176 protein-coding genes (1 of these 176 running past the window's edge) are annotated in these 230,686 nt (G+C 68.6%); 54 read left to right on the top strand and 122 right to left on the bottom strand.

What is annotated here, in order from left to right; genetic code table 11:
- Positions 1–38 precede the first annotated feature (38 nt).
- The 17 genes from nusB to hisS all read right to left on the bottom strand — a co-directional run bounded on the left by nusB (position 39) and on the right by hisS (position 17,692).
- Complete coding sequence (gene nusB / locus Q9R02_RS02665) at positions 39–449, bottom strand: transcription antitermination factor NusB (RefSeq protein ID WP_305995080.1); 411 nt, start codon at positions 447–449, stop codon at positions 39–41.
- Positions 449–1,012 carry an elongation factor P gene (gene efp, locus Q9R02_RS02670; RefSeq protein WP_305995082.1) on the bottom strand — a complete coding sequence of 188 codons (564 nt, stop codon included), beginning with the start codon at positions 1,010–1,012 and terminating at the stop codon, positions 449–451. Before efp ends, nusB begins: the two co-directional genes overlap by 1 nt.
- Positions 1,013–1,115: 103 nt before the next feature.
- The gene (locus Q9R02_RS02675; RefSeq protein ID WP_305995083.1) at positions 1,116–1,649 is read right to left on the bottom strand and encodes a tetratricopeptide repeat protein; all 534 of its coding nucleotides are present in this window, start codon (positions 1,647–1,649) and stop codon (positions 1,116–1,118) included.
- Positions 1,646–2,740, bottom strand: a complete 1,095-nt coding sequence (aroB, locus tag Q9R02_RS02680) for a 3-dehydroquinate synthase (RefSeq protein WP_305995084.1) — start codon at positions 2,738–2,740, stop codon at positions 1,646–1,648. Before aroB ends, Q9R02_RS02675 begins: the two co-directional genes overlap by 4 nt.
- Positions 2,737–3,312 (bottom strand): shikimate kinase, encoded by a 576-nt coding sequence (locus tag Q9R02_RS02685; protein WP_305995085.1) that lies wholly within the window; start codon positions 3,310–3,312, stop codon positions 2,737–2,739. The genes aroB and Q9R02_RS02685 overlap by 4 nt, the downstream gene beginning before the upstream one ends.
- Before the next feature lie 21 nt (positions 3,313–3,333).
- Complete coding sequence (gene aroC, locus Q9R02_RS02690) at positions 3,334–4,533, bottom strand: chorismate synthase (RefSeq protein WP_305995086.1); 1,200 nt, start codon at positions 4,531–4,533, stop codon at positions 3,334–3,336.
- Positions 4,534–4,562: 29 nt separating this feature from the next.
- On the bottom strand, positions 4,563–5,456 hold the full coding sequence (locus Q9R02_RS02695) for a shikimate dehydrogenase (protein WP_305995087.1): 894 nt from the start codon (positions 5,454–5,456) through the stop codon (positions 4,563–4,565).
- Complete coding sequence (gene mltG / locus Q9R02_RS02700) at positions 5,453–7,159, bottom strand: endolytic transglycosylase MltG (RefSeq protein ID WP_305995088.1); 1,707 nt, start codon at positions 7,157–7,159, stop codon at positions 5,453–5,455. The genes Q9R02_RS02695 and mltG overlap by 4 nt, the downstream gene beginning before the upstream one ends.
- Positions 7,156–7,704, bottom strand: coding sequence for a Holliday junction resolvase RuvX (gene ruvX / locus Q9R02_RS02705; protein WP_305995089.1), 549 nt, complete (start codon positions 7,702–7,704; stop codon positions 7,156–7,158). Before ruvX ends, mltG begins: the two co-directional genes overlap by 4 nt.
- 6 nt (positions 7,705–7,710) lie before the next feature.
- Entirely contained in the window at positions 7,711–10,389 is a 2,679-nt protein-coding gene (gene alaS, locus Q9R02_RS02710; protein WP_305995090.1) for an alanine--tRNA ligase, read from the bottom strand.
- A gap of 213 nt (positions 10,390–10,602) precedes the next feature.
- A complete protein-coding gene (locus Q9R02_RS02715) occupies positions 10,603–10,824 on the bottom strand; it encodes a DUF6167 family protein (protein WP_305995091.1) in 222 nt (73 codons plus the stop codon).
- 12 nt (positions 10,825–10,836) lie between these two features.
- Positions 10,837–11,220, bottom strand: a complete 384-nt coding sequence (locus tag Q9R02_RS02720) for a DUF948 domain-containing protein (protein ID WP_305995092.1) — start codon at positions 11,218–11,220, stop codon at positions 10,837–10,839.
- A 124-nt stretch (positions 11,221–11,344) separates the two neighbouring features.
- On the bottom strand, positions 11,345–11,971 hold the full coding sequence (gene rpsD, locus Q9R02_RS02725; RefSeq protein WP_305995093.1) for a 30S ribosomal protein S4: 627 nt from the start codon (positions 11,969–11,971) through the stop codon (positions 11,345–11,347).
- A 196-nt stretch (positions 11,972–12,167) separates the two neighbouring features.
- Positions 12,168–13,544: a replication-associated recombination protein A gene (locus Q9R02_RS02730; RefSeq protein WP_305995094.1), complete on the bottom strand. Its 1,377-nt coding sequence runs from the start codon at positions 13,542–13,544 to the stop codon at positions 12,168–12,170.
- A 70-nt stretch (positions 13,545–13,614) separates the two neighbouring features.
- On the bottom strand, positions 13,615–14,376 hold the full coding sequence (locus tag Q9R02_RS02735) for a GNAT family N-acetyltransferase (RefSeq protein ID WP_305995095.1): 762 nt from the start codon (positions 14,374–14,376) through the stop codon (positions 13,615–13,617).
- A gap of 23 nt (positions 14,377–14,399) precedes the next feature.
- Positions 14,400–16,202, bottom strand: coding sequence for an aspartate--tRNA ligase (gene aspS / locus Q9R02_RS02740; protein WP_305995096.1), 1,803 nt, complete (start codon positions 16,200–16,202; stop codon positions 14,400–14,402).
- A 137-nt stretch (positions 16,203–16,339) separates the two neighbouring features.
- Positions 16,340–17,692: a histidine--tRNA ligase gene (gene hisS, locus Q9R02_RS02745; protein WP_305995097.1), complete on the bottom strand. Its 1,353-nt coding sequence runs from the start codon at positions 17,690–17,692 to the stop codon at positions 16,340–16,342.
- Between the two features lie 161 nt (positions 17,693–17,853).
- Here hisS and Q9R02_RS02750 point away from each other — a divergent pair, with 161 nt between their 5' ends.
- The 3 genes from Q9R02_RS02750 (at position 17,854) to Q9R02_RS02760 (ending at position 20,875) form a co-directional block, all read left to right on the top strand.
- Positions 17,854–18,648 (top strand): peptidylprolyl isomerase, encoded by a 795-nt coding sequence (locus tag Q9R02_RS02750; protein ID WP_425279196.1) that lies wholly within the window; start codon positions 17,854–17,856, stop codon positions 18,646–18,648.
- A 55-nt stretch (positions 18,649–18,703) separates the two neighbouring features.
- Entirely contained in the window at positions 18,704–20,131 is a 1,428-nt protein-coding gene (locus Q9R02_RS02755) for a DUF349 domain-containing protein (protein WP_425279210.1), read from the top strand.
- A 159-nt stretch (positions 20,132–20,290) separates the two neighbouring features.
- On the top strand, positions 20,291–20,875 hold the full coding sequence (locus tag Q9R02_RS02760) for a hypothetical protein (RefSeq protein WP_305995099.1): 585 nt from the start codon (positions 20,291–20,293) through the stop codon (positions 20,873–20,875).
- Between the two features lie 24 nt (positions 20,876–20,899).
- On the opposite strand, the gene Q9R02_RS02765 is transcribed toward Q9R02_RS02760, so the two are convergent.
- The 9 genes from Q9R02_RS02765 to pdxT all read right to left on the bottom strand — a co-directional run bounded on the left by Q9R02_RS02765 (position 20,900) and on the right by pdxT (position 30,688).
- Positions 20,900–23,182, bottom strand: coding sequence for a RelA/SpoT family protein (locus Q9R02_RS02765; protein WP_305995321.1), 2,283 nt, complete (start codon positions 23,180–23,182; stop codon positions 20,900–20,902).
- A 255-nt stretch (positions 23,183–23,437) separates the two neighbouring features.
- Positions 23,438–24,442: a protein translocase subunit SecF gene (secF, locus tag Q9R02_RS02770; protein ID WP_305995100.1), complete on the bottom strand. Its 1,005-nt coding sequence runs from the start codon at positions 24,440–24,442 to the stop codon at positions 23,438–23,440.
- A gap of 2 nt (positions 24,443–24,444) precedes the next feature.
- Positions 24,445–26,199: a protein translocase subunit SecD gene (secD, locus tag Q9R02_RS02775; RefSeq protein ID WP_305995101.1), complete on the bottom strand. Its 1,755-nt coding sequence runs from the start codon at positions 26,197–26,199 to the stop codon at positions 24,445–24,447.
- A gap of 56 nt (positions 26,200–26,255) precedes the next feature.
- Complete coding sequence (gene yajC / locus Q9R02_RS02780; protein WP_305995102.1) at positions 26,256–26,657, bottom strand: preprotein translocase subunit YajC; 402 nt, start codon at positions 26,655–26,657, stop codon at positions 26,256–26,258.
- A 149-nt stretch (positions 26,658–26,806) separates the two neighbouring features.
- Complete coding sequence (gene ruvB / locus Q9R02_RS02785) at positions 26,807–27,904, bottom strand: Holliday junction branch migration DNA helicase RuvB (protein ID WP_305995322.1); 1,098 nt, start codon at positions 27,902–27,904, stop codon at positions 26,807–26,809.
- Positions 27,905–27,911: 7 nt separating this feature from the next.
- Positions 27,912–28,553, bottom strand: a complete 642-nt coding sequence (ruvA, locus tag Q9R02_RS02790; RefSeq protein WP_305995103.1) for a Holliday junction branch migration protein RuvA — start codon at positions 28,551–28,553, stop codon at positions 27,912–27,914.
- A 68-nt stretch (positions 28,554–28,621) separates the two neighbouring features.
- Positions 28,622–29,200 carry a crossover junction endodeoxyribonuclease RuvC gene (ruvC, locus tag Q9R02_RS02795; protein WP_305995104.1) on the bottom strand — a complete coding sequence of 193 codons (579 nt, stop codon included), beginning with the start codon at positions 29,198–29,200 and terminating at the stop codon, positions 28,622–28,624.
- 28 nt (positions 29,201–29,228) lie between these two features.
- Positions 29,229–29,984 carry a YebC/PmpR family DNA-binding transcriptional regulator gene (locus Q9R02_RS02800; RefSeq protein ID WP_305995105.1) on the bottom strand — a complete coding sequence of 252 codons (756 nt, stop codon included), beginning with the start codon at positions 29,982–29,984 and terminating at the stop codon, positions 29,229–29,231.
- A 2-nt stretch (positions 29,985–29,986) separates the two neighbouring features.
- Positions 29,987–30,688 (bottom strand): pyridoxal 5'-phosphate synthase glutaminase subunit PdxT, encoded by a 702-nt coding sequence (gene pdxT, locus Q9R02_RS02805; protein ID WP_305995106.1) that lies wholly within the window; start codon positions 30,686–30,688, stop codon positions 29,987–29,989.
- A 142-nt stretch (positions 30,689–30,830) separates the two neighbouring features.
- On the opposite strand from pdxT, the gene asnB reads away from it, so the two are divergent.
- A complete protein-coding gene (gene asnB / locus Q9R02_RS02810) occupies positions 30,831–33,509 on the top strand; it encodes an asparagine synthase (glutamine-hydrolyzing) (RefSeq protein WP_305995107.1) in 2,679 nt (892 codons plus the stop codon).
- A gap of 121 nt (positions 33,510–33,630) precedes the next feature.
- A complete protein-coding gene (locus Q9R02_RS02815; protein ID WP_305995108.1) occupies positions 33,631–35,643 on the top strand; it encodes a M3 family metallopeptidase in 2,013 nt (670 codons plus the stop codon).
- Positions 35,644–35,720: 77 nt separating this feature from the next.
- Here Q9R02_RS02815 and pdxS read toward each other — a convergent pair whose 3' ends face one another.
- The 4 genes from pdxS to thrS all read right to left on the bottom strand — a co-directional run bounded on the left by pdxS (position 35,721) and on the right by thrS (position 40,031).
- Positions 35,721–36,650 carry a pyridoxal 5'-phosphate synthase lyase subunit PdxS gene (gene pdxS / locus Q9R02_RS02820; protein ID WP_425279197.1) on the bottom strand — a complete coding sequence of 310 codons (930 nt, stop codon included), beginning with the start codon at positions 36,648–36,650 and terminating at the stop codon, positions 35,721–35,723.
- Positions 36,651–36,782: 132 nt separating this feature from the next.
- Positions 36,783–37,397, bottom strand: coding sequence for a phosphatidylinositol phosphate synthase (pgsA, locus tag Q9R02_RS02825; RefSeq protein ID WP_305995109.1), 615 nt, complete (start codon positions 37,395–37,397; stop codon positions 36,783–36,785).
- Positions 37,398–37,401: 4 nt separating this feature from the next.
- Positions 37,402–38,013 carry an HIT family protein gene (locus Q9R02_RS02830; RefSeq protein WP_305995110.1) on the bottom strand — a complete coding sequence of 204 codons (612 nt, stop codon included), beginning with the start codon at positions 38,011–38,013 and terminating at the stop codon, positions 37,402–37,404.
- The gene (gene thrS, locus Q9R02_RS02835) at positions 38,013–40,031 is read right to left on the bottom strand and encodes a threonine--tRNA ligase (RefSeq protein WP_305995111.1); all 2,019 of its coding nucleotides are present in this window, start codon (positions 40,029–40,031) and stop codon (positions 38,013–38,015) included. Before thrS ends, Q9R02_RS02830 begins: the two co-directional genes overlap by 1 nt.
- Positions 40,032–40,201: 170 nt before the next feature.
- On the opposite strand from thrS, the gene Q9R02_RS02840 reads away from it, so the two are divergent.
- Positions 40,202–40,654: a carboxymuconolactone decarboxylase family protein gene (locus tag Q9R02_RS02840; RefSeq protein WP_305995112.1), complete on the top strand. Its 453-nt coding sequence runs from the start codon at positions 40,202–40,204 to the stop codon at positions 40,652–40,654.
- A 114-nt stretch (positions 40,655–40,768) separates the two neighbouring features.
- Here Q9R02_RS02840 and Q9R02_RS02845 read toward each other — a convergent pair whose 3' ends face one another.
- Genes Q9R02_RS02845 through Q9R02_RS02870 form a run of 6 tightly spaced genes read right to left on the bottom strand, consistent with a single transcriptional unit; the run spans position 40,769 to position 45,839 of the window.
- Positions 40,769–41,101 carry a metal-sulfur cluster assembly factor gene (locus Q9R02_RS02845; protein ID WP_305995113.1) on the bottom strand — a complete coding sequence of 111 codons (333 nt, stop codon included), beginning with the start codon at positions 41,099–41,101 and terminating at the stop codon, positions 40,769–40,771.
- Between the two features lie 32 nt (positions 41,102–41,133).
- Complete coding sequence (gene sufC, locus Q9R02_RS02850; RefSeq protein WP_305995114.1) at positions 41,134–41,916, bottom strand: Fe-S cluster assembly ATPase SufC; 783 nt, start codon at positions 41,914–41,916, stop codon at positions 41,134–41,136.
- A gap of 45 nt (positions 41,917–41,961) precedes the next feature.
- Positions 41,962–42,312 carry a non-heme iron oxygenase ferredoxin subunit gene (locus Q9R02_RS02855; protein WP_305995115.1) on the bottom strand — a complete coding sequence of 117 codons (351 nt, stop codon included), beginning with the start codon at positions 42,310–42,312 and terminating at the stop codon, positions 41,962–41,964.
- A gap of 10 nt (positions 42,313–42,322) precedes the next feature.
- Positions 42,323–43,561: a Fe-S cluster assembly protein SufD gene (gene sufD / locus Q9R02_RS02860; RefSeq protein WP_305995116.1), complete on the bottom strand. Its 1,239-nt coding sequence runs from the start codon at positions 43,559–43,561 to the stop codon at positions 42,323–42,325.
- Positions 43,561–45,024 carry a Fe-S cluster assembly protein SufB gene (gene sufB / locus Q9R02_RS02865; RefSeq protein WP_305995117.1) on the bottom strand — a complete coding sequence of 488 codons (1,464 nt, stop codon included), beginning with the start codon at positions 45,022–45,024 and terminating at the stop codon, positions 43,561–43,563. The genes sufD and sufB overlap by 1 nt, the downstream gene beginning before the upstream one ends.
- Positions 45,024–45,839 carry a helix-turn-helix transcriptional regulator gene (locus Q9R02_RS02870; RefSeq protein ID WP_425279198.1) on the bottom strand — a complete coding sequence of 272 codons (816 nt, stop codon included), beginning with the start codon at positions 45,837–45,839 and terminating at the stop codon, positions 45,024–45,026. Before Q9R02_RS02870 ends, sufB begins: the two co-directional genes overlap by 1 nt.
- A gap of 178 nt (positions 45,840–46,017) precedes the next feature.
- On the opposite strand from Q9R02_RS02870, the gene Q9R02_RS02875 reads away from it, so the two are divergent.
- The 3 genes from Q9R02_RS02875 to Q9R02_RS02885 are packed head-to-tail and all read left to right on the top strand — an operon-like array spanning position 46,018 to position 48,775.
- Entirely contained in the window at positions 46,018–46,998 is a 981-nt protein-coding gene (locus tag Q9R02_RS02875; RefSeq protein ID WP_305995119.1) for an ABC transporter ATP-binding protein, read from the top strand.
- Positions 46,995–47,780, top strand: a complete 786-nt coding sequence (locus Q9R02_RS02880) for an ABC transporter permease (protein WP_305995120.1) — start codon at positions 46,995–46,997, stop codon at positions 47,778–47,780. Before Q9R02_RS02875 ends, Q9R02_RS02880 begins: the two co-directional genes overlap by 4 nt.
- A 50-nt stretch (positions 47,781–47,830) precedes the next feature.
- Positions 47,831–48,775 (top strand): COX15/CtaA family protein, encoded by a 945-nt coding sequence (locus Q9R02_RS02885; RefSeq protein ID WP_305995121.1) that lies wholly within the window; start codon positions 47,831–47,833, stop codon positions 48,773–48,775.
- Between the two features lie 90 nt (positions 48,776–48,865).
- On the opposite strand, the gene Q9R02_RS02890 is transcribed toward Q9R02_RS02885, so the two are convergent.
- Positions 48,866–49,819: a heme o synthase gene (locus Q9R02_RS02890; protein ID WP_305995122.1), complete on the bottom strand. Its 954-nt coding sequence runs from the start codon at positions 49,817–49,819 to the stop codon at positions 48,866–48,868.
- Positions 49,820–50,250: 431 nt separating this feature from the next.
- Between Q9R02_RS02890 and tkt the strand changes: the two genes are divergently transcribed.
- From tkt to pgl, 6 genes are read left to right on the top strand one after another with little or no spacing between them, the layout of a single operon-like run.
- Positions 50,251–52,383 carry a transketolase gene (gene tkt / locus Q9R02_RS02895; protein WP_425279199.1) on the top strand — a complete coding sequence of 711 codons (2,133 nt, stop codon included), beginning with the start codon at positions 50,251–50,253 and terminating at the stop codon, positions 52,381–52,383.
- A gap of 45 nt (positions 52,384–52,428) precedes the next feature.
- Positions 52,429–53,544: a transaldolase gene (gene tal, locus Q9R02_RS02900; protein ID WP_305995123.1), complete on the top strand. Its 1,116-nt coding sequence runs from the start codon at positions 52,429–52,431 to the stop codon at positions 53,542–53,544.
- 7 nt (positions 53,545–53,551) lie between these two features.
- Positions 53,552–55,165 (top strand): phosphoglucose isomerase-related protein, encoded by a 1,614-nt coding sequence (locus Q9R02_RS02905; RefSeq protein ID WP_305995124.1) that lies wholly within the window; start codon positions 53,552–53,554, stop codon positions 55,163–55,165.
- Between the two features lie 39 nt (positions 55,166–55,204).
- Complete coding sequence (gene zwf / locus Q9R02_RS02910; RefSeq protein WP_305995125.1) at positions 55,205–56,761, top strand: glucose-6-phosphate dehydrogenase; 1,557 nt, start codon at positions 55,205–55,207, stop codon at positions 56,759–56,761.
- Positions 56,758–57,684 carry a glucose-6-phosphate dehydrogenase assembly protein OpcA gene (locus Q9R02_RS02915; RefSeq protein ID WP_305995126.1) on the top strand — a complete coding sequence of 309 codons (927 nt, stop codon included), beginning with the start codon at positions 56,758–56,760 and terminating at the stop codon, positions 57,682–57,684. The genes zwf and Q9R02_RS02915 overlap by 4 nt, the downstream gene beginning before the upstream one ends.
- 1 nt (position 57,685) lies before the next feature.
- On the top strand, positions 57,686–58,504 hold the full coding sequence (gene pgl, locus Q9R02_RS02920; protein WP_305995127.1) for a 6-phosphogluconolactonase: 819 nt from the start codon (positions 57,686–57,688) through the stop codon (positions 58,502–58,504).
- A gap of 77 nt (positions 58,505–58,581) precedes the next feature.
- Here the strand turns inward: pgl and secG are convergent, their stop codons facing one another.
- The 14 genes from secG to Q9R02_RS02990 form a co-directional block, all read right to left on the bottom strand.
- Positions 58,582–58,836 (bottom strand): preprotein translocase subunit SecG, encoded by a 255-nt coding sequence (secG, locus tag Q9R02_RS02925; protein WP_305995128.1) that lies wholly within the window; start codon positions 58,834–58,836, stop codon positions 58,582–58,584.
- Positions 58,837–58,870: 34 nt separating this feature from the next.
- A complete protein-coding gene (tpiA, locus tag Q9R02_RS02930; RefSeq protein WP_425279200.1) occupies positions 58,871–59,683 on the bottom strand; it encodes a triose-phosphate isomerase in 813 nt (270 codons plus the stop codon).
- 81 nt (positions 59,684–59,764) lie between these two features.
- Positions 59,765–60,991, bottom strand: coding sequence for a phosphoglycerate kinase (locus tag Q9R02_RS02935; protein WP_305995130.1), 1,227 nt, complete (start codon positions 60,989–60,991; stop codon positions 59,765–59,767).
- A 9-nt stretch (positions 60,992–61,000) separates the two neighbouring features.
- Positions 61,001–62,011, bottom strand: a complete 1,011-nt coding sequence (gene gap, locus Q9R02_RS02940; protein WP_305995131.1) for a type I glyceraldehyde-3-phosphate dehydrogenase — start codon at positions 62,009–62,011, stop codon at positions 61,001–61,003.
- A 273-nt stretch (positions 62,012–62,284) separates the two neighbouring features.
- Positions 62,285–62,911, bottom strand: coding sequence for a superoxide dismutase (locus tag Q9R02_RS02945; protein WP_305995132.1), 627 nt, complete (start codon positions 62,909–62,911; stop codon positions 62,285–62,287).
- Between the two features lie 168 nt (positions 62,912–63,079).
- Entirely contained in the window at positions 63,080–64,060 is a 981-nt protein-coding gene (gene whiA / locus Q9R02_RS02950; protein ID WP_305995133.1) for a DNA-binding protein WhiA, read from the bottom strand.
- An 8-nt stretch (positions 64,061–64,068) separates the two neighbouring features.
- Positions 64,069–65,085 (bottom strand): gluconeogenesis factor YvcK family protein, encoded by a 1,017-nt coding sequence (locus Q9R02_RS02955; protein WP_305995134.1) that lies wholly within the window; start codon positions 65,083–65,085, stop codon positions 64,069–64,071.
- Entirely contained in the window at positions 65,085–66,008 is a 924-nt protein-coding gene (gene rapZ / locus Q9R02_RS02960; protein ID WP_305995135.1) for an RNase adapter RapZ, read from the bottom strand. Before rapZ ends, Q9R02_RS02955 begins: the two co-directional genes overlap by 1 nt.
- 98 nt (positions 66,009–66,106) lie before the next feature.
- Positions 66,107–68,119, bottom strand: coding sequence for an excinuclease ABC subunit UvrC (gene uvrC, locus Q9R02_RS02965; RefSeq protein WP_305995136.1), 2,013 nt, complete (start codon positions 68,117–68,119; stop codon positions 66,107–66,109).
- A gap of 21 nt (positions 68,120–68,140) precedes the next feature.
- Positions 68,141–68,809, bottom strand: coding sequence for a lysophospholipid acyltransferase family protein (locus tag Q9R02_RS02970; protein WP_305995137.1), 669 nt, complete (start codon positions 68,807–68,809; stop codon positions 68,141–68,143).
- Positions 68,796–69,527 carry an HAD hydrolase-like protein gene (locus tag Q9R02_RS02975; protein WP_305995138.1) on the bottom strand — a complete coding sequence of 244 codons (732 nt, stop codon included), beginning with the start codon at positions 69,525–69,527 and terminating at the stop codon, positions 68,796–68,798. Before Q9R02_RS02975 ends, Q9R02_RS02970 begins: the two co-directional genes overlap by 14 nt.
- A gap of 87 nt (positions 69,528–69,614) precedes the next feature.
- A complete protein-coding gene (uvrA, locus tag Q9R02_RS02980; protein ID WP_305995325.1) occupies positions 69,615–72,455 on the bottom strand; it encodes an excinuclease ABC subunit UvrA in 2,841 nt (946 codons plus the stop codon).
- Between the two features lie 167 nt (positions 72,456–72,622).
- Positions 72,623–73,003 carry a GntR family transcriptional regulator gene (locus Q9R02_RS02985; RefSeq protein ID WP_425279201.1) on the bottom strand — a complete coding sequence of 127 codons (381 nt, stop codon included), beginning with the start codon at positions 73,001–73,003 and terminating at the stop codon, positions 72,623–72,625.
- 2 nt (positions 73,004–73,005) lie between these two features.
- Positions 73,006–73,800 (bottom strand): trans-aconitate 2-methyltransferase, encoded by a 795-nt coding sequence (locus tag Q9R02_RS02990; protein WP_305995326.1) that lies wholly within the window; start codon positions 73,798–73,800, stop codon positions 73,006–73,008.
- 82 nt (positions 73,801–73,882) lie between these two features.
- Here Q9R02_RS02990 and Q9R02_RS02995 point away from each other — a divergent pair, with 82 nt between their 5' ends.
- Genes Q9R02_RS02995 through Q9R02_RS03005 form a run of 3 tightly spaced genes read left to right on the top strand, consistent with a single transcriptional unit; the run spans position 73,883 to position 78,273 of the window.
- Entirely contained in the window at positions 73,883–76,408 is a 2,526-nt protein-coding gene (locus Q9R02_RS02995) for a DEAD/DEAH box helicase (RefSeq protein ID WP_305995140.1), read from the top strand.
- Positions 76,409–76,435: 27 nt separating this feature from the next.
- Entirely contained in the window at positions 76,436–76,954 is a 519-nt protein-coding gene (locus Q9R02_RS03000) for a GNAT family N-acetyltransferase (RefSeq protein ID WP_305995141.1), read from the top strand.
- Positions 76,951–78,273, top strand: a complete 1,323-nt coding sequence (locus Q9R02_RS03005; protein WP_305995142.1) for an alpha/beta fold hydrolase — start codon at positions 76,951–76,953, stop codon at positions 78,271–78,273. The genes Q9R02_RS03000 and Q9R02_RS03005 overlap by 4 nt, the downstream gene beginning before the upstream one ends.
- A 3-nt stretch (positions 78,274–78,276) precedes the next feature.
- On the opposite strand, the gene Q9R02_RS03010 is transcribed toward Q9R02_RS03005, so the two are convergent.
- From Q9R02_RS03010 to coaE, 3 genes are all read right to left on the bottom strand, one after another.
- Positions 78,277–79,329, bottom strand: a complete 1,053-nt coding sequence (locus Q9R02_RS03010; protein WP_305995143.1) for a TerC family protein — start codon at positions 79,327–79,329, stop codon at positions 78,277–78,279.
- A 164-nt stretch (positions 79,330–79,493) separates the two neighbouring features.
- Positions 79,494–81,590, bottom strand: coding sequence for an excinuclease ABC subunit UvrB (gene uvrB / locus Q9R02_RS03015; RefSeq protein ID WP_305995144.1), 2,097 nt, complete (start codon positions 81,588–81,590; stop codon positions 79,494–79,496).
- A 130-nt stretch (positions 81,591–81,720) separates the two neighbouring features.
- Positions 81,721–82,326 (bottom strand): dephospho-CoA kinase, encoded by a 606-nt coding sequence (gene coaE / locus Q9R02_RS03020; protein ID WP_342006873.1) that lies wholly within the window; start codon positions 82,324–82,326, stop codon positions 81,721–81,723.
- A gap of 22 nt (positions 82,327–82,348) precedes the next feature.
- Here coaE and Q9R02_RS03025 point away from each other — a divergent pair, with 22 nt between their 5' ends.
- The gene (locus Q9R02_RS03025) at positions 82,349–83,044 is read left to right on the top strand and encodes an IMPACT family protein (protein WP_305995145.1); all 696 of its coding nucleotides are present in this window, start codon (positions 82,349–82,351) and stop codon (positions 83,042–83,044) included.
- Positions 83,045–83,159: 115 nt separating this feature from the next.
- Entirely contained in the window at positions 83,160–84,665 is a 1,506-nt protein-coding gene (locus Q9R02_RS03030; protein ID WP_305995146.1) for a S8 family peptidase, read from the top strand.
- 65 nt (positions 84,666–84,730) lie between these two features.
- On the opposite strand, the gene Q9R02_RS03035 is transcribed toward Q9R02_RS03030, so the two are convergent.
- The 8 genes from Q9R02_RS03035 to Q9R02_RS03070 form a co-directional block, all read right to left on the bottom strand.
- The gene (locus tag Q9R02_RS03035) at positions 84,731–85,129 is read right to left on the bottom strand and encodes a hypothetical protein (RefSeq protein ID WP_305995147.1); all 399 of its coding nucleotides are present in this window, start codon (positions 85,127–85,129) and stop codon (positions 84,731–84,733) included.
- An 84-nt stretch (positions 85,130–85,213) separates the two neighbouring features.
- A complete protein-coding gene (gene rpsA, locus Q9R02_RS03040; protein ID WP_305995148.1) occupies positions 85,214–86,683 on the bottom strand; it encodes a 30S ribosomal protein S1 in 1,470 nt (489 codons plus the stop codon).
- Positions 86,684–86,850: 167 nt separating this feature from the next.
- Complete coding sequence (locus tag Q9R02_RS03045; protein WP_305995149.1) at positions 86,851–87,798, bottom strand: polysaccharide deacetylase family protein; 948 nt, start codon at positions 87,796–87,798, stop codon at positions 86,851–86,853.
- Between the two features lie 24 nt (positions 87,799–87,822).
- Positions 87,823–89,130: a GNAT family N-acetyltransferase gene (locus Q9R02_RS03050; protein WP_305995150.1), complete on the bottom strand. Its 1,308-nt coding sequence runs from the start codon at positions 89,128–89,130 to the stop codon at positions 87,823–87,825.
- Between the two features lie 79 nt (positions 89,131–89,209).
- Positions 89,210–89,959 (bottom strand): lipoate--protein ligase family protein, encoded by a 750-nt coding sequence (locus Q9R02_RS03055; RefSeq protein ID WP_305995151.1) that lies wholly within the window; start codon positions 89,957–89,959, stop codon positions 89,210–89,212.
- Positions 89,956–90,771: a thioesterase family protein gene (locus Q9R02_RS03060; RefSeq protein ID WP_305995152.1), complete on the bottom strand. Its 816-nt coding sequence runs from the start codon at positions 90,769–90,771 to the stop codon at positions 89,956–89,958. Before Q9R02_RS03060 ends, Q9R02_RS03055 begins: the two co-directional genes overlap by 4 nt.
- Before the next feature lie 53 nt (positions 90,772–90,824).
- Complete coding sequence (locus Q9R02_RS03065; RefSeq protein WP_305995153.1) at positions 90,825–91,328, bottom strand: DedA family protein; 504 nt, start codon at positions 91,326–91,328, stop codon at positions 90,825–90,827.
- Positions 91,329–91,405: 77 nt separating this feature from the next.
- Entirely contained in the window at positions 91,406–92,179 is a 774-nt protein-coding gene (locus Q9R02_RS03070) for an alpha/beta fold hydrolase (RefSeq protein WP_305995154.1), read from the bottom strand.
- Positions 92,180–92,305: 126 nt separating this feature from the next.
- On the opposite strand from Q9R02_RS03070, the gene Q9R02_RS03075 reads away from it, so the two are divergent.
- The 3 genes from Q9R02_RS03075 to Q9R02_RS03085 all read left to right on the top strand — a co-directional run bounded on the left by Q9R02_RS03075 (position 92,306) and on the right by Q9R02_RS03085 (position 95,919).
- Positions 92,306–92,563 carry a mycoredoxin gene (locus Q9R02_RS03075; protein ID WP_305995155.1) on the top strand — a complete coding sequence of 86 codons (258 nt, stop codon included), beginning with the start codon at positions 92,306–92,308 and terminating at the stop codon, positions 92,561–92,563.
- A gap of 120 nt (positions 92,564–92,683) precedes the next feature.
- The gene (locus Q9R02_RS03080; RefSeq protein ID WP_305995156.1) at positions 92,684–93,730 is read left to right on the top strand and encodes a transglycosylase domain-containing protein; all 1,047 of its coding nucleotides are present in this window, start codon (positions 92,684–92,686) and stop codon (positions 93,728–93,730) included.
- A gap of 131 nt (positions 93,731–93,861) precedes the next feature.
- Positions 93,862–95,919, top strand: coding sequence for a phosphocholine-specific phospholipase C (locus Q9R02_RS03085; RefSeq protein WP_305995157.1), 2,058 nt, complete (start codon positions 93,862–93,864; stop codon positions 95,917–95,919).
- 72 nt (positions 95,920–95,991) lie between these two features.
- On the opposite strand, the gene Q9R02_RS03090 is transcribed toward Q9R02_RS03085, so the two are convergent.
- Positions 95,992–97,329, bottom strand: coding sequence for an MFS transporter (locus tag Q9R02_RS03090; protein WP_305995158.1), 1,338 nt, complete (start codon positions 97,327–97,329; stop codon positions 95,992–95,994).
- A 171-nt stretch (positions 97,330–97,500) separates the two neighbouring features.
- Between Q9R02_RS03090 and Q9R02_RS03095 the strand changes: the two genes are divergently transcribed.
- Positions 97,501–98,349 (top strand): LysR family transcriptional regulator, encoded by an 849-nt coding sequence (locus tag Q9R02_RS03095; RefSeq protein WP_305995159.1) that lies wholly within the window; start codon positions 97,501–97,503, stop codon positions 98,347–98,349.
- A 39-nt stretch (positions 98,350–98,388) separates the two neighbouring features.
- Here the strand turns inward: Q9R02_RS03095 and Q9R02_RS03100 are convergent, their stop codons facing one another.
- From Q9R02_RS03100 to Q9R02_RS03120, 5 genes are all read right to left on the bottom strand, one after another.
- A complete protein-coding gene (locus Q9R02_RS03100; protein WP_305995160.1) occupies positions 98,389–99,642 on the bottom strand; it encodes an aggregation-promoting factor C-terminal-like domain-containing protein in 1,254 nt (417 codons plus the stop codon).
- Between the two features lie 116 nt (positions 99,643–99,758).
- The gene (locus Q9R02_RS03105) at positions 99,759–100,601 is read right to left on the bottom strand and encodes a hypothetical protein (protein WP_305995161.1); all 843 of its coding nucleotides are present in this window, start codon (positions 100,599–100,601) and stop codon (positions 99,759–99,761) included.
- Positions 100,602–100,716: 115 nt separating this feature from the next.
- Complete coding sequence (locus Q9R02_RS03110) at positions 100,717–102,186, bottom strand: HNH endonuclease signature motif containing protein (protein ID WP_305995162.1); 1,470 nt, start codon at positions 102,184–102,186, stop codon at positions 100,717–100,719.
- Between the two features lie 68 nt (positions 102,187–102,254).
- On the bottom strand, positions 102,255–102,653 hold the full coding sequence (locus tag Q9R02_RS03115; RefSeq protein ID WP_305995163.1) for a hypothetical protein: 399 nt from the start codon (positions 102,651–102,653) through the stop codon (positions 102,255–102,257).
- A gap of 99 nt (positions 102,654–102,752) precedes the next feature.
- Positions 102,753–135,869, bottom strand: coding sequence for a hypothetical protein (locus Q9R02_RS03120; protein ID WP_305995164.1), 33,117 nt, complete (start codon positions 135,867–135,869; stop codon positions 102,753–102,755).
- Between Q9R02_RS03120 and Q9R02_RS03125 the strand changes: the two genes are divergently transcribed.
- The 6 genes from Q9R02_RS03125 (at position 135,859) to Q9R02_RS03150 (ending at position 140,020) form a co-directional block, all read left to right on the top strand.
- On the top strand, positions 135,859–136,455 hold the full coding sequence (locus Q9R02_RS03125) for a hypothetical protein (RefSeq protein WP_305995165.1): 597 nt from the start codon (positions 135,859–135,861) through the stop codon (positions 136,453–136,455). The genes Q9R02_RS03120 and Q9R02_RS03125 overlap by 11 nt on opposite strands.
- Before the next feature lie 39 nt (positions 136,456–136,494).
- A complete protein-coding gene (locus Q9R02_RS03130) occupies positions 136,495–136,656 on the top strand; it encodes a hypothetical protein (RefSeq protein ID WP_305995166.1) in 162 nt (53 codons plus the stop codon).
- Positions 136,657–136,947 (top strand): hypothetical protein, encoded by a 291-nt coding sequence (locus tag Q9R02_RS03135; protein ID WP_305995167.1) that lies wholly within the window; start codon positions 136,657–136,659, stop codon positions 136,945–136,947.
- A 1,068-nt stretch (positions 136,948–138,015) separates the two neighbouring features.
- On the top strand, positions 138,016–138,675 hold the full coding sequence (locus tag Q9R02_RS03140) for a hypothetical protein (RefSeq protein WP_305995168.1): 660 nt from the start codon (positions 138,016–138,018) through the stop codon (positions 138,673–138,675).
- Positions 138,676–138,755: 80 nt separating this feature from the next.
- Entirely contained in the window at positions 138,756–139,208 is a 453-nt protein-coding gene (locus tag Q9R02_RS03145) for a hypothetical protein (protein WP_305995169.1), read from the top strand.
- A gap of 524 nt (positions 139,209–139,732) precedes the next feature.
- Positions 139,733–140,020, top strand: coding sequence for a hypothetical protein (locus Q9R02_RS03150; RefSeq protein WP_305995170.1), 288 nt, complete (start codon positions 139,733–139,735; stop codon positions 140,018–140,020).
- 222 nt (positions 140,021–140,242) lie between these two features.
- On the opposite strand, the gene Q9R02_RS03155 is transcribed toward Q9R02_RS03150, so the two are convergent.
- A complete protein-coding gene (locus Q9R02_RS03155) occupies positions 140,243–141,208 on the bottom strand; it encodes an alpha/beta hydrolase (RefSeq protein WP_305995171.1) in 966 nt (321 codons plus the stop codon).
- Complete coding sequence (locus Q9R02_RS03160) at positions 141,205–141,975, bottom strand: FAD-dependent oxidoreductase (RefSeq protein WP_305995172.1); 771 nt, start codon at positions 141,973–141,975, stop codon at positions 141,205–141,207. The genes Q9R02_RS03155 and Q9R02_RS03160 overlap by 4 nt, the downstream gene beginning before the upstream one ends.
- 155 nt (positions 141,976–142,130) lie before the next feature.
- On the opposite strand from Q9R02_RS03160, the gene Q9R02_RS03165 reads away from it, so the two are divergent.
- Positions 142,131–142,805 carry a TetR/AcrR family transcriptional regulator gene (locus Q9R02_RS03165; protein ID WP_305995173.1) on the top strand — a complete coding sequence of 225 codons (675 nt, stop codon included), beginning with the start codon at positions 142,131–142,133 and terminating at the stop codon, positions 142,803–142,805.
- A 218-nt stretch (positions 142,806–143,023) separates the two neighbouring features.
- Here the strand turns inward: Q9R02_RS03165 and Q9R02_RS03170 are convergent, their stop codons facing one another.
- The 5 genes from Q9R02_RS03170 to nrdH all read right to left on the bottom strand — a co-directional run bounded on the left by Q9R02_RS03170 (position 143,024) and on the right by nrdH (position 148,298).
- Positions 143,024–143,803, bottom strand: a complete 780-nt coding sequence (locus Q9R02_RS03170; protein WP_305995174.1) for a hypothetical protein — start codon at positions 143,801–143,803, stop codon at positions 143,024–143,026.
- A 445-nt stretch (positions 143,804–144,248) separates the two neighbouring features.
- Entirely contained in the window at positions 144,249–145,226 is a 978-nt protein-coding gene (nrdF, locus tag Q9R02_RS03175; RefSeq protein WP_305995175.1) for a class 1b ribonucleoside-diphosphate reductase subunit beta, read from the bottom strand.
- 82 nt (positions 145,227–145,308) lie between these two features.
- Positions 145,309–147,450 carry a class 1b ribonucleoside-diphosphate reductase subunit alpha gene (gene nrdE / locus Q9R02_RS03180; RefSeq protein WP_305995176.1) on the bottom strand — a complete coding sequence of 714 codons (2,142 nt, stop codon included), beginning with the start codon at positions 147,448–147,450 and terminating at the stop codon, positions 145,309–145,311.
- A gap of 11 nt (positions 147,451–147,461) precedes the next feature.
- Positions 147,462–147,962, bottom strand: a complete 501-nt coding sequence (gene nrdI, locus Q9R02_RS03185) for a class Ib ribonucleoside-diphosphate reductase assembly flavoprotein NrdI (protein ID WP_305995177.1) — start codon at positions 147,960–147,962, stop codon at positions 147,462–147,464.
- Positions 147,963–148,055: 93 nt separating this feature from the next.
- Positions 148,056–148,298 (bottom strand): glutaredoxin-like protein NrdH, encoded by a 243-nt coding sequence (gene nrdH / locus Q9R02_RS03190; RefSeq protein WP_305995178.1) that lies wholly within the window; start codon positions 148,296–148,298, stop codon positions 148,056–148,058.
- Between the two features lie 417 nt (positions 148,299–148,715).
- On the opposite strand from nrdH, the gene Q9R02_RS03195 reads away from it, so the two are divergent.
- Positions 148,716–149,975, top strand: coding sequence for a chloride channel protein (locus Q9R02_RS03195; protein ID WP_305995179.1), 1,260 nt, complete (start codon positions 148,716–148,718; stop codon positions 149,973–149,975).
- A 19-nt stretch (positions 149,976–149,994) separates the two neighbouring features.
- Here the strand turns inward: Q9R02_RS03195 and Q9R02_RS03200 are convergent, their stop codons facing one another.
- Complete coding sequence (locus Q9R02_RS03200) at positions 149,995–150,498, bottom strand: MarR family winged helix-turn-helix transcriptional regulator (RefSeq protein WP_305995180.1); 504 nt, start codon at positions 150,496–150,498, stop codon at positions 149,995–149,997.
- A 96-nt stretch (positions 150,499–150,594) separates the two neighbouring features.
- Between Q9R02_RS03200 and Q9R02_RS03205 the strand changes: the two genes are divergently transcribed.
- Together Q9R02_RS03205 and Q9R02_RS03210 are read left to right on the top strand one after the other, a co-directional pair.
- Positions 150,595–151,506, top strand: coding sequence for a LysR family transcriptional regulator (locus Q9R02_RS03205; protein ID WP_305995181.1), 912 nt, complete (start codon positions 150,595–150,597; stop codon positions 151,504–151,506).
- A gap of 94 nt (positions 151,507–151,600) precedes the next feature.
- A complete protein-coding gene (locus tag Q9R02_RS03210) occupies positions 151,601–152,098 on the top strand; it encodes a DUF2004 domain-containing protein (RefSeq protein ID WP_305995182.1) in 498 nt (165 codons plus the stop codon).
- A 76-nt stretch (positions 152,099–152,174) separates the two neighbouring features.
- Here the strand turns inward: Q9R02_RS03210 and metE are convergent, their stop codons facing one another.
- The 9 genes from metE to Q9R02_RS03255 all read right to left on the bottom strand — a co-directional run bounded on the left by metE (position 152,175) and on the right by Q9R02_RS03255 (position 164,498).
- Positions 152,175–154,499, bottom strand: coding sequence for a 5-methyltetrahydropteroyltriglutamate--homocysteine S-methyltransferase (gene metE / locus Q9R02_RS03215; RefSeq protein ID WP_305995183.1), 2,325 nt, complete (start codon positions 154,497–154,499; stop codon positions 152,175–152,177).
- A gap of 82 nt (positions 154,500–154,581) precedes the next feature.
- The gene (locus tag Q9R02_RS03220) at positions 154,582–155,532 is read right to left on the bottom strand and encodes a methylenetetrahydrofolate reductase (protein WP_305995184.1); all 951 of its coding nucleotides are present in this window, start codon (positions 155,530–155,532) and stop codon (positions 154,582–154,584) included.
- A 273-nt stretch (positions 155,533–155,805) separates the two neighbouring features.
- Complete coding sequence (locus tag Q9R02_RS03225) at positions 155,806–157,059, bottom strand: ROK family transcriptional regulator (protein ID WP_305995185.1); 1,254 nt, start codon at positions 157,057–157,059, stop codon at positions 155,806–155,808.
- Positions 157,060–157,168: 109 nt separating this feature from the next.
- Positions 157,169–158,359 (bottom strand): class I SAM-dependent methyltransferase, encoded by a 1,191-nt coding sequence (locus Q9R02_RS03230; RefSeq protein ID WP_305995186.1) that lies wholly within the window; start codon positions 158,357–158,359, stop codon positions 157,169–157,171.
- A 24-nt stretch (positions 158,360–158,383) separates the two neighbouring features.
- Positions 158,384–159,127, bottom strand: coding sequence for a tyrosine-protein phosphatase (locus tag Q9R02_RS03235; protein ID WP_305995187.1), 744 nt, complete (start codon positions 159,125–159,127; stop codon positions 158,384–158,386).
- 135 nt (positions 159,128–159,262) lie between these two features.
- Positions 159,263–160,546, bottom strand: coding sequence for an RNA polymerase sigma factor (locus tag Q9R02_RS03240; RefSeq protein ID WP_305995188.1), 1,284 nt, complete (start codon positions 160,544–160,546; stop codon positions 159,263–159,265).
- Positions 160,547–160,882: 336 nt separating this feature from the next.
- Positions 160,883–162,055 (bottom strand): DUF4192 family protein, encoded by a 1,173-nt coding sequence (locus Q9R02_RS03245; RefSeq protein WP_305995189.1) that lies wholly within the window; start codon positions 162,053–162,055, stop codon positions 160,883–160,885.
- A gap of 111 nt (positions 162,056–162,166) precedes the next feature.
- On the bottom strand, positions 162,167–163,474 hold the full coding sequence (locus Q9R02_RS03250; RefSeq protein WP_305995190.1) for an MFS transporter: 1,308 nt from the start codon (positions 163,472–163,474) through the stop codon (positions 162,167–162,169).
- 31 nt (positions 163,475–163,505) lie between these two features.
- Positions 163,506–164,498, bottom strand: coding sequence for a proteasome assembly chaperone family protein (locus Q9R02_RS03255; protein WP_305995191.1), 993 nt, complete (start codon positions 164,496–164,498; stop codon positions 163,506–163,508).
- A 228-nt stretch (positions 164,499–164,726) separates the two neighbouring features.
- Between Q9R02_RS03255 and Q9R02_RS03260 the strand changes: the two genes are divergently transcribed.
- The 5 genes from Q9R02_RS03260 (at position 164,727) to Q9R02_RS03280 (ending at position 170,713) form a co-directional block, all read left to right on the top strand.
- Positions 164,727–166,229 carry a leucyl aminopeptidase gene (locus Q9R02_RS03260; protein WP_305995192.1) on the top strand — a complete coding sequence of 501 codons (1,503 nt, stop codon included), beginning with the start codon at positions 164,727–164,729 and terminating at the stop codon, positions 166,227–166,229.
- 276 nt (positions 166,230–166,505) lie between these two features.
- Positions 166,506–167,885: a dihydrolipoyl dehydrogenase gene (lpdA, locus tag Q9R02_RS03265; RefSeq protein ID WP_305995193.1), complete on the top strand. Its 1,380-nt coding sequence runs from the start codon at positions 166,506–166,508 to the stop codon at positions 167,883–167,885.
- Between the two features lie 116 nt (positions 167,886–168,001).
- A complete protein-coding gene (sucB, locus tag Q9R02_RS03270) occupies positions 168,002–169,693 on the top strand; it encodes a 2-oxoglutarate dehydrogenase, E2 component, dihydrolipoamide succinyltransferase (protein ID WP_305995194.1) in 1,692 nt (563 codons plus the stop codon).
- 106 nt (positions 169,694–169,799) lie between these two features.
- Positions 169,800–170,153, top strand: a complete 354-nt coding sequence (locus Q9R02_RS03275) for a hypothetical protein (RefSeq protein WP_305995195.1) — start codon at positions 169,800–169,802, stop codon at positions 170,151–170,153.
- Positions 170,154–170,284: 131 nt separating this feature from the next.
- Entirely contained in the window at positions 170,285–170,713 is a 429-nt protein-coding gene (locus Q9R02_RS03280; protein ID WP_305995196.1) for an OsmC family peroxiredoxin, read from the top strand.
- 80 nt (positions 170,714–170,793) lie between these two features.
- On the opposite strand, the gene Q9R02_RS03285 is transcribed toward Q9R02_RS03280, so the two are convergent.
- On the bottom strand, positions 170,794–174,204 hold the full coding sequence (locus Q9R02_RS03285) for a S41 family peptidase (RefSeq protein WP_305995197.1): 3,411 nt from the start codon (positions 174,202–174,204) through the stop codon (positions 170,794–170,796).
- A 47-nt stretch (positions 174,205–174,251) separates the two neighbouring features.
- Complete coding sequence (locus tag Q9R02_RS03290; protein WP_305995198.1) at positions 174,252–175,820, bottom strand: protein kinase domain-containing protein; 1,569 nt, start codon at positions 175,818–175,820, stop codon at positions 174,252–174,254.
- A 182-nt stretch (positions 175,821–176,002) separates the two neighbouring features.
- Here Q9R02_RS03290 and lipB point away from each other — a divergent pair, with 182 nt between their 5' ends.
- The 3 genes from lipB to Q9R02_RS03305 all read left to right on the top strand — a co-directional run bounded on the left by lipB (position 176,003) and on the right by Q9R02_RS03305 (position 178,539).
- The gene (lipB, locus tag Q9R02_RS03295; protein WP_305995199.1) at positions 176,003–176,671 is read left to right on the top strand and encodes a lipoyl(octanoyl) transferase LipB; all 669 of its coding nucleotides are present in this window, start codon (positions 176,003–176,005) and stop codon (positions 176,669–176,671) included.
- On the top strand, positions 176,668–177,675 hold the full coding sequence (lipA, locus tag Q9R02_RS03300) for a lipoyl synthase (RefSeq protein ID WP_305995200.1): 1,008 nt from the start codon (positions 176,668–176,670) through the stop codon (positions 177,673–177,675). The genes lipB and lipA overlap by 4 nt, the downstream gene beginning before the upstream one ends.
- A gap of 111 nt (positions 177,676–177,786) precedes the next feature.
- A complete protein-coding gene (locus tag Q9R02_RS03305; RefSeq protein WP_305995201.1) occupies positions 177,787–178,539 on the top strand; it encodes a DUF4191 domain-containing protein in 753 nt (250 codons plus the stop codon).
- A gap of 107 nt (positions 178,540–178,646) precedes the next feature.
- On the opposite strand, the gene Q9R02_RS03310 is transcribed toward Q9R02_RS03305, so the two are convergent.
- The gene (locus Q9R02_RS03310; RefSeq protein WP_305995202.1) at positions 178,647–179,276 is read right to left on the bottom strand and encodes an RraA family protein; all 630 of its coding nucleotides are present in this window, start codon (positions 179,274–179,276) and stop codon (positions 178,647–178,649) included.
- A gap of 27 nt (positions 179,277–179,303) precedes the next feature.
- The gene (locus Q9R02_RS03315; RefSeq protein ID WP_305995203.1) at positions 179,304–179,741 is read right to left on the bottom strand and encodes an RDD family protein; all 438 of its coding nucleotides are present in this window, start codon (positions 179,739–179,741) and stop codon (positions 179,304–179,306) included.
- A gap of 315 nt (positions 179,742–180,056) precedes the next feature.
- On the opposite strand from Q9R02_RS03315, the gene glnA (Q9R02_RS03320) reads away from it, so the two are divergent.
- Both glnA (Q9R02_RS03320) and Q9R02_RS03325 read left to right on the top strand, forming a co-directional pair.
- Complete coding sequence (glnA, locus tag Q9R02_RS03320; RefSeq protein WP_305995204.1) at positions 180,057–181,481, top strand: type I glutamate--ammonia ligase; 1,425 nt, start codon at positions 180,057–180,059, stop codon at positions 181,479–181,481.
- Positions 181,482–181,573: 92 nt separating this feature from the next.
- The gene (locus Q9R02_RS03325) at positions 181,574–182,059 is read left to right on the top strand and encodes an NUDIX domain-containing protein (protein WP_305995205.1); all 486 of its coding nucleotides are present in this window, start codon (positions 181,574–181,576) and stop codon (positions 182,057–182,059) included.
- A gap of 41 nt (positions 182,060–182,100) precedes the next feature.
- Here Q9R02_RS03325 and Q9R02_RS03330 read toward each other — a convergent pair whose 3' ends face one another.
- The gene (locus Q9R02_RS03330) at positions 182,101–185,127 is read right to left on the bottom strand and encodes a bifunctional [glutamine synthetase] adenylyltransferase/[glutamine synthetase]-adenylyl-L-tyrosine phosphorylase (RefSeq protein WP_305995206.1); all 3,027 of its coding nucleotides are present in this window, start codon (positions 185,125–185,127) and stop codon (positions 182,101–182,103) included.
- A gap of 10 nt (positions 185,128–185,137) precedes the next feature.
- Complete coding sequence (glnA, locus tag Q9R02_RS03335; RefSeq protein ID WP_305995207.1) at positions 185,138–186,478, bottom strand: type I glutamate--ammonia ligase; 1,341 nt, start codon at positions 186,476–186,478, stop codon at positions 185,138–185,140.
- Between the two features lie 154 nt (positions 186,479–186,632).
- Between glnA (Q9R02_RS03335) and panB the strand changes: the two genes are divergently transcribed.
- Positions 186,633–187,517: a 3-methyl-2-oxobutanoate hydroxymethyltransferase gene (gene panB / locus Q9R02_RS03340; RefSeq protein WP_305995208.1), complete on the top strand. Its 885-nt coding sequence runs from the start codon at positions 186,633–186,635 to the stop codon at positions 187,515–187,517.
- A gap of 23 nt (positions 187,518–187,540) precedes the next feature.
- Here panB and Q9R02_RS03345 read toward each other — a convergent pair whose 3' ends face one another.
- Positions 187,541–187,705, bottom strand: a complete 165-nt coding sequence (locus Q9R02_RS03345) for an SPOR domain-containing protein (RefSeq protein WP_305995209.1) — start codon at positions 187,703–187,705, stop codon at positions 187,541–187,543.
- A gap of 36 nt (positions 187,706–187,741) precedes the next feature.
- Between Q9R02_RS03345 and map the strand changes: the two genes are divergently transcribed.
- A complete protein-coding gene (map, locus tag Q9R02_RS03350) occupies positions 187,742–188,620 on the top strand; it encodes a type I methionyl aminopeptidase (protein ID WP_305995210.1) in 879 nt (292 codons plus the stop codon).
- 82 nt (positions 188,621–188,702) lie between these two features.
- Positions 188,703–189,467 (top strand): polyphosphate--glucose phosphotransferase, encoded by a 765-nt coding sequence (ppgK, locus tag Q9R02_RS03355; RefSeq protein WP_305995327.1) that lies wholly within the window; start codon positions 188,703–188,705, stop codon positions 189,465–189,467.
- Between the two features lie 93 nt (positions 189,468–189,560).
- Here ppgK and nrdR read toward each other — a convergent pair whose 3' ends face one another.
- The 25 genes from nrdR to dinB all read right to left on the bottom strand — a co-directional run bounded on the left by nrdR (position 189,561) and on the right by dinB (position 218,204).
- On the bottom strand, positions 189,561–190,010 hold the full coding sequence (gene nrdR, locus Q9R02_RS03360; RefSeq protein ID WP_305995211.1) for a transcriptional regulator NrdR: 450 nt from the start codon (positions 190,008–190,010) through the stop codon (positions 189,561–189,563).
- A gap of 84 nt (positions 190,011–190,094) precedes the next feature.
- Complete coding sequence (hisD, locus tag Q9R02_RS03365) at positions 190,095–191,453, bottom strand: histidinol dehydrogenase (RefSeq protein ID WP_305995212.1); 1,359 nt, start codon at positions 191,451–191,453, stop codon at positions 190,095–190,097.
- Positions 191,454–191,524: 71 nt separating this feature from the next.
- Complete coding sequence (gene dnaE / locus Q9R02_RS03370; RefSeq protein WP_425279211.1) at positions 191,525–195,028, bottom strand: DNA polymerase III subunit alpha; 3,504 nt, start codon at positions 195,026–195,028, stop codon at positions 191,525–191,527.
- Positions 195,029–195,118: 90 nt separating this feature from the next.
- A complete protein-coding gene (locus Q9R02_RS03375; RefSeq protein WP_305995214.1) occupies positions 195,119–196,066 on the bottom strand; it encodes an RluA family pseudouridine synthase in 948 nt (315 codons plus the stop codon).
- Positions 196,063–196,683, bottom strand: coding sequence for a signal peptidase II (gene lspA / locus Q9R02_RS03380; RefSeq protein ID WP_305995215.1), 621 nt, complete (start codon positions 196,681–196,683; stop codon positions 196,063–196,065). Before lspA ends, Q9R02_RS03375 begins: the two co-directional genes overlap by 4 nt.
- A gap of 123 nt (positions 196,684–196,806) precedes the next feature.
- Complete coding sequence (locus tag Q9R02_RS03385; protein WP_305995216.1) at positions 196,807–197,442, bottom strand: DivIVA domain-containing protein; 636 nt, start codon at positions 197,440–197,442, stop codon at positions 196,807–196,809.
- A gap of 162 nt (positions 197,443–197,604) precedes the next feature.
- A complete protein-coding gene (locus tag Q9R02_RS03390; protein ID WP_305995217.1) occupies positions 197,605–197,892 on the bottom strand; it encodes a YggT family protein in 288 nt (95 codons plus the stop codon).
- 52 nt (positions 197,893–197,944) lie between these two features.
- A complete protein-coding gene (locus Q9R02_RS03395) occupies positions 197,945–198,493 on the bottom strand; it encodes a cell division protein SepF (RefSeq protein WP_305995218.1) in 549 nt (182 codons plus the stop codon).
- 164 nt (positions 198,494–198,657) lie between these two features.
- Complete coding sequence (locus Q9R02_RS03400; RefSeq protein ID WP_305995219.1) at positions 198,658–199,404, bottom strand: YggS family pyridoxal phosphate-dependent enzyme; 747 nt, start codon at positions 199,402–199,404, stop codon at positions 198,658–198,660.
- A 2-nt stretch (positions 199,405–199,406) separates the two neighbouring features.
- Entirely contained in the window at positions 199,407–200,105 is a 699-nt protein-coding gene (locus tag Q9R02_RS03405; protein WP_305995220.1) for a purine nucleoside phosphorylase YfiH/LACC1 family protein, read from the bottom strand.
- 110 nt (positions 200,106–200,215) lie between these two features.
- On the bottom strand, positions 200,216–201,406 hold the full coding sequence (gene ftsZ, locus Q9R02_RS03410) for a cell division protein FtsZ (RefSeq protein WP_305995221.1): 1,191 nt from the start codon (positions 201,404–201,406) through the stop codon (positions 200,216–200,218).
- Between the two features lie 169 nt (positions 201,407–201,575).
- Positions 201,576–202,322, bottom strand: coding sequence for a cell division protein FtsQ/DivIB (locus Q9R02_RS03415; protein WP_305995222.1), 747 nt, complete (start codon positions 202,320–202,322; stop codon positions 201,576–201,578).
- A complete protein-coding gene (gene murC / locus Q9R02_RS03420) occupies positions 202,315–203,706 on the bottom strand; it encodes a UDP-N-acetylmuramate--L-alanine ligase (RefSeq protein WP_305995223.1) in 1,392 nt (463 codons plus the stop codon). The genes Q9R02_RS03415 and murC overlap by 8 nt, the downstream gene beginning before the upstream one ends.
- Positions 203,703–204,806 carry an undecaprenyldiphospho-muramoylpentapeptide beta-N-acetylglucosaminyltransferase gene (murG, locus tag Q9R02_RS03425; protein ID WP_305995224.1) on the bottom strand — a complete coding sequence of 368 codons (1,104 nt, stop codon included), beginning with the start codon at positions 204,804–204,806 and terminating at the stop codon, positions 203,703–203,705. The genes murC and murG overlap by 4 nt, the downstream gene beginning before the upstream one ends.
- A gap of 5 nt (positions 204,807–204,811) precedes the next feature.
- Positions 204,812–206,095 (bottom strand): putative lipid II flippase FtsW, encoded by a 1,284-nt coding sequence (gene ftsW / locus Q9R02_RS03430; protein WP_305995225.1) that lies wholly within the window; start codon positions 206,093–206,095, stop codon positions 204,812–204,814.
- A 3-nt stretch (positions 206,096–206,098) separates the two neighbouring features.
- Positions 206,099–207,646: a UDP-N-acetylmuramoyl-L-alanine--D-glutamate ligase gene (gene murD / locus Q9R02_RS03435; protein ID WP_425279202.1), complete on the bottom strand. Its 1,548-nt coding sequence runs from the start codon at positions 207,644–207,646 to the stop codon at positions 206,099–206,101.
- Positions 207,628–208,740: a phospho-N-acetylmuramoyl-pentapeptide-transferase gene (mraY, locus tag Q9R02_RS03440; RefSeq protein WP_305995227.1), complete on the bottom strand. Its 1,113-nt coding sequence runs from the start codon at positions 208,738–208,740 to the stop codon at positions 207,628–207,630. Before mraY ends, murD begins: the two co-directional genes overlap by 19 nt.
- A complete protein-coding gene (locus Q9R02_RS03445; protein ID WP_305995228.1) occupies positions 208,737–210,236 on the bottom strand; it encodes a UDP-N-acetylmuramoyl-tripeptide--D-alanyl-D-alanine ligase in 1,500 nt (499 codons plus the stop codon). The genes mraY and Q9R02_RS03445 overlap by 4 nt, the downstream gene beginning before the upstream one ends.
- Before the next feature lie 13 nt (positions 210,237–210,249).
- Positions 210,250–211,869 (bottom strand): UDP-N-acetylmuramoyl-L-alanyl-D-glutamate--2,6-diaminopimelate ligase, encoded by a 1,620-nt coding sequence (locus Q9R02_RS03450; RefSeq protein WP_305995229.1) that lies wholly within the window; start codon positions 211,867–211,869, stop codon positions 210,250–210,252.
- Between the two features lie 64 nt (positions 211,870–211,933).
- The gene (locus Q9R02_RS03455) at positions 211,934–213,754 is read right to left on the bottom strand and encodes a peptidoglycan D,D-transpeptidase FtsI family protein (RefSeq protein ID WP_305995230.1); all 1,821 of its coding nucleotides are present in this window, start codon (positions 213,752–213,754) and stop codon (positions 211,934–211,936) included.
- 54 nt (positions 213,755–213,808) lie between these two features.
- On the bottom strand, positions 213,809–214,441 hold the full coding sequence (gene ftsL, locus Q9R02_RS03460) for a cell division protein FtsL (RefSeq protein WP_305995231.1): 633 nt from the start codon (positions 214,439–214,441) through the stop codon (positions 213,809–213,811).
- A complete protein-coding gene (gene rsmH / locus Q9R02_RS03465; protein WP_425279212.1) occupies positions 214,438–215,427 on the bottom strand; it encodes a 16S rRNA (cytosine(1402)-N(4))-methyltransferase RsmH in 990 nt (329 codons plus the stop codon). Before rsmH ends, ftsL begins: the two co-directional genes overlap by 4 nt.
- Positions 215,428–215,614: 187 nt before the next feature.
- Positions 215,615–216,046, bottom strand: coding sequence for a division/cell wall cluster transcriptional repressor MraZ (gene mraZ, locus Q9R02_RS03470; RefSeq protein ID WP_305995328.1), 432 nt, complete (start codon positions 216,044–216,046; stop codon positions 215,615–215,617).
- A gap of 425 nt (positions 216,047–216,471) precedes the next feature.
- Entirely contained in the window at positions 216,472–216,840 is a 369-nt protein-coding gene (locus Q9R02_RS03475; RefSeq protein ID WP_305995233.1) for an SCO2097 family morphological protein, read from the bottom strand.
- Between the two features lie 146 nt (positions 216,841–216,986).
- On the bottom strand, positions 216,987–218,204 hold the full coding sequence (gene dinB, locus Q9R02_RS03480; protein ID WP_425279203.1) for a DNA polymerase IV: 1,218 nt from the start codon (positions 218,202–218,204) through the stop codon (positions 216,987–216,989).
- Positions 218,205–218,305: 101 nt separating this feature from the next.
- Between dinB and Q9R02_RS03485 the strand changes: the two genes are divergently transcribed.
- Together Q9R02_RS03485 and Q9R02_RS03490 are read left to right on the top strand one after the other, a co-directional pair.
- Positions 218,306–218,821: a hypothetical protein gene (locus Q9R02_RS03485; protein ID WP_305995234.1), complete on the top strand. Its 516-nt coding sequence runs from the start codon at positions 218,306–218,308 to the stop codon at positions 218,819–218,821.
- Positions 218,818–219,918, top strand: coding sequence for a polyprenyl synthetase family protein (locus Q9R02_RS03490; RefSeq protein ID WP_425279204.1), 1,101 nt, complete (start codon positions 218,818–218,820; stop codon positions 219,916–219,918). The genes Q9R02_RS03485 and Q9R02_RS03490 overlap by 4 nt, the downstream gene beginning before the upstream one ends.
- Before the next feature lie 72 nt (positions 219,919–219,990).
- Here the strand turns inward: Q9R02_RS03490 and Q9R02_RS03495 are convergent, their stop codons facing one another.
- Positions 219,991–220,344, bottom strand: coding sequence for an Rv2175c family DNA-binding protein (locus Q9R02_RS03495; RefSeq protein WP_305995235.1), 354 nt, complete (start codon positions 220,342–220,344; stop codon positions 219,991–219,993).
- Between the two features lie 241 nt (positions 220,345–220,585).
- On the opposite strand from Q9R02_RS03495, the gene Q9R02_RS03500 reads away from it, so the two are divergent.
- Positions 220,586–221,920 carry a lytic transglycosylase domain-containing protein gene (locus Q9R02_RS03500; RefSeq protein WP_305995236.1) on the top strand — a complete coding sequence of 445 codons (1,335 nt, stop codon included), beginning with the start codon at positions 220,586–220,588 and terminating at the stop codon, positions 221,918–221,920.
- Positions 221,921–222,036: 116 nt separating this feature from the next.
- Positions 222,037–224,079: a Stk1 family PASTA domain-containing Ser/Thr kinase gene (gene pknB, locus Q9R02_RS03505; protein WP_305995237.1), complete on the top strand. Its 2,043-nt coding sequence runs from the start codon at positions 222,037–222,039 to the stop codon at positions 224,077–224,079.
- Here pknB and Q9R02_RS03510 read toward each other — a convergent pair.
- Entirely contained in the window at positions 224,066–224,533 is a 468-nt protein-coding gene (locus Q9R02_RS03510) for a MarR family winged helix-turn-helix transcriptional regulator (RefSeq protein WP_305995238.1), read from the bottom strand. The two genes, pknB and Q9R02_RS03510, sit on opposite strands and share 14 nt — an antisense overlap.
- Before the next feature lie 121 nt (positions 224,534–224,654).
- Between Q9R02_RS03510 and Q9R02_RS03515 the strand changes: the two genes are divergently transcribed.
- Positions 224,655–226,517, top strand: a complete 1,863-nt coding sequence (locus Q9R02_RS03515; RefSeq protein ID WP_305995239.1) for an ABC transporter ATP-binding protein — start codon at positions 224,655–224,657, stop codon at positions 226,515–226,517.
- A 43-nt stretch (positions 226,518–226,560) separates the two neighbouring features.
- Here Q9R02_RS03515 and Q9R02_RS03520 read toward each other — a convergent pair whose 3' ends face one another.
- Together Q9R02_RS03520 and Q9R02_RS03525 are read right to left on the bottom strand one after the other, a co-directional pair.
- Positions 226,561–227,964 carry a class II 3-deoxy-7-phosphoheptulonate synthase gene (locus Q9R02_RS03520; protein ID WP_305995240.1) on the bottom strand — a complete coding sequence of 468 codons (1,404 nt, stop codon included), beginning with the start codon at positions 227,962–227,964 and terminating at the stop codon, positions 226,561–226,563.
- 76 nt (positions 227,965–228,040) lie between these two features.
- Positions 228,041–228,781 (bottom strand): lysophospholipid acyltransferase family protein, encoded by a 741-nt coding sequence (locus Q9R02_RS03525; RefSeq protein ID WP_305995241.1) that lies wholly within the window; start codon positions 228,779–228,781, stop codon positions 228,041–228,043.
- Positions 228,782–228,899: 118 nt separating this feature from the next.
- On the opposite strand from Q9R02_RS03525, the gene Q9R02_RS03530 reads away from it, so the two are divergent.
- Both Q9R02_RS03530 and Q9R02_RS03535 read left to right on the top strand, forming a co-directional pair.
- Positions 228,900–229,670, top strand: a complete 771-nt coding sequence (locus tag Q9R02_RS03530) for an alpha/beta hydrolase (RefSeq protein WP_305995242.1) — start codon at positions 228,900–228,902, stop codon at positions 229,668–229,670.
- On the top strand, positions 229,660–230,166 hold the full coding sequence (locus tag Q9R02_RS03535) for a hypothetical protein (RefSeq protein ID WP_305995243.1): 507 nt from the start codon (positions 229,660–229,662) through the stop codon (positions 230,164–230,166). The genes Q9R02_RS03530 and Q9R02_RS03535 overlap by 11 nt, the downstream gene beginning before the upstream one ends.
- On the opposite strand, the gene Q9R02_RS03540 is transcribed toward Q9R02_RS03535, so the two are convergent.
- Positions 230,163–230,686, bottom strand: the 3' portion of a protein-coding gene (locus tag Q9R02_RS03540; RefSeq protein ID WP_305995244.1) for an ROK family glucokinase. It continues 508 nt past the right edge of the window; the window shows 524 of its 1,032 coding nt (coding positions 509–1,032); its start codon lies beyond the right edge, outside the window; the stop codon is at positions 230,163–230,165. The two genes, Q9R02_RS03535 and Q9R02_RS03540, sit on opposite strands and share 4 nt — an antisense overlap.

Here is a 230,686-nt window from a genome sequence, read left to right on the forward strand (position 1 = left end):
GCCGTCGTACCGCAGTCGCTGCTCAGTACTGCTGCTGCTCAGGCGAGCAGGCTCGGCTTGAGGTCCTTCAGACGGCCCAGCAGGCCGTTGATGAACGACGGGGAGTCGTCCGTGGACAGGGTCCTGGCCAGGCTCACGGCCTCGCTGACCGCGACGCTGTCCGGGACGTCCTCGTTGTAGAGCAGCTCCCAGGTCCCGATGCGCAGGATGATCCGGTCCACGTTCGGCATGCGGTCCAGCGTCCATCCCTGGGAGTAGGTGGTGAGGAACTCGTCGATGGTGGACTGCAGGGCGGTCACGCCTTCGACCACCTCGACGGTGTACGCGTTGATCGTCTGTTCCGTGTGCAGGCGGCGTTCCTGGATGACCGAGTACGGCGTGACCGCGCGCTGCTCGGCTTCGAAGAGGATGTCGAGGGCCCGGTTCCGGGCCTTGCCACGGGCACTCACTAGTCGGTGACCCGGCCCAGGTAGCTGCCGTCGCGGGTGTCGACCTTGACGCGGGTGCCCTGCTCCAGGAAGAGCGGGACCTGGATCTCGTAGCCCGTCTCCACGGTGGCCGGCTTGGTGCCGGCGGAGGAGCGGTCGCCCTGCAGGCCCGGCTCGGTGTAGGTGATCTCGAGGACGACGCTGGCCGGCATCTCGAGGTACAGGGGGGCGCCGTCGTGCATGGCGATGATGACCTGCTGGTTCTCCAGCATGAAGTTCTTGGCATCGCCCACGACCTCGGGGGTCACGGTCAGCTGGTCGTAGTCCTGCACGTCCATGAAGACGTAGTCCACGCCGTCCTGGTACAGGAAGGTGTAGTCGCGGCGGTCCACGGTGGCGGTCTCGATCTTGAGGCCGGCGTTGAACGTCTTGTCCACGACCTTGCCGGAGAGGATGTTGCGCAGCTTGGTGCGGACGAACGCGCCGCCCTTGCCCGGCTTCACGTGCTGGAACTCGATGACGTTCCAGAGGTTGCCCTCCAGCTTGAGGACCGTGCCGTTCTTGATGTCGTTCGTGGTTGCCACTGCAGCCTCTTTCGCGATGCCAGCCGGGCGTCCGGGGACGCGCCAGCCCTGTAATTGTCAAAAAACCGTTAACCAGTCTACCGCGTCGGAGAAGGTGCCTCTCTCAGGCGCGGGTGCCGGACTGTTCCGCGGCGAGGCGCGCCTGCTGCAGGGCCACCGTGGACGAGTAGATCAGTGCGGGGCTGGCATGCGCGGCGACCCGCAGTTCCAGGGCTTGCCGGAACGCGTCGATGCTGCGGCTGAACTCGCCCGAGCCGTAATAGGTGTTGCCCAGGTGCTGGAGGATCTCCGCCTCGTGGCTGCTGCCCCGGTAGCGCGTCAGCAGCTTGCGCAGACGCTCGAAGGCGGCTTCGAGCCGGCCCCGGGTGAACAGGATCTCCGTGTCCAGCAGGAGCAGCTCGTACGACTCCGGATCAACCATCCGTGCCTCAGTCAAGAGCTCGGCGGCCTCGGTGCTCCTCCCCCGGGCCATGAGCACGAAGACCTCGGCCCACGGGCGGGGGTCCTGGGCGAGGGCGGCGTCCACCGCGTCCTCGTCCACGACCTCGCTGCGACGCGTCACGGGATTGACCTTGATGCCAGGGAAGCCGGACTCAGGCCACTCCGAGCTGTCCACGCCCGTGTCCGCGTCACTCATGCGTCAGCGACCTCCTGATAGGCGGCGAAGAGCAGTGAGGTGTCCGGTACCTCCAGCACACCCGGCTTGCCGATGCCGTCCAGGACCACGAAGCGCAGCAGGTCACCGCGGGACTTCTTGTCCCGGCGCATCCCGTCCAGCAGGGCGGCCCAGCGGTCGTTGCGGTAGCTGGTGGGCAGGCCGAAGCTCTCCAGGATGCTCCGGTGGCGGTCGGCGTCCGCATCGCTCAGGCGCCCCACGCTGCGGGCGAGCTCCGCCGCGAAGACCATGCCCACGGAGATCGCCGCACCGTGGCGCCAGGAGTAGCGCTCGGCCAGCTCGATCGCGTGTCCCAGAGTGTGCCCGTAGTTGAGGATCTCCCGCAGACCGGATTCCTTGAGGTCCTCGGAGACGACCTTGGCCTTGACCGCGATGGATCGTTCGATCAGCTCTCGCAGGACCGGGGACTCCGGGTCCAGGACGGCCTGGCCGTGCTCCTCCACCAGATCCAGGATCTTGGTGTCAGCGATGAAGCCGCACTTGATGACCTCGGCCAGGCCGGAGACCAGTTCGTTCTTCGGCAGGGTCTTCAGGGTGTCCAGATCGGCCAGCACGGCGGCCGGCGGATGGAAGGCGCCCACCAGGTTCTTGCCTTCGGCGGTGTTGATGCCGGTTTTGCCTCCCACGGCGGCGTCGACCATGCCGAGCACGCTGGTGGGCAGGTGGATGACCTTGACACCGCGGAGCCAGGTCGCGGCCACGAATCCGCCCAGATCGCTCACGGCCCCGCCGCCGACGGTCACGACGGCGTCGCTACGGGTGAAGTCGTTCTGCCCCAGGACCTGCCAGCAGAAGGCGGCCACCTGGATGTGCTTGCCCTCTTCCGCGTCGGGGATCTCCGCCGTGACGGCGGTGAAGCCGGCGGACTCGAGTTCCTCGCGTACGGCGTCGCCGGTCAGACGCAGCGCACGCGGGTGCACCACGAGCACGCGCTTGACGCGCTCGCCCAGCCGGGCCGGGAGCTGTGCCAGGAGCCCACGCCCGACGACGACGTCGTAGTTGTCCTCCGGCCGGGAGCCGGTGACCTTGATGATCGTGTCCGTCTGAGTCATGCTCTGCCGTCCTTTGCTGTGATTCCGGGGAGGTCCAGGGCCCTGGCGATCTCCAGGGCGAAGTCCTCCGGACTGCCGTGCCGCACGTCGACGGTCAGCTGCGCCACCGACTCGTAGAGCGGCCGGCGCTGGTCGAAGAGGGCCAGCCAGCGCTCCGCAGCGTCGCCGGCCAGCATGGGCCGTCCCGTGTCCCGGGCGATACGCGGAAGAACGGTGGCCAGATCGGCTTCGAGGTACACCACGTGACACCGCGAGATCACCTCACGGGACGTGGCGCTGCCGAGGGAGCCCCCGCCGAGCGAGATGATCCGCGGCGCTTCAGGGTGACTCACGGTCAGCTGGCCGGAGATGGCCCGGGCCACGATCTCCGCCTCGAGCTCACGGAAGGAGTCCTCTCCGTGCTTCGCGAAGTAGTCGGCGATGGCGCCGTTCTCCCGCACGAAGACCTCGTCGGAGTCGAGATACTCGCCGTGCAGGAGGGCCGCGAGGGCCTGACCGACGGCGCTCTTCCCGGCAGCCATGGGACCGATCAGGACGATGGGCCTGCTGTCTTCTGCCTTCTCACCAGGCATGGTGGGGGTCTCCCTGTGTTGTCAGTTGCCGGACGAGCTGAGCTCGTCCGGGATGGCTGCGAGGTAGTTCCGGAGGTTGCGTTCGGTCTCCGCGACGGAGTCGCCTCCGAACTTCTCCAGGACGGCCTCGGCCAGGACCAGTGCGACCATGGCCTCCGCGACCACGCCGGCCGCGGGGACGGCACAGACGTCGGAACGCTGGTGGTGGGCCTTGGCCGCTTCGCCGGTGGTGACGTCGATGGTCTGCAGTGCCCGCGGCACGGTCGCGATCGGCTTCATGGCGGCGCGGACACGCAGCACGGTGCCGATGCTCATGCCGCCCTCGATGCCTCCGGCACGGTTGCTCACGCGGATCACGTCCCCGTTGGCGTCCTTGACCATCTCGTCGTGCGCGGCGGAACCGCGGCGGGCCGCGGTGGCGAAACCGTCACCGACCTCCACGCCCTTGATCGCCTGGATGCCCATCAGGGCGGAAGCGAGGCGCGCGTCGAGGCGGCGGTCCCAGTGCACGTAGCTGCCCAGTCCCGGCGGAAGGCCGTAGGCGAGGACCTCGACGACGCCGCCGAGGGTTTCGCCCTCCTTGTGGGCGGCGTCGACCTCCGCCACCATGGCATCCGAGGTGGCGCGGTCGAAGCACCGCAGCGGATCGGCGTCCAGGGCGATCAGATCCGTGGGCCTGGGCAGAGCGGTGCCGTCCGGGACGGCCACGGTGCCGACGGCCGTGGTGTGGCTGATGAGCTCGATGCCGAGCTGGCGCAGGAACTTCGCGGCGACGGTGCCGAGCGCCACGCGGGTGGCCGTCTCCCGGGCGCTGGCGCGCTCCAGGACAGGACGGGCTTCGGCGAAGCCGTACTTCTGCATGCCGGTGAAATCGGCGTGGCCCGGGCGCGGCCGGGTCAGGGGCGCATTGCGCGCAGAGGTGGCGAGCTCCTCCGGATCCACCGGATCGGAGGACATGACGCGCTCCCACTTGGGCCATTCGGTGTTGCCGACCTGGATGGCCACGGGGCCGCCCTGGGTGAGGCCATGGCGGACACCGCCGATGATGGTGACCTCGTCCTGCTCGAACTTCATGCGCGCGCCACGGCCGTAGCCCAGGCGGCGACGGGCGAGGGCGTCACGGACGTCCTCGCTGTTCAGCTCGACGCCTGCGGGGACGCCTTCAACGATCCCGACCAGCGAGGGGCCATGGGATTCACCAGCGGTTAACCAACGAAACATAGGTCCAATCCTGCCATGTCCGTGCCCGCTCACCCGCGTCGGGGGGCGTTCACTGCGTCACACATCGCGTCGATGACGCGTCCGGCGGCCTCGGGGCCGGTTCCCGTGAAGAGCAGCACCTGCTCCACGGCTTGGTAGAGCAGCATCTCCAGCCCGGGGACCACCACACCGCCACGGGCGCTCCAGGCGGAGGCGAGGGCGCTGGGCCACGGATCGTAGGCCACATCGAGCAGGACACGCTCCCCCGTCTCCGCTCCCGGCGCCAGGCCGGCCGCGAGGGGATCGGCCGCGCGGGGCGGCAGCGTGGAGATCACGACGTCGAAACCGGGCAGTTGCTCCGCCGCGCCGTCGTAGGCCCGCACGTCGAGGTTCACGCCGCTGGCGCCGGCCGCCTTCCGTGCCTCCGCGATACGCGCAGGATCACGGACGAAGAGGGTGACGGCGTCGTGCCCCAGGCGTGCCAGCGCGGCGATGGCCGCGGTGGACGTCCCTCCCCCGCCCAGGATTGCCGGACGCGTGCCGACCTTCAGATCCGAGACATCCGCACCGTGCAGACTGGACATGCCGGAGGCGTGGCGAAGCGCGTTGACGATGCCCATGACGTCGGTGTTGTGACCCCTCAGGTGCGGGCCATCGGCTCCCGGGGTGAACGTCACCGTGTTCAGCACGCCCAGGTCGGTCGCGGCGACCGTGTGTTCGTCGACAAGCCCCATCATCGCCTTCTTGAGCGGCATGGTGACGGACAGCCCGCACCAGGACGGGTCCTGCCGGACGCGCCGCATGAAGGAGGCGAGCTCCGGTTCGTCCACGTCGATGGCCGTGTACTCGGCGTCGAAGCCGAGGGCGCGGTAGGCGGCCGCATGCAGCAACGGCGACTTGGAATGGGAGATCGGATGTCCCAGGACGGCGGCGCGGCGGCTCATTGGCAACGTCCCGCATTGGCCGAGCACCACTGCTGGTACAGGGCGACGTTCTTGTTGTGCTCCTCGAGGGTCGCCGCGAAGCGGGTCTCCCCCGTGTCCAGGTTGATGGTCACCCAGTACAGGTAGTCCGAGGCCTTCGGGTGGGCTGCCCCGTCGATCGCCAGCTTGCCCGGCGAACCGATCGGACCCACCGGCAGGCCCTGGTTGGCGTAGGTGTTGTACGGGTTGCTCTTGTCCGCCTTCTCCGCGGCGGTCAGCTCGTAGCTCTTGCGGCCCAGGCCGTACGTCACGGTGGCGTCCGACTGGATGTAACCGAGGGTCTGTGCATTGGGCTGAAGACGGTTCATGATGGCGCCGGCCACGGTCGGGTAGTCGGCTCGGCCCGCTTCGGCCTGCACGATCGAGGCGATCGTGAGGATCCGGTACTGCTGGTCCGGGTCCGTGATCCCCTGGCCCTTGAGCTCGTCCTGGGTCGCCTTGACCAGTCCGGCCAGCACGTCCTTGGCGCTGGCCCCGACCGGGAAACGGTACTCACCCGGGAAGAGATAGCCTTCCAGGTTCTTCGCTTTGGCGGAGACCCCGAACTGCGCAGGCTTGTCGCTGAGTGCCTGCAGGTCCTCCACCTTGAGCCCTGTGCCCTTGGCGATGGCATCGAGGGACTCACCGATCCGCAAGCCCGCGGAGAGCGGCACATAGGAAACCTTGTCGCTGCCACTCGCGGCGAAGACCGCCACGGCGTCGGACGAGCGCATCTCCTTGCGGAAGGTGTACGTCCCGGGAGACAGTGTGATCCCGGCGGCGGAGAAGGCCCGGGTGAACGTTCCGGCGTCGGCCACGATTCCGTCGTCCTTGAGCGTGTTGGCGACCTGGGTGAGGGAGGACCCGTCCTGCACCTGCACGGACACCGATCCCTGGCCCGGCCCCGGGTAATCGGTCACCAGATTCCAGCCGAGGAGCGGCCCGACGAACTGGGCCGCCGCGAATCCGCCTCCACCGACGAGTACGAGAGAGAGCAGGACCGCCACCCAGCCGCGCACCCGGCGGTGCCGTCCGTGGCTCGTGGTCTCCTCCTGGAACGCCGTCCGGAAAGGCTCGGCGGCGGCATGGGCCTGCTCCGGCCCTTCGGCGAACGGGAAGGCGTGTCCGGGGCCTTCGGCGTGGGTCTCATGCGCAGTGCCGGTCTCATGCGCAGGGTCCTGGACCGGCTCCACCACGGGAACGACGACGGTGGGCTGGCTCACAGGCTTGGTCTCGCCCCGCTGGAGCGGGTGGGCGCTCCCCCGGTGGCCATGCGCCAGCGCATGCAGCCGGCCGGTTTCAGGCTCCGGGTAGAAATGCTGTGCGTGCGCGGTGGCGGGGACCGGCGCGATGCGGGAGGTCATCGGCTCCGGCTCACGCGCAGAGGTACCGGCAGCCGGAGGCTCGGCTTCCGGCTCCACCAGTCGCGCGGCAGGCTGGGCCTGTGCAGGTTCCGGTGCCGGCGTCGGAGCCTCCTCGGGGGTGGTGAGGTCGTCGTCGTCATCGTCGTCGGTCAGGGGGAACCGCTCGATCACGTCACGGCGCCGCGGGAGTTCCGCGAGCTCCTGGTCGAACGGCGCCGCGGATCCGTCCGTTTCGGCTCGTTCGGACCGTATCCGCTCCAGTGCACGCAATTCACGGCGCGTCAAGGGCATGCCGCCGGCCCCGTTGTCGTGAGTGCTCACGTCTGGTCGCCTCCATCACTTGCGTCACCGGACGCAGAACGGCCGCTCACGGGCACGCCAACCGCGGCTCCGTGACGTTTCTGCATGTCAAGGGCCTGTTGAAGAATGTTCACAGCCGCCACCTGATCCACGATTTTACGGTGTTCACGGCCGTCGACTCCAGCTTCACGCAGACTCCGGTGGGCCGCGACCGTCGTCAGGCGCTCGTCCAACAGGGATACCGTGCAGAGGCTCCCCTCCTGCGCGAGCCGGTCCGCCAGCAGCACGGCGTACTCCTCGGCCATGCGGGTGGACGCGCTCTCGCCGCCACTCATGGTGCGCGGCAGCCCGACGAACACCCAGCGCACCTGACGTTCCCGGATCTGCTTGAGCAGAACCGAGACGTCGGAGTTCTTCTTGGCGTCGCGCTGCAGGGTCTTGAACGGGGTCGCGAGGATGCCGTCGGGGTCGCTCAGAGCGACCCCGACCCGGGCGCGCCCCACGTCGACACCCAGCCGGACGCCGCGCTGCGGCTCCGGCTGGATGCCGGCTTCCTGAAACTCCACGCGGCCCTAGCGGGTGCGAACGGCGTCGACGACGGCGGTCAGGGCCGCGGGGACCTTGGCGGGGTCGGTGCCGCCGCCCTGGGCGATGTCGTCCTTGCCGCCGCCACCGCCACCGAGAATGCCTGCGGCAAGACGCACCAGCGCGCCGGCCTTGACGCCTTCGCCCCGAGCGGCGTCGTTCGCGGCGACCAGGATCACCGGGCGCCCGCCGGACGCACCGGCGACGGCCACGACGGCGGCCTCGGAGCCGAGGCGGCCACGCAGGTCGAGCGCGAGAGAACGGAGGTCGTCCGCTCCGCCCACCTGGCCGGCGTCGTGCGCGATGATGCGCACGCCGGCGGCGTCCTGTGCGGAGGCCAACATGGTGGCGGCCTGAGCGGCGAGCTGCTCCTTGCGGAGCTTCTCCAGTTCCTTCTCCAGGGACTTCAGCTTGCCCAGAGTGGATCCGATGCGCTCGGTGAGCTGGTGCGACGGCACCTTGAACATCTCGCTGAGCTCCGTGACCAGGGCGCGTTCGGCGGCGAACTGACGGAAGGCATCCATGCCCACGAGGGCCTCCACGCGGCGGTTGCCGGAACCGACGGACTGCTCGCCGAGCAGGTTCAGAGTGCCGATCCGGGAGGTGCTGGCGACATGGGTGCCGCCGCAGAGCTCACGCGACCAGGCGCCGTCGATCTCCACGACGCGCACTTCGCTGCCGTAGTTCTCGCCGAACAGGGCCATGGCGCCCAGCGCCCTCGCGTCGTCGAGCTTCATGACCTTGGTGTCCACCTGGAAGTTGCTGCGGATGGCCAGGTTGGCGACTTCCTCGATCTCGCTCTTGGTGGCGTTGGACAGCTGCTCGCCCCAGGCGAAGTCGAAGCGCAGGTAGCCGGCCTTGTTGAAGGAGCCGCGCTGGGTGGCCTCCCGGCCCAGGAGCTGCCGCAGAGCGGCATGCACCAGGTGCGTGGCGGTGTGAGCCTGCTCGCCGGCGTGACGACGTTCGGCGTCCACGGTGGCACGGACCAGGGCGTCCGAGGAGATCTCGCCTTCGCGGACCACTGCCTTGTGCACGGACAGGCCCTTCACGGGACGCTGGACGTCCAGGACCTCCACCACGAAGCCGTCACCGGTGATGAGGCCCGTGTCGGCGGCCTGGCCGCCGGCCTCGGCGTAGAACGGGGTCTCGGCGAGAACCAGCTCGATCTCATCACCCGTGGAGGCATGGCCGGCCAGGGCGCCGTTGCTGAGCAGGGCGCGGACGCGGGACTCGCTCTCCAGCTCGTCATAGCCGGTGAACACCGTCTCGCCCTGGCCCAGGAGCTCACGGAAGACGGTGAGGTCGGCGTGGCCTCCCTTCTTCGCCTTCGCGTCGGCCTGGGCGCGCTGGCGCTGCTCCTGCATGAGGGAGCGGAAGGTGGCCTCGTCGACGGCGACGCCGGCCTCCTCGGCCATCTCCAGGGTCAGGTCGATCGGGAAGCCGTAGGTGTCGTGCAGGGTGAAGGCGTCCTCACCGGAGAGCTCGGAGCCGCCGGCCTTGGCCAGAACCACGGCCTCGTCGAGGCGCGCGGTGCCGGCTGCGATGGTGCGCAGGAACGCCCGCTCCTCCGCGTAGGCGATACGGGAGATCCGGTCGAACTCGAGCTCCACGGCCGGGTAGACGCCCTTCATGGCGTCGCGGGAGGCCGGAAGCAGCTCGGGCAGGCAGGCCTGCTCCACGCCGAGGAGGCGCATGGAGCGCACGGCGCGGCGGATGAGGCGGCGCAGCACGTAGCCGCGGCCCTCGTTGGAGGGGGTGACGCCGTCGGCGATCAGCATGAGGGCGCTGCGCACGTGGTCGGCGACCACACGCATGCGGACGTCGTCCACGTGGTGGGGGTCGTCGGCGCTCTCGGCGGAGGTGTACTCCTTGCCGGAGAGCAAGGCGGCCTTGTCGATGACGGGACGGACCTGGTCCGTCTCGTACATGTTCTCCACGCCCTGCAGGATCATGGCCAGGCGCTCCATGCCGAGGCCCGTGTCGATGTTCTTCTTGGGCAGCTCGCCCACGATGTCGAACTCGACCTTCGACTTCACGTTCTCGATCTGGTACTGCATGAACACCAGGTTCCAGATCTCCACGTAGCGGTTGTCGTCCGCGGCGGGACCGCCCTCGATGCCGTAGGCAGGACCGCGGTCGTAGTAAATCTCCGAGCAGGGGCCTGCAGGGCCCGGCTGGCCGGTGGACCAGTAGTTGTCGCTCTTGCCCATGCGCTGGATGCGCTCGGCAGGGATGGCCGTGTTCTTCAGCCAGAGATCGCGGGCCTCGTCGTCCTCTTCGTAGACGGTCACCCAGAGCTTCTCCACGGGCAGCCCGTAGCCGCCGTTCTCCACCCCGGTGGTGAGCAGCTCGAAGGCGAACTTGATGGCGTCTTCCTTGAAGTAGTCGCCGAAGGAGAAGTTGCCGCACATCTGGAAGAACGTGCCGTGGCGCGCGGTCTTGCCGACCTCTTCGATGTCGCCGGTGCGAATGCACTTCTGCACGCTCGTGGCGCGGCTGTACGGCGGGGTCTCACGCGCGGTCAGGTACGGGATGAAGGGCACCATTCCGGCCACGGTGAACAGCAGGCTGGGGTCACTGGACACCAACGAGGCGGACGGCACGGCGGTGTGGCCCTTGCTGACGAAAAAGTCCACCCAGCGCTTGGTGATTTCCTGCGACTTCATGAGGAAGTGTTGTCCCTTCGGCGTTTCCGGCCGGTGCCCTCAGGTTCAGATCGCTCCGAGGTTCACCTGGCCAGGTGATGCATACAGGCGGACGTCGCGTCCGCCGCGTTCAATTGTGCCTTCCCGGGTGCCGGGAGGCTAATCAGCAGGACCCGCCGCGCGCCGTCGTCGTGGCTGGACGACGACGGCGTGTGGCGGGCCAGAGGTGAGTGCTCAGCGCTGCCTGTCGTCCAGGGCGAGAGCGGCGCGGAGCTCGTCTTCGCGCTCTCTCATGCCGTCCCTGACCTGGTCGGCGAAGTGATAGACGCTGTCGGCCAGGCGCCCGACGGCACGGTTGAGGCCTTCGGGCCCGATGGCGCCCTTCGCCTCATTGACCTTGCGGAACACCACGACGCCGATGGCCGCGCCGACGGAGAGCCAGAGGATCCTTTTCATGTGCTGTCCTTCCTAGCGGCTGCGGCGGCCGGCCGGGCGCTGGGCACCGTTGCGGCGGGCGGAGAGGGCGGAGCGGACACCGTAGCTGAACGAGGCCACCTTGATGAGGGGGCTGCCGACGGTGGCGGAGACGAGCGAGGACAGGGCCGAGAGGTTCGCGGTGGCATCGGCCACGTTGTTGGAGATCCCATCCACCTTCTTCAGCTGCTCGTTGGTGGTGGAGACGGTGGCCGTCACCTCCGTCATCAGCGGCTGAGCGCCGTCGCTCAGGTCCTTGATGGAATTGCGGACCTCGTCCAGGACCTTGCCGAGCTTCAGGATCGGCACTGCGAGGAAGAGGACCAGAAGGAGGAAGACCCCGGCCGCGATCAGGCCGGCGATGTCACCGCCGCTCATCTATTGCTCCTTAGCTGTCATCGGATGCGCTCGTTCTACCTTATCGCCGGAATCCGGACGCCTCCTGTCAGGAGGCAAAAAGAAGGAGCCCGCGGCATGTGCCACGGGCTCCTTCCAGCTGCTCTTAGCGAGCGTAGAATTCCACGACGAGCTGCTCTTCGCAGGTCACGGGAACCTCAGTGCGCTTCGGGCGACGCACCAGGCGTGCCTGAAGGGCCTCGAGCTTGACGTCCAGGTAGGCCGGGACAGCCGGCAGGACATCGCGGTGGGCACCGGCAGCGGCGAGCTGCAGCGGAACCATCGGGATGCTGCGCGGGTGCACGTGGATCAGCTGACCCTCTGCCACACGGAAGGACGGGCGGTCCACGCGGGCGCCGTCGACCATGATGTGGCGGTGCACCACGAGCTGGCGGGCCTGGGCGATGGTGCGGGCGAAGCCGGCACGCAGCACCAGGGCGTCCAGACGCATCTCCAGGAGCTCGACCAGGTTCTCACCGGTCAGGCCCTTGGTGCGGCGGGCTTCCTCGAAGACGCGGGTCATCTGCGCCTCACGGATGCCGTACTGAGCACGCAGACGCTGCTTTTCACGCAGACGCACAGCGTAGTCGGAGTCCTGCTTCTTGCGGGCGCGGCCATGCTCACCGGGGCCGTACGGACGGCGCTCCATGTACTTGGCGGCCTTGGGAGTCAGGGCGATGCCGAGGGACCGGGAAAGCCGGGCCTGACGGCGAGCACGAGTGCTGTTAGCCACTTGTGTCCTTCCGAGTATGCGGTTTTTGTTGTGTTAACTGGCCTCCCGTATGGAGAGCATCGGCAAACCGCGGCCTCTTGCTACTGGGCTCAGGCCGCACGCATCCACGACGGATCGCCTTATCAGAGACCATCCAGGTGGAAGGGGTGCGCCTGAACCTTGCCAGACGATCTACAAGTCTAGCACGGGGCGTCCCTCAGCCCTTGCCGCGGACGATCCCCCGTAGCCGCTCCAGCCGTGCACCGATCTCACGCTCCGCGCCATTGGCGGTCGGCTCGTAGTAGTCGCGCCCCACCAGGTCGTCCGGCGGGTACTGCTGTGGGGCGATCGAATGCGGAGCGTCATGGGCGTAGACGTATCCCTTGCCGTGCCCCAGTCCCTTGGCCCCCGGGTAGTGGGCGTCGCGCAGAGGCATCGGGATGTCCGTCCCGAGCCCGGCCCGAACGTCCGCGAGGGCCTTGTTGATGCCCATGTAGGCGGCGTTGGACTTCGGCGCGGTGGCCAGGTGGACCACCGCCTGGGCGAGGATGATGCGACCCTCCGGCATGCCGATGAGCTGCACCGCCTGCGCCGCGGCCACGGCGGTCTGCAGCGCGGTGGGATCGGCCATCCCGATGTCCTCGGACGCCGAGATGACGATCCGGCGTGCCAGGAAGCGGGGGTCCTCCCCCGCTTCGATCATCCGGGCCAGGTAGTGGAGTGCGGCATCCACATCGGAACCGCGGATCGACTTGATGAAAGCGCTGATGACGTCATAGTGCTGGTCGCCCTGACGGTCGTACCGCACCGAGGCCTTGTCGATGGCCTGTTCGGCCTGGGCCAGGCTCAGCTCCGGTATGCCGGATCCGTCGTGCTCTCCGAAGGCCACACCGGCCGCGGCCTCCAGGGACGTCAGCGCGCGCCGGGCGTCCCCGCCCGAGATGCGCACCAGATAGTCCAGGGCCTCGACGTCGACCGCGAGCTTCCCGCCGAGGCCCCGCTCGTCGTCGAGGGCCTTCTCCAGGAGCCCGCGGATATCGGCGTCCTCAAGGGGCTTGAGCGTGAGGAGGATGGAGCGCGAGAGCAGGGGCGAGACCACGGAGAACGACGGGTTCTCCGTGGTGGCCGCCACCAGGATGACCCAGCGGTTCTCCACCCCCGGCAGGAGGGCGTCCTGCTGCGCTTTGTTGAAGCGGTGGATCTCATCCAGGAACAGCACGGTGCTCTGCCGGTGCAGATCGCGCCGTTGCAGGGCTTCGTCCATGACACGCCTGACGTCCTTCACTCCTGCCGTGATGGCGGAGAGTTCCACGAACTTCCGCCCCGGCGCGTTGGCGATCACATGGGCCAGGGTGGTCTTCCCGGTTCCGGGCGGTCCCCACAGGATGAGGCTCGACGGGCCCACGGGCGAAGGCTCGCCCCCGGATTCGGCCAAGGTGCGCAGGGGCTGTCCGGGGCGGAGGAGGTGCTGCTGTCCGACGACGTCGTCCACGGTGCGCGGCCGCATGCGGACGGCGAGGGGCGCCGCAGCATGGGTGCGTGTGCCGTTCTCCGGAGAGTCCCCCGGCTCGTCCTGGGAAAAGAGATCAGCCATGCGTTCCAGCGTAGTGGGCGAGGGGACCCCGGACGAGCTTGCGAGTTCGGGGAGCCCGCTGGGCGGTAGTTCAGCAGCCCGTGGGGCCGCGCGTGAGAGGCGCGCTCCGGTACCAGTACTCGCCGGCGGGGCGGAACCCGGCCTCCCGGTACAGCGCCTGTGCTCCGGAGTTGGAGCGGGTGACGCTCAGCCAGAAGCCCGTCACCTCCGGATCCGCCCCCAGCAGCGTGCCGAGCAGTGCCCGCGCGTGTCCGCACCTCCGTTGCGCCTCGCGCGTGGCCATGCCGTAGATCCCGGCGAAGGCGCCCACCCGGATCGACTGCCCGACGGCGGCGACCTCGCCGGCGTCGTCGCGCATCAGGGCGTAGTGTGAGTCGCCCTTCTCCAGGATGGCACGCGCCGTCGCGGCCGCTTCCGGCCTGCCGTGACCGCTGGTCAGCCACCAGGCGTCGAACCACTCCTGCGTCAGAACCGGGCTCACCTCGACCGCCGAGGACGCCACAGGGGCGCCGGAGCCGTCCCGGACCATCAGCACGGTGGGCGTCTGCACCCGGTAGCCGAGCGCCTCCAGACGGGCGTCCAGCGCTGCATCCGCCGGATCCGAAGTCAGCTGGAACAGTGCGGGCAGGCGCCGGGCGCGGTACCAGGACTCGGCCTCCCGGATGGCGGCGTCCAGATCCTCCACGGCCGCGTACGGCCACACGGAATTGGCCCGTTGGGTCACCCCGTCCGCGGCGCGCAGCAGCCAGCTGCCGGTGTCGGACGTCGTCAGGCCCGGCCATGCTGCATTCTGCAGCGCGGCCAGGCCTGTGACGGTGGTCAGATCAGACACGACTCAGCTCAGACACGGACCGGTCAGACGGCGACGGCCTCGCCGCCGTCCTCCGGCTTGACGGCCTTGGGCGCCGGCTTGAAGTCCACACCGGCCTCCTTGCGCTGCTGCGGCGTGATGGGGCCCGGGGCACTGGTCAGCGGGTCGAAACCGCCACCGGACTTCGGGAAGGCGATGACGTCGCGGATCGACTCGGCTCCGGCCAGGAAGGAGACCACGCGGTCCCAGCCCAGGGCGATACCGCCGTGGGGCGGGGCACCGAACTTGAAGCCTTCCAGCAGGAAGCCGAACTTGCTCTCCGCCTCCTCCTTGTCCAGGCCCATGAGCGCGAATACGCGCTCCTGCACATCGCGCTGGTGGATACGGATGGAACCGCCACCGAGCTCGCTGCCGTTGCAGACGATGTCGTAGGCGTAGGACAGCGCCGACTCCGGGTCGGTGTCGAAGGTGTCCATGAACTCGGGGCGCGGCGACGTGAAGGCGTGGTGCACGGCGGTCCACTTGCCTGCGCCCACGGCCACGTCACCGGAGGCGACGGCCTGAGCAGCAGGCTCGAACATGGGCGCGTCCACGACCCACACGAACGCCCACTCGCCGTCCTGGATCAGGCCGGTGCGGTGTCCGATCTCGACGCGCGCGGCGCCGAGGAGGGCCCGGGAGGCGGTCTTCTCGCCGGCGGCGAAGAAGATGCAGTCGCCGTTGGAGGCGCCGACGGCGGCCGCGAGGCCCTCGCGCTCGGCGTCGGTGAGGTTCTTGGCCACGGGGCCCGCCAGCTCGCCGTCGTCCTTGATCAGGACGTAGGCGAGGCCCTTGGCGCCGCGCTGCTTGGCCCACTCCTGCCAGGCGTCCAGCGTGCGGCGCGGCTGGGACGCTCCGCCCGGCATGACCACGGCACCGACGTACGGGGCCTTGAAGACACCGAAGTTGGTGTCCTTGAAGAACTCGGTGAGCTCGGTGAGCTCCTGGCCGAAGCGCAGGTCCGGCTTGTCGGAGCCGTACTTGGCCATGGCCTCGGCGTACGGCATGCGGCGGATCGGGGTGGGGATGTCCACGCCGATCAGCTTCCACAGGGCGACCACGAGCTTTTCGCCGAGGGCGATGATGTCGTCCTGGTCCACGAAGCTGGCCTCGATGTCCAGCTGGGTGAACTCCGGCTGGCGGTCGGCGCGGAAGTCCTCATCGCGGTAGCAGCGCGCGATCTGGTAGTACTTCTCGAAGCCGCCCACCTGCAGCAGCTGCTTGAACAGCTGGGGGGACTGCGGCAGGGCGTACCAGGAACCCGGGGCCAGGCGGGCCGGCACCAGGAAGTCGCGGGCGCCTTCCGGGGTGGAACGGGTCAGCGTGGGGGTCTCGATCTCCAGGAAGCCCTCGTGGTGCAGGACCTCGCGGGCCGTGCGGCTCGCCTCGGAGCGCAGGCGCAGATTGCGGGCCATGACCGGGCGGCGCATGTCCAGGTAACGGTGCTTGAGGCGGGCCTCCTCACCGACCTCCACGTGCTCGTCGATCTGGAACGGCAGGGGGTCGGAGGTGTTGAGGACGACGACGGTGTCCGCGATGACCTCGACCTCGCCGCTGGCGAGGGCCGGGTTCTCATTGCCTTCCGGGCGGCGCTCCACGGTGCCGGTGACCTGGAGGACGAACTCGTTGCGCAGGCCGTGGAACACTTCCTCCTCGCGCACGACCACCTGAGCCACGCCGGAGGCGTCACGCAGATCCACAAAGGCGACTCCGCCGTGATCACGGCGGCGGGCCACCCAGCCGGCCAGGGTGACGGTCTGTCCGATGTGCTCGGCCCGGAGGGAACCGAGGTCATGTGTGCGCAGCACAGCATTCCTTTCGTGGTACGGGAATCCCCGTGGGCGCAGGCTCGCGCTCCTCACGGGAAGACTCACAGGACCGGGGGTGCCCCGGTCCGACGTTGTCGAGTTTACCCGGCCCGCGGGCGCGGGCCGGGCTCAGGTGTTCAGACCTCCGCGGCGACGCGGGCGATGACCTGGGGCCGGAGGTCTTCCTCGGCAGGCGTCCAGACGGCCGGGTCCGCCGCCACCTGCTCACCGCTGCGGATGTCTTTGACCTGGTGCGCACCCTCGGCGTCCGTGAACCAGACGAACGGGATGCCGCGCCGGTCCGCGAACTTGATCTGCTTGCCGAACTTGTCCGCCTTGGCCGCGACCTCGGTGGAGATTCCGCGGGCGCGCAGCTGTGCTGCGACGTCCTGGGCCGCGGACCAGGAGTCCTCGTCGTTGAGCGTCACCAGGACGGCCGTGGGGACGCTGCGGCTGGCGGTGGCGAACTCCTGGGACAGGATGCGGGAGACCAGCCGGGTGACGCCGATGGACAGGCCCACGCCGGGGAATGTCTTGCTGCCCTTGCTGGCCAGGGACTCATAGCGGCCGCCGGAGCAGATGGAGCCGAGCTGCTCGTGGCCCACCAGGACGGTCTCCACGACGGTTCCGGTGTAGTAGTCCAGGCCGCGGGCGATGCTGAGGTCGGCCACCACCTTGCCCGGGGCGCGCGAGGACGCCGCCGCCACGACCTGCTCCAGCTCGGTCAGGCCCTCCTCCAGCAGCGGGTGCTCGACGCCGAGGGCGCGGACCTGCTCCACGAAGGAGGTGTCAGTGGTCTGAATCGTCGCGAGCTTCAGGGCAGCCTCGGCCTGCTCCTGCGTGGCTCCGAGTTCGGTGCGCAGCAGTTCCGCGACCTTCTCCGCGCCGATCTTCTCCAGCTTGTCGATGCTGCGCAGGACGCCGGCCGTGTCCTCCAGTCCGATGCCCCGGTAGAAGCCCTCGGAGAGTTTGCGGTTGTTCACCCGCAGGCGGAACTCTGGGATGGGCAGGGCGGAGAGCGCCTCCGCGATGACCAGCACGATCTCCACGTCATAGCGGAACGGCAGCTCGCCGTCGCCCACCACGTCGATGTCCGCCTGGGTGAACTCGCGCGCACGTCCCTCCTGGGGACGCTCACCGCGCCACACTTTCTGCATCTGGTAGCGCCGGAACGGGAACGCCAGGTAGCCGGCGTTCTCCACCACGTAACGGGCGAACGGCACGGTGAGGTCGAAGTGCAGAGCCAGCGCGTTCGGGTCCGACTTGGCCGCGGAGTCGTCATCGTCCTGGAGCCGGCTGAGGCCGTAGACCTCCTTGTCGATCTCGCCCTTGCGCAGCAGCTGGCCCACGGTCTCCACGGCACGGGTCTCGATGGAGCCGAAACCGTGCAGTTCGAAGACCCGGCGCAGCGTGTCCAGCACATGCTGCTCCACCACGCGCTCCTGGGGAAGCCACTCGGGGAATCCGGACAGGGATGCGGTGCGTGCCATGTGGTGAAACTCCTTTGACGTGCGGCTTGGCCGCCGGAGGGCAGTCTGCCGTGCCTAAACTAGGTGCGTCAGCCAGTTTAAGCCGTGGCCGGGGTGTGCGACGAACACGCACCGGGCGGTGAAGGACGACGGCGCCGAGAGGGCGCCGCAGGAGGTCTCGGGTGGGAACCAGCAAGCAGGAGCTGCGAGAGCAGCGCCGTCGGATGCGCCAGATGGAGGCGCGGCGGTCCTTGCGCAACGCTCAGCAGCAGCGCCGCAAGAGGGACAACGTCCTGGCCATCGGCGCCGGCGTGGTCGCCGTCGGGCTCGCCGTGGTGCTGCAGCTGACCGCCTTCGCCAGCAACCCCACGCCCGACGAGTACGCGGCCGTGCAGGCCGGGCTCGCGTCCCCCAGTGCGTCGCCGTCGCCCACGGCGAGCAACGTGGGGAACATCCCGAACCCGGACGTCGCACGCGGCAAAACCTTCACCGGGACCCTCACTCTCAACGGCAAGCCGCTGGGCGTGACCCTGGACGGCACCAAGGCGCCTCAGGCCGTGTCCGTGTTCAAGACGCTGGCGGACCAGAACTTCTTCAAGGGCAATAACTGCCACCGGCTCACCACCTCGGGAATCTTCGTGCTGCAGTGCGGTTCCAAGGACGGCAAGGGCGGTGCGGATCCCGCATTCCAGTGGGGGCCGGTGGAGAACGTCCCGGCGAACGGCGTGTACCCGGCCGGGACCATCGCCGTGGCCCGGGCGGCGAGCACCTACAGCAACGGGACGCAGTTCTTCGTCGTGTACAAGGACAGCAAGCTGCCGGTGGACACGGGCGGGTACACCGTGATGGGCAAGGTCACCTCCGGGCTCGACGCCGTCTCGGCCATCGCGGCCACCGGTGTCACGAGCGGCGGAACCTCCGCCACGGATGGCCAGCCTGCCACGAAGGTGACGATAGACTCGTTTACTCTGAAGTGATGCCGCTTCCGCAAGCGGCATCCCAGGTCCCCGGCCAGCCCCGGGGAGTGCGCACATTCCAACGAAGGAAAGAGTTCCAGCGGTGACAGACAGTCAGCAACCCGACGAAGCCACCACTCCGGAGGCCCCCGTTGCTCAGCCTGCGGCTCCCAGCCCTGCAGCTTTCGCGGCACGCCCCAAGCCGGCGGCCGCACCGGTCGCCCCGCAGCACACCGCCGACGTCGCGGTGGACCTCGTGGCCGCCCGCGCGTTCGGCCGGGTGGAAGGCGACGGCCACGTCTTCGTGACCGTCGACGGAGAGGAGCACGTGGCGGGCCAGTACCCGGGCGTCTCCGCCGAGGAAGCCCTTGCCTATTTCGCCCGCAAGTACGAGGACATCGTCGCCCAGATCGCGCTGCTGGAGAGCCGTGTCGAGGCCAAGGCCACCGGCGGGGACCTTCCCACCAGCCTGAAGCACCTGCGTGAACAGCTTGAAGCACGGAACGTCCTGGGCGACATCCGTGGCGCCCTGGACCGCGTCTCCGCACTCGAGGGCAAGGTCTCCGGACTGCTGGCCGAGCAGCGGGCCGAGCACGAGGCGGCGAAGGCCGAGCAGCAGAAGATTCGCGAGGACATCGTCGCTGAGGCGGAGGCCATCTCCGGCCAGGACCCCGCCGCGACGCAGTGGAAGACCTCCAGCACCCGGATGAACGAGCTTTTCGATGCCTGGAAGGCCGCTCAGAAGTCCGGCGTCCGCCTGCCCAAGAGCGTGGAGGAGAATCTCTGGAAGCGTTTCCGCGGCGCCCGCACGGTCTTCGACCGGCACCGCCGGGCCTACTTCTCCCAGCTGGACAGCGCCAATGCTCAGGCCAAGTCCGTGAAGGAAGCCCTCATCGCCGAGGCGGAGAAGCTGCAGAACTCCACCGACTGGGGCGCCGTCGCCGCCGAATACCGCCACCTCATGGACCAGTGGAAGGCCGCACCCCGCGCCAGCCGCAAGGAGGACGACACCCTCTGGGCGCGGTTCCGTGCCGCGCAGGACGTCTTCTTCAATGCCCGCCAGTCCGCCACCGATGAGGTGGAGGCCGGCTACGCGTCCAATCTGGCCGTGAAGGAACAGCTTCTGCTCGAGGCCCAGGGAATCGTGCCGGTCTCCGATCTCGCCGCCGCCAAGAAGGCCCTGCAGTCGATCCGCGACCGCTGGGAAGAGGCGGGACGTGTGCCCCGCGCCGACATGGGCCGGATCGAGGCGGCCATGCGCCGCGTCGAAGACGCCGTCCGCGAAGCGGAAGAGGAGAACTGGCGCCGGAGCGACCCGGAGGCCAAGGCCCGCAGCAACAGCATGATCGAGCAGCTCGAGGCGACCATCGCCGGTCTCCGGGACGATCTGGACCGCGCCGAGGCCAAGGGCGACGCCCGTGCCGTCAAGTCCGCCCGCGACGCTTTGGAAGCCCGCGAGCAGTGGCTGGACGTGGTGCGTCAGTCCGCCAAGGAGCTCGGCTGATCCGCCGCTGACCACCGCACGCTGAAGGCCGTCGCAGGCCGGGTCCGCCCGGTATGCGGCGGCTTTCGCGTTGCCCGGCCTGCATTGTCCGGTCTGCGTTGTCCACAGGCGGGCCGTCCCGTGCTCGCCCGATGGCGTATCGCACGGCAGGATGACCTCATGGACAACTCCGTGAGCCGGCTCACAGGCCGGCAGTCTCTCCTCAGGCCCGGGCACCCCTTCAGCCCGGCGGAACTGGGGGCCATGGCGCTGGATGGCCTGACCAGGCCGGTGGCCCACGATCTGTTCATGCCGGCTTCTGCCGTGATCGACGCGCGGACGCGGGCACGCGCCATGGCGCTCCGGATCCCCACGGAGTTCAGGCAGAGGGTGGTGGTGGGCAGGCTCAGCGCCGCCTGGGTCCATGGGCACGGCCCGGAGCCTCTCCGCACGGTATTGCTGGTGGACCGCGGGCACCGGGCGGCCGGACTCAGGCGACGCCTGCGGGCGGACTTCCACGAGGTGGGGCTGGGCTCGTACGACCTGCTCAGTCTGGGAGGTCTGCTGGTGACCACTCCCCTGCGCACGGCGGTGGACATCGCGGGGACCCTGCGCGCGGACCTGGCGGTCCCGGTGCTGCGCAGCATGCTCGAGGATCCCGGGCCGGGGTTCAGCTGGAGGCTGCTCCGGCTCGCCGTCGAGCACACCGTGCCACCGGGCAGGATCGGCGCCGCACTGGAGAAAGTGGACGCATGCCTGGGATGACCTCCACCGCTCCGTTCCCGCGGCTCAGCGCCGCTGGCCCCCACCGGTGCGGTACACGTCGAACACCCCGTCGATGCGCCGGACCGCGTTGAGGATGTGGTCCAGGTACTTCGGGTCACCCATTTCGAAGGCGAAGCGGGAGATCGCCAGGCGGTCCTTCGATGTGTGGACGCTCGCCTCGAGGATGTTCACGTGATTGTCGGACAAGACCTTGGTGACATCCATGAGGAGGCTCTTCCGGTCCAGGGCCTCCACCTGGATCTGCACCAGGTAGATGCTGCTGCGCGTCGGGGCCCATTCGACCTCGACGAAGCGGTCCGGCTCATCGGAGAGGGCCAGCACATTGGGGCAGTCGCTGCGGTGCACGGAGATCCCGGAGCCTCGCGTGACATAGCCCGTGATGGCGTCCGGCGGGACCGGGGAACAGCACCGTGCCAGCTTGACCCATACATCGTCCACGCCGCGGACGATCACGCCGGCGTCGGAGACCCGCCCCGACGGCGTGTGTGTGCGCGCCGGGGTGAATTCCTCCACGGAGGGCGGTGCCGGCTCAGCGAGCCGTTCCATGGCCTTCTCCACCACGGACTGCGTGGAGATGTGACCATCGCCGATCCCGGCGTACAGACCTGCCACGTCCACGTATTTGAACGTCTCCGCCAGGGCCGCCAGATTCTCCGGGGTCAGCACCTTGGTCAGGGGAAGGCTCTGCTTGCGCATGGCGCGCGTGAGCATCTCCTTACCCTTCTCGATGGACTCCTCACGGCGCTCCTTGGTGAACCACTGCCGGATCTTGTTCCGGGCCCGGGCGCTCTTGACGAAGTGCTGCCAGTCCTGGCTGGGGCCGGCGCCCTCGGCCTTCGAGGTGAAGACCTCCACCCGGTCACCGTGGCTCAGCTCGGAATTCAGGGGGACAAGCTTGCCATTGACGCGGGCGCCGATGGTGCGGTGCCCGACTTCGGTGTGAACGGCGTAGGCGAAGTCGACGGGCGTCGCCCCGGCGGGCAGAGTCATGATCTCGCCACGGGGCGTGAACACGAAGACCTCGTTGGTGCTGATCTCGTGCCGCAGGCTGTCCAGGAAGTCGCCCGGATCGACAGTCTCCCGCTGCATGTCCACGAGCGAACGGAGCCAGCCCATCTCCCCCTCGCGGGGAGCTGCACCGGAACGCGCCTGGTGCTTGTACTTCCAGTGCGCGGCGACGCCGTACTCCGCGTTGCGGTGCATCTCATGCGTGCGGATCTGAATCTCCACGGTCTTGCCGCCCGGCCCGATCACGGAGGTGTGCAAGGACATGTACATGTTGAACTTCGGGATGGCGATGTAGTCCTTGAACCGCCCGGGGATCGGCTTCCAGAGGGAGTGCACCACGCCCAGTGCGGCGTAACAGTCCTTGACCGTGTCCACCAGGATGCGGACGCCCAGGAGATCGTTGATGTCATCGAACTCCTTCTCCCGCACCACCATCTTCTGGTAGATCGAGTAGTAGTGCTTCGGACGGCCCGTGATCGTCGCCTTGATCCGGGACTCCCGCAGCTCATCCGCCACCATTTCGCGGATGCTGCTCAGCAGCTCCTCGCGCTCCGGGGTCCGGGCGCTCACCATCCGTACGAACTCCTCGTAGACGCGAGGGTACAGGGCCGCGAAGGACAGATCCTCCAACTCCCATTTGACGGTGTTCATGCCGAGCCGGTGGGCCAGCGGGGCGAAGATGTCCAGCGTCTCCCGGGCCTTCCGCGACGAGGACTCCGCGGAGACGAAACGCCAGGTCCGGGCGTTGTGCAGTCGGTCGGCGAGTTTGATCATCAGCACGCGGATGTCCTTGGCCATGGCGACCACCATCTTGCGGACGGTCTCTGCCTGCGCCGCGTCACCGTAGGTGACCTTGTCCAGCTTGGTCACGCCGTCCACCAGCATGGCGACTTCCGGGCCGAAGTCCTTGGAGAGCTGCTCCAGGGTGTAGTCGGTGTCCTCCACCGTGTCGTGGAGCAGGGCAGCGGCGAGAGTCGTCCCGCTCATGCCCAGTTCCGCCAGGATCGTGGCGACCGCCACCGGGTGGGTGATGTAAGGATCCCCGCTCTTGCGCTTCTGGCCGCGGTGATGCAGTTCCGCAGTGTCGTAGGCGCGCTGCAGGTAGTCCAGGTCCTCGCGGGGGTTGTTGATCCTCACCGTCCGCAGAAGCGGTTCCAGGATCGGCGAGTAGCTCAGGCTGGTCCGGCCGGTCAGCCGCGCCAGCCGCGACAGCGTGCGTTCCCGGCGTCCCGGGAAAGTGGCCTTGGCCGCGGAGTTGTCCACGGGGACTCCCACCACCGTGTGTCCGGGAGCCTGCAGAGCGGTGCGCTGCGGCGCCGTCGTGGATTCCGGTTCATCCGCAGCGGCACGCGGGAATGCCCCGCCTCCGTCTTCCGGAGCCGGTCCCGGTGCCGAACCATCCACCACAGCTGTTCCTTCCCCGCGGACTTAATTCCCCCAGTCTAATCCGTCGTCCCGGCTTAAAAGGACGACGGACGCCTTCCACCAGGGGTGGAGGACGCCCGTCGTCGTACGGCAGACCGGAACGGTGCCTCAGGCCTCCGCGGGGAGAGCCTCGACGCGGCTGCGGCGCTGCTCGACCTTCTCGGCCTGTGCCGTGAGGCCGGACTCGCCACGGCGAAGCCAGGCGTACAGCGGGGCAGCCACGAACAGCGTGGCGAGCGTGCCCACGATGATGCCGACGAACAGGGCCAGCGACAGGTCCCGCAAGGTGCCCGCACCCAGGAGGCCGGCGCCGATGAACAGGATCGCCGCGACCGGGAGAACGGCCACCATGCTCGTGTTGATCGACCGCACAAGCGTCTGGTTCACGGCCAGGTTGACCTCTTCCGCGAAGGTGCGGCGGGTGGAGGTCGCGATGTCGGCCGTGTTCTCACGGATCTTGTCGAAGACCACCACGGTGTCGTAGAGCGAGTAGCTCAGCACCGTCAGGAAGCCGATGATGGCGCTGGGCGTCACCTCGAAGTCACCGATGGCGAAGACGCCCGCCGTGATGATCTGGGTGACGGCCATGCCGGCGATCGCCGCGAGAGACATCTTCCAGGTGCGGAAGTACAGCGCCATCAGAAGCGCCGCGAGAAGCACGAACACGATCAGGCCGATGAGGGCCTGCTGGCTCACATCGGCGCCCCAGGTGGGACCCACGAAGGTGGAGGTGACCTGGTCCTTGGTCACACCGTACGCCTTGGCCAGGGACGCGCTCAGGTCGACGGTCTGCTGATCGCTCAGCTTGTCGGTCTGAATGCGCATGGTGTTCCCGGCGATGTTGGCGACGCGGGGGGCCGCGGTCTGGATGACCTGGTGCACCGCATCCTCGCCGAGGCGCTGATCCGTGGACTTGACGTTGGACACCGTGAACTCGGAGCCGCCACGGAAGTCGATGCCCAGGTTGAAGCCGCCCTTGAGGACTGGTGCCAGGATGGACACCGCCACCAGGACCACCGCGATGAGCATCCAGATCCTGGCCCGGCCCACGAAGTTGTAGGAGCGCTTGCCCGTGTAGAGCTCGTTGCCGAAGCGCGCGAAGACTGTGGACATGATTACTTGTCGTCCTTTCCGGCGGTCTCCGCGCCCTGGGCGGCTTCACGCTCGGCCAGCCGGCGCTCCGCGATGGTCATACGCCGTTCCGCCTCGTTGCGGGCTCCGCTCTTGCGGCCGCTCACGGCACCTGCGGGCTGCAGGTCCTCCGCGGTCCGGACACGGCCGGCGCCACGGTAGAGCGGGATGGCACCCAGCGTGCGCGGGTCGAGGCCGGAGAAGCGGTGGCCCTCACCGAAGAAGCGGGTGCGCGCCAGCAGGAGCAGCGTCGGGTGCGTGAACAGGAACACCACCAGGAGGTCGGCGATCGCCGTCAGGCCGAGAGTGAAGGCGAAGCCTCGCACGTTGCCCACGGCGACGAAGTAGAGCACGACGGCGGCGAGCAGGTTCACGGCCTTGGACGCCAGCACGGTGCGCTTGGCGCGGCGCCAGCCGTTTTCCACGGCGGCGACCAGGCCACGTCCTTCGCGGAGCTCGTCACGGATGCGTTCGAAGTACACGATGAAGGAGTCCGCAGTCTGGCCGATGGCCACGATGAGGCCGGCCACGCCTGCCAGGGAGAGGCGGTAGTTCTGGGCCCAGCCGAGCAGCGTGATCGCCAGATAGGTCAGGATGCCGGCCACCACCAAGGAGAACACGGTGACGAAGCCCAGCGCGCGGTACTGGAACAGCGAGTAGACCACCACGAGCAGCAGGCCGATCAGACCGGCCACCAGACCCATCTGGAGCTGCTCCCCGCCGAGCGTCGCGGAGATCGACTCGGAGGACTGGATCTCGAAGCTGATCGGCAGCGCGCCGTAGCGGAGCTGGTCGGACAGCGTCTTGGCCGAGGCTTCGGTGAAGTTGCCGGTGATCTGCGGGCGGCCGTCCGTGATCACGGCCAGGGCACGCGGCGCGGAGAGCACCTTGTCGTCCAGGACGATGGCGAACTGTGCCTGCGGGTTGTTCCCGCTGTCCCCGCCGGACTGCACGTAGAAGTTGTTCAGACGCTGCGTGACGTCCTTGAAGATCTTGGTGCCGTCACCGTTGAACTGGATGTTCACGGCCCATTCGTTCGTGACGGTGCCCTGGCGGCCCTGCTGCAGGCCGTAGGTGGAGGTCACGATGTCCTGGCCCTTGACCTCGACGGGACCCAGGACGTATTTGATGGCAGGCTGGCCGTCCGCCGCCGGCTGGCACGTGACCAGGGGCTTCGTCGGATCGGAGCGCTTGGCACCGCCCTTGTCCAAGGTGGAGCAGTCGAGCGCCTCGAACTCCTTCACCACGTCCGCGGTCAGCCAGGCGGTGTCGCTGGCGTTCTTCGGGGTGGTGGGCTTGGGCAGCTTGTCCGCGGGCGTCCGCTGCGCCTCCGGCACCGGGGTGCCTGCGCCTGCGGTGATCACCGGGCGGAAATTCATGTCGGCGGAGGCCTGGATCAGGTTGCGGGTCTCCTGGGAAGGGGTTCCCGGCATCGCCACGACGACGTTGCGGCCGCCTTGAGTGGTGATCTCCGCCTCGGAGACGCCGGATCCGTCCACACGCTGACGGATGATCTCCACTGCCTGGTTGAGCTGATCCGCATTCACCGATCCGCTGCCTTCGACACGCGGCGCCAGGATCATCTGGGTGCCGCCTTCGAGATCGAGAGCGAGTTTCGGCGTCCAGCCGGATGCGCCGGAGAGTGCTCCTCCGGCCACGACCGCGGTCATGGCCAGGGTCAGTGCGACAAGCCACAGCAGCGTTCTGCGCGCCACCCGTGTTGGGCCGGTCTTAGCCATCTATTGGGGTCCTTTAGGGGTGCGTGGCCGGAACAGGCCACGGAATGTGCAGGGGTCTACTTGCTCTCACCGTTGAGACGCTTGAGGGTCTCCTCGGGGGTCTCAACGGCCACGTCGGCTGCAGTCGGCTCGGAAGTCTCCTGCGCGACAGCGGCGGGCTCCTTCTCCAGGGATACGGCACCCTCAGAGACGGCCTCCTCAGCGGGAGCGGCGGGCTCGACGACCTTGGAGACGGCCTGGCGGTGAACGGTGGCCAGGTTGCCGGGAGAGATCTCGAGAACCACCTTGTTCTCAGCCTCGTCGATGGAGCGGATGGTGCCGAAGAGACCGAAGCTCGTCATGACGTCCACGCCGGGCGCGAACTGGGACTGCATCTCCTGCTGCTTCTGCTGGGTCTTCTTGTTCCTGCGCATCATGAGGAACATGAGCACCGCCAGGGCGGCCAGCATCAAGAGCATTGTGGGATCCACGGATTACTTCCAATCGTTGCTTCTGCGGTCACGCGTTTCAGGCATGACCCACCCCCTACGGATGTGGCGGGCGTCATCACAGTCTACGGGGAAATCCCGGGAGGCCGGTGAACGCACGGAGGGCGTGGGCTGAATGCTCAGGCCAGCTCGTCGTCCTCGAGCAGCAACGGCTGGAAGGACTCTTCGGTCAGGCCCACGGAGGCGAATTGCTCCCGGCCGAACACGCCGTCCGGCACCGCGAAACCCAGATGCGTCCACGCGGCGGCCATCGCGATACGGCCGCGCGGGGTCCGGCCGACCAGGCCTTCGCGCACCAGGAACGGCTCGGCCACGGTCTCCACGGTCTCCGGTTCCTCACCGACGGCGATAGCCAGGGTGGACAGGCCGACGGGACCGCCTCCGAACTTGGTCACGAGGGCATCCAGCACGGAGCGGTCCAGCCGGTCCAGGCCACGCGAGTCCACTTCATACATGTCCAGGGCGGCCCCGGCCGCGCGGGCATCGATCTGCTCGACGCCGTGCACCAGAGCCCAGTCACGCACTCGCCGCAGGAGGCGGTTGGCGATACGGGGCGTCCCCCGGGAGCGGCCCGCGATCTCGCTGAACCCCGCGGAGGACACCTTGAGGTCAAGGAGACCGGCGGAGCGCCGCAGCACGAGCTCCAGCTCCTCGACCGTGTAGAACTCGAGGTGACCGGTGAAGCCGAAACGGTCACGGAGCGGACCGGGGAGCAGGCCGGCCCGGGTGGTGGCACCGACCAGGGTGAACGGCGGCAGCTCCAGGGGAATCGCCGTGGCTCCGGCACCCTTGCCCACCACGATGTCCACCCGGAAGTCCTCCATGGCCATGTACAGCATCTCTTCGGCCGGACGGGACATGCGGTGGATCTCGTCCAAGAAGAGGACCTCGCCCTCACTGAGGGAGGAGAGGATGGCCGCAAGGTCACCGGCATGCTGGATGGCGGGGCCGCTGCTGATCCGCAGGGGCGCGTTCATCTCCGCGGCGATGATCATGGCGAGGGTCGTCTTGCCCAGACCGGGCGGGCCGGAGAGCAGCACATGGTCGGAACTCTTGCCACGCAGACGGGAGGCCTCCAGCACCAGCTTGAGCTGCTGGCGGACGCGGGCCTGGCCCACGAAGTCATCGAGGTTCTTGGGCCGCAGGGCAGCCTCAATGGCCCGCTCCTCCGGCTCGTCCCCACCCCTGACCAAAGAGCCCTCAGCCGGAGATTCCACAGAGCCGTCAGCCACGGCCGCTCCTCATCCGGGCACCGTCCTGGCCGAGCCAGCGGAGCGTGGCCCGCAGGATCTCGGGAACACTTCCGGCATCCGCCAGATCCGGAGAATCCTTCAGCGCCTTGTCGATGTTCGAGGAGGCGTCCTTCTCGCTCCAGCCGAGGCTGCTCAGAGCCGCGACCACCTGCGGCTTCCAGGCTTCCTCGCCGGACACCGGAAGGAGCGGGGAACCCGGAGTGCCGGTACCGTGCGGCACCAGCTTGCCCTTGAGCTCCAGGACGATCCGGCCGGCGACCTTGGGGCCGATCCCCGGCACCTTGGTGAACGCCTTGCTGTCCTCGCTGTGCGCCGCGATACGGATCGACTCAGGGTCCAGCACGGCGAGCACCGCCAGCGCGAGGCGCGGCCCCACGCCGCTGACGGTGAGGAGCGTCTCGAAGACCTCCCGCTCGTCGTCGTCCGCGAAACCGAAGAGCGTCAGCGAGTCCTCCCGGACGATCAGCGCGGTGCTGACGCGTGCCTCCTCACCGAGACGCAGCGCGGACAGCGTCTGAGGGGTGGCCTGCACGGCCATGCCCACCCCGCCCACTTCCAGGACGGCGCTGGACAGGCTCAGATGCGTCACGGTTCCCCGGAGCGAGCTGATCACGGATACCCCTCAATCGGATGTCGGCCATTCGAACATTTCTACGAACAGACTAGCAAGACAGCCTGGGCTCACCGTCCGCGGCGCGCCCGCGCCTCGGCCTCCGCCCAGGCTTTCTGGGCCGGGGTCAGGGCTGCGGTCCCGGGTCCCGACGTCGCCACGGCCGCGCCGCTGCCGGCACGCCAGGCGTGGGTGATGGCCAAGGCCAGGGCGTCCGCGGCATCCGCGGGCCGCGGGGCCTCCTGCAGCCGGAGGATCTTGGTCACCAGCTTGGTGACGGCCTCCTTGTTGGCCCGTCCGCTTCCCGTCACCGCGGCCTTGACCTCGGACGGGGTGTGAAGAGCGACAGGGATGCCGCGGCGGGCCGCGGCGGCGATCACGATGCCGGAGACCTGGGCGACGCCCATCACCGTGCTCACGTTCTGCTGGGCGAACACACGTTCGACGGCGACGACGTCGGGGTGGTGACGGTCCAGCCAGTCGTCGATGGCGTTCGCCACCACCAGAAGGCGGGCATCCAGAGGCTGGTCGGCGGACGTGCCGACCACGCCGACGTCGACCATGGTGGCGCGGCGGTCCCCCGCCACGTCCACCACGCCCAGGCCGCACCGGGTCAGGCCGGGGTCCACGCCCAGAACCCGCAGGCTCATGGGCGAGCCCCCGGCCCGCACGGGCTGATTACTCGGCCTCGAGCTGAGCCTGGACCTCTTCGCTCAGGTCAGCATTGGTGTAGACGTTCTGGACGTCGTCCAGGTCTTCCAGGGCGTCCACGAGCTTGAGGAACTTCTTGGCGCCGTCGAGGTCGAGGTCCACCTTCATGGACGGCACGAACTCGGCCTCGTCGGTCTCATACTCGATGCCCGCTTCCGCAAGCGCATCGCGGATGGCCTGCAGATCACCGGGCTCGGAGTGGATCTCCCAGTTCTCGCCCTCGTCCTTGACCTCATCGGCGCCGGCCTCGAGGACCGCCATCAGCAGATCGTCTTCGCTCAAGCCGTTCTTCGGCAGGCTCACTACGCCGCGGCGGGCGAACATGTAGGCCACGGAACCCGGGTCAGCCACGGAGCCGCCGTTGCGGGTGATCGCCAGGCGCACTTCGGAGGCCGCACGGTTCTTGTTGTCCGTGAGGCACTCGATCAGCAGCGCGGAGCCCTGAGGGCCGCGCGCCTCGTACATGATCTCGGTGTAGTCGACGACCTCACCGGTCAGACCGGCGCCACGCTTGATGGCGCGGTCGATGTTGTCATTCGGAACGGAGTTCTTCTTGGCCTTGGAGACGGCGAGGTCGAGTGCCGGGTTGCCGGAGAGATCCGGCCCTCCCATGCGGGACGCGACCTCGATGTTCTTGATGAACTTCGCGAACGCTTTGGCGCGCCGACCGTCGATGACAGCCTTCTTGTGCTTGGTGGTAGCCCATTTGGAGTGGCCCGACATGCCTACGCTTCTCCCTTGATCATCCGGATGAACAGTTCGTGAACGCGCAGCTCCCCCGTCACTTCCGGGTGGAAGGACGTGGCGAGAAGATTGCCCGAACGAACCGCAACAATTCTAGCCCGTGAATCCACCGTGGCGGCGGCAGGCATCTCGGCGGGCTCCAGCTGAGCGAGCACTTCGACGCCGTCGCCGATCGACTCCACCCAGGGCCCACGGATGAAGACCGCGTGAACGGGGGCCACTCCGTCGCCGTCTCGCCCTGCGGAGAACTCCAGCCCGCCGAAGTCCAGATCCAGCTCGAAGGACTCGCGCTGACGGCCGAAGGCGTTGCGCCGCACCGTCATGTCGATGCCGCCGAAGGTCTCCTGCGGGTGCCCGGAGAGATCGAGGGTGGGGTCCTGGATCCGGTCCGCCAGGAGGATCATGCCGGCGCAGGAACCATAGACGGGCATGCCCGCGGCGATGCGTTCACGGATGGGATCCGCCAGTTCGAAGGAACGGGCGAGTTTGTCGATCGCCGTGGACTCACCACCGGGGATGATCAGGCCGTCGACGGCGGCGAGCTCGGACGGGCGGCGCACGGCCACCGTCCGGGCGCCGAGCGTCTGGGCCGAGTGGAGGTGTTCACGGAAGTCGCCCTGAAGGGCGAGGACGCCGACGAGCGGGGAGTCCCCGGACGGCGCGGTACTGAGAGGATTCTGCACGTATTCGAGTGTAAAACGGCGCCCAGGACGCGTCTGCCGTGTGACATCCGCGACTCCGGCGCGCTCCCCGCCCTCGCCGGGCGGGTGGTCCCCAGCCGGTAGCATGGGCGGGGACCTGTTATCGATCGAAAAGGTGCGCAGTATGTGCGGAATCGCCGGTTACCACGGCTTTGGGGAGAACGCGGCGATGCTCAAGGCCATGAGCGCCTGCATCGTCCATCGGGGCCCCGACGGCGAGGGCTACTTCACCGAGGCGAACGTGGGACTCGCGCACCGGCGGCTGTCGATCATCGACGTGGCGCACGGCCAGGAGCCGATGATCAGCGCCGACGGGGACACCGTTCTGGTCTACAACGGCGAGGTGTACAACTACCTTGAGCTCCGCGCCGAGCTCGAGGAGCTGGGCCGCGTCTTCCGCACGCAGTCGGACACCGAAGTGGTGCTCCAGGCGTATGAGCAGTGGGGCACGGAGGCGTTCGACCGTTTCAACGGCATGTTCGGCTTCGCCATCCTGGACAAGAAGCGGAACGTCACCGTCCTGGCGCGCGACCACTTCGGCATCAAGCCGCTTTACTGGGCCAATGTGGGCACGGACGCGGCCCCGAAGGTGCTCTTCGCCTCGGAGATCAAGCCGATCCTGGCCACCGGTGAGCTGAAGGCCGCTCCGAATGAGCGCATCCTCTACCGGTACCTGCAGTACCGGATCCACGATGACAGCGCCGAGACGTTCTTCGCCGGCGTGAACAAGCTGATGCCGGGCGAGATGATGACCATCGACAACGCCACGGGCCGGTTCGCGATCGAGGCGTTCACCCGGCTGCGCCAGGAGCTTGAGGAACTGTCCACGCAGAACCGCCCCTACACCCCGGAGGTCACCGAGGAGTACCGGCAGCGCTTCACGGAGGCCGTCCGCATGCGCCTGAAGTCCGAGGTCCCGGTGGGCTCCGCCCTCTCCGGCGGCCTGGACTCCTCCGCCGTGGTGGTCACCATCAACAAGCTCATGCAGGAGCAGGCCGAGGCGGTCGATTCGATCGGCGCCAAGCAGAACACCTTCAGTGCCGTGTTCCCCAACTCCATCAATGATGAGGAGCACTACGCGGACGCCGCGATCGCCAAGTGCAGCGGGAACATCCAGGCCCATAAGATCCTGCCGACTCCGGAAGGCTTCAACGAGGATCTGGACGACTTCGTCCGTACCATGGAGGAGCCGATCATCTCCTCCGGCCCGTACGCGCAGTACTGCGTGATGAAGGAGGCCAGCAAGCACGTCACGGTGCTCCTGGACGGCCAGGGCGCGGACGAGATGATGGCCGGGTACATCCCGTACTACTTCGCGTACCTGCGCCAGCTGAAGAAGGCGGGCGACTACCGCAAGCTGTTCCAGGAGGCCGGCCAGTCCCTGGACATCTTCTATCGGCTGGGCCGCTTCCGCCTGAAGTCCAAGCTCACCGCCAAGAAGAGCGTGAGCATGGGCCAGCTGCTGAACAAGGAGTTCACCTCCGGCCACCGCGGTGAGAAGTTCACCAACGTCCCGGACAACATGAAGCTGCGTCTGATCGACGATCTCTTCCACAAGTCCCTGCCATCGCTGCTGCGCTACGAGGACAAGAACACGATGCGCTTCTCCCTGGAGGGCCGCGTGCCGTTCCTGGACAAGGAAGTGGTGAAGTTCCTCTTCAGCCTCTCCGACGAGGCCATCATCAAGGGCGGCTGGAACAAGCGCATCCTGCGGGACGCCACCCGCGGCCTGCTGCCGGAGAAGATCAGCAACCGCCGCAACAAGATCGGTTTCACCACCCCGGAGGCGGAGTGGTTCAAGCTGATGAACGAGCGGATCTACAAGATCTTCATGTCCAACTCGTTCTACAACCGCCCGTACTGGAACCGCGAGGCCGTGTTGACCGCGTTCGAGGAGTACCTCAACGACAAGAACGACGCCGACACGATGATCTTCTGGCGTCTGATGAACGTGGAGCTGTGGTTCCGTGAGTTCATCGACCAGCCCGAGACCCCGGCGGACGTGAAGCTGAACAAGAGCGACTACGAGCCGAACCCGGGCAAGGAGCTCGCCATCGAGTCCGCCGGCTCCTCCTTCCTGCGCTTCCCGCTGCAGACCGAGGTGTTCGCCAAGGACACCGAGCTGGCGCCGGCCGTGGCGCAGTACCCGCAGCGCTTCTTCGACGGGCTCGACTCGGCCCCGGCCGAGGTCCGCGACGCCGTGACGGAGGCCCGCACCGACGGCCGCAAGTGGTACCTGCTGGTGAGCGAGAAGATCGTGGCCATCACCCAGGGACGCTCCTTCCCGGTGTGGGAGATCAAGGTCTCCCCCGCGGCCCGCGTGCTGAGCAAGTTCGTCACCCGTACCCCCGCCGGCATCGGCCTGGGCAGCCCCTGGTCCATGCAGATCGCCATCAACGAGGTGGGCCTGCCCCTCATCGCGAAGGCGGCTGCGGCGTCCGTGGCGGGCAAGTTCCAGGGCAAGAGCGGCGTCTTCTATGACGTGGTGGGCAACAACATCAACGCCATCGACGGCGCCACTCCGTACAGCCTGGGAGCGGCGAGCAACTCCGTGAAGCTGGCCCCTAAGGACCCCGAGGGTGTGGCGCGCAGCCTGAGCGCCGCCCTGCGGGCCGCCCTGCCGGCCAATGCCGTGGAGAACTTCGGCGGTGTGGCCATCATGGACGCGAACGACCTCGGCGTCGTGGTCATGGGCCACGACACCGTGCTGCCCACCGAGACCATTGCGGGCATGTTCAAGGACAACCCGCAGGGTCAGGGCGCCCAGGCGACTCCCATGTCCCTCGTGGTGACCGGGGCCTGACGCCCCACGGAACCCTGGTCCGCGAAGGCCCCGCCGGTTGATCCGGCGGGGCCTTCGCGTTCTGGGTCATTCACCCCCCGGCGTATTGTGACCTGGGTCTCCTGTGTGAAAGGGTCATTTCATGACGAATCCGCTCCTGTCCCCCAGCACGCTCCCCTACGGACTGACTCCCTTCGCCGAGCTCACACCCCGGCACTACCGCGAAGCCGTGCTGCAAGGACTTCAGGAGCAGCGCGCGGAGCTTGAAGCGATCGTGGAGGATCCGGCCGGTGCCACCTTCGCGAACACGGTCCTGGCTCTCGAGGCGTCCGGCCGGCTGCTGGACAGGGCCCTCCGTGCCCTGGACACGGTGGCCGGGGCGGACGGCTCACCTGAACTCGACGCCGTGGAAACAGAGGTCACCCCACTGCTGGCCGCCCACCGTGACGGTATCTACCTCAACGACGGCCTGTACCGGCGTTTCGCGGCCGTCGACGCAGGGTCATTGGCCGGGGAGGACCTCCGGTTGCTCGAGGAGTACCTGCGGGAGTTCCGGCTGGCGGGCATCGACCTGGGCGCCGGGGCCCAGGAACGCTTGAAGGCCGTCAACACCCGGCTCTCCGCGCTCGGCACCGAATTCGCTCAGAAGGCAAAGGAGGCGGTCAACGCCGGGGCCCTGGTGGTGGACACGGAGGAGGAGCTCCGTGGGCTCGACGCCGACGCGATCCGGTCAGCCGCCCAGTCCGCCACCGATGCCGGGCACGAGGGCAAGTACCTGATCCCGTTGATCCAGCCGAGCAGCCAGCCTGCTCTGTCCGTCCTCGAAAAACCGCGGACACGAGCCGCCCTGCTGCGCAACTCCCTGGCACGCGGAACTCAGGACGACACGCTGGACGTGAGGGCGAACATCCTGGAGCAGGTGGCCCTAAGGGCGGAAAAGGCCGAGCTCCTGGGCTTCGAGAACTACGCCGAGCTGGCCGTGCAGGACCAGACCGCTCCCGGCCTGCGGCCGGTGCTGGAGATGCTGCGCCGGATGGCGCCGTCCGCACGCGCGAACGCCGGTGCCGAGGCCGCCTACCTGGCCGTCTCAGCCGGCGGGCCGATCACCGCAGCGGACTGGCAGTTCCACTCGGACCGGGTCCGCGCCGAACGCTTCCAGGTGGATGAGCAGGAGCTCCGGGCGTACTTCGAACTGAACACAGTGATCGAGCACGGCATCTTCGCCGCGGCCGGCCGGCTGTTCGGGCTCCGCTTCACCGAGCGCTTCGACCTGCCCGCCTACCACCCGGATGTCCGGGCCTGGGAGGTGTTCGAGGAGGACGGCAGCCCCCTGGGCCTCTTCCTAGGTGACTACTTCACCCGCCCGTCCAAGCGGGGTGGGGCGTGGATGAACTCGCTCGTGGAACAGTCCACCTTCGCCGGCACGCATCCGGTGGTGTTCAATACGCTCAATGTGGCCCGGCCGGCCGAGGGCGAACCCGCTCTGCTGACCCTCGATGAGCTCCGGACCGTGTTCCACGAGTTCGGGCACGCCCTGCACGGCCTGCTCTCCCGGGTGAAGTACCCCAAGCTCTCCGGCGCCAATGTGCCGCGCGACTTCGTGGAGTACCCGTCCCAGGTCAACGAGATGTGGATGTTCGACCCGGAGATCCTGGCGGGCTACGCACGGCACCACGAGACCGGCGAACCGCTGGACCCCGCCGTACTCGGGCGGCTGGAGGACGCCGCGCTCTGGGGACAGGGGTTCGGGACCATGGAGTACCTGGGAGCCGCTCTATTGGACCTGGCCTGGCACTCCTTCGGGGCCGACTCGGTTCCGGCGGACGTGGAGGCGTTCGAGCAGTCCTCCCTCGAAGCGGCCGGGCTGGCCTGGGAACTGGTGCCGCCGCGGTACCGTTCGGGTTACTTTCAGCACATCTTCGCGGGCGGCTGGTATGCCGCGGGCTACTATTCCTACATCTGGAGCGAGGTGCTGGACGCGGACACGGTCGAGTGGTTCCGCGAGAACGGCGGCCTGAGCCGGGACAACGGAGAACACTTCCGCGCCGAGCTGCTCAGCCGTGGCAACAGCCGCGACCCGCTGACAAGCTTCCGCGCCTTCCGCGGCCGGGACGCCGACGTCGCGCCCCTCCTGAAACGCCGCGGCCTCGCCTGAGAGACTCCCGGGAACGACGGCGGCCGGTCACCTTCACGTGAAGGTGACCGGCCGCCGTCGTACTTCAGCGCTGAGGCTTACCAGCCGCGCTCGGCGAACTGGATGGAGCGGGCGGGCTCGTCCACGTTGATGCCCACCATGGCCTCGCCCAGACCGCGGGAGACCTTGGCGATGACGTCGGCGTCGTCGAAGAAGGTGGTGGCCTTCACGACGGCGGCGGCACGCTGGGCCGGGTTGCCGGACTTGAAGATGCCGGAACCGACGAACACGCCGTCGGCGCCGAGCTGCATCATCATGGCGGCGTCGGCCGGGGTGGCGATGCCACCGGCGGTGAAGAGGACCACGGGCAGCTTGCCGGTGGCCGCGACCTCCTTGACCAGCTCGTACGGGGCCTGCAGCTCCTTGGCGGCCACGTACAGCTCGTCCTCGGGCAGGGCGGAGAGCTTGGCGATCTCGGAACGGATCTTGCGCATGTGACCCGTGGCGTTGGAGACGTCGCCGGTGCCGGCCTCGCCCTTGGAACGGATCATGGCCGCACCCTCGTTGATGCGGCGCAGGGCCTCACCGAGGTTGGTGGCACCGCAGACGAAGGGGACGTCGAAGGCCCACTTGTCGATGTGGTTGACGTAGTCGGCCGGGGTCAGGACCTCGGACTCGTCGATGTAGTCGACGCCGAGGGACTGCAGGACCTGGGCCTCGACGAAGTGGCCGATACGGGCCTTGGCCATCACCGGGATGGAGACGGCCTCGATGATGGCCTCGATCATGTCCGGGTCGGACATGCGGGACACGCCGCCCTGCGCGCGGATGTCCGCGGGAACGCGCTCGAGGGCCATGACGGCCACGGCACCGGCGTCCTCGGCGATGCGAGCCTGCTCGACGTTCACGACGTCCATGATGACGCCGCCCTTGAGCATGTCCGCCATGCCCCGCTTGACGCGGCTGCTGCCGGTGACGACGGCGGCGGTGCCGTTGGTGTTCTCGCCGTTCAGTTCAGCTGTAGACACAAAAACCCCTATGGGTATCAGAGAAGACGTACGCCACGGGACACGCGGTGAACCCCACACGTGTCCCCCGACGGGTGGCTGGTGACCACTTGTCATAAAGTCTAGTCTTCCCGGTGGGGTGCCGGTGCCGCGTTACTTCGCGTTCAGGGACGCCTGACGGTGGACGGTTCCGATCCTCTGAGCGATGGTCACCAGCGATGCCAGCGCCAGAAGCACCAGGGTGACCAGAAGGTACACCTCGGGAAGGCCCAGCCCTGTCAGGCCGGTCAGCAGCAGGAGCGCCAGAATCCGTTCGGCGCGTTCGGCGATGCCCACATTGCAGGAGAAGCCCAGGGACTCCGCCTTGGCACGGGCATAGGACACCACGGAGCCGAGCACCAGGCAAGTCAGGGACGCGGCACCGATGTACGGGTTTCCGCCGCCGGTGAAGAACCAGAAGGCCACGCTCCCGAACAGCACCCCGTCTGCGAAGCGGTCGAGCGTCGCGTCCAGGAACCCTCCCCACGAACCACTCCGGCCCGAGAGCCGCGCCATGATGCCGTCCACCACGTCGGAGAAGATGAAGAGCGTGACCGCCACGGTGCCCCAGAAGAGCTGCCCCATCGGGTACAGCACCGCGGCGGAGACGACGGCCCCGAGCGTCCCGAAGACCGTGACGGCGTCGGGAGTCACCCCTGCCTTGAGCAGCACCTTGGCGACCGGCGTGAAGAGGCGCGTGAACAGAGCGCGTGCACGGCGATTGAGCATGGGCTCAGCCGACCTCCACCGTGCCGGAGCCGCCCTGAGGCCACGCCGCGGCCAGGAGCTCACGTGTCTCCCCCAGCGTCTGCGTGATGGCCTTGGTCTGGGCGATGACCGGCAGGAAGTTCCCGTCCCCACCCCAGCGGGGCACCACGTGCTGGTGGAGGTGCGCCGCGATCCCGGCCCCTCCCACCTTGCCCTGGTTCATCCCGATGTTGAACCCGCCGGGGTTAGACACCTTCTGGATGACCTCCATGGCGGTCTGGGTCAGCGCCGAGAACTCGGCCGTCTCCTCCACCGTCAGCTCCGTGTAATAGGAGACATGGCGGTAGGGGTTGATCAGGACGTGGCCCGGATTGTACGGGTACAAGTTCAGCACCACATAGCAGAGCCGGCCCCGGTGCACGATCAGGGATTCCTCGTCGCCGCGGGACGGCCCCACGCAGAACGGGCAGGCATCCGGGTGGTCGAGCTGGCCCGCCCCGCCCTTGACGTACGCCATGCGATGAGGAGTCCACAGGCGTTGGAAGGCATCCGGCACTCCGGCGAGCTGGAAGTCATCCGTCACGCTCGCATCCCTCCCGTGCCCGGCGGCCTGTCCAACGCCCGTGGATTCCGTCATTACTGGTTGGTCCTGTTCTTCACCGCGTCCACGATCCGCTTCACGGCCTCATCGACCGCCACGCCGTTCTCCTGGCTGCCGTCGCGGAAGCGGAAGGACACGGCGCCGTTCTCGGCGTCCTCGCCACCGGCGATCAGCACAAACGGGATCTTGTCCTTGCTGGCGGTGCGGATCTTCTTGGGGAAGCGGTCGCTGGAGGCGTCCACCTCGACGCGGATGCCGGCCTTCTTCAGCTTGGCCGCCACCTCATAGAGGTAGTCGTTGAACGCCTCGGCCACCGGGATCGCCACCACCTGGACGGGAGACAGCCAGGCCGGGAACGCACCCGCGTAGTGCTCGGTCAGCACACCCAGGAAGCGCTCGATCGAGCCGAACTTGGCGGCGTGGATCATCACGGGCTCCTGACGGGTCCCGTCCGCAGCCTGGTACTCCAGCCCGAAGCGAGCCGGCTGGTTGAAGTCGTACTGCACGGTGCCCATCTGCCAGGTGCGGCCGATGGCGTCCTTCGCCTGGACGGAGATCTTGGGACCGTAGAATGCGGCTCCACCCGGATCCGCGACCAGCTCCACGCCACTGGAGGCTGCGACGCGCTCCAGGACCTCGGTGGCCTCGGCCCACTGCTCATCGCTGCCGATGAACTTGTCCGACTCGGGATCACGGGTGGAGAGCTCCAAGTAGAAGTCGTCCATCCCGAAGTCACGCAGCAGGGACAGCATGAAGCCGAGGAGATGCTCCACCTCGGCTGGCGCCTGCTCCTTGGTCACGTAGGAGTGGGAGTCGTCCTGGGCGAAGCCGCGGACACGGGTCAGGCCGTGCACCACTCCGGACTTCTCGTACCGGTACACGTGGCCGAACTCGAAGAGCCGCAGCGGCAGTTCGCGGTAGGACCGTCCACGCGAGCGGAAGATCAGGTTGTGCATGGGGCAGTTCATCGCCTTGAGGCGGTAGTCCTGCCCGGGCTTGGTGACGTTGCCGTCCTCGTCATGCTCGGCGTCCACATGCAGGGCGGGGAACATGGTGTCGGCGTAGTACGGCAGGTGGCCGGAGGTGTGGAAGAGCCCGTCCTTGGAGATGTGGGGTGTGCCCACGTACTCGAAGCCCTCCTCGATGTGCCGGCGGCGGACGTAGTCCTCCATCTCCCGCTTGATCACACCGCCCTTGGGATGGAACACGGGCAGGCCGGAGCCCAGCTCGTCAGGGAAGGAGAACAGGTCCAGCTCGGCACCGAGCTTGCGGTGGTCGCGGCGCTCCGCCTCGGCCAGACGCTCCTGGTATGCCTTCAGGTCCTCCTTGGTGGGCCAGGCGGTGCCGTAGATGCGCTGCAGGGGCTTGTTGTTCTGGTTGCCCAGCCAGTACGCAGCGGACGAACGGGTCAGCGCGAAGGCATTGGAGATGAGTTTGGTGTTCGGCAGGTGCGGGCCGCGGCACAGATCGCACCAGACGGTCTCGCCGCTCTTGCGGTCCACATTGTCGTAGATGGTGATGTCACCGGCGCCGACTTCGACGTTCACGCCCTCACCGGCCGAGTCCGCGGAGTCGGCCTTGCCGAGCAGCTCCAGCTTGTACGGCTCATGGGCCATGGCCACCTTGGCCTCCTCGGTGGAGACCACGCGGCGCTCGAACCTCTGGTTCTGGTTGACGATCTTGAGCATCATCTTCTCGAGGGCCTTGAGGTCCTCGGGGGTGAACGGCTCGGCGACGTCGAAGTCGAAGTAGAAGCCGTCCTTGATGTACGGGCCGATGCCGAGCTTGGCGTCCGGACGCAGCTGCTGCACGGCCTGCGCCATGACGTGAGCGGTGGAATGGCGGAGGACGTTCAGGCCGTCCGGCGAGCCGATGGCGACGGACTCGACGTCGGCGCCGGCCTCAAGCGGCTGGTCCAGATCCTTGAGCACACCGTCCACACGCATGACCACGACGTCGCGCCGCTCGAAGAAGAGCTCCGCGCCGGTGGTGCCCGTGGTCACCTGGGTCTCGTCTCCGTCGACTCTGAGGGTGATCTGCTGGGCTTCTGACACGGTGTCTCCTATTCATGTTGCGGCTTCATGACTTGCGGCATACGGGACCACAGCCAGCCACAAGACAGTCTAGAGGACTGGCGCGGCCGCCACTGAACATGGGCCGAACGGTGCAGGAACAAGCCCCAGGGAGGGTGGCCCGGACCACAGGGAAGGGCTAGCATCCACACATGAGCGCTCGTGTGAACATCAGCAAAGCCCACACCGACACCTACAAAGCCCTGGGGAAGATGAGCGAAGCGGCCACCAAGGCCGCCGAGGCCGCGGACATCAGCCCGCAGCTGTGCGAACTCCTCAAGATCCGCGCCTCGCAGCTTAACGGATGCGCCTACTGCATCCGCGTGCATACCCGTGCAGCCCTGAAGCTCGGCGAGACCACCGACCGCGTCTCGCTGCTCACCAATTGGCGGGAGACGGAGTACTTCACCGCCGTCGAACGCGCCTCGCTGGCCCTGACCGAGGCGATCACCATGATCTCCGACCGCCAGGTGCCGGACGACATCTACGTCCCGGTCTCCCAGGTGCTCAGCGAGGAGCAGATCTCCGCGGTCTCCTGGCTGACCGTGGCGATCAACTCCTACAACCGCGTCAACATCACCAGCGGATACCCCGTCAAACCCTGACGGCGGCCCTCGCACGGCCCACGGAATACGACGACGGCGGGCGGCCGGGATCTCTCCCGGCCGCCCGCCGTCGTCGCCGGCTCCGTCACCGGAACCTGGCGATAGTGACGCTCACTAGATGTTGAAACCCAGCGCGCGCATCTGGTCCTTGCCGTCGTCGGTGATCCGCTCGGGACCCCATGGCGGCATCCAGACCCAGTTGAGACGCCAGTCGTCCACCACGCCGTCCAGGGCCTTGCCCACCTGCTCCTCGAGCACGTCGGTGAGCGGGCAGGCCGCCGTGGTCAGGGTCATGTCGATCAGGAGCGCGCCGTCATCCTCGGAGTACTTGAGCCCGTACAACAGACCCAGATCCACCACGTTGACGCCGAGCTCGGGGTCGATGACGTCCTTGAGGGCCTCTTCGATGTCCTCGAGACTTGTTCTGGCCGCATTCACTTCGGTCATCTTCTCTCCGTTTCCGGGTTGGGCGGTGATACTCAGACGGCGGCCGGCTCGGCGGCGGAACCGGCACCGGCCACGTAGCGGTCGTAGCCCTCGTCCTCGAGGCGGTCGGCCAGCTCCGGACCGCCCTGCTCCACGACCTTGCCGTCCACGAACACGTGAACGAACTCCGGCTTGATGTAGCGCAGGATGCGGGTGTAGTGGGTGATGAGCAGGGTGCCCATGTTGCCGGTGGCGTGAGCACGGTTCACGCCCTCGGAGACGACCTTGAGGGCATCGACGTCCAGGCCGGAGTCGGTCTCGTCCAGGACGGCGAACTTCGGCTTGAAGAGCTCAAGCTGGAGGATCTCCACGCGCTTCTTCTCGCCTCCCGAGAAGCCCTCGTTGACGTTGCGCTGAGCGAAGTCGGCATCGATGCGGAGCTGGTCCATGGCGGCCTTGACGTCCTTGGTCCAGGTGCGCAGGGCCGGGGCCTCGCCGTCGATGGCGGTCTTGGCGGTGCGGAGGAAGTTGGTCATGGTGACACCGGGGACCTCCACCGGGTACTGCATGGCCAGGAAGAGACCGGCGCGGGCGCGCTCGTCCACGCTCATCTCCAGGACGTCTTCGCCGTCCAGGGTGATGGAGCCGCTGGTCACCGTGTAGCGGGGGTGACCCGCGATGGTGGAGGCCAGGGTGGACTTGCCGGAGCCGTTGGGGCCCATGATGGCGTGGGTCTCGCCGGTCTTGATGACCAGGGAGACGCCCTTGAGGATTTCCTTCTCGCCCTGCTCCGTCTCGATGCTGACGTGCAGGTCCTTGATTTCAAGAGTAGACATGCTGTTCTTTCTTGTTCCGTAAAAGCTTGACTGCGCGGCCGGTCGCTAGAGGACCCGGGCGCCGTTCACAACGTTGCTGGTGTCGACGTACACGTCCTCGCCCTGGATCTGAACGGCGAAGACGGGGACGGGATCATAGGCGGGCAGCTGGAGAGGCGCACCGGACCGCAGGTCGAACTGGGATCCGTGACCCCAGCATTCGATCGCGCAGCCTTCCACGTCACCTTCGGAGAGGGAGACGTCGGCATGCGAGCAGGTGTCGCCGATGGCGTGGATCTCCCCCATCGAGTCCTTCACCACGGCCACGGGGTAGCCGTCGATGAGGATCCTGAGGGCCTGCTTGGGTGAGATCTCGGTGCTCTTGCACACCAGGGTCCCCTGCGGCGTTTCCGGCACTGCGTTCCCCCTAGTTCTCGCCCGCGGTCAGTTCGCTCTCGATGGCCTCGGTGAGGCGCTCCTCGAGGGCGGGGACCTTGATCTTCTGGACGATCTCGTTCAGGAAGCCACGCACCACCAGGCGGCGGGCGACGTCCTCAGGGATGCCGCGTGCCATGAGGTAGAACAGGTGCTCGTCGTCGAAGCGGCCGGTGGAGGAGGCGTGACCCGCACCGGCGATCAGGCCGGTCTCGATCTCCAGGTTCGGCACGGAGTCCGCGCGGCAGCCGTCGGTCAGGACCAGGTTCTGGTTCTTCTCGTAGGAGTCGGTGCCCACGGCCTGCTTCTGGATGAGGCAGTCACCCACCCACACGGTGTGTGCACCGGCGCCCTGCAAGGCGCCCTTGTACAGCACGTTGGAGGTGCAGTTCGGCACGTTGTGGTCCACGAAGGAGCGGTGCTCCAGGTGCTGACCGGCGTCGGCGAAGTACAGTCCCAGGAGCTCGGCCTCGGCCTGCTCGCCGGAGAAGCGCACGTTCGAGTTCAGACGGACGATCTTGCCGCCCAGCGTCACGGCGATGTGCTTGTACACGCCTTCCTTGGCCACGAGGGCGTCGTGCTGGGCCAGGTGGATGGCGTCATCCTCCCAGAGCTGCACGGAGACGACCGTGAGCTCGGCGGCCTCACCGACGAAGATCTCCACGTTGCCGTTGTGGTTGGCGGAGCCCTCGTGCTCGATGATCACCACGGACTTGGAACCGGCGCCGGCTTCCAGCACGATGTGGCTGTTGGAGCGCTTGCCCGCGCCCTGGCCGCTGAGCACCACACGGACGGGCTCCTCCGGCTGGGCGCCGGCGGGCACGACGACGTGCAGCGCCTCGGGCGCATTGGCGGACGCGACGGCGGCGGCACGGTCGGCAGGGACCAGCGTGGTGGCGCGGGGCGCCTGGCCGATCGCCAGCGGAGCCGCCTGGAAGCCCTCCGGGGCCTCGACGACGGTGCGCAGCGCGTCGTCGTCGTTGGCGCCGTCCGTCAGGAGCGGCACCAGCTCACGCACGGGGGTGAAGCGCCACTCCTCCTCGCGGCCGTCCGGGAGCTTGAAGTCGGCCACGTTCTGGCTGGTCAGACGCTCGGCGCGGCTGGCCATGACGGTGGTGCCGTCATTGTGCTTGTGGTCGACCTTGCTGGAGACGAGCTGCTCGCCCTCCTCCGTGAAGCCGGCGATCGACGGGGCGCCGATGCGGGCCTTCTCAGTTGCTTCGGCAGTCATTAACCGACGGATCCTTCCATCTGGAGTTCGATGAGGCGGTTGAGCTCGAGCGCGTACTCCATGGGGAGCTCGCGGGCGATCGGCTCGATGAAGCCACGCACGATCATGGCCATGGCCTCGTCCTCGGGCAGGCCGCGGGACATGAGGTAGAAGAGCTGCTCCTCGGAGACACGGGACACGGTGGCCTCGTGGCCCAGCTGCACATCGTCCTCGCGGATGTCGATGTACGGGTAGGTGTCCGAGCGCGAGATGGTGTCCACCAGAAGGGCGTCACAGCGCACAGTGTTGGCCGAGTGCTTGGCGCCTTCACGGACCTGGACCAGGCCGCGGTAAGCGGCACGGCCGCCGTTGCGGGCCACGGACTTGGAGATGATGGAGCTCTTGGTGTTCGGAGCGATGTGCACCATCTTTGAGCCGGTGTCCTGGTGCTGGCCCTCGCCGGCGAAGGCGATGGACAGGGTCTCGCCCTTGGCGTGCTCGCCCACCAGGTACACGGCCGGGTACTTCATGGTGACCTTGGAACCGATGTTGCCGTCGATCCACTCCATGGTGGCGCCCTCTTCACAGATGGCGCGCTTGGTGACCAGGTTGTACACGTTGTTGGACCAGTTCTGGATGGTGGTGTAGCGGACGCGGGCGCCCTTCTTCACCACGATCTCGACGACGGCCGAGTGCAGGGAGTCCGAGGTGTAGATCGGGGCGGTGCAGCCCTCGATGTAGTGCACGTAGGAGTCCTCATCGGCGATGATGAGCGTGCGCTCGAACTGGCCCATGTTCTCCGTGTTGATACGGAAGTAGGCCTGCAGCGGGATCTCCACGTGGACGCCCTTGGGGACGTACACGAAGGAGCCGCCGGACCACACGGCCGTGTTCAGAGAGGCGAACTTGTTGTCGCCCACCGGGATCACGGTGCCGAAGTACTCCTTGAAGAACTCCGGGTGCTCCTTCAGCGCGGTGTCGGTGTCGAGGAAGATGACACCCTGCTTCTCCAGGTCCTCACGGATCTGGTGGTACACCACCTCGGACTCGTACTGGGCGGCCACGCCGGCCACCAGGCGGCTGCGCTCAGCCTCCGGGATGCCCAGGCGCTCGTAGGTGTTGCGGATGTCCTCGGGGAGGTCCTCCCAGGAGCCCGCCTGCTTCTCGGTGGAGCGCACGAAGTACTTGATGTTGTCGAAGTCGATGCCGGAGAGGTCGGCGCCCCAGGCGGGCATCGGCTTCCGGTCGAAGTACTTCAGGCCCTTCAGGCGCAGGTCGAGCATCCACTCGGGCTCGCTCTTCTTGCCGGAGATGTCCCGGACGACGTCCTCGTTCAGGCCGCGGCGCGCGTTGGCACCGGCGTCGTCCTTGTCGGCCCAGCCGTATTCGTAGTTGCCGATACCGTGCAGCTCCGGGTTCTTTTCCAGAATCTCGGAGATCACCGTACCCTCAGCCACTGGCTTCTCTGCTAGTTGGTCCGTCATCACGGCCTTTCTTGCTGGTGGTTGCGTCCGGTAGGAATGTGAGTGGTGCAGACATGTCCGCCGTTCGCCAGCGTGGAAAGCCGGCGGACGTCCACACCCAGAAGCCGCTCGAACACTTCGGTCTCCTTGTCACAGAAGACCGGGAACTCGGCGGCCAGGTTCTGAATGGGGCAATGCCCCTGGCACAGCTGGACGGCCGCCAGCTGCGGAGGGAGTGGTTTCTTGCTCACGGGGTGGATCCGCAGCACATTGGCGTTGGCCACGAAGCCATCCTGATTGAGCGCCTCCACGAGGGCGGTGGCCTTCTCCTCCACCGTGGGCCCGGCCGCGGAGATCAGCGGCGCGTAGCGCTCCTCCATGCCCGCGAAACGGCGCTCGGCGAAGGCCGCCACGGCCTCCTCACCGCCGAGTTCCGCGAGGTCGTGCAGGGCTGTCCGGGCGATGTCCAGGTAGTCGTCGCCCCAGTGCTGCTGACCCTGTGAGCTGATGACGTAACGGCGCGCAGGGCGTCCCGCCCCGGCACCCGGCTTCGCCATGCGCTTGACTTCGATGACGCCGTTGCGCTCAAGCTGGTCCAGGTGCCTGCGCACGGCCGCCGGCGTGTAGCCGAGGAGCCTGCCGAGTTCGGCGGCGCTGATGGGGCCGTGTTCCAGGACGGCGGCACGCACCTTGTCGCGGGTCCTCTCCTCGGCCTCGACCAGAGACCCGGAGGAACCGTTCCGTGCGGCGCGCACGGTCACACCCGCGGTGCCCGTGCCGGGGCCCGCGGTCAGGCTTTCGGGGCGCCTGCTCGTGGGAGTGTCCATGGAATACACAACACAATCATCATCAAATAAGTTCCCGCCTTCCACTAAGGCTAGGCTGACCTGGTGAATGTGACCAGAGAGCATGGTCACATTCCGCGTCAGCCGCCGTCCGCCCGGCCGCCACGGCCCACGGCAGCGAAGCTGGGAGCTCCCTGAGCACACCTTCTACCTCCCGTAGAATGCTAAGGTGCGTTCCGCTGCTCCCCCCGTCCTCCTGCTCGACTCCCTCGTCAAGGATGTCGGACCTGTCACCGCCCTTGACGGCCGCATGATGCGCGTCGTCGCCGGCCTGTCCATGACGGCCCACGCCGGCGAGGTCACCGCCCTCCTCGGTGTCAACGGCGCCGGTAAGACCACCACCCTGGAATGCGCCCAGGGTCTCCAGCGGCGCACCGAGGGCCGCATCGAACTGCTCGGCGAGGATCCCGACCTGGCCGGGCCATCACTGAGGGCCCGCGTCGGCGTGATGCTCCAGGACGGCGGCCTGCCGCCGTCGGCCCATCCACTTCCCCTGCTGCGCCACATCGCCCGCATGTATCAGGACCCGTGGCCGGTGGACGATCTGGTCCAGCGCCTCCAGATCGCCGAGTTCGCCCGCACCAATGTGCGCCGGCTCTCCGGCGGCCAGAAGCAGCGCCTCGCCCTCGCCGCCGCGCTGCTCGGCCGGCCCGAGGTCCTGTTCCTGGACGAGCCCAGCGCCGGCATGGACCCGCAGTCCCGGCAGCTCGTGTTCCGGCTGATCGAGGACCTCAGGGACTCCGGCATGGGCATCATTCTCACCACGCATCTGATGGACGACGCCGAGCGGCTGGCCGACTACGTCTACATCATCGACGCGGGGCGCGTCGTCGCCGAGGGTACGGTGCCGCAGCTGCTCGCCCGGCAGTCGGCCGGCAGCGACGACGCGCGCACCCTCACCTTCGAGGCGGCGCCTGGGCTGAGCCTCGGCCTCCCGGAGCGGCTCAGTCTGAGCGAGGGGCGCCCCGGGTTCTACGCGATCGACGGCGTCCGCTCACCGGCTGACCTCCGCAGTATCGCCGAGGCGTGGGAAGCGGCACAGCTGCTCCCCCACTCCCTGGCCATGTCCACCCCGACTCTCGAAGAGGTCTTCCTGGACATCGCGGCGGAGAGCGCCGACCGAACACTCACCGAAGGAGGCCGGAAGTGACCCCGGCACAAAGCACTTCACTGCCGCCCCTCGGCGCCCGGCAGAGTCCTGCGTCGCCGGCCGCGCGCATCCTCGCCCAGGGCCGCTACGAAACCATCACGATGCTGCGCAACGGCGAGCAACTCGTCCTGGCCATCGTGATGCCCCTGCTGGCACTCTTCGCCCTCAAGTTCACCCCCGTCCTGGACGGACTCAACGGCTCCCGCATCGACATCGCCGTGCCGGGCGTCCTCGCCCTGTGCACCCTCTCGACCGCGTTCACGGGCCAAGGTATCTCGACCGGTTTCGACCGCCGCTACGGAGTCCTCCGTTTCCTGTCCACCACCCCGTTGGGGCGTGCCGGACTGATCTCCGGCAAGGTCATCGCCGTATTGTCCGTGCTGGCGGTGCAGACCGCAGTGATCTCGGTGACCGGCCTGCTGCTCGGCTGGACCCCGTCCTGGACCGGCACCCTCCTCGCCGTGCCGCTCCTGGTGCTCGGCGCGGCGGCCTTCACCTCGCTCGGGCTCCTGGTGGCCGGCACGGTCCGCCCGGAGGCCACCCTGGCCCTGACGAACCTGCTGTGGATCGTCCTGGGCGCCCTGGGCGGCATCGTGGTCCCTCCCGGCCGTCTGCCGGGCCTGCTCGGAGAGGTCGCCCCCTTCCTGCCCTCCGGTGCACTCGGCGACGCCTTGCGTGCGGCGCTCCTGCACGGCGCGATCGATCCACTGGCCGCGATCCTGTTGGTCCTCTGGACGGCCGTGGCCGGCGGGCTGGCCGTCAAATGGTTCAAATGGAACTGACGTCCTTGAAGACAACGAAGAACTCAGACAACGATGGTTGAGGTACACGCATGAACGCCAGAACCGGCACGAGCGGCATCGCCGCCCGGTTCATCCAGTCACTGCCGACCGAGGTGGACTCCCGGGTCCGGAGGCTGTCCATCGCCTCCCTCGTGGGCCAGATCGTCCTCATCGGCACGGGCGGCGCCGTCCGCCTGACCTCCTCCGGGCTCGGCTGCCCCACCTGGCCCCGCTGCACCTCCGGCTCGCTCGTGAACACCCCGGAGATGGGCGTCCACGGCATCATCGAGTTCGGCAATCGCACCCTGACCTTCGCCCTGGCCCTCGTCGCGGTGCTGATGCTCGTGGCCCTGTGGCGCATCCGCCGTGAACGCCGGGACCTCTTCCTCCTCGCGCTCGGCCTCCTGGCGAGCATCCCCGCCCAGGCGGTCATCGGCGGCGTCACCGTGCTGACCCAGCTGAATCCGTGGGTGGTGGGCCTGCACTTCCTGGTCTCCATGGCTTTGGTCATCTTCTCGATGCTGCTGGTCAACCGCGCCTACGGCCGGACCGGCCGGTTCATGAACCGCTCCCTCGAAAGCGTCCCGGGCAGCGCCGCTCCGCTCACGGCGGCCACCGCCTTCTTCGCCGCCCTCGCCGTCGTGCTGGGCGTCATGGTGACCGGCGCCGGCCCCCACGCCGGCGACGCCAACGCACCCCGCAACAACCTGGACTGGGACGTGGTGGCGCACTTCCACGCCGTCCCCGCTTACCTGGTCACGGCCGGCGTCGTGGTCACCGTGATCCTGGCATTCCGCCGTGGCCTCCGCGGCCCGTTCCGCACCGCCGCGCTCACCCTGCTCGGACTCACCCTGCTGCAGGCCGTGATCGGTTTCGTCCAGTACTACAACGGCATCCCCGGCCTGCTGGTCGGCACGCACATGGTGGTCGGGGCCCTGCTCATGGCCGCCGCCACGAATCTGGCCGATCTGGGCCGCTGGAGCCCCAAGGCCTGAGTCCGCTCATGACAGAAGGCCCCGCCCTCTGAATTGTTCAGTTTGAACAATTCAGAGGGCGGGGCCTTTGTCGTGAGCCGGGGTTTCCTGTCAGAAGCCGCCCATGAGCGGCGCGCCGACGAACGGATCCACCGCGAGGGCCAGGAACAGCACCGTCAGGTAGCTGATGGAGCCGTGGAAGACCTTCATGGCCCGCTTGCTGTCCACGGTCTCATCCTGAGCCTGGTTGTACAGCGCGTGGGACTCCCAGAGGAACCAGGCGCCGGACAGCAGGGCGGCCACGGAATACACCCAGCCGGCTCCGCCCACCGGGATCATGAGCAGCGAACAGGCCACCATGGCCCAGGCGTACAGGACCACCTGGACGGAGACGACCTTGGCACCGGCGATGGCGCCGAGCATGGGGACCTCTGCCTTGCGGTAGTCCTCGCCGTACTTCATGGACAGCGGCCAGTAGTGCGGCGGCGTCCACAGGAAGATGACCATGAAGAGCACGATCGCCGGCCATTCGACGGTATCCCGCACGGCGGCCCAGGCGATCAGGACCGGGAAACAGCCGGCCGCACCGCCCCACACGATGTTCTGGGCCGTGCGGCGCTTCAGGACCAGCGTGTAGATCACCACGTAGAAGAAGATGGCGCCCAGGCCCAGAAGAGCGGACAGCCCGTTGGCCCCGAACCACAGGATCAGGATGGAGACCATGCCCAGGACGGTCGCGAAGATCAGCGCCTCCCGGGGGCTCACCTCACCGGTGACGAGCGGGCGGTTCTTGGTGCGCTTCATCACCTTGTCGATGTCCCGGTCGATGTAGCAGTTGAACGCCCCGGCACTGCCGGCTGCGAAGGCGCCGCCCACCATGGTGGCCACCATCAGCCCGATCGAGGGGAAGCCGCGCTGCGCGAAGATCATGGTGGGCAGGGTGCTGACCAGAAGGAGTTCGATGACGCGCGGCTTGGTCAGTGCCACGTAGGCCTTGAGCTTGCGGCTGAAACCGCCTCCCTGCGGCAATGACGGTGTGCGGAGGGCGGATTCTGAAGTACTCACGGCTGCGTTGACCTGGTTTCTGCTTCGCGATGGGTGAACAGGGACCGGACGGCGGTCCCGCGCTCTGTGGCACGGGGCCCGGTCCACAGACCGGCCCTCCTCCATTCTACCGTGACGGACAAGCACGTCACCCGCGGGACGTGCGTCAGCTGAGAGCGATCTCTCAGACGAGTTCATCTTGGCAATAAATCACACTTAATAATCGTTATGCCCCCAGAATCAGCCGTCTTCGGGCTAAGCTGATCACAGCTCGGCTCGCCCGGCCTTCTCCTCCGTCCGTGACGGCGGGAATGGATCCGGAGTGAGCCGGTTATTCAACGGTGAACGAGGGTGCGGACTATTCTCCCGGCGGGCGCCACATGGTGCCCCTGGCACAGGACCCGCAGGGTGGCCGCACTCTCGAGGACTCAAAGAGAAGGGGCCCGGTTTACGTGTCACATCTGGAAGAACAGCCACTGTCCTGGACCGACCTTGATCGGCGTGCGGTGGACACGGCTCGTGTGCTGGCCGCCGATGCCGTGCAGAAAGTCGGCAATGGTCACCCCGGCACCGCGATGAGCCTGGCCCCGGTGGCCTACCTGCTCTACCAGCGCGTGATGCGTCACGATCCGGCGGATACTCACTGGATCGGCCGTGACCGTTTCGTCCTGTCCGTCGGCCACTCCTCGCTGACCCAGTACGTGCAGCTGTACCTGGGCGGCTTCGGCCTGGAGCTGAAGGACCTCGAGGCGCTGCGCACCTGGGGTTCCTTGACCCCGGGCCACCCGGAGTACGGACACACGAAGGGCGTGGAGATCACCACCGGCCCGCTGGGCCAGGGCCTGGCCTCCGCCGTCGGCTTCGCCTACGCGGCCCGCTACGAGCGCGGCCTGTTCGATCCGGAGGCGGCCGCGGGCACCAGCCCCTTCGACCACCACGTCTACGTCATCGCCGGCGACGGTGATCTGCAGGAAGGCGTCACGAGCGAGGCGTCCTCGCTGGCCGGCCACCAGCAGCTCGGCAACCTGATCGCGATCTACGACTCCAACCAGATCTCCATTGAGGGCGACACGAACGTCTCCTTCACCGAGGACGTCAAGGCCCGTTACGAGTCCTACGGCTGGCAGGTCCTGGAGGTCGACTGGCGCCGCACCGGCGAGTACGTCGAGGACCCCCAGGAGCTCCTGAACGCGATCGAGGCCGGTAAGGCCGAGACGTCCAAGCCGACCCTGATCGTGCTGAAGACCATCATCGGCTGGCCGGCTCCGAACAAGCGCGGCACAGAGTCCGTGCACGGCTCGGCCCTGGGCGCCGACGAGGTCGCGGCCACCAAGACGCTCCTCGGTTTCGACCCGGAGCAGTCCTTCGTGGTCGAGGACGCCGTCATCGCCCACACCCGCGAGCTGGGTGGCCGCGCCGCCGAGGACCGTGCCGTGTGGCAGCAGGGCTTCGACGCCTGGGCCACCGCGAACCCGGAGCGCAAGGAGTTGCTGGACCGCCTCGAGGCCCAGGAACTTCCCGCCGATATCGAGTCCGCTCTGCCGGTCTTCGAAGCGGGCACCGAGATCGCCACTCGCGCCGCGTCCGGCAAGGTCATCAATTCCCTCGCACCGGTCCTTCCGGAGCTGTGGGGCGGCTCCGCGGACCTCGCGGGCTCCAACAACACCACCATCTCCGGGGCCTCCTCCTTCATCCCGGCCGAGTGGTCCACGCACGACTGGTCCGGCAGCCCGTACGGCCGGGTGCTGCACTTCGGGATCCGCGAGCACGCCATGGGCTCGATCCTGAACGGCATCGCCCTGCACGGCCCCACCCGTGCCTTCGGCGGCACGTTCCTGATCTTCAGCGACTACATGCGTCCCGCGGTCCGTCTGGCGGCCCTGATGAACGTTCCCTCGATCTTCGTCTGGACCCACGACTCCGTCGCCCTGGGCGAAGACGGTCCCACGCATCAGCCGATCGAACAGCTCGCCACCCTGCGCGCCATCCCGAACTTCACCGTGGTCCGCCCGGCCGACGCGAACGAGACCGGCGCCGCCTGGCTGGAGATCCTGCGCCGTCACGGCGGCCCGACCGGTATCGCGCTGACCCGTCAGAACGTGCCCGTCTTCGCACGCGGTGAGGGCGAGGCCTCCGGGGAGACCTTCGCCTCGGCCTCCCTCGTCTCAAAGGGCGCCTACGTTCTGGCCGAGGCTCCGAACGGCACCCCGGACGTGATCCTCATCGGCACCGGCTCCGAAGTCCAGCTGGCGGTCGCCGCCCGCGAGGCCCTGGCCGCCGAGGGTATCAACGCCCGCGTGGTCTCCGCCCCGTCCCTGGAGTGGTTCGCCGAGCAGGACGAGGACTACCGAGAGTCCGTGCTGCCGGCCGGCGTCAAGGCCCGCGTGTCCGTCGAAGCCGGTTCCGTGCTGTCCTGGCGTGGCATCGTCGGCGACGCCGGCCGCTCGGTGGGCATCGACCACTTCGGCGCCTCCGCGGACTACAAGACGCTGTTCCGCGAGTTCGGCATCACCACCGAGGCCGTCATCGCCGCCGCGAAGGAGTCCCTCGCGGCGGTGGGCGAGACCGCAGCCGCGCGTGCCTGAACCGCGCCCTCTCCCTGCAGAACACAACGTAAGGTTTCAGTGATCATGACCATTCACACAGCTGAACTGTCCAATGCCGGCGTGTCCATCTGGCTCGACGACCTCTCCCGCAAGCGCCTGATCACGGGCAGCCTCGAGGAGCTCATCGCCTCCAAGAACGTGGTCGGTGTGACCACCAACCCGTCGATCTTCCACGCCGCCATCACCGGCAGCGACGACTACGACGCTCAGATCGCTGAGCTCGCCAAGGCCGGCGCCGATGTCGAGAAGGCCGTCATGGAGATCACCACCGCCGATGTGGCTGAGGCGTGCGACGTCTTCGCCGGACTCGCCGCCACCACCGATGGTGTGGACGGCCGCGTCTCCATCGAGGTCGACCCGCGCAAGGCCTGGGACACTGCCGGAACCATCGCCGAGGCCAAGGTGCTGCATGCCAAGGTCGGCCGTGACAACGTCCACATCAAGATCCCCGCCACCGTGGAAGGTCTGGAGGCCATCACGGCCACCCTGGCCGAGGGCATCAGCGTCAACGTGACCCTGATCTTCTCCCTGGAGCGGTACCGCGCCGTCATCAACGCCTTCCTCTCCGGCCTGGAGCAGGCGAAGGCCAACGGTCACGAGCTGTCCAAGATCCACTCCGTCGCCTCCTTCTTCGTCTCCCGCGTGGACACCGAGATCGATGCGCGCCTCACCGCCATCGGAACCGAAGAGGCCGCCGCCCTGAAGGGCAAGGCCGGCGTCGCGAACGCCCGCCTGGCCTACCAGGTCTACGAGGAGGTCTTCTCCTCCGAGCGCTGGAACCTCCTCGCCGAGGCCGGCGCCCGCCCGCAGCGCCCGCTGTGGGCCTCCACCGGCGTGAAGGACCCGGCCTACCCGGACACCCTCTACGTCACCGAGCTGGTCGCGGCCAACGTGGTCAACACCATGCCGGAGAAGACCCTCGACGCCGTCGCCGACCACGGCGTCATCACCGGCGACACCGTCTCGGGGACGTATCAGGAGGCCAACACCGTCCTGGACGCCCTGGACGCGCTCGGGGTCTCCTACAACGACGTCGTGGCCAAGCTCGAAAGCGAAGGCCTGGAGAAGTTCGTCGCGGCTTGGAAGGAACTCCTCGACGATCTGCAGAAGGCACTCGACTCCGCATCCAAGGAAGGCTGAGAACCCCATGAGCACCCTGAGCTACGACGCCGCCGGAGCCGCGGCCGAGGCCACGAGCCGTCACCTCGGTGAGCTGGTCCAGGACCGTGTCGCCACCCGGATCATCGCCAAGGACGCCACGCTGTGGGGTCCCGACGCCGAATCCGAGTCGGCCATCCGCCTCGGCTGGGTGGAGGCCCCCGCGGTCTCCCGTCCGCTCGTCGCGGGCATCGTGAGCCTGCGCGAGGAGCTCGCCGCGGAGGGCATCGACCATGTCGTCCTGTGCGGCATGGGCGGATCCTCCCTGGCGCCCGAGGTCATCACGGCGACGGCCGGCGTCGAGCTCACGGTGCTGGACAGCACCGACCCGGAGCAGGTGGCGGCCGCACTGGCCGACCGCCTGGACCGGACGGTCGTCGTGGTCTCCTCCAAGTCGGGTTCCACGGTGGAAACCGATTCCCAGCGCCGCGCGTTCGAGGCCGCCTTCGACGCGGCCGGCATCGACGCCAAGCGCCGGATCGTGATCGTCACCGACCCGGGATCGCCCCTGGACGAGGCCGCGCGTGCCGCCGGCTACCGCGCCGTCTTCAACGCCGACCCCAACGTCGGTGGCCGTTTCTCCGCCCTCACGGCCTTCGGGCTGGTCCCGTCCGGCCTGGCCGGCGTGGACATCGAGGCGCTGCTGGATGAGGCCGAGGAGACCCTGGAGATCCTCAACGAGGACGACACGGACAACATCGGCCTGGCCCTCGGAGCCGCGCTCGGCGGCACCGTGCCGCTGCGGGACAAGATCGTGATCGTGGACAACGGCTCCGGCATCGTCGGTTTCGCCGACTGGGCCGAGCAGCTGATCGCCGAGTCCACCGGCAAGTTCGGCAAGGGCGTGCTGCCCGTCGTCGCACCCACCGACGCCCCCGAGCTGACGCTCGGCGCGGAGGACGTGCTGGTGGTCCGTCTCGTCGCCACGAACGACGACGACGCGGCGGCCACCGGCGACTCGGCGGTCATCGCCGGAGGGCTCGCCTCCCAGATGGTCGTCTGGGAGTTCGCCGTCGCCGTCGCCGGTCGCCTGCTGGGCATCAACCCCTTCGACCAGCCCGATGTGGAGGCGGCCAAGGTCGCCGCCCGCGGTCTCCTGGATGCCCGTCCCGAGCCGGTCCCCGCCGACTTCACCGACGGCGCCATCGAGGTACGCGGCGGTTCCTGGCTGAACGGCGCCACCACGGCCGAGGGCGCCCTCAAGGCGCTTCTGGCCCAGCTCGGGGAGCGCGGCTATCTGAGCGTCCAGGCCTATCTGGACCGGATCGCCTACCCGCAGCTGGCCTCGGTGCGCAATCCCCTGGTGTCCTCCACGGGACGACCTGTGACGTTCGGCTGGGGACCCCGCTTCCTGCACTCGACCGGGCAGTTCCACAAGGGCGGCCCTGCCGTCGGCGTGTTCCTGCAGATCACGGCCGCGAGTGGCACGGACGTCTCCATCCCGGAGCGCCCCTTCACCTTCGGCCAGCTGATCACCGCCCAGGCGGACGGCGACGCCCAGGTGCTGGCCGAGCACGATCTGCCGGTCCTGCGCCTGCACTTCACCGACCGGGCCGCCGGCGTGAGCCAGTTCCTGGGGCTCGTCGACGGCCTGAACGCCTAGCCCAACCCATCCCCCTATCGCTAAGGCTCACCACGCACCATGCCAACACAAGAACCTGGCGCCCAGTCCGGCGGTCCCCGGAACCCTCTGCGGGATCCGCGTGACCGCCGGCTGAGCCGGATCGCCGGGCCGTCCTCCCTGGTCCTCTTCGGTGTCACGGGCGATCTTGCACGCAAGAAGCTCATGCCCGCGGTGTACGATCTCGCCAACCGCGGTCTGCTGCCCCCCAGCTTCGCGCTGGTGGGTTTCGCCCGCCGGCAGTGGGAGGACGAGGACTTCGCGGCCGAGGTCCTGGAATCGGTCAAGCAGCACTGCCGCACCCCGTTCGACCAGCGTGTCTGGGACCAGCTGTCCCAGGGCATCCGCTTCGTCCAGGGCGACTTCGGCGATGACGCCTCCTTCGAACGCCTCAAGAGCACCATTGACGAGCTGGACCGTGAACGCGGCACCCGCGGCAATCACGCCTTCTACCTCTCGATCCCGCCCAAGGCGTTCGAACTGGTCTGCACCCAGTTGTCCAAACACGGTCTCGCCCAGGCCGTTGAGGGGACCTGGCGCCGTGTGGTGATCGAGAAGCCCTTCGGTCATGACCTCGAGTCGGCCCGGGCCTTGAACGACATCGTCGAATCCGTCTTCCCGCCGGATTCGGTGTTCCGGATCGACCACTACCTCGGCAAGGAGACCGTCCAGAACATCCTGGCGCTCCGCTTCGCCAACCAGCTCTTCGAGCCGCTCTGGAACGCCAACTACGTGGATCACGTCCAGATCACCATGGCCGAGGACATCGGCACGGGCGGCCGCGCAGGCTACTACGACGGCGTGGGCGCGGCCCGCGACGTCATCCAGAACCACCTGCTCCAGCTCCTGGCCCTGACGGCCATGGAGGAGCCCATCTCGTTCAACGCGGAGGATCTCCGCGCCGAGAAGGAGAAGGTCCTGGCGGCCGTGAAGCTGCCCGAGGATCTCTCGCTGCACTCGGCCCGTGGCCAGTTCAGCGGAGGCCTGCAGGGCGGCGAGGAGGTCCTCGGTTACCTCGAGGAGGACGGTATCCCCGCCGACTCCACCACGGAGACCTTCGCCGCGATCCGCCTGGACATCAACACGCGGCGCTGGGCCGGAGCGCCGTTCTACCTGCGCACGGGCAAGCGCCTGGGCCGCCGGGTGACGGAGATCGCCGTGGTCTTCAAGAAGGCGCCCAACCTCCTGTTCCGCGACAACGGGGATGAGGACTTCGGACAGAACGCCGTGGTCATCCGCGTCCAGCCGGACGAGGGCGCCACCATCCGCTTCGGGTCCAAGGTCCCGGGCACGCAGATGGAAGTCCGCGACGTTTCCATGGACTTCGGCTACGGCCACTCCTTCACGGAGTCCAGCCCCGAGGCGTACGAACGTCTCATCCTGGACGTGCTGCTGGGCGAGCCCCCGCTCTTCCCGCGTCACCAGGAGGTGGAACTGTCCTGGAAGATCCTGGACCCGTTCGAGGAGTACTGGGCCAGTCTGACGGAACAGCCCGAACCCTATGCACCGGGAAGCTGGGGCCCGTCCTCCGCGGATGAGCTCCTGGCCCGCGACGGACGCAGCTGGAGGCGGCCATGATCATCGAACTGCCCAACACCACCACCTCGAAGATCTCCAAGGAGATCACCAAGATGCGGGAACAGGGTGGCGTCACCGCCCTGGGCCGCGTCCTGACCCTCGTTGTGATCACCCGGAACGGGCTCGAGGACGAAGCCATCCAGGCCGCCAACGAGGCCAGCCGCGAGCATCCCTGCCGCATCATCGTGCTGGCCGACGCCGGCGCCGAGGCCCCGGACCGGCTGGACGCGGAGATCCGCGTCGGCGGTGACGCCGGAGCGTCCGAGGTCATCCTCCTGCGCGGCTTCGGCCGGCTCTCCCAGGAGAGCGAATCCCTGGTCTCCGCCCTGCTGCTGCCGGACGCCCCGATCGTCGCATGGTGGCCGCACGGCGCCCCCGCGGACGCCTCCGGGACCTCCATCGGGCGGATCGCGCACCGCCGTATCACCGACTCCGCCAACGAACCGGATCCGCTTGCGGCGCTGGAGAACATCCGGCGCACCTATCAAGCAGGCGACACCGATCTGGCCTGGACCCGCCTGACCAATTGGCGCATCCAGCTGGCCGCCGCGTTCGACCAGGTGGACGAGTCCCCCGTGACCTCGGTGGAGGTGGAGGGTGCCAGCGACTCCGCGAGCACCATGCTCCTGGCCTCCTGGCTGGGTCTCGCCTTCGACGTCCCCGTGGAAATCGTGGAAGACCCCGCCGGAACGGGCATTCGCCGGGTGCTGGCGCGCCGGGAGTCCGGCGATGTGCAGCTGCACCGCCCGGGCCTCAGCACCGCGGAACTGACCCAGCCCGATCAGCCGATGCAGCGCATCTCCCTGCCGCGCCGCAGTCTCCAGGACTGCCTGGCGGAGGAACTGCGCCGGCTGGACCCGGACGAAGTGTTCGGCGAGGTCCTCACCCAAGGCCTGCCCCGGACAATGCAGAGGAGCCTGTGACATGAGCCGTGAACCCCGCGTGAGCATCCACCCTGATTCGCAGGTCCTGATGGCGGCCATCGCCGCACGCTTGGTGACCAAGCTCGTGGACGCCCAGGACCGCTTCGGCGAGGCCACCGTCGTCCTGACCGGCGGCACGGTGGGCATCGGCACGCTCCGTGCCGTGGCGGCGTCGGCCGCGGCTCCCGCCGTCGACTGGAGCAAGGTGAACTTCTGGTGGGGCGACGAGCGATTCGTCGCCCGCGACAGCGAGGACCGCAACGCCGTTCAGGCCCAGCAGGCCCTGCTGGACAGCCTGGACCTCGACCCGTCCCGGGTCCACATCCCCGGGTCCACGGACGAATTCGGGTCCGTCGAAGAGGCCGCGGCCGACTACGCCCGGCACCTGGCTGAAGCGGCGGCCGCGGAGCATGCCGCGGACGTCTCGGACGGCCGTCCGGAGCAGGCCCCGGCACTCCCCCGCTTCGACGTCCTGCTCCTGGGCGTGGGACCGGACGCCCACGTGGCGTCTCTCTTCCCTGAAATGGCCGGGATCCGGGAGCGCGAGGCACTCGTGGTGGGCGTCCACGGCTCCCCCAAGCCGCCGCCCCTGAGGATCTCCCTCACCCTTCCGGCCATCAACACCGCCGAGGAGGTCTGGATGGTCGTGGCGGGCGAGGACAAGGCAGGCGCTGTCGGCCTGGCTCTGGCGGGTGCCGGCACCGTCCAGGTCCCCGCAGCCGGGCCCCGCGGGCGCAGCCGCACGCTCTGGCTGATCGACGAATCCGCCGCAGCCAAGGTTCCGCAGAACCTGGTCCGCAAGGAACCACGCGGCCGCTGAGTTCGACGGCGCTGAGTCCAACGGCAAAGGGCCGGGAGCTTTCGCTCCCGGCCCTTTGCCGTGTCCCGCGCCGTGGTTCAGGAACCGGCGCCGCTGAACTTCATGATCAACCCGAGGCCGATGATCACCACTGCCCAGGTCACGCCCAGGATCACGGTGAAGCGGTTCAGGTTCCTCTCGGCCACGCCGGAGGAGTTCAGACCCGAGGTCATGCCGCCGCCGAACATGTCGGACAGGCCGCCTCCGCGGCCCTTGTGCAGCAGGATCAGCAGGGTGAGGAGAAAGCTCGTCACACCCAGGAGGATCTGCAAGATGATTTGGAGAACGCCCACATCGGCCTTTCGCGTTGCGGTGGAGGATGCCGGCTCAGACGCCGGCGTGGTCCTCGAACCTGACAATGTTAGCAAATTCGACGGCGTCCAGGCTGGCGCCACCCACGAGCACGCCGTCGACGTCGGGCTGACCCAGGATCGCCGCCGCGTTCGCCGCCTTGACCGACCCTCCGTAGAGCAGGCGCGTCTGAGCTGCGACGTCACCGTCGAAAAGGGAGGCGAGCTCGGCACGGAGGGCGGCGCCCATCTCCTGGGCGTCCTCGGGACCGGCCACCTCACCGGTGCCGATGGCCCAGACGGGCTCGTACGCGACCACCAGGGTGGCCGCCTGTTCGGCGCTCAGCCCTGCGACGCCGGCCCGCAGCTGGGCCAGGGTGTGCTCCACATGGGTTCCGGCCTGGCGGATCTCCAGGCCCTCCCCGACACAGAGGACGGGAATCAGCGAGTGGCGGTAGGCGGCGTGCACCTTGGCGTTCAGGGCTTGGTCGCTTTCCTGGTGGATGGTGCGGCGTTCGCTGTGTCCCACCAGGACGTAACGGCAGCCCAGCTTGGACAGGAAGTCCCCGGAGATGTCGCCGGTGTAGGCGCCGGAGTCGTACTGGGAGAGGTCCTGGCCGCCGTAGACGACGTCCAGCTCATCACCCTGCACCAGGGTCTGCACCCCCCGGAGATCGGTGAACGGCGGGAACACGGCCACCTCGGCACGCCGGTAGTCGTGCTTCTTGTCCTCCAGCGTCCAGGCGAGCTTCTGCAGGAGCGCGATGCCCTGGAGATGGTCCATGTTCATCTTCCAGTTGCCGGCGATGAGCGGGGTCCGCACGGGGGTGGTGGTCACTGTGGCCTCCATGACTGTGGTGAAGTGGTGAGTGAAGAAGAAGGGCCGGCGGGACGTGCGTCCCGCCGGCCCGGGGTCTCTGCGGACCGGGACCTAGCGGTCCAGGACGCTCAGACCGGGAAGGTCCTTGCCCTCCAGGTATTCCAGGCTGGCGCCGCCGCCGGTGGAGATGTGACCGAACTGGTCATCGGAGAAGCCCAGGGTGCGGACCGCGGCAGCCGAGTCTCCGCCGCCCACCACGGTGAAAGCGGCGGTCTCGGTGAGCGCCTGGGCCACGGCCCGGGTGCCGCCGGAGAACGCTTCGAATTCGAAGACGCCCATGGGGCCGTTCCAGAAAACGGTGCGGGCACCGGCGATCTGGGCGGCGAAGGCCGCGGCGGAGTCCGGCCCGATGTCCAGACCGATGCCGGAGGCGCCGAAAGCGCTCTCTTCGATGGCATCGGCCGCGACCACCTCGTGCTCCGCGTCGGCCGCGAAACGGCTCGCCACGACGACGTCGGTGGGCACCACGAAGCGGCTGCCCGCGGCTTCCGCGCGCGCCAGGTAGTCCTGCACGACGGGGATCTGGTCCTCTTCCAGCAGGCTGGATGCGACCTTGTGGCCGGCGGCCGCGAGGAAGGTGAACAGCATGCCGCCGCCCACCAGCAGCGTGTCCGCCTTGCCGATGAGGTTGTCGATGACCGCCAGCTTGTCGGACACCTTGGACCCGCCCAGGACCACCACGTACGGGCGCTCCGGGGAGGCCGTGAGCTTCTGCAGCACCTCGACCTCGGCGCGCACCAGATCGCCTTGGTAGGACGGCAGCAGGGTGGCGACGTCGTAGACACTGGCGTGCTTGCGGTGCACGGCGCCGAAGGCGTCGTCCACATATGCGCCGTTGTCACCGGTCAGGGCCACGAGTTCCTGGGCGAAGGCGAGGCGCTCGGCGCCGTCCTTGCTGGTCTCCCGGGCGTCGAAGCGCACGTTCTCCAGGACCAGGACTTCGCCGTCGGCCAGCTCCGCCGCGAGCCCCTTCGCCGAGGTGCCCACCGTGTCTTCCGCGAGACGGACCGGGAAGGAGACCAGCTCGGCGAGGCGGTCGGCCGCCGGCTTCAGGGAGTACTTGGGCTCCGGCGCGCCCTTGGGGCGGCCGAGGTGGGCGGAGACCAGGACCCGGGCACCGCCGTCGACCAGCTGCTGGATGACCGGGATGGAGGCGCGGATGCGGCCGTCGTCCGTCACGGAAGAGCCGTCGAGCGGCACGTTCAGGTCGCTCCGGACCAGTACGTGCCGCCCGCGGACGCCTTCAGCGAGGAGCTCGTTGAGGGTGTGAGACGTCATGGCTAGAGCTTAGCCCAGCTTGGACGCGACCAGCTCGGTGAGGTCCACCAGACGGTTGGAGTAGCCCCACTCGTTGTCATACCAGGACACCACCTTGACCTGGTTGCCGATCACCTTGGTCAGCCCGGCGTCGAAGATGGACGAGGCGGGGTCCGTGACGATGTCGGAGGAGACGATCGGGTCCTCGGTGTAGCTCAGGTAGCCCGCCAGCGGGCCGGACTCCGAAGCGGCCTTGACGGCCGCGTTGACCTCGGCCACGGTGACCTCGCGGGCCAGCGTCACGGTCAGGTCCGTGGCGGAGCCGGTGGGGACGGGCACGCGGATGGCGTAGCCGTCCAGCTTGCCCTTGAGCTCCGGCAGGACCAGGCCGATGGCCTTGGCCGCTCCGGTGGAGGTGGGGACCATGTTGATGGCTGCGGCGCGGGCGCGGCGCAGGTCCTTGTGCGGGCCGTCCTGGAGGTTCTGGTCCGCCGTGTAGGCGTGGATGGTGGTCATCAGACCGCGCTCGATGCCGAAAGCGTCGTTGATGGCCTTGGCCAGCGGGCCGAGGCAGTTCGTGGTGCAGGAGGCGTTGGAGATGATCGTGTGCGCGGCGTCGTCGTACAGGCCGTCGTTCACACCCATCACGATGGTGATGTCCTCATCGGAGGCGGGGGCGGAGATCAGGACCTTCCTGGCACCGGCCTCGACGTGCTTGCGGGCGTCGGCGGCCTTGGTGAAGAAGCCCGTGGACTCGATGACGATGTCCACGCCCAGCTCGCCCCAGGGGAGGTTCGCGGGATCGCGTTCGGCCAGGACCTTGATGCGCTTGCCGTCCACCACCAGATCGCCATCCTGAACCTCCACGGAGACGCCCAGACGGCCAGTGACCGAGTCGTACTTGAGCAGGTGGGCCAGGGTCTCCGGGCTGGTGAGGTCGTTGACGGCCACGATCTCCAGGTCCGCGCCCTGCGCGAGAGCCGCGCGGAAGTAGTTGCGACCGATACGGCCGAAGCCGTTGATGCCAATACGGGTGGTCACTGTGCAATCTCCTTCATGCGTCCCGTGGACGCACGTATCGAGTCGGAGCAGGTCCGACAGAAAGACCCCGCACATCGTTGGGCAGAGAGAATTACAGGTGAAAGGTCTCGCAGCCTCGTTGCTGAAGGCCCGAGGCCTTCCGTGACCCATCTTACGGACTACGGCTCCCCGAGCGGCAAGTGCACGCCACAAAGGGCCGGAAAATGTGATTTATGTTACGAAAAGGCCCCGTCCAACTGGACGGGGCCTTTCACGGAACGGCGTTGACCAGACTCAGGAGAGGGTGATCAGGCCGGAGGCGCCCTGACGGGCGGCGTCGAAGCGCTTGGCGACATCGGCCCAGTTGGCGATGTTCCAGAAGGCCTTGACGTAGTCGGCCTTGACGTTCACGTAGTCCAGGTAGAAGGCGTGCTCCCACATGTCCAGCATGAGCAGCGGGGTGGTGGCCACGGGGACGTTGCCCTGCTGGTCGAAGAGCTGCTCAATGACCAGGTTGCCACCGATGGGCTCGTAGGCCAGGATGGCCCAGCCGGAGCCCTGCAGGCCCATGGCGGCCGCGGTGAAGTGGGCGCGGAACGCGTCGAAGGAACCGAACTGGTCGTCGATGGCGGCAGCCAGCTCACCTTCGGGCTTGTCGCCGCCGTCCGGGGAGATGTTGTTCCAGAACACGGAGTGGTTGATGTGACCACCGGTGTGGAACGCCAGATCCTTCGACAGGCGGTTGATGTTGGCGAAGTCGTTGTTCTCACGGGCGGCGGCCAGGCCGGCGAGGGCGGCGTTGGCGCCGGCCACGTAGGCGGCGTGGTGCTTGCTGTGGTGCAGCTCCATGATGCGGGCCGAGATGTGCGGCTCGAGCGCCGCGTAGTCGTAGCCCAGTTCCGGGAGTACGTACTCAGACACTGATTCCTCCAAACGTCAGGACGTGAGTCCTTGCTGTGACTTGTTGTCGATCCGGGAAGTGATCCCGGAAATCCGTGAGGCGTGGCCCCGGCCGGCACAACAGCGAACCGCCCTGAGGCATTCCACGCCCATACTTGCACTACTTCATGTGACGGAAGCGCCCCGTGTCTACTCGTCGAGCATCTCCGGTGTCACATTCGCCTCGGTACCGGGCACGCCGAGTTCCACGGCCCGCTTGTCCGCCATGGCCAGCAGGCGCCGGATGCGTCCGGCGATGGCGTCCTTGGTCATGGGCGGATCCGCGAGCCGGCCGAGTTCGTCCAGGCTCGCGTTCTTGTGGGCCACCCGCAGTTCCCCAGCGTATTTGAGGTGGTCCGGCACGTCGTCGCCCAGGATGTGCAGGGCCCGCTCCACGCGTGCTCCGGCGGCGACGGCCGCCTGGGCGGAGCGCCGGAGGTTCGCATCGTCGAAGTTCGCCAGGCGGTTCGCGGTGGCGCGCACCTCCTTGCGCATGCGCCGCTCCTCCCAGACCATGAGCGCGTCATGGGCGCCCATGCGAGTGAGCAGCGCGGCGATCGTGTCGCCGTCGCGGATGACCACGCGGTCCACGCCGCGGACTTCGCGGGCCTTGGCGGCGAGCCCCAGACGGCGGGCCGAGCCGACCAGCGCCAGGGCGGCCTCCGGGCCGGGGCAGGTGATCTCCAGTGCGGAGGAACGGCCGGGCTCGGTCAGTGAGCCATGGGCCAGGAAGGCGCCGCGCCAGACCGCTTCTGCGTCCGCGGCGGAGCCGTTCACGACGACGGGCGGCAGGCCACGCACGGGGCGGCCGCGGGAGTCCAGGAGCCCTGTCTGGCGGGCCAGCGATTCGCCGTCCACGACCACACGAACCACGTACCGCGAGCCGCGCCGCAGCCCGCCTCCGGAGACCACGATGATCTCGCTCTGGTGCCCGTACACCTCTGCGATCGCGGCGCGGAGACGCCGCGCGGTCGCGGCGAGGTCCACCTCGGCCTCGATCACGATCCGGCCGGAGATGATGTGCAGGCCGCCGGCGAAGCGGAGCAAGGCCGACACCTCGGCCTTGCGCTCCGAGACCTTCTTGACGTCCAGCCGGGACAGTTCTTCCTTGACGGATGCGGTCAGCGCCACTCGTGCTCCTACTTCCCGTTGAAAACTTCGTGATATGCGGTGGCCAGCCGCAGGGTGTCATGCACCGCCGCCGAACCCCGGCTTCTCAGCCGGGCCAGATGGACCTCCGCTCCCAGGCGGCCCGCCTCGGCGACGAACTCGTCCCGGTCCCCCACCGAACCGGGGTCGGCGATCACCACGTCAAAGCCGACCTCCGGCGCGTACTCCCTCAGCACCCTCAGGTGGTCTGAGGCGCTCATGCCCTGGGTCTCCTTGGTCTCCGTCATGAGGTTCATGGCCAGCACCCGGCGGGCCGGCGTGTTCGCCAGGGCCGAGCGGAGTTCCGGCAGCAGCAGATGCGGGAGCACCGAGGTGTACCAGGACCCCGGTCCGAGGACCACCCAGTCCGCGAGTTCCACGGCGCTGAGCGCCTCAGCACACGCCGGAGCGTCCTGGGGCAGAAGCCGGACGTTCTCCAGCTCTCCCGCCACGGCGCACTCGGCCTGGCCACGGATCATCCGGGTCCTCACCAGGCCGTCCTCGCCGATGCTGCGTGCCTCCCCCTCGATGGTGAGCGGGACCGTGGACATCGGCAGCACCTGTCCCCTGGCACCCAGCAGCGCCCCGGCCCACTTCAGGCCGTCCACCGGATTGCCCAGGAGTTCCCACAGGGTGATGATCAGCAGATTGCCCATGGCATGCTCGTCCAGGGCCCCGCTGCCGCCGGGCCGCCCACGGAAGCGGTGCTGCATGACATCGCGCCAGGTCCGGCCCCAGTCGGTGTCATCGCACAGGGCGGCCAGCGCCATCCGCAGGTCCCCAGGCGGCAGGACGCCGAAGTCCCGGCGCAGACGACCGGAGGATCCGCCGTCGTCCGCCACGGTGACGACGGCGGTGAGCGACGGCGTGAGGAGCCGCAGTGCCCCCAGCGTCGCGGAGAGGCCGTGTCCGCCGCCCAGCGCCACCACGGACGGGCCGGCGTCCTGCTGCGAGCCTGATCCGCCGCTCGGCGGAACCAGGGGCAGCTGCCCGGTGAAAATCGACACTATTCGCGCCCCAGGTCACGGTGGCTGGTGGTCACGGTGACCTTGGGGAGCTGGGCCAGGCGCCGGGAGATCTGCTCGGCCATGGCCACGGACCGGTGCTTGCCGCCCGTGCAGCCCACAGCGATGGTGGCGTAGTGCTTGTTCTCCCGGCGGTATCCGGAGAGCACGGGCTCCAGGGCCTTCACGTACAGTTCCAGGAACTCCTCCGCTCCGGGCGCCGCGAGGACGTAGTCACGCACGTCCGCGTCCTGGCCGGTGTGCGGCCGGAGCTCCGGGATCCAGTGAGGGTTGGGGAGGAAGCGAACGTCCGCCACGTAGTTGGCGTCCACGGGCAAGCCGTACTTGAAGCCGAAGCTCATGACGTTCAGGCGCAGCACCACGGGGCCGGACTCGGTGAAGAGCTCCACCACCTCGTTGGCCAGGCCGTGGACGTTCAGGCGCGAGGTGTCCAGGACGATGTCCGCCTTGGCGCGGAGATCCTTCAGGAGTTCGCGCTCGGCCGTGATGCCGTCCAGGATCCGCCCGCCGCCCTGCAGCGGGTGGGGGCGGCGCCCCTGCTCGAATCGCCGCACCAGGACGTCATCCCCGGCGTCGAGGAACAGGACCTGGTACTTCACACCGCTCGCTGACAGATTGCCCAGGGACTCCAGAATGTTGGCGGACAGGCCCTTGCTGCGCAGGTCGACGACGGCGGCCAGCTTCGGAATCGCCGGTCCGGCGTGGGACACGATCTCGGTGAGCATGTTCAGCATCTTGGGCGGGATGTTGTCCACCACGTACCAGCCATGGTCCTCGAGGGCGTCCGCGGCGGTGCTGCGGCCCGCACCGGACATGCCCGTGATGATGAGAAGTTCGGCGGTGTGCTCAGCGGGGACGCCCGTGCCGTTCTCGGAGGCGGGGCTGCTCAATTCGGCGTCCGACATGGGATTCTGCGCTCCTTGCTCCGTGCGTGCTCGCCCTGGACCGGGCGCCGCGGCTGTCACCAGCCTAGCGAACTTTCGGCCACGCGCTCCACGTGGGATTACGGCTCCAGGATCTCGCCCGTGGTGTAGTTCACAGCGGGTGCCACGTCCTGGGACTCCTCGCCGTGCAGCCGTTCGTGGACAGCGGCCGCGAGCACGACCCCGACGCCCTTGACGTCCGTCAGTTCCTCCACGGTGGCCGCCTTGATCTTCTTGAGGGAGCCGAAATGCGTCAGGAGCGCCTTGCGCTTGCTCTCCCCCAGGCCGGGGACGCCGTCCAGGGCGGACACGGTCATGGCCTTGCCCCGGCGCTGGCGGTGGAACGTGATGGCGAAGCGGTGCGCCTCATCACGGATGCGCTGCAGCAGGTAGAGACTTTGCGAGGCCCTGGGGAGGATGACGGGGAAGTCGCTGTCCGGCAGCCACACCTCCTCCAGCCGCTTCGCCAGGCCGACGACGCGCACCTCCTGGATGCCCAAGGCGTCGAGGGCGCGCTGGGCGGCGGCGACCTGGGGCTTTCCGCCGTCGACGACGACGAGATTGGGCGGGTAGGCGAACTTGCCTGGCTGCGCGGGGGCGCCGAGGACGGCCTCCTCCCGCGCGTCGGTGACGGGCGGCGCGTCCTCGTTCCCGCCGTCGACGGCCTGTCCCAGCTCCGCCGGCACGTGCACACGGTCACGCAGATAGGCCTTGAAGCGCCGTGTGAGGACATCGTCCATGGCGGCGGTGTCGTCGTGCGCGGCGGCGCCTGTGATGGTGAACTTCCGGTACTCGCTCTTGCGCGGGAGCCCATCCTCCACCACCACCATGGAACCGACCACATTGGTGCCCTGGACATGTGAGATGTCGAAACACTCGATGCGCAGGGGTGGCTCGTCCAGTTCCAGGGCCTCCTGGAGCTCCTGGATGGCGAGGGACCGGGTGGTGATGTCCCCGGCGCGGCGGGTCTTGTGGAGCTTGAGCGCCTGCTCAGCGTTGGCACGCACGGTCTCCATGAGCTGGGCCTTGTCGCCGCGCTGCGGCACGCGGACGTCCACACGGGCGCCGCGCAGGCCGCTGAGCCATTCGGCCAGCTGCCCCGCGTCCGGCGGGAGCACCGGCACCAGGACCTCGCGCGGGATGCGGTCGGTGTTGCCGGCCTCCTCGCCGTAGGCCTGCTGGAGCAGATGCTCCACGAGGTCGGCGGCGGTGGTGTCCTCCACCTTCTCCACCACCCAGCCCTGCTGGGAGCGGATCCGGCCGCCACGCACGTGGAACACCTGGACGGAGGCCTCCAGCTCGTCCTCGTGGATGGCGAAGAGGTCCGCGTCGGTGGAGTCCGCCAGAACCACGGCATTGCGCTCGAAAACCTTGCGCATCGCGGCGATGTCGTCCCGGAGCCGGGCGGCCTGTTCATAGTTCAGCTCGGCGACGGCGGCCTTCATCTCCCGCTCGAGCCGGTTCAGGAAGCGTTTCGCCTCCCCGCCCATGAAGGCGCAGAAGTCCTCGGCGAGAGCCCGGTGGTCCTCTTCGCTGATCCGCCCGACGCAGGGGGCCGAACACTTGTCGATGTAGCCGAGGAGGCAGGGACGGCCGCTGGCCTCCGCACGGCGGAAGACGCCGGCGCTGCAGCTGCGCACCGGGAAGACCCGCAGGAGGGTGTCCATGGTCTCGCGGATGGCACCTGCAGTGTAGGGCCCGAAGTACTTCGTGCCCTTCCGGCGTTCGCCGCGCATGACCTGGACCCGGGGGATCTTCTCTCCCAGGGTGACAGCCAGGTATGGATAGCTCTTGTCGTCCCGGAACACCACGTTGTAGCGCGGTTTGTACTCCTTGATCCAGGTGTACTCGAGCTGCAGCGACTCGAGTTCGCTTCCGACCACCGTCCACTCGACGCTCGACGCCGCGTGCACCATGGCATGGGTCTTGGGCGTCAGCCCCGCCGGATTGGCGAAGTAGGAGTTGAGGCGGGAGCGCAGGCTCTTGGCCTTGCCGACGTAGATGACACGGCCGTGCTGATCCCGGAACCGGTAGACGCCGGGCTCCGTGGGGATCTCCCCGGTCCTGGGCCGATAGCTCGCCGGATCAGCCATGGCTCTTCTCGCTCCTGTCGGTCACTCCGCCGTGCGGCTCTGGTTGTACCCTGTGGCGCGTTCCTGGCCGCTCAGCGCCGCGATGGCGTCCATGATCCGGTCCGTCGCCTGGCGCCGTGCCGGGAGGGAATGGTCCGGGCCCGTCTTCTCGAAGTAGAGAGGCTCCCCCACCACCATGGTGAAGTGCTGCGGCTTGAGCGCATTGGTGTCCGCCGGCTGCAGCTTGTCCGTGCCGATCAGACCCACCGGGACCACCGGTGCGCCAGTGGTCAGGGCGAGCCAGCCGACGCCGGTCCGGCCGCGGTACAGCAGCCCGTCGCGGGACCGCGTGCCTTCCGGATAGATGCCCACGCCGTTGCCCTCGTCCAGGATGCCTAGCAGTGTCTTGAGCGCCTGGACGCTGGCTGCCTGCTCGCCGCGCTCCACCGGGATCGAGCCGACGGACTCGAAGAAGGCTTTCATGGCCTTGCCCTTGACGCCCGTTCCCGTGAAGTATTCGGCCTTGGCGAAGAAGGCCACGGGGCGCGGCATGAGCGCCTGGACGATGACGCTGTCGAAGAAGGACAGGTGGTTCGGAGCCACGATGAACGGCCCGTCCGCGGGGACGTTCTCCAGTCCGGTGACGGTGGGACGGCAGGTGCCCTTGATCAGGGTGCGCGTCGTGAAGCGCACTGCGTCAAACAATGCCATGTTCGGTCTCCTTCACGTCCGTGTCCGTTCGCCCGGTGGTCCGGCTCAGCTGGTCCAGAAGCTCCCGAACCGATCCGACGACGGCGACCGCGCCGGCGGTCTCCAGCTCGCCGTCGGCTGCGAAGCCCCACGCCACGCCCACGCAGGGCAGTCCGTTGGCGGTGGCACCTTCCACGTCCTGGTAGCGGTCACCCACCATCGTGACGTCCGCACGTCCGTTGCCGAGCCCGAGTTCGGCCAGCGCGTTGGCGATGATCTCGCGTTTCCCGACGGGAGCTCCGGCAGGCTGATCCGAGCTCTCGTCATCAGGAGACCCCTGGATGGTGTCGAACGACTCAGCGAGCCCGTGCAGGCCGAGCAGCTCCCGGGCGATGCCGCCCGGTTTCTGGGTGGCGACGGCGAGGGCGAAGCCACGCTCACGCAGCCCGGTCAGGAGGTCACGGATCCCGGGGTAGACCACGCTGGCCGCCATGCCGGTGGCCCGGTAGTGCTTCCGGTAGGCGGCGATGACCTCCTCCACGCGGTGCGCGGGGACCCCGGCAAGCTCCTGCAGCGCCTGGCTGAGGCGAGGCCCCACCATGGCGTGCAATGCGGCGTCCCCGGGAACGGGGAGGCCGGTCTCCTCCAGGGCCAGCGAGATGCCTCCGGTGATTCCTCCGGCAGGATCCACGAGGGTTCCGTCCAGATCGAAGATCACGGCGGGTCGAGTGAGAGTCACCGAGGTAGTTTCTCACGTGCGGCGTGACGAGGAGAAACAGGCATGCCGCCAGGCGCATACCTCGAGTGGACACATGCCTCCACAGGACTACTTCGAGGCCGGAGCCTGCAGGATCTCCGCCAGGAACTCGCCGGTGAAGGACCCCTCAGTGGCAGCCACATCCTCCGGGGTGCCGGTCGCGATGATGCGCCCGCCTCCCGAACCGCCGTTGGGTCCCAGATCCACGATCCAGTCGGCGCTCTTGATCACGTCGAGGTTGTGCTCGATGGTGATGACCGTGTTGCCCTTCTCCACCAGTCCCTGCAGAACCAGCAGAAGCTTGCGGATGTCTTCGAAGTGCAGGCCCGTGGTGGGCTCGTCCAGCACGTAGATGCTGCGCCCGTTGGACCGCTTCTGGAGCTCCGCCGCGAGCTTCACGCGCTGTGCCTCACCGCCGGAGAGGGTGGTGGCCGGCTGGCCCAGGCGGACGTAGCCGAGACCGACGTCCACCAGGGTGTTGAGGTGCCGGGCGATCGGGGTGAAGGCCGCGAAGAACCCCGCAGCCTCCTCGATCGGCATGTTGAGCACGTCCGCGATCGTCTTGCCCTTGTAGTGGACCTCCAGGGTCTCCCGGTTGTACCGGGCACCGTGGCACACCTCGCACGGGACGTACACGTCCGGCAGGAAGTTCATCTCGATCTTCAGGGTGCCGTCACCGGAGCAGGACTCGCACCGGCCGCCCTTGACGTTGAAGGAGAAGCGCCCGGGCAGATAGCCGCGGACCTTCGCCTCATTGGTCTCCGCGAAGAGCTTCCGGATGTTGTCGAAGACGCCCGTGTAGGTGGCCGGATTGGACCGAGGGGTGCGTCCGATGGGGCTCTGATCCACATGGACCACCTTGTCCAGGTGTTCCAGCCCGTCCACAGTCTTGTGACGGCCCGCCACCTGACGGGCGCCGTTGAGCTTGTTTGCCAGGACCTTGTAGAGGATCTCGTTGACGAGCGTGGACTTCCCGGAACCGCTGACGCCGGTGACGGCGGTCAGGAGGCCGAGCGGGAAGCGCGCCGTGACGTTGTTGAGGTTGTTCTCCCGGGCGCCGACGACGACGAGCTCACGCTTCTTGTCATAGGAACGGCGCTTGGCGGGCACCTCGATGCCCTTGCGGCCGGCGAGATAGTCGCCGGTCAGGGAGGACGTATTGTCCAGCAGCTCCGCGTAAGTGCCGGAGTGGACCACCTGGCCGCCATGCTCACCGGCCCCCGGACCGATGTCCACGATCCAGTCGGCCTCACGGATGGTGTCCTCGTCGTGCTCCACCACGATCAGGGTGTTCCCGAGGCCACGCAGCCTGGTGAGTGTCTCGATGAGCCGGCGGTTGTCCCGCTGGTGCAGGCCGATGGACGGCTCGTCCAGCACGTAGAGCACACCGACCAGACCGGAACCGATCTGCGTGGCCAGGCGGATGCGCTGTGCCTCTCCGCCGGACAGGGTGCCGGAGGGGCGCTCGAGGTTGAGGTAGTCCAGACCCACGTCCAGAAGGAACGTCAGGCGGGCGTGGATCTCCTTGAGGACCTGCGCCGCGATCTGTGCCTCACGCGGCGTGAGTTCCAGGCCGCTGAGGAACTCCACACACTCCCGCATCGGCAGGGCGCAGACCGCGGCGATGGACTTGCCGTTGATCAGGACGGACAGCGAGGCCGGGTTCAGCCGCGCACCGTTGCAGGCGGGGCACGGGATCTGCCGCATGTACTCCTCGTAGCGGTCCCGGGCGAAGTCGGACTCGGTCTCCCCGTGCTTGCGGTGGACGTACTGGACCACGCCTTCGAAACCGGTGCTGTACTTGCGTTCACGGCCGAAGCGGTTCCGGTACTGGACCACCACCTTGTGGTCCTTGCCATGCAGGACGGTGTTACGGACGTCCTTGCCGAGCTTCTCCCAGGGCGTGTCCATGGAGAATCCGAGTTCATCGGCCAGGCCGGAGAGGAGGTGGTTCCAGTACTCCTGCGTGGCCGCGCCCAGGGACCACGGTGCAATGGCGCCGTCGTTCAGGCTCAGCTCGGAGTTGGGAACCACCAGCTCCTCATCCACCTCGAGCTTGGTGCCGATGCCGGTGCACTCGGGACAGGCGCCGAAGGGGTTGTTGAACGAAAAGGAGCGCGGCTCGATCTCGTCGATGGCCAGCGGGTGCTCATTGGGGCAGGCCAGGTTCTCGGAGAACGCACGGGTCCGCCCGGGATCGTCCGCATCGAGGTCCACGAAGTCGGCCAGGACCCGGCCCTCGGCGAGTCCCAGGGCGGTCTCCACCGAATCGGTGAGGCGCTGCCGGATGCCGTCCTTGGCCACCAGCCGGTCCACCACCACCTCGATGGTGTGCTTGTACTGCTTGCCTAGCTTGGGCGGGTCGGTGAGCTGGATGAGCTCGCCGTCCACCCGGGCCCGGGCGAAGCCCTTGGCGCTGAGTTCCTTGAAGAGGTCCACGAATTCGCCCTTGCGGCCGCGCACCACGGGGGCCAGCACCTGGAAGCGGGTCCCCTCGGAGAGTTCGAGGAGCTGGTCCACGATCTGCTGCGGCGTCTGCCGGGTGACCTCTTCACCGCAGACCGGGCAGTGCGGCCGGCCCACACGCGCCCAGAGCAGACGCATGTAGTCGTAGATCTCGGTGATGGTGCCCACCGTGGACCGCGGGTTCTTGCTGGTGGACTTCTGGTCGATCGAGACGGCCGGGGACAGGCCCTCGATGAAGTCCACATCCGGCTTGTCCACCTGTCCCAGGAACTGACGGGCGTAGGCGGAGAGGGACTCGACGTAGCGGCGCTGGCCTTCCGCGAAGATCGTGTCGAACGCCAGCGACGACTTGCCGGAGCCGGAGAGGCCTGTGAAGACGATCATGGCGTCCCGGGGCAGGTCCAGGTCCACGTTGCGCAGATTGTGCTCGCGGGCGCCCTTCACTACCAGGCGGCTGGACGGGTGGTGGGCCTGCGATCCTCCACCGTGAAGGCGGACGGGCGCGAGGCCCTGATCGAGCTCGGACGGGGTCAGGAGGTCTTCACGACTGGCATGAGGCACGAAGCAATGCTAATCGAAAACCTGTTCGAATTTCCACGTCCCGGGGCGGTTCAGGAGTTCGAGCCGCTCTCATAGGCCGCGGAGAGGAGGCGGACCGCCTCCTTCAGGCTCATCCCACCGGCCAGAGCGGCGGCGGCGAAGGCCGCGGCCGCGGCCTGGAGACCCTGTTCGCGCCCGTCCCTCGGGAGCACGACGGTGCCGCCGCGCCCCCGGGTCTCCACCACTGCCGCCGCCTCAAGCTCCTTGTAAGCGCGGGCCACGGTGTGCGGCGCGACGTCGAGCTCGGTGGCGAGAGCCCGGACAGCCGGCAGGCGCCGGCCCGCCGGAAGGGTTCCCTTGTCCGCGAGTTCCAGAATGCGGAGCCTGAGCTGCTCGAAGAGCGGCACGGAGCTCTCCGCGCTGGGACGCCAGGACCCGGGGAAGGCTGCCACGTTCACTCCCCCGCGCCCGTTCCGGCGGGCTTGTGCGCCACGGTGAAGATCCGCCGGAACGGGAACACCGTTCCGTGTGCGGTCGACGGGTAGGCGTCGCGCAGGCGCGCCGCGTACTCCTTCTCGAAGAGCAGTGCATCGGCCGCGTCGAGCGCGCCCAGGACCGGACGCAGCCCGGTCCCGCGCACCCATTCGAGCACCGGGTCCTGGCCCGGCAGGAGCTGCTGGTAACTGGTCTCCCAGGCGTCCGCGCGCCATCCGGCGTCGAGGGCGATCCGGAGGTAATCGGCCGGTTCCCCGACCGCGTCGCGGCGGCGCAGCACGCCGTCGAGCTTTCCCGACCACTGCGGCGTCTCGGCGAGCTCACGCATAAGCACATGCGACGGCGCGCCGAAGTTTCCCGGTACCTGGAATGCCAGCCATGAACCCTCCGGCATCGCGTTCAGCCAGCCGGGAAGCAGGAACTCGTGGCCGGGAACCCACTGCAGGGCGGCGTTGGACACGACGACGTCGGCCCGCCCGGGTGTCCAGGCGGCGATGTCCCCCAGTTCGAAGTGGAGGTTGGGGAACCGTTCGGTGTGGACGGCCGCCTGTTCGAGCATCGCGGCGGAGGAGTCGATGCCCACCACCTCGGCGCCGGGCCACCGCTCGGCCAGGGTGGCCGTCAGATTGCCGGGACCACAGCCGAGGTCCACCACGAGCCGTGGAGAGTCCGCGTGGATCCGCTGCGTGAGGTCGAAGAACGGACGGTCCCGGTAGTCGCCGAACTGGACGTACTTGACCGGGTCCCACTCCATGCGCTGTGTCATCGTTCGCTCCCTTGCTGCTCAGTGCGAGACTACCCCACGGCCAACCGCGACAGAGCTATAGGCTTGTCCAGTGAAACTCCTCGAACTGCTCCCTTCCGCGCGCCCTCTGGACGAGGACGCCGTGTACACCGCGTTCGTGGAGTGGACGGAGTCCCGTGGGCTCAGCCTCTACCCCGCCCAGGACGAAGCCGCGCTGGAACTCGTCGCCGGGTCCAACGTCATCCTGGCCACGCCCACAGGTTCCGGGAAGTCCATGGTGGCGATCGCCGCCCACTTCCACGCCATGGCCCGCGGGGAGCGCAGCTACTACACGGCCCCCATCAAGGCCCTCGTGTCAGAGAAGTTCTTCGCCCTCTGCGAGATCTTCGGTGCCGAGAATGTCGGCATGGTGACCGGGGACTCCTCGGTCAACGGCGACGCACCGATCGTCTGCTGCACCGCGGAGATCCTGGCCAATGTCGCGCTCCGTGAAGGTGCCGGGGCGGAGCTCGGGACCGTCATCATGGACGAGTTCCACTTCTACTCCGACCCACAGCGTGGCTGGGCCTGGCAGGTCCCCCTGCTCGAACTCCCTCAGGCGCAGTTCCTGCTCATGTCCGCCACCCTGGGCGACGTGACGCGCTTCGAGAAGGGACTCAGCGAGCTCACCGGCCGGGACTCGGTCACGGTCAGCTCTGCGGAACGCCCCATCCCGCTCCACTTCTACTTCGGTATGAAGCCCATGGCCGAAACCCTGGAGGAGCTTCTCGAGACCCGCCAGGTGCCCGTCTATGTGGTGCACTTCAGCCAGCTCGAGGCCATCGAGAGGGCGCAATCGCTCATGAGCGTCAACATGTGCACGCGTGAAGAGAAGGACCGGATCGCTGAGTTGATCGCCGGTTTCCGCTTCTCGGCGGGCTTCGGCAAGACCCTGAACCGCTTGGTGCGGCACGGCATCGGCGTGCACCACGCCGGCATGCTGCCCAAGTACCGCCGTCTGGTGGAACAACTCGCCCAGGCCGGCCTGCTCAAGGTCATCTGCGGAACGGACACGCTGGGCGTAGGCATCAACGTGCCCATCCGCACCGTGGTGCTCACCGCGCTGAGCAAGTACGACGGCGTGCGGACGCGCCTGCTGAACGCGCGGGAGTTCCATCAGATCGCCGGGCGCGCCGGCCGCGCCGGGTTCGACACGGCGGGGACGGTGGTGGTGCAGGCGCCGGAGCACGTGATCGAGAACGCCAAGTCCATGGCGAAGGCGGTGGCCAAGTTCGGCGATGACCAGAAGAAACTGCGCCAGGTGGTGCGGAAGAAGCCGCCGGAGGGCTTCGTCTCCTGGGGCGAGCCGACATTCAACCGCCTGGTCGAGTCGGTTCCGGAGCCGCTCTCCTCCAGCTTCACCGTCACCCATGCGATGCTCCTGAATCTCCTGGAGCGCCCGGGTGACCCGTTCGCCGTCGCGCGCCACCTCCTGGAGTCCAATCACGAGCCCCGTTCGCGGCAGCTGGAGCTGATGCGCAAGGCGCTCGGCATCTACCGTGAGCTACTGGCGGCCGGCGTCGTCGAACGCATCCCGGAGGCCGAACGCGGCACCGACGGCCGTTCGGTCCGTCTCACCGTCCACCTGCAGGACAACTTCGCCTTGAACCAGCCCCTCTCGCCGTTCGCGCTCGCCGCGCTCGAGCTGCTGGACCCGGAGTCGCCGTCGTATGCCCTCGACGTGGTCTCCGTCATCGAATCCACCCTGGACAAGCCGCGTCAGATCCTCTCCGCCCAGCTCAAGAAGGCCCGCACGGACGCCGTGACGGCCATGAAGGCGGAAGGGATGGAGTACGAACAGCGCATGAAGGCACTGGACGAGGTCACCTACGCCCAGCCCCTCGGCGAGCTCCTCCTCGAGTCCTTCGACACCTATCGCCGGGCGGCGCCGTGGGTGGGCGACTTCGAGCTCTCCCCCAAGTCCGTGGTCCGCGACATGTACGAACGTGCCATGAGCTTCGGCGAGTTCGTCCAGTTCTACGGCCTGGCCCGCAGTGAAGGCAATGTGCTGCGCTACCTCAGTGACGCCATCAAGGCACTCCGCCAGACGGTCCCCGCGGACGCCCTCCGCGAAGACCTCGAGGACCTCATCGCCTGGCTGGGCGAGCTGGTGCGGCAGGTCGACTCGAGCCTGCTGGACGAGTGGGAGGAACTCACCCATCCCCACGACCACGCCGAGGACCCGATCATCCCGCCCGCCCCGCCGAAGCTGACGGACAACCTCCGGGCCTTCCGCGTCATGGTCCGCAACGAGATGTTCCGCCGCGTGGAGCTCTTCGCGGACGAGGACTCCAAGGCTCTCGGCGAGCTCGACGGGGACGCCGGCTGGAATGCCGAGCGCTGGGAGGACGCACTGGACGACTATTTCGACGAGCACGACGACATCTCCACGGGTGCGGACGCCCGCGGCCCGCAACTGCTCATGATCACCGAGCACCCCCGCCACTGGGAGGTCCGCCAGACCTTCGCCGACCCGGCCGGCAACCACGACTGGGGCATCTCCGCCACCGTGGACCTGGTCGCCTCGGACGAGGCCGGCAGCGCGGTGCTCACGCTCAAGGACGTCAATCGGCTCTAGGTGATCTCTGGCACTAAGCTGGATTTCATGAGCCGTATTCGTGAAGCAAGCCGTGCCGATGTGCCCGAAATCCACCAGATGATCGTCGACCTGGCGGTCTACGAGAAGGAGCCGGACGCCGTCCGGAACACCCCGGCGGAGCTTGAGCGCCATCTGTTCGACGGCAGCCCGGCCATCTACGCGGCGATCGCGGAAGACGACCTCGGCCGGACCCGCGGCTTCGCACTGTGGTTCCTGAACTACTCCACCTGGGAGGGCGTCCATGGTGTCTATCTCGAGGACCTCTACGTCAAGCCGGAAGCCCGCGGCGAGGGCCACGGCAAGGCGTTGCTCACCTACCTGGCCGGTCTGGCCGTGGAGCGCGGCTACGCCCGCATGGAGTGGAGCGTCCTGAACTGGAACCAGCCCTCCATCGACTTCTACGAGTCCCTGGGCGCGTTCCCCATGAGCGAGTGGTCCACCTTCCGGCTCACCGGCGACGCCCTGCGCTCAGCGGGCGAGGTCTTCGCGACGACGGCGCACGCCGCCGGAGTGGTCACGGCATGACGGTCCCGCAGCGGACGATGGCAGTCCACCGGCCCGGCGCGGTCCACGAGTTCCGCGGGCTCCGCACGGCGGACCACCGTTTCACCGTGCCGCTGCGGCCTGCCGAACCGGACGGCGAGACCCTCGAGGTGTTCGCCCGGGAGTACACCCGCGGCGGGCTCACCCAGGAGCAGCGGGACGGGCTCCCCTGGCTCCTGTTCTTCCAGGGCGGGCCGGGCTTTCCCGGGAACCGCTGGGCCGGCCTGAGCGGCTGGGCCAAGGCCGCCACGGATCACTTCCGCGTCCTCATGCTGGACCAGCGCGGTACCGGCCTCTCCAGCCCGGTGGAGGCGAAGTCCCTTGCCGCTCGCGGCGACGCGGCCGCCCAGGCCGAATATCTCAGCCACTTCCGGCACGACTCCATCGTGGCGGATGCCGAGGCGATCCGTGAGTCGCTCGGCGTCGCACAGTGGAGCGTCTTCGGCCAGAGCTTCGGTGGCTGGTGCTCCCTGGCCTATCTGTCCCGGGCGCCTCAGGCGCTCCGCGAGGTCCTGATCACGGGCGGTCTGGCGCCCCTGCAGGGCTCCCCGGACCGGGTGTACCGCGCCACCTTCGCCCGGATGGAAGCGCGGAACCGCGAGTACTTCTCCTGGTACCCGGAGGACCGTGCGCTGGTGAACCGCATCGCGGCGCACCTCCGTGCCGTGCCCGAGCACCTGCCCCGCGGGGAACGGCTGACCGTGGAGCGGTTCCAGATGCTCGGCATGTACCTCGGCGGGAACACCCGGGTCGACTCCCTCCACCACCTCCTGGAGAAGGCCTTGATCACCACCCCTGACGGTGAGCGGCTGTCCGACTGGTTCCTGGCCCAGCTCCCCGCGTACGTCGACTTCGCACCCAACCCGCTCTACGCCGTCGTACATGAGTCCATCTACGCGCAGCAGGAGGCGACCCGGTGGTCGGCGGCGCGCGTCCAGCAGGAGTTCCCGCAGTTCTCCCCCGATGCGGAGGATCTGCTCCTGACCGGCGAGATGATCCACCCGTGGCTCTTCGCCCAGGACCCAACGCTCACGCCGCTGACCGAGGTGGCCGAACTCCTGGCCGCCAAGGAGGACTGGCCGCGGGTGTTCGACCTGGACGTCCTGGCCACCAACACCGTCCCCGTGGCCGCCGCCGTGTATGCGGACGACGTGTTCGTGGACCATGATCTGTCCCTGGAGACCGCCGCCGCCGTGCGCCGTCTGCAGACCTGGGTCACCCCGGACTTCCACCATGACGGCATCGCGGACGACGGCGAGGCGATCTTCCGCCGGCTGCTCGCCATGGCGCGGGGCGAGTAGGGCCTACGACGCCGCGTCGCTCTCCTCCTGGTGCGCCACCCGGTCCGCCGTCTGGCTGATCCGGTGGGCCTCCGGTTCGCGGCCGTCCCGCTTCTTGGACACCGCCAGGGAGGCCACGACGGCGAGGACGATGGTGCCGACGATGAACAGCAGGGAGAAGGACGTGGGGATGTCCGGCGCCCACTCGATGTGCCGTCCGCCGTTGATGAACGGCAGCTCGTTCTCATGCATGGCGTGGAAGATCAGCTTGAAGCCGATGAAGCCCAGGATCACCGAGAGCGCGTGCTTGAGGTAGATGAGGCGTTCCATCAGGCCGCCGAGCAGGAAGTAGAGCTGGCGCAGGCCCATGAGGGCGAAGATGTTGGCGGTGAACACGATGAACGGGCTCTTGGTGAGGCCGAAGATCGCCGGGATGGAGTCCAGGGCGAAGAGCAGGTCCGTCATGCCGAGGGTCAGGAAGACCAGGAGCATCGGGGTGAAGTAGCGCTTGCCGTCGATCCGTACGGTGGCCTTTCCGCCATTGAACCGGGAGTGCATCGGCAGGACCTTGGACAGGCGCGCCACCAGGCGGTTCTCCCCGCCTTCCTCCTCATCCTCGCTGTTGTCCGCGGCCTGCTTGTACGCCGTCCACAGCAGGAACGCGCCGAAGATGTAGAACACCCAGGAGAACTGCTCGATGATGACGGCGCCCAGCAGGATGAAGATGCCGCGCAGCACCAGGGCGATGACGATGCCCACCATGAGGGCTTCCTGCTGGTATTTCCGGGGCACCGAGAAGCGCGCCATGATGATGATGAACACGAACAGGTTGTCGATGCTCAGGCTGTACTCGGTGACCCAGCCGGCGACGAACTGGCCGCCGAACTCGGGACCGGCGAAGAGGAAGATCAGCCCGGCGAACACGAGAGCCAGCGCCACGTAGAACCCGACCCAGAGGCCGGCCTCCTTCATGGAGGGCTCATGGGGGCGTTTGAGGACCAGCAACAGGTCCGTCAGGAGGACCACACCGAGGACCACGAAGGATCCGATTTCAAACCAGAGAGGAAGATCGAGCACGAAGGTGCCTTTCGCAGGGTACGGACAATCGCCGTAAGTCTCTCCGGCCCCGATGATTCGGAACCCTCCCAGCCCGGCGAGGCGCCATTGCCTTGCGTGTTGACGGACCGAGAACGCGGGATACTCCCCTACTCGTCAATCAGTTTATCTCATGCCGCTGGGGATCATGCGTGACCTGCCGCCTGCATCTGGCGGAGCTCCTTCTTCAGATCCGCCACCTCGTCACGCAGCCGCGCCGCGAGTTCGAACTGGAGCTCGGCGGCCGCGGCGTGCATCTGCTCGGTCATCTGCTCGATCAGGCCCACCAGTTCCGTGGCCGGTGCCGCGGCCAGCCCGTCCTGGCGGACCTTGGCTCCCGCCTTCTCCGCGGCGGCCTTGGAACCCTTGGGGTTCCGGCCCGTGGTGGCCAGGAGCTCCTTGGTGTCCGCATCCTCCCGGGCCAGCTGATCGGTGATGTCCGCGATCCGCTTGCGCAGGGGCTGCGGGTCCACCCCGTGCTCCTTGTTGTACGCCATCTGGATCTCGCGGCGGCGGTTGGTCTCATCGATGGCGCGCTCCATCGAGTCCGTGACCCGGTCCGCGTACATGTGGACCTGGCCGGACACGTTGCGGGCGGCACGGCCGATGGTCTGGATCAGCGACGTGGACGAACGCAGGAAGCCCTCCTTGTCCGCGTCCAGGATCGCCACGAGGGACACCTCGGGAAGGTCCAGGCCTTCACGGAGGAGGTTGATGCCCACCAGGACGTCGAACACGCCGAGCCGCAGTTCGCGCAGCAGTTCCACGCGGCGCAGCGTGTCCACATCGGAATGCAGGTACTGGACTTTCACCCCGTGGCTCATCAGGTACTCGGTGAGATCCTCGGCCATGCGCTTGGTGAGCGTGGTGACCAGCACGCGCTCGTCCTTCTCGGTGCGTTCCCGGATCTCCCCCAGCAGATCGTCGATCTGGCCCTTGGTCGGCTTGACCACGATCTCCGGATCGATCAGGCCGGTGGGGCGGATGATCTGCTGGACCACACCGTCCGACTTGCCCAGCTCGTAGGAGCCCGGGGTAGCGGAGAGGTACACCGTCTGGCCGACGCGCTCCAGGAACTCGTCCCACTTCAGCGGCCGGTTGTCCAGCGCGGACGGCAGCCGGAAGCCATGCTCCACCAGAGTCCGCTTGCGGCTGGCGTCGCCCTCGTACATGGCGCCGATCTGTGGCACGGTGACGTGGGATTCGTCGATCACCATCATGAAGTCATCCGGGAAGTAGTCCAGGAGACAGTGCGGGGCCGAGCCGGCCTCGCGCCCGTCGATGTGGCGCGAGTAGTTCTCGATGCCGTTGCAGAAGCCCATCTGCTGCATCATCTCGAGGTCGTAGGTGGTGCGCATCCGCAGGCGCTGTGCTTCGACCAGTTTGTTCTGGGACTCCAGCACCTTCAGCCGGGACGCCAGCTCATCCTCGATGGCCGTGATCGCCCGCCCCATCCGCTCCGGGCCGGCCACATAGTGAGAGGCCGGGAAGACGTACATCTCGTTCTCATCCCGGATGACCTCACCGGTGACAGGGTGCAGCGTCTGGATGCTCTCCACCTCGTCACCGAAGAACTCGATGCGCAACGCCAGTTCCTCATACATCGGGATGATCTCCACGGTGTCCCCGCGCACCCGGAAGGTGCCGCGGTGGAAGTCCATGTCGTTCCGGGAGTACTGCATGGCCACGAAACGGCGCAGCAGATCGTCCCGGTTGATCTCCATGCCCCGCTTCAGCGTCACCATCCCCGCGATGTACTCCTCCGGGGTGCCGAGGCCGTAGATGCAGGACACGGTGGCAACCACGATCACGTCACGCCGTGTCAGCAGCGCGTTGGTGGCCGAGTGCCGGAGCCGCTCCACCTCCTCGTTGACCGAGGAGTCCTTCTCGATGAAGGTGTCCGTCTGAGGCACGTACGCCTCCGGCTGGTAATAGTCGTAGTAGGAGACGAAGTACTCCACCGCGTTGTTCGGCAACAGCTCGCGGAACTCGTTGGCCAGCTGCGCCGCAAGGGTCTTGTTCTGCACCAGCACCAGCGTGGGCCGCTGGACCTGTTCGATCAGCCACGCCGTCGTGGCGCTCTTGCCGGTGCCTGTGGCACCCAGGAGCACGATGTCCTTCTCGCCGTTCCGGATGCGTTCCGTCAGCTCCGCGATGGCGGTGGGCTGGTCGCCTGCGGGCTGGTACTCGCTGACGACTTCAAAGGGGGCGACGACGCGGTTGATCTCCTGGGCGAGGCTCATAGAACAAATGTACTACCCGGCTCTGACAGCCTGGCAGACGCGGACGGGTAGGACACTCCGCGCGCTCGCTCGGGACCGCTGTGCCCTGGCGGGCCCACGCGTCCCTCGCTTGGACGCGCGCGGCCGTGTCCTACCCGTCCGCGTCCGGTTGCCCTGTCAGCTCCTGCCACACCTGGTCCACTCGCTGAAGCAATTCTTCGCGCGTTCCTTCGTTCGGGATGACGACGGTGGCGGCGGCGTTGCGCTCGGCGCGGGTGGCCTGGGCGGCGATCCTGGCGCGGGCGTCCTGCTCTGTCATGGCGCGGTGCTCCATCATGCGGCGCACGCGGGTATCGTCAGCGGCGTCCACCACGAGCACGGCGTCGAAGCGGTCCTGCTGGCCCGTCTCCACCAGCAGCGGGATGTCCTCGACCACGACGGCGTCCTGCGGGGCCGCCTCGATGAGCTCGGCTGAGGCTTGCCTCACCAGCGGGTGGACGATCGCGTTGAGCCGCTCTCTCGCGGCCGGGTCCGCGAAGACGAGCGCTCCCAGCGCGGGCCGGTCCAGTGATCCGTCCGCTGAGATGACCGCATCCCCGAAGGTCTCCCGGATCGCCGCGAGACCGGACGTGCCCGGTTCCACCACCCTCCGGGCCAGCACGTCCGCGTCCACCAGGACCGCACCGAGCTCCGCGAGCCTGGCCGCCACGAGCGACTTCCCCGAAGCGATGCCGCCCGTCAGTCCGATTCTCCGCATGGCCCCAGCATAGGATGGACCGGTGCCTCCTGCCGACGAGAGCCGCGCCACGCGGTACACCACCCTGACCGCCGGACCGGACTTCCGGAATGAGATCGAGATCAAGCGGTCCCGCTTCATCACCGTCCTCCGCCGCGTCGAGGACGAAGCAGCCGCCCGTGAACTCGTCTCGGAACTGCGCCGCGAGTTCCATGACGCCCGGCACCACTGCAGCGCGTTCATTCTCGGCGCCGACCGCATGACCCAGCGCTCCAGCGACGACGGCGAGCCGTCCGGGACGGCGGGCATCCCCATGCTGGAGGCCCTCAGCCGCCGCGAGACCGCACCCGGCGTCACCGACCTGAGCGACGTGTGCGCCGTCGTCGTGCGCTATTTCGGCGGGATCCTGCTGGGCGCCGGCGGTCTGGTGCGCGCCTACTCGGACTCCGTCTCGCAGGCCGTCGACGCCGCGCCGCTGGTGACCCGTCAGCGCCTGCGCCTCGGTGAGATCGCGTCCGGGTTCGCCACCGCCGGCAAGCTGGAGAACGAGCTGAGGACCGCGGGCGTCCACGTGACAGGAACGGAGTACGGTGCCTCCGAGGCGCGGATCCGGGTGGCGTTCCAGGACGACGCCGAGTCTCTGGCCGGCGTGCGGCAGACGGTGCAGTCGTTGAGCGCCGGAGCCTGCGACGTGGTCGTCGGGGCCACCGAGTGGGTGGACCTTTCGCGCATTTTCTGAAGACAATCTTTCAATAACCATTGAAATGCCTGTGAATGGGTACTACAAACGATGGAAGGCACTCGCCTGCGCCGGCTTGGGGCCGGCACTCACTCGCTTGAGAGGACCTTCATTCATGAGGTTACTGAACCACCAACGGACCCTCCGCCCCGTCGCGTGCGCCGTCGCATCGCTGGGTATGATCCTGGTCGGCTCCGGAGTCAGCGCCACCGCGGCGGTGACCGAGGCTTCCACCCCGGTGCCCGTCACTCCACCGGACGGCACCGTCATGAGCTACGTAGTCAACACGGGCCAGGCGAACCCGGGACAGACCCGCAAGGCCGAGAAGGCCGTCACCGACGCCGGCGGCGTCGTGGTGCAGAGCTGGCCGGAGATCGGTGTGATCATCGCCCAGTCGGACCGCGCCGCCTTCCGTGACAGCATCAAGGTCACCGGTAAGAACGTCGTCGCCTCCGTGGGTGCGACCCGCACCGCCGAGGTCAAGGACAAGGTCACCGGGGCCCAGCTGCCATGGGGCCCCGGATCCTCCGGATGGAACCAGGGCAAGAACAAGCCCGTCAACGGCGACGAGCCCACCACGCCGGTCCCCGCCGACGGCACCGACGCCCGTGAATCCGAGCAGTGGGACATGAAGCTGATCCACTCGGATCAGGCGAATACGATCACCGACGGCAGCCGCAAGGTGCTGGTGGGTGTCCTGGACTCCGGCATCGACCCGAATCACCAGGACCTCAAGGCCAACATCGACGTGGCCAACTCGGTGAACTGCACGGCCGGCGGCCGCCCGAGCCAGGCCCCCGGCGGCTGGTACCCGACCACCTCGGACCACGGCACACACGTCGCCGGGACGATCGCGGCGGCCCGCAACGGCGTCGGCATCGTGGGCGTGGCGCCGAACGTCCGCCTGGCCTCCGTCAAGGTGGTCAACGACGACGGCTTCATCTACCCGGAGTACGCCATCTGCGGCTTCATGTGGGCCGGGGAACGTGGCATGGACGTCACCAACAACAGCTACTACATCGACCCGTTCGAGTTCTGGTGCGACGACCAGCCGGACCAGGCCGCCGTGCGTGAGGCCGTGGCCCGTGCCGTCAACTTCTCCAGCGCCAAGGGCGTGGTGAGTGCGGCCGCAGCCGGCAACTCCGGCATCGACTTCACCATGAACACCACGGACGAAGGAAGCCCCAACGATGCTCCGGCCCCCGTGGACCGGACCATCAACCAGGGCTGCAAGGACATCCCCGCGCAGATCCCCGGCGTCGTGAACGTCTCCGCCATCACGCAGACCGGGCAGCTCGCGTACTTCTCGAACCGCGGTCTCGGCCACATCGACGTCGCCGCCCCAGGCTACCGGATCCTGTCGACCATCCCGAACAACAAGTACGGGCTGAAGAGCGGCACCTCCATGGCGTCCCCGCATGTCGCCGGCGTGCTCGCCCTCATGAAGTCCGCGCACCCGGAGCTGACCCCGGCCCAGATGGTGGAAAAGCTGCGTGCCGACGCCACCAAGACGCCGTGCTCGGCGCCGCAGCTGAACAATGGCGCGGCGTGCGTGGGCACGCCGGAGCTGAACAGCTACTACGGCTACGGCATCGTGGACGCGCTGAAGGCCGTCCAGTGATCTCCCGCTGACAGCCGGCGGAAGGCCCGGGACGCGCTGCGTCCCGGGCCTTCCGTGTGTCCGGCTCAGCGACCGGGCACGGCCTGCGTGAAGCGAGGCCCCTTACCCTCGGGGTTCTCCCACAGCACCGACCGATCCACCGGCAGAGGAAGCGTGAACGGTGTGCCGAAGTCGCGGTGATAGCCGGGATCGTCGCTGCGGACCACCACGGACTCCCGGCTCACCTCGGAGATGACGACGGCGATGGGTTCCGGATGGTCCTCCACCGCGAAGGTCCAGCGCCGGGCCAGGTAGGCGAGCCCGAGGGCACTCAGACGGTCCTCGGCGTCGGTGTAGTCGGCCGGATCACCGCAGGGCCGCCCCAGAAGATCGTAGGGCTGGAACTCCTCCCCCACCAGATCCAGGTAGCCTACGGTCTCGCCGTCGTCGGGACGCAGTGCGGGGAACCAGCTCTCAGGGATCATGGCTCCCATTCTCCATGGTTTAAACAGGAAGGCCGCCACGGTCTCCCGTGGCGGCCTTCCTGGCATTTCAGATCAGCGCTGTGATCAGTTGCCGGTCAGCTTCTCGCGCAGAGCGGCGAGAGCCTCGTCGGAGGCCAGGGTGCCGGACTCGGCGACCGGGGCCTCGGAGGAGTAGCTGGTCGGAGCGGCGTCGGCCGAGCCGGAGGCGGCAGCGGCGGCGTCGTCGGCCAGGTGCTGAGCGACCTGCTTCTTGTGAGCCTCCCAGCGGGCCTGAGCATCGGCGTACTGCTGCTCCCAGGCGGCGCGCTGGGTCTCGAAGCCCTCGAGCCACTCGTTGGACTCCGGGTCGAAGCCCTCCGGGTACTTGTAGTTGCCGTCCTCGTCGTACTCCGCGGCCATGCCGTACAGAGCCGGGTCGAACTCGGTGCCCTCGGGATCCACGCCCTCGTTCGCCTGCTTGAGGGAGAGGGAGATGCGGCGGCGCTCGAGGTCGATGTCGATGACCTTGACGAAGAGCTCGTCGCCCACGGACACGACCTGCTCGGCCAGATCCACGTGGCGGACAGCCAGCTCGGAGATGTGCACGAGGCCCTCGATGCCGTCCTCGACGCGCACGAACGCACCGAACGGAACCAGCTTGGTGACCTTACCGGGGACGACCTGGCCCAGCGCGTGAGTGCGGGCGAAGGTCTGCCACGGATCTTCCTGGGTGGCCTTCAGCGACAGGGAGACACGCTCGCGGTCCAGCTCGACGAGCAGAACCTCGACGGTGACCTCCTGGCCGACCTCGACAACCTCGGACGGGTGGTCGATGTGCTTCCAGGACAGCTCGGAGACGTGCACGAGGCCGTCCACGCCACCCAGGTCCACGAAGGCACCGAAGTTGACGATGGAGGACACGACGCCCGTACGGACCTGGCCCTTCTCGAGCTTGTTGAGGAAGGTGGAGCGGACCTCGGACTGGGTCTGCTCGAGCCAGGCACGGCGGGACAGGACCACGTTGTTGCGGTTCTTGTCCAGCTCGATGATCTTGGCTTCGATCTGCTGACCGATGTACGGAGCCAGGTCGCGGACACGGCGCATCTCCACGAGGGAGGCCGGGAGGAAGCCACGGAGGCCGATGTCCAGGATGAGACCACCCTTGACAACCTCGATGACGGTACCGGTGACAACACCGTCCTCTTCCTTGATCTTCTCGATGTCGCCCCAGGCACGCTCGTACTGAGCACGCTTCTTGGAGAGGATGAGACGGCCTTCCTTGTCCTCCTTGGTCAGGACAAGAGCTTCGACCTCATCGCCAACAGCGACGACGTCACCGGGGTCGACGTCGTGCTTGATGGAGAGTTCGCGGGAGGGGATGACACCTTCGGTCTTGTACCCGATGTCAAGCAGGACCTCATCGCGGTCGACCTTGACGACAATGCCCTCGACGAGATCGCCATCATTGAAGTACTTGATGGTGGCGTCGACGGCGGCGAGGAAATCCTCTTCGGACCCGATGTCGTTGATCGCGACGACAGGGGTACCGGACTTCTCGGTAGAGGTGATGGTCATGTAGTAGGGGCTCCGATGTGGATAGTGAGTCGGTCAGGCAGATCCACCACGCTCAGGGCGTGGACAACGAAAGGGACCATCCTGAAGTGTTGGATTGATTTCTCACGTGCGCGTGACGCACGCCGTACCAGTTTACGACCTGGCGGTGAGCCGGGTCAAAGCGGGCCTCAGAGGGAGAAGACCCGGCTGAGGTGGGCGAAACGGATGCCGCGGTCGAGCATGCGCGGCAGGCCGGCGGCGTAGCCTCCGGAGGTGCCGGAGCCGGGCTGGTTGAAGTGGGAGATCACCACGTCGCCGCCCACCACGCCGGCCAGCTGCGCGGCCACCGTCTCCGCCGGGAAGGTGGCGCCGGCGTCGGCGTTCACGGAGAAGTTCGCCGGCAGCAGGCCGCAGCGGGACACCATCGCGGCCGTGACGTCGTCGTAGTAGGCCGTTCCCGGGCGGAACGCCTTCGGCGCGTGGCCGAGGAGGTCTGTGAGGAGTTCCTGACTCGCCGCCACCTCGTCGTACGCCGCGGCCAGATCCGCTGTGCCGGGGATGCCGTACGCGTTGCGGCCGCTCGCGGAGAGCGGGAGGTGGTGGAATCCATGGTTCTGGATCTCGAAGAGCGGATCGGCGGCGAGCTCCCGGAGCAGCCCGGGGTTGGCCACCGCCCAGCGCTTGTTGATGAAGAGCGTGGCCGGCACCTGGTGCCGCCGCAGGCTCCCGATCAGCGCCCGGTCGAAGCCTGAACCGCCCGGACCGCCGCAGGCATCGAAGGTGAGCGCCACGGAGCGGCTCTTGCTTCCTAGTGCCACGCCGGTGACGTCGAGGCCCCACTCCCGCGGGACGCGCCCGGAGAACTCGGCCAGGATGGCCGACTTGGACGGGAACCTCGGGCGCGACGGACCAGTGGGCTTGGCGGGCGGCCGGGAGGTCGGCTGCGAGGCCGGCACGACGGCGCCCTCACCCGTCGGCGGGACCGGCGGCTGAGCCGCGGGCTGCTCCACCGTGGCACAGGCGGCGAGCCCGAGTCCTGCGGCTGCCAGCGAGACCCCTCCGATCAGCAGGGACCGGCGGCTGAGCGGCCCTCCGGCGGTGGCCGGAGAGTCGCGGAGGTGGCGGGGCGGGATCACCCCCTTATTTTAGGGGCCGGGTTCTCAGAAATGTGAGCGGCAGTGGACGGGGCGCTCCGGGGCCAGGAACAGAGCGAGCCGCTCGACGGCCCCCGGGGCATGCTCGTGGATCCGGCCCGCATCGGCCAGGGCCGACGCCGGGACTCCGCCGAGGTACACGGAGCCCAGTTCCGCCACGCCGAGGGACAGCTCAAGGGTGCTCTCATCCGTCTCCTCGTCAGGCAGCGGCGTCACCGTGGCCGTGCCCCCGACCACCACCAGACGGTAGGCCCCGCCGGTGAGGCCGAGCGGATCGTCCACACGGAAGATGAGGCTGCCATCCATCGGGTAGTGCTTGGCCTCCAGCGCCGCCTTGATGTCCAGGATCCTCAGCCAGAGCATGTCCCGCGGGTCCTTGGCCGTCACGCAGCGGGGGTCGGTGAGCGCCCACTCGAGCGGGTCGTGGAGGGGCGCTTCCTCCACCTCGATGCGTTCCACCAGGTCCAGGCCGGCCAGGAACCTCCACAGGCCCAGATACGCGTCCGGCGTGGCCGCCACGAGGTCGACCACCGTCATGGTGTGCGGCTCACTGTCCCAGCCCTTGAAGCGGTATGCGACGTAGCCGTCCGGCACGCCGTCCACGTCATAGTGGAGCGCGGCCCGCAGGTTCTTGCTCTCCTCACCGCTGTGGTCCACCAGGCCGGAGACCAGCATGGCGTAGAACCTGGCACGGCCGATGGAGCCCGGGGTGGCCTGTTGGGACCGTTCGAAGATCCCGTCCGCGAGTTCCAGGAGGTTCCTCGGGTCCGTCAGCTCCACGGAGCCCGAGGGCTCCGTGCGCAGTGCGAAGCGGCTGGTCACATCCACCGTGATGGTGCGCTCATGGCTCGCCACCCCGAAGCCGAACCGGCCGTAGATCCCGCCCTCCGAGGCCGTGAGCGCGGCGACGGCCAGCCCCTTGTCCCGGGCCTGGCGGAGGTCTTCGGTCATGAGACGGGTGAGCAGCCTCTTGCGGCGGTGCGTGGGACGGACCGTGACGGCCGTGATGAGATGCGCCGGGATCTCCTGCCCGCGGCCCACGTTGAGGTTCTTCACGAACGTCCCGTACGTGGCCACGGGCATGGTGGCCGGCAGCGCGTGCTCCGGCGCGGACGCCTGGTACACGCCGGTGAGGATCCGCCGGTCATGCCGGAGGTTCCTCAGAGCCTTGGCCTGCAGCTCGTCCCCCGGAACGGAATCGTGGAACCCGAGCTTCACCGCCTTGAACCACTCCCCGAACTCGGCCGTCCGGTCCTCCGGGAGCGTGGCGATGTCGAAGGTCCGGACGGTGTAGTCCCCGGTCAGTTGCGTCATGATGTGAGCCTAACGCGCCGGATGCGGGCTTGACGAGCGATCGTGAAAGAAGCCCTTGAGGACTCGGCCGTGAAAATCCTCAGATCCCGGGCATGGCGTCGAAGGAGGCGTGGGCCAGCGGGACCTCCTGGGAATACCGGGCCACGACCGAACCCATCACGTCCTCCACCGTCACGTGCGGGACCAGGTCCTGGACGGCACCGGCCGTGGCCGGGCTCCATTCGAGACCCAGCGCCTCATAGGCCGCCGTCAGGACGTTGCGGATCGGTTCGGAGTCCTCCACCACGACCACGGAACTGAACAGCCAGGCCCCGGACACCACGCGCTGCGCCGTTCCGATCAATTTCACCTGGTGGGACGGGAACACCGGGTCGTTGCCGTGCACGCTGAACTCCCCGGGGCAGTACTCCCCCGGGATCTCCCCCACCGCGGCAAGGACGCCGAGCGAGCGGAGCGCATCGGCCAGGAGGTCCCCATAGTGGGAGAAGCGGGCCTTCGCGCCGGCGATCGCGTCCACGCGGGGCTCGATGTGGTCCACCACCAGGCAGCCGGGGTGGTAGGCGGCAGCCCGGCCGCCCGCCTTGCGAATGAGGGGCTCGAATCCCAGGTCCCGGCAGGCCTGCTCCGCGGCGGCGAAGCCGGGCAGTTTGGCGTCGCGCTGCCCGAAGGCGACGGTGGGTTCCGGCCGGTACAGCCGCAAGGTCGGGCCGATGCGCCCGTCCTGGGCCAGCCGCAGCCATTGGAGCGCCAGGTCCAGATCTTCGGCTCGCCCCAGGGAACGCCCCTGGTTCACCACGGTCAGTGGCAGGACCGGCTCGGACGCGCTCATCCGAGTTCCCTGATGGTGAGGATCTGCTCGGAACGGCCGAACGGGCCGTGGATGTCGTGCAGGACAGTGGACGTCAGTCCGATGCCGTCCGTGCCGAAGGACACCGAATTGTCCAGGCCGAGCCACTCACCGGACGGCTCACGGTACATGTGGATCTGCAGATCGGTGTTGGGCCAGGCGTAGCCGCCGGGGCCGGGCGTCTCCCGTGCGGCGATGCCGTTACTGGTGTCCACCAGGCCCATGAGCCGCACCCACTCCGGCGAGTCCCCACCATCGGTGAGGAGGTGGCGCGTGGAGACCCAGACACAGCCGTTGCCCTTGCGGTGGTGCGTGGCGACGCGGATGTCCAAGGAGGCGATGTACCCGCCCGGCCAGAGATGGGAGACGTCGAACGGCTCGCACTCGTCAAGCGGCGGCATGGGCTCGTCCTCGACGGCCGCGATCGCCGTGGTGTCGGACGTGACCAGCCGCCATGCGGAGGCGCGGATGGCCACCCGTTCAACACCGCGCGGGTCCGGGGCCACGAGTTCCGCCTGGACCAGTTCGATCGTCTTGCCCGGGCGGAGCGTCTCGCAGCGCACGGAGAACTCGCCGCCGGGGATCAGGCCGAGGATCTCGAAGGAGAGCCGCGCCATGCGCAGATCGGGGCGCGGGGCATACTTGGCCAGTTCGTGGACCATGATGCCGCTGGCGGGGGCCATGTGCTGCTCATGCGGGTTCCAGGCGCCCTGCGCATGGACCGTCGAGTGGTAGCGTCCGTCGCCGAGCGAGACGTAGTAGGAGTTCCCTTCGGCCAGTTCAGGCAGATTCACGCCGGGTCCTTCCTCGCTGGCATGCAGCGCGCGATGCGTGGACGGCGTGAGGCTCAGGGGCTGACGTCGGCGTCCACCGGGGAGACGGCCGCGCTCCCGGAGCGCCGCCGTCGTCGTACAAGAACCAACGCTACAACGGCGAGCGCCAGCAGAAGCACTGCGACCCAGGCCCACGGCGAGCCCGTGACGAGGCCGAGCCAGGCGTCGATGAGGGCGAGGATGGCGGTGGCGTAGAGGAACGCCCAGATGAGCGATCCGAGGGTCACGGCCGGCAGGTAACGCTTCAGGGGCATGCGCCCCGCCCCCGCGCTGAAGTTCACGGCGGTCTGCACGCCGATGGTGAGGAAGGAGACGACGACGGCGCCGGGCCCCCATTTCGCGATCCAGCGCTGGGCGGTGCCCGCCTTCGCCCCGGTCAGCCGGGCGGCGAGGCGCGTCTTCTCGAGCCCGTTCACGGCCCCGCGGCCCAGCCAGTAGGTGGCGTTGGCGCGGCACATGACGATCACGAACAGAGCCGGGAACGCCACATGGAACGGGAGATTGAGGAGGAAGTCCATCCCTTCAAGTCTGCCGCATCGGGCGTTCGAGCCGCGGCGACAGGGTGTCAGCAAAGCCGGCCGCCCTGTCGAACCGCTCAGTGACGGAGGAAGTCCTTCAGGATCGGGCTGACCACCGCGGGATCCGCGTTGTGGGTCTGGCCTGGGGCGGCGTCCACCGCGGCGCCGGGGACCGCGGCCGCGACGGCGCGGGCCGAGTTCTCCGCCCAGGCGGGGCTGCCGCCACCGTAGAGGGACAGCACCGGGGCGGTGATGCGGCCCAGGGTGTCCGCGGGCACCTGGGCGTCCGCCACGATGGTGAGGTCATAGAAGAGGGTGGGGGCCAGTGCCACCATGGCCGGCCAGAAGGGGCTCTGCCGGATCCCGTCGTCCCACGGCGCCCCCGTGTGGCGGATGAACGACTCCACCGCGTCGCCGGGTTCGTCACCGGACGCCATGGCGCGCACGCGGTCCGCGTAGTCCTTCCAGCCTTCAGGTTCCCGAGTGGTGAGGAAGGGAGGCTCATAGGTGGTGAGGGTGGTCATCGGCACGCCTGCCGCGGCCGCCTTGAGGGAGAGGATGGCGCCGGAGGAATGCCCGTAGACGTTCACGGCGCCGCCCAGCTGCTCGATGACGGCCGCGAGATCCTCGATCTCCCGTTCCACGGACCACGGCGTGCTCTCGCGGGTGTCACCCTTTCCCCGCCGGTCCAGGCACACCACCGTCCAGTCGTCCGCCAGGTGCGGGACATAGGCCAGCGCGGACTGGCGCGGACTCAGGGCACCGCCCACGAACAGCACCGGCGCCCCTTCCCCGTGGGTTTCGTAGGCGATGCGGGTGCCGTCCGCGGACGTGGCATAGGAGACCGTCATGGCGTCATTACACCCCAGAACGACCGTCGTGTCACGAACGCCGGGAAGGACGCCATCACCCGGGAAGGATTTGCGGCCACGTAGTGTTGAGGAGGACATCGATCACCCAGACGTAAAGGACCTTTCGTGGACTTCACCCCCGCCTCCGGCACCATCACCATGTTCTCCACCGAATGGTGCGGCTACTGCAAGCGCCTGAAGAAGCAGCTCGACGCCCAGGGCATCGGCTACCAGGAGATCAACATCGAAGAGGTGGCGGGCACCGCGGAGCTCGTGGAGCAGCTCAACGGCGGCAACCGCACGGTCCCCACCGTGCTGTTCCCGGACGGCTCCGCCGCCACCAACCCGAGCGCTGCCGAGGTGAAGCAGAAGCTGGGCGTCTGAGACTCCCTTCACCGGCACGACGGCGCGTCGCCCCACGTCAGGGGCGGCGCGCCGTCGTCGTCTCCTCCTCCCCCGGGGCCTCCCAGAGGGCTCCAAGGCTGGCCCTTTAGACTCACCCGCATGCGCCCCGACCGTCCGACGAATGCCTGGCCGCCCGCACCCACCGGACGCATCGAGGCTCAGCGGCCCCTTCCTGAGGAGTACGAGGAGGAGACCGAGGCCTGGGAGCGACAGCCGGCCGGCCGGTGCGAGCCCGGCGAGCGCAGCGACCCCGGCGAGCGCAAGGCACCGAAGCCTCCCAGGGCACCCCGCGCACGGAAGCCCAAGCCGGCCGGTACTCCCAGCCGGCGGCGGAAGGCCTGGAAGCGGGTCGGGGTGGGCGTCGTCGTGGTCCTTGTGGCGCAGTTCCTCTCCGTGGTGAGCTACAACTGGTTCACTCCCCCGCGCACGTCGTTCATGCTGCAGACGGGTGAGCCGACCGTCTATCAGTACGTGTCGATCGACCACATCAGCCGCTTTGCGCTCGCCGCGACGATCGCCCACGAGGACGAACAGCTCGGCACCCGGGTGGGTGCGTTCACCTGGGATGAGCTGACCCAGCGGGCGCAGGCCTGGAGCAAAGGCGAGAAGGACCCGAGCGGATCCACCATCCCCCAGCAGCTGGTCAAGAACATCTACCTGTGGCCGGATCAGGACCCGTTCCGGAAGGGGCTGGAGGCCGGACTGTCCACGGAGATGAGCCTCACGGTGCCGTCCAAGCGCGTCCTGGAGCTGTACCTGAACTATGCGCAGTTCGCACCCAAGCTCTACGGGATCTGCGCGGCCAGCTGGTACTACTTCGACACTCCACCCTGGGCCATGACGGAGCACCAGGCCGGTCAGCTCATGGGCGTTTTGCCGTTGCCGGAGCGCGTGCGCAGGAATCCGAACGGCGGCATCGATCTGGGGCCGGCCGCCGACCCACTGGCCTGGGACCTCATCAACGGTGCGGCCAATGTGTGGGTCCCGCGGCAGATCGAGGGCATGGGCGGCTGGCAGGCCACGGTGGCGACGGTGGGCATCACCGACACGGCGAACGATCATGCGGCTCAGCGTTCCAATACCGATGCGTGCTCCACCATGCCGGATGCCGTGGCGAAGCGGATCGCCTCCGAGACGGGGCACTGACCCGGGCCTGCCTCGGTCTGCCCCGCCGGCAGTTCACATGGCGGTCATCTCCGCGTCACCCGGATCCTTCACAGTGAGGTCCTGGGGCACTCGCGGGGATGATCATTGACCTCTCACAGGAGAACACCGCCATGCCACAGCTCAACCGCCGGCGCTTCATGCAGCTCGGCGCCGCGACCACTGCCGCCACCGCCATCTCCCAGACCCTGGGGCAGAGCCTGGCCCGGGCCGCGTCCATCCCGGCCAACCGGGCCACCGGATCCCTGCAGGACGTGGAGCACATCGTGGTGTTCATGCAGGAGAACCGCTCCTTCGACACGTACTTCGGCACGTTCAAGGGAGCGCGGGGCTTCGGCGATCCGCACCCGGCCGTCCTCCCGTCCGGCAAGGACGTGTGGCACCAGTTCGACGGCACCCGTGAGGTCCTGCCGTTCCACCCGAGCGCGCCGGACCTCGGCCTGCAGTTCCTGGAGGATCTGGACCACAACTGGGGCATGACCCACAAGGCCTTCAACAAGGGCAATTACGATCAGTGGCTCCCGGCCAAGACGGACGCCACCATGTCCTACTACGAGCAGACGGACATCCCGTTCCACACCGCGCTCGCAGACGCCTTCACCCTCTGCGACCAGTACCACTGCTCGGTTCTGGGCCCCACGGATCCGAACCGCTACTACATGTTCACCGGCTTCACAGGCAACGATTACAAGGGCGGTGGCCCGGACCTGTGGAACGCCGAGGTCGGCTATGACTGGAGCACCTACCCGGAGGAGCTGGAGAAGGCCGGGGTGAGCTGGAAGGTCTACCAGGACGCCGGCACCGGGTTGACCGGCCCGAACTGGGGCTGGACCGGCAACGCCTACATCGGCAACTACGGCGACAACGCCCTGCTGTACTTCCACCAGTACCAGAATGCGGCGCCGGGCAGTCCGCTGTACGACAAGGCGCGGACCGGCACGGACGCCGTGCACGGGGACGACTTCTTCCGGATCTTCCGCGAGGACGTCACCTCCGGCAAGTTGCCGCAGGTCTCCTACATCGTGGCCCCGGAAGCGTACACGGAGCACGCCAACTGGCCCCCGAACTACGGCGCCTGGTACGCCGCGCAGATCCTGGACATCCTGACCTCCAACCCGGACGTGTGGAGCAAAACGGCGCTGCTGTTCATGTACGACGAGAATGACGGCCTGTTCGACCACGTGGTCCCGCCGCACCCGAACACGCCGGACATCCCGGGCGCCTCCACCGTCTCCACCGAGGGCGAGTGGTATGACGGCCGCAAGACCGCCTCCGGCAAGAAGGACATCCCCGGTCACTACGGTCTGGGCGTGCGGGTGCCCATGATCGTCGCCTCCCCGTGGAGCATGGGCGGCTGGGTCTGCTCCGAGACCTTCGACCACACCTCGATCGTCCGGTTCATCGAGCAGCGCTTCGGGGTGAAGTCCCCGAACGTCTCACCGTGGCGTCGCACGGTCTCCGGCGATCTCACGAGCGCCTTCGACTTCTCGGCTTCCGGCGGCGCCGTGCCGGCCATGCCGCCCACCGCCCAGTACAAGCCGGCCGACGCGAACCGCCACCCCAGCTACTACCCGGTCCCTCCGGCACAGAACTCGATGCCGAAGCAGACCCCGGGCACGCGCCCGTCGCGCCGTCTGGGCTACGCACTGGACGTCGAGACGAAGCTGTCCGGCGGCAAGCTCACCGCCCGCTGGGCCAACGGCGGTGTGCTGGGCTCCCACGTGCAGGTGCGGTCCACCCTGCTTCCTGCCGGACCCTACTCGTACACGATCGGCGCGGGCGCCTCACTGGACGCCGTCTGGGATCTCGGACCGGCCTACGACGTGCAGATGCACGGCCCGGCGGGCTGGCACCGCCGCTATGCGGGCACGACGGCGACCGCCGACGTCCGCGTCACGGTGGCCGGCGACGGGGCGGCCGCGCACGCCCGGTTCCGGATCGAGAACAGCGGGGGCACCGCCGTCGAGCTGCGGCTGGCGGACGCGTACGCGGACGGCGCCCGGACGCTGTCCCTGAACCCGGGCCAGGCGAGCACCGTGGTGGTCCCCACCCGCGGCGGCTGGTACGACCTCACTGTCACTTCGGCACAGGATCCCACGCTGGTCCGGGTGCTCGCGGGACGGCTGGAGAACGCGGGGTCGCTGACCAGCGATCCTCAGCTCGGCAAGTAGTCCGGCCGGCATCACGCGGACGCGGGCGGGGCGGGCGATGGCCCGCCCCGCCCGCGTGCGTGAGGCTGTGCGTCAGGCCCGGCGCGCGATTCTCAGCAGCGGCAGGTAGCGGCGCCGGCGCACCTGGAGCTCCAGCCTCCCCTGCCGGGCCAGAATCAGGGACACCACCGCGGCTGCCGCGGCAGGCACGATCCCGGAAATGAACAGGGAAAGGTGCGGGCCGAAGTGCTCGGCGATTGCCCCCATCATTGGCCCGCCGAGCGCTTGACCGCCCATGAAGACCATCAGGTAGAGGCTCATGACCCGGCCCCGGATCGCCGTGTTGGCGCTCGTCTGGACCATCTGGTTGCTCGCGGTAAGGAACAGGAGCGAGCAGAACCCGGAGCAGACCATCATGGCGCAGAACACGGGCAGGCTGGGCGCGAGAGACGCGAGGCAGAGCATCACCCCGTAGGCGCCCGCGGCGAACACGACGGAACGGAGCTGCAGCCGGCGACGGCGTGTGGACGAGATCGCGCCTGCCAGGGCGCCGAGGGCGAGCATCGCGTTCAGGAGCCCGTACCCGCCCGCCCCGATGCCGTACACGTGGTCGGCGAAGGCCGCCAGTTGCACGGGGAGACTCAGGGCGAAGAGCGCGACGATCCCGGCCGTGAGAGCCGGCCAGTAGATGGTGGGCTTGCGCAGGACATAGCGCACCCCCTCCCGGACCATGCCTTTCTGGCGGGGCGCCGGGGCGCTGAGGTGCAGCCGGTCCACGCGCATGGCGGACAAGGTCAGGACGGTGCAGCAGCAGGCGGCCGTGTTGAGGGCGAAAGCCCAGCCGGCACCGACGGCATTGAGGAGGACGCCGGCCAGGAAGGGCCCGATCAGGCCGCCGAGCTGGAAGATCGTGGAGTTGACGCTGATGGCGTTCTTCAGATGCGTGGGGCCGACGAGTTCATTGACGAAAACCTGGCGGGCCGGCTGATCGAGGACGGTGGCCAGGCCGAGCAGGAGGGCGATGACGTAGCAATGCCACACCTGGATGGTCCCGGTGAGCGCAAGGACGGCCAGGGCGGCGGCGAGGACGGCGGCCGTGCTCTGCGTGATCATCAGGATGCGCCGCTTGGGGAAGCGGTCTGCAACCGCTCCGCCCCACGGCGCCAGGACCAGCGAGGGAAGGAACTGCAGAGCGGCCGTGACACCCACCGCGGCGACAGAGCCGGAGAGCTGCAGGACCAGCCAGTCCTGGGCGATGCGCTGCATCCACATCGCGATCATCGCCACGAAGTGGCCCGCGGCGAAGATCCGGAAGTTGGGCACGCTGAGGGAATTGAACGTCTGACGCCACGGGAGGCGCTCGGCCACGAGGCCGACGGGCTGGGTGATGGGGTGGGAGATGGACTGGGAAGCTGCCGATGGGGGCGTCACGGGGAATCCTCGGGTCGGGCTCTGTGGTGGGGTCACCTTCCACGGTATGGTTGCGGCGAACATTGCAGAAGAGAATTATGTCTATAAGTGGTATTGCAAAACGCAATACCTCGGATTGCCCGGAATTCCGGGGAACCCGAACCGCCGGCAGCCCTCGGGAGGGACCCTCCGATGTTCGACCCTGTTCACTTGCGGTCCTTCCTGGCCGTCGCGGACACCCTGAGCTTCACCAGGGCCGCCGAGCGCCTGGGGCTCGCGCAGCCGACCGTGAGCCAGCACGTGCAGAAGCTCGAAGCCGAAGCCGGGCGCGCGCTGGTGGTGCGGGACACCCGGGAGGTCCGGCTGACGGACAACGGGGATGCGATGGCCGGCTTCGCCCGGACCATCCTGGCCGAGCACGACGCGGCGGGCCGCTACTTCGCCGGTTCCGCCATGAAGGGGCGCCTGCGCTTCGGCGCCGCGGACGACCTGGCCGGCACCAGTCTGCCGAAGATCCTCCGGGAGTTCCGGCAGCTGTACCCGGAGATCAACCTGGAGCTCACCGTGGGGCAGAGCGATCAGCTGCACCGCCGCCTGGAGTCGGGACAGCTGGACCTCATCTTCGTGAAATGGGTGGCCGGCACCGCGGAAGGCGAGGTCGCCCGGCACGACACCTTCGCCTGGGTGGGCCTGGAGCAGACCGTCCTGCCGCCGTCGGCCCCGGTCCCCCTGGTCGCCTACCCGGCCCCGAGCCTGAGCCGGCGCCTGGCGATCGATGCACTCGAGCGGCATGGGCGGCAGTGGAAGGTCACGTGTTCCACCCGGCAGATCGCGGGGGTGCTCGCGGCGGTGCGGGCCGGCCTGGGCGTTGCGGTCATGCCCTCCACGCTGGTGCCGGAGGACCTGGCCGTCATCACCCGGCGCTTCGACCTGCCGCCGGTGGGAGATGTGGACTTCACACTCCTGCGCAATCCCCTGGCGAACGCCGAGGTGATCGACGCCCTGATCCGGGCCATCGTGGGACGGGGGCTCAAGTGGTGAGCGGCCCCCGGCCGCCGGGACGGCTCGGCGGCGGTTGAATCAGTACCAGTTGAAGCTGATCTCATGGCCCCAGGCGTTGCACGGCGAGCCGTAGCGGTCCCGGATGTACCCGAGGCCCCAGGTGATCTGGGTGCGGTAGTTGGTGAGCCAATCGCTCCCTGCACTCGCATACTTGCCAGCCGGGAGGGCCTGGGCGATGCCGTAGGCGTCGGAGCTGGGGTTGGTGGCCGTGGTCATCCAGCTGGACTCCTGCGTCCAGAGGAGCTGAAGGCACCGGAACTGATCCTGGCCCCAGCCGTAGGCGCCGAGCTGCCCGGCCGCATAGGCCTGGGCAGCCGCGGGGTCATTGAGCCCGCCACCCGCCGGGGGAACCAGCACGGATGGCGGGTCGACGACGGCACCGCCGCCTCCCCCACCACCGGTGCCGCTGTTCTGCTGGGCGGCCGCAGCTGCAGCGGCTGCCGCTGCAGCCTGTTCGCGGGCGAGTTCGGCGGCACGTGCCTTGGCCGCCTGAGCCGCCTGGTACGCGGCCAGAGCGTCCTGGCCCTGTTGATAGCGTTGCTCGACCCGCGCCGTCGTACCCTTCAGCGAAGCCAGCTGGGCAGTGAGCTCCTGACTGTGCTGCTGCTGGAGTGCCAGCTGGGTGTCCATGGCGGCTTTGGCGGCCCGCGCGGCGTCGGACTTCTGCCTGGCGTCATCGGCCAGGCGCTGCCTTTCGTCCTCCGCGGCCTGTTGCATGGCCTGCAGCGACTGGACGGTCTTCTCCGCGACGCTCGCCTGGCCGAGGAGCCCGGTGGCGCGGTCGGTGACGATCTGCAGGACGCTCAGGCCCTGGAGGTTGTCCGGCTGGACCGACTGGAGGTCCGGGACACCGGGCATGTCGGTGCTGCCGGTCTTGTAGGCCTGGACGGCGAGGGCCCCGTACTCCTTGCGGTAGCGCGCGGCCTCGGCGGTGGCCTGGGTCAGCTGGGAGGTGAGGGCGTCGACCTTGGCCTTGGCGAGCGTGAGGGCGGCGTCGGCCTGGGCGTACTGGCCGGCCGCGACGACGGCGGCGGTGCCGCGCTTCTCCGATTCGGTCTGGAGCGTGCCGAGCAGCTGGTTGATCTTGGTGATCTCCGTGGCCTTGGCGCCCTCGTTCTGCTTGGCCTGCTGGACATCGCTCCAGCTGGGGTAGCCACTGGGCGGGGTGTCGTCATCGGCCCGGGCGGCGGGCGTCAACCCGAGGCCAAGGAATGCGGCGGTCAGGGCCGTGGCGAGGAGCGGGGAGGCGGCACGGCGCGTAAGGCTCGGCATAAAGTCCCAGAGTACCGGCGGCGCGGCTCGATGCCGGGGCGGCGGGCCCGGCTCCCGGGGTATTCACAGGAATGCTGTGATCGCGTGAAGGGAGCCGGGCCGCCGGATGGTCAGGCTCAGCCGATCGGGGCCAGCTCGGGGGCGCTCGCGAGGCGCTCACGACCGTCTGCGGTCACAGAGACCTTCTTGCCGGTGATCTCGATCAGGCCCTGGTCCTGGAGTGTCTGCCAGGCGTCGTTGAGCGGTTCGAGTTCGGCCATGGAGCGGACCACCTGGGGCAGGCGGCCGTCGGCGTCAGCAAGGGCCCCGACCTCATCCTCGGAAAGGCGCTTCTGGGAGCCGACGGCGTGGAGGCCGACGGCCGCCGCGGCACCTGCGATGTCCGCCAGGCGGAGGGCGCCGGTGGCCGTGAGCTCCTTACCGGCACCGATCCAGGCAAGGAGGGCAGAGACCGCGTCAGCGGCGGCCGCGTCCTCAGCCTCGTCAGCCGCACCCTCTTCGCCGGCGCTCAGTTCCGCCTCAAGTTCCCCGTCGAGGTCGAAGCTTTCCAGGATGATGTCAAGGTGGTCGGCGTCACCGGTCCACGTGCCGGTGGCGTCGAGGAAGGCCGTGTAGACCTGGACGTCGTCCATGATCACGTGGAAGACGCGGTTCTCCTCATCGGCCGAGCCCAGCTCCTCGAGCTGGCTGGTGGTGCGCAGGAAGACGCCGGCGTCGAACTCGGTGGCGAGGACGGGTGCGCCACTCGCGCCGTAGAGCCAGAGGAACTGCTTGACGGACTGGAGGACCTGGAGAGCCTCGGAACCGGTGTTGCCATCGGCCTCCTCGTACCACTTCACGAAGGGCAGGGCGAGGGCGTCGACGGCGAACTCCGCCTTCTTGTAGAGCGCCTCGCTCTGCCGCTCGGCGGCAGCCTGCTTCTTGTCGGTCTGACGCAGCTTCTTCCGGTTCCGGCTCATGGTCCTCCGTTGTCGTTGGGCACTTCACCCCCCACACCGGCTCAAACCGGACGCCGGGGCATGCCGCGGCGCAGGGTGAAGTGAGGGGTCGGCTATCCATGATAGCCGGGTGCGCTCAGAAAGGCGGCGGGTCCGGTTCGCGGCAGGGTCGTCGGCTATAACCCACTGGGTGACTCCGTCCGGCTTCCGCGTGGGTGGGTGCCGCTGACCGGGACGCTGTCCGCGTGGCCGGGCCGGGTGGCTTGTCCGTGTAGACCTTGCCCGCGGGGCTGGTCCATTCCAGCACTCCCCCGCCGGTCTGGCGGACCCGCCACCTCGAATGGTGTTTCAGGAGATGATGCCTGCGGCACAGACCGGCCAGATTCCCCACCTCCGTGGCCCCGCCATACGCGGCGTCCTCGGTGTGGTCCAGATCCAGCCATACCGCCGGGATCCCGCACCCCGGGAAACGGCACCGGCTGTCCCGCGCCGCCAGGTAGCGCCTGAGCTCCGCGCTCGGCCGGTACCGGTCCACCGCTAGAACAGCACCCGTGAACGGATCCGTCAGCACCCGGTTCCACCCCGCCGCCGCCCCAGCCAGACGCCGCGCCGACTCCGGATCCAGGACCACATGACCGTTCAACTCGGGGGCGACTCCTTCGGCGGCACTTGAGCCCTCTGTTCCGGTCTCATGGGCATGCCAGTGCCCGTGCCGCATCATCACATCCGCGGGGATCGTCACCTCCACGCTCGCCGTGATCGCGGCCAGGTGCCCCTCCGGACCATCCATCCCACTCGGGGCACCCCGCAACAACAGCTCGGCCAGAAGATCCGCCCGCAGCTGATCCATGGACCGGACCTCGACCGGGCCCATGGCGTCCGTCCCGGATGCCTCCTTATGGGCCGTGGCCATGCCCGTCAACCGGCTATGAACCCCGAACGCCACCGCAGCCGGCAGCACCGCGCACAGCTCCGCCATCCCATCCACCAGAGGCGTCACCCACACCCGACGCTCCTGAAGGGCACGCTCAAACCGGCCCGGCAATCCTTCAGGACGGACCTTCTCCGCCTCCCGCACCGCCAACCGCCGGACCCGGCCCGGAGTCTCCCGTGCCGCGCTCTCCAGGACCACCGCCTCATACGCACCGCGAGCTTCATCATCATGGAGGTCGGCCCCGGCCTCCCGGATCACCTGCGCATGAGCCATACTGATCCGCCCCTCACACAGCGCATCAACGGTCGCCGGGAACCGCGTCACCAACTCCACGGCCTGGCCCATCTGCCTCTGAACCGTCCGGTCGCTCACCCTGGTTGCCGCCGCAATCTCCGCCGCCACCGAACGCTCCGCCAGCTCAGCCGCCCGCACATCCCAGCGCGCGTACTCAAACCCCGCCGGCACGCCGTCGTCGTCCTCAATCAACGCATGAGACAGCTCCGCGGCCATCGCCAGCAGCAACTCCCGGCCCGCCTGCGCCTGAGCAATCACCCGCTCCGCAGCAGCGATCGCCTCCGTCAAAGCAGACAGAGCCTTCACCGGATCGGACACACCCGAAGACGAGGTGGCCTGCCCGGCCTCCCACGTCCCGCGAGTGCTCCTGCTCTCCATGAACCCATTGAATCAGCGGGGTCTGACATTAATTCCAGGTGGCGGAACCGGGATGTGGCCGGCCGCTCCTAGCCCTGCAGCGCCGCCAGATCTTCCGGGTCGCCGCTCCAGGCCCCCGTGGTCTCCAGGAAGTCCAGGTAGGAATGCATGGACGCCCCGAGGAAGTCCAGGAGTTCCCGGTTCTCCGCGACGCTGCCGGCCAGGGCGTCGTAGGCCGCCACGAACTCGTCCGGGCGGAAGGCCGTCACGGAGATGTCCCCGGACCCGTCGGCGCCCGCGACCACCAGGTCCTGCACCACGTCCAGCACCGCGGCGGCGTTCCACTCACCCACGGGCTCCTCGTTCTCCTGGAACCAGGCCACGAAGGCCGGCGTCACCGCGTCGAGGGCGCGCCGCACTTTGCCGCGCAGCGCCTGCTCGGCCTGGGCACCGCCATCGTCCCGCGCACCGCGCTTCGCATTCGCCACGAGGGTTCCTTCCGTCGGTTTCTCCGTCCGGGAATCCTCGCCCGGCAAGCAGATCAGTCTACTACCCCGGGCGCCGGGAAGTGGCCTGGAGATCCCGCTCTACGAAACAGTGAAGCCTGTCTGTCCCACCGTGCGCGGCCTGTCGATCTGCTTGGGGATCTGCAGGTATGCCGTGCAGGAGCCGCCCGCGGGCGGGTAGATCGTCTGGGACCGGCCGGTGCCGTCGGCGCCGATCACCACGGTCAGCGCCGTGCTGTAGACGACCGCCCCGTTCACCGTGCACACCACCGTGATCTGGTAATAGTCCCGGTTGTTGGCGCCCACGACCTTGAAGTACACGCCGCCCGTCGACGTCACCGTGCTGCCACCGGCGGCAGGCACGGCCGTGATGCCCGGGCCGCTCGTACTGCCCGCCGGGCTGGCCGTGCCCGACGTCGAAGTGCCTGAGCCGGTGCCCGGCGTCGTGGCCGCGGTCGTGTTCGCCGCCGGCGCCAGAGCGGGTGCGGAGCTCGCGCTGCTCGCCGTCGCGGTCGGCGTCGCCGTCGTCGTGGTGGCCCCGGCGGGCGGTGCGATCGCGCTCGTGATCGTCACGGCCGCGAAACCGCGCGCCAGGTTGTAACCCGCCACCGGGGAGACCTGGACCCAGAAGAACTCGCTCGGCTCGTACTTCCCGCTCCCGTTCACCGTGACCTTGATCGTCGCGGACGTGGATCCTGCCGCGAATGTCACCGTCCCGGACGCCGCCACGTAATCCCCCGAGGCCGCGGTGGCCACCGGCCCGTCCAGGGCCGTCCAGCTCAGCGTGAGCGGGCTGGCAGGTGCCGCCGAGAGCGTGATGGTGAGCGTCGCCGTCGTCGTTCCCGACGCCGGTGCGGTCACCGCGGCGTCCGCGATCGAGATGGTGGGCGGTGGCGGAGACGCTCCGGCGAACACCTGGTCGTCCGTCATGAAGCGGAAGGAGTCGAACGACGCCGTGCCGGACTGAGCGAGCGTGCCCACCCTGCCGTCGGTCACAGTCGCGTTGAAGATGTAGCTGCCGAGCACCTGCCCGTTGAGCGTGACCGTCACCACCGTGCCCTTGAGGACGAGGTCCAGCGTGTAGTCCCTGCCCGCCGTGAGCGCCACGGCGTAGCTCTGCTGGATCTGCCAGCCGCGTCGAGGATCCATGTGGCCTACGATGACGCGCTGACCGGCGATGTCCAGCGCGGCGAACTTGAAGTCGTTCGGCGCGTACTCGTCGAAGACCAGGCCCGCGACGCCGTTGGTGTTCAGCACCGCGACGACCTCGACGTACGACGTCGGATCGATGAGCTGGCCCTGCGGGGTGTAGCTCGTAGCGGACACCACGGGCGAGCCGCCGGCCGCCGTTCCGTACCGCCCGTAGGCCACGTTCCAGATGCCCGTCTGATCGGCGGTGAACCAGTCGGCCGTGCCGTTGTCGAAGTAGCTCGTGCGGTCGAGTACCACCTGCGGCGGGATCACCTGCAGCGCGATGTTGTCGATGACACCCTGCGAGTCGTTCGAGCCGAAGCCGATGAAGCCCTTGTTGAGCGCCACCCGATCCCCGTTGGGCAGGACTCTGACCGGGAAGCTGTACGTGAACGCCTTGGTCCCGTTGATCGTCACGGTCACCACGGTGCCGTTGACCGCCACCAGCAGATCGTAGAAGGTACCCGGCGAGAGCGAGCCCTGCACCGAACCCTGCGCGTCGTACCACCAGCCGTTCGCGTCACGGTGGCCGATCACCATCTTGTTGATCGAGTCGTCGATGCCCGCGAACTTGAAGTCCGTGGGGCTCCAGTAGTCGAAGATGACGAACGAGTTCGCCTTCCAGCCGCCCGTGGGCTTCTGGACTGAGATCGACGCACGGATCTCGTAGTAGATCGGGAGATAGGCGTCGGCGTACCAGACGGCTGCGGCGTCCTTGCCGAGCGATGCGGCTCCCACCTGGAGCTGGCCGTTGGCGACCTGGAACGTACCCGAGTCGACTGCGAAGCCCTGCAGTGTTCCGCCGTTGAAGTCGGCCGAGCGGAGCACGTCCCTCTTTCCGCCGGGCAGGTTGCCGGCCTGCGGGTCGGTGGGGCCGCCCGTCTGCAGCTGCCACAGTCCGTGGTCGTGCTGCGTGACGAGGCCGAGCTCACCGTCTGGCTCGCCGTTGCGGGCCGGATCGTCGCCGGTGTCGGTGGCCCGCGTCGGGTCGGCACCCTGCGAGCGCGAGAGTGCGTACAGGAATTCAGGCAGCTGCGGCTCGACCTGCCGGCTCACGGTGGCGATGCCGAATGGCGAGAACGGGACGAGGTAGCTGTTGAACTCACCCACCCAGTCGATGAGCCGGTCGCCGCCCGTGTTGCCGATCAGGATGTCGAGCCCGCCGCCGCCGAACGCGCGGTCCTCGAAGCTCGAGTTGGGCCCGTCGGGCACATCGTTCAGACCGTAGCTCGTGCCGGTCGTGAGATCGTCGTCCGCCTGGAGGAGGTCGTTGCCGTAGCCGCCGTACATCGTGTCGTTGCCGGTGCCGCCCACCAGCCAGTCGTTGCCGAGGTCTCCGAAGAGAACGTCGTTGCCGTCCGACGGCACCGTACTGGTCTGTGTGCAGTTGCTCTGATTGTCGACGGCGGTGCAGGCGGTGACGGGGTCGCCGAGGGTCGCGTCGTTGTTCAGGAAGAACTGGAGGTTCTTGGGCGGCGGGCCGCCCTTCCACACGCTGCCATCCGGGTTGAAGAGGATGATGCGCCGCGGATCGTACTCATCGTAGAGGAGGAACTCGCCGAGGCGGCTGGCGACGTGGTGGTTGGAATGCCAGGCGTTGGTGTCCGCGCCGAAGTGCAGGATGTCGCCCGGGTTCCACGGGTGGTAGAAGTCGGTGCGGGTGACACCCACGGGGTTGCCGTTGGCGTCGAACGCCTGCACGTAGCTCTCGGCACGGGCCTCCGAGCCGCTCATCGCATCATCGCCCGCCCCGCCGTGCAGCTGGTCGTTGCCGAGGCCGCCGAAGATGACGTCATCCGAATTGTTCGCATCGTAGTTCGGGTTCGCGGCGCCCGCGGAGCGCGGGGTGAGATCGAACGATGTCTCATCGACCGCCGTCGCGAGGGCGCCATTGTGGTTGATCGTGGCCTGCTGGACCATACCGGGCGTGTAGATGAACTCGTCCAGGACGTTGCCGTTGGAGATGCGCGTGTTCGGGTCCGTGGGCAGGAGCGTGAGGACTCCGAAGAGCGGCTCGGAGTAGCAGCCGGCGGCGTTCGGCGCGCAGCCGTTCGCGACCCAGGCGCTGCCGTTCCAGCTCACGCCCGTGGCGCTGTTGCGGCTGGTGAAGATCCGGCCGTCGTCGCCGAGGATCGTGTCATCGCCCGTGCCACCGGAGAGCCAGTCGCTGCCCCAGCCGCCGATGATCTGATCGTTCTGGGCGTCTCCGTAGACGATGTCGTAGCCGGGACCGGCGTAGACGGTGTCGTCGCCGGACTCGCCGTGGACCTCGTTGACGCCGCCGATGTCGTAGAGACGGCAGTTCGGGTTGTAGACCGGGTTGCCGTTGGCGTCGAGGGCCGGGGCACAGGCGGCAAGCTGCTGGGCGAACATGAGGCTGTGGACACCCGGCAGGACCGGGCTGCAGACGGGCTGTGTGGGCGAGGTGTTGCACGTCCCGGGGGTGCCGGCCGGGAAGAAGAGGTCTGGCCGGAAGTCCGGGCCGCCCGGCGTGTAGTCCAGGAGGCTCACGCCCCGGACCACCTGCTGGCCGTCCGCGTTGTACTTGCAGGAGACGGGCCGGCCGGACGCGTCGAGCGTGCAGCGCGTCAGATCGTAGGTGTCCCAGTTGTACGTCACGTAGCGCATGGTGTCCGGGTTGCTCAGGAGCAGGTGGCAGTCCGCCGCGGCACCGGAGGATGTCGCCGCCTGGCAGCCCGAGGTGTCGGTGCCGTTGATGCCCACGATCCGCACGATGTCGCCGTTCGCGCCGACCACGGTGTCCGCGTCACGGGAGTGGATGTCCCGGTTGAGTGTGCCGTCGGCGAGCTGCCGGTTCGCGGTCGCGTTGAGACCGCCGGTCTCACCGACTTCGTTGTTGAGGTCGGTCTGTGTCCCGGCGCCGCCGAAGATGAGGTTCTTCCCAAGGTCGCCGACGACGGCGGAGAGCGGCACGTACGTCGGGTTGCCGAAGGCGTCGGGCACCACGGAGTAGGAGCCGCCGTCGGGCCGCTGGTAGGGACTCGTGAGGCTGTAGAAGTCGGAGTTGCCGCCCACCAGGTCGTCCTGGCCGAGGCCGCCGAAGATGACGTCGTTGCCGGCGTTGCCTTCGATGTAGTCCGAGCCGTCCGTGGCGCGCTCCACCGAGGGGTAGACGGTGAGCGGGCCGACGGGGTCGCACACGATCGACCCGGCCGCTCCGGTGCAGCCCGTCGGTGTGCGGAACGCACCCACGCGCTGGAGCATCGACGTCGGGCTGCCCGGGGAGATCCAGTCGATCGAGCCGTCGCCCTGGATGGTGTCATCGCCCATCTGGCCGAGGATCACGTCGTTCGCGCCGCCGCCGGCAAGGTAGTCGTTGCCCCACGAGCCGAGCCACTTCAGGCCGTCGTCGGCCGCGAAGTCCTGCCACAGGTTGGAGACCTTGTACTCGGCCCACCACGGGACGTCGTTGGCCGTGCGGTAGTTCTGCGCCACCCCGTTGGTGAGCAGCGCACCGGAGTTGTAGGCGTCCACGGCTCCGCCGCACGGGTTGGTCCGGTCGGAGCGGCTGTACAGGAGCGTCCCGCACAGCGACTGGAAGCGTCCGTTGGTCCAGTCACCGTAGCTGCGCTGGATCGAGACGTTGTCGCCGAAGATCATGTCGTTCTGCCCGCCGCCGTCGACCGCGTCGTTGCCCGGCCCGCCGATGAGCATGTCGCGGCCCGAACCGCCGTAGACCCAGTCGTCGTCGCCGTTCTGCAGGGCCTTCGAGTCGACGCTCAGCACGCCGATGCCGCCGTCCGTCTGCGTGCCGGCCGTGCCGAGGCCGCCGGTGAGCAGCGTGGTCTGGATCTTCTGGAGCTTGCCGGGAACGGGCTTCGTCGTATCACGGGCGCCCGAGACGTCCTGGGTGATCACTCCGAGGTCGCCGAAGATGATGTTGTCATCCTGGCCGATGGTGGTGCCGTTGACACCGGGGAGCGTGCCCACGCCCGCGCCGTACAGGAGGTCCGGGGCGGCCTTGAGGAGGTCACGGTCGGGGTATTGCGCGGCCGGGTAGCCCGTGGGGCCATTGCCTGCCGTCGCGACCGTGAGCACGCGCGTGATGAGGTCCACATTGAAGCCGGAGTCGCCGTAGATCATGTCCTCGCCGCGTTCGCCGAAGACCGTGTCCGAGCCCGAACCGCCCGCGATCTGGTCGCCGGTCTGCGAGCCGATGAGCACGTCGTCACCCGCACCGCCGTACATCGTGACGCCGATGCTCAGGAGATTGCCGTTGGCGTCGGTGCCGGTGAGCGCGTGGGCGTCGATGATGTCGTTGCCGCTGAACTGGAACGGGTTGGCGAGCGGGAAGATGAAGAACGGTGCGCTGTTGCCCACCCGGTTGAGCACGACGACGCTGTACACGCCCGTGGTGGTGGCACCCGGCGTCGTGACGGGGAAGGCGGGGCCGGCCGGGAAGTCGGCGAGCGAGAGGGTGAGGTTGACCGAGATCGTGGTCGCGGTGACCGCCTTGATGATGCCGACGTACTGCGACACCGCGGTCACTGTGCGCGTCGCCCATGGCATCGGGGCGATCACGGGGCCGTTCAGGAGCATGGTCTGGCGCAGGCTGTCGAAGCCCGTGATGGTCCAGACGCCGGTGAGGCCGGAGATGATGATCTGCATGCCGGTCGTGTAGGCGGCGTTCCACGTGCCGGTGGCGAGCGTGATGCGGTCGGTGCCCAGGAGGACGGAGCCGCTCTGGACGATCGGTGTGGCGAGGCTCAGGGCGAGTTCCTGGCCCACGGCGAAGCCGTCGTGGAGGAACGTGCCACTGCCGGTGCAGGTCCCGGTGCAGGAGTTGAGCGTGATCGTACCCGTGTGGCCGTCAGCGGAAAGCGAGAGGGTGACATTGGAGCCCTCGATGTGCGGCATCGGCTTCGGGCCGAAGTTGTGGAGTGTGAGGTGCGTCGGATCGCCGCCGTACCAGACGCCGTCCTGCGAGGTGTCGCCGTAGAGGACCAGCGGCGAGGCCGGGCCGCCACCGCCGGTCACGGTGATGGTGTCGCCGCCCAGGCGGATGGCGCTCACGAGGCCGGTCCACGACGGCACCGCGGCGAGTGCTCCGCCGTTGACCGTGATGGTGCCGGCCACCGGGTCGATGGCCGTGATGATGCGGTAGCCCGTGACCCCGTCGATGCGGACCAGCATGCCGGCCGTGAGGCCCGAGGCCGTCAGGGCGCCGGCGGGCAGGCCCGTGAAGGCGATGACACCGCCGTCGGCCGTCGCCGTGATGGAGCCGCTGCCGGCGACCCACAGCCGGCTCACCGCGCTCACGACGCCGGCCAGCGCACCCGGGGTGAGGGCCGCGCCGTCGACGATCATGACGGCGCCGTCGGACGGGTTGCCGTCCGCGTTCAGGGCCGGGCTGTTGGCGAAGCGGAGGATGGTGCGGATCCCGGCGCCGGGGATGTAGACCTGCTGGCCGGCGCGGAAGCCGAGGGCCTGCCAGGCCTGGCCGTTCGAGAGGAGGATCCCATTGCCGGCCACGATGCTGAGCATGCTCTGCGCCGGGGTCCAGCCGACCGGGAGCGGCGTGCGCGGGGCGCCATTGCCGGCCGAGAGTTCGTCGGCCACGGAGATCTGGCCCGTCAGCGGGCCCGTGGGCAGCGGCGACGCTCCCGCGAGGAGCATGACGTCGCCGGGCAGCGAGCCCGCGTTGCCGCTGTTCGCGAAGCCCGTCACGGTGTAGAGGTGCCCGTCGGGTGCCTCGACGAGCTGGCCCGCACGGAAGCCGAGGCTCGTCCAGGCGAGTCCGTCGGCACGGACAAGCCCGCTGCCGCCCCCCACGGTCAGAACGGAGAAGGTTCCGTTGACCAGCAGCGGGCTGTTCCCGCCCCCGTGGACGGCTGTGATGCCGCCATGATGCGCGAGCTCGCCGCGCAGGCCTGTGATCGGGTTGAAGTCGCCGCCCTGGATGAGGGTGCTCTGGACGGTGAAGGTGTCGTTGCCGGAGCCGAGCATGATGTTCAGGACCTCGATCGTGGAGACCGAATTGTCCATCGAGTACTGGCCCGTGTTCGGGTCCACGCTGAGCGAACCGTAGCTGATGCCGCCCGGGAAGGTGAGCGGTTCGCCCCACGGGAGGCGGTGCGTCACGGGGTCGGCGAGGCTGGAGAAGTCCAGGCCCGGGCCCATGTTCAGACCCGTGACGGCCGTCGAGGTGAGGTTGCCGGAGAGGTTCTGGTGGCTGCCGTCGTCGTAGATGTTCAGGGTGTCGATCTGCTGCCATTCCGGCGGCTGTGCGGCCACCCGGAACGGCGGCGTGTTGCCTTCGCCCGGGAGCAGGATCGCGGCCTTGAGCGAGCGGTCGGAGGCCGTCGCGCCGCCCTCGACGGAGAGCGGGCCACGGATCTGATCGAGGCGGTGGGCCTGCTTCGGGAAGGTCACGAGGTTCGCGCGTCCCGCGGGAACCACCCAGTTGACGTCCGCGAGGAGGTTCACGGTCTGCTGGATCCACCAATTGGACTGCGTGAACGTCAGGGTCGCGGCCCATTGCGTGACGGTGGCGAGCGGCCCGACGGCGGCGGGCTTGGCCGTGCTGGTGAAGTACAGGACGTTGAGCGTGCCGCCGTTCGCCGAACCGAAGGACTGGATCTTGTAGAAGTTCGGGTCGCCCGAGATCTTGATGATCATGCCCTCGGTGAAGCCGCTGTCCAGCCAGCTCGAGCCGTCGTCCCGGGTGAGGGCACCGGTCACGGCGTTGTAGGAGAGCGTGTGGCCGGCCGTGCCGGTGAAGATCCCGGCGTCCTGGAGCTGGCTGATGATGACGTTGGAGAACGGGTTCGCCCAGAGGGGCCGGGCCACCGGGAGAGGACGGTCGAGGGTGAGCGAGCCGGCGCTGAGGCCCACGATCTGGTAGTCGCCGTCGTCGGCCGTTCCCGTGCCGCTGATGCGGATCTTCTGGCCGATCCGGAAGCCCTCGTCGAGGAAGCTGCCGAGGTCGGAGCCGTTGCCGCGGGTGATGGTGGAGCCGGAGACGTTCAGGAAGCCCTTGAACGCCTGCGCCGCACGCTGGCCACCGTACGACTGGTACGCCGTGCCGCCGAACGGGGCCACGTCGACCTGGCCATCGGTGAGGATGAAGATCGTGACGGGCGCCGCCGGAGCCGAGTTGAGGCGCACGGAGTACGAGTCACCCGTGCCCGGGACGGTGCAGGCCACGTTGCCGCACGCCTGGACCACCGTGGAACCGTCGCTCTGCTGCACGAACACGCCCGGGGTCTTGTCGCTGATCACCTGGACGTCCACCCGCGAACTGATCCGGGAGGCGGCCGCGAGGTAGGCGGCGTCCGTGGTGGACGGGTCGATCGTCATGATGATCGCCATATTGTGCGGGTCCATCGGCGCGATGATGGTCCGCGCGTGGATGGTCACGATGACCGGCATGTACCAGTTCGCGCTGGTGAACGTCACGGTGTAGACGTACGGGGTCGCACCGCACGCCGTCGGGTCGCTGAACGCCGCACCCTGTGCGACGGCGAAGCGGCCATCCGTGCTGGACAGGCACACCATGTTGTCGCCCGGGACGATCCGGACCACCACCGTCTGGCCGGCCGCCGGCGCCTTCGCGAGCTGGACTGTCATCTGGTCCGAGACCTCGGTGGTGACCGTGCCCGCGAGGACGGTGGTGTCGTTGTCGAGGTGGCCCGTGGTGGGATCCGTCTGGCCCACCAGGATGTCCGCCTGGTCGTTGTCGTAGATGGTGGCCTCGACGTTGCGGACGAGTGCGCCGTCGAAGTTCGGGTCGGCGCTGATGACCGAGTGGTTCACTGTGACGACCCGCGTGCCCTCGGCGCGCGTGTCGTCCACCGCGTAGAGGTACACCGTCTGGTCGGTGTTCCAGTTCGTGCCGTCGAAGACCAGGACCAGGGAGCGGTTCGAGGCGCTCATCGACGCGCCGCCCAGGAGAATCTGGCGGTAGAAGTCGGCCAGCGCGCTGCCGCTGAGGTTCGCGGCGACGAGGATCGTGTCGCCGGCGTTGCCGGTCGGGGCGCCGTCGGGCAGGTTGCCGACGGTGAGCTGCGGGTGCTCCGTCGACGGCGGGTAGGCCGCCGATACGCTCACGTACACCTTGCACTGGGCGTCGGAGAGGCCCGTGCACACCGGGTGCGCCGCGAGATGGACGGTGTAGGAGTCGAGCGACGGGAGCGGGGGCACACTTCCGCACAGCGACGAGGTCGGGCTCAGCAGGTAGCAGCCGCCCTCGTACACCGCGGTGAAGCCGCCGCTCTCGGTGATGACCACCTGGCCCTGACCCGGCCGCGCGACGGTGACCGGGACGCCGTCGGCCACGATCCCGTTGTAGCCCGGGTCCGTCGACACCACGCCGTGGTTCACGGTGCTGCTGGTGCCCTGGATGTTGAGGGCCGTCACGTCCCCGGCCACATCGCCCGCGACGTTGATGGTGTCGCTTCCGAGGCCGCCGATGACGCGTGTGACCATGCCGGGGGCGGTGGAGAGCACATCGATCGTGTCGTCGCCTTCCAGGCCGTCGATCTCCAGGACCTGGACGTTGGTGTAGGTCACGGACAGACCTGCCCCGTAGATCGCCTTCGCGGTCACCACGATGTGGTCGGCGAACTCGGTGCCGAGGATCACGACCTTGTTGAAGCCCGTGCCGCCGTCGATCGAGACCGGGGCGTTAAGGTTGTACTCGACCTGGTTCTGGCCGGCGCCCGTGCGGATGTCGCTCTCGGCCGCGGTGGAGAAGCCGCTCGTCAGGCGCGGCATCGCGATCTGGTCCTGCGCATTGATCCACACGATGTCGCACGTGGCGCGCTCGGCGGCCGTGAGCGAGACGCCCGGGTCGGTGCAGCTCTTGCCGCCCATCGACGCCGGGAGGCCGTGGCCGGTCCGGACCTCAGCGAGGGCGAAGGCGCGGACCACGAACAGGTCGTTGCCGTCGTCGCCTTCGAGCCGCAGCGGCGCCTGGTTCGAGTAGACCGTGAAGGTGTCATCGCCCGCGTCGCCGACTGCCACGAGCGGTGCGGACGCACCCGCGGAGACCCAGCCGCGCGTCGTCGCGACCGTCCCGAAGACGTCCTGCGGATTGAGGTCTCCCCCGCTCGTGTCCCGCGTCATGCCGTCGGCGGAGACGCCGAGGTTCGAGGAGAACGCGTTCCCGTCCCGCTGGCGGCCGTAGATCTGGCCGATCTGGAACGAGTCGTTGCCCGCGCCGCCGTCGAGCGTGGTGGTCACGGTGACGTCGTCGGAGGCGAAGACGTCGTTGCCGCCGAGGCCGTTGACGGTGAGCCGTCCATTGATGCCGGTGTCGTAGTTGATGCGCTCGTACGCCTGGGTGCGCAGGGCCGGGTTGCCGGTGGGGTCCGACGTCGTGACGTCGTTCGTGAGCAGGCTCACGGTGACGTTGGTCAGGGCGACGTTGGACGTCGGCACCTGCTCGGTGGTGAGGGAGACGCCCACGGGCAGGGTCTCGGAGAACGTGATCCAGGTGCCGTTGGGGTCCACGCTCGCCACCGTGTAGTCGCCGGTCCACACGCCCGCCGTCGGGCCGCCGAGGTGGACGCGGAGGCCCACGAGGCTCTGGGCGAAGGTGCCGGCCGGAGCGCCCATGAGGGTGCGTCCGGGGGCGGTGCCGGCGCCGCAGCCCGTGGCCGTGAAGCACAGGCTCAGATTGCCCGTGAAGAGTGGGGCCCGGGCGCCGAACTGGCCGTGCAGGAGGGCGACGAAGCCGGGATCGTCGGAGCGTTCGCCCACGGTGTTGGACGTCGGAGTGGAGGCGATGAAGCGCGAACGGCGCAGGAGGAAGATGTCATCGGCCGGGTACGGGTTGCCGTGGGCGTCGTAGCCGGACAGCGGGTTGTCGTAACCGTTGACCGTGAGGTAGTCCGTGCCGTCGTTCGGGGCGCCCGTGTCCAGGACGTTGATGACGTAGTTGTGGCAGCTCGAACCGGTCGGGTCGCCCGTGAAGCACGGCTGGCTGCCGGTGGTGTTGATGACGTAGGTGTCCGTGCCCGACTGGCCGTCGAGGGTGAGCGTCATGCCGTCCGCGACGTCCATGGTCTGGAGCTGGTTGACGAACATGAAGTCTTCGCCGTCGCCCACCGGGGCGTAGGAGCCGCCCGGCGTCGGGGTGTTGCTGCCGTAGACGCGGGTGATGTTGCGCAGGTACGTCTGGTCGAGGCTGATGATGTCCGCGTCGGTGTTGCCGAAGATCCGCGTGAGGTTGCACGCGTGACCGTCCTTGTCGAGCTGGTTCACGCAGGCGTTCGTCTGGGTGCCGCCGAACAGTGCCGTGCCGTTGGTGGTCTGCGCGGTGCCGGACCACAGTTCGCCGTGCAGGTGCATGACCGTGCCCCAGCCCAGGTCGGGGACGCCGGCGGCGGAGCCCGCACCGCTGTTGGAGAAGTCGCCGTAGATGTCGATCCACTGGGCGGCGCGGACGCTCGCGACGAGCGCCGGGTTGGCGTCGGTGGCCACGGCCCCGTTGTAGCCGTCCGTGGTGACGTTGTCGCCGGCCCGCAGGAGCACCCAGCCGTGGTCCGCCTGGATGAGGCCGCGCTGGATCTGGCCGTTCGCCGTCGTGCGCGGGGCGTTCTCGGCGAAGAGGAGGCTGCAGAAGCGGCGGCCGCCGCTCGCGGGGTTCGCGCACGGCAGGAGGTTGAGGTCTTCGCCCTGTGCCGCGGTCTCCGCGACGGTGAGCCGGATGTTGCCGGCGAAGGTCCGGGCGAGGACCACGTTCATCGGGGCCGGGGTGCCGAGGTCGGCCGGATCGACCGCGTCCGGGATCTCGGTGACGAAGATGCCGGTGTCCGCTTCGAGGGCGACCGTCGCCGCGGGGGTGGTCGAGGCCGGGCTCCACGGGGTGGTGAAACGGCCCGAGGAGATGTCGAGGTCGTTCGTACCGTCCGCCGCGCCGATCGATCCGCCCGCGGCCTTGATGTCGATCGTGTTGCCGATGACTTCCGCGGCTGTCTGGCCCGTGGGGCCGTTGGCGTCGATGACCGAGCCCTTGACCGTGGCGAGCGAGACGTCGCCGCGGGTCCGGACGAGGTGGATGCGCAGGTCATCGGTGTTCGCGGGGTTGCTGTCGCCGATCTCGGTGAGGAACACGCCGAGGGTGTTCGGCGAGGCCGTGTCGATCGCGGTCAGGACGCCGGTGCCGGTGCGGAGGGCGTCGACGTTGATCTCGAGGAAGTCGCTCGGGAGGCCGATGCCTCCGAGCGTCCCGCCGGTGCCAGCCGTCATGGTGATGTTCACGCCGCTGACGTCGATCGACGGCTGGCCGTTGGCGTCGAGGATGCGCTGCGGCGAGGAGAGAACGACGTCGCTCTGCGTCGAGTCGATGTGGCCCACGAGCATGTCCCCGGCCAGCTCCGTCGCGGTGATCTTGCCGTTCGTCGTCAGGAAGATCTGTGCGGCGTCGGCCGTCAGGTAGCCGCCGGACAGGCTCGGATCGTCCACGGGGCTGGTGCTCGGCGAGCCACCGGTCCAGGCGACGTCCGTGTTGATCGTGAAGGTCACGGTGGTGACGGGCGTCGCCGCGCTCACCACGTGCGTGCCGTCGTCGATCGCCGTGTTCGCGCAGTACTTGGGTTCCTGTGCCGCGTAGGCGGAGGAGGTGGACACGTGGCAGATGTCGAGATCGTCGCCGGCACGGGCCTCGGAGAAGACGTAGTCCGAGTCGAGAGTGGACGTCACGGTCCCGAAGGCGCGCAGGATGCGGGCGAGGTTCGGGTCGGCGGTGTCCGGCTCGTAATGCGTCTGGTACTGGCCGCTGCCCGGGTTCGTGGACGTGGAGCCGTACGGTGCGCCGTCCGCACTGACACCGGGGTTGTAGCCCGTCGGGAAGACGTAGTGGTAGTTGTTCGTCGCGGCGTGGTACGCATTCACGGTCACCAGGATGTTGCTCGCCAGGTCGTTGCCGTTCTTGCTGTCGTTGACGACGACGTCGAGGTCGTCGCCCGCGGTGAGCCGTGCGATGGTGACGGTGAGAGCGGAGCCGAGGGCTTCGTCGGTGCGGCGGTTGGCGGTGAGGTCGAGCACGAGGTCCGCGCCGGCGTCGGCGGTGATGGAGAAGTCGTGGTAGGCGCCGTCCACGCTCTGGTAGCGGATGAGTTCGACGGCGATCGGGTTGCGCTCCGTGTCCTGCGTCCCGGGCACCGGGTGCTGGGCGGCCTGGTGGCCGATGTTCCCGTGCGGGGCGGACAGCGTGAGGATGTTGGTGCGGATGACCTTGGTGGCGACGGCGCCCAGCGGGCCCGCGAGGATGTCACCGCTCGCGTTCTCGATGTCGGTGGTGCCGATGGGGTTCTCGATGTAGTCATCGAGCCGGATGAACGGGTTCTGGACGGGGCACGTGTACGCGCACGTGTTCTTGATCTGGACGAGCGTCGGCGGGAACGTGTACTTGATGTCGAAGTCGAGGCTCGGGCCGGGGCTCGGGGGGCTCAGACCGCTCACGCTGTGGCCCGTGCCGGCGTCGATCTTCTGGACGCGGATGTCGATGACCGGCGAGTTGACGGTGTTCACGACGTTGATCTTGTGGACGATCATGTTCAGGTTCGAGGCATTGAGCAGCTTGACGTAGTTCCACGTCTGCTGGAACTGGAACTGGCCGAGGCCGCCCCAGATCTCGCCGGCCGGCGCCGTGCCGTTGGTGATGTTGGCCGGGACATTCGCCAGGAACCGGGCGTTGGCGCCGTGGTTGTACAGGATGTCGTCCGCGCTGAACCAGGATCCCGTGAGCTGGCCGACCGTGTGGATGTTGTTGAACGGGTCATCCGTGTACACGTGGCCGTTGGCATCGCGCACGGTCGCGTTGACGAGTTTGGTGACGTTGCCGTTGGCATCCACCTCCACCCAGGGATTCGGCTCGCCGAGCATGATGACGGTGGACTCCCAGAAGATCCAGCGCTGGAAGTTCTGGCTGCCGCCGCTGCTGTCCGATCCGCCGAAGTCGAGGAAGCCGCCGCTGCGGTCGGTGTGGCGGAGGTAGCGGTCCACGAGCTGGTTGACCGTGACCGAGAGGTCCGAGGTGGTGATGGTGGAGCCGCTCATGCCCGCCACCTGGGCCGTGGTGGCGATGTCCGAGCTCGCGGTCGGGGAGGTGCGGCCGCCGAAGCAGTGGCAGGTGGAGGACGCGTAGCTGTCGATGAAGATGCCTCGGTACTCCGCATTGAGCGCCGTGGAGACGTTGCCGGTGAGCACGGAGCCGTTCGAGAGCACCGTCTGGGTGAGGCCGCTCACGTCCACCGCCGTGGTCGCCTCGGAGTTGGCCCCGAACGCCGTCGCCCGCGAGCTCGAGGTGCCGACGAGGTGCAGGGAGTCCACGTAGGCGCCGACGGCCACCGTCCGGCCGGTCACCGCTCCCCCGATGGTGGTCTGCGTCGTCGCGACCGCCGCGGAACCGGGGACCCAGCCGGCGTCGCCACGGCCCACGCGGATCGCGAGGTTCGTGGTGCCGTCGACGCCGAGACCGCCGACGTCCGCCGTGCCCTGGCCGTACCCGTTCACCGAGGTGTGGGATTCGATCGTCGCGGCGGTGCCGGCCGTCACGGAGCCCTTGACGGTCACGGTGGTCGAGTAGTCGGCCAGGATGGTCTCGCCGGATCCACCGCCGGCGAAGAGGCCGCCCGAGCTCGAGGAGGCGATCATCGTGGGGTTCAGTGCGGAGTTCGCGGACACGGTGACGTCCTGTGCGGCGCTGAGTGCGGCGTTGGTGTCGATGAGGATCGTGTTGCCCATGTACAGGTGGGTGTCCGCGCTCGCCGAGTTGACCGAGATGAGCCCGCCGCTGTCGTTCGAGGAGACCGTCTTGCCGGAGACGATGCCGTGCGTGGTCACGCTGACGGAGCCGCCACTGAGGGTCGCACCGTTGCCCACGGTGGCGCTCAGCGTGGAGGTGACCTCGACGAGGGACGCCGCGGTGGAGACCGAGATGGCGCCGCCCCCGCCGCCCGTGGCGGACGCCGAGACGATGAGGTCTCCGCTCGTCGCACCGAAGGGGATGTTGTCACCGATGCCGTGGAGCCGCTGCGTGCCCGCACCGCTCGCCGGGGCGATGTCCTCCACGAGTGTGTAGACCAGGCTTCCGAGGCCGGACACACCGGACGGGAGCGTGGGTGCCGAGAGGTTGATGCCGTCCCGGGCGAAGGTGTGGAGCCCGCCGGTCTGGCCGGAGACGATGGTGTAGGTCTTCGCCGCGCCGCCGGCGGTGTCGGAGAGGGAGAACGACGACGAGCACGCGCCGCCGCAGCCGACGACGTAGTAGCCGTGGCCGTCCGTGAGTCCCTGGATCGGTGCGTTGGCGGCGTACCAGAGCTGCTGGATGACGGCCTTGCCGGCCGTCGTCGTGACCGGGCTGAGCGTGAGCGCCACCTGCGCCTGATTCGAGGACGTGCCGCAATCGGACGCGAGGCCGGTCGCGTGGCAGAGGGAGTCGGCGAACTTGTATTCCTGGCCGTTGATGCGGATCAGGTAGTAGTAGCCGGCCGCGATGCCGATGGTGGAGCCCGACTTCGGCGAGTAGTACACGCGCGTGCCGCTGGAGAAGCCCATGTCGAGGAAGTTCCCGGGGTTGGACGGGTCTTCGACCGCGAAGTACACGTCATTGGCGTCATTGCCGGTGGCCGCGACCCACTTCTTGTTGGTGCCGTCCCACACCACGTTGACCTGGCCCGAGCTGAACGTCACGGCCGGTCCCGGCTGGTAGTAGGTGACGAAGTCGCCGTCGTGGAAGCTGTTCGAGGCCGTGATGACACCCGTTCCGCCGTTGATGCTGCCCGCGTTCACCGAGACGCTCGTGGAGACGAAGCCGATGGGCTGGAGCTTGATGCGGAACGCGTCCAGGACGTGGACCCGGTAGCGTGTGCCGTTCGTGAGGCCGCCGACATCCGAGGTCGTGCCCGACGGGCCGAGCGGCACCGCGGAGTACCAGACGATGTCTCCCTCGTGCAGGTGGTGCTCGCGGAGGCCGAAGTCGATGACGTCGTTCGCCGCATCGACGTTCGCCCCCGTGAAGACCGCGCCGAGCTGCAGGCTCGTCGGGCTCGTCACGATGACCGAGTACTGGGCGCCGTCGGCCAGGCCCGGGATGACCGGATGGCCCTGCGCGTCGTAGGTCACCACGTCGCCCGTGTTCGCGTTGTGGTTCGCGGTGAAGGTGATGGTATTGGCCCCGTCGGAGACTCCGCCCACGCCGTCGAACGTGCCGTCCGAGGCCGGCGGGAGCGGCGGGTTCGCCGAGGCGTCCACCGTGATCGCACCGGCCGCGATGATGCTCGCACCGCCCGTGACCGAGGCGGTCGACGTCGGGGACATCTTCGCGGTGGCACTGAACGAGCCGATGTTGATCGCTCCGCCCGTGGCACTCGAGGTGCTCGCGTCCGAGTCACTCAGGCCGATCGACTGGGCGTTGACGGTCCCACTGACCCGGATGACCGAGGTGGCGCCGCCGAGGACGACGCCGACCGTCGGGGTGCCGTGGCTCGAGGAGGTCGAGTTCGTGACCGAGAGGAGGCCGCCGCCCGTCTCGTCCATGCCCGCCACGGCCGTGTCATTGCCCTTCGCAAGGACCGTGAGGCTCGCGGCGCCGGGATTGCTGGTGCTGCCCGAGAGCACGCGCACGTTGCCGAGGATGGACGCCGACGTCTTGCCCGAGGCCTCGGCGTCCGGGTTCGAGTCCACGGACACGTTCAGGATCGCGCCGTTCGCGTTCCGCAGCTTCGAGTGCGCGAAGTCGCCGCTCATGGCCCGGACGATGATGACGCCGCCCGGCGCTGCCAGTGTGCCGCCCGCGGCGAGGGTCGCCGTCGTAGTCGCTGCGGCCTTCGCGTAGAGGTTGTTGCTGGAGATCGCGAGGCCGATGGCCACGGTGAGTGCGCTGCCGGAGGCGTCCACGACGTGGTCGGTGAGGAAGTTGCTGCCGTCGAAGTTGTGGTAGGCGAGGACGGAGAGTGTGCCGCCGCTCGTCACGGAGCCGGTGACGGTCGTCGTGACGGTCGAGGAGTCGGTCGCCTTGACCGTGGAGACGCCCACCGCACCGCCGACGCCGAAGGTGACGGCCGAGTAGTCCGCAATGGTCGAGTTGCGCTCGATGGCCTGGACGGTGACGTCGCCCGTGCCGCTGATGGTGCCGCCGGCCCCTGCCGAGACCCCCATGTCCGTGGTCGCCGTGTAGCTGCCGCTCGTGACGCCTGCGCCCACACCGCCTCCGGCCGCGTGGCCGTGGACCACCGCGGAGGAATCGACCGTGGAGCCGACCGTCACGGCCGTGACTCCGCTGGCCGTGCCGTTGAAGTCCGCGGTGACGTGACCGCCCGCCTCGGCCGTCGGCTGTGCGAGGCCGATGCCCGCGGCCACGCCCACCGCCAGGCTGTCCGCCGCGGCGGTCGCCGCGTTGAACGCGACACTCGCAATGCTGACCCAGCCGGGGCCGGTGAGGCTCGTGCCGGAGGCGATGGTGGTGGACACCTCGGGCTTGCTCGTCGCGGTCGCGCTGGCAGCCGTCACCGCGCCGCCGATGGCGATGCCCGTGAGGCGGACCCGGGCGTAGGCGGGGTCGACGGTCGACGGCGTGGAGTCGCCGGCCAGCGTGACGCTCGGACGGACCGGGTTTCCGGCCGAATCGACGTTCAGCCGCGCGGAGACGGTGACGGCCGTGCCGTGGAGTTCGCCGCCTCCCACCGTGAAGGCCTTCAGGGTCGGGCGGAAGTCCGACGTCGCGGTGGTCGCCCCGGCGCTGAAACCGCCGCCGATGCCGATGCCGCGGCCGTCCGCGATCGCCGTGGCGGTGGAGGAGGCGATGAATTCGACCGCTCCCGTGGTGGCCAGGACCTTGGCCGAGCCGCCCAGGAAGGCCTTGACGACCGGGGCCGAGGTGGTGGTCTCGTTGACGATCACGAGGTCGAAGCCGAGGCCCACGCTGACCATGTCCGTGAACGCCTTGGGCGCGGAGGTGAGGCTCGCGACCACCGATGCGGCGGTTCCCGTACCGCTCACGGTGACGGTGGCCGGGTGGTTCGTGTCCGCGGCCGGGCCCTCGGGGCCGACGTACGCTTCGACCGTCGTCGAATCCGTCGCGTGGGTGGTGATGAATGCGCCCGCGGCCACGCCGACCGTGACGTTCGAACCCGCAGGCGGTGCGTTCGTGGCCGTCGGAGTGCTCGTGCCGCCCGCGTGGAGGATCAGGGAGCCTGCGGTGAGGGTGGCGCCGTCGTCGATGTGCGCGGCGATCGTGCCGGCCGTGGTGGCCTCGAGGTCGACCACGGAGATCGTGACGGCCGCGACCGCGATGTCGATGTTCGTGACGGTCGCGTGGGCGTTGCGGGTCGCCTCTAGGTCGGCCGCGCCGGTGCCGAGGGAGACTCCGCTGCCGCCGCCGATGTACACCTCGGTGGTGCCGTCGACGGTGGCGGTGGGCGTGGCGCCCGTGCCGCTGATGGCCGCCAGGCCGAGCATCTTGGCCGTGCCGGTGGCGTTCGGCGTCGCGCCGGCGGTGACCGTGAGCGAGCCGGCCACGACGGTGCTGCTCGCCGCGATGAACGCCCGCGTGGAGCCGTGGATCTCCGCGTCCGGGGTGAAGACCTGGACGGAGAGTCCTGCGCCGGAGGCGCCGCCCGATTCGGCCGTCGCCGTATCGGTCGATGTCGCCGTGACCAGGATGGCGCCGCTCCCGACGTTCGCCGAGCCGATGCCGGCCTCCGTCGTCGCGTTTCTGCCGATCTCCGCCTTCGCCGAGGCGATCTGTGCGGCGATGGCGCCCATCGTGATCGCCTTGGTGGTCGCTTCGGCGAGGTTGGAGCTCAGGGACGTCGCCGTGAGCGCCGAACCCGTGATCGAGGTTCCGCCGAGGCCGATGTCCGTTCCGCCGTCGACCTTCGCCGTCGGAACCGAGACGCCGAGGGCCGCGAAGCCGCCCGCGCCGAGCACGGTGCTGGCTTCGGCGTGGTTGTTCGAGGTCACCGTGACCTCCACGAGGCCGCTCGCGTTCAGTGCGCCGCCGGACTGTCCGAGGACCTCCACGTCGCCGTTCGAGCCGACTTCGGCGAAGGCCATGCTGCCGTTGCCCGCGAAGCCGAGGCTTCCGGTCACCGCGAGGATGTCCGCCGTGGCGAGGTTCGTCCCGTTCGCGTTGACCTCGATCGCCGCGGCGCCCGGTGTGGTGGCCGTCGAGGTGGTGCTGACCGAGCCGTAGATGCGCACCCGCGCCGCGGAGTTGTCGTGCGCGGCGGCCGCCATGACGCTCAGGGCTGCGACGCCGCCGAGGTTTCCGAGCGTGGCCGACGCGATGGACTGGTTGCCGCCATTGCGCGTCCCGGCCTGGATGAGCACCAGGCCGGTGCCGTTCAGCGAGGCGCCCGATCCGATCGTCGCCTCGATCTTCGCGTCCTGCGTGATGTCCGCCGTCGCGACACCGCCGCTGAGCCCGACGACCGAGACGCCGACCGTCGTCGAGCTGGCCATCGCGGTATTGTCCGCGAACGCCTGGACGGTGATAGTGCTCGCGTTCGACGCCGAGCCGTCGGCTTCGGCACTCGTGTGGCCGGAGACCGTGGCGAAGGCGAGGAGGACGGTCACCTGGACGCCTCCCCCGCCGCCGCCCGGCGCCGTGGCGGTGGCGGAATTGCTCGCGGTGGCCTTGACGAGGAACGGTGCCGGTGTGCTGAAGGTGATCGCCGACGTCGGGCCCACGAGGGCCTCGGTGGAGCGGGAGTTGGTCACGCGGGCCACGGTCACCGAGACCGCCAGGACGCCCGTGGCGACGTTGAGGGTCTTCGCCGTCGCGGTGTGCGTGCCGTCCGCGGTGACGCTCAGTCCGCCCGCTCCGAGCGTGCCGTGCGCGCCGCTCGAGGCGGTCGCCGTGCCGCTGAGGGTCACGAACGCGAGGTCGCCGGCGAAGCCGCCGCCCGCACCGGCCTCGAACGCGATCGCGAGGAGGTCGTTCGTCGCGTTGTCGGTCACGGAGACGTTGAGGTGGCCCACGGTCCCGCCGGCGCCGACGGCGATGTTGCCCACCGTGGCGCTCACGCCGCCCGTGACGTTGACCACGGCGGCCGAGACGCCCACCGCGACGGCCCCGAGACCCACGCCGATCGCGTACGAGTTCGCGGTGCGCTTCGCGTAGGCCGCGACGTCGATGCCGCCGCCGGCCTGGGTGACGCCTGCACCGGTGACGGGACCCGTGAGGGTCGTCACGGTCTTGCTGGAGTCGATGTGGGCGTTCTGCGTGCTCGAATCGTTGATGACCACCACCTGCGCACCGATCGCGATGGCGCCCGCGGCTCCGACGAAGGCGACTCCGGTGACGGTCTCGTCATCCATGCGCGCCTTGACGCTCACCTTGCCGTCCGGGCCCGTTCCGGCCGTGATGGTCGCCGTGCCGCCGATGCTCGCATCCGTCGCGCTGTCCACGTTGAGGACAAGGACGGAGACGCCCAGCCCGCCGAGACCCGCGGCGCCCGCACCGGCGACGCCGAGGACGTGGAGCCGGTCGATGGCCCAGACGTCCACGTGGCCGCCCGCCACGATGGTCGCGTCGATCGTCGCCGCGGTCCCGCCGGTCGGGGCCGTGCTGAGGGCCAGGCTGCCGAGATTCGACGTCGGAGCCGCCGCGGCGATCATGGCGCCGGCGGCGGCGAGCCGGGCGGCGAGGCGTGCGTTGGTCGAGGACTCAGTGCCGGAGTTCAGACGCCAGGCCGCGTTGTGCGCGGGATCCGCGCCGCCCGAGGAGATGTCCGCCGTCGCCGAGTAGGTGCTGCCGCCGTAGGTGACCAGCTGGCCGCTCGAGTAGTTCGTGGCCGAACTCCACGCGTTGGCGGTGCCCGCCGTCGTGCCGTCCAGCGAGTGGTTCTGGTAGCCGCCCGCTCCCCCGCCCTGCGCGGTGCTGCCCGCGGAGGTGACGCTGTTGCCGTTGTCCCCGGCCATCGCATCGGAGGGGCCGCGCCAGTCCGTGGTGTCCTGGGTCGGGTCCAGGTTGCCGGCATTGGCGGCCACGTCGTTCGTGGCGGTGTACTGCGTGTGGTTCACCCCGAAGGTCACCACATCGCCCTTGGCGTAGGAGGTGTGCGTCCCGTCCCACGCGCCGCGGAAGTTGCCGCCGTTGCTGTCCTGGTAGGTGGTGGTCGGGGTGGTTCCGACGCTCCAGACCGAGACGGAGGCCGCGACGCCCACCACGCCGCCCGAGAGGCTCACCGCGAAGGTGCTGACCTGCTTGGTCGAGAGCGCGAACACCTCGACGTTCCCGCGCGCCTTCACGGTCGAGGGGCCGTCGATGTGGGCGAGGACCGAGCTGTTGGCCGTGCCGATGTCGATGCCGCCCGAGACGCCCACGAAGCCGCCGGCCGCGCCACCCGCGATCGTCAGCGACGTGAAGTCGTCCGTCGCCGTGACGCTCACGCCCTGGACGAGGGCGGCGCCGGACGCCGTGTTGATGGAGCTGTAGCCGCCGATCGAGGCGACGGTCGAGGTCTTCAGCAGCGTCACCTGGACGCCGCCCGCGACGCCGACGAAGCCGCCGCCGATGGCCGGGACCAGGCCGAAGACGTTCTCGCTGGAGCCCGCGTGGACGATCACGCCGGAGAAGCTCTGCGAGCCGCCCAGAGTCCCGTTCGGGATGCCGGTGACCGGCAGGCCCTGGGCGAGTGCGTCGACCGTGCTGCCCGCACCGAGGTACGCGCGGACCTGCTTGTCCAGGGTCGCGACGCCGACCGCCGCACCGACTCCCACGTAACCGCCGGCGAGGGCGACGGTGATGAGGAGGAGCTTCGTGGCGTCCGTCGCGGTGACCACGACGTTGTTCCCGGCGGAGAGGGTCGCGCCGTTGCCCGTGCAGGCGAACGGGTCGCTGCCGCCCGGGGTGCCGGTGCACGCGAAGGTGTGGACTGTGAGGACCGTGACGGCGACCGTGCCCGCGACGCCCACCGTGCCGCCGCCCGCGCCGACCGCGAAGGACAGGACGGTATCCTTGCCGTCCGCAGTCACGGAGATCGAGTTTCGGGCGTTCACGGTGGTCCCGGTGCCGATGTACGCGTAGGTGTCGAGGGTGACCACACGGACGGCCACCGGGATGGAGACGCCGGCCGTGCCCGCGATCGCGAGCGTGAAGGCGATGCCCAGCTGGTAGAACTGGTTGGCCGCGGAGACCTGGACGGACTGATTCGGGTCGGCACCGGCGACGTTGCTCGCACACGTGGCGCCGCAGTTGACCTTGGCGCTCTGCCCGATGTGCGCCGAGGTGTGGACGGTGACGACCGCGATCGCACCGGCGAGGGTGACGGCTGCGGTGCCGGAGAAGCCGAGGCCCACACCGAAGGCCCCGATGCTGTCGGAGTTGTTGGCCGTGACCGCGACGCCGCGGAACGGCACCGGTGTGCCCTCCGAGATGTCGCGCGGGCCCATGGCGCTCGCGTCGCCCGCGGGGGCGTCGCCCTGGCGCACCAGGCTGTGGGACCTTCCGGTCCAGCCTCCGCCGAGGGTGATGACGTGCCCGCCCTTGTCCGAGGGCTTGTCGAGGAGCTGGAACGACCCGCCGCCGAGGCTCTTGTAGTAGTAGGTGCCGCCGTCGACCAGCCCGCCGATCGGTGTGCCGCCGCCCGAGCTGTAGACCACGGCGTCGTTGTCACTGATCGAGCCGAGCGAGTACGGGAGGTGGATCGAGTTGGTGCCGAGGTTCACGGCGTTGTCCGGGTTGAAGCGCGGCGTCTGATCCTGCGTGACGTTCGCTTCGGTGGTCTTGAAGAGGCGGTGGCTCTCGCCCGTGCCGCCGGAGAGGACGATGGGCGAGCCGCTCAGATCGGCCGTCGTGAAGAGCTGGAAGTGGTCGGGGTCGATGACCTTGACGTAGTACTGGCCGCCCTGGACGAGCGGGTTGATCGCGGTGCCGTAGCCGGCGTCGTACTGGACCTGGTCGCCGTTCGAGAATCCGTGGCTGTCCACGTGGATGGTGCTGCCGCCCGTGATGTCCGAGGGGGCGAAGCGCGGATCGTGCGGGGTGACCGTGTACGATCCGCTCGCCACGTCGAGGCCGGTGGCGCCCGCACCGCTGACCACCGCGTAGTCGCCGATCCAGGCGTGGGTCTCCTTGGTGATGACGGGTACTGCGACCGCGGCGCCGACGGCGGCCGTGCCGCTGGCGGAGATGTTGCCGGCGATGACGTTGGCGGTGAGGGTCTCGTCCGCGTTCACGCGCACGGTCCCGCCCATCGTGGCGGTCACCCCGTCGCCCGCGGACGTGCCGTCCTCGAGGTAGGCCTTCGTGGTCACCTTGATCGCGGGGACGGCCGCGTTGACGTTGACGGCTGCCGTGCCGGCGAAACCGCCGCCCACGGAGACCGAGGTGATCTTCTCACTCGAGAGGGCGTCCACGCTCAGATTCCCGCTGCCCGTGATGGTGGTCGCGTGCCCCACCCAGGCTTCCGTGTCCTTCGTGACGACCTCGACGTCGACACCCGCGCCGACGCCGGCCGTGCCGCCGGCGGTGAGGACGCCGGCCAGGCTGAACACCGTCGTCGTGTCCTTGGCGAGGAGTGCGGTCGAGGTGCCCTTCGTGACGGTGGACGAGGCGTCGATGTGGGCCTTGGTGGTGTCGCTCGTGACGTTGACCACCACCGAGCCCGCGACGCCGGCCGAGTTGCCGCCGGCGCCGCCGACGGCCAGGAAGAGGTAGTGGGCGTCCTGCGTCGCGGAGACCAGCAGGCCGGTGCCTCCCGCGTGGACGGTGGCGCCCGTGCCCACCGAGGCGTCCACGGTGGAGTCGCGCACCACCACGACGGCGGACGCTCCGACGCCGGCCGAGCCGCCGCCGATCGCGAGGTTGCCGGCCGCGAGGTCGACGGTGCCGGTCTTCGACGCGGTGACGGACACGCCGCCCGTACCGGTCACCGAGGCACCGGCGCCGATGGCCGCCGAGATCTTGGGCGAGGAGCCGCCCTGGTTGAGCACCAGGACCACGACGGCGCCCGTCACGGAGGCCGAGTTGGCGGACACGCCGCCGGCCACCGAGACCTCGGTCAGGTTCTCCGCCGACTCGGCGTCCACCGTGACCGTGCCGCCTGCCGTGACGTGGGTGCCCGTACCGATCGTGGCGACGGCGTTGATGTTGAACACGTCCACGATGACGGTGACGCCCACGGCGGCCGAGCTCTTGGAGAGGGACAGCGCGCCGGCGAAGTCGATGAGGGTGAGGCTGTCCGTGGCCTTGACCGTCAGGGTCTGGCCGGAGCCGCCGAGCCCGGTGGTCTGATTGACCTTGGTCCCGGCCGCGAGGTAGGCCTGCGTGTCGATCGAGAAGATCTGGATGATGAACGAGCCGCTGACCGCCGCGCCGCCACTGCTGGCGCCGCCGCCGGCCGCGACGTTCGTGACGCTCGGGAGGGTGATCTTGCCCTTGAGCGGGGTCTCGGGCTCCTGGCCCGCCAGGCTCTCGGCCGCGGTCACCGAGATCGCACCGCTCGCATCGAGGGACGTCGGCGTCGCGGCGGACGAGTCGACGAACGCCTTGGTGGTGATCTCGAAGTAGTTGACCGCGATGGCGCCGCCGATCGCGGTGCCGTTGCCCTTGGAGAAGCCACCGGAGAGGGCGATGTTCTGGAAGATCACCGCATCCGCGGCGGAGACCGTGATGCCGCCCGCCGGGGCGGAGATCACGGCGCCGGCCCCCACGGACGCCGTGATGGTCAGGAGGAGGATCTGCACGGCCGCCGACGCCGCGACGCCTGCGGAGTTGTTGCCCGCACCGGCCGAGATGCCCCAGATGATGAACGTATTGTGCTTGCCGTCGGGCGTCCCGGCGATGACGCTCACACCGGTCTGGCCGGTGACGTGGGCGTTCGCGCCGATCGTCGCCGTGGTGGTCAGGACCTGGACGTTCAGGCCGATCGCCGCGCCCACGCCCGTGTCCTTCTGGAGGTCGATCGCGCTGCCGGTGCCGCGGGCGGTCGCCTCGGCGAGCATGAGGCCCTGGACGGACACCGCGCCGGTCGTGGCGGTGACGGTCACGCCGTCGGCGATGGAGCCCGACGTCGTGGCCATGACCCAGTTGACGCCGATCGCCGCGGCCACGCCGGTGCCACCGCCCGAACTGCCGGACTGGGAGCCGGACTGGCTGTTCGCGCCGCTGGCGCCGTTGGAGCCGTTCGTGCCGCCGGAGGAGGACGGCATGCCCGCGGTGGAGGACTTCGTGGACTGCGTGTTCGGGTTGCTGCCGTTGGCCTGCTCGTTGGCCTTCGAGTCGCCGCTCTGCGTCTCGGAGTCGCTGGAGCCCTTGGCACTCGCCACCGACTTGGCCTCGCTGCTCATCTCCGAAGAGGCCAGCACGTCCACGGAGGTGCCGGACACGTCGCGGGCGATCGTCGCCGTCGTCCTCCAGCCGACCACGGCGTTGACGGCGATGTCGATGCCCACCGCGGTGCTCTTGCCGGCCGCCTCGGCGTCGCCGTCGGTCGCGATGCGATTCACGTGCGTGGCGTGGACGACGACGGCGCCGCTGCCCGTGTAGCCCGGCCCGCCGGAGGCGGCGGTGCCGAGGCGGGCCTCCACCGTGTCCCCGACGCTCACCACGAGTGCCACCACCGGGGTGACGGCGGTGCCGCCCGCGGTGCCGCCCTCCGCCGTCGTCGGCAGTTCCCGGAAGCCCATGGCGTCGATCGTGAGTGACGTCCCGCCGGTGAGGGTGGAGCCGTCCTCGGCACCGGCCCGGACGGTGTTGTCCGGGAGGACGGTGAGGGCGACGGAGGCGCCGACGCCGGTGGCGGAGCCGACCTCGGCCTTGGACGTGGCCTTCGCCAGGTCGTAGGAGTTCTCCAGGGCCGTGATGGACACGGCCGCGGTGCTCAGGGTCGCGGAGGCGCCGGTCTCCAGGAGGGCCGCGGTGTGCTCGGTGACGATGTTGATCGCGAGGGCGCCTGCGACACCCACGGAGGTCGCTTTGCCGACGCCGGCGTAGGCGGTCGCGGTCACCTCGTGCTCCCAGAGCCGGAAGACCTGGCCGTCGGCGGGGCTCGCCGGCAGGTGGTCGCCGTCGGTCACGGTGATGGTGGTCAGGGCCCACGTGTGGCTCGCGCTGCGCTTGTAGATGCCGGGGGCGTTGGAGCCGTCCTGCTGCGTGAGCTGGAAGAGCGTGTCCTTCTCGATGCTGTCCGCGGGGAGGGAATCGAAGTCGTCGTAGGCGAGCTTGGTGACGAAGACCCAGGCCGTCCCGTTCCACTGCCAGACGCTGCCGGCCGGGTGGCCGTCCTTCGGGGCCGCCAGCACGAAGAGCTGGTTGGCGGACGGCGAGGACGGGAGCGTGCTGCCGGAGGCGATCGAGGCGCCTGCGTCGGTCTGCAGGGTCCACTTGGCGCTGGAGCCGTCGTACGTGTAGATTCCGGCGTCGTTCGAACCGGACTTGGCCTTCGCGGCCGCCAGGTCGCCGTCCGACGGGCCGGGGAGCTGCTTGCCCGAGTCGATGGTCTTCCACGCGCCGTCCGCGGCGTTCCAGACCCGGAGCACATCTCCCGCACCGCCCGGGGTCATGCCGGCCGAGAGGACCAGGCCCGTGCCGGTGATCGTCGCGGTGCCGGTGAGGGCGGTGTTGGTGATGTCCACTTTGTTGACCGAGACGCCGGCGCCGATGCCGACGCTCGCGTCGGCGGTCGAGTCGCCGCGGCCGGTCGCGCGGGCGTCGGTGTCCGCGGTGGTGCCGAGGGTCACGACGCCGCCGGAGGAGATCACGACGCCGTTGGCGAACCAGGCGCGGGAGGCGGTGGTGACCACGTTGATCGCGACGGCTGCGGCCACGGAGATCGACGCTCCGCTGTTGTCGTTGCTCGCGGCCTTCGGGGTCGAGGAGGTGCCGGTGGTCTGGCCGCCGCTGTTGTCTGCCTGGGTCTGCTTGGCGGCGCCGAGCTTGGAGTCGGCCTTCTGGTTGACGTCCGTGCCGGAGGAGTCCTTGCCGTTCGCGGAGCTCGTCGTCTGGCCTTCGGCGCCCTCGGCGGCCGCCTCCGCGGTCGTCGTGGTCGCGGAGGTGCCGGAAGCCTTGAAGGAGACCGCTCCCCCGACGGAGATGCTGCGGGCGCTGCCCGAGTCGACGCCGTCGTCGACGATGGCGAGTGCGAGGGAGATGCCGAAGCCGGCATCGGATCCGACCGTCGTGTCGCCCTTGGCGATCGTGGTGGTCGTGGCGTTCTGGGTGGCGGTGGCCTGGACGGCCCCGCTCGCGGTGAGTGCGGTGCTGCTCGCGCCGAGGGAGGCGCTCGTGCGGAGGGTCGCGATCGTCACGGCGACCGACGGGGTCACGGTCACGCCGCCGCCCTTGCCGCCGCCGTCGACCTCATTGTCGATGACGCTGGTGGTGGTGGCCTGGATCGTGACGCTTCCGGCACCCGTGAGCGGGGGCCCGCGGCTCGGGTCCGCGACCTGGTCGATGCCCGCGTACACCGTGTCGTTGACGAGGTTGATGCCCACCGAGGCGCCGATGCCGACCGTGCCCGTGCCCGATTGCTTCGCGCCGGCCTTGGTGGTGCTGTTCGAGCTGGAGCCCGCCGTCATGCCCGCGGCGCCGCCCATGAGCTGGACGTTGCCCGTCGGACCGGCCGGGAGGGTGGTCGTGGCGTCGGCGTGGACGGTCGCGAGGGTCTTGAGATTGACGACGTTGAGGGCGAGGGCGCCGGCGAGGCCGAGTGTCCCGGAGGTGTTGGCCGCGCCCGCCGTCGCGGTGGCCGTGATGGTGTGCTGCGCACCGGCACCGCGCATCGTCGCGCTCAGGGTCAGGCCGGAGGCCGTGAGCCGGGACCCGATGCCGAGGCTGGCCTCGTTGCGCACCGTCACGAGGTTGATGGCGACGGCCGCGCCGATGCCGAGTGTCGAGCTGTTGCTGGAGGAGCCGTCCGCGACAGCCACGGCATCGGTGTGGTTCGTCGTCGTGAAGCTCGCGGTCCCTCCTCCGTTGACGGTCAGGGTCGTGTTCGGCGCGAGCAGCGCCGTCGTGGTCGAGGTCACCAGGTTGATGGCGACCGCCGCGGCCACCGTGATGTTGGTGCCGCCCGAGTCCTGCTTGGTGCTCGGCGTCGAGGTGCTCGAGGTCGTCTTGCCGCCGCTGTTGTCCGATTGCAAGCCCTTGGCCGTGGCGAGGGACGCGTCACCCTTTTGGTTGACGTCCTTGCCGCTCGAGTCCTTGCCGGAGCCGCCCTGACCCTCGGCGCCCGCGGCGCTCGCGGTGGCGGTGGAGGAGGACTGCGAGAGGCCGTCCGCGGCGAAGGAGACATTGGCCCCGGCCGTCGTGTTCCGGTAGAGGGACGCGTCGACGACGTGGTCGGCGATCGTGAGGGCGAGGGCGATCCCGAGGCCGAGCGTCGAGCCGCCCGAGGAGGCGCCCTTCGCAGTGGCGAGGACCGTCGCGGTCTGGTCCGCGTGGGCCGCGATCCCGCCCGCCAGGCCGAGAGCCGGCCCGGCGAGGATGCTCGCGGTCGTCGAGACCTCGCTGATCGTGAGCGCGAGCGACGCCGCGAGCGAGAGGGTCGTCTGGCCGGTCGCCTTCGCGCCGCCCTCGGCACCGGTGGTCGCCTTGTCGCTGTTCGTCGCGGTGAGGGCGATGGCGTGGCCTCCCGTGAGGGTCGCCCCGGCGCCGATCGTGGCGACGACAGCGTCGTTGATGAGGTTCAGTGCCACCGAGGCGCCGAGGCCGAGCGTCCCGCCGGTGATGTTCGCCGCAGCCGTCGCCTTGGCGATGTTCTCGGTGACGGATCCCGCAGTGACGGTCACGTCGCCGGTGCCCGGGAGCGAGGCCGTGCCAGCGAGCGTCGCCGTGACGCTCACGTTCACCAGGTTGAGAGCGAACGAGCCCGCGAGGCCGATGTCGCTGCCCGCCGTCGCGCCGGAGGTCGCGGTCGCGGAGAGGGTGTTGAGGCCGTCCGCGCCGACCACGCGCTCGGTGGCCGAGAGGGCCAGCGAGCCGGCGGCGACCGTGGCACCGGCCGGGACGAGAGCCTGTGTGGTGATGGTCGCCTTGTTGACCGCGACAGCGGCGCCGATGCCGGACGCGGACGGCGACGTCGCCGAGCCGTCCGCCGTGGTCACCGCATCCGCGTTCGTGTCGGCGGAGAAGGAGGCCGCGCCCGTCGTCGTGAGGGTCATGCCGGCGGCGAGCTGCGCCGCCGTCGTCACGCCCACGATGCTGATCGCGATCGCCGCGGCGACGCTGATGCTGCCGGAGCCGCCCGAGGTCTTGTCCACCGACGTCTTGGGGGTCGCGCCGGTCGAGGTGGTCTTGCCGCCGTTCGCCGTCTGCTTGCCCTTCGCGTCACCGAGGGCGGAGTCGGCCTTGCCGTTGACGTCCTTGCCCGAGGTGTCGCTGCTCTCACCCTGGGCGCCGGCGGCGCTCGCGGTTCCCGTGGTCGTCGTCGATTCGGTGTGGTGCGCCGTGAAGGCCGCCGAGGCCGCGGAAAGTGTGCGGTCCAGTGGCGCCGAGGCCGTCGCGTCGAGGACCGTCAACGCGAGGGAGAAGCCGAGGGCGAGGGTTCCGCCGGAGGCCGCCGTCGCGGCGCCCTTCGCGGTGGTGGTGGCCGTCACCGTCTGGTCGGCGGTCGCGGAGACCGCCCCGGTGAGTACCGTGGCGCCGAGGCCCGGATCGGCTCCGCCGATTCCGGCGATGGTCGATACGTTCGCGAGCGTGATCCCGATGGCCGGCGCGAGCGAGATGTTCGCTCCACCTGCACCTCCGTCGATCGCAGTCGTCAGCGTATCGCTGTTGGCCGCCTGGATGGTGAAGTTGCCGATGCCGGTGAGTGGGGGTCCCCGCGTGCCGAGCGCGAGCTCGTCGACTCCGGCGAACACCTGGTCCGTGACGAGGTTGAGGCCGATCGAGGCGCCCATGCCGAACGTCCCGCCGCTGCCACCGGTCGCCTGGGCGGAGGTGGCCGAGGCGCCGTTCGCGGACGACGACGACGCGGTGGCCGCCGCATTGCCGGAGCCGCCCAGGTTCACGCCGCCGAGCGGGTCGGTGGGGGTGGCCGTGGCGGCGTGGACGGCCGCGACGGTGGAAAGGTTCGCGATGTTCAGGGCGAAGGAGCCGGCGATGCCGAGGCTGCCGCCGGCGCTGCTCGCGCCGGACTTCGCGGTGGCGCTCGTGGCGTTCGGGACCGGGGTGGCGGGGGCCGAGGGGTCTGCGTGGTTGACGGCCTTGAGAGTCAGGCCCGTCGCGGTGAGGCTGGCTCCGGCGCCGATCGAGGCCTCGTTGACGACCGTCGCCCGGTTCACGGCGATGCCCGCACCGATCACGTTGCCGCTCGCGGCCGTGGTGGCGGAGCCGTCGGCGGTCGCCTGCGCGTTCGTGGTGTTGGCTGAGGAGAACGAGACCTTGCCGGTGGTGCTCAGGGTGCTGGCAGGCGCCTGTTCGGAGGTCGAGGACGAGTTCACCAGGTTGAAGGCCAGTGCCGCGGCCACCGTGACGGAGTTCCCGTTGCTGTCACTCGCGGAGGGGGTGTTCGTCGCGCCCGAGCCGCTTCCGCCGTTCGCGGACGACTTGCCGCTCGCGAAGCCGAGCTGCGCATCGGACTTCTGGTTGGCGTTCTTGCCGGTGCTGTCCGTGCTTGTCGGAGAGCTGCTCGAGCCGCCCGGTGCGCCGGCCGCGGAGGACGTGGCCGTAGTCGACGTTGTCGAGGAACCGTCGGCGCTCAGGGTGACGTCGCCGCCTGCCGTGGTGTTGCGGTCGATCGAGGAGTCCACGGAGTGCGTGGCCGAGGTCAGCGCGAAGCTGATGCCGGCGGCGAGGCTCGCACCGCTGCCGGCGGTGGTGCTGCCGGTGGCGGTCGTGGTGGCCGCCGCGGTCTGGAGGGCCGCTGCGGTGAGCGAGCCGGCCAGGGCCAGCGCCGGGCCGGAGAGGATGGAGGCCACCGTGTGGACGTTGGAGATGGTGATCGCGACGACGCCCATGAGGGAGGCGTTGCTGCCGCCCTGGGCGCCTCCGGTGGCAGACGTCGTGGTGGCGTCGCTGCCCGTGGCCGAGAGGTTCAGGGACCCGGCTCCAGTGAGCCCGGCGTCCTGGGCGAGGCGGGCCGCCACCACCGTGTCGATGATGCCGAGGGCGATCGAGGCGCCGATCCCGACGGAGCCGCCGGACTGGGCGGCGTTGGCCGTGGCCGAGTCGACGTGGTTACCGCTGGCCTTGAGCGTGACCGCCGGGGTCCCGCTGAGCGCGTTGCCCGCGTCGCGGATCTCCGCGAGGGTCTTGCCGTTGACGAGGGTGAGGGCGAAGGAGCCGGCGGCTCCGACACCCGAGCTGGACGAGGAGGCCTTGCCCGAGGTTGCGCTCGAGGAGAAGGCCGAGCCGCCCGTCCGGGTCTCATCCGATTCGACCGTGACCGAGCCCGCCTGGATGGCCGAGCCGGACCCGATGAACGCCTCGGTCACGAGGGTCGCGACGTCGATGCCGACGCCCACCCCCACGCCGCTTCCGCTGCCGTCGGTCGTGCTGCCGTCACCGGTGGCGGAGGAGGCGAGCTGAGACGTGGACTTCAGGAGGAGCGCACCGGCCGTGACGAGCTTCGCGGCCTGGACCGCCACCCTGGTCACCGCGTTGAGGATGCTCACCGCAAGGGCCCCGGCGAGGCCGATCGCGCCGTCCGCCGTGGTCGCCTGGCCGTTCGCGCGGGACGGATCGTTGACCGGCTTGTCGTTCGCCGTCGAGCCTCCCTTGCCGGCCTTCGCACTCGCGGTGCCGGTGCCGTCGGCGTCCGCCGTGAGTGTGATGCTCGCGGCGTTCGTCGGGGTCGCGCTCGTCGAGTCGATGACCGCCTGGGTCGTCTCGCTCAGGTTGACGACGGCGATGCCGGCGCCCGAGGCCGCCTGGCTGGCGTCGCCGGTCCCGGTGAGTCCCGCGTGGTTCTTCGCGCCAAGGCTCAGCGCGCCCGTGACTTCGAGGTGGGCCGAGTTCGTGACCTTGCTGACCGCCGTCGTGCTCACCGTGAGGATCGCGACCGACGCGTCGTTCGACGCGGCGCCGCTCGAGTCGGCCGAGCCTTCGCTCTTCGCGGCGTCAGAGCCGGGGGTCGCTCCGGCGTCGACCGACGACGCCGAGCTGACCGTCGTCGTGCCGCTCGCCTTGACCACCGCGGTCCCGCCGATGGTGACCTCGGCGTCCGAGGCGACGATGGCCGCGTCCGCGTACTTCTTGACGAGCGTCACGGGGCCGACCGTCGACTGCGAGGAGAGGACGACGTCGCCCGTCGCGGTGACCTGAGTGGCACCGAGGATCGAAACGAGGGCCTTCGAGGAGACATTGATCGCGTAGGCGAGGGTGTCGCTCGCGTCGGGGGTGATCGTCGCGGTGGCCTGTGCGGTGAACGCGCCCGAGGTGACCTGGCTGTCCTGGAGCGTGACCTCCACGTCGCCGCAGTGCGTCGCAAGCGTCACGCAGCTCCGCGGGTTGGTGAGCGGGTTGCTTGGGCCGCCGGTCACGTTGTCCGCGGCGATGAGGCTCACATTGCCGGCCGTGAGGACGGTCCCGGAGGCGAGCGTGATCTTCTCGAACGTGAGGGTCAGGGCCGCCGCGCCGAGGGCGATCGGGCCGCTCAGCGTGACCGTGTCCCAGCCGGTGCCGCCGTCGATCGTCAGCGAGGACGTGGGGGCGGTGAACGTCGTGGACTCGAAACCGCTGTTCGAGCTCGCGAGGGTGAGCAGGCCGCCCGACTGGGTCAGGGTGGCCTGGTCGTCGCCGGTGCCGAGCGTGAACACCATGTCGGCCGCGGTGCCGGAGTTCGTGATCGGCTCGATGTTCGTGTAGTCGATCCGCGTCGCGTCCAGGAAGAGCGTGCCGGTGGAGCCGTTGACCGCCATCGACCGCGAGACCGTCACCGCGCCCGCGGTGGCGAGGGTGTCGAAGCCCGGGCCGCCGTCGAAGCTGATGGTGAGGTGCGGGTTGACCGTGCCACGGTCCACCGTGAGGGTGTCGTTCCCGGGCGTGCCCATGACCGAGATGGCCGAGATCGAGCTGAGGGCACGGCTCTGCCCCTCGAACGTCACCGTGCCGTCGGCGTGGAATGCCAGCGTCGATGCCGTGGAGGTCATCTGGAGTGCCCACGCGCTCGGGCCCGTCGGGGCCGTGGTGGCCGGTGAGGACGGGGCGGCAGGTGCCGCTGCGACGGCCGGAGACGCCGACGACGGCGATCCCGCCGTGGGGGCGGTCGTCGCCGTCGCGCTGGTGCTGCTGTTCGTGGTGGTGCCGGTGGATCCCGCCAGTGCCGGGGCGGACGGTGCCGTCGTGGTCGGTGCCGGGGAAGTCGGAGCCGGGGTGGACGAGGCCGCCGGGTCGGTGGCCGGTGTGCCGGCCGTGTTCGGCGAAGCCGCGGGAGCGGGTGCCGGAGCCGTCGTGGACGGATCCGGTGCGGTGGTCGGGGCCGGAGTGTTGGCGGGGGCAGGAGCCGGGGCTGGTGCCGTGGTCGCCACGGGAGCCGGGTCCGGCGTCACCGCCGGAGCGGGTGCCGGGGCCGGTGCCGTGGTTGCCGCAGGTGCCGGCGCGGGTGCAGCTGCCGGAGCAGGCGCCGGCACGGTGAGCGCCGTCGTCGTCCGCCGTTCGCCGGGGCTGAGCACCCGGCTCATGAGGTCCGTCCCGCCTTCGATGTCGCTCAGGCCCAGGACGTGCCCGAGTTCGTGAGCGATCACCGTCTGGAGGTCCATCCGGTTCGGGGCGACGGTGCCGACGCTCCAGCCCCATCCCGCCGCGTTCGGGCTCACCGTGATGGAGCTCCCGTTCGTGACAGCGAGGGTGGTTCCGGAGAGCGGGGCGATCGCGAAGGTCGCGGCGCTCACGTCCTGGCCGGGCCACGACGCCGCTGCGGCACCGAAAACGGACTGAATGTCCGCAAGGGAGATCGCGGTGGTCACCGGGGTCGTGGGAAGCGATGAGGCGTCCTGGTGGTTTGCGAGGTCAGAGCCGCTGATGGCCCATTGCCCGGATCTGAAGGCCGCGACGTTGAACGTCCCGCTCGGTGTGGCCATCGCGAACGCCATGGCCAAGGCCGCTGAGACGGCGACAAGCCGCTCAACCACCTTCCAGAGCGCAGACGAAATCACGGTATGGCCACCGATCACCCAGAACGATGCGACGCATCGTCCACCATCGTTAGAAGCCCCCCAATATGGCTGAGTGTCGGCGGCTGGCGGGTAAGACGTCCGCCAGATCTCCGACGACGACCGCCAGCCCCATGGGAGCGTGCGGTCCGCGCACTTCGGCACCATGGGCTTCACGAATGCCGCCCCCGGCACCGGATCGGAACTGCATGACAATTCCAACGATGACGCTAAACCTCCCCGGCCAAGCCGTCAAGACCCCTGGTTGAATCATGTAAATCCCTGGGCGGCCCGCGGCCGGCAACGGCTGAGGGAACCCTTCCCGCATGCCCGGATTTACGTATGCCGTCACGGATATCGCCAGAGGATGGAGCGTGAATCGGTTGTTTCATGACGACTCGCCAAGGCCCTTTCGAATTCCGCAGCAAGACTGTTTCCCGCGCCGGATCATTTCAGAAAACAGATGGACTCACATGGCGGCCGGACCTTCGATTGAAAGGCGTGAAAGCAGCGGCATGAAAATCAGGTTTCTTTGATGATCACGGTGGTTTGATCAACGACAACCGGCACGACTCGCACCGGTCCGGCATGCAGATTTGCCAGGATGAAGGGCATCGACCGGCCGCCCGTCGTGAATCGAAATCAAACGGCAACGCTTTTTCCTGCCGTCCCGCTGGGGCTGAACTGCGGGACGAATATCCACCGATTATTCGCAAGGAGCGCGGGCCGGATTAGGCCCGTGCCTGATATGCCACCACTCCCCCTGCCGATTCCGGAAATCATTCACGAACCGCCATGCGGCCGCTCACGGCACCTCGGGAATATCTACTCTTTGGAATTTTCCGCCGGACCCTCCACACCACCCGCCGGACATCTTCACTCGAAACGCCGTACGGCGTGACCTCTGGCGTTGTCATATCGAAAGGCCCAGCGGCGGTCGGCGCCCTTTGCCTGAGCGATCTCCAGTCCCAGGGATGGTCTGCGATACAAGACCGGCCCCGATCATTTGGATTCCAGCCCAAGTTCCCGGCTGTTGTGATCCACTTAACATATTCAGGTCCTCCCCGGTGATCGTCGACGGCAGGAGGGATCGGTCAGTGTCAACGACATCCTGGAAGACCTGCCCACACAGACCGGGCGCCTGGTGTGCGCCCCCGTCCCCGCAGACTCCCTGGCCACGAAAGCGATCATCCTGGACCAGGAGGACATCGACGCCGATGTCAGCGGATCAGTGGTGTGCCTCGTGGGAATCCGGGGCCGGGAAGCACTCCCCACGGCCCGCCGGCTCGCGCCGCGGAAGCCGGTCGCGCTGGTTCTCAAGGGCACGTCGGACGAAGTCCCGGAGATCGAAGAACTTCTGCGCCCTGCCGGTGTCGGCCTGTTCCTGATCGAGCCGGCCTCCGGGTGGGAGTTTGTGCTGGCCGTGATCAATGGCCGCATTCAGACCACCGACTATCACAGCGATGTCCGGGCTCTGATCGAGGAAGACCTCTTCGCGATCGCCCAGACGACGGCACGGATGACGTCCAGTCACGTGGTCATCGAGGATGCGGCGAACAAGGTGCTGGCCTATTCGACCGTCTCAAACGACATCGACGAGCTCCGGCGTGCGTCGATCCTCACCAGGAGCATGGTCCTGGTGCCGGCTCGGCTGGAAGATGGACTCAGGGAGCGTGCGGCGATCGCATCTTCGCAGGTGAACGGGTTCTGGGCTATCTCTGGCTCCAGGAGACCGGCTCCGGGTTCCCGGAGAACGTGGGGAGTGTCCTGCTCGGCGCGGCCCGCCGGGCCTCGAACGAACTGATCCGTCACCGGAATCAGCAGTCGATCCATCTCAGGGAAGACCGGATCACGCATCTGCTCTCGAGCTGGGACGAAGCGGCCGTGACCGCACAATTCGCGCGGATCAACGCGGACCGTCCTGCGTGCCTCATCCTCGTCGGTCTGCATCCGAAGGACGCGCGGGCGGCGGATGGTGAGCTCCGGCACGGCGAACTGGCCAATCTGGCTGCGATCCACGCGGCCGCGTTCAAGGCGACGGCGGTCGTGGGCCAGTACGGCGGAGAGACGGCGATCGTGGTTCCGGATCTGAACGCTCGGACGGCTCCCGCCTCGCTGCCGCAATTCGCCGAGGCGATGGTCAAAGACGCCGGGCGGCTGGGGCTCAGCATCCAAATCGCGATCGGCCGCGTCGTGCCCGGCCTGCGTTCCCTGAGGTCGACGGCGGGAGAGACCGCATCAATTCTCCGCTGCCTCAGGCGCAATGACCACTTGACGGTCGGGACACTCGAGGACTTCGAAACGGAGATCGTGCTCGATGAAGCGGTGGCCGCATAAGAAAAATGTCACCTATCCGTGCAGCAGACCCCATCCAAACGAAACGCACCAGACAGGGTGACTCAGAAATCCCTGTTCTCTTCGCGGACCGCGGAATAACGCAGGACAATCAGGCCAGCGGGCAACCCGTGCCTGCCACGTGCCACTCGTGGCGGGCGCGGCGTCGAATCTACCGAACTCGTCACTTGTAGGAGACGATCTACTCGGCTCACCCGCCGATGGCCAGAGTGCTGCACGCCACGCTGGCCGACCGCCGCGTTTGCCTTGACGAACCCCATTGTGTTGCCCATGGATGCCGCGGGTGACCTGAGCTATCACTACACCACCCCTCTGGGACTTCAGGGCATCCTCAGCAGCAGACAGATCTGGTTGACCGAAGTGACCTCCTTGAATGATCGCGAGGAGATCAAATACAGCGCCGCGGCCGTCCGGCACAGAGTCCATGAATGGCTCGCGGATCTCGAAGCGCAAGTCACTGACCCCGAACGTGATCCCATTTGGTCACAAGTCACGGTCCTTCGGGGGTGTTCGAGAAGCCCGACCCGGACCACCTGCGCGGCGACTCGACGCTCAGCGCCTACGTCGCCTGCTTCTGCGGAGACGTAGACCTCCTCAGCCAGTGGCGTGGTTACGGCGGTGGCATAGGAGGATTCAGCATCGGGTTCGCCCGCGAACGGCTGGAACCGGGCAATGCAGTCACGAAGCCCTGGGAGCCTCCGATCTTGCGCGATGTTCGGTACGGCCACGTCGAGGGTGCGCAACTCATCGCAGATGCAGTCGCCTGGCTCCAGGCGCTCGCAGCCACGCGCTGAACATCCATGAGCGAACCCCGCGCAATCACCGTGAACCGCGTAGTTTCGCAGTCGCTTTTGTCGGGTCCCGGTCGACTGGGCCGAGGTCCCCGGGAATCCGCGGCGGTCGGCGAGGATTTCCGGCTCAGCGTCCGCTCAGGATGACGGATTCCGCCCACGCCTGGGGCGACGAGCGACGCACTCCATGGCGAGCACGAGGCATAAGCCGCACGACGGGACCGATCATCGAAACAGGCGATCTATCCATCCCTCGCGTGCGGCGAAGGCTTGCCGGGAGACAGCGGCGTCGGGGGCGAGGAGGTCGAACCCGTGGAAGCCGCCGGCCCATACATGGAGTTCGGCCTGTACGCCTGCCTCCCAGAGTTTGGTGGCGTAGGCGACGGTTTCGTCGCGGAAGACCTCGGCACTACCGCAGTCGAGGTAGGTCGACGGCAGCCCGGTCAGGTCGGTCGCGCGCGCCGGTGCTGCGTAGATGGAGACCTCGGGGCCGCCGCGACGGTCACCGAGCAGCGCAGTCCAGCCGGTGATGTTGCTGCCCCGGTCCCAGATGCCGACGCCGTCGATCTGGATCGTCGACGCGGTCTGATCGCGGTCGTCGAGCATGGGGTACTCGAGCAGCTGACCGACCAGCGCCGGTCCCCGCCGGTCGCGGGCGAGGAGCGCGGTGCCGGCGGCGAGGCCCCCGCCGGCGCTGCCGCCGACGATGAGGAGCCGGTCGGGGTCGATGCCCAGCTCCGCGGTGTGTTCACCGGTCCAGGCCAGCCCGGCGTAGCAGTCCTCGACGGGTGTGGGGTCGGGGTGCTCGGGTGCGAGCCGGTATTCGACGGTCACGAAGACCGCGTTGTAGCGGTGCAGCCAGCCGAACATCGGGATGATCCCGGCCCATCGGTCCCCGGACATCATCCCCCCGCCGTGCGTGTGGTAGATTCCGGGGCCGGTTCCGGTCCGGCCGACGGGCTCGATGATGGACAGTTGGATGTCGGCTCCGTCGTAGCTCGGGATCGTCACCTCTCGAGCGGTGAGCCCCGCCTCAGTGAGCATGTCCTCGGTGACGGCATCGTTCCATCCTTGGGAGGACGCGCGCAGGCCCGGGAGCATGTCGATAGTGATCGTCGGCGGGATCTGCGCGAGCTCAAGGACCGCTGCGGCGTCCGGGTCGAAGGGCGGGCGGACGGTCGTGGTGGTCATGAGAACTCCTTCGTCAGGCGGCGCCGATCTGGTATCGGCGCCTGGGGCGAGTGTTGGATCAGCTCAGCACGGGTGTAGTGGTTGCCGTCGGTGTGCTGGCGCGCGGGGCATACCCGAGGTACTTGTCCTGACGGATCTGCTTGCCGGGGATCCCGGCGTCGCGCAGCAGATCGGCAGTGGAGGACACGAACGCGCTCGCGCCGGCGATGAAGAACATCGCCCCCCGGGGTTGCGGCGGCTGCCGCGGTCGTGGCCGTGCGGAACTCGTGTGCGTGCAGCGGGTATGCGGCATCCGTCGCCCACTCCTCGGTCTCGTCCCGGTAGGCGTGCCCACCGGATGCCACGTGGATCAGCGTCGACCGGACGCCCGCACCGGTGAGGGCGGCGTGGGCGAGCATCGACCGCAGCGGCGTGATCCCGATCCCCTGGCCGAGCATCACGACCTCCCGCGCTGCGCCGTCCAGCCGGAAGGAGCCGCCCAGCGGCCCGCGCAGTGCGACGATGTCGCCGGCCTGCAGTGCGGAGAGACGCTGTTTGAAAGCGCTCCCGGATCGCAGCGACGTGCCGAACTGCACGAGATCTTCCTCGGGGGCGGACGCGATGCTGAACCCCTTCCCGATCCCGCCGCCGCTCACAGACAGCACCCCATGCTGGCCGGCGTGGAAAGAGAACGGCCGTTGCATCGCGAACGAGAACGACCAGGAGTCGCCGCCGACCTCACGGCGGCTCTGGAACACGAGGCGGTTGTTGTGCAGCAGACCGAACATCGGAGTCTCCTCTGCGTCGTCAGCCCCATCGAGGATCGCCGCACCCTACGGCCTGACACTCGTAAGTTTACGTCTGTTACGTTACGCTTGCAAGTATGAATTTTGACAGCGTGGTCTAGCCTCGAATGTCGGCGAGTCCGCGTAAGGTTACGACCGTGAGCAAAAGTGAAGCGCGCGCCCGGAATCGCCGAGGCGAAGGAACCCAGCTGCGCGCCGACATCGTCGCGGCCGCGCGGGAGCTGATCGAGGAGACCGGCGACCCCGGCGCCGTGACCCTGCGCGCGGTCGCCCGCCGGGTCGGCATCGCAGCCCCGTCGATCTACGCGCACTTCGCCGACACGGAGCAGATCCTCCGCGCCGTTATCGAGGAGGTCTTCGACGAGTTCCTCGAGCACCTGGCGTCCGCTCGGGTCGGCATCGAAGACCCGCGCACCCGGCTGATGGCCACCTGCGAGGCGTATCTCTCCTACGGAGCCGAGCACCCGGCCCTGTACACCCTGATGATGGGCCCGAACCCCAGCAGGCACCACACCGCGGACGCAGCCGACGGCCAGGACCCCGACCCGCGACTGCGTGAGGACGGGGAGGGCGTCGACCGCCTCGTCGGCGCCGAGTCGTTCGCACTGCTAATCGATGACGTCACCGCCGCCGCCGCCGCCGGCGCATCCCGCACCGACGACCCGTTCATGACCGCGACCGCGCTCTGGGTCGGCCTTCACGGACTCGTTCGCCTCCGCGCCGACGCACCCCAGTTCCCACTCCCCGACCAGGCGCTCCTCGACCGGGCCGTCCTCGAACCGATCGCCCAACTGACGCCCCCAACCGCCTAGGCCCCGGCCGCCAGCAGTTCCGGATATCCGGCACCGCACGCCGCGAGTCACTCGTCCTCAATGGTGCCCCGCCTGCGCTCTCAGGCAGGTGGCGAATATGCCGCTTGCCCTCCACTTCATCTGAGTATCCGCCATCTTCATTGAGCGTCTACTGTTCTCAAAGCTCACCGAGCGATCCCCACAGAACGAGGGGGAACAGCAGCGGGCCCCAAACTCTCTCACGCCCGGCGGAGCGATATACGCTGCGCCAGTAGCATCTGTTCTGTCGGTTCCCCGCGGGAATCTCGACGACCATCCGCTGACGCAGCCCATCGAGATATACGCGAATGAGCCGACCGACAAGATATCCATGCCCGGTGCCGTCGGCGATCCGGCGTCGGAGCGTCTTGACGGAGATTCCGAACCCGCCCGCCGCGGTGACCAGCGAGACGTATTTCGTTCCGGGCGTTTCCCGAACAGAGCGAGCTACCAAGACGGTGCCTCCCGTTACGTTGCGGTCCTACCTCAGAGGTGTGCATCGATGTCTGTCGTTGTCCCGGTTGCTTCAGAATCGCCTGGACGCATCCTCGCTTCGACGCGATCGCACATCCGGTCGGCGAGTTCTCGATCGCGTGCTGGTACCGGAGGACAAAGCGGATGTCGGCGTGCCCTCCGCGACGCATGAGCTCGGCGAGCGTCGCGCCGCACAGGTTCTCCTGCTTCGGCACCGACACATCCGGCGCAGCGGGAATGATCCCGTCTCGCGCCGCTTGGCGGAGGATCATCATCCGCACGATCAGCACCGGCCTGGCGATCCCGTTGAACTTGGATTTCGGATTCAGCGGCGACGGGATCACGTCGAGCCGGTCGGTCATCATTCGGATGTGCTCTTTGTCTATCTGGCGCACCGGCGTGTCACCGAACTCCGGGATCAAGTACCCGTCGACCTTGCCGTTGTAGGAACAGATGGTACCGATGGCCCGCTTCTTGCCGCTGCGGTTGGGCTCGACCCGGATCAAAGTGAGCCTGCTCCTGGCGTAATCGGTGAACCCGATGGAGCGAGCCTTCTCCGCGTCGGCCTCGGCACGCCGACGAACCACGAACGCCGAGGGCGCCCCCCCACTCCTGTCTTGCGATCTTCGTGGCCACGAGCGGACGATCGCAGACGGTCGTGTCACTGGACCGGCATCGCCCCGGAACTGCCTGCTCACCTGGCTCTTGTTCAGCCGAGATGCGCGTCCCGTGGCACGCTGTGGCTCGTCTCCGATGGCACACCGGGACCGATTCCCGCCCTTGCGAGGAAGGTGCGCGCGCCACCCCCGTGCCACTGCGAACGGCTATTCATGTTCATCTCTGTCTTCCTCTGTCTGTCGAGAGAAGGCACGAAAGAGGCCCGGACCTGCAGAATCCTGCGGGTCCGGGCCTCTCTGCCGCCCTGTGTGGGCCGGGTCTGATCTGGATCTTCTAGAAGTCCCAGTCCTCATCCTCAGTATTAACAGCCTTGCCGATCACATACGAGGAACCGGACCCGGAGAAGAAGTCGTGGTTCTCATCCGCGTTCGGGGACAGGGCGGACAGGATGGCCGGGTTCACGTCCGTCACGGAGGACGGGAACATGGCCTCGTAGCCCAGGTTCATGAGCGCCTTGTTGGCGTTGTAGTGCAGGAACTTCTTGACGTCCTCACTCAGCCCCACCGAGTCGTACAGGCTGTGCGTGTAGGCCACCTCGTTCTCGTACAGCTCGAACAGCAGTTCGAAGGTGTAGTCCTTGATCTCCTGGCGTTTCTCCTCGGAAACGAGCTCCAGGCCCTTCTGGAACTTGTAGCCGATGTAGTAGCCGTGCACGGCCTCGTCACGGATGATGAGGCGGATCAGGTCGGCCGTGTTGGTCAGCTTGGCGTGGCTGGACCAGAACATCGGCAGGTAGAAGCCGGAGTAGAACAGGAAGCTCTCCAGCAGGGTGGACGCCACCTTGCGCTTGAGCGGATCCTCGCCCTGGTAGTAGTCCATGACGATCTGCGCCTTCTTCTGCAGGTGCTCGTTCTCAAGCGACCAGCGGAAGGCGTCGTCGATCTCCTTGGTGGAGCACAGCGTGGAGAAGATGGAGCTGTAGCTCTTGGCGTGCACGCTCTCCATGAAGGCGATGTTGGTGTACACGGCCTCCTCGTGCGGGGTCAGCGCATCCGGGATCAGCGAAACGGCGCCCACGGTGCCCTGGATGGTGTCCAGCAGCGTCAGGCCGGTGAACACGCGCATGGTGAGCTGCTGCTCGGCCGGGGTCAGCGTGTGCCAGGACTGGACGTCGTTGGACAGCGGCACCTTCTCCGGCAGCCAGAAGTTGTTCACGAGGCGGTTCCACACTTCGACGTCCTTGTCGTCCTGGATGCGGTTCCAGTTGATGGCCTCAACGTGGCCCAGCAGCTTGACCTTCTCGGCGCTCATCGCTTGTCCCTTGCTTACGTTTGTTTCTTCGAATGATTGAGAAGTGGCCGACGACGGCGGCACACGCCGTCGTCGGAAAGCCCTACAGTGCGCAGCTGACGCAGCCCTCGACCTCGGTGCCTTCCAGCGCGAGCTGGCGCAGGCGGATGTAGTAGAGGGTCTTGATGCCCTTCTTCCACGCGTAGATCTGCGCCTTGTTGATGTCACGCGTGGTGGCCGTGTCCTTGAAGAACAAGGTCAGGGACAGGCCCTGGTCCACGTGCTGCGTGGCGGCCGCGTAGGTGTCGATGATCTTCTCGTAGCCGATCTCATACGCGTCCTGGTAATACTCCAGGTTGTCGTTCGTCAGGTACGGGGCCGGGTAGTAGACGCGGCCGATCTTGCCTTCCTTGCGGATCTCGATCTTCGCGGCCACCGGGTGGATGGAGGAGGTCGAGTTGTTGATGTAGCTGATCGAACCGGTCGGCGGCACGGCCTGCAGGTTCTGGTTGTAGATGCCGTGCTCCATGACGGAGGCCTTCAGCTCCAGCCAGTCGGCCTGGGTGGGGATGTGGTGGTCCCCGAACAGCTCACGCACGCGCTCCGTCTCCGGGGCCCATTCCTGCTCGGTGTACTTGTCGAAGAACTCGCCGGAGGCGTACTTGGAGTTCTCGAAGCCGCCGAAGGTCCGGCCGGTCTCGATGGCCAGCCTGTTGGAGGCCCGCAGCGCGTGGAACAGCACCGTGTAGAAGTAGATGTTCGTGAAGTCCAGGCCCTCTTCGGAGCCGTAGTGGACCCGCTCCCGGGCCAGGTAACCGTGCAGGTTCATCTGGCCCAGGCCGATCGCGTGACTCTGGGCGTTGCCCTCGGCCACGGACGGCACGGAGTTGATCCAGGACATGTCGGACACGGCGGACAGGGCCCGGATGGCGGTCTCGATGGAGGCGCCGAAGTCCGGGGAGTCCATGGTCTTGGCGATGTTCATGGAGCCGAGGTTGCAGGAGATGTCCTTGCCCACGGTCCCGTAGGACAGGTCCTCGTTGTAGAGGCTGGGGGTGGACACCTGCAGGATCTCCGAGCAGAGGTTGCTCATGGTGACCTTGCCGGCGATCGGGTTGGCCCGGTTCACCGTGTCCTCGAACATGATGTACGGGTAACCGGACTCGAACTGGATCTCCGCGAGGGTCTGGAAGAACTCACGCGCGCTGATCTTGGTCTTCTTGATCCGCGAGTCGTCCACCATCTCGTAGTACTTCTCCGTGACGTTCACATCGGAGAAGGGCACACCGTAGACGCGCTCCACGTCGTACGGGGAGAAGAGGTACATGTCCTCGTTCTTCTTGGCCAGTTCGAAGGTGATGTCCGGCACGACGACGCCCAGGGACAGGGTCTTGATGCGGATCTTCTCGTCGGCGTTCTCGCGCTTGGTGTCCAGGAAGCGGTAGATGTCCGGGTGGTGCGCGTGCAGGTACACCGCGCCGGCGCCCTGACGGGCACCCAGCTGGTTGGCGTAGGAGAAGCTGTCTTCGAGGAGCTTCATCACGGGGATGACGCCGGAGGACTGGTTCTCGATCTGCTTGATCGGCGCGCCGTGCTCGCGGATGTTGGTCAGCGACAGCGCGACACCGCCGCCACGCTTGGAGAGCTGCAGGGCGGAGTTGATGCCGCGGGCGATCGACTCCATGTTGTCCTCGATGCGCAGCAGGAAGCAGGAGACGAGCTCACCGCGCTGGGCCTTGCCGGCGTTGAGGAAGGTGGGAGTGGCGGGCTGGAACCGGCCGTCGATGATCTCGTCCACCAGGCTGGTGGCCATCTCCTCGTCACCGCGGGCCAGGTGCAGCGCGACCATGCAGACGCGGTCCTCGTAGCGCTCCAGGAACCGCTTGCCGTCGAAGGTCTTCAGCGTGTAGGAGGTGTAGAACTTGAACGCGCCCAGGAAGGTCTCGAAGCGGAACTTCTTCTTGTAGGCACGGTTAAACAGGTCCCGGATGAAGTTCATCGTGTACTGGTCGAGCGTCTCACGCTCGTAGTACTGGTTCTTGATGAGGTAGTCCAGCTTCTCTTCCAGGTCATGGAAGAACACCGTGTTGTTGTTCACGTGCTGCAGGAAGTACTGGTGAGCCGCCTCGCGGTCCGCCTCGAACTGGATCCTGCCGTCCGGTCCGTAGAGGTTCAGCATGGCGTTCAGCTCGTGGTAGCCCAGGCCCTTGAAACTCTCCGGCAGCGGAGCCTTCTCAGTCTTCACGGAAACCTCGTTCAGTTCCGGTTCTGCGACAGTCGTGTCCAAAACGTATCCAATCCCTCGTTGACCCGGCGCACATCGTCCGGAGTGCCCATGAGTTCGAATCTGTACAGGTGTGGCACATGGCACTTGACGGCGATGATGTCGCCGGCCATGCAGTAGTTGTCTCCGAAGTTGGTGTTCCCCGCCCCGATCACACCTCGGATCAATGAGCGGTTCTGTTCCACATTCAGGAATTTGATGACTTGCTTGGGGACCGAGCCGTGCCCGCCCGTTCCGCCATAGGTCGGCAGGATCAGCACGTACGGTTCGGTGGCCAGCAGTGGAACTTCGGTGGGAAGGAGAGGGATGCGGCTCGCATCCCTCCCGAGCTTGTCCACGAAGCGCCGGGTGTTCTCCGACGTCGAGGAAAAGTAGATGAGGTGACTGGACGTGACGCGGAAGCTTCCCCTCCCCGCATCATGTCCTGTGCTCGCCTCCCGCGTCCCGTGAGAGTCACGCGCGAGCGTCGCCATGCGAAGTCACCCCATCAAGTCTTGCGTCAGTTCACTTCGTCCCGCGTTCATCCGGCGCGGGGGCATTCCCCGGCCCTGAGGCCGGCACGGCCGTCAGGCGACAGCGGTGTCCGCGGCGTTCAGGCCGGCGATCTTGTCCGGGCGGAAGCCGGACCAGTGGTCGTCGTCCGTGACCACGACGGGGGCCTGCATGTAGCCCATGTCCTTCAGGCGCTCCAGCGCCTCGGTGTCCTGGGACACGTCCACGGTCTGGTAGACGACGCCCTTCTTGTCCAAGGCCCGGTAGGTGGCGTTGCACTGGACGCATGCCGGCTTGGTGTACACGGTTACGGTCATGTCCCTCTCCCCTTCAGTCACTGCTTCTGCCGTGGTCCGTCCGCCCCTGCCTCCGGGAGCCTCAGCTCTGCCGTCTTCCTGGCTTTCCGGCGGGAATCCGCGGCACGGGCTCAGCGGCCCGATTGCGTATGTCGATACTACATGTAGTGCAACGCCCCGTCTTGCACCCCAAGATGCTGTATTACAAGCATGTCATTCTATCCACCGCTTGTCCACAGACCGGAGGGTTGATCTTGCCCGGAATTCCGGCCTTTAAGGCACTCTCATCCACACGCTGTGCACGACTTGGACACATTTAAATCGACGGCGTGTCGTCCGCATGGCGTGTCGCGCCGCCCGGTGACGGGCGTCACCCACCACCCCGCAGAGAGCGCTTTCCGGCCCGCAGCCGAACTTGTCCCGCCCTAGAATTGTTCTATGCCAGAACAATCAGGACCGTCCCCCGGTCACGCCGCGTGGCTGTTGCGCGTGGCCCTGGTGACCCTGCTGATCGGAGGCGGTGCCGGCGTCGTCGGTGTCCTGGTGAACCTCATGCTCCACGGCATCGAACACGCCGCCTTTGGGTACGCGGACGGGACGTTCCTGGACGGAGCCCTCCAGGCGCCGCCGTTGCGGCGCTTCCTGTCCGTGATGGCCGCCGGGATCCTGGGTGCGGCCGGCTGGTGGGCCCTGCGGCGCTGGGGCTCCAAAGTGGTCTCGGTGGAACGCGCCGCGGCAGGCACCAGGATGCCGTTGCGCACCACCGTGCTCAACGCCCTGCTCCAGATCGGCGTCGTCGGCCTGGGCGCGTCGATCGGGCGGGAGGCCGCACCCCGGGAACTCGGCGCGCTGCTCGCGTCCCGCCTCACTCGTGCGGCGGGGATCGAAGGACGTCAAGCGGGGATCCTCATCGCCTGCGGGGCGGGCGCCGGCCTGGCGGCGGTGTACAACGTCCCGTTCGGCGGCGCGCTCTTCGTGGTCGAGGTGCTCCTGGCCGAGGTCAGCTTCGCCACCCTCCTCCCCGCCTTCGCCTCCTCGGCCGTGGCGGCCCTCGTGGCCCGGGTGGCGGAGCCGTCGGCGCCCCTGTACGCCCTCCCGCACGTCGAGCTCACGCCCCAGCTCCTGGTCTTCTCGCTCGTGGGAGGCCCTCTGATCGGGCTGGCCGCGGCGTGGTTCGTCCTGCTGGCCCGGCGGGCGGCGTCGTCCCGACCACGCGGCGCCAGGATCCTGTGGGTCATGCCGCTGCTCTTCACCCTGGTCGCCGGGGCCTCCCTGGTGCTGCCGGAGGTCCTGGGCAATGGGCGGGCCGCCGCCCAGACGGCGTTCTCACCAGGCACTCCCCTTATCCTGGTCCTGGGGCTCCTGCTCGTCAAGAGCCTCGCCACTCTCGGCACCATCCGCGCAGGCGCCGCGGGCGGCACGCTCACGCCCTCAGTGGCGATCGGAGCGATGCTCGGGATCGCCCTCGGGAGCACGGTCAGCGCCGTCGTCCCGGGGACCTCCACCGCGGCCTTCGCGTTCGTCGGCGCCGCGGCCTTCCTCGCGAGCACCATGCGGGCTCCCATGACCGGGCTCATCCTGGTCACCGAGTTCACCGCCCAGGGACCGGAACTGCTCATCCCCGCGATGCTCGCCACGGCGGGCGCCCTCGCCGTCGTCTACTTCCTGGAGCGCACGCGCCTGAGCGACATCCCGTGAACGACGGCGCGCGGCCGGCTCAGGCGTCCGGTCTCCCCTGAGCACGGAGGCGGGCTTTGGACGCCCGGTCATCCGATTCCATCCGGGCCACGAGGCTGCGCAGCGCGGGAAGCGCGCGGTCCACGGCGTCCCGTTCGCCCTCGGGAAGTGCGGACAGGGCATGGCGGACGCGGCGCTCGTTGGCGTCCTGCCAGGCACGCAGCCGGTCCTCCCCGGCCGCCGTGAGGTTCAGGATCACGGCACGGCGGTCCGTCTCATGGTCCTTGCGTTCCAGCAGGCCGGTGGCGACCATCTGCTGGACCAGGTTGCTGACCGTGTTCCGCGCCAGATTCTGGCGCTCGGCGAGTTCGCTGACGCCCAGCCCCGGCTCATCGGCAAGCCGCTGGAGCAGCTCCACCTGAGCCATGGGCAGGGACTCCCAGGGGAGTTCCTCCCTGATGCCGGAACGAAGCACGCGGCGCATCCTGGTGATGACATCCGTCAGTGACCAGGCGTCCTCCGGGGCGAACTCGGCGTCAGTCATGGGACCAGCGTAGTGGGGCGGGCGCGGCCGCGTCGGCCGCCGCCTAGACTGTCTTTCGATCGCGCCCACCGGAGGCGCCCTGGCGAAAGGTCCTCCGTGATCAACCCCGTCCACCTGCGGACCCTGCTCGCGGTGATCCGGCACGGCTCCTTCGCCGCGGCCGCTCAGAACCTCGGCTACACGGCGTCCGCCGTGAGCCAGCAGATCGCGGCGCTGGAGCGCGATGCCGGCGTCGAGCTCTTCCACCGTCACGCCCGCAGCATCGTGCCCACGGACGCGGCCCAGGCCATGGGCCGGCATGCCACCAAGGTGCTCACGGACATCGAGGCCCTCATGGCGGCGGCCTCCCGCGCCCAGGACGATTCACGGCAGGAGCTGCGGCTCGGCATCTTCCCCAGCCTGGCCACCTACGTCCTGCCCCGCATCGTCCGGCACCCGCGATGGACCCGCCTCGGGATCGAGCTCAAGGTCTCGGTCGCGGAGCCGGCGCAGACCATCCAGGGCCTGCGCGACGGCGGAGAGCTGGACCTCGCCCTGGTCTACCAGGTGGGGCAGAGCGGCCTCGCCTGGCCGCACACCATGCGCCGCCAGTGGCTCGGGGACGATGACTTCCGCGTGGTCATCCCAGCGTCCTGGGGCTTCTCCCCCGGCGCCACCGTCTCGGCGGAGCAGCTCTCGGAGATGCCTTGGATCATCCACCACCCGGGAACCCCGGACGCGGTCGTGATCGAGCGGCTGTTCGCCAGCTGCGGCCTCCACCCGCGCGTCGTCGCCCACAGTGACGACTTCACCGCCAGCGTCGAGATGACCGCGGCGGGCCTCGGCGCGTCGCTGGTCCCCGAGCTGGCCCTGGGGCGGCGGCCGGACGGCGTCGTGGTCCTCAACGTCCCGGAGATCCGCCTGGCCCGCAACGTCTTCGCCCTGCTGCCGTCCGGTTCGGGTAACGCCCGCGTGGACCTGTTCCTGGAGCTGCTCGGCGACGGTCTGCAGGACGCGCTGACGCACTGAGGCTCCCGCCCGCACGGCCGCCGGGATCGCCTAGCCCCGAAACGCCCGGCGTGCAAGTCTGGAAAGCGGGGCCGCCGGGGATTATGTTGATGGCATGAGCACGGTCATCAGCGAACATTTCGGTGAGCTCGAACTCAATCACGGCGCCGCCCACTGCTTCACCGCGAACCACGCGGTCCACGGGGTCCCGGTCGAGATCGAGCTGAACTTCGCCGCGCATGAGCGGCCCGACCAGGCGTCCGTGCACAAAGCCGACTACCGCCTCCACTACCTTCCCGAGCTCGTGGACCAGGTCCGGGAGATGATCATCCAGGAGCTGGGCATCGAGGGCAGCCAGGTCCAGGAGTACCGCCGCTTCCACTGCCAGGGCCTGGACCCGGAGAAGCAGTGGAACACGTTCGGCGTCACGGGTGAGGTGGACGACGACGCATTCGTCCGCGCCCTCCGGCTCGGCCACGTGGGCATCTTCCCGGACCAGCCGGAACGCTATTTCGTCCTGGACTTCAGCCTCGGCGAGCACTTCAGCGATGAGACCCTGGTGGCCACCGCGGACGCCGACGGCGTCGTGGACGATGAGATCAACTGGAGCTGAGACCCCCCGGACGACGCCGGCGCCGCACACCTCTCGGTGAGCGGCGCCGGCGTCGTCTTCAGGGCCGTGCAGTGGATCAGACGTTCGCGCCGAGTTCCTCACGGACGGCCTTGGCCGCGGCGGCGAGGTTGCGCAGCGACTCCTCCGTCTCGGCGTAGCCGCGGGTCTTCAGGCCACAGTCCGGGTTGACCCAGAGCTGGCGGCTCGGAACGTGCTTCACCGCCGTGGAGAGCAGCTCCGTGACCTCTACCTCGCCCGGGACGCGCGGCGAGTGGATGTCGTACACGCCCGGACCCACACCACGGCCGAAGCCGTGGGCCTCCAGGTCGTGAACCACCTCCATGCGGGAGCGGGCGGCCTCGATGGAGGTCACGTCGGCGTCCAGGCCGTCGATCGCGTCGATGATGACCCCGAACTCGGAGTAGCAGAGGTGCGTGTGGATCTGCGTGGCGTCCTGGGCCCCGGCGGTGGAGAGGCGGAAGGAGTCCACACTCCACTTCAGGTAGGCCGCCTGATCGGCCGTGCGCAGCGGCAGCAGCTCGCGCAGCGCCGGCTCATCGACCTGGACCACCTTGATGCCGGCGGCCTCGAGATCGGTGATCTCGTCGCGCAGGGCGAGAGCCACCTGGTTCGCGGTCTCCCCCAGCGGCTGGTCGTCACGGACGAAGGACCACGCCAGGATCGTGACCGGACCGGTCAGCATGCCCTTCATCGGCTTGGCCGTCAGCGACTGGGCGTATTCGGCCCAGGCCACGGTGATGGGAGCCGAGCGGGTCACGTCACCCCAGAGGATGGACGGGCGGGTGCAGCGGGAGCCGTAGGACTGGACCCAGCCGTGTACGGTCACATCGAAGCCCTCGAGGTTCTCCGCGAAGTACTGGACCATGTCGTTGCGCTCCGGCTCGCCGTGCACCAGGACGTCGTAGCCGAGCTCCTCCTGGAGGTCCACCACGCGCTTGATCTCATCCTTCATGAGCTGCTCGTACTGGGCGTCGTTCAGCTCGCCCTTGATGTTGCGGGCGCGGGCCGAGCGGATCTCCGCGGTCTGCGGGAAGGAGCCGATGGTGGTGGTCGGCAGCGGCGGGAGCTGCAGCGCGGCCTCCTGGGCGGCCTCGCGGACGGTGTACGCGGAGCGGCTGAAGTCGGCGTCGGTCAGGGCCGCGGTGCGGGCCCGGACCCCCTCACGGCGGACACCATCGGCGGTGGCGCGGGAGGCGATGACGGCGGACGCCTCGTCGATGGCCGCCTGGGCGGTGGCCGGGTCGGCCAGGTAGGAGGCGAGGGTCGCCACCTCGACGGCCTTCTGGTCGGCGAAGGCGAGCCAGGACTTCAGCTGGGCGGAGAGCTTGGTCTCCTCGGCGACGTCGTGCGGCACGTGCTGCGTGGAGGTGGAGGTGGAGACGACGACGCGGGCCGCGGCACCCTTGAGTGCGTTCAGCTTGGCTGCCGAGGCCGCCAGGTCATTGCGCCAGATGTTGTGGCCATCCACCACACCGGCCACCAGGGTCTTGGAGCCCAGGCCGGCCAGTGCCGTCGCGGAGGGCACCTCGCCCTTGAAGACGTCCAGGTGCAGGGCGTCGACGTCGCTTGCGGCGAGGGCGGCGAGCTGGCCCTCCAGGGCACCGTACGGGCTGGAGACCAGGATCTGCGGGCGCTTGGCAACGGCGGTCAGGACCTCGTAGGCGCGGGTCACGGCGGCGTCGAGCTTCTCCGGGGCGATGTCCTGATCCACCACGAGGGCGGGCTCGTCCAGCTGGACCCAGCTCGCGCCGGCGGCGGCGAGGCGGGTGAGCAGCTCGGCGTACACCGGAAGGATGTCCTCCAGGCGGCTCAGCGGGTCGAAGCCGGCGGGGGCGTCATCGGATGCCTTGGAGAGCAGCAGGAACGTCACCGGGCCCACCAGGTACGGGCGGGTCTCCACCCCATTGGCCAGGGCGTAGGCGAATTCCTCGACCACGCGCTCGGAGGTCAGGCGGAACTCGGTCTCCGGGCCGATCTCGGGGACCAGGTAGTGGTAGTTGGTGTCGAACCACTTGGTCATCTCCAGGGGCTGCTGCTCCTTGGAGCCGCGGGCCAGGGTGAAGTACCCGTCGATGTCCAGGCGGCCCTCTGCGTTCAGGAGCTGACCGAAACGTGCCGGGACGGCACCCAGGTGGGCCGCGGCGTCGAGCACCTGGTCGTAGTAGGAGAAGGTGCCGGGGACGGCGGCCGCCTCGGTCAGGCCCAGCTCCACGAGCCGTTGGGCGGAGCTCAGCTGAATCTCCTTGGCGACGGCGTCCAGGGCAGCGGCGTCGATGCGGCCGGCCCAGTAGGCCTCCACGGCCTTCTTGAGTTCACGACGGCGGCCGATGCGCGGGTAGCCGAGGAGGCTGGCGGAGGGGAAGGGAGTCTGTGCAGTCATGGGGAATCCTTTGTTTCTGGGCAGGCCGGAGGCCGGGCCGCCCCGGTGGCGCCGGCACTCAGCCGGCTGAAAGTGGTGTTTGTCAGGAGACGAGCGCGGCACGCTCGTGCAGGGGACGGCTGGGGCGCGGCAGGTTCAGCCGGTCCAGGACGTCCAGAGCGTGACGGTGCTCGTTGAAGGTGTAGAGGTGCAGGCCCGGGGCTCCGGACGCCAGCGCGGCGTTCGCCAGTTCGACGGTGGCCTTCACGCCGATGCGCTGAGCCTCCGTCTCGCTGCCGGCGGTCTCCAGCGCGTGCAGCAGCACGGGATCCGGTGCCACGCCGGAGAGCTCGGAGAGCCTCGTCACGCGGCGGATGCTGGTCAGGGGCATGACCCCCGGGATGATCGGGATGGTGACCCCGGCCCGGCGTGCCCGGAACAGCAGATCCTCGTACTGATGGGCGTGGAAGAACACCTGGGTGATGGCGAAGTCGGCACCGGAGCGCTGCTTGGCCAGCAGGACCTCGACGTCGTGCGCCTCACTCGGCGATTCGGGGTGCCGGGTGGGGTACGCGGCGACCCCGATGGCCACCTTCCCGGCACAGAGCAGGGCCGAACGGCTCTGCTCCACCCGGCGGATGAGCTCCACCAGGTCCTGGGCGTACCGCAGGGAGCCCTCAGGAAGCGGGGAGCCGTCCTTGGGAAGGTCACCGCGCAGTGCCAGGATGCCCCGCACGCCGTGGTCCAGGAGTTCGGCCACGATGTCGGCGAGCTCCGCCGCAGTGTCGCCCACACAGGTCAGGTGGGCTAGGGGGCGCAGAAGGGTCTCCTCCTGCAGCCGGGCCACCAGGTCCAGTGCGGTGTCGTGGTTGGAGCCACTGGCGCCATAAGTCACCGACACGTAGTCGGGGGCGGTGGTTTCGAGTTCCCGGATGGTGGCCCAGAGGACTTCCTCGGCGGCCCGGGAACGGGGAGGGAACAGCTCGTAGGACAGGGCCACGGGGGCCCGGTGATGAGCCTGTACGGATTGGTCGATCAAGCTGGGTGGGGACATCTGCGATCCTCGCGTCTGGCAATGGACGGGCACGGCAGACCGGCGCGCATGCGAAAAACGCCAGGTCCGTTGCCGTGTGCAAATGTCAGGCCCACATGGGGGCACCCACACCCTCACGCGGGAGGGTCGCTGACACGTTACCTCGGTAACTGATGCATCCAGACTACGGAGTGTGAGGAGCCTCCGGCAAACCGGTCGCCGAATTAAGACGCAATCTTACGGCCGGTTCCGCGGTCCGGAACGAAGATTGTTCGCCGGGCGGCCAGATCCGGATCATCCGCCGAGCAGAAGCCTCTCGGAGCGCGGCGCCAGGGTGTGCTCCAGCACCAGGCACGCGGCACCGATGGCGCCGACGTCCTCGCCGACGGTGCTGCCGAGCACCTTCGGCACATGGATCTCACGGGCGTCCGCACCATGCGCCACCAGGCCGGGAATACGCTCCAGGTAGTAGGGCGCCAGCCTGGTCCAGAACGGGCCGCCGAACACCACCCGGTCCAGGTCCATCACATTGGCGATCACGGACACGGCACGCGAGAGGTGCAGCGCCGAGCGGTCCAGGATGGCGATGGCCGCCGCGTCGCCGGCGTCGGCCGCGTCGCAGAGCGCGTTGAACCGCTCCTGGATGACGACGCCGGAGTCCCCCTCGGCGAGCGGCGCGACAAGGCCCGCCTGAGCGGCGGCGTCGACCAGGACCTTCGGGATGACGGTGGACTTGACGCAGCCGTTCAGGCCGCAGTCACACGGCGGCCCGGAGGGGTCCACCACGATGTGGCCCATTTCGCCGGCGTTGCCACTGGCCCCGCGGAAAACCTCGTCGCCGAGCACCAGGCCGCAGCCGATGCCCGTACCCATGTAGAACACCGCGAAGTTCCCGTTCCCGGACGTCTTGGACACCCAGGTCTCGGCCACGGCCGCGGCCGTGACGTCCTTGTCCAGCACCACGGCGAGCCCGGTGGCCTTGGACAGCGCGTCGCGGAGATGAACCCGGCTCCAGCCCTCCAGAAGCGGCGGGTTGACCACGGTGCCGGCCTCAACGTCGATGGGCCCTGGCGCCGCCACGCCCAGCCCGGCGACCTTGTCCAGGTCCACCTCGGACTCCTCGAGGAGACGCTGGACCTCGAAGACGATCGCGGCCATGACCGCGGTGGGCTCCCCGGCCTCCGGGGTGTCGATCTTGGAGTCCATCACCACCTGGCCCACCAGGTCCAGGAGCGTGAAGCTGATGACCGCAGGATCCACATGCACGCCCAAGGCGTACATGCCCGACGGGTTGAGCTGAAGGATGGTGCGGGGCTTGCCAGGTCCCACTCCGGCCTTGCCGGCCTCCACGATGAGGCCCTGGTCCAGCAGGCGCCGGGAGATGTTGGAGATCGTCTGCGGGGAGAGGCCCACCAGTCCCGCCAGCTCGACCCGGCTGAGACCGTGCGGGGAACGCCGAATGGTGTCGAGGATAACCGTCAGGTTGAAATCGCCCATCTTGGGCAGGTTGGTTCCGCGCCGCGAAGCGGGCGTGCGGAGCTCGGTCACTCATTCTCCTTTGAAGACTGCTGGGCACCAGGCCTTTGCACGTAGGCTACCAGCCACGATGCCCCACGCAAGGGATGGCTCACTGTGTTCATGGCCGCCGGCGAAGGGTTCACTGCTTACGCACGGTCCGGGTGACCGTGAACTTCGCATTCCTGCCCATGACCCGTGTCGGCCCGACGGCCCTCTCCAATGCGGGCACATACCCCAGGTGGCTGTTCCACACGGCCCAGAGCTCGCCCCCGGGGGCCAGGATTCCGGCCGCGGCTTCGAACAATCGGTGCGCGGCTCCCGCGTGGACGCTGTGGCCCAGGTGGAAGGGCGGGTTGAGCAGGATGAGGCCGGCACTCGCCGGGGCGAAGCCGTTCAGCGCATCGGCGTGCACGGCCCTCACCCGGTCCCCCACCCCGTTGGCCTCTGCAGTGAGCCGGGCACTCCGCACGGCGGCCGCGGAGACGTCAGTGGCGAGGACTGTGGCCCCAGGCTGGTCACGGGCGGCGAGCGTCGCCAGGACGCCGGAGCCGCAGCCGAGGTCCACGATGCGCGCTGCACGCGCCATCTGCGGCAGGAACTCCAGCAGATAGCGGGTGCCGATGTCCACCTTGGTGCCGGCGAATACGGCTCCGTGCGCGATGACGTCGAGGCCCAGGTCAGCGTGCCGCCTCCGTTCGGGGCCTTGCGCCTCCGCCTCGGGCCCCGTCAGCGCGCCGGTGACGGTCAGCACCCTGGCCTTGCCCTTGGCCAGGCCGGCCTGGACCGATCCGAAGCTCTCCGCCAGGACCCCGTTCATGGACAGGGTCATGTGTTTGACCATCCCGGCGGCGAGGACCACGACTCCCGGATCGGCGTACCGGGCGATCGCGCAGGCTGCCTCCGCGAGATCCGCCTGGTTCTTGGGGAGCCTGAGCAGGACGAGCCTGGCACCCGCCAGGAGATCAGGACCGTAGAGTCCCGGCGAGTCCTCGGCGGGAGGGACCTGTTCGAAGCCTTTCAGGTCCAGCCGTTCCGCATTGGCCCTCAGGGCGGCCTGCCCGCTCGCCAGATCCTGCCAGACCCGGACGGTCCCCAGCCGGTCCGGGTCCGCATCAGCGTTGCCCGCCGCCAGCAGCGGCAGCGTCAGCGCGCCGTACCGGTCTCCGATGACCACGACCGAATCGCGCGCGGCACCGTCGGCCAGGAGAATCCCGAGGCACTCCGCCGCGCGTTCCAGGAGGAGGCGGTCCGCGCCGTCGTACGCCTGGAGGTTCGGGGCCTCCACGTCCGGCCACCGCCGGAGCTGCCCGAGAATGCCAGCAATATTCATAAGATTCACAAAATTCACAATGATTCACTTCCCTGGGCTCAGGAGGGATTCCTTCAGCAGGTCCAGCTCGTCCGCTCCCAGTCCGTGGAGACCCAGGTAGCGGGCGGCCCCGCCGAACCCGGCGTCGAGATGCTCCAGGGTCCCGTGCATGACGCCGGAGGGGCTCCCTCCGACCAGTTGGAGGACCTCCTCGGTGAGGGGGACTCCCAGTTTCGCGAGGAGGGTCTTGGCACCGTCAAGCCACGGGCCGGCCAGATTCGCCTCGGTGAGCGCGTAGTCGGCCACGATGGCCTCCCGGTCCACACCGACCGCATCCAGCAGCACGGCGACCATCACCCCTGTGCGGTCTTTGCCGGCCGTGCAGTGCACCAGCGTCGCACGGTCCCGGCGCGCGTTGGCGCTCACGGTGCGGGCCAGCTCGACGGCGACCGGGCCTCCCTGCGTGACGATCAGGCGGTACAGCCCGGTGAGCGACGGGATCTCCTGCAGGGAACGGGTCAGCGCCCCGGCCAGGACATTGCCCCGCAGAAGCTCGACGTCCAGGTGGCTGAGCGCGCTCGGCGCGTGAGCCACTTCCTCGTCATCCCGGAGGTCCACGACCGTCCCGATCCGCAGCTCCCTCAGCACGAGCCGGCCCTGGTCATTGAGGAGGTTCAGTGCGTCGGAGCGGTAGAGCACGCCGTCCCGCGTCCGGCGCCCTGCTGCGGGCAGGGCGCCCAGGCCGCGGAAGTTGTAGGTCGTAGGCAGGGAAATGGCCTGGCCGGTCACCGGGCGGCTCCTTCGGTCATGGTCGTGCGGATCGTGTTCAGGGTATCCCGGAGGACCTGGCCCGGCCTTCGTCCGCACGTTAACGGCTGCGACCCCGGAACCGGGTTCCGGGGTCGCGACGTGGACGGCTCAGGATCAGTCGAGGTAGTCCCGGAGAACCTGAGAGCGCGAGGGGTGGCGCAGCTTGGACATGGTCTTCGATTCGATCTGACGGATGCGCTCACGCGTGACACCGTAGACCTTGCCGATCTCGTCTAAAGTCTTCGGCTGGCCGTCGGTCAGGCCGAAGCGCATGGCCACCACGCCGGCTTCGCGCTCAGACAGGGTGTCCAGCACGGAGTGGAGCTGTTCCTGCAGCAGCGTGAAGCTCACGGCGTCCGCCGGGACCACGGCCTCGGAGTCCTCGATGAGGTCGCCGAACTCGGAGTCCCCGTCCTCACCCAGCGGGGTGTGGAGCGAGATGGGTTCACGGCCGTACTTCTGGACCTCGACGACCTTCTCCGGGGTCATGTCCAGCTCCTTGGCGAGCTCTTCCGGAGTGGGTTCGCGGCCGAGGTCCTGCAGCATCTGACGCTGGACGCGGGCCAGCTTGTTGATGACCTCCACCATGTGGACCGGGATGCGGATGGTGCGCGCCTGGTCGGCCATGGCGCGGGTGATCGCCTGGCGGATCCACCAGGTGGCGTAGGTGGAGAACTTGAAGCCCTTGGTGTAGTCGAACTTCTCCACGGCACGGATCAGGCCCAGGTTTCCTTCCTGGATCAGGTCCAGGAAGAGCATGCCACGGCCCGTGTAGCGCTTGGCCAGCGAGACGACGAGGCGCAGGTTGGCCTCCAGCAGGTGGTTCTTGGCCCGCTTGCCGTCGTGGATGATGAAGTCGAGTTCGCGGCGGTACTTGGGGTCCATGGTGTCCCCCTCGGCGGCGATCTTCTCTTCGGCGAAGAGGCCGGCCTCGATGCGCAGGGCGAGGTCCACCTCCTGCTCGGCGTTGAGAAGGGCCACCTTGCCGATCTGCTTCAGGTAGTCCTTGACCGGGTCCGCGGTGGCGCCGGCGGACATGACCTGCTGCACCGGAGCGTCGTCGTCGTCGGCGTCGGAGTAGACGAAGCCGCTGCCGGTCGCGGCGGCGGGCTTGGTCTCCTCCGCCTCGGCGACGTCGGCCGCACCGGGCTCAGCGTCTTCGTTGGTGTCCTCATCAGACATCTCGGCGTCATCGGCACCGGTGTCGTCAGTCTTGGCGGCGGCCTTGCGGCCGCGGGTCTTCGGAGCAGCCCCGCCCGTCCCGGCGGCGGCCTCCGCTTCCTTCTTGGCCTTGTTCGCGGCGCGAGTGGCGGCCGCCTTGGCGGCGCGCGCCTTCTTCTTCTCCTCGTCAGTCAACTCGGCCTGAGCGGCAGTTTCCTTCGTCGTGGGAGTGGTCACAGAAACCCTTTCTAGCAGCGCCTGGGTGTCCCGGAGGGCAACACCACTATGACCCTGTCAAGTCCGCGCTGCCGAAAGGCAGAAATTCCAGACCAGCAGAGCCTGTGAACACAACGCCTGCGGCCTGTCGATTGTTCCCGGATCCAGGCAGTGCCCGGACCGTGGGAATTCGATATGACGCGGACCCAACCGGGTCTCTGGTCTCCAGTCTCTCACGGATTCTCCACCGCTCCCAGCAAGCACGCCAGGATACGCGCTTTCCACGCCTCTTCAAGGTGTTCTTCACCACACGGCGGTGATCTACGGCGGTGAAGTACGGGGTGCCGCGGACGGCCGTCACCCCGTCTGAGGAGACCGCCGCCAGCTGCTGTCGCGCCGGGTGGACCATCCGCTGAGCCGTCCCATGAGGACCAGTTCCAGGAGCAGCCGGGCGAGGTGCAGTTCCGGGTCCTTCCTCGCCGCGCGCCGGAGGACGGCCGAGGCATGGGTGCCGCGGCCCCGGCACCACTCGACCCACCCCAGGGCGGTGAGCACGGCGGCGGTGGTCCCGTCGCCGGTCTCCCGGCGCAGCCGGCCGAGCACCTCCGCGAAGCGGTCCATCCTGGCCCAGTCGGGCCCTTCACCCGTTTCCGCGATGATCACCGCACCGAAACGCTCCCGCCAGGAGGGCCCGTCCTTGAGACTCCCCCGCAATGCCGTCTCGTGGCCGTCGGCAGCGGAGACGTAGACGGCATCCCGCAAGGCCGGCACCTCCAGGGTGCGGCCCAGCCGTTCCGGCCATCCGGTGTCCGGCAGTAACCCGGCCCACGACTGTGAGCCGTCCAAGAGCGGCTCCCACTCCGCGAGCGCCCCGGTGAGTTCCTCAGCGCTCGGGCCTGCGGAACTCCCGTCATCGCCGCCCGGCGAGCCCGGATCCTCACCGGAAGAAGCGGAACGGCGCGGGTCAGGCACGCGACCCGGGGAATCGGACGCATCGTCGGGATGGGCCTGCACGGCGCTGCCACGGAACACCATCTCCGCGGCCAGGGCGGAGTTGCTGATCAGTTCCAGCGGATGACGGCATGGGTTCTCCGTGACAAGACCGCCCCTGCCCAGGCCCAGGAGGCACTCCCCCAGCCGGCAGCCTGATCCGTTCCAGCCGTCGGCGCCGATCAGCCAGCACTCACGCACGGGCCGGCCGGCTCCGGAGAGCATCGATTCGAGGATGCTGAGAAACGCGGCGTGCCTGGACTGGAGCTGCGCCACCGGGGCCTCCTGGTAGAGCGCCAGGAACGTGCCGTCCGCGGCCGCGTCATGGGACAGGTAGGCCAGGACGGCGAGCGCGTGATCGCGCAGCCGTGCACGGCTCGCTCCGGCGCGTGGGAGGTCCACCCGGAGGATGGCCCCCAGCTCCTTGCCTGTGGCGGTCAGGCAGACCAGGGAGTCCCGGGGCTGGAACCCGATGGCGTGAGGGATGTAGCCGAGGACGTCCTCGGGGCTTCGGGCGGTGCAGTCTGTCGTCTTCTCCATCCCGCCACGCTCCCAGCCTGCCGGAGCGTTGCGGCGGGAGATCTCCCCCATGTGGGCCGGGAGCACGGAACCGGCTGTGGACGGGACCGGCCTGCGGCGAAGAGTTCAGAGTCAGCCGCGGCCCTGCCGGGTCCGCTCCCACAGGACACGGGCCAGCGGACGAGGGCTGATGCCCGCCTCGCGGCGGGCCCTGCGGCGCACCACGGCCACGGCGATGGAACCCACGGCGAGGAAGAAGAACTGTGTGGCCAGGGCGATCCGGAAGGGTTGCAGGCCGTAAAGCTCGCCATGGGAGAAGCCGCCGGCGTTCAGCAGGTCCAGGACGAGCCCGATGACGTACATGCTCAGAAGGGCCGCGACGAATCCGCCCACGTTCACGATGCCCGTGGCGGTTCCGATCCTCTCCACCGGGTTGGACGTGCGGGCGAAGTCGAATCCGATCATGGATGCGGGGCCGCCGAAGCCCATGACCACCACCAGGCCGATGAGAAGCCACAGGGGTGAACGTCCCGGCCACAGCAGCACCACCAGCCATCCGGCGCCCGTCAGGAAGGAGACCAGCAACACCATGGAGGACCGTCTGACCGGATGCAGGGAGACGAAGCGTCCGAAGAACGGACCCGCCACCATGCTCACCAGGACGTAGATGCTCATGACGGTGGATGCGGTGGCACGGTCCAGGCCCTGGGCGGAGATGAGGAAGGGGTATCCCCAGGCCAGCGCGAAGACGGTGCCGGCGAACGGCGTGGTGAAGTGGCTCCAGAGCCCCAGCCGGGTCCCGGGTTCCTTCCAGGAGGCTGCGAGCGCCCGGCGGATGTCCGTCAGGCCACCGTGCGAGGCGGTCCGGGCGCGGCCCTCCGGAGTGTCGCGCAGCAGCAGGAGCACCAGCACACAGGCGAGCGCGGAGAGCGAGGCCAGTGAGAGAAACGCAGGGGTCCAGGAGATGGAGTGCAGAAGCCACGCGAACGGGATCACCGAGATGAGCTGTCCGGTCTGGCCCACCACACCGGTGAACTGGGTGAGCAGCGGGACCCTGCGCGCCGGGAACCAGGCGGGGAGAAGGCGCAGGACGGAGATGAAGGTGGCGGCATCGCCGGCGCCGACCAGAACCCTGCCGACCACGCCCGCGGACACGGAGTCCGCCGCGGCCAGCTGCGCCTGGCCCAGGCACATGAGGACGGCCCCGCCGGCGATCATGAGACGGGGGCCCAGACGGTCGACCAGCACCCCCACGGGGATCTGGAGCCCGGCGTAGACCAGGAGCTGCAGCACGGAGAAGGCGGAGATGGCCGCGGCGCTGGCATGGAACCGCTGCGTGGCCTCCAGGCCGGCGATGCCGAAGGACGTCCGCTGTGTCACCGCCACCAGGTACGCGAAGACTCCGACACCCCACACCAGCCACGACCGCATTCCACGCACCGTCCCATTCTCCCGCACCCACGAGTGGGGATCAGTCGGAACCGGCGTGCGGCCCCTCGCCGTCGGACGACGCCGGCCCATCCTCCTGCTGGAAGAGCTCCTGGGCGAGGTAGGCCTCCACCGCTGCGCCGAGCGACTCGGCACTGGGAAGCTCGTCGTTCTCGTCGGCCAGGAGGGACCGGCGCACGGTGTTGCCGGAGTATTCGTCGTACCGTTCCTCCAGGTTCTTCACCACCTGCTGGACGTCCTCACTCGCCGCGACCTGTTCGGCGATCTGCCGGGCCACGTCGCGCCCCACTTCGCGGAGACGGTCCGTGGGCAGCATGAGCGAAGCGGCGGCGCCGAGGTACTCCATCCCGGCCACGGCGGCCTGCGGATACTCCGCGTCGGCCACATAGTGCGGGACGTGGATGACGTATCCGGCCACGTTCCGCCCCGCACCGATCAGTTTCAGCTCCAGGACGTGCCCGATCGCGGCCGGCACCTCCACCGTGGGCTTCCAGACCGAGATCCCCTCGATCAGTTCGGGTCGGTTGCCGTGCACGGTCACCCCCACGGGCCGCGTGTGCGGCACGGGCATGGGGATGGAATGCACCCAGGTCACCAGGTTCACGTCGAGCCGCTCCACGAGGGAAACGACGGCGCGGGCGAACCGCTCCCACTGCAGGTCCGGTTCGAATCCGCCGAGGAAGAGGAACGGGGTGCCCAGCGGGTCCTCCAGGAGGTACAGGGCCAGGCGCGGCGGGGTGTAGTCCTGGAGGTGGTCCTCCACGAACGACATGTGGGGGCGCCGGGACCGGTAGTCGAGCAGCTGATCGGCGTCGAACACGGCCACCGGGCGCGCCCCGGGAAGATCCAGCAGCTCACCGGAGAGCTGCCGGACCACATGCCCGGCGTCGGCGAAGCCCGTGAACGCCATCAAGAGGTTCAAGCCCTTCAGGGAAGGATCCCGCAGAAGCTCCTCATCCGCCCGGTACAGACCGGCGGGGTCCAGCAGCGCACCGTACGTCTCGTCAAACACCATGCCTCCGTATGCGGCCGGCTTCCGGCCGGCTCATCGATCCACGTCCGCACCGTGGCGGACACACCTCTGAAGGGTGCAACGCCCCGCTGAGGCGCCCGCATTCCCGTCACCGGGATCCCGCCCGGCCACGGGCTACGATCTTAGATGGTGAACGGCGCCACAGGCGGCGGCACCAGCGACCGAGTGGGACAAGGACGTCCACCCCTACAAGAAGTGAGGCAGATACTCGTGGCCAAGAGCAGCGAAGTCACCCTTGAAGCAATCAGCGGAGAACTGAAGAAGAAGCCCAGCGACGTCGTCGTGATCGGCGTGCGGCAGGGGGCCGACGGTCCCGAGCTGGCCGCCAACCCCCTCAGCGCCAAGGCCGCCGAGGCGCTCCAGGCCTCGCTCACGGCGCTCGGGGTCACCGGTGCCGCGGACCAGCTGCACCGTCTCCCGGGCGTGGACGGCCTGGGGGCCGACGTCATCGCGCTCGCCGGCCTCGGCAAGAACGACGACGGCGAGTCCCTCCGCCGCGCCGCCGGCTCGGCGGTGCGCCAGCTCGCCGGCACCTCGACCGTGACGCTCTCCTTCCCACTCGCCGATGTCGCGGCCCTGGCCGCCGTCGCCGAGGGCGCCGCCCTGGGCGCGTACGCCTTCCACGAGCACCGTTCCTCCCGCGACGGGCTCAAGACGCCCGTCACCACGGTCCGCATCCACACGGAGCTGGCCGGCGCCGACGGCGCCAAGGAGGCGCTCCGCCGCGCCGCCGTCGTCGGCCGCTACGTGAACTCCACCCGCGATCTGGTGAACCAGCCGCCGAACGTGCTGTACCCGGAAAGCTTCGCCGCCGCCGCGAAGGACGCCGCCAAGCCGCTGCCCGTCAAGGTCACGGTGTGGGATGAGAAGCGTCTGGAGAAGGAGGGCTTCGGCGGCATTCTCGGCGTCGGTAAGGGCTCCTCCCGCCCGCCGCGCCTGGTCAAGGTCGAATACGCACCCGCCAAGTCGCGTGCCCACCTCGCCCTGGTGGGCAAGGGCATCACCTTCGACACCGGCGGCATCTCCCTCAAGCCGCCGGCGAACATGGACGAGATGAAGAGCGACATGGCCGGTGCGGCCACCGTGCTGAACACCGCCCTCGCGGCCGCCGAGCTGGGCCTGCCGGTCACGGTGACCGCCTGGCTGTGCATCGCGGAGAACATGCCCAGCGGCACCGCCCAGCGCCCGTCCGACGTCATGACCGTCTTCGGCGGCAAGACCGTGGAGGTTCTCAACACGGACGCCGAGGGCCGCCTGGTCATGGCCGACGGCCTGGTCGCCGCCAGCCAGGAGCAGCCCGATGTGATCATCGACGTCGCCACCCTCACCGGTGCCCAGCTGATCGCCCTCGGCGACCGCACCGCGGGCCTCATGGGACACGACGGCGTCACCGCGGCGCTCAAGGCCTCCGCGGACGCCGCCGGGGAGCTCATGTGGCCGATGCCGATCCCCGAGGAGCTGCGCCCCACGCTGGACTCCGAGGTGGCCGATCTGGCCAACATCGGCGCCCGGCACGGCGGCATGATGACCGCGGCCGCCTTCTTGCGGGAGTTCGTCGGAAGCGACGCCACGGGCGAGACCATCTCCTGGGCCCACATCGACATCGCCGGCCCGTCCTTCAACAACGGCTCCGCCTACGGCTACACCCCCAAGAAGGCCACCGGCTCCGCTCTGCGCACCCTCCTGAGCTACGCCGAGACGCTCGCCTCCTGACCCTTCCGCCCCGGCGCGGCGGCCTTGCAGACCCGTTCAGAAATAAATGAACGTGAGTCACCACACAAGGCCGCCGCGCCGAAGCCTTTTAAGGTGCACCATGGACGGGGTGAGACTAAGGTGAGAGCCAATGGCTCAGTGACGGTCCAGGGGGCAGTCACAAAAGCATGACCACTGCAGAAGAACCCGAGCTGCTGGCATAATCGCGGCAGGCAAAGGTCCAGACCAAGAGGGTGCCGCACGGCACCGTCTCGACAGATTCACAGGAGCGTCCACGTGGCCGATACGGCAACTGCGCAAGAATTCGACATCCTCGTCCTGGGTGGTGGCAGCGCGGGGTACTCCGCAGCCATCCGCGCCACGGAGCTGGGCATGACGGTGGGCCTCGTGGAGCGGGCCAAGCTGGGCGGCACCTGCCTGCACACCGGCTGTATCCCGACCAAGGCATACCTGCACTCGGCGGAACTGGCCGACCACGCCCGTGACAGCGCCAAGTACGGCGTGAACACGACGCTGGACTCCATCAATCTCGGCACCGTGCGCGATCACAAGAACAGCATCGTCGCCGGCAAGCACAAGGGTCTCACCGGCCTGCTGAAGATGAAGAAGGTCAACATCATCGAGGGCGAGGGCAAGCTCACCTCCCCCGACACCATCACCGTCGATGGTGTGGCCTACAAGGGCAAGAACATCATCCTGGCCACCGGTTCCACCTCCAAGACCATGGGTCTGAACATCGAGGGCCGTGTGATCACCTCCACCGAGGCGCTGGAGATGAGCGAGCTCCCGTCCTCCGCGATCGTCCTGGGCGGCGGCGTGATCGGCGTTGAGTTCGCTTCCATGTGGAACTCTTTCGGCGTGGACGTCACCATCGTCGAGGGCCTGCCCTCCCTGGTCCCGAACGAGGATCCGGCCATCATCAAGGTCCTGGAGCGCGAGTTCAAGAAGAAGGGCATCAAGTTCAAGACCGGTGTCTTCTTCGAGAAGGTCGAGCAGACCGCCGAGCAGGCCACCGTCACCCTGGCTGACGGCACCTCCGTCTCCGCCGACATCGTGCTCGTGGCCGTCGGCCGCGGCCCCGTCACCGAGGGCTTCGGTTTCGCGGAGCAGGGTGTGACCCTGGACCGGGGCTTCGTCATCACGAACGAGCGTCTGCACACCGGCGTGGGCAACATCTACGCCATCGGCGACATCGTCCCCGGCGTCCAGCTGGCCCACCGCGGCTACCAGCAGGGCATCTTCGTCGCCGAGGAGATCGCCGGTCTCAACCCGGTCGTCGTCGATGACGTCAACATCCCGAAGGTGACCTTCTGCGAACCGGAGATCATGTCGGTGGGCTACTCCCAGCCCAAGGCCGAAGAGAAGTTCGGCAAGGACAACATCGAGACCACCGAGTACAACCTGGCCGGCAACGGCAAGTCCTCGATCCTCGGCACCAGCGGCCTGGTCAAGATGATCCGCGTCAAGAACGGCCCGATCGTCGGCGTGACCGGCATCGGCGGCCGCTTCGGCGAGCAGGTCGGCGAAGCTCAGCTGATCGTGAACTGGGAGGCCTTCCCGGAGGATGTGGCCACCCTGATCCACGCTCACCCGACGCAGAACGAGTCCCTCGGCGAGGCCGCCCTGGCCCTGGCCGGCAAGCCACTGCACGGCTGATGACTTCGGGTCAGGGCACCATCCCGGCGCCCTGCCCCACCCCGGTGGCCGGCTCGAACCGGCCACCGGACCACAGAATTTCCAGGCAAAAGATCACGAAGGAGAACGGGGACGACATGTCTGAATCCGTTAACTTGCCCGCACTCGGCGAGAGCGTCACGGAGGGTACCGTCACCCGCTGGCTGAAGTCCGTCGGCGACCGCGTCGAAATCGACGAACCGCTGCTGGAGGTTTCCACTGACAAGGTGGACACCGAGATCCCGTCCCCCATCGCCGGCGTGATCGAGCAGATCCTCGTCGCTGAGGACGAGACCGCAGAGGTCGGCGCAGCCCTGGTCGTCATCGGCGACGGCTCGGGTTCCGGTTCCGCCCCCGCAGCTCCGGCACCCGTCGAGGAGGCCGCACCGGCTCCCGCCGCAGAGGCCCCGGCCGCTCCGGCCACCGTTGAGGCTCCCGTCGCTGCCGCACCTGCCGGCGAAGGCACCGAGGTCACTCTCCCCGCTCTGGGCGAGTCCGTCACCGAGGGTACCGTCACCCGCTGGCTGAAGTCCGTCGGCGACTCCGTCGAAATCGACGAGCCCCTGCTGGAAGTCTCCACCGACAAGGTCGACACCGAGATCCCGTCCCCCGTGGCCGGCACCCTGCTGGAGATCCGCGTCAACGAGGACGACACCGCTGAGGTCGGCTCCGTGCTGGCCGTCATCGGCGCCGCCGGTGCTGCCGCCGCCCCTGCTGCTCCTGCCGCTGCTCCGGCCCCCGTGGCAGCCCCTGCACCGGCCGCCCCCGCAGCCGCACCGGCACCTGCTGCTCCGGCTCCCGCTGCTGCGCCCGCCCCGGCCGCTGCTCCGGTACCCGTGGCGGCCGCCGCCGATGCCGAGTCCTACGTGACCCCGCTCGTCCGCAAGCTCGCCAAGGACAACGGCATCGATCTCGGCACCGTGTCCGGCACCGGCGTCGGCGGCCGTATCCGCAAGCAGGACGTCCAGGCCGCCATCGAGGCCAAGAAGGCCGCCGCCCCCGTGGCAGCCCCTGCCGCCGCAGCCGCTCCGGCCGCTGCTGCAGCTCCCGCAGTGGTCGCGTCCTCGCTGCGCGGCACCACGGCGAAGGCCCCGCGCATCCGTCAGGTCATCGCCCGTCGCATGCGTGAATCGCTGGACATCTCCACTCAGCTGACCCAGGTCCACGAGATCGACATGACGCGCATCGTCAAGCTGCGCGGCACGGCCAAGAACAGCTTCAAGGCCGTCAACGGCGTCAACCTGACCTACCTGCCGTTCATCGCCAAGGCCGTCGCCGAGGCCCTGAAGGCCCACCCGACGCTGAACGCCGAGTACAACGAAGAGACTCAGCAGATCACCTACCACAACGCCGAGCACCTGGCGTTCGCCGTGGACACGGACAAGGGCCTCCTGGTCCCGGTCGTCTCCAACGCGGGTGACCTGAACCTCGCCGGCCTGGCGAGCAAGATCGCCGATGTCGCCGGCCGCACCCGCAGCGGCAAGATCGGTCCGGATGAGCTGTCCGGCGGCACCTTCTCGATCACCAACATCGGTTCGGTGGGCGCCCTCTTCGACACGCCGATCATCAACCAGCCGCAGGTCGCCATCCTGGGCACCGGCACGATCGTGAAGCGCCCGATGGTCGTCACCGACGCCGACGGCAACGACTCGATCGCCATCCGCCACATGATGTACCTGTGCCTGACCTACGATCACCGTCTGGTGGACGGCGCCGACGCCGGCCGCTTCCTGCAGACGGTCAAGGCCCGCCTCGAGGGTGGCGCCTTCGAGGGTGACCTCGGACTGTAGTCACACGCAGCGCACGACGGCGGCCCGCCTCCTTCCGGAGGCGGGCCGCCGTCGTCATTTCTACGGTCGGTCGAATCTCCTGACAGAGTGTCGCTAAACTGAAGGCATGACTATCCTCTTCAGCATTCTGCTGTTCCTGCACATCGTCGGCGCAGGCATGATCGTCGGCTACTGGATCGCCACCATGAAAGAGCCCACCGTCCACCCGCGCCAGCGTGACGGTGCGTTCCTCCAGCTGCTGACCGGCATCGCGATGATGGGCCTGATCCCCCTCATTCCGGGCTTCGACGCCAACTACTTCAAGCTGGGCATCAAGTTCGCCATCGGCCTGGCCGTGGCCGTCCTGGCCGTCATCGGATCCCGCAAGGTCAAGAAGGGCGAGCCCGTCTCCACCGGACTGGCCCACGGCGTCGGTGGCCTTGCGCTGATCAACATCGCCATCGCCACGATCTGGCAGTGAGACTGCTGCGGCGAGTTGTTACACCCGCCGCACCCGGGCCGCTCGTCCCGGAACCTGTCCCGTAATAAGCTGAATGCCGAAAGGCCCGTCGTTCCGCTCGGGCCGATTCCCCGACTTCCTAGGAGCAACTCATGGCAGTGTCCCGCAGCGCATCCACCGTCTGGTCCGGCAACCTCTTCGAGGGTAAGGGTGAGACCACCTTCGAGAGCTCCACGCTCGGCACCCACCCCGTCACCTGGAAGGCCCGCTCCGAGGCCGCCGAGGGCAAGACCAGCCCGGAAGAGCTGATCGCCGCCGCCCACTCCGCCTGCTTCTCCATGGCCTTCAGCAATGAGCTGGACCAGGCCGGCTTCACCGCCACGGAGATCCGCACCAAGTCCGAGGTCGGCTTCCAGCCGGGCGTCGGCATCACGGGCAGCAAGCTGACCCTGGCCGCCACCATCCCGGGCATCTCCGAGGAGGACTTCCAGCGCATCGCCGAGGCCGCCAAGGTCGGCTGCCCGGTGTCCGGTGCCCTGGCCGGCATCGAGATCACCCTGGATGCCACGCTGAACGCCTGATCCAGCAGGAACGCCGGAGGGGCGGTGGGAACGGAATCCGTTCCCACCGCCCCTCTTTCGTTCTCAGGCCGGCTCCGGGCTCAGGGGCGCGGACCGAGCGGCGGCGGGACCAGACGCGGCAGCGAAGTCCGCTCGGGCGCCCGCCGGGTGGGGATCTCCTGCAGCATCTCCCTCAGGACGCCGATCCCGTGTTCCAACTGCGGATCCGTGCCCGCCTTGTGGGCGTGCGGCGGGAACGGGATTTCGATGTCCGGGTCCACGCCCCGGTTCTCCACACCCCAGCCAGTGCCACCCTCGAAGAAGTTGGCGTAGCGGGGCTGCGACACGGGGGTGCCGTCCACCAGATCGAACTTCATGTCGATCCCGATCACACCACCCCAGGTGCGCACACCGATCACAGGCCCGATCCCCCGCATCTTCACGATCTGCGTGATGATGTCGCCGTCGGAACCTGCGAACTCGTCCGTGAGAACCACGACGGGGCCACGGACTGCCTGGTGCGGGTAGGTGATGGGGTATTCGCCACGGGGCAGCATCCACGCGTCGACCGTCCGTCCGATGAGTTCGGCCACGAGCTGCGAGGTGTGGCCGCCACGGTTGCGGCGGACGTCCACCAGCAGTGCGTCCTTGGCGGCCTCGGTCTCCAGATCACGGTGCAGCTGTGCCCAGCCGTGCGCCTGCATGTCCGGGATGTGCAGGTACCCGAAACGCCCGCCGGAGGCCTCATGCACGATCCTCCGCTTGGCCTGCACCCAGTCCTGGTAGCGCAGGCGTTCCTCCGAAGTCAGCGGCACGACGGCGGTCCGGCGGATCGCGCCGTCCTCGCCTCGGACGGTGAGTTCCACCGGCTGCCCGCCGGCGTCACGCAGCAGAGCGGCGGGCGTCGCCGCGGCCGCGCCGCCGAGCGGCGAGCCGTCGACGGCGAGCAGCACGTCCCCGGCCCGCACGCCGGCCCCGGGGCGGCGCAGCGGTGAGAGCGCCTGAGGGTCGGAGCTGTCGCCGTCGAGCACCCGTGCGATGGCCCATTCCCCGTCTCGCAGGGCGAGGTCGGCACCCAGGAATCCCTGCCGGCCGCTGCCCGGCTCACTCGCTTCGGGGCTGCGCACATAGGCGTGCGAGGTGCCGAGTTCGCCGTGAAGCTCCCAGATCAGGTCCACCAGATCGTCATAGGATCCCACCCGGCTCAGGACCGGCTGGTAGCTCTCGTGAACGGCGTCCCAGTCCAGGCCGCCGAGGGATTCGTCCCAGAAGAAGTCGCGCTGCAGCCGCCAGGCCTCCCGGAACTGCTGCTTCCAGACCTTCTGGGGCTCCAGCTGAACCCGGATCCGCTCCAGGCCAACGTCCTCGGGCTCCGCGGGGTCCGCGGCGGTGGACACCGTGCGGAGCTTCCCCTCGGAGCGGAGCACTGCGCTCTTGCCGTCCGCCGAAAGCCGGTAGGCGCTCACGCCCTCGGCGAGCACGCTGCTCTTACCGTCCTCCAGCCCGAAGCGCACCAGCTTCGCCGGGCCGGACTCGTCCGTCAGGCGGGCCCGCCCGTCCCCGAGAACGCCGTCGGTGGGGACGTCCAGGTAGAGGACCGCGCCCGCCACGGCCTGCAGTCCCTCGTAGTTGCCCTGGCTCACGGGAAGCGCGACGATCCGCTGGGCCAGGCCCTCGGCCTCGACCCGGACCGTCACGGGTGCCGGCGTCCCCGACGTGTCCGTGCCGCTCCCGGGAGCATTCGCCGTCTCGGCGACGCCCGGCCCGAACGGCGCCGGAGTGGACGCGTCCAGGACGGCCAGGTAGGGACGGATCGGGTGGGGGAAGGCCAGGTCGAAGCCCTGCCCGTCATACACGGGATCGAAGCTGCGGCTGGAGAGGAACGCCAGGAACTTCCCGTCCGGGGTGAACGCGGGCGAGCCGTCCACGAACCGCCCATCGGTCACATCGATGATCCCGGCTCCCGCATCCCGCGAGCGCAGACGCAGGAACGTCCGGTCGGAATCCCCATCCGTGGCCTGCACCCAGGCGAAGTGGCTGCTGTCCGGGGCCCAGGCGAGGTGGTCAACGGAACCGGCACCGGTGGATTCGACGGTCTCCACCTCGCCGCTCCGCACGTCGATCAGGAGGACATCCCCGAACGCGGTGCCCGCCAGGAGCCGGAGTCCGTCCGGGCTCGGCTCCAGGCTGACCACGCGGGCCGGAAGGCCGAGTTCGCGATCGACAGGCCCGGCGTCCAGGTTGTCCGGGTTCTCCGGTTCCGGGGCGCCGGCGGATTCGTCGTCCTGGTTCCCGGCCGGCTCCGTCACTGCGTCCTCTCCGGCCCCGCGGGCCGGGACCGGGCGCGGCAGCTCCACGGCGTCTGCCGGGCCGTCATTCGGCGCCTCGGCCGGCATGGGGGCCGGGGTGTTCGCCGCGGCCGTGACGCCGGCCGGCACCAGGGAGGTGATCCGGAGGGTCTCCTCCCCCGTAGTGTCGTGCACATAGGCCACGCGGTCATCGGCCAGGAAGCGCGGCAGGCGGGCACGGACGCCGCTGTCCGTCTCGAGTCCGCGGGCCGGGCCGTCCTTGTGACGCAGCCAATGCAGGGCGCCGTGGCTCACCACCAGGCTTGAGGCACCGCTCGCGTCGGGCTGCGCCTCACGCAAGTGGGCGCCGACGTCGAGCGGCCGGGCGATGACACCGGTGGAACCGAGCCTGATATCCAGCCTGCGTGCCTCCCCGGCACCAGCGTCGAGGAGGTACAGCTCGCCCGCCGACTCGAAGACCACCCTCCGGCCATCGCTCGCGGCGTGCCGCACGTAGAAGTCCTGGTGGTCCGTGTGGCGCGCCAGATCGCGGCCGTCCGGAGTGACCGAGTAGAGGTTGCCGTAGCCTTCGTGGTCGGACAGGAAATGGATCCGGCCGTTGACCCAGAGCGGGTCCGTCAGGTTCCCGTCCAGTTCCGGGACCAGCCGGACGAACTCACCGTTGCCGTCATGATCGATCCAGAGCTTGCCGGCCGTTCCGCCTCGGTAGCGCTTCCACCAGGCGGGTTCCCGCGACAGCAGCGATCCCACGACCACGGGCTTCTCATCACCCAGCTCGGGACCGAACGCCACCGACTCGAGGGGTCCGTATCCCAGGGCTTCCGGCGCTCCACCGTCCAGGGACAGGGCGTAGCCGTGGGCCAGGCGGGAGTCGCCTTGCTCGAAGGCGCTGGTGACCAGGACGCGCCCATCGGGCAGGAACCCCTTGTTCCGCGTGGTCGCGTGGCCGAAGTGACTCAGCTGCCGGAAGCCTCCGCCGTCGATCCCGGCGCAGACGACCTCCGGGGCCCGGCCACGCGTGACGGTCCAGACCAGCGATGTGCCGTCGGGAGAGAACCGCGGATTCCGGGCGGGAAGATTCAGGGAGCTCACCCGCCAGGCCCGTCCGCCCGAGACGGGCGCAAGCCAGACGTCGTCCTCCGCAACGAATGTGACCAGGTCATCGTGGACGTGGGGGTACCTCAGATAGCCGCCGTGTGTCATGGCACGATCCTAACCAGGCCACGGGCCACGGCCCGGGAGGCTGGGCCTCAGGCACGGGGATCGACGGCCTCGATCCTCCAGACCCCGTCCACCCGGCGCAGGAGCAGGGAGACCTCTTCCTCCCGTGGGGACCGCTTCGCCCCCTCTGAGGCGGCGCCGGCCGCAGGGACGGATCCCGGAACCCGTTCGAGGGAGAATCCTGACGACCTCACCGTGGCATCCACCACGGCCTTGTCGCGCTCCGCACCGGCCCGGATCACGATGGACGTGAGCTCCGTCCGGTAGCCCGAGTAACGCATCCCGTTCTTGATCAGTTCGGCCACGAGCGCCCGATCGTGTTCCAGTGCGGTTCCGGGCACGTACAGCGCTTCGAGCGCTTGATGGTTCCTCCCGATCAGGGCCTCCGTCCGTGCTGTGAGGAGCCGGGCCGCCGCCGCGCGCGGGTCTTCCGGAACGGCCGACGCCGGCCCGGGGGGTCCTGCGCTCCCTGCCGCCGGCGCAGGATCCACGGCGGACCCGTTCGTCCGGCCACCAGGGACGGGAAGCGCCCCGGCGACCAGAAGCCCGACGGCGAGCAGCACCAGCACTCCGCATGCCGCAGCCATTCCCACCGCACCCCGCACCCGGGAGCGCACTCCACGGCCACGGCGTGCGGCACCGTCTCGGTGTAAGGTGGCGGTCCTGCGTACGGTGGCGGCCCGGGGCCGGACCCAGGCCGGCATCAGACGGGACCGGCGTCCCATGCGATCCAGCTCCGCAGGAAGCAGGGAGGTCACCAGCTCGGGACCCATCCCGTCATGCGCCCCCGGCGCGATCCTGACGGGCAGGGCGGGACAAGCCCGCTGCACCGCCCGTGCGAGTTCTTCCGCCCCCGGCCGCTCCCCCGGAGCCTCCGCCAGGCCCGCATCGATCGCCAAGGCCAGGCCACGGGGAACGTCCGGGTGCAGGACCGGCAGGGGCGGCCTGAGCGACGGATCACCGGGTGGGGTGCCGGTGAGACACCACCACGCGACGGCCGCAAGGGAATAGACATCCGCCGCAGAAGTGGGAACGCCGCCCGTGGACCTCGGATCGGCGAACGCCCGCGTCACCCTCCGGGACGTGGGACCGCACTCGCCGATCAGCAGCGCCTGACCGAAATCGGACAGCAGCGGCTTCCCTTCCGCGGTGAAGAGCACATTGCCCGGAGCGACGTCCCCATGGACGATCCCGGACGCGTGGAGGGCTGCGAGGGCCCGTGCCAGAGGGACCACCACGGTGACCGTCTCGCCCGGTGTCAGACGGCCACGGACGGGAAGGAGAGTCGCAAGGCTTCCCCCTGGCGCGAAGTCCATCAGCAGACCGTCCCCTCCCGTGGCGCCGTCACCACGAGTGAAAGCCACGACGCCGCGGGTCCGCAGGACATGCGGATGCTCCACTGCGGCACCCCGCCAGCTCTCCGCCAGGCCGTCCATCAGCGGTTCACCCTCCCGGGGCACTTTCAGCGCCGCCCAGCCGCCGCCGTCGCGCAGGAGCCACACCTCCCCGCTGCCTCCGGAGCCCAGACGTCGCACCGTCCGGTAACCGTCCGTCCGTGGCTCTCCGCCGTCCGCCTGCCCGGCCACGTGCATCCCCATCGCCGCTCTCCCGTCCCGTGCTCGTGATGGCTGTCCCTCAATATCAATACCCCGGGCTGGTCATCGGCCGCAGAAGTTATCCACAGGGAGTGGCCTGCAAGCGCCCGGTAACAATCCCGGGGGTGATGAGAGCTTCGCCACATCGACGGTGCCCGCGAGCGGACGGGTCTAAGCTGGTACGCATGACTTTGGAGTTCTCGACCCTGGGGCTTGCCCCCGACTACGTCGATTACGTCCAGGGCTGGGACGTGCAGCGCACTCTGCACTCCGATGTCCTGGAAGGATCCCGCCCCAGCACCGTCCTGCTCCTCGAGCACGCCGCCGTGTACACCGCCGGTAAACGCACCGAGGACCATGAGCGCCCGTTCGACGGCACCCCCGTGGTCCCGGTGGACCGCGGCGGGAAACTGACCTGGCACGGTCCGGGGCAGCTCGTGGCGTACCCGATCATCAAGCTGAAGAACCCGGCCGGCATCCGTGATTACGTCCACCGCCTGGAGGACGTCATCATCTCCGTCCTGGCCGACTACGGCATCGCCGCAACCCGCGTGGACGGCCGTGCGGGCGTGTGGATCCTGGCCGATGAGAAGGGTCCGGACCGGAAGATCGCCGCCATCGGCATCCGCGTCCATGAAGGCGTGACGATGCACGGCATCGCCATCAATTGCAACAATGACCTGGCCCCGTACGCGCAGATCATCGCGTGCGGGATCACCGACGCCGGGGTGACCACCATCGCCCTGGAGACCGGGCGGAACATCTCGCCGGCAGACCTTGTTGAGCGAATCACGGAAGAGTTCCGCGGGCACGAGGACGAACTCGTCGCCGTCGAAGAAGGAGCAGTGCAGTGACCCTTGCCCCCGAAGGCCGCAAACTCCTGCGGATCGAGCAGCGCAACGCCGCCACGCCCGTGGAGCGCAAGCCCGACTGGATCAAGGCCAAGGTCCACATGGGCCCGGAATTCACCGGCCTGAAGAACCTGGTCAAGAAGGAAGGCCTCCACACCGTGTGTGAAGAGGCCGGCTGTCCCAACATCTTCGAATGCTGGGAGGACAAGGAAGCCACCTTCCTCATCGGCGGATCCGAGTGCACCCGCCGCTGCGACTTCTGCCAGATCGACACCGGTAAGCCGTCCCCGCTGGACCGCATGGAGCCCACCAAGGTGGCCCGCTCCGTGGAGCAGATGGGCCTCCGCTACGCCACCGTCACCGGTGTGGCCCGGGACGACCTCGAGGACGAGGGCGTGTGGCTCTACGCGGAGACCGTCCGCAAGATCCACGAGTTCAACCCGGGCACCGGCGTCGAGCTCCTGATCCCGGACTTCTCCGGCAAGCCCGAGCACATCGAGGCCATCTGCGACTCGAAGCCTGAGGTCTTCGCCCACAATGTGGAGACGGTGCCACGCATCTTCAAGCGCATCCGCCCGGCCTTCCGCTACGAGCGTTCCCTGGACGTGATCACGCAGGGCCGCAAGCACGGCATGGTGACCAAGTCCAACCTCATCCTCGGCATGGGCGAGACCCGGGAGGAGATCTCCGAGGCCCTGCGCGATCTGCATGAGGCCGGCACGGACATCATCACCATCACCCAGTACCTGCGCCCGAGCGAGCGCCACCTGCCGGTGGACCGCTGGGTGAAGCCGCAGGAGTTCGTGGACCTGGCCGACGAGGCCGAGGAGATCGGTTACCTCGGCGTCATGTCCGGCCCTCTGGTCCGCTCCTCCTACCGCGCCGGCCGCCTCTGGGCCACCGCCATGCGCAAGAAGGGCTGGGAGATCCCCGAAGCCCTGGCCCACATCGAGAGCTCCGGGAGCACGCGCCAGGAGGCGCGTACCCTCCTCGCCGCGCAGGGCTGAGGCTTTCTCCTCACCATTCATACGACGACGGCGACATCCGGCACCTGCCGGACGTCGCCGTCGTCGTTCACGTTTCGGTCCGCCCGCTCTGCTGGATAGAATGAACTCACTATGGCTAAATCCTCCGACTCCTCCGTCACGAACGGTGACGGCTCCACCAAGCGCGGGCTGTTCAACCGCAAGCCCAAGGCCGACAAGGGCCCCAGCCGCCTGAAGCAGATCGGCGAGGTCTTCCAGATGACCCGCCGCAACGACCCGCTCGCGGTCTGGCTCATGGTCCTGGCCTTCCTGGTGGTCCTGGGCGTGAGCACGGGCATCGGCGCCCTGTTCCAGAACTGGATCACCGGTCTGATCCTCGGCATCATGCTGGGCCTGCTGGCCGCGACGTTCATCCTGTCGCGCCGCGCGGAGAAGGCGGCGTTCTCGCAGATCGAGGGCCAGGCCGGCGCCGCGGGCGCCGCGCTCAGCACCCTGCGCCGTGGCTGGATCGTGGAGCAGCAGCCGGTTGCCGCGAACCCGCGCACCCAGGACTTCGTGTTCCGCGCGGTGGGCCGTCCCGGCGTCGTGCTGGTGGCCGAAGGACCGCTGAGCCGTGCGCGGCCCCTGGCCGACGGTGAGCGCAAGCGCCTCGCTCGCATCCTCCCGAACGTCCCGATCCATGTCATCTACGCCGGCCGCGACGAGGGGCAGACCCCGATCGCCAAGGTGGCCGGTGCCATGGGCAAGCTCAAGCCGACCCTGACCAAGGTGGAGGTCGGTGCCGTCTCCAAGCGCCTGTCCTCCCTGGGCAACCGCCTGCCGATCCCCAAGGGTGTGGATCCCTACAAGGCGCGGCCGGACCGCCGGTCCATGCGCGGACGCTGAGGCACTGCGCGGACGCTGAGGCGCAGAGCTTGAATGACAGAGCCTGAATGAGAAGGGCCGCCGTGATCTCCTGGGAGATCGCGGCGGCCCTTCTCATTCGTCCAGGGTCAGGCCGGCAGGCCACCGGAGTCGCCGCCGGCGGCCAGTCCCGCTTCGATCTTCGCGCGGTGCGCGGCTTCCCACTCGGTGAGGCTCTGCCCCGACTCACCGTTCTCACGGCGGGCCGCCGCGTCCAGCAGGCGTCCGGACTCTGCGGCGTCGAGCACCACGATGCCTTCCTCATCGGCGACGACGAGGTCACCGGTGCGCACCCGCACGCCACCGACGACGGCCTCACCGGAGGGCAGGACGTGCTTCTTGCCGCCCGGCTTGGGGAAAACGCCGCGGGCGAACACGGGGAAGCCCAGTTCCCGGGCCTCCTGCAGATCGCGGATGTTGCCGTCGACGACGAAGGCCGCGATCCCGCGCTTCTGCGCGACCGCACAGACGTTGCCACCGGCGACGGCGAGAGGGCTGCCACCGGAATCGACCACGATGACGGAACCCGGCTCGGCACGGTAGATCGCGGCGTGCATCATCAGATTGTCACCGGGGGCGCACGTGACGGCGTAGGCGGGACCGCTGACGCGCGGCATGCCGTGCCACAAGGGCCTGATCCCGGTGTCCATGACCCGGGATTCCTCCACGAGGTCGGCGAGTGAGGTGGGTGAGACGTCCGGCAGGGACTGATCGTTCACGGGAATCTCCACGGTCTGCGGGGTCCGTCAGCGGCGGACCAGGATGGTCTTCATGGCCTTGTCGTGCAGGCCGCGGTGATCGGCGTCGACGATGACCGCCGGGATGACCAGGCAGAGCAGCGCCGCACGGACCAGGGCGGCGGGGATGCCAGCCCGGGTCCCGTCGAGCTTGATGACATGGATGTTGGACACCCGGTGACCCACGCTGTAGCCAAGCGTGCCGATCAGGATGGCCTGCTCGGCGAAGAAGACGGCAAGCGTCGCCCAGGAGTTCCCGCCGAAGAAGGCGTTGCTGATCAGCAGGCACAGGCCCCAGTCGATGCAGATGGCCAGGATCCGGCGCCCTGCGCGGCCGAGGGAACCCGGTCCGGTCTCCGGAAGGCCGAGGCGTTCCCCGGGGTATTTGCTGATATGGGAAGTGTCCGGGCCTTCCAGCCAGGAACCGAGATCACGTCGAGTCACCACCCCTTAAGGGTATCGGCCCGGCGGAGCCCCATGTGCCGGAGAGAGTGGCCGCGGCGAACGGCAGCGCACGCCGTCGCCCCCGAGGCGGGCACCGCGTAGAGTGGCCAGGGTACGCATCGTCGGGCCCTGCGCCGGAGGAGGCGGTGAACGATTCCTGTAACGTGCCGGAAACAAAGCAGACACTGCCGGGTAATCCCCCTCCCTTAGGCTGTTCACAGAAGATGGCACGGAGAGCCCGGTCCAGGTGTCGGCCTGGCGGGAGATACGTGCGCCATCGCTTTCAGGCCCTCGGCCCCATCCCCGTTAGGAGCATGCATGTTCACCAGTGCGGACGAAGTCCTCAAGTTCATCAAGGATGAGGACGTCAAGTTCGTCGACATCCGTTTCACCGATCTCCCGGGTGTGCAGCAGCACTTCAACGTCCCGGCCAAGACGGTCGACGAGGACTTCTTCGTCAACGGCCAGCTCTTCGACGGTTCCTCCATCCGCGGCTTCCAGGGCATCGCCGAGTCCGACATGCAGCTGATCCCGGATGTCACCACGGCCTTCCTCGATCCCTTCCGCATCGAGAAGACCCTGGCCCTGAACTTCTCCATCGTGAACCCGCGCACCGGCGAGCCCTACCATCGCGACCCGCGTGGCGTGGCCGAGAAGGCCGAGGCGTACCTGGCCTCCACCGGCATCGCCGACACTGCATTCTTCGCCGCCGAGGCCGAGTTCTACGTCTTCGACAACATCCAGTTCGAGTCCTCCCCGCAGGGCTCCTTCTACAAGATCGACTCCATCGAGGCCCCGTGGAACACGGGCCGCGAGGAGCAGGGCGGCAACCTGGGCAACAAGACCCCGTTCAAGGGCGGCTACTTCCCGGTGGCACCGGTGGACCACCAGGCCGATCTGCGTGACGCCATGTGCCTGAACCTGGACGAGGTGGGCCTTGAGGTCGAGCGCTCCCACCACGAGGTGGGCGCCGCGGGCCAGGCGGAGATCAACTACAAGTTCTCCACCCTGGTGCACGCCGCCGACGACGTCCTGAAGTTCAAGTACGTCATCAAGAACACCGCCCTGGAATACGGCAAGACCGTGACCTTCATGCCGAAGCCCGTCTTCGGTGACAACGGCTCCGGCATGCACTGCCACCAGTCGCTGTGGAGCAATGGCGACCCGCTGTTCTACGACGAGAAGGGCTACGCCGGCCTCTCCGACGTCGCCCGCTGGTACATCGGCGGCATCCTCAAGCACGCCTCCGCGCTGCTGGCCTTCACCAACCCGACGGTGAACTCCTACCGCCGTCTGGTCAAGGGCTACGAGGCCCCGGTGAACATGGTCTACTCGCAGGGCAACCGCTCCGCCGGTATCCGCATCCCGATCACGGGCTCCAACCCGAAGGCCAAGCGCATCGAGTTCCGCGCCCCGGATGCCGCCTCCAACCCGTACCTGGCGTTCGCCGCCCAGCTCATGGCCGGCATCGACGGCATCCGCAATCGCATCGAGCCGCCGGCACCGATCGACAAGGACCTCTACGAGCTGCCCGCCGAGGAGGCCAAGGACATCCCCAAGGCTCCGGGCTCCCTCGAGGAGGCCCTGGAGGCCCTGGAGAACGACAGCGAGTTCCTGCAGGAGGGTGGCGTGTTCACCCAGGACCTGATCGACACCTGGATCGCATACAAGCGCGAACACGAGATCGCCCCGCTGTCCCTGCGCCCGAACCCGTACGAGTTCGAGCTCTACTACGGCGTCTGACGCTCCCACGCGACGCAGCCCCCGCATCGTCACGATGCGGGGGCTGCGTCCGTTCACGCACCCATACCGTTCCCGAGCACTAGGCTTGCACCATGCCTGAACTGAGCCCGGAGAGCATCGAGTACTTCCGCACCCTGCCCCGCCGCCGCGTTGCCGCGGGGCTCGTCATCCGCGACGACGCCGGCCGCATCCTGGCCGTCAAGCCCAACTACAAGGACGGCTGGCTCCTTCCGGGCGGCACCGTGGACGCCGGTGAGGCGCCCCGCAACGCCGCCCGCCGCGAAGGGCTGGAGGAGCTGGGCCTGGACATCCTTCCTGGGGCCTTGCTGATCATCGGGCACTCCACCTTCCCCGATCCCATCGGCGACGGCCTGAACTTCCTCTACGACGGCGGCGTCCTGGCCCCAGGCACGGAGATCTCCCTCCAGGAGGAGGAACTCACCGAGTGGCGCTTCGTCACCGTCGCGGAACTGCCGGACTACTTCGGCCCCCACGGCGCGTTCCACATCACCTCAGCCCTGAAGGGCCTTCGGGAGGGCCGCGTCATCGAGCTGCGCGACCGCGACGAGATCGTCTGAGCAGAGCCTGGGGCGCGGACGACGACGACGGCGGCAAGGCTTCAGCGCGGCCCGTAGAACTCCCGTTCAAAGACGCTGCGCGCCCGGCGGGTCAGGCGCAGATAGTGCTCCTCGAAGTCCGCGGCGTGCTCGGCGGGATGACCGCACCAGCGGGACACGGCCTCCAGGTCCTTCCGGGCCGAGGGCAGCAGATCGGAAGCCCTGCCGGACCACATCACATTGGCGCTCCGGACACGTGAGGCGAGATGCCACGCCTCACCCAGCAGCGCGGCGTCGTCGGCGTCCATGAGCCCGAGTGCCGCGAGTTCCGCGAGCGCGTCCACGGTCGAGGTGGTGCGCAGCCCAGGGTGCAGGTGGGCGTGCTGCAGCTGGCGCAACTGCACCAGCCATTCGACGTCACTGAGGCCTCCCCGCCCGAGCTTGACGTGCCGGGACGGGTCGGCTCCACGGGGCAGCCGTTCGGCCTCCACGCGTGCCTTGATCCGCCGGATCTCCCGCTCGTCCTGCGGCGAGAGGTGTTCCGGGTAGCGGAGCGGGTCGATGAGTTCGAGAAACTGTGCTGCGAGTGCGTCGTCGCCGGCCAGGGGGCGCGCCCGCAGGAGCGCCTGGGACTCCCAGATGAGGGACCAGCGCTCGTAGTAGGCGCGGAAGGCGTCCAGTGACCGGACCATGGGCCCGTTCTTGCCCTCGGGCCGCAGGTCCGCATCCAGGGCCAGGACGCGCTCCGCCTGGATCGCCGGGCGGAGCGGCTGGGTGAGGAGCGCGGAGATCCGCCCGACGATCCAGAGCGCCTGCTTCTGCGCGTCCGCGTCGGAGGCCCCGGGAAGGGCTTGGTGGACGTACATGACGTCCGCGTCGGAGCCGTAGCCGATCTCCCGTCCGCCCTGCCGTCCCATCCCCATGACGAGCACCCGGGTGAGGAGGCCGCCGTCGGCCTCGGTCTCACGTTCCGCCACGTGCAGTGCACCGAGGATGGCCGCCTGGTCGGCGTCGGCGAGCGCCTTGGCGACGCCGTCCTGGTCCAGGACGCCCGCGGCGTCGCCGAGCGCTGTGCGCAGGATCTCCCGGCGCCGGATCAGGCGGATGAAACGCATGGCCCCGGATGCCTCCTGATGCCGGGCCATCTTGGAACGGATCTCCTGCCACTGGGCATCGAACGGGACGGGTGCCAGCTCTTTGTCGGTGCCCAGCCACGCGACGGACTCCGGTGAGACCTCCAGAAGATCGGCGATGAGCCTCGAGTCGGCCAGGATGTGGCACAGACGCTCCGCTGCGGCCTGCGAATCCCTCAGCAGCCCCAGATACCAGTGGGTGGCACCCAGCGCCTCACTGACCCGGCGGAAGGCGAGCAGGCCGCCGTCGGGGTCCAGGCCCTCGGCGAGCCAGCCGAGAAGCACCGGCAGGAGCTGGCGCTGGAGCGCCGCCCGGCGACTGACGCCCGAGGTCAGGGCCGCGATGTGGCGCATGGCGCCGTCGGGGTCCCGGTAACCCAGGGCGGCCAGGCGTGCGGAGGCCGCTTCGGGGCTGAGCCGCGCCTCCGCGGTGCTGAGGGACGCCGCGGTGCTGAGCAGGGGCCGGTAGAAGATCTGTTCGTGGAGTTCCCGCACGCGGCGTTTGGTCTTCTGCCACCCGCTCACGAGCGCGTCGGCGGTGGGCCGGGCCGTGCTGAGTGAGCCTTCGACGGCACGGGCGAGCGCGCGGAGGTCCTCCTCTTTCTCCGGCATGAGGTGGGTGCGGCGCATGCGCACCATCTGGATGCGGTGTTCGATGACCCGCAGCTGCCGGTAGGCACGGTCGAATTCGGCGGCGTCGGAGCGGCCGATGTAGCCTCCCGCGGACAGCGCCGCGATGGCGGACGTGGTGTCCCGCACGCGCAGTGCCGGGTCCGCCTTGCCGTGGACCAGCTGGAGGAGCTGGACCGTGAATTCGACGTCGCGGAGCCCGCCTGGGCCGAGCTTGAGCTGGCGGGCAACCTCGGCGGCAGGGATGTTGGCCGTCACGCGACGCCGCATCGCCTGCACGGACTCGACGAATCCGTCCCGGCCTGCGGAGGCCCACACCAGGGGTTCCACCATCTCCTCGAAGCGGTGGCCCAGCCCGGTGTCGCCGGCCATGGCGCGCGCCTTGAGGAGGGCCTGGAACTCCCAGCTCTCGGCCCAGCGGCCGTAGTAGAGGCGGTGGGATTCGAGGGTCCGGACCAAGGGCCCGTCCTTGCCCTCGGGCCGCAGATTGGCGTCCACCTCCCACAGCGCGGGTTCCCGGCCCGGGCTGGAGATGACCTTGGTGAGCGTGCTGGCCAGGAAGGTCCCGATCGCGACGGCCTGGACCTCGTCCAGGCCGTCCGCCTCCAGGACGTAGATGACGTCCACATCGGAGATGTAGTTCAGCTCCCGCGCGCCGCTCTTGCCCATGCCGAGCACGGCCAGGCGGACGGCGGCCACCTCCTCCGCGGTGAACACGGCTGCGGCTTCCGAGCGGGCCACCGCGAGCGCCGCGTCGAGCGCGGCGGCCGCCAGATCCGCCAGCTCCGCTCCGGCCGACGGCATGAAGTCCCGCGGATCGGCCGCGCAGAGATCGCGGATGGCCAGCTCGGTCAGGTGGCGCCGGTAGCGCGCCCGCAGGGCGGACTGCGCGGACTCGCCCGTCATCCGCGCCACGGGGGCCGCTGCGCGCGCATCGGCGCCGACGGCGGCCAGCAGGGAGGTGCGGAGTGTCTCCGCCGGTGTGCGGAGCGGCTCAGGGCTCACCGGGGCCGTCAGCACGTCCTTCTCGCCCGGATTGCGGAGCAGGAAGTCCGCGAGTGCGGTGGATGCCCCGAGGAGGCGGAACATGGCTTCGGAGCGCTCCGGGCCGCCCGCCAGGAGCTTCCGGACGGTGCCGCCGACCGGCCCTTCCTTCTCCAGGAGCCGGACGACGGACAGGAGCGCCTCATCCGGGTTGGCGGCCTGCAGCAGCCCGGCGAACAGGAGTTCCTGGTCCACGCCGTCCAGCTCAGGGGCTCCCAGGAACCGCTCGGCGCGTTCCACATCGCTGAAGCCGGCGGCGATCAGGCGCCGGGCGACACTCATGGCCACCGTGCTACAGGATCCCGAGGTTGCGCTGAAGCTCGTACGGCGTGACCTGGAGGCGGTAGTCGTTCCATTCGGCCCGCTTGTTGCGCAGGAAGTGCTGGAACACCTGCTCGCCCAGGATCTCCGCCATGAACTCGGAGTTCTCCATGGTGTTGATGGCGTCGTGAAGGCTCGCCGGGAGCGGATCATGGCCGAGGGCCCGCCGCTCGGCGGTGGAGAGGGAGGCGATGTCCTCCTCGGAGGCGAGAGGCAGCTCGTAGCCTTCCTCGATACCCTTCAGGCCGGCGCCCAGGAGCACCGCGTAGGCGAGGTACGGGTTGGCGGCGGAGTCGATGCCGCGGTACTCCACCCGGGCGGAGTTGCCCTTGCCCGGCTTGTAGAGCGGGACGCGGACCAGCGCGGAGCGGTTGTTGTGGCCCCAGGAGACGTAGCTGGGAGCCTCTCCCCCGCCCCAGAGGCGCTTGTACGAGTTCACGAACTGGTTGGTCACGGCCGTGAACTCGGGGGCGTGGTGCAGGATGCCGGCGATGAACTGCCGGGCCGTGCGGGAGAGCTCGTACTCCGCGCCCGCCTCGTGGAAGGCGTTGGTGTCGCCTTCGAAAAGCGAGAAGTGGGTGTGCATGCCGGAACCCGGGTGCTGGGTGAACGGCTTGGGCATGAAGGTCGCGTAACTGCCCTGCTGCAGCGCCACCTCTTTGATGACGGTGCGGAACGTCATGATGTTGTCCGCCGTCTGGAGGGCGTCCGCGTAGCGCAGGTCGATCTCGTTCTGGCCGGGGCCGGCCTCATGGTGGCTGAACTCGACAGAGATCCCCACATTCTCCAGCATGGTCACGGCCGTCCGGCGGAAGTCCTGGGCCACGCCTCCCGGCACGTGGTCGAAGTACCCGCCCTCGTCCACCGGCACCGGCAGCCCGTCCGGACCGGGACGGTCCGACTCCAGGAGGTAGAACTCGATCTCGGGGTGCGTGTAGCAGGTGAAGCCCATGTCGGCGGCCTTGGCCAGGGTCCGCTTGAGCACATTTCGGGGGTCCGCCGCACTCGGCTGCCCATCCGGGGTCAGGATGTCGCAGAACATGCGGCTGGTCTGCTCGGTCTCGCCGCGCCAGGGCAGGATCTGGAACGTGGACGGATCCGGCTGGGCCAGCATGTCGGATTCGTACACACGGGCCAGGCCCTCGATGGAGGATCCGTCGAAGCCGAGACCCTCCTCGAAGGCCCCTTCGACCTCGGCGGGGGCCAGGGCCACGGACTTGAGAGAGCCCACCACGTCGGTGAACCAGAGCCGGACGAACCGGACGTCCCGCTCCTCGATGGTCCGGAGCACGAATTCCTGTTGGCGGTCCATGCGGGCCTCGCTTCCTCTGCTCCCCCGGCCCTGGCCGGGACACTCCTGTTCTGCTGACAGCAACTCTACCCAGGAGCGGTCACCTGCGGTTCCCAGCGCGCCCTGGGCGAAAGGGAATTCCCCACCCCCGCACGTTCCCCGTTAAGCTCGAAGCATGACCCACAGCGAAGCCGCCCACTCCAGCACCGCCGGCGAGACGAGCGCACCGTACGGAAGTGGCCCCGCGCCGTCGTCGTCCGCTCCGGCCGGCCGGGTCCGGCTCCACCACCTGCGGCAGGCGAAGGAGCAGGGGCGGCATTTCGCCATGCTCACCACCTACGAGCAGTACACGGCGGAGATCTTCGACGCGGCCGGTATCGAGGTGCTGCTGATCGGCGATTCCGCGTCCAACAACGTGTACGGCAACGAGACGAGCCTCCCGGTCACGGTGGACGAACTCCTGCCGCTGTGCCGTGCGGTGGCCCGTTCGGCCCACCACGCCCTGATCCTGGCCGATCTGCCGTTCGGCTCCTACGAGGTCTCCCCCCAGCAGGCCGTGGAGACCGGCGTCCGCTTCATGAAGGAAGGCCTGGCCCACGCCGTGAAGCTGGAGGGCGGCGCCTTCTACGCGGAAACCGTGCGCGCCATGGTCCAGGCCGGCATCCCGGTCATGGGGCACATCGGCTTCACCCCGCAGAGTGAGCACGCCCTGGGCGGCTATCGTGTGCAGGGCCGGGGCGACGACGCCGAGCGGCTCGTGGCGGACGCGCTGGCCCTCGAGGAGGCGGGCGCCTTCGCGGTGCTCATGGAGATGGTCCCGGCGGAGACCGCCGCAAGGGTCGACGCAGCGCTGAAGGTCCCCACCGTGGGCATCGGCGCCGGCAGCGGCACCACCGGCCAGGTCCTGGTCTGGCAGGACGCCATGGGTCTGCGCGGCGGGAAGATGGCACGCTTCGTCAAGCAGTACGCCCAGCTGCGCGGGACCCTGATGGATGCCGCGCAGCAGTTCGGCGACGAAGTCCGGAACGGCTCCTTCCCCGGCCCGGAGCACTCCTTCTAGGAGAGGCCCGGCCGGGAGCGGGCTCAGTCGTCGTCATCCTTGTCCCACGCCTCATTGTGTTTCCGGACGCTCTCCAGGGCCTTCGCGGCCTCCTCCCGGGTGTCGAACGGGCCGAGCAACTGGCTCCAGTCGCTCATGGCGTCCTCCTCCACTTGGTGCGTGACCATGTTGTACCAGAACTTCGGCATGGCTCCTCCTTGCGTGACGGCTATTAGGATCAAGGTATGCCAGCTGAAGCCAGTACCGCACCCCTCGGCACCCTGACCCCGGGGACCGTCAGCCCACGCCGTCCCGTCCCGGCGTCGATCGAACGTCCGGAGTACGTGGACAAGCCCGCCCCGGCCAAGTTCACGGGCAGCGCGGTCAAGACCCCCGAGACGATCGAGAAGATGCGCATCGCGAGCCGCATCGCCGCACAGGCGATCGTCGAGGTGGGCAAGAGCATCCGCCCCGGCGTGACCACGGACGAGCTGGACGCCGTGGGGCATGAGTTCCTCCTGGATCACGGCGCCTACCCCTCCACGCTGGGCTACCGGGGCTTCCCGAAATCCCTGTGCTCCTCGCTCAACGAGGTCATCTGCCACGGCATCCCGGACTCCACCGTGGTCCAGGACGGCGACATCCTCAACATCGACATCACGGCGTACATTCACGGCGTGCACGGCGACACCAACCACACCTTCCTGGTGGGCGAGGTGGACGAGGAGTCCCGGCTCCTGGTGGAACGCACGGAGGAAAGCCTGCGCCGCGCCATCAAGGCCGTGGCCCCGGGCCGCGAGATCAACGTCATCGGGCGCACCATCGAGTCCTATGCGAAGCGTTTCGGCTACGGCGTGGTCCGTGACTTCACCGGGCACGGTGTCGGCGAGGCGTTTCACACGGGCCTGATCATTCCGCACTATGACGCGGCCCCCGCCTACAGCACTGTCATCGAGCCGGGCATGACGTTTACGATTGAACCCATGCTCACGCTCGGCACCATCGAGTGGGATATGTGGCCTGACGACTGGACCGTACTCACCCGGGACCGGAAGCGGACTGCGCAGTTTGAGCACACCCTCGTGGTGACCGATACGGGCGCGGAGATCCTCACCCTGCCCTGAGCGGCACCGCTTTGCACCCCGTCCGCCGCATCGAAGGAACAGCGTGAGCAAGAACGACAACTCCGGCAAGAAGCACCCCGCCATGATCGGCATCGACATCGGCGGAACGGGCATCAAAGGCGGGATCGTCAATCTCAAGAACGGCAAGCTGGTGGGCGAGCGCGTCCGCATCCCCACGCCGCAGCCGGCCACGCCGGAGTCCGTCTCCGCCGTCGTCGCCCAGATCGTCGAGGAGCTCAGTGCCCGCCAGGATGCCCCGGAACGTTCCACACCGGTGGGCGTCACCTTCCCGGGCATCATCCAGCACGGCGTCTGCCTGCTGGCGGCCAATGTGGACAAGAGCTGGCTGAACGTGGACATCGACGCTCTGCTCACCACGACGCTGAAGCGTCCGGTGGAAGTGATCAACGACGCCGACGCGGCCGGCCTGGCGGAGGTGCGCTACGGCGCCGGGGAGGACGTCAAGGGCACGGTCCTGGTGATCACGCTCGGCACCGGGATCGGTTCCGCGTTCATTTTCAACGGCCGTCTGGTGCCCAACGCCGAGCTCGGCCACCTGGAGATCGACGGTTTCGACGCCGAGTCCAAGGCCTCTGCCGTGGCCCGCGAGCGGGACGGCCTGAGCTGGGAGGAGTACTCGGTCAAGCTGCAGCGCTACTTCAGCCACGTCGAGATGCTCTTCTCCCCCGAACTGTTCGTGGTGGGCGGCGGTATCTCGAAGCGCGCCGACGAGTACCTGCCGCGCCTGGAGCTCCGGACCCCGATCGTCCCGGCCAAGCTGAAGAACGAGGCCGGCATCGTGGGCGCCGCACTGCAGGTCGCCCAGCACCACAAGCTCATCAAGTAGACACCCTCCTGGGAGCGGAAGGGCCCCGCCGGATCTTCCGGCGGGGCCCTTCGCTGTTCATCCTGTGCGGCACCGCTCAGGCGTTCTGGCTCCTCAGGCCTTCTGGCTCCTCAGGCGCGCGATCGCCTCTTCGAAGTCGTCCAGCGAGTCGAAGTCCTGGTACACGCTGGCGAAGCGCAGATAGGCCACCTCGTCCAGGCGGCGCAGCGGTTCCAGGATGGCGAGGCCCACCTCATTGGCTTTGATCTCGGCGGCGCTGCTCGCACGGACGATCTCCTCGACCTCCTGTGCCAGCATGGCCAGATCATCCTCGGTGACCGGGCGGCCCTGGCAGGCCTTGCGCACCCCGTTGATGACCTTGCTGCGGCTGAAGGGTTCGGCCACACCGGAACGCTTGAGCACCGACAGGCTGGTGGTCTCGATGGTGGTGAAGCGGCGCGCGCAATTGCCGCACTGCCGCCTCCGGCGGATCGAGGATCCGTCCTCGGTGACGCGGCTGTCCACCACCCGGGAATCCGGATTACGGCAATAGGGACAGAACACCTTGCCTCCTTACCGTGTCTGGGCTCAGTTTAAGACCGGGCATTTCAAATCACAAGGATGTGATTCTCACACACCCCGGGGGTCTCAGCGGAACCGGATGGACACGGCCTCACCGTGGGAGGGCAGGTTCTCCGCCGAGGCGAGCTGCTCGATGTGAGTGCGCACACCCTTCAGAGCGTCGCGGGAGTACTCGATCTCCTGCACGGCACGGAGGAAGGTGGTGACGTTCAGGCCGGAGGAGAACAACGCCGTGCCGGACGTCGGCAGCACGTGGTTGGAGCCGGCGCAGTAGTCGCCCAGGCTCACCGGAGAATAGTCCCCGACGAAGATGGCGCCCGCGTTCCGGATCCGGGCCGCCACCGCGGGAGAGTCCTCCGTCATGATCTCCAGGTGCTCGGCGGCGTACGCGTCCGCCACCGCCACCCCCTGGCTCACATCATCCACCAGCACCACACCGGACTGCGGGCCGGAGAGGGCCGTGGTGATGCGTTCGCCGTGCCGGGCCGTGACGATCTGCCGCAGCAGCTCCTCCCGGACGGCGTCGGCCAGCTCGGTGGACGGCGTGATCAGCACGCTCGACGCACGGGGGTCGTGCTCGGCCTGGCTGATCAGATCCGCCGCCACCAGGGAGGCCCGGGCGGTGTGGTCGGCGAGGACGGCGATCTCCGTGGGACCGGCTTCGGAGTCGATGCCCACCACGCCGCGGACCAGGCGCTTGGCCGTGGCCACGTACACATTGCCGGGGCCGGTGATCAGGTCGACCGCCTCGATCTCCGCGGATCCCTCCGCTTCGGCCACACCGTAGGCGAAGGCGGCGATGGCCTGGGCGCCGCCCATGGCGTAGACCTCTTCGATGCCCAGCAGCTCAGCGGCGGCCAGGATGGTGGGGTGTGGCAGTCCGCCGTGGTCCTTCTGCGGCGGAGAAGCCAGTGCCACGGACGTCACGCCCGCGGCCAGGGCCGGGACCACGTTCATGACCACGGAGCTGGCGAGCGGTGCCAGGCCGCCCGGGACGTACAGACCCACGCGGCTCACCGGGATCCAGCGCTGACGCACGACGGCGCCCTCCGCGAGGACCGTCTCCACGTCGCCGGGGCGCTGGGCCTCGGCGAAGAGGCGGGCACGGTGGATGGACTCCTCCAGGGCGGCACGCACGGCGGCGTCCAGCCCGGCGAGGGCGTCGCGCAGCGCCGCGCGGGGCACGCGCACCTGTTCCAGGCTCACGCCGTCGAAGCGCTGGGCGAAGTCGCGCAACGCCGCGTGGCCGCCGTCGCGCACGGCGGCGATGATCCCGCGGACGGCGTCCTCCGCCTCCCTGTTGGACTCCTCATGCACGCGGGGCACGGCGGCCTTCAGCGCGGCCCGGCTCAGATGGCGGCCGCGGAGATCCACGGTGCGGAAGAACTCGGTGCTGTCGGGGCTGGTCACAGGGGTCTCACTCACGGATTCAGTTTATCGAGGCGTCGGGGCTCCCCCGAACCGGCCCGTCACATGGACGGCTGTTCGGGGCGGGGTCAGGCATCCAGGCAGGCCGGTCCCAGGAGGACCTTGAGGTCCGCGTACAGGGACGGGTTCGGATCCACCATGAAGTCCCGGCCCAGCCGCATGAGCTCGATGCTGCGCGTGCCCTGGAGCTTCAGCCGGACCTCGCTCTTGCCGGAGTGGCTGCGGAGCACGTCGCCGAGCCGCGAGACGAGGTCTTCGGTGGCCTTGTGCGTGGGGACGCTGATCATGAGGTGCCCGTTCCCGCTCGCCTGGCTGAGGTCCGGGACGCTCATCTCCATGCAGCTGAGCACCACCGAGCCGTCGTCGCGGCGCTGGACCCGGCCCTTGATCACCACGATCAGGTCTTCGGCCAGGATCGTGGAGATGGGGCCGTAGACCTGCCCGAAGAACATGACCTCCATGGAGGCGCCGAGGTCCTCGATCTCGGCGCGGGCGTAGGCATTACCGCTGGATTTCGCCACGCGCCGGCTGAGGGAGGTGATCATGCCGGCGATGGTGACGATCGCACCGTCCGGCGGGCCGTCGTCGCTCATCACGTTGGCCACCGAGGTGTCGGCGAGGGAGCCGAGCGCCTCCTCCAGGCCCTTCAGCGGGTGATCCGAGACGTACAGCCCCAGCATGTCCCGCTCGAAGCTGAGCAGGTCCTTCTTCTCCCACTCGGGCAGTTCGGGGATCTCCACCGAGAGCCCGGCGTCCGGCGCCGCGTCGTCCATGGCGCTGAACAGGTCGAACTGGTTGTTGGCCTCGTTGCGCTTGAGCGTGATGACCGAGTCGATGGCCTCCTCGTGGATCATCACCAGGGAACGGCGGTTGCCCTCCATGGAGTCGAACGCACCGGCCTTGATGAGCGATTCGATGGTGCGCTTGTTGCACACCACCGCGGGGACCTTCTGCAGGTAGTCGGAGAAGGAAGTGAACGCGCCTTTCTCCTGCCGGGTCTCCACCATGGCCTTGACCACGTTCGCGCCCACATTGCGGATGGCACCCATGCCGAAGCGGATGTCATCCCCCACCGGGGTGAAGGTCAGCTCGGACTCGTTGACGTCCGGCGGGAGCACCGTGATGCCCATGCGGCGGCACTCATTGAGGTAGATGGCCGACTTGTCCTTGTCATCGCCCACGCTGGTGAGCAGGGCGGCCATGTACTCCGGTGCGTAGTGCGCCTTCAGATACGCGGTCCAGTAGGAGACCACACCGTACGCGGCGGAGTGGGCCTTGTTGAAGGCGTAGTCGGAGAACGGGAGCAGGATGTCCCAGAGCGTCTTCACGGCCTCCGCGGAGTAGCCGTTGTCGAACATGCCCTGCTGGAAGCCGGCGAACTGCTTGTCCAGTTCCTCCTTCTTCTTCTTGCCCATGGCGCGGCGGAGGATGTCCGCCTGGCCGAGCGAATAGCCGGCCAGCTTCTGCGCCACGGCCATGACCTGCTCCTGATACACGATCAGGCCGAACGTCCCGCCCAGGATGTCCTTGAGCGGCTCCTCCAGTTCGGGGTGGATGGGGATCACCGGCTGGAGGTTGTTCTTCCGCAGGGCGTAATCGGTGTGGGCGTTGGCGCCCATGGGGCCCGGACGGTACAGCGCCAGGACGGCGGAGATGTCTTCGAAGTTGTCCGGCTTCATGAGCTTGAGCAAGGAGCGCATGGGCCCGCCGTCGAGCTGGAAGACGCCCAGCGTGTCACCACGGGCCAGAAGGTCGTACGACGGCGCGTCGTCGAGTTCCAGGTGTTCCAGATCCAGGTCGATGCCGCGGTTGCGCTTGATGTTCTCGATGGCGTCCGAGATGATCGTCAGGTTCCGCAGACCGAGGAAGTCCATCTTGATCAGGCCGAGGCCCTCACAGGTGGGGTAGTCGAACTGGGTGATGACCTGGCCGTCCTGGATGCGGCGCATGATCGGCACCACGTCGATGATCGGGTCCGAGGACATGATCACGCCGGCAGCGTGCACGCCCCACTGCCGCTTCAGGCCCTCCAGGCCGAGCGCCGTCTCGAAGACCTTGCCCGCCTCCGGGTCCGTGTTCAGCAGCTCCCGGAAGTCTCCGGCCTCACCGTAGCGCTTGGCCTTGGGGTCCTGGATGTCCTTGAGCGGGATGTCCTTGGCCATGACCGCAGGGGGCAGGGCCTTGGTGAGCGTCTCGCCCATGCTGAACGGGTAGCCGAGCACGCGGGAGGAGTCCTTGAGCGCCTGCTTGGTCTTGATGGTGCCGTAGGTGACGATCATGGACACGCGCTCGTCGCCGTACTTGCGGGTCACGTAATCGATGACCTCGGGACGGCGGCGGTCATCGAAGTCGACGTCGAAGTCGGGCATGGACACGCGGTCCGGGTTGAGGAAGCGCTCGAAGATCAGGCCGTGGCGCAACGGGTCCAGGTCGGTGATGCGCAGCGCGTAAGCGACCATGGAACCGGCACCGGAGCCACGGCCCGGGCCCACACGGATGCCGTTGTCCTTGGCCCAGTTGATGAAGTCGGCCACCACCAGGAAGTAGCCGGGGAATCCCATGGTGCTGATGATGCCGAGCTCGTACTCGGCCTGCTTGCGCACATCGTCCGGGATGCCCTTGGGGTACCGGTACTGGAGACCGCGCTCCACCTCCTTGACCAGCCAGGAGTCCTCATTGTCGCCCGGCGGGCACGGGAACTTCGGCATGTAGTTGTTGTGCGTGAAGCCGACCTCGCAGCGCTCGGCGATCGCCAGGGTGTTATCGCAGGCTTCCGGGAGCTCACGGAACAGCTCACGCATCTCCCGCGGCGACTTCAGGTAGTAGCCCGTGCCGGAGAACGCGAAGCGGGAGCCGCCTTCGTCATAGCTCGGTTCCAGGAGCGTGGACCCGGACTGGATGGCCAGCAGCGCCTCGTGGGCCTTGGCGTCGTGCTGGTGGGTGTAGTGGAGGTCGTTGGTGGCGACCAGCGGGATGCTCAGGTCCTTCGCCAGGCGGAGCAGGTCCTCGCGGATGCGGGTCTCGATGGACAGCCCGTGGTCCATGAGCTCGCAGTAGTAGTTCTCCTTGCCGAAGAGATCCTGGAACTCTGCGGCGGCTGCCACGGCCTCCTTGTACTGCCCGAGCCTCAGCTTGGTCTGCACCTCGCCCGAGGGGCAGCCGGTGGTGGCGATGAGTCCTTCGGAGTAGGTGTGGAGCAGCTCCCGGTCCAGGCGGGGCCACTTGCCGAACACCGAGTCCAGGGAGGCGATGGACGAGGCCCGGAACAGATTCCTCATGCCGGTGTTGTTGTAGCTCAGCAGGGTCATGTGGGTGTACGCGCCACCGCCGGAGACGTCGTCGCTGCGCTGGCTCTCATCACCCCAGCGGACACGCTCCTTGTCGGTGCGGTGCGTGCCGGGCGTGACATACGCCTCGACGCCGATGATGGGCTTCACGCCGGCGTCCTTGGCCTTCTTCCAGAAGTCGTGCGCGCCGAACAGATACCCGTGATCGGTGATCGCGAGGGCCGGCATCTCCAGCCGGTTGGTCTCGGCGAAAAGCTCTCCCAGCTTGGCCGCACCGTCCAGCATGGAGTACTCGGTATGGGTGTGCAGATGGACGAAGGAATCCTGGCTAGCCACCCGTACATCCTAGTACGCCCCACCGAGGGGACCCGGTATTCAGTGCCCGTCGCGCAGGCGCTCCAGGGCGTAGGCCAGGTCTTCCGGGTAGTCGCTGGTGACCGTGACGCGTTCGCCGGAGGCAGGATGATCGAAGCTCAGCTGACGGGCGTGGAGCCACTGCCGGGTCAGACCGAGCTCGGCGGCCAGACGGGGGTCGGCGCCGTAGGTCAGGTCGCCCGCGCACGGGTGCCGCAGTGCCGAGAAGTGCACCCGGATCTGGTGGGTGCGGCCCGTCTCCAGGTGCACCTCTAGGAGACTCGCCCGGCCGAAAGCCTCCAGGACTTCGTAGTGGGTCACGGACGGACGGCCGTCCTCGATGACCGCGAAGCGCCACTCGTGGCCGGGGTGCCGGCCGATCGGGGCTTCGATGGTCCCCTTCAGCGGGTCCGGGAGCCCCTGGACCACCGTGTGGTAGACCTTGTCCACCGTGCGCTCCTTGAAGGCGCGCTTGAGGGAGGTGTAGGCGCGTTCGGTCTTGGCAACCACCATGATCCCGCTCGTGCCGACGTCGAGCCGGTGCACGATGCCCATGCGCTCGGGTGCGCCGGAGGTGGTGATGCGGTACCCCGCCCCTGCGAGCCCGCCCACCACCGTGGGTCCCACCCAGCCCGGACTCGGGTGTGCGGCCACGCCCACGGGCTTGTCGACCACCACGAAGTCCTCGTCGTCGAGCAGGATGTCCAAGCCGTCCACGATCTCCACCACCACTTCCAAAGGGTCCCGCGCGGTGGAGGCCGTCAGACGGATCTCCTGCCCCGCGGACAGCTTCAATGATTTCGCCGGCTGCGCGCCGTCGACGCTGACCCGGCCCTCCGCGACCGCCAGGGCGGCGGCCGAGCGCGAGATGCCGAGGAGCGCCGCCAGCGCCGCGTCCACACGCTTGCCCGCCTGCTCAGGGGGGACGACGACGCCGGTCACCGACGCGCCGTCGCGCGGCTCGCTCACTTGCCGGCCTCGCCGGCGTCACCCGCGCCGGAGTCCCCCGGCGCACGCTTCCGGCCATCCGCCGCGACACCCTTGAGCGTCAGGATGACGATGACGGTCACGGCGGTCACCACCGCGGAATCGGCCACGTTGAAGATGGCGAAGTTGGGCAGCTGGATGAAGTCCACCACGTGCCCCATGCCGAACGACGGTGCCCGGAACAGCCGGTCCGTCAGATTACCCAGCGCGCCGCCCAGCAGGAATCCGAGCGCCAGCCCCCACCAGAGGGAACCCACGCGCCGGATGTACACCAGCACGGCGGCCGAGACGAGGGTCATGATGATGGTGAAGACCCAGGTGTAGTTCTCGCCGATGGAGAACGCCGCCCCGGAATTGCGGATGTAGTACCAGTGCAGCAGCGGGGGCAGGACCGGAATGCTCTCGTACTCCGTCATCCCGGTGCTGACCAGGAATTTCGTGAGCTGGTCCAGCCCGTACGCGAACACCGCCGCGGCTGCGAACAGCGCGAGCACCGGACCGTGGCGCCGGACCGGCGAGATCGCCGCCTCTTCCGGCTCGGGCACGGTTCCGCCGGGGACCTCGGACTCGGGTCCCTGGTCAGCGGGGCTGCTGCTCATTGCTCTTCACTTCCTCGGCTCGTGTTCCCCGGCGTACGCAGGCCGGGCGCGGAGGCACCGGCCTCCACGGACATGACAAGGCCGGTGACCGGAAACCGGTCACCGGCCTTGTCTTTGAGGGTCTCAGCCCTCGGAGTTCTGCTCGCTGTTCTCTGCGGCGACGGAACCACGCGACTCGAGGTCACGCAGCTGGCCTTCAATGTAGCTCTTCAGGCGGCTGCGGTAGTCGCGCTCGAAGCCACGCAGCTGGTCGACCTTGCGCTCCAGCACGGACCGCTGCTGCTCCAGGACACCAAGGACCTGGCGGGACTTCTCCTGCGCGTCGTTGACCAGGGTGCTGGCCTCGATCTGAGCCTCGGCGATGATCTTGTCGCGGCGTGCGGCGCCATCGGACACGTGCTGGTCGTGCATCTGCTGCGCCATGGCCAGAAGACCGGCGGCGGACTCCGCGGAAGCGGGGATGGCCGAGGTGACCGGAGCCGGCTCGGCCGCCTTCGGAGCGGCCGGGGCCTCCTCCTTGACCGGCGCGGGCTTGGGAGCCTCTTCCTTGACCGGCTCCGCCTTGGGGGCCTCGGCGACGGGCGCCTCGGCACCCTTGCCGCCGAGCTGCTTGCGGAGCTCTTCGTTCTCCTGGTTCAGACGGCGAAGCTCGACGACGATCTCGTCAAGGAAATCGTCGACCTCGTCCTGGTCGTATCCCTCACGGAACTTCGTCGGCTGAAAGCGCTTATTGACAACGTCTTCTGGCGTCAAAGCCATCTGGTCACCTCGTTGGTTCTTATCGTCGTAGAGCGGTTGGCCCTGCCGACTACGTTACCTAAAGTAGGCCGTCGGCTCGAATCGTCCATCCGTTGGACGTCCGGCCACCGGCCCACCCGAGCTCCGGAACGTTCGCCGGGCGCTGCGTGGACTGATTTGAAACTACGCGAAACTGCTCGCGATTGCCATAGCGATGCTGACCACGAAGAACAGCAGGATGAATGCGATGTCGAGCGTCACATTCCCCATCTTCAGCGGCGGGATGACCCTGCGCAGGAAACGCAGCGGAGGGTCGGAAAGCGAATACACGATGCTGGCAACGAGCAGAGCCGCACCGCGAGGCCTCCAGTGCCGGGCGAAGACCTGGACCCAGTCGATGATCAGACGGATGATCAAGGCGACCAGGAACAGCAGCAGCACCACGTAGATGAGGGCGAAGAGAACGCCCATCAAGCCTCCTCAACCTGCCGGGCACCTGCCGGCAGGACGACGACGGCGGCCATCAGCTCTGGTTGAAGAAGCTGGCCTGGGTCTCGCCCTTCTTCTTCTCCTCGCCGAGCACCTCCACGAAGGAGGGAGACAGCAGGAAGACCTTGCTGGTCACTCGTTCGATGCTTCCGTGAAGACCGAAGACGAGACCGGCGGAGAAGTCCACCAGTCGTTTGGCATCGGCCTCGCCCATGTCGGTCACGTTCATGATGACGGGGATCCCGTCCCGGAAGCTTTCGCCGATGACCTTGGCGTCATTGTAGGAACGGGGGTGGATGGTGGTGATCTGTCGCAAGGCAGCTGGCTCGTCTCGAACGGGGGCAATACGCTTGATGGGGGTGACGGGGGCGCGGTACTCGGTCTCGGCCGGCTCTTCACGGACCGCCTGAGTCTTCTGGACCTGCCGCTCCTCAAACGGGGAGACTTCACGTTCCTCGGGCTCTTCGTGGTGCTGGACCGCCTCGACAGGCCGCGCAGGCGCCTTGGCGTGGTCGGCGTCGAGATGCTCGTCGGCGTCCGTCAGGCCGAGGTAGAGCATGGTCTTCTGCATGAAGCTGGCCATGTTCGGCTCCGTTTCCTTGTCTGTGCTTCCCCGCATCAGACTCCCGAAGGAGCCCCTCAGCGGCTTGCCTGCAACACCGGTCCCACGGTGGTTCTCAGCTCCCCCGCATGACCGGCGCCGGAGGTCCGCCAGGTGCGCTGACCGGACTTCCCGTCTCTTCGACGCTACCCCATGGGCGGACGTGGACCGAGCACATCTGTACCGATCCTCAGGTGTGTCGCACCACAGGCGATGGCGTCCTCCAGATCGTGGCTCATGCCCGCGGAGAGCAGTCCCGCCTCGGGGTGTTCCCGCCGCAGCAGCTCCGAGATCCGGTGGAGCCGTTCGAAGGCCTCGGCGGCGTCCGCCCCGAGCGGAGCGACCGCCATGAGACCACGGAGGCGGAGCCCGGGCGCAACCGCCACCTGCCCGGCCAGGGCCGGCAGCTCATCCGGCAAGGCACCACCCCGGCCGCCGGCGCCGGCGGCGATCGCCTCCGGGTCCAGGTTCACCTGGAGCAGCACCTCCAGGTCGGCACGGCCCCGCGCTTCCTGCTCTGCCAGCACGGCCTTGGAGAGCGCGGCGACCAGCGGTCCGCGGTCCACGGAGTGCACCGCTGTGGCGTACCGGACCACGGACTTGGCCTTGTTGCTCTGCAACTGTCCGATGAAGTGCCACGAGAGCCCCTCCAGCGCCGTGAGTTCCGCCGCCTTGGCCGAGGCCTCCTGGTCGCGGTTCTCCCCGACCTGCCGTACGCCGAGTCCGTACAGCCGTGCCACATCGGCGGCCGGATGGAACTTGGTGACCACGATGAGTTCGGGTAGCCCCCGTCCGGCGGCCGCCGACGCCGCGGCGATGCGCTCACGGACCCGCTCCAGCCGCTCGGCCAGTTCGAGCGTCCGGGCGTCTCCCGTCGGAAGTCCGTGCTCCACCGTCACTGCCCTTCCCGCCAGATCAGTCCGGCGAACCGCCCGAGGCCCGGGGCCCTGCGATGCGAGTAGAGGCTCTCATCCTCCATGGTGCACTGGCCGTGGTACCGGATCCGGACCCCGTCCCGCTCCAATTGGGCACTCACTCCCGATGGAATGTCCAGCGCCGGGGTTCCCCATGAGGTGGTGGAGACGGCCTCCGGGACGATCCGGCCGACCTCCTCCTGAAGCGCCGCGGGCACCTCATAGCAACGGCCGCACACACTGGGGCCGAGCCAGGCCTGCAGCTCGTGAGCGCCGAGACCCCGCATCGCACGCACCGCGGCGGGCACCACTCCCGCCGCCATCCCGGGCCGTCCCGCGTGCACCGCCGCGATCACCGGCCCGCCGTCGTCATCGGTCCCGGCAAGGAGGATGGGGACGCAGTCCGCCACCATGACGGCAAGGGGAAGGCCGCGCGATACGAGCCCGTCCGCGGTCGGCGCGTCGTCGCCGAGCGTCAACCGCTCGACCACCACCACCCGGTCACCATGGACCTGGTTCATGTACTGCACAGGACCGCTGCCCAGCGCCGTCCGCACGGACTCACGATGCCGCCTGACCGCGTCCGCGTCGTCCCCGACGTGGAAGGCCAGGTTCCCGGCCGCCACGGACGTGAAGGCCCCACGGACCCCGGGGAGAAGCTCACCCTGCCAGCTGAACATGTGCCGTTTCCTTTCCCGCGGAACCTCCGCGGTCATGTCTCGCTCACGGACAGGGACCCGCGGCCCTGAGGCCTGCGGGTCCCTGTCCGATCGTGCCGTGCGGTGCAGGACTACTTGAGGAAGTCCGGCACGTCGAGCTCACCGCTGCCGCTCAGGGCGGACTCGTCGACGACGCTCGGAAGCTCCTCGCCGAACGAGGGCTCCTTCACCGGGCTGCCGCCGCGCTGGCCCCAGGCGCTCAGGCCGGCTGCCGGGGTGGCCGCCGCCACGGGGGCCAGGCGCTGGGCGGGCTGGGCCGGAGCCGGCTCGGCAGCCGGAACGGCGGGCTTGGCCTCCAGCGACGGCGAGGTCGCCTGGACGTCGTCGAAGCCGGCCGCGATGACGGTGACGCGGGCCTCGTCGCCCAGGGCATCGTCGATGACGGCACCGAAGATGATGTTCGCCTCGGGGTGGGCCACCTCCTGAACCAGGCGGGCGGCCTCGTTGATCTCGAACAGGCCGAGGTCGCTGCCACCTTGGATGGAGAGCAGCACGCCGTGGGCGCCGTCGATGGAGGCCTCCAGCAGCGGCGACGCGATGGCCAGCTCGGCGGCCTTGACGGCGCGGTCGTCGCCACGGGCGGAACCGATGCCCATGAGGGCGGAACCGGCGCCCTGCATGACCGACTTGACGTCCGCGAAGTCGAGGTTGATCAGGCCCGGGGTGGTGATGAGGTCCGTGATGCCCTGGACCCCGGAGAGCAGGACCTGGTCGGCGGAGCGGAACGCGTCCAGGACGGACACGTTCCGGTCGCTGATGGAGAGCAGGCGGTCGTTGGGGATGACGATGAGAGTGTCGACCTCGTCGCGCAGCGCGTCGATGCCGTTCTCAGCGCTCGTGGCACGGCGCTTGCCCTCGAAGGTGAACGGGCGGGTGACCACCCCGATGGTCAGGGCGCCGAGCGAACGGGCGATACGGGCCACCACCGGAGCACCACCGGTACCTGTCCCACCGCCCTCGCCGGCCGTCACGAACACCATGTCCGCTCCGCGCAGGACCTCTTCGATCTCGTCGGCGTGGTCCTCGGCGGCCTGACGGCCGACCTCGGGGTTGGCGCCGGCACCGAGACCACGGGTGAGTTCACGGCCGACGTCGAGCTTGACGTCGGCGTCGCTCATCAGGAGCGCCTGGGCATCCGTATTGATCGCGATGAACTCGACCCCGCGGAGGCCGACGTCGATCATGCGATTGACGGCGTTCACGCCACCGCCGCCGATGCCGACGACTTTGATGACGGCCAAGTAATTCTGCGGTGCTGCCACGTTACGTGCCCCTTGTTAGATTCCTACGATAGCTCTGCGTCTCAACCACAACCTTAACCCTCTACTTGAGGGTTACAGTTATGTCAAGTAACTCTGTCCTCGACGGTATGTGCTCCATCAGGGACATTCAATGACCCGCCGCGCGTGTCGCCCAAGTCCGGCGGGAAAGTCATTTCGTCACCGGGTGACGGGGTGTGCTCACGTCGAAGGTGTTCACCGGATTCGCCGGATCATCAGGCTTCTTCAGGAGTGCCTGCAGCACCCTCGACTTCAGATCCATGTCATCTGCATTGCCCCAGATGACCTTCCTGCCGTCCTGCAGATCCAGGGTCACGGAGTCCACGGACCGGGCGGTCGCGTCCGCCAGGAGTGCCAGCACGGACGGAGGCAGGGAGCCCAGCACAGCGGTGACGGTCTTGAACACGTCGGGCGTCATGGTCTTGTCGGTACCGTCGACCAGCGGCAGCTTGGCCGTGGCCGGGTCCTGGACGGCGGCCAGGGGCGTGCCCTCGGAATCGACCAGGGAGAGCCCCGTGGAGTTCTTCAGAACCGCGACGGGAACCCGTTCGACGATGGTCAGCACCATCGTGTTCGGCGGCCGGAACTGCATGTCCCACGACTTGATCTGCACCACGGGCGCGAGCAGGCGCCCGACGTCGTCCTTGCTGATCTGCGGCAGGGGCTTCCCCTGCAGCGGAGCGAGCTTCTCCTGGACGGACTGTGCCGTGAGGAGCTTCGTCCCCCGCACGGAGACGTCCTTGAGGGCCAGAGCGGGGCTGAAGAGCGCCACCGCCATGAGCAGCAGCACCACGACGGCCGCACCGCCGATCGTCAGCAGCGCGGTCCGCCGCCGGCGGAGACGCGGGGGCTCCGGGAACGCCAGGACGCTGGCGCCGCCCTCCAGGCGGTCAGCCATGGGCGACGGCGTCTTCCAGGGCATCGAGGATCAACGCACCGTAGGCCGTCACATCGCCGGCCCCCACCGTGAGCACCACGTCGCCCTCGCCTGCGCCGCGCAGCACGGCCTCGACGGCCCGCTCCCCCGGTTCACTCGGCTTGGTGCCAAGGTACGCGGTGATGAGCTCACTGCTGACCCCGGGGATCGGGTCCTCACGGGCAGGATAGATGTCCAGCACCACGGCGGTATCGGCGAGGCGCAGGCTCTCGGCGAACTCCTGCGCGAACTCGCGGGTGCGTGAGAAGAGGTGCGGCTGGAAGAGCACGTGAAGCCGGTGCTCCCCCGCCACGGTCCGGGCCGCATTGAGCGCCGCACGCACCTCGGTGGGGTGATGGGCGTAGTCGTCGTAGACGCGGATCCCGCCCACCTCACCCTTGAACTCGAAACGGCGGGCGGCGCCGCGGAAGTCCTCCAGCGCGGCCAGCGCGTCGTCGGCGTTCACCCCCAGCTCGAGTGCGACGCCGAGCGCGGCCAGTGCGTTGAGCTGGTTGTGCCGGCCGGGCACCGTCAGCCGAAGCGGGTGTTCCTGCTCCCCGATCAGGACCGAAGGGTCCGAGGCGGTTCCGAGGAGCCGCAGATCCGCCGCTTCCGACGCGCCGTAGCGGAGAACCCGGGTGTGGCCCGCGGCGGCGACCCGGTCCGCGAGGGCGGCCGCGCCGTCGTCGTCGGCGCAGATGACCAGGAGTCCGTCGGCCGGCAGCAGCGCAGCGAAGTCGTCGAAGGCACGGTACACGGCATCGGCCGTGCCGTAGTGGTCGAGGTGGTCGGCCTCGACATTGGTCACGACGGCGATGCGCGGCGAGTAGTTCAGGAAGGAACCATCCGATTCGTCCGCCTCCGCCACGAAGACATCGTCCGCGCCGCTCGCGGCATTGACGCCGAGCGCCGGGACCGCCGCGCCGATTGCGTAGCTGGGGTCCAGGCCGATGCCCTTGAGGAGCACGGTGATCATCGAGGTGGTGGTGGTCTTGCCGTGCGTGCCGGCCACCGTGACCACCCGGTCCTCGCCCATGAGGGCGGCGAGGGCCTCGGAGCGGTGCAGCACCGGGATGCCGGCGTCGCGGGCGGCGAGGAGTTCGGGGTTGTCGGCGCGGATGGCCGAGCCGGCCACCACGGTCCCGGCGGGGCCCACATTGGCGGCGTCGTAGCCGACTGCGATCCGGGCGCCCTGCGCCTCGAGGTCGTGCATGACCGGCAGGTCCTTGGCATCCGAGCCGGACACCGCGACGTCGCGGGCCACCATGATGCGGGCGACGGCCGACATGCCGACGCCGCCGATGCCGATGAAGTGGACCGGCTGCCGCACGGGGGTCCCGGCGTGGTTCAGCTCAGCGGTGCTCATACTCGTGCTGCCTCCATGATCATGTCCGTCATCCGTTCATCCGCGTCCCGGATGCCGTGTTCCCGGGCCGCGCCCGCCATGCGTTCCAGGGCCGTGGGATCCTTCAGGAGCGGAATGACGTTCTCCTCGAGCCAGGCCGCAGTGAGCGCGGCGTCGCTGACGAGGAGCGCTCCCCCGGCCGCGACCAGTTCCGACGCGTTCAACGCCTGTTCGCCGTTGCCGATCGGCAGCGGGACGAACACCGCCGGAAGGCCGACGGCGGCGACTTCGCACACCGTCCCCGCCCCGCTGCGGCAGAGCAGGAGGTCCGCGGCCGCGTACACCGTCTCCATGCCATCCACGTATTCGACCTGCCGGTAACCTTCGAAGGCGAGTGGCAGTCCGTCATCGCTCAGCACCGTCTTGCCGCGGCCCGTGATGTGGAACGTCTGGATGCCTGCCGCAGCCAGGGCCGGAAGCGACTGCGCCAGGACCGTGTTGATGCTCTGAGCACCGGAGGATCCGCCCGTGACGATCAGGGCCGGCTTGTCCGCCGCTAGACCCAGAGCTTGGCGCGCCTGGGCCCGGGCGTCCGCCCGGTCGAGCTGCGCGATCTGACGACGCATCGGCATGCCGACGTGGCGGCCGTTCTTCAGGCTGGTCGCCGCGAACGCCGTGCCGACCCGGGCCGCGAATGCGGCCCCGACGCGATTGGCGAGGCCGGCCTTGACATTGGCCTCATGGACGACGACGGGAATGCCGAGCCTCCGTGCCGCCAGGTACATCGGGGTGCACACGTATCCGCCCACACCGAAGACGACGTCGGCCCCGGACTCCTGGAGAATGGCGCGCGCCTGCCGAACGGCTCCGAGCAGGCGGGCCGGAACCTTCAGGAGGTCCACCGACGGCCTGCGCGGAAGGGGCACCCGGTCGATGGTCCGCAGCTCATAGCCGGCCAGGGGCACCAACCGGGTCTCCAGGCCGCTTTCGGTCCCCACCGCGACGATGCCGGCCTCCGGGAGCCGTCGCCTGAGCGCGTCGGCCACGGAGAGCATCGGGCTGATGTGGCCCGTGGTGCCGCCGCCGGCGATCACGACGTTCAGGGTGCTGGGGGGATTCACGGTCGTCAGACCCTTTCCTGCGCCTTAGGGGCGCCCTTGCTGCTGGTGTGCTTCGTCCGGCCCACGGCCGGTTTCCGGGCGTTCTTGCCACGGGCCGGGGTGGCGCGGGTGGCGCCGTCCCGGGCAAGGGACAGCACGACACCGATGGCCATCAAGGTCATGAGCAGCGCCGAGCCACCGTACGAGATCAGCGGAAGCGGCACACCGATGACGGGCATCAGTCCCGTCACCATGGCCATGTTGAGGGCCGCCTGGCCCAGGATCCAGACCATGATCGTGCCGCCCAGGACCCGGTGGAAGAGCTGCTCCTGACGGATGACCACGCGGTAGATGCTCAGGCCGAGCACCGCGAAGAGAGCCAGAACCACGAGGGCTCCCACCAGGCCGAGTTCCTCCCCGACGATGGCGAAGATGAAGTCGTTGTGGGCTTCGGGGATCCAGGAGTACTTCTGGCGGCTCTGTCCCAGCCCGGTCCCCAGCAGCCCGCCGGTGGCCAGCCCGTACAGGCCGTTGGTGCTCTGGTAGGCGGAGTCGTAACTGTCGGAACAATTCTGGCCCGTCACCCAGGTGGTGATGCGGCACATGCGGTTGCCGCTCGTCAGCGCCGCCACGCCGGCCGCCGCCACCAGGGAGAGGCCGAACGCGGTGAGGATCTTGAAGTTGACCCCGGCGAAGAACAGTGCGGAGAACAGCAGCGCCATGAGGATCAGGGCCGTTCCGAGGTCGTGCTGGATCATGACGATCGCCACGATGGCGCCGCTGAAGATGATCGCCGGCATGACCACGTGCTTCCACTGCCCCAGGAGCTTCTCCTTACGGGCGAGGATGTGGGCCAGCCACACGGACATGGCGAGCTTGGCCGTCTCGGACGGCTGCACGGAGAAGCCACCCACGTTGATCCAGTTCAAGTTGCCCATGACCCGGATGCCGATCACGAACAGGGACAGCAGAAGAAGAACCGCCAGGAAGTATGCCGGCCAGGCGATGCGGTGCCAGAAAGCCACATTGCTGCGGGAGAGCAGGAACATGGCGACGAATCCGATCAGCGCCACGACGCCCTGCTTGAGGCCGTCCGCGTACGGGGACTGGCCGGCGGCGATGGACTCGACGCTGGAGGCGGAGATGACCATGAGCACGCCGATGGCGGTCAGGGCGATCGTGGATCCGAGGATCAGGTAATAGGCCGAATTGGCCGCCGCCCCGCGTCCTTCGATCCGCTGGAAGAGCCTGTCCAGAGCGGTCCTGGCCCGGGGCAGGAGACCGCGTGGTTGCCGGGAAGCGTTCTGCACTGACTACCCCTCCGAGTCGGCCGCCTGTCCCAGGACCACCTCGCGGACGGCGTCGATGAACGCCGTGCCGCGGTGGGCGTAGGAGGCGAACTGGTCCATGGACGCTGACGCGGGGGCGAGCAGCACTGTGTCGCCCGGGACGGCCACTTCCCGCGCCGCGGTGACGGCGCGGCGCATGGCCGCGTCGCCGTCGTCGGCCGGGGAGCCTTCCTGGAGCGTCTCCACCACCGCCGTATCCGGCAGGGTGCGCTCCAGCGCCTCCCGCAGTTCACGGCTTTCGGCGCCGATCAGGACGACGGCCTTGAGACGGTCCCGGTGGGCTGCCAGCAGTTCGTCGTACTGCACGCCCTTCGCGAGGCCGCCCGCGATCCAGACCACGTCCTTGAACGCGGACAGGGCCGCGTCGGCCGCATGGGGGTTGGTGGCCTTCGAATCGTTGATCCACAGGATCCCATCCTGCTTGGCCACTGCCTGGATCCGGTGGTCGCCGGGCAGGTAGGCGCGCAGACCCTCCTGCACCGCCTCCGCTGCGACGCCGTAGGCACGGGCCAGCCCGGCGGCGGCCAGCGCGTTCGCCACCGTGTGGCGGGCCGTGACGGGGCCCAGATCGGACAGCGTGGCCAACTCCTGGGCTGAGGTCCGGCGCTCCTGAACGAACGCACGGTCCACCAGGAGGTCCTCCACCACGCCGAGCATGCTCAGCGAGGGCGTGTCCGTGGTGAACGCGACGGCACGGCAGCCGTCCACCACGTCGGCCTCCTCCACCATGGCTTCGGTCTCCCGCTGCCCGGCGTTGTAGATGGCAGCGACCTTGGTGTGCGTGTAGACCTTCGCCTTGTCCGCAAGATACGCCTGGTAGGAGCCGTGCCAGTCGACGTGGTCCTCCGCGACATTGAGGCACACGCTGGCCAGCGGCGAGAGGGATTCGCTCCAGTGCAGCTGGAAGCTGGAGAGTTCGACGGCGAAGACGTCGTACTCGACCGGGTCACGGAGGGCGTCCAGCACGGGCGTGCCGACGTTGCCGACGGCGATCGCCTTCAGGCCGGCGGCCTGAAGGATGGAAGCGGTCATGCCCACCGTGGTGGTCTTGCCGTTGGTGCCCGTGATGGTGAGCCATTCGGGGGTCTTGCGACCTTGCCGGACGTTGAGGCGCCAGGCCAGTTCGATGTCGCCCCAGACGGCCACGTGACGGCGCGCGGCCTTGGCCAGGAGCGCCTGGTCCGGACGCCAGCCGGGCGAGGTGACGACGAGTTCCGCAGGCTCCCCGTCCACCAGCGGCAGGTGTTCCACGGCGTCCGGGCCGAGCAGGACGTCCGCCGCCCCGACGATCTTCAAGGTGTCGGCCTGCGCCACGGCGGTCTCCGAGGTGGCCGAGTCGACCACCACCACACGGGCGCCGAGCTCGATCAGGGTGTCTGCCGCGGCGAAACCGGAGATGCCGATGCCGGTGACCACAACGCGCAGTCCCGCCCAGTCGGCGTCCCAGGAGCGCAGGGAGTCCAGCCGCGCGCGCAGGGATTCATTCGGTGAAGTCACAGTGCGGCCACCCATTCGGCGTAGAAGATGCACAGACCCAGCCCGACGAAGAGCCCGGCCAGGATCCAGAACCGGACCACCACGGTGGTCTCCTGCCAGCCTTTAAGCTCGAAGTGGTGCTGCAGCGGTGCCATCTTGAAGATGCGTTTGCCGCCGCTGAGCTTGAAGTAGCCCACCTGGAGGATGACGGAGAGGGAGATGATCACGAACAGGCCGCCGATGACGGCCAGGAGCAGCTCGGTGCGCGTCAGGATGGCGAAGCCCGCCACGGCGGCGCCGATCGCCAGAGAGCCCGTGTCACCCATGAAGATCTTGGCCGGCTTGGTGTTCCACCACAGGAAGCCGACCAGGGCGGCACTCATGATGGCGGCCAGGATGCTCAGATCCAGGGGGTCCCGGACCGTGTAGCAGGTGCCGTTGCCCGTGCCGACGATCGAGCAGGCGTACTTGCGCTGCCAGATGCCGATGAGGATGTAGGCGCCGAAGACCATGATGGCCGCACCCGAGGCGAGGCCGTCCAGCCCGTCCGTGAGGTTCACGCCGTTGGACGCCGCGGTGACCAGGAAGTTGGACCAGATCACGAAGAGCACGGCACCCACCACGGTCCCGCCGAACGCCAGGTTCAGCCAGGGGATGTCCCGTACCAGCGAGATGTGGAAGGACGCCGGCGTGAGTCCGTTCTCATCCGGGAACGCCAGTGCCAAGAGGGCGAAGCTGATGCCCACGATGCCCTGCAGGATGAGTTTGCCCTTGGCCGTGAGACCGAGGCTCTGCTGTTTGGAGATCTTCTTGAAGTCGTCCAGGAAGCCCACCAGGCCCATGCCGACGGTCAGGCCGAGCAGGAGCAGGCCGGAAGCGGTGGGACCTCCCCCGCCATGCGGGTTGAGCAGCCACATGAGCAGATGCGTCAGGAAGTAGGCCAGGACCACCGAACCCACCCACACGGCTCCGCCCATGGTAGGCGTCCCGCGCTTGGTGTGGTGCGAGGTGGGACCGTCATCTCGGATGAACTGGCCATAGCCGCGGCGCACCAGCAGCTTGATGAAGGCAGGTGTTCCGACAAGGGAGAACAGGAGGGCTATGCCGGCTCCGGTCAACAGTGCGATCACAGTCGTCCGCTCCCTTCGTCACCGTGAGTGTCTTCGTGTGCTGAGGGGGACGCGGACGCCCCTGACGGTGTCCGTCCCCGTAATGCTATCCGATCGCCCAGATGGCGCAGCCCGACCCCGTTGGAGGACTTGAACAGGACCAGGTCGCCGGGCTTCAGTCCCTCGTCGAGGATCCGCTCGGCCTCTTCCAGGTCCTCCGCGAACAGTGCTTCGCTTCCCCAGGAGCCCTCGTTGATGGCCGAGATGTACAGGGCGCGGGCCTGCCGTCCGACCACCAGGAGCTGGTCGATGTTCAGCCGGACCACCTGAGTGCCCACCGCCGTGTGCTCACGGATGGACTCGTCACCCAGTTCGAGCATGGCGCCCAGGACGGCCCAGGTGCGGCGTTCGCGTCCCAGCTGCGCGAGCGTCTTCAGCGCGGCCCGCATGGACTCCGGGTTGGCATTGTAGGCGTCGTTGATGACGGTCACACCGTCAGTGCGCTCGGTCCGTTCCATGCGCCAGCGGCTGGCCGCCTTCTGTTCGTTCAGGGAGGCCGCGATCGCCTCGGGTGCCACACCGGCCGCGAAGGCGGCGGCAGCGGCGGCGAGAAGGTTGTTGACGTGGTGCAGCCCGATGAGCCGGGATGCGATGGGGTGGGCGCTTCCGTCCGGGAAGACCAGGGTGAAGACCGGCTGTCCCGCGTCATCCAGGCTCACGTCCTCGGCACGGATGGCGGCCGCGGTGTCGCCGTCGGCGCTGAATCCCCACACGGGTGCCGTGGCGCGTTCCCGCATGGCGGCCACCCGCGCGTCGTCGGTGTTGAGGATGACCCTGCCGCCGGCCGGGATCGCCTCGGCCAGTTCGCCCTTGGCGATGGCGATGTTCTCCACTCCGCCGAATTCGCCGGCGTGTGCGGTTCCCACGCACAGGACCACCCCGATGGAGGGCCGCACCATGTCGGTCAGGTAGGTGATGTGCCCGATCCCGGTGGCGCCCATCTCGATCACGAGATAGCGGGTGTCCTCGGTGGCCTGGAAGACGGTCAGCGGGACGCCGACTTCGCCGTTGTAGGACCCTTGGGGGGCCACGGTGGGACCCTGCGTGGCGAGGATGCCGGCCAGGAGGTCCTTGGTGGTGGTCTTGCCGGCGGATCCGGTGATGCCGACCACGGTCAGCTCACCGCCCTGCGCACGCCGGGCTTCACGGATGCGCTCGACGGCGGCCGCGGCCAGGGCGCCCATCGCCAGGATCGCGTCGGGGACGATCACGCTGGGGAACGGCAGGCCGTCGGCGTCCAGGATCTGGCGCTCGCCCAGGGTGAGGACGGCGCCGGACTCGACGGCGGCGGCGATGAAGTCGTGCCCGTCGGCATGCTCGCCGGCCTTCGCCACGTACAGGGAACCCGCTGTCGCCTCACGGGAGTCCGTGACCACGGAGCTCGGGGAAAGATGCGGATTGGCGGCCAGCTCGCCGCCAGTGATCTGGGCGATTTCAGCCGCTGTGAAGTCAATCATCTCGTCTGGAAGCCTAGTCGTTGCTCGTCGAAACACGGAATCCGCGCGCCGTGAGCGCGGTGCGGAGTTCCTCACGGTCATCGAGCGCGATGTTCACGCCCTTGACCTCCTGCCAGACCTCGTGCCCCCGGCCCGCCACCAGGATCGTGTCCCGCGGACCCGCCAGTTCCACGGCCCGCCGGATCGCCGCATCGCGGGGGAAGACCTCCTCCACCAGGCGGTCCGGATGGGCCGAATCCCGGGCCTCCTCGGCCCCGCGGAGCACGGCGGCCCGGATGGCCGCGGCGTCCTCGTCGTGCGGGTCGTCGTCGGTGACGATGACGACGTCGGCGCCCGCCACTGCGGTGGCGCCCATGATGGGCCGTTTGCCGGCGTCGCGCTCCCCCGTGGCCCCGAAGACGACGATGACGCGCCCCTCGCCCTCCGGGCCGCGCACCGCCTCGAGGGCGCGTTCCAGCGCATCCGGGTTATGAGCGAAGTCCACGATGGCGCGCGGCTCGGTGGCGAGCAGCTGCATACGGCCGGGGACCTGGACCGACAGCGGCTCGCCCTCGGCGAACAGTGCCTCGAGGCCTTCCGGGCTCACACCGGATTCCAGCACCATGACCATCGCCAGGGCCGCGTTCGCGATGTTGAACTCACCGGGCAGCGGCACGTGGGCCGAGATCCGCTCCCCCGCGGGGCCCGCCAGGACGAAGTCGGAGCCGAGCGCTCCGTGGCTCGCGACGTCCTGTACGCGCCACTCAGCCTCCGCCGGTTCGCCGGGCAGAGCCAGCCGCGTGACCGGGATCCCGCTCGCCTGGGCGAACCGCCCGCCCCAGCCGCCGTCCACGATCACGACGCCGCGGCGGGCACGCCCGGGGGTGAAGAGCTGGGCTTTGACGGTGAAGTACTCCTCCATGCCGCCGTGCAGGTCCAGGTGGTCCTGAGTCAGATTGGTGAAGCCCACGACGTCGAACACGACCCCGTCAACACGGTGGAATTCGAGGGCGTGGGAAGAGACCTCCATGGTCACCGCGCCGAGCCCGTGTTCCCTCATACGGGCCATCAGCGCCTGGACGTCGCTGGACTCGGGGGTGGTCAGGACGCTGGGGATGGCCTCATCGCCTGCGAGGATCTCGATGGTCCCGATCAGGCCCGGGACCGTGCCGAGGGCGCGCAGCAGGGCGTTGATGAAGTAGCTCGTGGTGGTCTTGCCGTTGGTCCCCGTGACGCCGAAGCGGCGAAGACCGTCGTCCGGCCCGTTGCCGTAGATGCGGGCGGCGAGGTCGCCGAGTACGGCGCGCGGTTCCCGGTGCACCAGCACGGGGAGATCATCGTCGGCGAGGAGGCGGGCACCTTCCGGGTCGGTGAGGACGGCGACGGCGCCCGCCGTGCGGGCCTGGGCGGCGAACTCCGCGCCGTGGCGGTGCGCACCCGGCAGTGCCGCGTACAGATCACCGGGCAGGATGGCCCGCGAGTCATTGCTGATGCCGGACACCAGCACACCGGTCCCCCGGGACACGGAGGCTCCGAGCACGGCGCTCAGATCGGCCAGCGCGACGGCCGGTGGGGCCACGGGCCGGAAGGCCCGCGCCCTCGACGCCGGCCCGTCCGGGGACGTCACACCGCTGCTGGGTTGTTGCTCTGACACGCTCTGCTCCAAATGACTGCTGCTGGCTGAATGGGGGTGGTCCGGACAGGCCGGCCCACGGGGTTCACTTCTGGGTGCCGTCGGATCCGCCAGGGCCGTACTGGTCCAGGTGAACCGGCGCACCGGTGGAGGGGGCCACGTTGTTCATGCGCAGGGCCTGGCCCATGATGTCGCGGAACAAATCGGCACCGTCGATGCCCATGATGTTCGTCTTGGGGCGCTGGATCAGCACCTCGACCACGTATTTCGGATCGTCCATGGGGGCCATACCGACGATCGAGGCGGTGTAGCCGCAGTAGCCCGCCTGCCCGTTGTCGCACGGTGACTGCGAGGTGCCGGTCTTGGCGCCCACCCGGTAGCCCGCGATCTGGGCGTCCTTCCACTCACCGGCGGTCACGACGCTCTCCAGCATGTCCTTGGTCTTCTGGGCGGTCTCGGGCGAAAGGACCCGGCGGACCTCCGTCACCGGCGTCTTCTGCACCTTGCCGTCCGGGCCGATGTAGGCGTCGATCAGTCGGGGCTTGAGCAGGACGCCGTCATTGGCGATGCTCTGGTAGGCCATGACGGTCTGCAGCACCGACTGGGACACACCCTGGCCGAAGAGCACCGTGTACTCCTGACGGCCGTCCCACTTGTCCGGCGTGGTCAGAATGCCCTGGGAAACACCGGGCAGCGGGATGTCCGGCGCCTCGCCGATGCCGAATTTCTTGAGCCAGTCGTAGCGCTCCTGCTTGGTCAAACGCTGTCCGGCCATGACGGTTCCGGTGTTCAGGGAGTAGCCCAGGATGCCGGCGAGGGTGCGGTTGAAGGCGGGGTGGTCGAAGGAGTCGCCGAAGGTCTGACCGTTGACCGTGTACTCGTTGGGGATGTGGAACTGCTCCTGGGGCGTGGACTTGCCCTCCTCTACGAGAGCGGCGGCCACCAGGGTCTTCTCCACCGAGCCGGGCTCCACGGCCGCCTGGACGGCACGGACCCCGAGGTCTTGCGCCGCAGAGCCGCCCGGGTTGTTGGGATCCGGCGCGTTCGAGTCCGCCATGGCCACGATGTTCCCCGTGCCGACCTCGGCGACGACGGCGATGCCGTACTCCGCCCCGGTGCTCTTCACCCGGGTCTGGATGACCTGCTGCGCGTAGTACTGCAGGTCCCGGTTGATGGTCAGGCGGACGGTCTGCCCGTTCTGGGCGGCCGTGACCTTGTCCGGAGCCTGAGGGATCACCAGGCCGTCGGCGCCCATCTCGAAGCTCCGGCTGCCGTCGGTGCCCTGGAGCAGCTTGTCCTGGGTCTGCTCGATGCCGCCCACACCGGTGGTGCCGTCCTGAAGATATCCCACGATCCCGCCGGCGACCGAGCCGTCCGGGTACACCCGCTGGCTGGTGCCCTGAGTGACCACGCCGGGGACGTTCAGGGCGGTGATCTGATCCGCGACGTCGGGCTTCACGCCCTTCGCCAGAAGGCTGTACTTCGATGTTCCCGTGGCCGCCGCCTTGACGGCGTTGAAGTCCTGCTTGAGGAGGGCGGCGAGTTCCTTGAGCCCCTGATCGCGACTGACCTCGACCACACGGGTGGGGTCCTTGGGGTCGCGCCGCTCAAAGGTGTCCGCCGGAGTGTTCGTGCTGGGGTCGATCACCACGTTGTAGCGGATGATCGAGTTCGCCAGGACGTTGCCGTTGATGTCTTCGATGGCGCCGCGCTGCGCGGGCAGGGTCACGGTCTTCGCCCGCAGGCTCTCCGCCTTGGCCGCCAGATCTCCGATATCAAACCCCTGGATCAGGATGAGCTTCCCGCCCACCACCAGGAGCAGCGTCAGCATGACGCCCAGGCCGATCCGCAGCCGCTTCCGGACCCTCGTGGCGCCGCCCTTGCGATTGTTTCTGCCGGTGCTCACCGCGCCTCGCCTTCCGTTGGCCTACATGGGGTTGCAGGCCGCTGCCTGTCTCACTCAGTTGCCCGGCGTCCTCTGCGCGGGTGCAGGGACGGAGCCTCCGTTCAATTGAACCTTAGGAACCTCGGGAGCAGCGGGAGCCACGGGCTTGGTCTTCGTCTCAGGAGCCTGAGCCTGGCCCGGTTGCTGGTCGGGAAGGGCCGTGACGACACTCAGCTGGCCGGCGATCTCCGGCGCGGCGATCTGAACCAGGCCGGACTTCGGGTCCTTGACCGCGGCCACGGCCTTGCCGGTGACCGTCAGATTGTCCAGATCGATCTGGCCCTGCCCGGCGGACGGGACCATGCCGAGGGCTCCGGCCTTGGCGGCCAGATTCTGGGGAGCGCTGAAGTTCTGGACCTGCTGGGTGAGTTCCTGGTTGGACTTGCTCAGCGAGGACTGCTGGGCCTTCAGGTTCACGATCGCGTACTGCCCCTCGGAGAGCTGGATGTTCAGGGTGAGCACCCCGACCAGAGCGGCGGCGAGCACGGTGAAGCAGGAGATCACGAACATCAGCGAACGACGGCGCGGCGCGGCGGGCACGACGACGAGCGGCGTGCGTCTGCGCTCCTTGGCAGGGGCGGGCGCCGCCAGTTTGCGGGCCGTGTTGCCGATGGAGCTGGCCGTCATGCGGTTGTTCACTGAGCTCATGCCGTCCTCCTGGTCCTGATGCGCTCGGCCGCCCGGAGACGGGCCGATGCTGCACGGGGGTTTTCCGCGATCTCCTGCTCGGTGGGCTGTTCGGTGCCCTTGGTGATGGTCTTCAGTTCCGCCTTGTGCTCCTCGAGTTCCACGGGGAATCCGGGAGGGGCCGACGATGTCGAGGCCGCCTGGAACACCTTCTTGACGATCTTGTCCTCCAGCGAGTGGTAGGACATGACGACGGCACGGCCCCCGAGGGCCAGAGCGTCGACGGCGGCCGGGACGGCTCGCTGGAGCACGTCGAGTTCCTCGTTCACCTCGATACGGAGCGCCTGGAACGTCCGCTTGGCCGGGTGCCCGCCTGTGCGGGCCGCTGCCGCAGGCACGACGGCGCGAATGGCGTCGACGAGTTCTCCCGTGGTGCGCAACGGCGACTGCTCCCGGCGTGTCACGATGCTCCGGGCGATCCGGCCGGCGAACTTCTCCTCGCCCCAGGAGCGGATGATCCGGACCAGGTCCTGCTCCTCGTAGTCATTGACCACATCGGCCGCGGTCTGCCCGCGGCTGGTGTCCATGCGCATGTCCAGCGGGGCGTCATAGGAGTAGGCGAAGCCCCGGTCCCGTTCGTCGAGCTGGAGGGAGGAGACGCCGAGGTCCATGAGGACGCCATGGACACGCTCGATGCCGAGATCTTCCAGGACATCGGGGATCTCGTCGTAGACGGCGTGGACCAGACTGGTGCGTCCCGTGAAGGGGTTCAGCCGTTCTCCGGCCAGGGCCAGCGCCTCCTCATCACGGTCGATGCCGATCAGGTGAAGGTCCGCGTGACGCTGCAGCATGGCTTCCGAATGACCGCCCATGCCGAGAGTGGCATCGATGACGACGGGTTGCTCACCCCGCTCCCTGGCGGCTTCGAAGCCGGGAGCAAGGAGCATCAGACAACGTTCTTTGAGTACAGGGATGTGACGTTCGGAGGTGGGCCGGGACCCGCTCATCTCCGCCATGTGCTCTCCTGCCGTGGTGGTGGTGCCGCTTGCGTTCGTGCCCTGCCGATGCGCCGAATCCTGTGACGGGATCCCCATCCGCGCCGCGGGCCGTCTGCCTGGCTCCGGGGAAGGTGAGCCAGGACGAGCAGCCTTGGGCGGCTGGAGATCTCATCCAGGATGCGTTCCGGTCCCTTCGTCAGAAGAGTCCGGGGATCGCATCTTCATCCGTTGCGGAGAAGGAGTTCTCCTGCTCCACGAGGTAGTCGTTCCAAGCCTGGGCGTCCCAGATCTCGGCCCTGGTCCCTGCACCGATGACGGCGAGTTCCCGGTCGAGTCCCGCGTAGGCCCTCAGGGCCGGCGGAATGGTCACCCGCCCCTGCTTGTCCGGCACCTCATCAGAGGCCCCAGACAGAAAGACGCGCATGTAATCGCGGGCCTGCCTGCTGGACAACGGTGCCTGCCGCATCTGCTCGTGAATACGTTCGAATTCCTTCTGACTGAAGACGTAGATGCAACGCTCCTGGCCCCTCGTCAGGACCAGCCCATCGGCCAGTTCCTCACGGAACTTGGCCGGAAGGATGATGCGGCCTTTTTCGTCCAGACGTGGTGAGTGAGTTCCAAGGAACACCGCCTCACCGCCGATCAGTCGAAAGCCGCCGTCTACCCCTAGCGCCGCCACTACCCTCTTGCTGGCTCCACTCTACTCCACTTCGCTCCCCGGTCAACACGGACTCCTATTTCATCCAGCGTGTTGCCAATCACGATTCCTTGCCAGCACTGGGAACCGGGCGTGTGGTGAAAAGTGGAGGGACTTTTCCGCCCCGGCGCGCATGACGGCCCCGGATCGGGGCCCGACGCGTCAGTCACGCGCCTGAAACACCTGCCGGACCGGCACAGGGAGGGAAGTGGAGAGTCCCATGGAGCAACGGTGGAGGGCACACAGGGGACGCCAGGGCACGAAAAAGGAGCCCGCCGACAGCAGGCTCCTCGGAACTCCGGACAGGCGTCCGGAGGGGCCGCGGCCGAGCCGCGGCGGTACGTCTCAGCGCCGGGTCATGAATCGTCCCGGCGGCGTTGCTCCCAGCGCTGTTCCAGATCCTCCATGAAACCCGACTTCGAGCGGGATGAACGCTCCTTGCCTGAACCCTTCGGGGCCGGCCCCTTCGCCTTGCCTGTTGCGAAGTAGACTCCTGCGCCCATGGCGAGGAACCCGAGTACGCCCAGCGGGATGTTGTTCAGTGTCACACCGAGAAGAAGGACCAGGATTCCCGCCACCACGGCGAACACACCGATGAGGACCCTCTTGGTGGACCAGCGGCGAGCACCGCCCTGCTCCATCTGGCTGGCGAATTTGGGGTCGTCTTCATGCAACTGGCGCTCAAGCTGTTCCAGCAGCCTCTGTTCATGCTCTGAGAGCGGCATGTCGACCTCCTCTTCTCCGGCGCCGGCGCTGATTCCGGCACCCCACTGTCCCTCCAACGATCTCCCTGGGAGGGAAGTTCCTTCTCCATATAATTTTAGGCCTCTGCGGCCACTGGTGAAAGTGGATCGGCCACCGTCCGGCGCGCTCACAGGGAGCTTTGATCTTGACCCGGCGGCCTGGGTGGTTTCAAGAGCCGCGCCGGGGTGAGCCCGGCGGATCCGAACTTGCCACGGACCTCATCCAGACTCCGCTCCACCAGCCGCTGGTTCTCCTCGGTCCGGTCCAGACTCAGCTGCACGGCACCGGCCGACGGTTCGAGATGTTCCGCCCGGACGCCTACCAGCCGCACGGCCTGCGGCAGCGGCCCGACGGCCGCCAGCAGATGGCGCGAAATGTCATAGAGCCGTGCCGCCGAGTCGGTCGGGAAGTCGAGTCTCCGGCTCCGGTTGATGGTGCCGAAGTCCGCATAGCGGAGTTTCAATGCGACGCTCTGCGCCGACATCCCGGAACTGCGGAGGCGCTGACCCACCCGGTGGGACAGCGAAAGCAGTGCGCGGTGAAGCGATTCCGCGTCCCGCACGTCCTCTCTGAACGTCGTCTCGGCGCTCATGCTCTTGTCCACACGTTCCGGAGTCACCTTCCTGGGGTCCCTCCCCCAGGCGAGGTCATGGATGTGGCGTCCCATCGCACCAAAGGACTTGAGCAGCACGGGGAGCGGTGTCGCCGCGACGTCCGCCACCGTGCTGATCCCCAGCCGGGCCAGCTGCTGCTGGGACTTGCCGCCCACGCCCCACAGTGCGTTCACGGGAAGGGCGTGAAGGTACTCCAGGGCCTCCCCCGGCTCGATGACCAGCAGCCCGTCCGGCTTGGACCGCGTGGAGGCGATCTTCGCCAGGAACTTGGTGCCCGCAATACCGACGGAAGCCGGGACACCCAGCCGTGCCCGCACGGTCGCCCTGATGTCCCGGGCGATCTCCACCGGGCTTCCCAGGCGTCGCAAGGCGCCCGAGACGTCCAGGAAGGCCTCGTCGACGCTCAGCTGTTCCACGGCGTCCGTGTATGAGCGGAAGACCTCCATCAGCTCGGACGACACCTGGTAGTACAGCTCGTGGCGGGGGCGCACCACCACTGCCTGAGGGCAGCGGGCATGGGCCTGGGACATCGGCATCGCGGACCGCACCCCGTACGCCCGGGCCTCGTAGGACGCGGAAAGCACCACGGACCGCTCGGCCGGCACCCCGACGATCACCGGCCGGCCAAGGAGGGACGGGTCCTCCCGTTGCTCGACCGAGACGAAGAACGCGTCCATGTCCACGTGGAGGATGCTGCACCGCCTCCAGCGTTCCAGCTCCTCACGCTCCATGCTCACCATGCTATCCACGGGCGGTGCCATCGTGACCGCCCCATAAGATGGAAGTGCGCCACCGGAGCCGGCGCCACCTGTCCCTGAGCAAGGAGCACCGATTGTCACAGCACGCCACCCTGTCCGGCCGCGGCCTGGCGGCCCTCGCCCTCCTGACCCTGGGCGCCGGACTGACGGCCTGCTCCCCCGGCCCCCAGGACTCCTCCGCGCCCAGCACCGCGCCGTCGTCGGCCTCGCCGCCGTCGTCCGCGCCGGCACCGACAGCCTCGCCGACCCAGCCCGCCGCACTGCCGTCCGGATTCCCCACGGCACTCCTTCCCACGATGCCCGGCATGGCCCTTGTCACGAGATCTCTCGCCACCCAGGGTGACTTCAGCACCATCGCCTTCAATGCGACCGTGACTGCCAAGCCGGCGGACGTGGAGGCGTTCTACGCCCAGCGCTTCACCGCCCAGGGGTTCGCCGCACCCGCGGCCACCACCGTGGACGGCGTCCTGACCCGGATGTTCGTCCGCAGCAACGGCGACGAGACGATCAGCCTGAGCGTCGCGGACGCAGCCGGTGGCGGTTCGGCCGTGACCATCGGCGCCACCGTCCGGGCTGGCAGCGTCAAGTGAACGCCACCCTGCAGCAGAGCATCGCCGAGGAGCAGTCGGCCTTCATCACGGCGCTCAACACCACCTTGGATGATTTCCTGGACCGCCAGCAGCACCTGGTGTCGGACATCTCCCCTGACGTGGCGCCGCTCTTGGATTCGATCCGCACGCTGGTCAGCGGCGGGAAACGGATGCGGGCCCTTCTGGCGTACTGGGGGTTCCGGGCGGCCGGCGGCGCCGGTCTGTCCCACCAGGCCGTCCAGGCCGGGGTCGCACTGGAGCTCTTCCAGGGCGCGGCCCTCATCCACGACGACATCATCGACCGCTCGGCGACGCGACGCGGCCGGCCGAGTGTGCATCAGTCGTTCACGGACCTCCACGGGCGATCCGGCTGGCAGCTGGACCCGGAGCGGTTCGGGCAGGCGGCCGGCATCCTGACGGGCGATCTGTGCCTGTCCTTCAGCGAGGAGGCGTTCGCGTCCATCGGCCCGGCCACGGCCTCCGGCACCAAGGCACGGGAGATCTTCAACCGGATGCGGGCCGAGGTGATGGCCGGGCAGTATCTCGACATCCTGGAAGAGGTCGCCGGCCCGTTGCGGACGGTGGCGGGCGCTGCGGGCCGGGCCCGGACGGTCCTGCGCTTCAAGTCGGCCAAGTACTCCACCGAGCACCCCCTGGCGCTCGGTGCGGCCATCGCGGGCGCCCCGGACGGCCTGCTGGAGCGGTTCTCCCGCTTCTCCCTCCCCCTCGGGGAGGCCTTCCAGCTGCGCGATGACGTCCTGGGCGTCTTCGGGGACCCGGCGACCACCGGCAAGCCGGCCGGGGACGATCTGCGCGAAGGCAAACGGACGTTGCTCGTGGCGTTCCTCCGCGAACTGGGCACGGAGGATCAGGTGCGCAATCTCGAAGCGCTGCTGGGTCACGCCTCCATGAGCGACGACGACGTGCAACTGATCCGCGGAGACCTGCAGGTCTCCGGGGCGCTCGGCGCCGTCGAGGCGGAGATCTCGTCGCTCAGCACCGCCAGTGCCACGGCCCTCGACGAGCTGGACATCGCCGAAGCTCCGCGGCTCGCGCTGCACACTCTCGCCGAGGCGGCGGTCCGGCGCAAGGCCTGAGCCGGTCCTCCCCGCCGTCGGTGAAGGCCGGGGATACATCTGTGGCCGGGGCGCATGCCCCGGCCACAGTCGTCACCAGGCGAGAGCCGAGGCCCTGCGCCGGATCTCCGTCTTCCGGCCCTCCCGCAGCGCGTCCACGGGGCGGCCCGGCAGCGACGGGTCGTCCGTGAAGAGCCACAGGAGGAGCTCCTCGTCGCTGAATCCCGCATCAGTCAGCACCGCGATGGTCCCCTTGAGGGAATCCAGCACCTCTCCTCCGCGCACGAATTCGGCCGGAACACTGCGGATCTTCCGCTCACCGAGCTTCAAAGCCACCAGGACCCGCTCATCGAGCAGACCGTGGACCCGGGAGATCTTCACATCAAGCACTTCCGCCACATCCGGAAGCGGAAGCCATTCGCCCACCAGGGCTTCAATTTCACTCACCCTCCAAGGGTGCCACGTCCCACCACACCGCACCTAGCCCGTAGCATGGACCATCCGCCGGTCACCGGTATGACACGCCGTGGAAACTGCCAGTCATTTCACCCGTTCTTGTGCTAGCGCCTATTTCATGAGAGATTCACTTTGGTCACAGATTCAACATGGCCATCACTATTCACACACGCACCACAGGCCCCACGGACACCGTTCCGTGCAGGGCCCCGGACGCCAAGGACGAGACTGAATGACGAATCACGCTTCGCCGAAGAACCGTTCGCGGGCAACCGCTGCCGCCGTCGCCACCGCCGCGATCCCCGCCGTCGTCGTGTCGTCCTTCGCGCTGGCGCAGCCCGCGCAGGCGCCGGCGCCCCAGAGCCAGCCCACGGTCAAGCGGCTCCCGCAGGGGCTTGAGGCCGCCATCGCCGGCCGCAGCTCCGCCGCCCTTCTCCCCGCCGCTCAGGTGGCCACCGCTCTGCCGAGCGCGATGCGAATCGCCCTCACGGCCGTGCCGGACAGCTACCGGATCGTCTCCGGAGACACCATGAGCGGAATCGCCGGCCGCTATGGACTCAGCCTGAGTGCGCTGCTCCGTCTCAACGGCATGCGTGAGACCCAGATCATCTACCCCGGACAGGTCATCCGCCTCAAGGCGGCGCCGTCCACCAGCGCCCCCGCCACCAGCCCGGCCGCACCGCAGCAAGGCGGCTCCGTCTACACGGTGAAGTCCGGCGACACGCTGGGCGCCATCGCGATGCGCCACGGGGTGAGTCTGGGCTCCCTCCTGTCCTGGAACGGGCTCCAGATGACCTCGATCATCTACCCCGGCCAGAAGGTCAAGGTCTCCGCCCCGGGCGCTGTGGTCCCTCAGTCCAGCGGCACCACGACGCCCACCGCGCCGAGTGCCCCCAGCACCGCCGGCGGCTACCTCATCAAGGCCGGGGACACGCTGGGCGCCATCGCCGCCCGCCACAATGTCTCCCTGGGTTCGCTGCTCGACGCCAACAAGCTGAAGATCAGCTCGATCATCTACCCCGGCCAGCGGCTGGCGATCCCCGGCGCCGCGCAGAGCGGCGGATCCGAGGCGCCGGGAGGCCTGGTCCCGGACTCCTTCCTCGGCTACACGTACCCGAAGGCCGTGGTCGATTCAGCCAACCGCAACAAGGCTCTCCTCAATGCCGCACCCGTGCCCACCCGCGCGGAGATGAAGCAGATCGTGGCTGACACGGCCCGTCGCATGGGAGTCGAGCCTGCCCTGGCCATGGCCTTCGCCTACCAGGAGTCGGGCTTCAATCAGCGCGCGGTCTCACCGGCCAATGCCATCGGGACCATGCAGGTGATCCCGAGCTCCGGCGAGTGGGCCTCCCAGCTGGTGGGCCGCAAGCTGAACCTGCTGGATCCCTACGACAACGCGACGGCCGGCATCGCGATCATCCGCTCCCTGCTGCAGACCAGCAGGAACATGGACTACGCGATCGCCGGTTACTACCAGGGCCAGTACTCGGTGGACAAGTACGGCATGTACAAGGACACGAAGGCGTACGTCGCGGCCATCAAGGCCCACCGCGCCACGTTCCTCTGAGAACGACGACCGAACGGCCAGGGTCCGGCACTTCACGTGCCTGACCCTGGCCGTTCCGCGTTCCGGCACGGGCGCCGGATCACGGCACGGCGGGACCGCTCGCGTAGGATCGAAGGGTGCAAAACCGCTCTGAAGACCCGCTGCTCGGCACGATCGTGGACAACAGGTACCGTGTCCTCGAACGGATCGCCGACGGCGGCATGTCCACCGTGTACAAGGCTCTGCACATCGCTCTGGAACGTCCCGTGGCACTCAAGGTGCTCCACCCGCAACTGGCCGCGGACGAGGCGTTCGTGGAGCGCTTCGCCCGGGAGGCACGGTCCTCCGCCCGGCTCTCCCACCCCCACGTGGTGGCCGTCCTGGACCATGGCCGGCAGGGGAACCTGACATATCTGGTCATGGAGTACATCCAGGGCCGGACGCTCCGCGACGTCATCCGCTCGGAAGGCGCACTGTCGCCGCGCGTCGCGATCAGCTATCTGGCGCCCGCGCTCGAAGGCCTGGCGGCCGCGCACGACGCCGGGCTGATCCATCGGGACATCAAGCCGGAGAACGTCCTCATCTCCCACGACGGGGCCGTCAAGGTGGGCGACTTCGGGCTGGCCCGTCTCGCGACCACCCGCACCAGCACCGGCGAGCTCCTGGGCACGGCCGCGTACCTCTCCCCGGAGCTGTTCCAGCGGCAGGACGCCGATGCCCGCAGTGACGTGTACTCCTGCGGCATCCTCCTCTACGAGCTCCTCACCGGGTCGGTGCCGTTCACGGGTGACATGCCCATCCAGGTGGCCTACCAACACGTCAATGACGCGGTCCCGGCTCCGTCGCTGAAGCGTCCGGGGCTGGCGCAGGACTTCGATGAGCTGGTCCAGTGGGCCACCGCCAAGGACCCCGACCAGCGGCCCGTCGACGCGGGAGCGTTCCTCGGCGAGCTGCGCCACGTCTCGGCCGCGCTGCCGCCCGAAGCACTCGATCTCGCGGCGCCGCCGGCCGCGCGTCCCACCGCCGAGGCGGCCACGGAGGCCATCGGCCTGTTCGGCCACGCCACTGAGGCCCTGAGCGCCGCCGGTTCGGCCACCCAGGTCCTCAGCCCGGAGCACGACCCGACGTCGGTCCTCGGCCCGCTGCCCGGCCAGGATGCCACGACCGTCCTTCCGGCGGCGACTCCCGAGGCCTCGCCGAGCAAGCGGGAGCAGCGGCGCCTCGACAAGGAGGAGGCCAGGAGGCGTGAACGGGCACTGGCGACGCCGACGCGGCAGCTGCGTTCCGGCAATCCTCGGCGCCGCGGCTTGCTCTGGGCGGGTCTCATCGTGCTGCTGGCCGTGCTCGCGGCACTGGCAGGCTGGTTCTTCGCAATGGGCCCCGGCGCTCAAGTCACCCTTCCGGATCTGAAGAATCAGCCCTCGGGTCAGGCGTCCGACATCCTGAACGGCTACGGGGTCCATTCGAGCGAGCAGCAGGTCTTCGATGACAAGGTCGGCCGCGGTCTCGTGGTGGCCACGGAGCCCGCGGCGGGCACCGTGATCCGTAAATTCGAAAGCGTGCAGCTCCTGGTCTCCAAGGGCCCACAGCTGTTCGCGGTCCCGAGCCTGAGCGGGCAGAGCCTCGACGCCGCCCGCACGGCGCTCACCGAGGCGAACCTGGCGACCGGCACCGCGTCACAGGACTTCAGCGACTCCGTGCCCGCCGGCCGGATCATCGGTCAGGACCCGTCCGCCGGGACACTGCTGCGCCGGGAGTCCCCGGTGAACCTGGTGGTGTCCAAGGGGCCTCAGCCGATTCCCGTACCGTCCGTGCTCGGCCTGGGCGCCGACGAGGCGGCCAAGAAGCTGCAAGCCGCGGGGCTCGCAGCGTCCGTCGCTCCGGAGCAGGTCTTCAGCAAGGAGGTCCCGGCGGGCAAGGTGGTCACGCAGAAGCCCGCCGGGGGCACCCTTTTCAAGGGGCAGACGGTCACTCTGACCGTCTCCAAGGGACCGCGCATGGTGAAGGTGCCCGATGTCTTCGGCAAGTCGGAGAAGGACGCCGTCCAGATCCTCCAGGCGGCCGGCTTCACGGTGCAGAGCGACTACACCTACGGGCGGCCCATCTTCGGGCTGGTGGCCGGACAGGACAAGACCGGCGAGCAGCCCGAAGGCTCCACGATCACCATCACGGTCGCCTAGGCGGGATCCTCCAGGCCTCCCCGGTGCCCGGATGCGCTTCCAGGAGTGAGTCCAGGAGGCGCTTGAGCTGTTCCCGGTCCTCCGCGTCCAGGGTGGAGAAGTACTCCTCCCCCCGCTGAGCCCGGACAGCCCAGATGCGGCGTTCCAGCTCCCGCCCCTCTGCCGTGGCGGCCAGGAGCATCGCCCGGCCATCCATGGGGTCCTCGGCGCGCACGATCAGGCCTTCCGATTCCAGCTGAGCGATCACCTCGGCCGCCGATCGGGGGGCGATCCGCAGCATGGCCGCAACGTCACGCTGGCGTGGCGGATCGCCATCATGCGTGGCGATCACGTGCAGCGCCCGCCACTGGTGCGGGGAGATCCCGAACGGTGCCAGATCCGCCATCCAGCTGCGGCGCAGGCCGCGGGAGACGGAGTGGACCAGATCGGCGAGCTCCATGCGATCTGAATTCATGTCTTCACTGTAGCGCCAGGGAATAGATTGAGAGGTAACCTCTTTATATGTGTGACGGGAGTGCACGCTCCCCCGCGGCGGACCCGGCCCGCCCACCCTTCTTCCAGCCAGGAGGCCATGAATGACGCACGGAGCCGTTCCCCACAGCCCTCGCGCCGGCGCAGGCCGCATGATGGGCGGCCCCGGCCGGGTGAGCAAGGCCGATCGCTCCCAGCTGGCCCAGCACCCGGTGAGCAAACGCCGGATCGCGGCGCTCTTCTCGGCGTACACGCGGCCGCTGCTGCTGGTGGTGGTCCTCATCACCGGAAGCTCGGTGGTCTCGCTCTTCCAGCCCTTCCTGGTGCGCGGCGTGATCGACGACGCGCTGCCGCACGGGCGCGTCCAGCTGCTGGTCCTCCTAGTCCTCGGCATGGTCGCCGTCGCGGCCGTCAACGCCGTCATCGGCGTGTGGCAGACCTGGATCTCCACGCGCGTCGGCCAGGGCGTCATGCACGATCTGCGAACGCGGCTGTTCGGACACCTCCAGGCCCAGTCCCTGGGGTTCTTCACCCGGACCCACGGCGGTGAAGTGCAGTCGCGCATGACCAACGACATCAACGGGATGCAGAACCTGGTCACCAACACGGCCACCGCGGTGGCATCCAATGTGACCACCGCCATCGGCACGATGATCGCCATGGTGGCGCTCTCCCCCTGGCTCAGCCTGGTCTCACTCCTGGTGCTCCCGCCTTCCGTGTGGGTGGCCCGCAAGGTGGCCCTGCAGCGCCGTGACATCACGGCGAAGCAGCAGGCCAAGATGGCAGAACTGCAGACGTATGTGGACGAGGGCCTCTCCGTGTCCGGGATCCGCCTGGCCAAGACCCTCGGATCGACCGGGCGCGATGCTCTCCGCTTCGGTGAGGCGAGCCGGGATCTGGCCGAGCTGGAGATGCACTCTCAGCTGGCCGGCCGCTGGCGCATGGCCGCTCTCCAGGTGGTCTTCGCCGCCATCCCGGCCGTCATCTACCTGGCAGCCGGGTTCCCGGTCGGTGGGGCGGGCCTCTCGATCGGAACGATCGTGGCCTACACGGCTCTGCAGTCGGGGCTTCTGCGCCCCGTCATGGGCCTCATGAGCGTGGGTGTTCAGTGGGTGACGGCCATGGCGTTCTTCTCCCGGATCTTCGAGTGGCTGGACCTGGTGCCGGAGATCAAAGAGCCGGAGAACCCGGTCGCCGTGGACCCGGCCCGCGTCCGCGGCGAGGTCCGCTTCGAGCAGGTCTCCTTCTCCTACCCCGGCAGCGACCGCGAGGTGCTCCACGACGTCAGCGTGAGGATCCCCGCAGGCACCACCACCGCCGTCGTCGGCCACACCGGTTCCGGCAAGTCGACGCTGGCGTCCCTCCTCCCCCGGCTGAACGACACCGGCGCCGGGCGGGTCACGATCGATGGCGTCGACGTCAGGGACTTCAGCTTCGACGATCTGGCGAAGCTCGTCGGCGTCGTCTCGCAGGAGACGTACCTGGTGCACGCCTCCGTGCGGGACAATCTGCTGATCGCCGCCCCTGATGCCTCGGACGATGTCCTCTGGGAGGCACTCGAGGCGGCCCATGTGGCGGAGCTGGTCCGCGGCCTGCCCGGCGGGCTGGACACCATGGTGGGTGCCCGGGGCCACCGCTTCTCCGGCGGGGAGCAGCAGCGCCTGGCCATCGCTCGGACCCTCCTGCGCAACCCCCGGGTCCTGGTGCTGGACGAGGCCACGAGCGCTCTGGACAATACCACGGAGGCTCAGGTGCAGGCGGCCCTGGACCACCTGGCCGCCACCCGCACCACCCTGACCATCGCACACCGCCTGTCCACGGTGGAGGATGCGGACCAGATCGTGGTGCTCGACGACGGCCAGGTGCTGGAGCGCGGCACCGCACCGGAGCTGCGGGCCGCCGGCGGCGCGTTCGCCGAGCTGTCCGCGCGGCAGCTCATCGAAGACGACGAAGCCCAGGTCCGCTGACGGGTGTCAGACGGCCTGGGCCTCGTGGCGGTCCGGGCGGGACTCAGCGCTTGGCGAGCGACCCCGCCACCAGGAATGCGAGTTCCAGGGACTGCATGTGGTTCAGGCGCGGGTCGCACACGGACTCGTAGCGATCCTCGAAGGCGGCCTCGTCGATGGGATCGGCACCGCCCAGGCACTCGGCGACGTCGTCACCGGTCATCTCCACGTGCAGGCCGCCCGGGAAGGTGCCGAGGGACTCGTGGACCTCGAAGAAGCCGCGGACCTCGTCCATGACGTCGTCGAAGCGACGGGTCTTGTAGCCGTTCTTGCTGGTGACGGTGTTGCCGTGCATGGGGTCGGTGACCCAGAGGACCTGCGCCCCGGAGGCGGTGACCTTCTCCACGATGGGCGGCAGGTTCTCGCGGATCTTGCCGGCACCCATGCGGGTGATGAAGGTGAGGCGGCCGGGCTCGCGGTTCGGGTCCAGCTTGTCGATCAGGCGCAGCGCGTCGTCGCCCGTGGTGCTCGGGCCGAGCTTGACGCCGATGGGGTTGCGTACGCGGGACAGGAAGTCGATGTGGGCGTGGTCCAGCTCGCGAGTCCGCTCACCGATCCAGAGGAAGTGCGAGGACGTGTCGTACGGGAAGCCCGTGCGGGAGTCGATGCGGGTCAGGGCACGCTCGTAGTCCAGCAGGAGGGCTTCGTGGCTGGCGAAGAACTCGACACGGCGCAGGGCCTCGAAGTCGGCGCCGCAGGACTGCATGAACGTGATGGCGCGGTCGATGTCCTTGGCCAGGGACTCGTAACGGGCGTGGGCGGGGTTGGCCGTGAAGCCCTTGTTCCACTGGTGCACCAGGCGCAGATCGGCGAAGCCGCCCGTGGTGAAGGCCCGGATGAGGTTCAGCGTGGAGGCCGAGGTGTGGTACGCGCGGAGCATGCGGCCTGCGTCGTGGGCGCGGGATTCCGGGGTGAAGTCGTAGCCGTTGACGATGTCACCGCGGTACGCGGGGAGGGTCACACCGTCGCGGGTCTCATCGTTGGAGGAGCGCGGCTTGGCGAACTGACCGGCCATGCGGCCCATCTTGATCACGGGGAGGGAAGCGCCGTAGGTCAGCACGACCGCCATCTGCAGGATCGTCTTCACCCGGGAGGAGATGCGGTCGGCCGTGGCGGCCTCGAACGTCTCCGCGCAGTCGCCGCCCTGGAGCAGGAAGGCCTTACCCTGTGCCGCGGCGGCGAGACGCTCCCGGAGGACGTCCACCTCGCCCGCGAACACGAGCGGCGGAAGGATGGAGAGCTCCTTGACCGATGCCGCGAAGACCTCGGGATCGGCCCAGGTGGGCTGCTGGTTGATCGGCAACGAGCGCCAGGTGTCCAGTCCGGGATAGTCCGCGGCGCCGCTCTGGGAGGCGGCTTCGAAGGCCGCGATGGAATCGTTGGTCGCTGCGGTGGAAAGCTCAGTCACGCCTCTGATTCTAGACTCCCGCGCGTGAGGCACCCGCGCCCGGTCCACAACGCGGACAACGACGGCGCGGCGCCGCTCAGGACGGCCCGTCGCCGGCGTCGTCGTCCCGGTCCGTCCGGTCCGCGTCCGCCGCTGACGCGGCGGCCGCCTCGGCCTTGACGGCCGCTGCGTACTTATCGACGTATTCCTGCCCGGAGAGCCGCATGAGGCGCTCCATGACGGTGTCCACGACCTCCCGCTGCACCTCGTACTCCTCGGCACGGCTGTAGAACTCACTGAAGTCCAGCGGCTCTCCGAAGATGACCCCGATCCGCCGGATGTTCGGCACCCGCTTGCCGATCGGCTGGACCTGGTCCGTGCCGATCATGGCCACGGGGATGATGGGCACCCTGCACTCCAGGGCCAGGCGGGCCACCCCCACCTTGCCGCGGTACAGCCGCCCGTCAGGGCTGCGCGTCCCCTCCGGATAGATGCCGAGGAGCTCACCTTGGCGGAGCACGTCCGCGCCCGCCCCGAGGGAAAGACTGGAGGCAGTGCCTCCCGAACGGTCCATGGGGAGCTGGTTGGTCATCCGGAAGAAGGCCGCCACGAGCCGGCCCTTGAGCCCAGTACCGGTGAAGTACTCGCTTTTGGCCAGGAACGTCACGGGCCGGGGAACCTCGAGCGGCATGAAGATCGAGTCGGAGAACGAGAGGTGGTTCGACGCCAGGATCGCGGCCCCCTCCCGGGGGATATTGTCCAGTCCCTTCACCCACGGCCGGAACAGCGTCTTGACCAGCGGACCGATGATGATGTTCTTCATCAGCCAGTAGAACATGGCTTCATCTCCTTGGACGGGTCCGTCGGCGGCGCCCTTCGGCGCGGGTCGCCTGGGGCCAGACTACTGCACGGCATGAGGGTGTCCCAGGGACCCTGCTTTGGGGAATGATGGACTCATGAGCAGCGAGGCGATCATCTCCCACGAACCGTTCTTCAGTGACGGCCACGGCCCGCGCGGCCGCGTCGGGGTGGTTCTGGCGCATGGCTTCACCGGAAGCCCGCACGCCCTGCGCGACTGGGCCGCGCACTTGGCGGACGCCGGCTTCGCCGTGCGCATGCCGCTCCTGCCCGGACACGGGACGAGCTGGGAGGACCTGGCGACACGCCACTGGCAGGACTGGTACCGCGCCTACGAGGCCGCATACCAGGAACTCGCACAGGGCTGCGATGCGGTGGTGAGCGCGGGACTGTCGATGGGCGGCTGCCTTGCGCTCCGGCTGGCCGCACTCAAGCCCGTGGCCGGTACGGTGGTGGTCAATCCCGGACTGGTCATCGACGACTGGCGGGCTCCCCTGGCGGGCGTCCTCAAGCACGTGCTCAAGTCGACCCCGGCGATCGGCAACGACATCCTCAAGCCCGGCGGGGACGAAGGTGCCTACGACCGGACGCCCACCGCCTCCGCACACGAACTGTACAAGCTGTTCGCCAACACCCGGGAGCTCCTTCCCCGCATCGGTGCACCGGTGCACCTCTTCCGCTCGCGCACCGACCACATCGTGGGCGACTCGAGCGTCCGGGCGCTCCAGGCAGGGCTGCGGGACGGGCTGCTGGAGACCCAGTGGCTGGAGAACAGCTATCACGTGGCCACCCTGGACAATGACGCGCCCGGGATCTTCGCCGGCAGCGTCTCCTTCATCGACGCTCTGGAGGCCGGCCGTGGCCGCTGATGACGGGAAGAACTCCGGCGGCTCCGCACCGGAGGGGCACGAGCCCCAGGACGAAGATGCCATCTGGGCCGAGCTGGTGGCCCGGCTCGAGGCCACCCCTAGTGGCCCGCTGCCGGAGGACGAGGGGCCCATCGCCGAGCCGCGCTTCGCCTCGTTCGATCCGCTGGGCCTGAGCCGGGCGGACTCCCTGCCGCTTTCCGCCGGGCAGGGCCCACGTGACCACGTGCCGGATCCGGACCTGGAGGACGACTCGGACGCCTTCGTGCCGGAGGATCCTGAAATCTTCAGCAATGCGGACCCACGGCTGGTTCTCGCCTGGGCGGGCGCGGCCGGGGCTCCCATGCTCCTGGTGGTGTTCCTGATCTTCTGGCGCTCCGCCCCGGGACCGCTGTGGTGGCTTCTGGTGGCCGCCTTCGCGGCCGGCACCGGGTACCTGCTCTGGCGCCTGCCCCACGGCACGGACGGTGACGACCGCGACGACGGCGCACGGATCTAGCGTGGCTTGAGCATTCCACGCCGCACGGGGATGCGGCCGCGGAATGGATTCCTTCTCGCGGCCACCCGCGCCAGATCCGCCGCGCCCACCAGTCCGGCTTCCGGCCCGAGTTCCGCGAGCCGGATCCGGGCCGCCGGGCGGAATCCCCGTCCCGTCAGATTCCGGTGGAACGTCCGGACGGCGGGCTCCAGGAGAAGGTCCCCGGCCGCGGACAGCCCCCCGCCGATGACGAATGTCCCGGGGTCCAGGGCGGCGGCGAGGTTGGCCAGGCCCAGACCCAGCCACTCCCCGACATCCGCCACAAGTTCGCGGCACTGCGCGTCACCGCGGAGTGCCAGCTCGGTGACCAGGGCACCGGTGACCCTGTCCGGGTCCCCTCCCACGGCCTGCAGGATCTCCCGGGCCATGGGCGACTGGGCGGCAGCGAGTTCACGGGCGTCACGCCCCAAGGCGTTCCCGGAGGCGTACTGCTCCCAGCATCCGCGGTTGCCGCACTCGCAGCGGTGACCGCCGGGGACGA

The sequence above is a fragment of the Arthrobacter horti genome, assembly GCF_030731045.1.
GTDB classification, from domain to species: domain Bacteria; phylum Actinomycetota; class Actinomycetes; order Actinomycetales; family Micrococcaceae; genus Arthrobacter_E; species Arthrobacter_E nanjingensis.

What these genes read in the sequence shown, in the direction of transcription:
- Q9R02_RS02675 (WP_305995083.1), bottom strand. Translation starts at nt 1,649, where the DNA reads ATGAGTGACGCGGACACGGGCGTGGACAGCTCGGAGTGGCCTGAGTCC.
- aroB (WP_305995084.1), bottom strand. Translation starts at nt 2,740, where the DNA reads ATGACTCAGACGGACACGATCATCAAGGTCACCGGCTCCCGGCCGGAG.
- Q9R02_RS02685 (WP_305995085.1), bottom strand. Translation starts at nt 3,312, where the DNA reads ATGCCTGGTGAGAAGGCAGAAGACAGCAGGCCCATCGTCCTGATCGGT.
- aroC (WP_305995086.1), bottom strand. Translation starts at nt 4,533, where the DNA reads ATGTTTCGTTGGTTAACCGCTGGTGAATCCCATGGCCCCTCGCTGGTC.
- Q9R02_RS02695 (WP_305995087.1), bottom strand. Translation starts at nt 5,456, where the DNA reads ATGAGCCGCCGCGCCGCCGTCCTGGGACATCCGATCTCCCATTCCAAG.
- alaS (WP_305995090.1), bottom strand. Translation starts at nt 10,389, where the DNA reads ATGAAGTCGCAGGAAATCACCAAGCGCTGGGTGGACTTTTTCGTCAGC.
- Q9R02_RS02715 (WP_305995091.1), bottom strand. Translation starts at nt 10,824, where the DNA reads ATGAAAAGGATCCTCTGGCTCTCCGTCGGCGCGGCCATCGGCGTCGTG.
- Q9R02_RS02720 (WP_305995092.1), bottom strand. Translation starts at nt 11,220, where the DNA reads ATGAGCGGCGGTGACATCGCCGGCCTGATCGCGGCCGGGGTCTTCCTC.
- Q9R02_RS02730 (WP_305995094.1), bottom strand. Translation starts at nt 13,544, where the DNA reads ATGGCTGATCTCTTTTCCCAGGACGAGCCGGGGGACTCTCCGGAGAAC.
- hisS (WP_305995097.1), bottom strand. Translation starts at nt 17,692, where the DNA reads ATGGCACGCACCGCATCCCTGTCCGGATTCCCCGAGTGGCTTCCCCAG.
- Q9R02_RS02760 (WP_305995099.1), top strand. Translation starts at nt 20,291, where the DNA reads ATGGACAACTCCGTGAGCCGGCTCACAGGCCGGCAGTCTCTCCTCAGG.
- secF (WP_305995100.1), bottom strand. Translation starts at nt 24,442, where the DNA reads ATGTCCACAGTCTTCGCGCGCTTCGGCAACGAGCTCTACACGGGCAAG.
- secD (WP_305995101.1), bottom strand. Translation starts at nt 26,199, where the DNA reads ATGGCTAAGACCGGCCCAACACGGGTGGCGCGCAGAACGCTGCTGTGG.
- yajC (WP_305995102.1), bottom strand. Translation starts at nt 26,657, where the DNA reads ATGCTCTTGATGCTGGCCGCCCTGGCGGTGCTCATGTTCCTCATGATG.
- ruvC (WP_305995104.1), bottom strand. Translation starts at nt 29,200, where the DNA reads ATGAGCCTGCGGGTTCTGGGCGTGGACCCCGGCCTGACCCGGTGCGGC.
- Q9R02_RS02800 (WP_305995105.1), bottom strand. Translation starts at nt 29,984, where the DNA reads ATGTCGGGCCACTCCAAATGGGCTACCACCAAGCACAAGAAGGCTGTC.
- asnB (WP_305995107.1), top strand. Translation starts at nt 30,831, where the DNA reads ATGTGCGGAATCGCCGGTTACCACGGCTTTGGGGAGAACGCGGCGATG.
- Q9R02_RS02815 (WP_305995108.1), top strand. Translation starts at nt 33,631, where the DNA reads ATGACGAATCCGCTCCTGTCCCCCAGCACGCTCCCCTACGGACTGACT.
- pgsA (WP_305995109.1), bottom strand. Translation starts at nt 37,397, where the DNA reads ATGCTCAATCGCCGTGCACGCGCTCTGTTCACGCGCCTCTTCACGCCG.
- Q9R02_RS02830 (WP_305995110.1), bottom strand. Translation starts at nt 38,013, where the DNA reads ATGACGGAATCCACGGGCGTTGGACAGGCCGCCGGGCACGGGAGGGAT.
- Q9R02_RS02840 (WP_305995112.1), top strand. Translation starts at nt 40,202, where the DNA reads ATGAGCGCTCGTGTGAACATCAGCAAAGCCCACACCGACACCTACAAA.
- Q9R02_RS02845 (WP_305995113.1), bottom strand. Translation starts at nt 41,101, where the DNA reads ATGACCGAAGTGAATGCGGCCAGAACAAGTCTCGAGGACATCGAAGAG.
- sufC (WP_305995114.1), bottom strand. Translation starts at nt 41,916, where the DNA reads ATGTCTACTCTTGAAATCAAGGACCTGCACGTCAGCATCGAGACGGAG.
- sufD (WP_305995116.1), bottom strand. Translation starts at nt 43,561, where the DNA reads ATGACTGCCGAAGCAACTGAGAAGGCCCGCATCGGCGCCCCGTCGATC.
- sufB (WP_305995117.1), bottom strand. Translation starts at nt 45,024, where the DNA reads ATGACGGACCAACTAGCAGAGAAGCCAGTGGCTGAGGGTACGGTGATC.
- Q9R02_RS02885 (WP_305995121.1), top strand. Translation starts at nt 47,831, where the DNA reads ATGAACGCCAGAACCGGCACGAGCGGCATCGCCGCCCGGTTCATCCAG.
- tal (WP_305995123.1), top strand. Translation starts at nt 52,429, where the DNA reads ATGACCATTCACACAGCTGAACTGTCCAATGCCGGCGTGTCCATCTGG.
- Q9R02_RS02905 (WP_305995124.1), top strand. Translation starts at nt 53,552, where the DNA reads ATGAGCACCCTGAGCTACGACGCCGCCGGAGCCGCGGCCGAGGCCACG.
- zwf (WP_305995125.1), top strand. Translation starts at nt 55,205, where the DNA reads ATGCCAACACAAGAACCTGGCGCCCAGTCCGGCGGTCCCCGGAACCCT.
- Q9R02_RS02915 (WP_305995126.1), top strand. Translation starts at nt 56,758, where the DNA reads ATGATCATCGAACTGCCCAACACCACCACCTCGAAGATCTCCAAGGAG.
- pgl (WP_305995127.1), top strand. Translation starts at nt 57,686, where the DNA reads ATGAGCCGTGAACCCCGCGTGAGCATCCACCCTGATTCGCAGGTCCTG.
- tpiA (WP_425279200.1), bottom strand. Translation starts at nt 59,683, where the DNA reads ATGGAGGCCACAGTGACCACCACCCCCGTGCGGACCCCGCTCATCGCC.
- Q9R02_RS02935 (WP_305995130.1), bottom strand. Translation starts at nt 60,991, where the DNA reads ATGACGTCTCACACCCTCAACGAGCTCCTCGCTGAAGGCGTCCGCGGG.
- rapZ (WP_305995135.1), bottom strand. Translation starts at nt 66,008, where the DNA reads ATGTCGGACGCCGAATTGAGCAGCCCCGCCTCCGAGAACGGCACGGGC.
- uvrC (WP_305995136.1), bottom strand. Translation starts at nt 68,119, where the DNA reads ATGGCTGATCCGGCGAGCTATCGGCCCAGGACCGGGGAGATCCCCACG.
- Q9R02_RS02970 (WP_305995137.1), bottom strand. Translation starts at nt 68,809, where the DNA reads ATGGCATTGTTTGACGCAGTGCGCTTCACGACGCGCACCCTGATCAAG.
- Q9R02_RS02990 (WP_305995326.1), bottom strand. Translation starts at nt 73,800, where the DNA reads ATGGAGTGGGACCCGGTCAAGTACGTCCAGTTCGGCGACTACCGGGAC.
- Q9R02_RS03000 (WP_305995141.1), top strand. Translation starts at nt 76,436, where the DNA reads ATGAGCCGTATTCGTGAAGCAAGCCGTGCCGATGTGCCCGAAATCCAC.
- Q9R02_RS03005 (WP_305995142.1), top strand. Translation starts at nt 76,951, where the DNA reads ATGACGGTCCCGCAGCGGACGATGGCAGTCCACCGGCCCGGCGCGGTC.
- uvrB (WP_305995144.1), bottom strand. Translation starts at nt 81,590, where the DNA reads ATGAGCCTCGCCCAGGAGATCAACCGCGTCGTCGCCCCCTTTGAAGTC.
- coaE (WP_342006873.1), bottom strand. Translation starts at nt 82,326, where the DNA reads ATGCGGAGAATCGGACTGACGGGCGGCATCGCTTCGGGGAAGTCGCTC.
- Q9R02_RS03030 (WP_305995146.1), top strand. Translation starts at nt 83,160, where the DNA reads ATGAGGTTACTGAACCACCAACGGACCCTCCGCCCCGTCGCGTGCGCC.
- Q9R02_RS03035 (WP_305995147.1), bottom strand. Translation starts at nt 85,129, where the DNA reads ATGATCCCTGAGAGCTGGTTCCCCGCACTGCGTCCCGACGACGGCGAG.
- rpsA (WP_305995148.1), bottom strand. Translation starts at nt 86,683, where the DNA reads ATGACCATCACCTCTACCGAGAAGTCCGGTACCCCTGTCGTCGCGATC.
- Q9R02_RS03050 (WP_305995150.1), bottom strand. Translation starts at nt 89,130, where the DNA reads ATGACGCAACTGACCGGGGACTACACCGTCCGGACCTTCGACATCGCC.
- Q9R02_RS03055 (WP_305995151.1), bottom strand. Translation starts at nt 89,959, where the DNA reads ATGAGCGCGTCCGAGCCGGTCCTGCCACTGACCGTGGTGAACCAGGGG.
- Q9R02_RS03065 (WP_305995153.1), bottom strand. Translation starts at nt 91,328, where the DNA reads ATGGACTTCCTCCTCAATCTCCCGTTCCATGTGGCGTTCCCGGCTCTG.
- Q9R02_RS03070 (WP_305995154.1), bottom strand. Translation starts at nt 92,179, where the DNA reads ATGACGGTCTCCTATGCCACGTCCGCGGACGGCACCCGCATCGCCTAC.
- Q9R02_RS03080 (WP_305995156.1), top strand. Translation starts at nt 92,684, where the DNA reads ATGCGCCCCGACCGTCCGACGAATGCCTGGCCGCCCGCACCCACCGGA.
- Q9R02_RS03085 (WP_305995157.1), top strand. Translation starts at nt 93,862, where the DNA reads ATGCCACAGCTCAACCGCCGGCGCTTCATGCAGCTCGGCGCCGCGACC.
- Q9R02_RS03095 (WP_305995159.1), top strand. Translation starts at nt 97,501, where the DNA reads ATGTTCGACCCTGTTCACTTGCGGTCCTTCCTGGCCGTCGCGGACACC.
- Q9R02_RS03100 (WP_305995160.1), bottom strand. Translation starts at nt 99,642, where the DNA reads ATGCCGAGCCTTACGCGCCGTGCCGCCTCCCCGCTCCTCGCCACGGCC.
- Q9R02_RS03105 (WP_305995161.1), bottom strand. Translation starts at nt 100,601, where the DNA reads ATGAGCCGGAACCGGAAGAAGCTGCGTCAGACCGACAAGAAGCAGGCT.
- Q9R02_RS03110 (WP_305995162.1), bottom strand. Translation starts at nt 102,186, where the DNA reads ATGGAGAGCAGGAGCACTCGCGGGACGTGGGAGGCCGGGCAGGCCACC.
- Q9R02_RS03120 (WP_305995164.1), bottom strand. Translation starts at nt 135,869, where the DNA reads ATGACCTCCACGGCATCGACGCTGGCATTCCACGCCGACGGCACGGTG.
- Q9R02_RS03135 (WP_305995167.1), top strand. Translation starts at nt 136,657, where the DNA reads ATGTCCGCAAGGGAGATCGCGGTGGTCACCGGGGTCGTGGGAAGCGAT.
- Q9R02_RS03155 (WP_305995171.1), bottom strand. Translation starts at nt 141,208, where the DNA reads ATGACCACCACGACCGTCCGCCCGCCCTTCGACCCGGACGCCGCAGCG.
- Q9R02_RS03160 (WP_305995172.1), bottom strand. Translation starts at nt 141,975, where the DNA reads ATGTTCGGTCTGCTGCACAACAACCGCCTCGTGTTCCAGAGCCGCCGT.
- nrdF (WP_305995175.1), bottom strand. Translation starts at nt 145,226, where the DNA reads ATGAGCGCCGAGAAGGTCAAGCTGCTGGGCCACGTTGAGGCCATCAAC.
- nrdI (WP_305995177.1), bottom strand. Translation starts at nt 147,962, where the DNA reads ATGGCGACGCTCGCGCGTGACTCTCACGGGACGCGGGAGGCGAGCACA.
- nrdH (WP_305995178.1), bottom strand. Translation starts at nt 148,298, where the DNA reads ATGACCGTAACCGTGTACACCAAGCCGGCATGCGTCCAGTGCAACGCC.
- Q9R02_RS03195 (WP_305995179.1), top strand. Translation starts at nt 148,716, where the DNA reads ATGCCAGAACAATCAGGACCGTCCCCCGGTCACGCCGCGTGGCTGTTG.
- Q9R02_RS03200 (WP_305995180.1), bottom strand. Translation starts at nt 150,498, where the DNA reads ATGACTGACGCCGAGTTCGCCCCGGAGGACGCCTGGTCACTGACGGAT.
- Q9R02_RS03210 (WP_305995182.1), top strand. Translation starts at nt 151,601, where the DNA reads ATGAGCACGGTCATCAGCGAACATTTCGGTGAGCTCGAACTCAATCAC.
- metE (WP_305995183.1), bottom strand. Translation starts at nt 154,499, where the DNA reads ATGACTGCACAGACTCCCTTCCCCTCCGCCAGCCTCCTCGGCTACCCG.
- Q9R02_RS03220 (WP_305995184.1), bottom strand. Translation starts at nt 155,532, where the DNA reads ATGTCCCCACCCAGCTTGATCGACCAATCCGTACAGGCTCATCACCGG.
- Q9R02_RS03230 (WP_305995186.1), bottom strand. Translation starts at nt 158,359, where the DNA reads ATGAATATTGCTGGCATTCTCGGGCAGCTCCGGCGGTGGCCGGACGTG.
- Q9R02_RS03245 (WP_305995189.1), bottom strand. Translation starts at nt 162,055, where the DNA reads ATGGAGAAGACGACAGACTGCACCGCCCGAAGCCCCGAGGACGTCCTC.
- Q9R02_RS03255 (WP_305995191.1), bottom strand. Translation starts at nt 164,498, where the DNA reads ATGGTGTTTGACGAGACGTACGGTGCGCTGCTGGACCCCGCCGGTCTG.
- sucB (WP_305995194.1), top strand. Translation starts at nt 168,002, where the DNA reads ATGTCTGAATCCGTTAACTTGCCCGCACTCGGCGAGAGCGTCACGGAG.
- Q9R02_RS03275 (WP_305995195.1), top strand. Translation starts at nt 169,800, where the DNA reads ATGACTATCCTCTTCAGCATTCTGCTGTTCCTGCACATCGTCGGCGCA.
- Q9R02_RS03280 (WP_305995196.1), top strand. Translation starts at nt 170,285, where the DNA reads ATGGCAGTGTCCCGCAGCGCATCCACCGTCTGGTCCGGCAACCTCTTC.
- Q9R02_RS03285 (WP_305995197.1), bottom strand. Translation starts at nt 174,204, where the DNA reads ATGACACACGGCGGCTATCTGAGGTACCCCCACGTCCACGATGACCTG.
- Q9R02_RS03290 (WP_305995198.1), bottom strand. Translation starts at nt 175,820, where the DNA reads ATGGGGATGCACGTGGCCGGGCAGGCGGACGGCGGAGAGCCACGGACG.
- lipB (WP_305995199.1), top strand. Translation starts at nt 176,003, where the DNA reads ATGACTTTGGAGTTCTCGACCCTGGGGCTTGCCCCCGACTACGTCGAT.
- Q9R02_RS03305 (WP_305995201.1), top strand. Translation starts at nt 177,787, where the DNA reads ATGGCTAAATCCTCCGACTCCTCCGTCACGAACGGTGACGGCTCCACC.
- glnA (WP_305995204.1), top strand. Translation starts at nt 180,057, where the DNA reads ATGTTCACCAGTGCGGACGAAGTCCTCAAGTTCATCAAGGATGAGGAC.
- Q9R02_RS03325 (WP_305995205.1), top strand. Translation starts at nt 181,574, where the DNA reads ATGCCTGAACTGAGCCCGGAGAGCATCGAGTACTTCCGCACCCTGCCC.
- Q9R02_RS03330 (WP_305995206.1), bottom strand. Translation starts at nt 185,127, where the DNA reads ATGAGTGTCGCCCGGCGCCTGATCGCCGCCGGCTTCAGCGATGTGGAA.
- glnA (WP_305995207.1), bottom strand. Translation starts at nt 186,478, where the DNA reads ATGGACCGCCAACAGGAATTCGTGCTCCGGACCATCGAGGAGCGGGAC.
- panB (WP_305995208.1), top strand. Translation starts at nt 186,633, where the DNA reads ATGACCCACAGCGAAGCCGCCCACTCCAGCACCGCCGGCGAGACGAGC.
- Q9R02_RS03345 (WP_305995209.1), bottom strand. Translation starts at nt 187,705, where the DNA reads ATGCCGAAGTTCTGGTACAACATGGTCACGCACCAAGTGGAGGAGGAC.
- map (WP_305995210.1), top strand. Translation starts at nt 187,742, where the DNA reads ATGCCAGCTGAAGCCAGTACCGCACCCCTCGGCACCCTGACCCCGGGG.
- ppgK (WP_305995327.1), top strand. Translation starts at nt 188,703, where the DNA reads ATGATCGGCATCGACATCGGCGGAACGGGCATCAAAGGCGGGATCGTC.
- dnaE (WP_425279211.1), bottom strand. Translation starts at nt 195,028, where the DNA reads ATGCTGGACGGTGCGGCCAAGCTGGGAGAGCTTTTCGCCGAGACCAAC.
- lspA (WP_305995215.1), bottom strand. Translation starts at nt 196,683, where the DNA reads ATGAGCAGCAGCCCCGCTGACCAGGGACCCGAGTCCGAGGTCCCCGGC.
- Q9R02_RS03385 (WP_305995216.1), bottom strand. Translation starts at nt 197,442, where the DNA reads ATGGCTTTGACGCCAGAAGACGTTGTCAATAAGCGCTTTCAGCCGACG.
- Q9R02_RS03390 (WP_305995217.1), bottom strand. Translation starts at nt 197,892, where the DNA reads ATGGGCGTTCTCTTCGCCCTCATCTACGTGGTGCTGCTGCTGTTCCTG.
- Q9R02_RS03395 (WP_305995218.1), bottom strand. Translation starts at nt 198,493, where the DNA reads ATGGCCAGCTTCATGCAGAAGACCATGCTCTACCTCGGCCTGACGGAC.
- Q9R02_RS03405 (WP_305995220.1), bottom strand. Translation starts at nt 200,105, where the DNA reads ATGTTCAGCTGGCAGGGTGAGCTTCTCCCCGGGGTCCGTGGGGCCTTC.
- Q9R02_RS03415 (WP_305995222.1), bottom strand. Translation starts at nt 202,322, where the DNA reads ATGGCTGACCGCCTGGAGGGCGGCGCCAGCGTCCTGGCGTTCCCGGAG.
- murC (WP_305995223.1), bottom strand. Translation starts at nt 203,706, where the DNA reads ATGAGCACCGCTGAGCTGAACCACGCCGGGACCCCCGTGCGGCAGCCG.
- murD (WP_425279202.1), bottom strand. Translation starts at nt 207,646, where the DNA reads ATGGGTGGCCGCACTGTGACTTCACCGAATGAATCCCTGCGCGCGCGG.
- Q9R02_RS03445 (WP_305995228.1), bottom strand. Translation starts at nt 210,236, where the DNA reads ATGATTGACTTCACAGCGGCTGAAATCGCCCAGATCACTGGCGGCGAG.
- ftsL (WP_305995231.1), bottom strand. Translation starts at nt 214,441, where the DNA reads ATGAGCTCAGTGAACAACCGCATGACGGCCAGCTCCATCGGCAACACG.
- rsmH (WP_425279212.1), bottom strand. Translation starts at nt 215,427, where the DNA reads ATGAGCGGGTCCCGGCCCACCTCCGAACGTCACATCCCTGTACTCAAA.
- Q9R02_RS03475 (WP_305995233.1), bottom strand. Translation starts at nt 216,840, where the DNA reads ATGCCGCTCTCAGAGCATGAACAGAGGCTGCTGGAACAGCTTGAGCGC.
- dinB (WP_425279203.1), bottom strand. Translation starts at nt 218,204, where the DNA reads ATGGAGCGTGAGGAGCTGGAACGCTGGAGGCGGTGCAGCATCCTCCAC.
- Q9R02_RS03500 (WP_305995236.1), top strand. Translation starts at nt 220,586, where the DNA reads ATGACGAATCACGCTTCGCCGAAGAACCGTTCGCGGGCAACCGCTGCC.
- Q9R02_RS03510 (WP_305995238.1), bottom strand. Translation starts at nt 224,533, where the DNA reads ATGAATTCAGATCGCATGGAGCTCGCCGATCTGGTCCACTCCGTCTCC.
- Q9R02_RS03515 (WP_305995239.1), top strand. Translation starts at nt 224,655, where the DNA reads ATGACGCACGGAGCCGTTCCCCACAGCCCTCGCGCCGGCGCAGGCCGC.
- Q9R02_RS03525 (WP_305995241.1), bottom strand. Translation starts at nt 228,781, where the DNA reads ATGTTCTACTGGCTGATGAAGAACATCATCATCGGTCCGCTGGTCAAG.
- Q9R02_RS03530 (WP_305995242.1), top strand. Translation starts at nt 228,900, where the DNA reads ATGAGCAGCGAGGCGATCATCTCCCACGAACCGTTCTTCAGTGACGGC.